We start from the raw sequence: 226,202 nt of genomic DNA, 5'->3' as shown, positions 1-226,202 counted from the left end.
GCTGCGCACCACGTCGCCGCGCTCGGCCGTGACCAGCAGCAGCGGGTGCTGGATGCGGGGCAGGTCGGCATGGATGTCGTCACGGCCGAAGTCCTCGAAGCTCTGCACGATGGCCGGCTCGTGGCAGGTGTGCAGCCACTGGGCGCGCAGCTGGCGCTGCTCTTCGGTCCAGGTGGGGCAGAAGGCGCGCATGGCCTCGGCATCCATGCCCAGCGTGGCCTGGCGGATGGAGTCCACATACCAGGGCAGGGCGGCCGGGTAGGCGCGGCGGCCGGGGCCGGAGACCGGCGGATCGACGATGACCAGGCGCGTGAGCCCCACCGGCTGGCTGCGCGCGGCGCGCACGGCGATGCGCCCGCCCATGGAGTGGCCGACCAGCGCCCAGCGCTGCAGGCCCAGGGCCTGGGCGAAGGCGGCCACGTCGGCGGCCTGGGCATCGAGGCTGTAGTCCAGGCCCGGGCCGGAGGACGACAGGCCGCGCCCGCGCACATCCAGCACATAGGTGTCGAACTGGCGGCCCAGGTGCTCGGCCACGAAGCCCCAGGTCACGGCCGGGCTGGTGATGCCGGGGATCAGGATGACGGCGTCGCGCTGCGCGCGTTCGCCCTCGGCGCCGCCGTAGCGCAGGTAGTGCTGGCGGATGCCGTTGGCATGGACGTTGCCGCCGTAGCGGAATGTGCTGGGGGTGCTGGAGGTGCTGGTCATGCGTGTGTTCCTCAGGCCTTGGCTGCGCTGTTGCCGGTGTCGTAGGGGGAGGCGCCCGACAGCAGCGCACCCGCGCCCGGCACCACGGGGTCCAGCCCCAGTTCCTTGAGGATGGCATAGGTGGTGGCGATGGAGGCGGTCAGCACGGGCTTGCCGGTCTGGGCCTCGACCTGGGCCACGGCCGGCAGCGAGGGCATCTGCACGCAGGCCGACAGCACGATCACGTCGGCGTCGGCGTAGTTCATGCCGGCCACGATGCCGGGCAGCTTGGCGGGGTCGTGGCGGCCCACGTCCAGGTTGTCGGGGATCTCCAGCGCGCGCCAGTCCACGATCTCGAAGCCTTCGGCGGCCACGTAGTCCATGACCAGCTGGGTCAGCGGAATCATGTAGGGCGCCACCAGGGCGATCTTCTTGGCGCCCATGACCTTGAGCGCTTCCACCAGCGCGCCGGCGCTGGTGATCACCGGGGCGGTGGCGCCATTGCTGGCCGTGCGCTCGGTCAGGCGCTGCTGCGAGACGCGGTGGTAGCCCTTGCCCATGGCCATGATGGCCACCAGGCAGGCATAGCCCAGCACGTCCACGCGCGCGTCGCTCAGCTCCAGCGCGCAGCGGTCGCTTTCGGCGTCCATGGCGGCCAGTTCCTCCTTCTGGACCTTCTTCATGCGCATGCGGCTGGAGTGGAAGGTGAAGCGGTCCTGCGGGCGCAGCGTGGAGTGGGCCTGCAGCATGGCCGGCACCTCGGTCTCCATGGTGGTGTTGGAGCTGGGGACGATCTGGCCGATGCGGAACGTTTTGGTCATGGACTTGCCTTTGCGAAGTTTCGAGGGTTTCTGATCAGAATCAACTGAGTGTGTACGCTTTATTCTTGCAAAAGACGTGCCGCCTTGCAAATGAGAATTTTCTCGGGGTTTGTACTGATTTGGTGCAGAAATTGCACCAAAAATGGCGAACTTCAATTTATTCTGCCGCCCTATGGTGCATGCGTCGATTTGAAAAATTCAAGTGCATACACCTGAATTAAGTGTTTTGTTGCCTGGCACGCTTCCTGCTCTACACCCTGCAAGGACGCGCCGAAGCAACGGTTGCCCCGTCTGGCTTTCAACATTCCTGCAAGGAGAAAACTGTGTCTCAATCCCCTCGAATCGCCGTTGTCGGCGCCGGTCTCGGCGGGGCTGCAGCTGCCAAGCTGCTGCTCCAGGAAGGCTTCAATGTCCGCGTCTATGAGCAGGCGCCCAGCTTCTCGCGCCTGGGAGCCGGCATCCACGTCGGGCCCAATGTGATGAAGATCCTGCGCCGCATCGGCATCGAGGACGCGCTCAACGAGCAGGGCTCGCATCCCGACTACTGGTACAGCCGCCACTGGCAGACGGGCGACGTGCTGGCCCAGATTCCGCTGGGCGACTACGCCGTCAAGGAATACGGCGCCAGCTACCTGACCGTGCACCGTGGCGACTTCCATGCGCTGCTGGTCGAGGCCCTGCCCGACAGCGTGATGGCCTACGGCAAGTTCCTGACCAAGGTGGAGGACCGCGGCAATGTGGTCGTCATGCACTTTGCCGACGGCACGACCGAGGAGGCCGACATCGTCATCGGCGCCGATGGCGTGAACTCCCGCATCCGCGAGGAACTCCTGGGCCCGGAGCTGCCCAAGTACGCGGGCTACCTGGCCCACCGCGCCGTGTTCCCCACGCCCGAAGTCAAGGCCGGCATGCTGCCCTTTGACGCCTGCGTGAAGTGGTGGAGCGATGACCGCCACATGATGACCTACTTCGTCACCGGCAAGGCCGACGAGCTGTACTACGTGACCGGCGTGCCCGTCGAGAAGTGGGACCTCAACGACCGCTGGCTGCCCAGCAGCAAGGAAGAGATGCGCGAGGCCTTCTCGGGCTGGCATCCCACCGTGCAGGCACTGATCGACGCCACCGTGGAAGTGACCAAGTGGTCGCTGCTCGAGCGCGATCCGCTGCCGCTGTGGAGCCGTGGCCGCCTGGTGCTGCTGGGCGATGCCTGCCACCCCATGAAGCCCCACATGGCCCAGGGCGCCGCCATGGCCATCGAGGACGGCGCCATGCTGGCGCGCTGCCTCAAGGAAGTCGGCGCGCACAACCATGAGCTGGCCTTCGCCCTGTACGAAGCCAACCGTGCCGAGCGCGCCAGCAAGGTGCAGCGCATCTCGCACGACAACACCTGGCTGCGCACCAACGAAGATCCGTCCTGGTGCTTCGGCTACGACGTGTTCAACGTGCCCCTGGTCGAGCCCAAGGTCAAGGCAGCGGCCTGATACTCGCTGCCTTGTCGGACGAGGGGAGGGGAGGGAATCCCCCCACTCCTGTCCGGCCGCAGAACGCCGACATCCTGAACCGCAGCCAAGTTGCAAGAGCCTCGTCCCATGGGAACCCCAGTCCATCCAAGCAGTACCCCCCACCCCATCCGCCTGCAGGTCAATGCACGCGCATGCGAGGTGCCGGCAGCGCCCGGGACGGCGCTGCTGCATGTGCTGCGCAATGACCTGGAGCTGAACGGGCCCAAGTACGGCTGCGGCCTGGGCGAATGCGGCGCCTGCACGGTGCTGATCGATGGCGTGGCCGCGCGTTCCTGCGTGATCCCCGTGCGGGCGGCCGTGGGCCGCGAGGTCACCACGCTGGAAGGCCTGGGCTCGCGCCAGTGCCCCGGCCCCACGCAGCAGGCCTTCATCGACTGCCAGGCGGCCCAGTGCGGCTACTGCCTCAACGGCATGATCATGACCGTGGAGGCCCTGCTGCGCCGCAACCCCAATCCCACCGAGCAGGAACTGCGCAACGAGCTGCACCACAACCTGTGCCGCTGCGGCACGCATGTGGAAATCATGCAGGCCGCCCTGCGCGCCGTGCAGCTGCGTGCGCAACGCGCCGCGCTGCAGGCGCCCCCCGGTTTTCCATCTTCCAGCGCGGGCGAGGTCCAGCCATGAGCCAGGCTGGTCACACCCCCGCCCTGCCTTCCGACCTGCTGCACGGCCTGGCGCTGCGCCCGCCCGTCGCGGCCTGGGACGGTCTGCGCTACCGGGGCAGCGTGCCCCTGCATGCACGGCTGCAGGAAGCCCAGGCCATGGCCGGCGTGGTGGCCGCGGTGCAGCGCGGGCATTTTCTGGGCGTGGTGGCCGTGGCGCCTGTCCATGCCCGGCAGGCCGCTGCCAGCCTGGCCCCTGCCTGGGACGACCGGCAGGAAGCCAGGGCCGCCAGCGCGCCCCGTGCTGCCGACAGAGCCGACAGAGCCGACAGAGCCGACAAGGCTGACAAGGCCGACCTGCCCGATGCCGGCCGCTATGTCTGGCGCATGGCGGCGCCCGTGTCTTGCGAGGGTGCCGCACGCGCAGCCGTGTGGTGCCTGGACGGCCATGCCAGCGTCTGGCTGCCGCCCTGTGACGCCGACGTGCGGCAGATGATCGGCCGCGAACTGGCCGCATTGCTGCAATGCCCCGAGTCCGCGCTGCGGCTGTTCAGCCTGCCGGCCACGGCGGCCGTCACCCCGCATGTGCTGGATCTCATGGACGCAGCGGCCGATGCGGCCCTGCTGTCCCAGGCCGTGGGCCGGCCCGTCAGCGTGGCCTGCGAGGCCTGGACTGCTGCGGGCAGCGCAGACAGCCGGGAGCTGGTGCTGCGCGTGGATGCGCAGCCTTCGCAAGGGCTTGAAGCCGACACGGTGGTGCAGCCTCAGCCGGGCAATGCATCGCCGCAGCCAGACCTGCTGCTGTCCGACACGCCCTGGGCCGTGCGCCCCAGCATGGCGCGCCTGTTGAGCCAGCCCGAGCTGGCGCGCGCCGCGGCCCTGGCCACCGTGCTCGATGCCGGCGAAGTGCATGAACGCAGGCTGGCCGCCAGCCTGCGGCATGCCGGCGTCGATGATCTGAATGCCGCCCAGGTCTTTGCCCGCGAAAGCCACTGGCATGAGCAGGCGCTGGACCAGGGCCGTGATCCGCTGCAATGGCGGCTGCAGCACCTGCCCGAAGGCCCGGTGCGCGATCTGGCGCAGGAGGTGGCCGAGCGTGCGCAGGCATCGCAGCAGGCACCATCCCATCAGGGCGCCGACGGCCGCCTGCTGGGCCGGGGCTTTGCCACCGCCCAGCTGCAGACCCTGGATGCGCAGGGCGCCGATCTCCATGCCTGGAGCGCCTGGGTGGCCGAGGTGGCCGTGCACCCGCAAACGGGCGAGATCGAAGTGACCCGCGTCGTGGCCGGCCATGACAGCCGCAGCCTGCAGGCGGCGCAGGCCGCCAGCACGCGGCCCGAGATCGTCCAGCAGGACCCGCAACTGCTGGCCGACGCGCGCCGGCTGCTGGGCGCGGCCCCCGCTTTTGACGACTGGGCAGGGTCCACAGCTTCCGCTGCTTCTTTCGACGTGATCGCCAAGCCCGGCTCCGACCTGGCGCAGCATGCGCCCGGCGATGTCGCGGTCATCCGCCAGGGCAATCTGGCGCTGGATGGCGTGGCCACGCTGCCCGCCGCCGCCGCCATTGCCAACGCCATTCACCATGCGACAGGCGTGCGCCTGCGCGAAGTGCCCTTCCAGCCCGAGCAGCTGCGCCTGGCCCTGGCGGGCGAGGGCGCCGGCAAGCTCGGTGCGGCGCGGCCCGGCCGTGGCTGGGGCTGGCTGGCCGCAGGCGCCGCAGGCCTTGCCGGCATGGCCGCCATGGCCTGGCCGCTGAAGCCGGCCCTGCCGCTGACCGACGGGCCCGATGTGTCCCTGTACTCGCCGCAGGCCCTGGAGCGCGGCCGCCTGGTGGCGGCTGCGGGCGACTGCGTGGTCTGCCACACGGCCCCGGGCGGCGCGGCCAATGCCGGCGGCTTCGGGCTGGAGACGCCGTTCGGCACCATCTACTCCACCAACATCACGCCCGACAACGAAACCGGCATCGGCCGCTGGTCCTACGCGGCCTTCGAGCGCGCCATGCGCCACGGCATCCACCAGGATGGGCGCCAGCTGTATCCGGCCTTCCCGTACACGGCCTTCGCCAAGCTCAGCGATGGCGACCTGCAGGCCCTCTACGGCTACCTGATGTCCCAGCCCGCCGTGAAGGCCAAGGCGCCCGAGACGCAGCTGGCCTTCCCCTACAACCTGCGCCCGGCCATGGCGGGCTGGAACCTGCTGTTCCACGACGCCACGCCCTTCAAGGCCGACCCTGCGCGCAGCGCCGAATGGAACCGGGGCGCCTACCTGGTCGAAGGCGCGGGCCACTGCGCGGCCTGCCACTCGCCGCGCAATGCGCTGGGTGCCGAAAAGACCGGCATCCACTACCTGGGCGGCGGCGAGGCCGAAGGCTGGACGGCGCCCGCGCTCAATCAACTGGCCGGCGGCAAGCTGCCCTGGAGCCGCGAAGAGCTGTACCAGTACCTGCGCACCGGCTTCTCGGCCCGCCACGGCGTGGCGGCAGGCCCCATGGCGCCCGTCATCCACGGCCTGGCCCAGTTGCCAGAAGCCGATGTGCGCGCCATGGCCACCTATCTGATGGAACTGCCGGGCCAGGCCCCTCAGGCTTCCCAGGCCGCCCCGGCTATGTCGCCACCGGCGCCGGCCGCCGTGCAGGCGGCAGCGCCTGCGGCCCCACCTGCCAGGGCCCTGGACCGCCACGCCAATGGCGAGCGCATCTACCAGAACGCCTGCGCGGTCTGCCATGAGGCGGGCAGCGGTCCCACATTGTTCGGCGTCAAGCCGCTGCTGGCCCTGAACACCAACCTACATGCGGCCAGCCCCGACAACCTGGTCCAGGTGATCCTGAACGGCATACAGGCGCCGGCCGACGATGCGCTGGGCTACATGCCCGGCTTCGGGGACAGCCTGGACGACAGGCAGATCGCGGACCTGCTCGGATATTTGCGCGAACGATTTGCACCGGAGGAAAAAGCTTGGCCAGACGACACGAAGACGATTAACCGGCTGCGCATGCAGGCACAGGCGCATGCGCACTGAGGGCGGCAATGGGCAGCAATGGGCGGCGGCATGGGCGATGCCGCGGATATGGACACCTTGCCCTGGAATCTCTCCAGGGCCTGGGTCCTGACATCTGATGCTGGGGACGGGTGATGGGCAACAACGGACGGCGCTGTCGATGTGCAGCCTGTCCGCAATGCGCCCATCGCCCGGATGCAGAGACCGACATCCGGAAATTTTTCATCGGGCCATGGAGATGGCGCCGAGGGAGCGGTTCGCTCCGGATGTGTGAAGGGTGGAAGGCACGGCAGGAGACGGCAACACAAGCTGAACGGCCTTGCCTGGGAAAAGACAGATTCAACAATTGCGATGGCTAGAAAAGGAGTCCCTGCATGTCATCTACATACATTTCGGTGGAAAAAGGCATCCAGACAGCGGGTGTCGGCAAGTTCCAATATCGGCTGTTCGTCATCTTCGGGCTGGTCTGGCTGGCCGACGCCATGCAGGTGCTGTCCATCGGCTTCAGCGCGCCGTCCATTGCCAAGACCTTCGGCAAGACCGTGCCCGAGGCGCTGCAGACCGGCACCTTCTTCTTCATCGGCATGCTGATCGGTGCCTTCGTCTTCGGCCGCCTGGCCGACCGCATCGGGCGCCGCCCGGTGCTGATGATGGCCGTGGTGATCGATGCCTTTGCGGGCGTGGCCTCGGCCTTTGCGCCCGAGTTCGCCTGGCTGCTGGTGCTGCGCTTCATCACCGGCATCGGCGTGGGCGGCACGCTGCCCGTGGACTACACCATGATGGCCGAGTTCCTGCCCAGCGACCGCCGCGGCCGCTGGCTGGTGCTGCTGGAATCGTTCTGGGCCGTGGGCACCATCTTCCTGGCCATCCTGGCGCTGGTGGCCGTGTCCTGGGGTGACGATGCCTGGCGCGTGATCTTCTTCGTGACCGGACTGCCGGCGCTGATCGGCGTGGTGCTGCGCTTCTACATCCCCGAGTCGCCCATGTTCCTCAACCGCAACGGCAAGTCCGAAGAGGCGCGCAAGGTGCTGCAGCGGGTGGCCAAGGTCAACGGCACCAACGCGGAAATCCCCGCCCTGCAGCCTGAAAAGCAGGAGCGCAAGTCCATCCTCGCGCTGTTCAACGGCGGCCTGCGCCGCCGCAGCCTCTCGCTGTTCCTGGCCTGGGCGCTGATCTCCATCGCCTACTACGGTGTCTTCGTCTACCTGCCCGTCAAGCTCAGCAGCGAGGGCTTCGCCTTCATGCGCGGCCAGGTCTTCCTGGTGGTGCTGGCCCTGGTGCAACTGCCCGGCTTTGCGCTGTCGGCCTATGGCGTGGAGCGCTGGGGGCGCAAGCCCACGCTGATCGGCTTTTTGCTGCTCAGCGCCGTCGGCTGCATGTTCTACAGCCTGGGCTCGTCGCCCTTCGTGGTCATCGGCTCCACCCTGCTGATGAGCTTCTCGCTGCTGGGCACCTGGGGCGCGCTGTACGCCTTCACCCCCGAGGTCTACCCCACCGACCTGCGTGCCAGCGGCATGGGCATGGCCGGCGCCGTGGCGCGCTTCGGCGGCCTGTTCGCCCCGGCCATCATTGCGCCCATCATGGCCACCCACTTCACCCTGGCGCTGGCCGTGCTGTCTGCCATGCTGGTGGGCGGCGCCCTGTCGATCTGGGCCGTGGATGTGGAATCGCGCAACCGGGCGCTGGATTGATGACGGCCTGAGCTGACTGAAAGGTCGGTTCAGCAAAAAGGCCAGAAGGATTTGTCCTTCTGGCCTTTGTTTTTGGGGAGGCTGCAACGGCTCAGTCGGCCTCGCCACCTTCCAGCATCTTCTTGAGCAAAAAATCCAGCGCCAGGCGCTCGGCCGGATTGAGCTTGCCGTAGGTGCTTTCGGTGATCTGCTTGGCGAAGGGCTCCATGTCGCGCACCAGGTCCTGGCCGGCCTCGGTGAGGTTGATGACGACCTTGCGGCGGTCGATGCGGTCATGGTCCACCTGCACCAGTTCGCGCTGCTTGAGCCGGTCCACCACGCCGCGGATGGTGGCCTGGTCGATCACGGTGGCCTTGACGATGTCGGCCAGCGAGCTGCCGCTGTTGTCGCGCACGGAGCACAGCACCACGAATTGCGCGGCGGTGAGCTGCGAGTCGGGAATGTATTGCTGGAAGAGTGCAGTGTGGCGCTGATAGACACGCCGCAGCAGGTGGCCGATCTGGTCTGAAAAATGATAGCCATCCTGTGGCGTCATGGCTGATGGCTGGTGGTTCATGGTGCGCGTGAGCTTATCAAAATTCACACCAAATACCGTGTGATTTGCGACAAGCCGGGCGCATTTGCCAAGTGGCGCAAACCCGCGCTGGCTGCGGCATCCGCAAGACCCGGGGCAGCAGGCGCAGCACTGCCCGGCGGCTCATTTGCCGATTGAATGGCGCAATCATCCGTTTGAATTTGACGGCTTGCCCGGCAGGCCTTGAAATGGCATGAGAGACAAAGCGCCAGCGGACCGGACCGCGCCGCTCCCCACAACGAAAGCCAGCAGGGACACCCATGCCAGCCACACAAGGGAAGATCATTCCCATTGCCGTCCTCAATGCCGCTGTTGCCGGCAGCGCACTCGGCGTCCATGAGCGCGAGGCCGTCGAGCACGCCATTGCCGTCCATGCCCGGCGCCCCGGCCCCCTGATCGAGTTGCTGCACGCCGTGCAGGACATGCTGGGCCATATCCCCGAAGCCGCCGTGCCGCGCATCGCCGATGCGCTGAACCTCTCGCGTGCCGAGGTGCATGGCGTCATCTCCTACTACCCCCATTTCCGCAGCACGCCAGCGGGCCGCCATGTGCTGCAGGTCTGCCGCGCCGAGGCCTGCCAGTCGCGCGGTGCGGACGCGCTGCTGGCCCACGCAGGCCAGGCGCTGGGCTGCGGATCGAGTGGGCACGGGCATGGGCATGGGCATGCAACCAGTGCCGATGGCGCCGTCACGCTGGAGCCGGTCTACTGCCTGGGCCTGTGCGCGTCATCGCCTGCCGTGATGCTCGATGGCCATCCCCATGCGCATGTCACGGCTAACGGCCTGGATGCACTCATCGCGCAATGCCGCCAGCCGGAGCAGGCCGGCGAGCCGGTGGCCCATCCTGCGCATGCAGGGGCAGAGGCAGGAGCAGGGGCAGGCCCCGGCGTGCGCGTCTATGTGCCCCGCGATGCCGCCGCGCTGGCCGTGGGCGCTGACGCCGTGGCCGGCGCCCTGCAGCGCGAGTGCGCGGCGCGCGGCCTTCAGGTGCAGATCGTGCGCAACGGCTCGCGCGGCCTGCTGTGGCTGGAGACCCTGGTGGAAGTCGAGACGCCCGAAGGCCGCATGGCCTACGGCCCGGTCACGGCCGATGCGGTGCCGGGCATGATCGATGCCGGAATGCTGCAGGGCGGCAGCCATGCGCTGTGCCATGGACTGACCGAGGCCATTGCCTACCTGGCGCGCCAGGAGCGCCTGACCTTTGCGCGCGTGGGCGTCATCGATCCGCTGAACCTGTCCGACTACGCATCCCATGGCGGCTGGCAGGGGCTGGAGCGCGCGGCGCGCATGGAGCCCGCGGCCATCGTGCAGGAGGTGCTGGATTCGGGCCTGCGCGGCCGTGGCGGTGCGGCGTTTCCGGCCGGCATCAAGTGGAAGACCGTGGCCGCCGCAGCGGGGCCGCAAAAGTACATTGCCTGCAATGCCGACGAAGGCGACTCGGGCACCTTTGCCGACCGGCTGCTGATGGAGGGCGATCCCTACACGCTGATCGAAGGCATGGCCATCGCTGGCCTGGCCGTGGGCGCCACGCAGGGCCTGGTCTATGTGCGCAGCGAGTATCCGCATGCCATCGCCACCCTGCGCGAAGCCATTGCGCGTGCCGAGGCCGCAGGCTGGCTGGGCCGCAACGTGGCCGGCAGCGGGCGGGCCTTCCACATGGAGGTGCGCAAGGGCGCGGGCAGCTATGTCTGCGGCGAGGAAACGGCCATGCTGGAGAGCATCGAGGGGCGGCGCGGCATTGTGCGCGCCAAGCCGCCGCTGCCGGCCATCGAGGGGCTGTGGGGCCGGCCCACGGTGATCAACAACGTGATCACGCTGGCCACGGTGCCGCTGATCCTGGCGCGCGGCGCGGCCTTCTACCAGGGCTTCGGCATGGGCCGCTCGCGCGGCACGCTGCCGTTCCAGCTGGCCGGCAACATCGCGCGCGGCGGCCTGGTGGAAAAGGCCTTCGGCCTGAGCCTGCGCGAGCTGGTGGAAGACTTCGGCGGCGGCACGGCCACCGGCCGCACCGTCAAGGCCGTGCAGGTGGGCGGCCCGCTGGGCAGCTATGTGGCGCCGGCCGACTGGGATGCGCCGCTGGACTACGAGGCCTATGCCGCCAAGGGCAATGTGGTGGGGCACGGCGGCATCGTCGTGCATGACGACACGGCCGACATGGCGCAGCTGGCGCGCTACGCCATGGAGTTCTGCGCCATCGAGTCCTGCGGCAAGTGCACGCCCTGCCGCATCGGCTCCACGCGCGGAGTGGAGGTCATCGACCGCATCGTGCGTGCCGGCGGCGACCCTGCCGCCCACGCCAGCCAGGTGGCCCTGCTGGAGAACCTGTGCGACACCATGCAGCACGGCTCCATGTGCGCCATGGGCGGGATGACGCCGTATCCCGTGCGCTCGGCGCTGACCCACTACCCCCAGGACTTCGGCATCGAGTCCACCACGGCCGCAACGGCTGCCTGACCGGAGAACACCATGCTCGACCATTTGAAGCAAGCCGACTGGGGCACACCCGCCAGCCCGTCCGAACGCCTGATCACCCTGGAGATCGACGGACGCGAGGTCTGCGTTCCCGAGGGCACCTCGCTGATGCGCGCTGCCATGGAAGGCGGCGTCAGCGTGCCCAAGCTGTGCGCCACCGACAGCCTGGAGCCCTTCGGCTCCTGCCGCCTGTGTCTGGTGCAGATCGAAGGCCGCAAGGGCTTTCCGGCCTCGTGCACCACGCCGGCCGAGCCGGGCATGAAGGTGCGCACGCAAAGCCCGCAACTGCAGGAGCTGCGCCGCGGCGTGATGGAGCTGTACATCTCCGACCATCCGCTGGACTGCCTGACCTGCAGCGCCAACGGCGACTGCGAACTGCAGGACATGGCCGGCACCGTGGGCCTGCGCGAGGTGCGCTACGGCTTCGACGGCGCCAACCATTTCAAGGGCCAGGCGCGCGCCGAGGTCGATGTCTCCAACCCGTACTTCAGCTACGACCCCAGCAAGTGCATCGTCTGCAACCGCTGCGTGCGCGCCTGCGAGGAGACGCAGGGCACCTTTGCGCTGACCATCTCGGGCCGGGGGTTCGACTCGCGCGTCACGGCGGGGCAGGGCGGCAGCTTCATGGACAGCGACTGCGTCAGCTGCGGCGCCTGCGTGCAGGCCTGCCCCACGGCCACGCTGCAGGAAAAGACCGTGACCGAGCTGGGCCAGGCCGGGCACAGCGCCATCACCACCTGCGCCTACTGCGGCGTGGGCTGCGGCTTCAAGGCCGAGATGAAGGGCGAGCAGGTCGTGCGCATGGTGCCCTGGAAGGACGGCCAGGCCAACGAGGGCCATGCCTGCGTCAAGGGCCGCTTTGCCTGGGGCTATGCCACGCACAAGGACCGCATCACCCGGCCCATGGTCCGCGCGAAGATCACCGACCCCTGGCGCGAAGTGAGCTGGGAAGAGGCCATTGCCCACACGGCCAGCGAGTTCCGCCGCATCCAGGCCAAGCATGGCAAGGATTCGATTGGCGGCATCACCTCCTCGCGCTGCACCAACGAAGAGGCCTACCTGGTGCAAAAGCTGGTGCGCACGGCCTTCGGCAACAACAACGTCGATACCTGCGCGCGCGTGTGCCACTCGCCCACGGGCTATGGCCTGGGCCAGACCTATGGCACCTCGGCCGGCACGCAGACCTTCAAGTCCATCGAGCACACGGACGTGGTCATGGTCATCGGCGCCAATCCCACGGCCGCGCACCCGGTGTTCGGCTCGCGCATGAAAAAGCGCCTGCGCGGCGACGGCTGGCGTGCGGGCGCCAAGCTCATCGTCATCGACCCGCGCGAGATCGAGCTCGTCAAGTCGCCCCACATCCGCGCCGACTACCACCTGCAACTGCGGCCCGGCACCAACGTGGCCATGATCACCTCGCTGGCCCATGTCATCGTCACCGAAGGCTGGCTGGCCGAGGACTACATCGCCGAGCGCTGCGATGCCAAGTCCTTCGCGCAGTGGAAGGAATTCGTGGCCCGGCCCGAGAACTCGCCCGAGGCCATGGCCGAGGTCACCGGGGTCGCTCCCGAACTCGTGCGCGGCGCCGCGCGCCTGTATGCGCTGGGCGCCGAGGACCACCCAGCGGGCCGCCCCGTCAACGCGGCCATCTACTACGGCCTGGGCGTGACCGAGCATGCGCAGGGCTCGACCATGGTCATGGGCATCGCCAACCTGGCCATGGCCACGGGCAACGTGGGCCGCGAGGGCGTGGGCGTGAACCCGCTGCGCGGCCAGAACAACGTGCAGGGCTCCTGCGACATGGGCTCCTTCCCGCATGAGCTGCCCGGCTACCGCCACATCTCGGACAGCACGGTGCGCGCCGAGTTCGAGGGGGCCTGGGGCGTGGCGCTCAGCCCCGAGCCCGGCCTGCGCATTCCCAACATGTTCGAGGCGGCCCTGGCCGGCAGCTTCATGGGCCTGTACTGCGAGGGCGAGGACATCGTGCAGTCCGACCCCAACACCCAGCATGTGACGGCCGCGCTCTCGGCCATGGAATGCGTGGTGGTGCAGGACATCTTCCTCAACGAAACCGCCAAGTACGCCCATGTCTTCCTGCCGGGCGCCTCTTTCCTCGAAAAGGACGGCACCTTCACCAATGCCGAGCGCCGCATCTCGCGCGTGCGCAAGGTCATGGCGCCGCTGGCCGGCTATGCCGATTGGGAGGTCACCCAGCTGCTGGCCAATGCGCTGGGCTATGCCATGCACTACACGCACCCGAGCGAGATCATGGCCGAGATCGCCGCGCTCACGCCCAGCTTCGCGGGCGTGAACTACGACAAGATCGACCGGCTGGGCAGCGTGCAATGGCCCTGCAATGACAGCACCGAAGAGGCCGGCACTTCCATCATGCACAGGGACCGCTTCGTGCGCGGCAAGGGCCGCTTCATCATCACCCAGTACGTGGCCACCGACGAGAAGGTCACCCAGCGCTTTCCGCTGTTGCTGACCACGGGCCGCATCCTGTCGCAGTACAACGTGGGTGCCCAGACCCGGCGCACGCACAACAGCCACTGGCACAGCGAGGACCGGCTGGAAATCCATCCGCATGACGCCGAGGACCGCGGCATACGCGACGGAGACTGGGTCGGCATCGCCAGCCGCGCGGGCGAGACCGTGCTGCGCGCCACCGTCACCGAGCGCATACAGCCCGGCGTGGTCTACACCACCTTCCACTTTCCCGAATCGGGCGCCAACGTCATCACCACCGACAGCTCGGACTGGGCCACCAACTGCCCCGAATACAAGGTCACGGCCGTGCAGGTGCTGCCCGTCCCTCAGCACGCCCAGCCGTCCGACTGGCAGCGCGGCTTTGCGCGCATGCATGAAGAGCAGATCGGCCTGCTGCATGCCGCGCAGGCAGGCAGCATGGCCGTGGCGGGAGGCAAGTGATGGACAGCGCCAACCTGGTCCGCATGGCCAACCGCATCGGCGAGTTCTTCGAGGCCATGCCCGAGCGCGACGAGGCCCTGCAGGGCATTGCCGAACACATCCGCAAATTCTGGGAGCCCCGCATGCGCGCCGAACTGGCCCGCGTGCTGGCCAGTCCCGACGAGGCGCAGGCGCTCAAGCCCATCGTGCGTGAGGCGCTGGTGCTGCATCCGCTGACCTTGCCGTCGGCGGCGCAGGCTTAGCCAAACCGCTTCTTCTTCGCCATCTCCCGCGCCAGCTCCACAAAGCCGGCAGCGGCCGGCGACAGCCGTTCCATGCTGCGCACGGCCAGGCCGGTGACGCGGCGCTGGCGGGGCGCGAGGCTGCGGTAGACCATGCCTTCGGGCGCCTGCTCGGGCACGGCCAGGCGTGCGGCAATGGCGATGGCGTGGCCCTGGGCCACGAAGCCCTGCATGGAGGACATCTGCTCGAAGTGGTAGATGGCCGCAGGCTGGGCGCCGGCCTCGGCCAGGAAGCGGTCGATGTGCGCGCCCGACCCGGCCGAGGTGCGCACAAAGGCCTCGCCCTGCAGGTCGGCGGCGCGGATGCTGCGCTGGGCCGCCAGCCGGTGCGCGGCGGGCAGCAGCGCCACCAGTTCGTCTTCCACCAGGGGCACGGTCTCGAAGCGCTCGTCGGGCAGCACGACGAAGCCGATCTCCACGCGCCGCTCCAGCAGCCACTTGACCACGGTGTCGTCGTTTTGCTCGTCGATCTGCACCAGCACGGCGGGCTGGCGGCGCCGGTACTCGGTGATCAGCGGGGGCAGCAGCCGCAGTGAAGAGGTGGCGCCGAACGAGGCCACGCGCAGCGTGCCGCGCGCCATGCCGCGCTCGGCATCGGCCTCCTGCCGCAAGGCCTCCTTTTGCTGGAGGATGTCGTTGGCGCGCTGCAGCAGCCGCGTGCCTGCGTCGGTCAGCGGGGAGTGGGGGCCTTCGCGCCGCACCAGCTGAACCTGCAGCTCGCCTTCCAGCGCGCGCAGGGCATGGCTGACGGCGCTCTGGGTAATGCCCAGCAGAGCGGCCGCGCGCGAGAAACTGCCGGCGCGGGCCAGCGCCGCGAACACTTCGAGCTGGGTGAAGGTCATGGGATCACGTTATCCAGGTCATGAGCATTCGCTCATTTGTCTATGAATCGATATGAGCACATAGTACGCGCCATGAATTTTCAACGCTTCTTCGGTCCCCACCTGCGGCTTGTCGGCATGGCCCTGCTGTGGGGCGCTTCCTGGCCTGCGGGCCGCGTGGTGGCACAGAACATGCCGCCGCTGGCAGCCGCCAGCCTGCGCTTCCTGCTGGCCGCAGCCGTGCTGCTGCCCTGGCTGTACTGGGCCGGTGGCATGGCGGGCCTGCGGCAATGGAGTGCCAAACGCTGGCTGGGCATGGCGGCCGCCGGCGCCACGGGCGTGTTCGGCTATGCGGCCTTCTTCCTCATGGGGCTGCAGCATGTGCCGGCCGGCAAGGCGGCCCTGGTGATCACGCTCAACCCCGTGCTCACGCTGGCGCTGGCGGTCTGGCTGTTCGGCGAGCGGCTCAACCGCACCATTGCCCTGGGCATGGCCCTGGCGGCCTGCGGCGCCGTGGTGGTGATCTCGCATGGCCAGCCGCTGGCGCTGCTGCAGGGATCGGTGGGCGCCGGAGAGCTGCTGATCCTGGGCTGCGTGGTGTGCTGGGTGACCTACACCCTGATCGGCCGCTGGCTGCTCACGGGCGTGGATGCGCTGTCGGCCACGGCCGTGACCTCGACCATGGGCGCGGCCATGCTGCTGGTGGCCAGCCTGGTTGTGGAAGGGCCGGCCGGCCTGCAGGCTGCCGTGCTTGGCAACGCAACCGCCTGGAGCGCGCTGGCCTTCCTGGCCTTCGGCGCCACGGCGCTTGCCTATGCCTGGTACTTCGACGGCGTCAAGGCGCTGGGCGCGGGTGCGGCCTCGGGCTACATCACGCTGGTGCCCGTGATCGGCGTGGCGCTGTCGGCGCTGTGGCTGGGCGAGAGCATCGATGCCAGCATCGTGCTGGGCGGCGGCATGGCCGTGGCCGGCACGGCGCTGATGAACTGGGGGCGCAGGCCTGCGGCTGCGGTGCACGTGGTTGCCAAGCGCACCGCAGTCCAGAGCTGAACGGACTCCGTCCGGCTCAATCCAGCGAGGCGCCCGAGGTGCGCACGCGCTCGCCCTGCACCTGGTAGTCGCGCGCCAGGAAGTCGCGGTATTCGGCGGGGCTGGAGGCCACGGCCACGTAGGAGAACGCGTCCACCTGGGTCTTGCGGAATTCGGGCTCCAGCAGCACGCGGCGCACATCGGCGGCGATCTTCTCCACCAGGGGCGCCGGCGTTCCAGCCGGTGCCAGCAGACCGATGTTGAAGACAGCCTGGATGTCGCGCACGCCGGCTTCCTTGAAGGTGGGCACATCCGGCAGGGCGATGCTGCGTGTCTCCGAGGAAACGGCCAGGGCCTTGAGCTTGCCCGACTTGATGTGCTGCTCGATCACCGACACGCCCAGCACCGCTGCGTCGATCTGGCCGGCGATGACTTCGGGGATCAGCGGTGCGGCGCCCTTGTAGGGCACGTGCACCATCTCCAGCCCTTCCTGCTTGGCGAACATGGCCAGCGGCAGGTGCACGATGCCGCCCGCGCCCGATGAGCCATAGGTCAGCGGTTTGGTCTTGCCTGCCTGGCGTGCCTGAGCGATGAACTCCTGCAGCGTGCCGGCCTTGGAGCTCTGGGGCACGAAGAAGACCATGGGCACGCTGATCAGGCGGGAGATGGGGGCGAAGTCCTTTTGCGGGTTGTAGGGCAGCTTCCTGTACAGGTGCGGGTTCATGGTCAGCGACGCTTCGGTTGCGGCGAACAGCGTGTAGCCGTCGGGTGCGCTCTTGGCCACGTACTCGGCCCCGATGATCTCGTTGGCGCCTGTGCGGTTGAGGATGACCACGGGTTGCGACCAGACCTTGTTCAGGCGCGTGGCCAGCGCGCGTGCCAGGTTGTCCACGGGGCCGCCGGCCGCGTAGGGCACGACGATGTTCACCGGCTTGGAAGGAAAGGCTGCCGGAGCCTGGGCGTGGCCCAGGGCGGGCACGAGGGCCACGGTGGCGGTCAGCAGGGTTGCGGCGATGCGATGCAGGCTGGACATGGTGTGGGAAGCGGATACGGTGAAGCAGGCCGCACTCCAAGGGGCGGCCTGCTGTGGAACGGACGAAGCGAAAAAAAAGGCAGGCCGGAAGGCCCCGGAAGGTGGCGGAGCCTCAGGCGCGCACACGCTCCATGCGTGTCAGCGGCAAGGACTCGCCTTCGCTGACTGCGGGCTGCAGCACGAAGTCGAAGCGCGTGCGGACGACAGGCGCGTTCACGCCCAGCGACTCATAGCCGGCCGGCGCCACGCCGCGCTCCAGCTCGACGATCAGGCCGTCGCGCGTGGCGAAGGCGAAGTCGTCGTCCAGGTAGGTATCGCCGGGCAGGTTGACCTGGGTGGTCAGCGTGCGCATGCCGGGTGCAACCACGAGGAAGTGGATGTGGGCGGGTCGATGGCCGTGGCGTCCCAGCGCGTCGAACAGTTCCGAGGTGGGGCTGTCCGGCGGTATGGAGTAGCCGGGCGGCACATAGCTGCGAAAGCGGTAGCGGCCCTGGTCGTCGGCTTCTATGCGGCGGCGCAGCTCGTAGGGCTTCATGCCCGGGAAGAAGTGCGAGTAGCCGCCCTGGACATTGGCATGCCAGACATCGATGAGCGCATGCGGCAGAGGCCGGCCGTCAAGATCCAGCACCCGTCCTTCCATCACGAAGACCTCGCCCTGGGGTTCGCCCTCGTCCAGGCGCGCCTCCGCTTGCGACAGCGGTGCACCGGCCACGAACAGCGGGCCTTCGATGGCGCGCGGCGTGCCGCCCGCACGGCCGGCACGCGCATCGGCCTCGTCGCTGCGGATGTCCAGCAGCCGGTCGAAGCCCAGGCCTGCCGTGATCAGGCCCAGCTGGCCGCTGCTCCCCAGGCGGCCCAGCCAGTCCACGGCGGCCCAGAACTCGTCGGGCGTGACATCCATCTCGTCGATGGTGTGGAACAGGTCGCTGACGATGCGCTGGGTCAGCGCCCGCACGCGGTCGCTGCCAGGGGCGATCTGCTTGCTGTTGACCAGATTCAGCAGCTGGTCCTGGGACAGTTCGGACATGTTTGTCTCCTCGTGGTTTTATGGGATGTCCTGGAAAAGAGAAGCGCTCAGTCCATGCTGATGTTGCGCTCCGTGATCACCTTGGTCCAGCGCACGGACTCGGCCTGCAGGTGCCTGGCCGCTTCCTCGGGCGTGGAGCCCACGACTTCGGCGCCGATGGCCTTGAAGCGTTCGAGCACGTCGGGCTGCTTCATCTCTGCCACGAAGACCTGGTTGAGCTTCTTGACGATGGCTGGCGGCGTGCTGGCGGGCATGAAGACGGCGAACCAGGGCGAGACTTCGTAGCCCTTGATGCCGGCCTCTTCCATGGTGGGCACGTCGGGCATGCTGGACGAGCGCTTGGCCGTGGTCACGGCCAGGGCGCGCAGCTTGCCCGACTGGATGTGCGGGCGCGCCGATGTGATGGAGTCGAACATGTAGTTGACCTGTCCGCCCAGCAGGTCGGAGACGGCCGGGCCCGATCCCTTGTAGGGGATGTGCAGGATGTCCACGCCGGCCAGCGAGTTGAACACTTCGCCCGCCAGGTGGATGGAGGTGCCGTTGCCGGCCGAGGCATAGGTCAGCTTGCCGGGCGAGGCCTTGGCGGCGGCCACCACGTCGGCCACGCTCTTGACGTTGGGCTGGGTGGAGTTGGTGACCAGGATGTTGGGCACCACGGCCAGCACGCCCACGGGGGCGAAGTCCTTGATCGGGTCGTAGCTGAGCTTGCGGTACAGCGGCTTGTTGGTGGCCATGCCGATGGAGGTGATCATCAGCGTGTAGCCGTCGCCGGGCTGCTTGGCCACGAAGTCGGCGCCGATGTTGCCGCCGGCGCCGGGACGGTTCTCGATCACGAAGGGCTGGCCCAGCGTGCGGCCGGCCTTCTCGCCCAGGGTGCGCGCGATGGCGTCCATGGCGCCGCCCGGCGGGAAGGGAACGATCCAGCGGATGGGCTTGCTGGGCCAGTTGGCCTCGGGGGCCTGCGCATGGGCGGCGGGCATCACGGCGGACAGGCACAGGCCTGCGGCTGCGGCGGTCAGAAAACGGCGTTTCACATTCACTTCAGTTGTCTCCGAAAAATTTGGTCTTGGTTTGGGCTGTGCTCAGGCGATGGCCGAGGGATGCCTTGCCAGCGGCGTGACCTGGATGTCCATGTAGGGGAACAGCGGCAGGCCCTGCAGCAGCTCGTGCAGCTCGTCGTTGGAGGCCACGTCGAACACGCTGTAGTTGGCGTACTCGCCGACCACGCGCCAGATGTGGGGCCAGCGGCCGTCGTGCTGCAGCTGCTGGGAATAGGCCTTCTCGCGGGCCTTGATCTCGGCTGCCACGTCGGCGGGCAGGTCGTGGGGGATCTTCACGTCCATGCGGACCAGATAAAGCATGTTTGTCTCCAGGAGGAATGAAAGGAATTCAGGTCGCAGCCCCGGTCCGGGCCTGCCCCATGTCGAAGTGCTGCGGCTGGCTGCCGGCCAGCGCGCGGTCGAAGCGCGCCAACTGCTGCAGGTCGATCTCCAAGCCCAGGCCGGGCCCGTCGGGCAGTTGCAGCTCGAAGTCGCGGATGGCCATGCGCTCGGTGACGATGTCGTCCACCAGCAGCTGGGGGCCGAACAGCTCGCAGTTGTAGTGCTGCCCGCCCAGCGTGGCAAAGACATGGGCCGAGGCGGCCGAGCCGATCGAGGTCTCCAGCATGGTGCCGCCGTACCAGCCGATATCGGCCGCCTGGGCAATGGCCGCCACCTTGCGCGTGCGCAGCAGGCCGCCGTGCTTGGCCACCTTGAGCGAGAACACATGGCTGGCCTGCTCGCGCGCCAGGCGCATGGCGTCGTAGGGCGTGCACACGCTCTCGTCGGCCATGACCAGGGCGCCGTGCAGCGTGGCGGTCAGCTCGCGCAGCGCGGGCACGTTCCAGCCGGCCACGGGCTGCTCGATCAGGGTCACGCCGGCATCGATCAATTGCGGCAGAAAGCGCCGCGCCGTGGCGCCGTCCCAGGCCTGGTTCACGTCCACGGTCAGCGTGGCGCGGCCCTGCAGGCCGCGCGCGATCTCGCTCACATGGGCCACGTCGGCCTCGGGCGTGCGCGCGCCGATCTTCATCTTGAAGATGCGGTGGCGCTTTTGCTCCAGGCGCAGATGGGCCTCGGCCAGGTCGCGCTCGATGTCGCCGCTGGCCAGCGTCCAGGCCAGGGGCAGGCTGTCGCGCTGCTTGCCGCCCAGCAACTGCCACACGGGCAACTGCAGGCTGCGCGCCACGGCGTCCAGCAGCGCGATTTCCACGGCGCTCTTGGCAAAGGCATTGCCCTTGCAGGCCAGGTCCATGCGCGAGAGGCAGGCCTCGAAGCGCGCGCCGTCCTGGCCGATCAGGCTGGGCGCAAGGTGGTTGGCGATGGCATGGTGGATGCTCTCGGGCGATTCCTCGTTCCACGACGGGCCGCCAATGGTGGCGGCCTCGCCAAAGCCCGTGGCCCCGTTGCGCAGCCACAGCTGCACGATCACCGGGCTTTGCCGGCTGATGGAGCCGAACGACAGCTTGTGCGGACGGATGGTGGGAATGTCGAGGATCCGCGCCTCGATGCGCTCGATCAGGAAACGGTCTTGCATGCCACAAGCGTAGTGGCATGTATTGCACTGTTCCAGTGAATTATTTTCCAGGAATTGTTCGATGAAATCGATAAATTGAGTGCGTGAGGCAATCCGTCGTGCCGACGGTGTGCCGTCACTCTAGAGGCTGCCGGGCCGGTGGGATGTGGCAGGCTGCACTGGAGCGCTTGCGCCAGGGGAGGCAGCAGACAGCGGCAAACCCGCCTGACCCTGCAGCCAATGCAGGAGCGGATGAATTGCGGTGATGCAGTGCGCAGTCTGGCGCGATGATTCGGCGATGAAGTGCTGGCGGCCGATGTGACGGATTCCGATGGCGAGAAAAAGATCTCGGTCTATCTGAAAAGGCAATCCGGCAAGCAGATGGCCAAAAAACTGGGCGTGAGCAAGATCAATGAATTCGCGAGCACGGAAGAGGCTTCCTATTTCAAGGAGACCAGCAAGAAGACCACCTTGATGGTGGGCTCGGCCGATGAATTGCACATCGGCAATTCAGGAAAGAGCATCCGCTTCAATTCGGCAGTGGCTTGCCAGATGATCAAGTGAAGCGGCATCGGTATGCCATGCACCGGATCGTGAAGAAGAGGCCGCAACGCAGGAAGCCAAGCGATGATGTGGACGGAGGGCGCGTGCAATTGGCCGAGAATGCAGGAATGCAAAATACAAAGCGCTCCACATTCGGCATGCGCAGCTTGCACACCGCGTGTGCATCCCTGTATGCAGCGGCCATTGTGCCGCTGCTTTCTTGCCTGGTGGCAGCGAGTCCAGCGCAGGCCCAGGCACTGTCCGTTCAGGTTCCCCATGGCCTGGATGGCTCGGCTGCCATGCGGGAAAACATGGCTTACGGTGTAGATCTCTGGTTGATGGCCCACGACAATGCGCGCCGTGTACTGCTGCTGGATCGCTGCACTGCACTGGATCGGAAGTTTCCCCAGCAAGCTGCGCCAGCAATGGTTGCGGCAAGCACGGAAGTCCTGCGCTGGATGACAGGCGAAGCATATTCCGATCTGCCGCCGGAGCCCTATTCGGTAGCCGTGCGCGAAATGCTCCCGGTTCTGGCAAAGCACGCGTTCAGCGAAAAGGAGCTTGCATCGTGGGATACCTTGCGCAATTCACCGCAGGGCCGTAGAGGGCGGGCCATACGAGAGGTCCAGTTGGCGCTGACAAAGGCGGCCGGTAGCCTGGTCGACGTGAGTTCAGGGCGCTATTGGAACTGGCCGTTGGCGCGAGCAGCGCGGCTTGCCGATGCCCATGGCCTGAGAGAGCAGGTCGATGCAGCATTCGAGGCGCTTGAGCCCGGAGCTGCCGCATGGCTGCGCGGTGTCAGTGTCGTTCCCGGGGAAACGCCGGCAGATGAAAAGTTCACGGGCCGCATCGCTGCTTCCGGCACGCTGTTGGCCCAGCATTTCATCGATGGCCTGGCACCCTTGGACAAGGAGGCGTATGAGCGCATCGAGCAAGTCAAGTTGCTGTATCGCTGGATAGATATCACGCAGGCGCTCAATCGTTTCGCCGCCAGGCCCAATCTGCCCTTCTTGCGCGGAGAGCCTATTCCCGAAACCGTGGCCGGCTTTTGTGACAGCGTGGGCTTGCCATCGTGCCAGCCCGGCGGTGAACTGCACACGGCCATCACCGGATACCAGGTGGCTACCGGCAATGCCGCACGCAGCGATGTGCCGATGAATACCACCCGTCGCATCGTGCATGGCCTGCCTGCCTCAGGTTGCGGCCCGATGTCCGGACCAGCGTATGGTGCCAGAGGCAGGCACTCGGCGAGCTCGGTGTCCGCGCCCTAGCCTTCTGTACCAGATGTCTGCCACCATGGAAATGCCCCGGGCGATGGCCAGCCCCAGGTGGGCAGGAGGCTCTGGTGCCGCGCGCCGCCCATGTTGCCACCTCCTTGCCGCGAGGCTTGGGCTGCATGGCGGGCTGACAGGGTGGCTCGGCGCGCGGCTGGGCACCTTCAGAAACTGCTGCGCAGCGTGACCATGATGCTGCGCGGCAGGCCGTAGTAGTTGCTGCGCGTGGCCGTGCCCACGCGCTCCCAGTAGACGCGGTCGAACAGGTTGTCGATGTTCACGGCCAGCTTGACCTGGGGGGTGAGCGGGTAGGCGGCATAGACGGACCAGACGCCGTAGCCGCCCGCGCGCCAGCGCACGGTGCCCAGGGTGTCGTAGAACTCGCTGACGGCGCGCACGCCCGCGCCCAGCTCCAGCCCCTGGGCCACGGGGCCGGCCACGCGGTAGCGCGCCCACAGGTTCACGCTGTGGCGCGGCGACATGGTGCTGAAGTCGGTGCCCGTCTGCGTGACGGTGCCCTGCAGGTATTTGGAGCGCATGTAGGCGTAACTGGCCGCCACGTCCCAGCGCGGCGACAGCGAGCCGACCACCTCGGCCTCGAAGCCTTCGGAGCGCACCTTGCCTGCGGGGATGACGAAGGCGGCATCGGCGGGGTCGGCCAGCGCGCGGTTGGTGTCCTGCATGCGGTAGACGGCGGCGGTGGCATTCAGGCGTCCGTCCAGCAGGCTGCCCTTGATGCCGGCTTCCACCTGCCGGCCCTCGCGCGGGGCGATCTGGCCGCCACCGGCCAGGCGCCCGCTTTGCGGCTGGAAGATGCGCGACTGGCTGGCGTAGAGCGTCCAGCTGTCGTTCAGATCGAAGAGCACGGCGGCGAAGGGCGTGAACTGGCCATCGACCTCGTAGCCCGAGCGCGTGTTCTGCAGCCGATCCGAGGTTTCTGTCTTCCACCAGCTCTTGCGCGCGCCCGCCACCAGGGTGAGGGCCTGCGTGGGCTTGATGCGCAACTGGCCGTAGACGCCGCGCAGGCTGGTGCGCGTAATGTCGTCGGCAAAGGGCTTGAAGCTGGGCTCGGGGATGGAGGAGGGGTCGTAGTGGAACAGGTCGGCCGGCGTGTTCATGGCGCCGCGCAGCATGCGCAGGTGCATGTTGGAGCTGCGGTAGTCCGCGCCCGCGATGAAATGGTGCGTCTGCCCGGCCCATTGCCAGGGCGTGCTGTAGTAGATGTCGGCCGTGGTGTCGGCGTAGTCGCGGTCCACGGTCTGGGCCTGGGTGAAGCGGCTGATGCCGGTGTCCGATACGGCCGAGTAGCCGTTGATGTACTTGTCGCGCTGCTGGCGCAGCACACGGCGCGCGGCCAGCTTGAACAGGCCGCCGCCGTCGAGCCGCGTCTCCGACTCGATGAAGCCGGCCAGCGATTCGGGCGCGGCGCGGCCCCAGTCGGCGGCAATGGCCACGTCGCGCGGAATGGGGGCCAGCCTGCCGTCGGCGTGGGCGGGCAGGCCGGTGTCGTAGTTGCCCCGGCCGCGCTGCCAGGTGGCGCCCACCGAGACCGTGCTCTGGGAAGTGACGTCCAGCTCCACCGTGCCGTACAGCGCCTGCTTGTGGCCGTCCATGGCCATCACGGGGCTGCCGAAGTTCTCGTGCAGCGCCACCACCCGGCCACGCAGGCGGCCATCTTCGGACAGCGCTCCGGTGACATCCACCTCGGCCCGCTTGCGCCCCCGCGAACCCAGGCCGATGGCGCCCTGGCCCTGGTAGTCCGGCAGGGCGCGCTTGCGCACCAGGTTGAGCATGACGCTGGGCTCGCCCGCGCCCGAGAACAGCCCGGCCGGCCCGCGCAGGGCCTCGACCCGGTCGAACAGGGCCAGGTCCAGCGTTTCCTGGGTGGCCGGGTTGCCGCTGACGGTGAGACCGTCCAATTGGTAGGTGGAGGACTGGTAGCCGCGCGAGAGGATGTCGCTGCGCCCGCCCGTGCTGCTTTGCCGGCGCACGACGATGCCGGGCACCACCTTGGCGGCTTCGGTGAGCTCCACGAAGTTCTGGTCATTGAGCCGTGCGCGCGAGATCACGGATACGGACTGCGGCGTCTCCCGGGCCGTCAGCTCGATCTTGGTGGCCGCGCTGGCATAGGGCGCCCGGTAGCTGCCCGTGCCTTCCGTGCGGCCGTCGCGCAGGGCCGTGGCCGTCACCCGCACTTCGTCCAGCGCGGTCTGCGGGCGCGCCGGGGCGGGGCGCAGCAGCCAGCCGCCCTGGGGCTGGGCAGAGGCTTGCAGGCCGCTTCCGGCCAGCAGGCGCTGCAGTGCCTCGGCCGGCTCCAGGCGGCCCTGGACGGCGGGCGCGGTCTTGCCTGCGAGCAGGGAGCTGTCGGCCGCGATGCTGGTGCCGGTGGCGCGCGCCAGGGCCTTGATGGCGTCGGACAGCGGCTGGGCCGGCAGGTCGATGTCGGCAGGGGCGGCCAGGGCTGGCGTGCAGGCCAGTGCCGCCGCGCAGGCGAGCAGGGACAGGCAGGCGCGTGCCGGGCGGGAGGAAAGAGGGCGGGCGGGCATGGCGGGAACGTTCTCCTGGGTATCGGTTGTGCTCGCCTGTATGACGGGGCAGCCCGCCGGATCCCTGATGTGCGTTGGCCGCTTTTTTTCAGTTTTTCCGGATTTTTTCCGGCGCCGTGCTGCGCGGGGCCAGCCAGGTGGCGCCGTCGCGCTCCTGCACGCGCACGGCGGCGATGCGCGGCAGCGCGTCCAGGAAGCTCTCCACATCGGCGCGCTGCACGGCGGCCGTGATGTGCGGCCCGCCCGTGCCGTCGGCGACGGCCGCACGCACGGGCTGGCGGCGCCAGCGCGACAGCGTGGCCGCGATCTCGCCCAGCCCGGCGCTGTCGAAGACGATGAGGCCGCGTTCGATGGACGAGAAGCTGTCGCGCGCATCGCGTTGCACGCGGCGGGGGAGGGGGCTGGCGTGGGCGCCATCGGCTCCGGGTGCGGCACCGGGGGCGGCACCGGCGCTTTCGTCCGGCAGTTCCCCCACTTCGCCAGCCTGCAGCAGCAAGGACGGTTCTCCGTCACCACCTTTCACCGCCAAACGCACCGTTCCATGCTCCACGCCCACCCGCACCAGTCCCGGCAGGCGGTTGACGGTGAAGCGCGTGCCCAGCACGGTGATGCGGGCCTGGCCGGCGGCGATGGTGAAGGGGCGGCCTGCATCCCTGGCCACGTCGAACAGGGCCTCTCCCTGCTCCAGCACCACGGCGCGCTGGCGGCGCGTGTAGCGCGTGGCGATGCGGCTGGCCGGTCCCAGGGTCAGCACGCTGGCGTCGGGCAGGTTCAGCACGATGCGTTCGCCAATCGCACTGTCGCGGGCCAGGGCGAACACGGTGGTGTCCTGCCATTCAAGCCAGCCGCGCCATGCCAGCAGGCCCGCCGTGCCCAGGCCGGCAACGCCCAGCACGCCGCGGGTGATGATCGCGCGGCGCGTGTTGCTGCGTGTGTTGCGGCGCTGGCGTGCGGCGGTGTCCACCGCCGTGGCCAGGGCCTCGGTGCGGGGCGTGGAGTCGAAGTCCTGCCACAGCGCCTCGAAGGCGGCGTATTCGGCGGCGTGGCGCGGGTCGGCGTCCATCCAGCGGCGCCAGGCAGCGGCATCGGCGGCGCCCGGCCGCGCTCCCGCATCCCGGTGCATGCGTATGAACCAGCGCGCGGCTTCCTCGCGCGGCGTGCTCATGGCGCGAGCAGCTCGCGTGCGGCGCGCAGGTCCAGCAGGGCGCGCATCAGGTGGCGCTCCACCATGTTCAGGCTGATGCCCAGCATGGCGGCAATCTGGGGCTGGGAGTGGCCTTCCACCTTGCACAGCCAGAACACCTCGCGGCAGCGCGCAGGCAATCCCTGGATGACACGCTGCACGGCGCCCAGGCGCTGCTGCAGGTCGGCCAGCATCTCGGCCGAAGGCGCCGTGAAGGCTTCCTGCAAGGCGATTTCGTCCGCGCGTGCCACCGGGTGCTGCGCGGCGCCGGCCTCGCCTGCCAGCTCGGGCAGGGGCACGAAGCGGCGCTCATGCGCCATCAGGTCGGCCAGCACGGTGCGCGCCACCACGCGCAGGTAGGCATGCGGCTGGGCGATGCCTTCGTGCCGGCCGCTGAGGGCGTAGCGCACGAAGGCGTCATGCAGCACATCCTGCGCGCGGTGGATGCAGCGCGTGCTGCGCCAGATGGCGGGCAGCAGGCTGCCATAGGCCCAGTGCAGGTCCAGGCCCAGCCAGGCGGCAGGAGTCGGATGGCGTGTCATACAAGCAAGCGGGGAGGAAAGGCAGGCGGGCAGGGCGGGACGAAGTGCTGGCATTCTAAATGAGACTTTTTCTCATTTGTTGCCACCCGTTTGCCACTTGTTCACCACCCGTTTGCCGGCCGCAGGCGCGCCGGCCGGCGGTGCCGCTACAGCAGCTCCGCCGGTCGCGTCTCCGATGCGCTGCGGCAGGGAAGGGTGATGCGAAACAGCGAGCCGCCCTCGGGCCGGTTGCTGGCCACGATGGTGCCGTCCATGGCGTCGATGATCTTGCGGCAGATGGCCAGCCCCAGGCCCGTGCCGCCCGAGCCGTTGCGGGTCTTGCTGGACTGCACGAAGGGCTGGAAGATCTTGTCCAGCTCCTGTGGCGGAATGCCCGGGCCCTGGTCGGAGAAGGCGATGCAGATGTCGCCCTGCCCGTCGATGCGGCCCTGCACATCGATGCGCCCGCCGATGGGCGAGAACTTGATGGCATTGGCCAGCACATTGCGCACCACCTGCTGGAAGCGCACGGGGTCGGCCTTGGCGATCAGCGGGGCGTCGTCGAGTTCGAGCCGCAGGTCGATGAGCTTGTGCTGCTGCTGCGGCTCCAGCTCGCGCACGACCGGCCGGATCAGGCTGCGCAGGTCCGTGCGCTCCAGGTGGATGGTTCCCACGGCGCTGTCCAGCTTGGCGACATCGAGCAGGTCATTGACCAGGGCCAGCATGCGCTGGCCCGCCGCATGGATGTCGTTGAACATGTCGGCCATGGCGGGATTGCCGCGCGAGCGCAGGCTGCCCAGCTCGGCAAAGCCCATGATGGACTGCAGCGGGGTGCGCAGCTCATGGCTCATGTTGGCGACGAATTCCGACTTCACGCGGAAGGCCTCCTCGGCCGCGTCGCGGGCCTCGCGCGTGGCATGCTCGGCCGCGCGGAATTCGCTCACATCCACAAAGATGCTGAGCACGCCGGTGGTCTGCCCCTGGGCATCCTTGACCGCCGCCTTGGAGATCTGCACGTCGCGGTAGCTGCCGTCCATGTGGGGCAGCCGGGCCTCCAGCACCATGCGCTGGCCCGAGCGCATCACGACCTGGTTGCTGCGTATCTGCAGCAGGGCATCGTCGCGCGAGTGCAGGCCCTTGATCTCGTGACCGAGCACGGCATAGCGGCCGCGGCCGAAGAAGTCCTCCCAGGCCTTGTTGACCAGTACCACGCGGTGGTCCGCGTCGGTGACCAGCATGGGCAGGGGCGTGGTCTCGAACAGCAGGTGCTGGAAGGCCAGCTGGGTCTGCAGTTCCTGCTGCGCCTTCCAGCGGGCCGTCACGTCCACGGCGCTGCCCGCGAAGCCCACGAGCCGGCCGTCGCGCAGCAGGGGGACGACGGCGATGTCGCAGAGTATTTCCCGGTGGCCCGGCAGCTGGAACATGGCCTGGCAGTTGCGCGGCGCCAGCCGGGCCAGGGGATCGAGCAGGGCCTGGATCTGCGCGCGGTACGGGCCGTCCACGATGTTCTCCAGCGGCTGCCCTACGGCCTCGGAGCTGGGCTGGCCGGTCAGCTGTTCCCAGCGTGCGTTCACGAAGGTCAGCAGACCCTCGCTGTCAGTGCGAAAGATCAGCTCCTGCACGCTGCGCATGAGCACGGCCATCTCATGCTCGCTGCGCGCCAGGCGCGCCTGGGCCTGCTCCATGGCCTGCTGTGCCGTCTTCTGCTCCCTGCGCGTCTTGAGCACCGACCAGCTCAGGCCCAGCACCAGGGCCAGCAGGGCCACGCCGGCCACGAAGAAGGCGAAGGCGTCATCCCTCCAGCGCGCCACCAGGGCTGCGTAGGGCTCCTCCACCACCAGCAGCAGCGGCCAGTTGCGCACGGTGCGAAACGACACGATCTCATGGGAGCCGAGCATGCCCGCGCCGATGTAGGAGCCGAATTCGCTGTGCGGCAGCCATTGCCGGAACAGCGGTGTCTGCAGCACGGCGGTCGCCTGCACGCCCGTGCCCGCATTGGTGCTGGCCAGCGGCCGGCCGTCGTAGGTCAGCAGCACGGCCTCGTAGCTGAGGATCTCCAGCGTGGCCTGGTAGAAGTTGGCCACGGCGTCGGGGTTGATCAGGGCCACCAGCACGGCGGGCATGCCGTTGTCCTGGTGAAAGCCCAGCAGCTGCGGCAGAAACGATACGCCGCGCGGCGACGGGTGCGCGCGGGGCGCCAGGGCCGACAGGCCACGGCCGGGCACCAGCCGGCCCAGCAGGGGCTTGCCGGGCACGACGACGGCGCTCTTGTCGTGCAGCAGCTCCTGCATGTCGATCTGCTGGCCGGCCTCGCCCGCCTGGGTGCTGGCCAGGATGAGTCCCTTGTCGTCGAGCAGGGCCATGCTGCGCAGGTAGGGCAGCTGGGCGATCAGCTGGGCCATGGCGGCCTCGCGCGTGCTGCGCGTGCTGCCGGCGGCCAGGATGGCGGGGTGGTGCGCCAGGCTGGACAGGGCCATTTCGGTGTTCTCGAAGGTCTTGGCCGTCTGGTCCTCCAGCACGCGCGCCAGCAGTGCGGCCTGGGACTTGCTCTGGTCGGCCTCGGCGTGCAGCTGGCTCCAGACGAAGAGCACCAGCCCGGCAAGCACGCACAGGGCAAAGGTCAGCACCAGTGCCTTGATGTGGGCGCTGCGTCCGGCACCCAGGAAATGATGCGCGGTAGCTCGATCAGACATGATGAAGATGCTCCATCAGAAATTCCGGGGCGCGACGATGGCGGTCAACCCGTCGTGCGGCACAGGAACGGGCCGGGCCGGCGCGAACGCCTGCATCCAGTGCCAGCCGTCCGCCAGCCTGCGGCTGGACGGGCCGTCTGCCATGGACAGGTCCACGCGGCCGGTCTCCCGTGCGCGCATCATCATCAGTCGCTCCTTTCAAGGCTGGCCAGGATCTGCAGCAGCCGGGTCGGGCTGAAGGGCTTGACCAGGTATTCGTCGGCGCCCGCATTGAAGCCCGCCTCGCGGTCCTCTGCGCTGTCCCGGGCGGTGAGCAGCACCACCAGGGTATGCCGCAGATCGTAGGAGGTCTTGATGCGACAGCACACCTCCAGGCCGTCCAGCGTGCCGGGCATCATCATGTCCAGCAGCACGATATCGGGCTTGTTGCGCTGGGCCACGGCCCAGGCTTCGTCGGCGGTGGGCACCTCCATGACCTCGTAGGCGCCGGACTCCAGCGTCATGCGCAGCAGTTTGCGGATGTCGGCCTGGTCTTCGACGATCAGTATCTTCTTCATGGCGGACCTTTCACAACGCAGTTGAAGGGGGCTGCGTGAGGTTAAATCATAAATATCAAATTCATCAAATTTATATTGAATTTTTCAATCGTATTTGATGCAAAATTGCTGCCATGTCCGAGAACAGCACCCCATCAGGCCAAATTCCGCACTACACGACTGCCGAGGTGGCAAAGCTGCTGGGCATGGCCGTGCGATCGGTCCAGCTCATGGTCGATCGCGGCGAGCTCGAGGCCTGGAAGACGCCCGGAGGCCATCGCCGCATTACGCGCGCTTCCGTGGAGCGCTGGCGCAGCAGGCAGGGCGAGCGCGCAGCGCCCGGGGTGCCCGGCGCACCAGCGGTGGCACAGGCGCCGGCCCCTGCCCAGGCGGGATCGGGCACCGGGCAGCGCGTGCTGCTGATCGAGGACTCCGTGCACTTCCAGAATCTGGTACGCATGCTGGTGCAGCGTCACTTTCCCGACGTCCAGCTGCATGTGGCGAACGACGGGATCACGGGCATGGCGCTGTACGGCCAGATCCAGCCCGATGTGCTGCTGGTGGACATCCTGCTGCCCGACATCGATGGAGCCGCCCTGATCACCACCTTGCGCACCCATGAGCAGTTCGCGCGCTGCAAGCTGCTGGTGGTCACCTCGCTGGAGGCGTCAGAGCGCGAGGCCTATGCCTTCGCATTGGGCGGCGTGCGCGTGATCCACAAGCCCCAGCTGGTGCAGGAACTGCCCGAAGCGCTGGGCGGGCTGCTGGGCGGGCCGGCGGCGTGAACGCGCCCCTTCCCGCGGTCCTGCTGGTCGAGGACGATGCCTCGATTGCGCGGTTCGTTGCGCTGGCGCTGGAGGGCCTGCCCCTCACGCTGGTGTCCTGCACGAGTGCGGAGCAGGCCCAGCAACTGCTGCAAACCCAGTCCTTTGCCCTGCTGATCACCGATCTGATGCTGCCCGGCGCCTCCGGCGTGGAGCTGATCGAGTGGCTGCGCCGCTCGCCGCAGGCGGGCTGCTGCGCCGTGGTCTTCAGTGCCGGCGTGCGGGCCGATGTTGCGCTGCAGCTGGAGCAGTTGAAGGTGTGGCGCGTGCTGCTCAAGCCGGTGTCGGTGGCGCAACTGGTGGACTGCGTGGAGTCGGTGCTCCAGCAGCATGCGCCGCCTCCCCCTCCCAGGCAGGAGGCCGGGACGGGCGAGGGCGCCGATGCGCAGCCGGATGTGCGACCGGATGTGCGACCGGATGTGCAACCGGAGGCGCCGTCGGACGCGCTCGCCATCGCCAATTTCTTTGGTGGCGACGCAGGCCTGTTCCACAGCTACCGTGACATCTGCCTTGCACACTTGCCCGACGATATCGCCCGGATGGAGGTCCTTATCGCGGAGCAGAACGCCATGGCCCTGCGCAGGCAGGCGCACAGCCTGCAGAGCGTGTTGCGCCTGCTGGGACAGGAGCGGGCCAGCGGACTGACCAGGAGCCTGGAGCAGGCCTGCCTGGCCGGCGACTGGGCCGGTGTCACCGATGTCTGGCGGCCACTGGGCGAAGCCTTGCAGCAGCTGCTGGAAAGCGCAGGCCAGCGCGACCCGCGCGACTGAGCGCCGTGCCGGCCTGCCCCGGCTTCAGCCCGGCGGCCTGCGCCGCAGCCATCCATGCCAGATCCCTGCCGCCGTGGGAACGGCCAGGCAGACGCCGGCCAGCATGTCGCCAAGGCCGCCGTCGCTGAACAGGGCCGAGACCAGGCCGATGGCCGTCAGCACGCCCAGCGCGATGGGCCAGCCCCAGAGGGCGAGAAAGCCCCGGTGTCGCGCGCCGCTCATGCCGAGACCTCCTTGCCGCGCGGCGCGGGCTGCGGGGCCGGCAGGCTCTTGCCCTTTTTGACCCACAGGTACAGGCCCGTGCCCAGCACGATGATGCTGGCGATGTCCAGCAACGCCCAGAGGATCTGCATGGCCCGCCCGCCGTAGTCGCCGAAGTGCAGCGGCTGGGACACCAGCAGCGCCGTCAGATACCAGGGCAGGGCGGGCGCGGCCGTGACCTGGGCGGTCCTGGCGTCCACCAGCACGGGCAGGAACAGGCGCGAGGTCAGGGGCTCGTTGCCGCGCAGGAAGAAGGTGTGGTGGTGCGGGCTGGAGAACGTGGTGCCGGGGAAGGCGATGAAGTACAGCCTGGTGCCCGGCACCTGCTGCTGGGCGGCCTGCAGCGATTGCTGCAGCGAGGCGCGCTCCGCCACCGGCACCGTGTCCTGGCCCTGGTAGGGCGCCAGCACGCTGCTGAGCTGGTCATGCTGCCAGTACTTGATCAGCAGGTCGGCCCAGGTATTGATCATGCCGGTGGCGCCCACCACGAACAGCCACACCAGGGTGACGATGCCCAGCAGGTTGTGCAGGTCCAGCCACTTCAGGCGCGGCTGGCGCGTGCGGCGCACGGTGCCGAAATCGAGCTTGCGCATGAAGGGCGCGTACAGCACCACGCCGCTGACGATGGCGATCAGCAGCAGCAGCCCCATGAAGCCCAGGAACAGCTTGCCTGGCAGGCCCGCGAACAGGTCCACGTGCAGCTTGAACATGACCCACATGAAGCCCTGGTCGAAGCGCGGCTGGGCCAGCAGCTCTGCCGTGCGCGCATCGATGACCACGGAGCGGAAATCGTCCGTGGGCGCCGGCGTGGGCGTCATGGTGACGAACCAGAGGTCGTCGGTGTCGTCGGACTTGGAGACGAACTGCACCACGCGGTCCGGGTGCTGGGCACGGGCCACCTCCAGCACCTTGTCCAGGCTGGCATGGGGCGTGCCCTGGGGCATGGGCGGGGCCTCCACCTCGGTGCCCAGCAGGTGGCCGATTTCGTGGTGGAAGATCAGCGGAAGGCCGGTCAGGCACAGCAGCAGCATGAAGACGGTGCAGACCAGGCTGCTCCATTTGTGCAACCAGGCCCAGGTCTTGATCGTGTGGCTTTGCATGGGGTGTTCTTTTCTCTGACAGAAGGGGGCCTGGGGCCCCCGCCATCACCGCGCCCCCGGCGCCATGCCGGGGGCGGGGCGGTTGCCGGTGGCCGGTGGCTTAGAAGTCCACTTGTGCCGACAGCATCAGCGTGCGCGGCGCGCCCGTGGTGGTGTAGCCGGCGGCAGTCACCCAGTAGCTCTTGTTGCTGACGTTCTCCAGGCTGGCGCGCAGCACCACGGGCTTGCCGGCCACATGGGTGCGCAGGCGTGCGCCCAGGTCCAGGCGTGTCCAGCCGGGCATGCGCAGGATGTTGGCCGCGTCGTAGTACATGGACGAGGTGTGGATCACGCGGCCGTTCAGGCTCAGGCCCTCCACCCAGGGCGTATCCCAGTCCAGGCCCAGGTTGAAGGTGCGCTCGGGCACGCCGTTGGCATCGTTGCCCTGGTTCACGCCGCCTGCCGTGCGCGAGAGCCTGGCGTTGTTGAAGGCCGCGCTGGCCAGCAGGCGCAGGCCCTTGTGGATCTCGCCGTAGGCGGTCAGCTCCAGGCCGCGGTTGCGCGTCTCGCCGCCGAAGCTGTAGACATTGGTCACCGGGTCGGTCATGGAGCCCGGGCGCTGGATCTGGTAGAGCGCGGCCTGCGTGGTCATGCGGCCCCAGTCCACCTTCACGCCGACCTCGTACTGCTTGGACTTCTGCGGCGCGAACACCTGGCCGGCATTGGCCGTGTTGGGCCCGGCCGTGCCGCCTGCCGACAGGCCTGCCGTGTAGTTGGCGTAGACCGCGACATGGTTCTGCGGCTTGAACACCACGCCGGCCAGCGGCGTCACGGCGCTGGCCTTGTACAGCGTGGTGCCGCTGGCGTTCTTCTGGTCGATGGTCTGGTCGCGCAGGCCCACGGTTACCAGCAGGCGGTCGCTGAACAGCGCCATGGTGTCGGCCAGCGCCAGGCTGTGCTGCGTCAGCTCGGCGTTCTTGGTGGGCGCGCCGCGCACGAAGTCGATGGCAGGCAGGGGCGACGGGTTGTAGATGTTGGAGGGGACGGCTTCGGTGGTCAGCTGGTAGAAGTAGCCGCTCTCGCGGTCCATGTAGTTGGCCGCTGCCACCACGGTGTGGCCGATGGCGCCGGTCTTGAAGCGCGTGCGCAGGCCCACGTCGGCCGAGGTGGTCTTGTTGAACTCGTCGTAGAAGCCGTTGCGCACCGTGAAGTTGCCCAGCGAGTCGATGCGCTGCACGGCCGTGGGGAAGCTCTGGTCGCTGGACACATCGCTGTAGCCCACGCCGCCGTAGACGGAGGTGTTGGCGTTGATGTCGTATTCCACGCGCGAGATCACGGTCTTGGCCTTGTCCAGCAGCTCCGTGCCCGGGTTGAAGTTGATGCGACTGTCGGGCACGGCGGGCACCTGGGTGATGCCGGCCAGGAAGGCGCTTTGCGGGCGGAACTCCGTGGTCTTGCCGCTGGTGGTCAGCGCGTCCAGCGACCAGCGCAGGCCCTGGCCTTCGTAGTCCAGGCCCACCGAGGCCAGGCCCAGGCGCTGGCGGCCGCCGTCGATATTGCCTTCGCCGTTGCGCCACACGCCATTCACGCGCACGCCCCACTGGTTGTCTTCGCCAAAGCGGCGGCCCACGTCCAGGTGGGTGCCGAACTGGGCCTTGCCCATGTAGGTGGCGGTCAGGCGGTTCAGCGGCACGTCGCCCGCGCGCTTGGTCACCACGTTGATGCTGCCGCCGATGCTGCCGCTGGGGCCCACGCCATTGGTCAGCGAGCCGGGGCCCTTGAGCACTTCCACGCGCTCGATCACCTCCAGCGGCAGGCGCGTGGAGGGCGACAGGCCGTACAGGCCGTTCACCGACACATCGCGCATGGACAGGGAAAAGCCCCGCACCTGGAAGTCATCGCCATAGCCGCCGCGCGCCTGCAGGGTGCGCACCGAGGCGTCGTTCATCACCACGTCGGCGATGGTCAGCGCCTGCTGGTTCTCGATCAGCTCCGAGGTGTAGTTGGTCGTGCTGAAGGGCACGTTCATCTGGTCGGTCTTGCCCAGGATGCCCAGGTCGCCGCCGCGCGCGATCTGGCCGCCGGCATAGGTCTTTTGCAGTCCGCCGATGGCCTCGGCCTGGTCGCTCACCGTCACCTCCTTGAGGGCTGGGCCCTCGGCCGTCTGGGCCGCCACGCCCACGGCGGCCAGGGCCAGGCCGGCGCCCAGGCATTGGCGGATCAGGCGCGTGAGGGGATGGGGAGCGAAGCGGAAGTCCGCAGGAGTGCTGTGGTGCGTCATGGCAGTCATGTGCAAAGGTTGGAAAAACCGTGAAGAAAAAGCCGGGGAAGGAGGGCAGGCCGGCCGTGGCCCTAGAAGCGCGCGCGCAGCGACACCGTCACGTTGCGCGGATCGCCGTAGTAGTTGTTGAAGTAGGTGCTGTTGGGCGAGAACTTGGCGTAGTAGCGCTTGTCCAGCAGGTTGCTCACGTTCAGCTGCAGCGAGTAGGTGTCGTCCAGGCGGTAGGCCAGCAGCGCGTCAAAAAGCGCATAGCCACCCTGGCGGGTGGTGACATCGCCCACGCTGGCGTAGGCATCGCTTTGCAGCCGCACGCCGGCGCCTGCGGTCCATCCCTGCAAGGGCCCCTTGAAGCGGTGGCTGGCAAACAGGCGCAGCGCATGGCGCGGGTCCACGGGGCGCAGCGGCTGGCCCACGTTGGCCTCGGAGGCGTCGCGCAGGTACCTGGCCTGGGTGTAGGTGTAGCCGGCCAGCACCTGCCAGCCCGGCGCGGGCTCGCCGGACAGCTCCAGCTCCCAGCCCTGGCTGCGGCTCTTGCCGCCGGCCATGAAGCAGTGGCTGGTCGGGTAGTACGGCAGGCAGGGCATGGCCGATGCCGTGTCCTGCATGGCGCTGCCCACGCGCTGGATGCGGAACACCGACACGCTGGCCTGCAGCCGGCCGTCCATGAAACTGCCCTTGAGCCCGGCCTCCAGGTCCTCGCCCCGGGCGGGCGCCAGGATGCTGCCGTCGGCGGCCTTCTTGTCCTGGGGGCTGAAGATCTCGCTGTAGCTGGCATAGGCGTCGAGCGTGTCCGACAGCGCATGCACCAGGCCCGCATAGGGCGTCAGCTCGCGGCGCACGCTGTAGCCGCTTTGGGCATTGCCGGGTTCGAGATAGCTCCACCAGCTCAGGCGCGCGCCGGCAATGGCGGTGAGCGAGTCGGTCAGCGACAGCCGGGCCCGCGCGAATCCGCCGTACTGGTGGATGTGGGACACGGGCGATGAATAGGCGTTGCCGTTGCCCTCGCTGTAGAAGGGCTCGGGGTAGCTGGTGTACGGATTCCAGCCGCGGATGTCCACATTGCGCAGCGGGCTCACGCCCCAGTAGCCCGTGGCGCCCGTGCTGCGGATGCGCTGCAGGTCGGCGCCCAGCGACAGCTCGTGCCTGCGGCCCAGGGCCTCGAAGGGGCCGCTGGCCAGCAGGCTCAGCGCGTTCTGCGTGCTGCCGTCGCCGCCATAGATGGAGGTGCTCACGTCGAACAGGTAGGGATTGCTGTCGCTGGCCCTGGAAAACGAGGTCTGCTTGAACCCGTCCGACCGAAAGCGCGTGTGCGCCGCCTGGGCCTTCAGTTGCCAGCCGCTGTCCAGCCGGTGCTCCAGCTCGGCAAAGGCCTGCTGGTTGTGGCGGTCCCAGGTATTCCAGGGCGTGCCCAGGTAGGTGCTGCGCGGCAGGCCGAGCTGGCTGCCGTCGGCGGCGGCGGGCAGGCCGCCCCAGGAGCCCGTGGCCTGCAGGTCCGTGTGCTGCAGGCCGGCCGTGAGCGTGGTGCGCGGCCCCAGGTCCGCCTCCAGCACGCCGTACAGGCCCAGGCGCTTTTCCTTGCGCGCGGTCTGGAACGATGCCTTGTCGTCCGCCAGCGCCACCAGCCGGCCGCGCAGCGTGCCGGCTGCGTTCAGCGGGCCGGACAGGTCGGCCTCCATGCGCTGGCGGTCCCAGGAGCCCAGCGTCAGCGCGGCCGAGCCTTGCCATTGCGCCGTGGGCCGCTTGCGCACCATGTTCACCATGGCCGAGGGCGAGCCCGCGCCACGCAGCAGGCCCGTGGCGCCGCGCAGCACCTCCACGCGGTCCAGCATGGCCATGTCGGGCTGGATGAAGGTGGAGGCCGAGGCCACCTGGTTCACATTGAGCCCGTCCACCTGCAGCGAATCGATCTGGTAGCCGCGCGAGTAATAGGCGATGCGCTCGCTGTCGATGTACTCCACCGTCACGCCCGGCGTGTGCTGCAGCACGGCATGCAGGTCGGGCAGGGCCTGCTCGTCCAGCCACTGGCGCGTGAGCACGGTCACGGGCTGCGGGATGTCGCGCACCGACTGAAGCCCCTTGTAGCCCGTGACCAGGCTGGCGGCATAGCTGTCCGAGGTTTCGGTCGTTGCACTGGCCGGCGCCGTGGCCCGGACCGTGACCGTGCCCAGCGTCTGCCCGCTCGTGCCCAAGGCCGCCGCTGGCAGGGGCCGCAGCGTATAGACGCCGCGGGACTCGTGCACGGCCTGCAGCGCCGTGCCCTGCAGCAGCCTCGCAAAACCATCGTCCACGGCATAGCGGCCCTGCAGGCCCGGAGACTGCCGCCGACCCAGTTGGGCCGCATCGAACGAGAGCGCCACACCGGCCTGGTTGGCGTACTGGGCGATCACATGCGCGAGAGGTCCGGCCGCAACGGAAAAGCTGCGCTGCGCCGCCTGGGCTGACGACGCCGCCCGGGAGGGTGCCGGCGCCGCAGCGGCCAGCAGCAGCGCGATTGCCAGCAGCACGGCGCTGCCCCTGGACGCACGCCACCCCGGGGCGGCGGGGCAGCCGTGCTGGGGCTGTCGGGAGTGCGGGCGTGGCATGTTGGCTGGGAAAAGTGGCGTGACTCCCCGTATGCCGAACAAGCCCTGCCCATCCTGCAAGTTCGGCTGGACTTTTTTTGCGCTGCCGCTGAGATTTTCTCCCTTATTTCCCGTTGATCACCAGGTGGGGTAATGCTGGATTGCTATGGTTTTATTTTTACAGCCAACGCATCAGGACGCCACCACCGGCCTGGGCTGGCGCGTCCCCGCCAGCGCCAGGCCCGCGAACAGCATCAGCATCAGGCCGTAGGCATAGGTGACCGGCAACAGGCCGAAGCGCGCGGCGGCCATGCCCGCCGCGATGGCCGGCATGCTGAACGCCAGGTAGCTGGCGATGTAGATGGCCGAGATCAGGGCGCCGCGCTCGTGCGGCTCGGCCAGCGGGATCACGCTGCGCAGCGCGCCCTGGAAGCCCACGCCGAAGCCCGCGCCCGCCACCACTGATGCCCCCAGCACCAGGGGCAGGCTTTGCAGATGGGCGCCGACCAGCAGCAGGGCCACCCCGGCCAGCAGGCCGCTGCCGCCGAACTGCAGCATGGCGCGCGGCGCGCGGCTGCGCAGCGTCCAGATGGCGGCGGCGGCGCTCAGCGTGTTGATGCACACGGCAAAGCTGGCGGCGACCTCCGAGCCCGTGACCGAGCGGATCATCGACGGGCCCAGCGACAGGTAAAAGCCCCCCAGCGCCCACACCGTGATGCTCATGGGCAGCACGCGCATGAAGTCGGCCCGGGCCTGGCCCGGAATGCGCACGCGGGGGCGCATGGCGGCCAGTGCGCCGGGGCGGCGCGCGCCCGTCTCGGGCAGCACGGCCATGGCGGCGGCCACGGCCACGAAGATCAGCGCCATGAGCCAGAACACCAGGCCCAGCTGCTGGCGCCACAGCTGCGCGAACTCGCCCGCCACGACAATGCCCGCCGCCATGCCGACCATGGGCGCCATGGTGCTCACCAGCGTGCCGCGCTCGCGGTGCAGGTCCAGCAGCGCCGCGCCCATGGCCGCACTGGCCATGCCGGTGGCAAAGCCCTGCAGCACGCGCGCCAGCACCAGGGCCTGAACGTCGCCCGCGCGGGCGAACACCGCCAGCGAGACGATCTCCAGCACCAGCGCCGCCAGGATCACGGGCTTGCGGCCCAGGTGGTCCGACAGCGCGCCCGTGGTGAGCAGGGCCAGCAGCAGGCTCAGCGCATAGACCGCGAAGACCAGGGTCAGCATGCCGGAGGAAAAGCCCCAGTCCTGCTGGTAGAGCCGGTACAGCGGCGTGGGCGCGCTGGAGGCCGCGAAGAAGCTGCCCAGGCCGAATGCCAGGACGGCCAGGCTGCGGCCGGGCCGGGCAGCGGGAGTGGAGTTGGATGGTTGCAGTACCGACATGGTTAAGAGCCCTGCTGCACAATTAATGCAAAGTTTTTGCGTTAGCGAATTCTGCGCTTGTGCGCTGCTAACGCAAATTTTTAGCTTTAATAACCATGAGCACGCAAGTCCCATCCCTTTCCAAAACAGGCGGTCCCGCCCGTCCCGGCGGACGCAGCGCGCGCATCCAGGCCACGGTCTACCAGACCGTCAAGGGCCTGCTGGAAACCATGCCGCGCGAGGAACTGAGCTTTCCGCTCATCGCCGCCCAGGCGGGCGTGACGCCGTCCACCCTCTACCGGCGCTGGGGCGACATACAGCAGCTGCTGGCCGATGTGGCCGTGGAAATCATCCGGCCCACGGCGCCGCCGCTGGACACGGGCACGCTGGAGGGCGATCTGCTGGCCTGGGCCGAGCAGTTCCTGGAGGAATCGGCCTCGCCGCTGGGCCGCACCATGCTGCGCGACATGGCCGCCGCAGCGGGCAACGAGCACACGCCCTGCGCCTGCGTGGAAATCCTGCGCGGGCAACTGGCGCAGATCGGCGAGCGCGCAGCGCGGCGTGGCGAGGCGATGCCCGCTGCGGACACCCTGATCGACGCGCTGGCCGCGCCCATCGTCTACCGCGTGCTGTTCGACCTGCCGCCGTCCCTGGAACACGTGCAGGCACGGGTGCGCGGCCTGCTGCAGGCTGAAACGGCCTAGCCCTTCAGCGCCCGCGCCAGCACCTCGAAGATCCGCGCATCCGAGCACTGCGCCACATTGAAGCGCAGGAAGTCGCCCGCGCTCTGCGACTGGCTGAAGGCATTGCCGGGCGCCAGCACCACGCCATCCTCCAGGCAGGTGCGCGCAAGCGCCGTGGCATCCATGCCCCCGGGCAACTGGCACCACAGGAACATGCCGGCCTGCGGCACCAGCCAGGGCTTCATGCCCAGGGCCTGCAGCCGCGCGGCCGTGCGTTCCATCTCCTGCGCCAGCCGCAGCCGCACGGACTCCATGTGCCTGCGGTAGCCGCTGTCGGTCAGCGTGCGCAGCACGATGTCGGCGGCCATGCGACCGCCGCCGAAGTTGGTGGCGATCTTCAGGTCCGCCAGGTCCTGCGTCCAGTCGGGCCGCGCCGCGATGAAGCCGCAGCGCAGCGAGGCCGACACCGTCTTGGAGAAGCTGCCGATCTGGATCACGCGCGACAGGCCGTCGAAGGCCGCCAGCCGGGGCGCCGCATGGGTCTCCAGGTCGCAGAAGATGTCGTCCTCCACGATCACCAGGTCCGAACTGTCGGCCAGCTTCAGGATGCGGTGCGCCACCAGTGGCGACAGCGTGGCGCCCGTCGGGTTGTGGATGGCCGAATTGGTGATGTACAGGCGTGGCGAGTGGGCCTGCAGCGCGTCGGCGAACCGTGCCACGTCGGGCCCCTGCGGCGTGTAGGGCACGCTCACGGCCTGCACGCGGTGCGCCTTGAGCAGCGCATGGAAATTGAAATAGCAGGGGTCGTCGATCAGCACCGTATCGCCGGGCTCCAGCAGGAAACGGCAGACCAGGTCGATGGAGTGCGTGCCCGACTCCGTCAGCAGGATCTGCTCTGGCGAGGTCTCCAGCCCCATGGCGGCCATGCGCCGCGCCAGCAGGCGGCGCAGTGCCGGGTGGCCCAGCGGCGTTGCGTACTCCGTCAGCTCCAGCGTGCCCGAGCGCGCCAGGGAGCGCAGCGCGCGGCGCACGCCTTCCTCGTACAGCCATGAAGGCGGCAGCCAGCCGCAGCCCGGCTTGAGCGCGTGGGCATCTGCCTGCAGCGACTGGCGGGCCAGCCACAGGGGGTCGACCTCCCTGTCCACGCGCGGCCCGATACCGCCCAGCGCCAGCGGCGCCACCGGCCCCGCCACATAAAAGCCCGAGCCCGGGCGCGAGGCGATCACCCCCTCGGCCGCCAGCCGCTCATAGGCCTCCACCACCGTGGACACCGACACCTGCATGGCCTGCGCCTGCGCGCGCACCGAGGGCAGGCGCGTGCCGGGCAGGCAGGTGCGCGCGGCGATGCGCGACTGGATCTCTTCCATCACCGCCTGGATGCGTGTGCCGCTGCGCATGGCTGCTCTCTCTTCTGTAGTGGATTTGTGTGCATAACAGTTCTTTTGAATTGTATTGGACTGTCTATGGAAGATCCGGCCGTGCAATGGCCCACTGCCTGCTGCAAACCAAGGAGCTTTTTGATGGACAAGACAAGCAGCGGGTGGATCAACGGATTCATCGGCGTGGCGATCTTTGCGGGATCGCTGCCGGCCACCCGCGTGGCGGTCGCCGACCTGGACCCCACCTTCCTGACCTGTGCGCGCGCCAGCATCGCGGCATTGCTGGCCCTGGCCATGCTGCTGGCGCTGCGCCAGCCCCGGCCCGCGCGCGCCGACATGCCTTCGCTGGCGCTGAGCGCGCTGGGCGGCGTGGTGGGCTTTCCGCTGCTGACCGCGCTGGCGCTGCAGTACGTCACCTCGGCGCATTCCATCGTCTTCGTGGGCCTGCTGCCCCTGTCCACGGCCGTGTTCGCCGTGCTGCGCGGCGGCGAGCGCCCGCGCCCGGCCTTCTGGCTGTTCTCGCTGGCGGGCGCGGCCTTCGTGGCCGGCTATGCGGCCGTGGGCGGGGCCGGGGGCTCGCTGCGCGGCGACCTGCTGATGCTGGCCGCCATCATCGTCTGCGGCCTGGGCTATGCCGAGGGCGCGCGCCTGTCGCGCACGCTGGGCGGCTGGCAGGTCATCAGCTGGTCGCTGGTGCTGGCCCTGCCCGTCATGCTGCCCGCCGCCCTGCTCAGCATGCCGGCATCGCTGGCCGATGTGGGCCGGCCCGCATGGCTGGGCCTGGCCTATGTCTCGCTGTTCAGCATGCTGATCGGATTCGTGTTCTGGTACCGGGGCCTGGCCCAGGGCGGCATTGCGGCCGTGGGCCAGATCCAGCTGCTGCAGCCCTTCATGGGCCTGGGCCTGGCGGCCCTGCTGCTGCATGAACAGGTGAGCTGGGGCATGGTGCTGGTCACCATGGCCGCCGTGGTCTGCGTGGCCGGGGCCAAGAAGTACGCGCGCTGAGCCCGTCCGGCATGGTGCAGGGCGTGGTGCAGGGCGTGGTGCAGGGCGTGGTGCAGGGCGTGGTGCGGGGGGAGCGATGCAGGGCGGTCAGCGCCCGGCCTCGCGCATCACCTGCTGCGCGAACTCTGCGGCCGAACCCTCGAACGGCTGGTTGCTGGCCGCCTCCAGCCGGCTGCGGATGGCCGGGGCGCGCAGCGCCTGGGCCACCGCAGCATTGATGCGCTGGGCCAGCGCTGGCGCCATCTGCGGCGGCGCGAACAGGCCGAACAGCGAATCCAGATTGGCCTGCGCATGGCCCAGCTGCGCCAGCGTGGGCACATCGGGCAGGGCCGCCAGCCGCTGCGGCGCGCCCACGGCCAGGGCCTTGAGGCGGCCCGCGCGCAGCGCCTGCAGCTGCAGCGGCGCCACATTGGTGGACAGCAGCTCGAAATGCCCGGCCAGCGCATCGTTGAGCTGCTGGCCCCCGCCCTTGTAGGGCACATGCACGATGGGAATGCGCGTGGCCTGCTCTATGCGCTGCAGCACGGCGTGGCCCGTCGTGCCCTCGCCCGTGGTGGCCCAGCGTATGCCGCCGGGCATGCCGCGTGCCTCGGCCAGCATGCCTTCGAAATCTGCGGCCTTCAGCGCCGGCGTGCCCACCAGCAGCATGGGCGTGCGCATCACGCCGGCCACGGGCGTCACGGAGGCTGCGGCCAGGCCCACGGCGGTGGCGGCGGCAAAGACCAGGGTGCGGCCGTCGGGCGCGCTGCGCGCCAGCAGCTCCAGCGCCACGGTGCCGCTGGCGCCGGGGCGGTTGTCCACGATCACGGCCGTGCCCCATTGCTGCGCCAGTTGCTCGGCCAGGGCGCGGGCCACCATGTCGCTGACACCGCCTGCGGGGTAGGCCACCACGATCCGCACGCTGGCGCCCGGCCAGGCAGGCCGGGCCGGCCATGCCTGGGCGGGCCAGGCCAGCGCGCAGGCGCCCGCCGCCAGCAGGGCGCGCCGGCCGGTATCGGTGCCTTGCGGTGCCCGCATGCCTCAGCCGCCCGGCGCCTGGTGGCGCTGCGCCAGCTCGCGCGCCAGGGCGATGAAGGTGGCCGCGGGTCCTGCGCCGCCGGTTTGCGTGCCGGCCTCGCGGTGCACCAGGGTGAGCGGGGCGCTCAGCCGCACGGCGGGCTCGAAGGCGCGGTAGACCACGGCCTCGGGATGGGCGCCGCGCACCGAGGCCGGCACGATGGACAGGCCCACGCCCGCCGCCACCAGGTTCACATTGGTCATCATGCGTTCCACCTCGGCGGCCACCTCCACCTGTACCTTGTGCCGGGCGCACAGCGCCAGCAGATTGGCATACAGCCCCGGCGCGCCCGTGCGCCGCACAAGGATCAGGCGCTCGCCATCGAGCTGCCTGAGCGCCACGGGCCGCGATGCATCGCGCGCCAGCCTATGGTCCACGGGAATGGCCAGCAGCGCGGGCTCCTGCAGCAGCGTCTCGAACACCAGGCCTTCGGGCCGGGCCACCGGCACGCGCAGAAAGCCGCAGTGCATGCGCCCGGCCTGCACGGCCTCGGTGATCTCGGCGGCATTGTTCTCGCTCACATCCAGCGCAATGTCGGGATGGCGGCCACGGCACAGGCGCAGCACCTCGGGCGTGAAGGCATGGGCCGCCGCCGAGCTGGTGAAGCCCACATGGATGCGCCCGCGCTCGCCGCGCGCAAAGGCCTGCATGCGGTCGCGCATGGCGGTGAAGTCGGCCAGCAGCCGTGTGGCCTCGCCCTGCAGCTCCAGGCCCGCGTCGGTCAGGTCCACGCCCTTGGGGTGGCGCCGGAACAGGGCAATGCCCAGCTCCTCCTCCAGCGCGCGGATCTGCTGCGACAGCGGCGGCTGCTGCATGCCCAGCAGCTCGGCCGCGCGCGTGATGTGGCCGGTATCGGCCACGGCCAGGAAGTAACGGAGATGGCGCAGTTCCATATATGTGAAAAGTATCCAGCCGATATCCTAAAAATCTTTGAAATATTGGACAAGCCTCTACAAAATCCCATCCAGTCACCGATGAGACCGCTTGCCGCGGCGCGGCAGGTGACTTCCAACAAGAAGCCAAGACAGGAGACAAGGCATGCAAGCATCCGCGTATTTCCCCCTGCGTCCCGCCAGCGCCTCGCTGCTGGCCGCGCTCGCCCTGGCCGGTTGCGGCGGCGGCTCGGCCGTGCTGCACGGGCCGGTCACCTCCATCGAGACCGCGCCCAAGAGCACGGCCTGCCCTGCCGAGATTCCTGCGGGCGTCAGCTGCTGGGCCGGGCAGGACTCCAAGGGCGCCTACTACCTGATCGCCAAGCCCGCGCAGTGGAACGGCACCCTGGTGCTGCACGCCCACGGCGGCCCCGACCTGGCCGCGCCCACCGCCGCCCGTGCGGCCGAAGACCTGGTGCGCTGGTCCATCATGGTGCGCGCAGGCTACGCCTGGGCCGGCTCTACCTACCGCCAGGGCGGCGTGGAAGTGCGCGCCGCCGCAGAGGACACCGAGCGCCTGCGCGGCATCTTCCGCCAGCATGTGGCCAAGCCGCAGCGCACCATCCTGCACGGCCAGTCCTGGGGTGCGGGCGTGGCCGCCAAGGGCGCGGAAATGTTCAACGAGCAGACCGTGGGCGAGCGCCCCTACGACGGCGTGCTGCTGACCAGCGGCGTGCTGGGCGGCGGCACCCATGCCTATGACTTCCGCACCGATCTGCGCGTGGTCTACCAGTACCTGTGCGGCAACCACCCGCGCCCCAATGAGCCGCAGTACGCGCTCAACCTGGGCCTGCCCGCTGACGCCAAGATGCGCCAGGCCGACGTGGCCCTGCGCGTGAACGAATGCCTGGCGCTGGACAAGCCCGCCGCCCAGCGCACGGCCGCGCAGCAGGCGAAGATCGACACCATCACCAAGGTCATCAAGATCCCCGAAAGCGCCATCCAGTCGCACATGAACTGGGGCACCATGCACTTCCAGGACATCTCGGCCAAGCGCACGGGCGGCGCCAGCCCCTTCGGCAACGAGGGTGCGGTCTATGCGGGCTCGGCCGACGATGCCGCGCTCAATGCCGGCGTGCTGCGCTACCGCGCCGACCCTGCGGCCTACCGCAAGTTCGCCGATGACACCGACCCCGTGGGCAAGATTGGCGTGCCGGTCCTCTCGGCCAAGTGGATCAGCGACCCCACGGCCTTCGTGGAGCTGGATGCGCGGTTTCGTGCGGTGATGCAGCAGGGCGGCAGCGGGGACCGGCTGGTGCAGACCTTCACGCGGCAGGGGACGCACAGCTATATCAGCGATGCGACCTATCCCACCTTGATGACTGCGTTGATGCAGTGGGTGGAGGCGGGGGTGAAGCCGACTGCTGCCGGGATTGCTGCTGCTTGTGTGGGGAATGAGGCCAAGTTTGGGGTGGGGTGCAGTTTTGATGCGGCTTATGTGCCGGCTTCTTTGAGTACTCGGGTGCCTGAGAGGCAGCGGCCTTCTTTGCAGTGAGCGGGTTTTTTCCCTGCAACGGGTTAGTTTTTGACCCTGCCGGGTGGTTGTTTTTCGGGGCCGGGTCTCGGCCCGGCGGCCGACCTACCTTTCTTTGATTCGTCACCGGTACGCCGGCCGAAGAAAGGTAGGCCAAAGAAAGACGACCCGGATGTCCGCGACCCCTTCGCTGCGCTGCGGGGCAACCTGCGTCGTGGCGGTTGCGGGGTTCTCCGTGAAACTCACTTCGCGCTGCGCGCTACGTTCAAACATCACGGCGAGTCAGATCACGAAGCAAGCCTGTCCTTCGGCAGGCTTGCAACCCCGCAACCGCCACGACGCAGGCGCTGACATACGGGGAGTTTGCTCGGGCCTTTGCTTCGCTCGGCCTTGTGTTTTTTTAGCGGGGCATGTTGGTTCTGGTGGCGGGGGCCAGTTGCGCCGCGAACTCGCGCGCGGCCGCGCTGTAGCTGGCGCCTCGGCGCCACAGCAGGCCGGCGGTGCGGATGAGCTGGGGGGCGACCAGGTGGATGGCCACCATGTCCGTGGCCTGCTGGGCAGCGCGCTCGGGGACGATGGTGGCCATGTCGCCCCAGCGGCACAGCGCGATCAGCGATTCCACCGAGCCCATTTCCGCGCGCAGCAAGGGCGTGACGCCTGCGGTGCGCAGGCCGTCCTCAATCAGGCTGCGCGTGTAGAACGTGCGCGGCAGCAGGGCCAGGGGCACGCCGGCCAGCGACTTGACGGACAGCGTGCGGCGCCCGGCCAGTGGATGCGAGGGGTTGACCAGCAGCATCATGCGTTCGTCGAACAGCGGCAGCGCGTCCAGCTCGGCGCGCTGGGGCGGGTGAAAGCTCACGCCCAGGTCCAGGCTGCCGTCCAGCAATCCCTGCTCCACGGGCGGGGCCAGCAGCTCGATCACCACCACGTTGACCTTGGGATAGGCACGCATGAAAGCCGCCACGGCCGGGGCGACCAGGGTGTTGAGGAAGGTGGGAATCACGCCGATGGTCAGCGTGCCGGTCTGCAGCTCGCTGAGGTCGGCCAGCGCCATGCGCCCGGCCTCCACCTCATGCAGCGCACGCTCCGCATAGTTGCGGAACACCACGCCGGCCTGCGACAGCTTCAGCCCCCGGCCAATGCGCTCGAACAGCGCCATGCCCAGCTCCTCTTCCAGCTGGCGCAGCCCATGCGAGAGCGTGGACTGCGTGACATAGAGGTTCCTGGCCGATGTCGTCAGGTGCTCGGTCTTGGCGATATCGACAAAGTAGCGCAGCTGGCGCAGTTCCATGGGTGAAGGCAAGGGGGTGTTCGGCGGGCCAGTTTCTCACAGAGATACGGGCGCGCCGCACAGTTCACTCGCCGTCGTCCTGGTCCACGAACTCCACCAGTTCCGGCAGCATCTCCAGCTGCTGGATGGCGTCCTTGAGCCGCAGGCCGAAGCGTGATTCCGGCCGCCCGAAAGCGCCCTGCGCCAGCCGCAGCGCCGCCGTTGCCTTGATCCACTCCACCTCGAAGGCATAGCGGTCCGCGTGCTGCTGGACACCCATGCGCTTGATGTGCTCCAGCGCCAGCTCCACGGCGCAGTCCACATCGACTTCGCTGTCGTCCCTGTCGGGATCGTCGACCATCAGTTCGATCAACTGCTGCAGCGTGCTCTGCACCAGGCCCAGCGAGGCATGCATGGCCTGCCGCCAGGTGGGCAGAAGGGGGAGTTGGGGAGAGGTCGCCTGCGCGGCGGTGAGAGGGTGCATGTCTTGGTTCCTGTATGAATCAAGAGAACCACACGCCACCGTACGACGGGCAACGGGTGGACGGGATGTTCGTAACACGTATACAGACGTGCGGCCATCCTTGCGGGTAAGCCCATCCCGTCCAAAACCGTTGGAGACGGACGCGCGACGACGCATCTGCCCCAGGAATCTGGACATGACAAAGCCCCCTTCAAGGTGGGGGCCGCACCTCTGTATTGGTGTTACGACACACCGAGCCTTTCGGCCTGCCGCAAGTTTAACGGCTGCGTATCAAGAAACCAGGCCGAGCGCAGCGAAGGCCCGAGCAAGCTCCCCGTATGTCAGCGTCTGCGTCGTGGCGGTTGTGGGGTTGCAAGCCTGCCGAAGGACAGGCTTGCTTCGTGATCTGACTCGCCGTGATGTTTGAACGTAGCGCGCAGCGCGAAGTGAGTTTCACGGCGAACCCCGCAACCGCCACGACGCAGGTTGCCCCGCAGCGAAGCGAAGGGGTCGCGGACATCCGGGTCGCCTTTGCTTTGCCTACTTTCCTTCGGCCGGCGTACCGGTGGCGAAACAAAGGAAAGTAGGTCGGCCGCCGGGCCGAAACCCGGCCTCGAAAAACAACCCCCCGGCAGGGACAAAAAACAGCACCTGACCAAGACCAGACCAGAACAGACCAGCTGTCACACCCCTGTAAACCCCCACCACCACACTCCCCCCCTTCACCACCCCCACAAAAACCACATGCCGCTGAGCAAACTCCCCACATTGCAATCCCTGCTCCTGTCCCGCCGCCTGGCGCTGAGCGTCCTGGCCAGCGCCGCGCTGGTGGCCGCCTGCGGTGGCAGCGACAGCAACGACAGCACGACGCCCCCGGTGGCCAGCCAGCCCGCGACGGCCACGCTGGCGGTGCTGGAGACCACGGATCTGCACTTCAACGTGCGCAGCTATGACTATTTCAAGCTGGCCGAGGATGCCTCCTACGGCTTCGAGCGCACGGCCACGCTGGTGCGCGCGGCGCGCAAGGAGTTTGCCAATACGCTGCTGGTGGACAACGGCGACACCATCCAGGGCACGGCCCTGGCCGACTACGAGGCCGAGGTGGCCAAGATCCCCTGCACGCAGCAGCTGTCCATGTACAAGGCCATGGGCGCGCTGGGCTTCGATGCGGGCACGCTGGGCAACCATGAGTTCAACTACGGCCTGCCCTTCCTGAACCAGGTGCTGGGCGGCGGCCTGGACGTGGACGGCGTGGACAAGTCGGTCAAGTGCGCGGGCAATGGCTTTCCGGTGGCGCTGTCGAATGTCTACAGCAGCAAGACCAAGCAGCCGCTGGTGCAGCCCTACGTGATTCTGGAGCGCAAGATCGCGGCCAAGGACAAGGATGGCAAGGCGGTGGAGCTGCCCATCAAGATCGGCGTGATCGGCTTCACCACGCCGGGCATCATGAACTGGGACAAGCGCTATCTGGAGGGCAAGCTCTACACCGAAGGCGCCGTGGAGTCCGCCCAGAAGTACCTGCCCGAGATGCGCGCCAAGGGCGCCGACGTGGTGGTGGCCATGCTGCACGGCGGCCTGGACGGCGCGGCCTACTCGCCGACGATGGAGAACCCCGGCCTGCACCTGAGCAAGGTGGCCGGCATCGACGCCATGGTCATGGGCCACCAGCACGGCGTGTTCCCCGATACGGCGGCCACGCCGGCGTTCACGCAGGCGGGCGTGGACAACAAGGCGGGCACCATCAACGGCGTGCAGTCGGTGATGGCCAGTTCCTGGGGCAAGGCGCTGGGCGTGATCCAGCTGGCGCTCAAGTGGGACGGCAAGCAGTGGAGCGTGGACAAGAGCGCGGGCAAGAGCGAGCTGCGCAATATCCAGACCGGCAAGGACGCCGCAGGCAAGGCCACCTACGTGGCCGTGGACCCGACGGTGGCGCCGCTGATCGAGAGCCAGCACCAGGCCGCCATCCAGTACGTGAAGACGCCCATCGGCAGCACGGACTTCCGCATGAGCACGCTGTTCGCCGATGTGGGCGACCCGGGCGCCATCCAGATCGTCAACCAGGCGCAGCGCGACTATGTGGCCGACTATGTGAAGGCCAGCCTGCCGCAGTACGCGCAGCTGCCCGTGCTGTCGGTGAGCGCGCCGTTCAAGTCGGGCTTCCAGGGCGGCGCCGACTACACCGACGTGGCCGTGGGCCCGCTGGCCATCTACAACGCGGCCGACCTGTACCTGTACCCCAACACCGTGTATGCGGTGAAGGTGAATGGCGCCGACATCAAGGACTGGCTGGAGGCCGCTGCCAAGCGCTTCAACCAGATCGATCCGGCCAAGACGGGTGAGCAGCAGCTGATCAGCACCTTCCCGGGCTACAACTTCGACATGTTCACCACGGCCGATGTGCAGTACGAGATCGACGTGACCCAGCCCGTGGGCAGCCGCATCAAGAACCTGCAGTACCTGGGCAAGGCCATCGACCCCGCGCAGGAGTTCGTGATCGCCACGAACAACTACCGCGCCACCAGCGGCAAGAGCTTCATCGCCAAGCTCGACGGCTCCAGCGCCATCTGGGCCTCGCCGGACGCCAACCGCGACGTGGTGATCGGCTACGTGCGCAAGAACGGCAGCATCACGCGCGCTGCCAATGGCGCGGCCAAGAGCTGGCGCTTCACCAAGGTGGCCACCTCGGCCAACGTGGTGTTCAGCTCCGGCGCCAACGCGCTGCCGGTGGCGCAGGCGGCGGGCCTGGCCAACATCTCGCTGGTGGCGGCCGATGACGGCTCGGGCAAGGGCACGTCCAAGTACCGCCTGGATCTGTCGAAGTAAGTTCCGGCAGGCAAGCAACAAAAAAGCCCCGTGCATCTGGCACGGGGCTTTTTTGCTTGTGCCGAACGGGCTTCAGCGCGCAGGAGGCATCTCGAACACCAGGCAGGTGGTCGTGGCATGGGCGTAGAGCGTGCCATCGGGGCCGACCAGGCGCGCCTCGGCCGTGGCCAGCTGGCGGCCGCAGTGCAGCACGCGGCCTTCGGCGCGCACGCGCGGCACGCGCGGGGTCAGGGCCTTGACCAGGTTCACCCCCAGCTCGGCCGTGGTGTAGCCCCGGCCCGGCGGCATGCAGGTGTGGACGGCGCAGCCCAGCGCCGAGTCCAGCAGGGTGGCGAACCAGCCGCCGTGCACCGTGCCCATGGGGTTGAGATGGTTGGCGCCGGGGCGGCCCTGGAAGACGGCGCTGCCTTCGCCCACGGAAATCAGCATGAAGTCCAGCGTGCGTGCAATGGGCGGGTAGGGCAGTTCGCCGCGCAGCATGGCCTGCATCAGCTCCAGCCCGCTGCGGCCTGCGACCTGGTCGGGGCGCGACACGCCTGCGCCGGGGCCGGCGTCCAGCCGGAGGGTGACCGCCTGTTCCTCGTCCAGCCAGGCTTGCAGGGCAGGGGAGATGGCGCCGGAGGTGACGCTGGAGGTTGTGTTGCGGGCGGCCTGCTCCGGGGAGTGGGTGCGGGTGTCCATGGAATGTCTCTCTTTCATTGGGAAAAGTGCGGGCGCCAGGCTGTCTGGGATGGCGGCGTGGATATTATTGTATCTACAACAGTTGTATATGCAATAATCTGCGCCATGCCAGTGAATCCAGACATCCTCGCCGTGCCCCAGGGCTGCACCAACCACCGCGTGCGCCAGCTCATGCGCAGCGTGGGCCAGGTGTACGACGCCCATCTGAACGAGACGGGGCTGCGCATCACCCAGTACTCGCTGCTCAGCCATGTGCTGGCCGCCAGTCCGGTGCGGCCCTCGGACCTGGCGCGGCGCATGCGCATGGACGCCTCGACGCTGACGCGCAACCTCAAGCCGCTGATCGACGCCGGCTGGGTGTCCATGGGCCAGGGCGAGGACCAGCGCAGCCGCCTGGTGCACATCACCGACGCGGGCCAGGCCAAGCGCGAAGAGGCCAAGCAAAGCTGGAAGACCGCACAGAACGAGCTCAACGCCCGCCTGGGCCTGGAGCGCGTGGCGGCCCTGCATGCGCTGATCGACGAATGCCTGGTGCTGCTCGATGGCGATGGCCACGCTGCAGACGGCCCACAGGCGTAGGCCCTACCGAATTCCCAACCCCCCGAAGAGACTCCCATGCTCTCCAACTCCACGGCGCGCTGGCTGCAGCGGCGCGGCATCCACTACGGCTGGCTGGTCGCGGCCATCACTTTCCTCACCATGCTGACCATGTCGGCCGCGCTGGGCCTGCCGGGCGCCATGCTGCAGCCGCTGTCGCGCGAGTTCGGCTGGAGTACGGAGCAGATATCGAGCAGCCTGGCGCTGCGCTTTGCGCTGTTCGGCCTGCTGGGGCCGTTTGCGGCCGTGATGATGGAGCGCTTCGGCCTGCGTGCCGTGATGTGCATGGGCCTGGCCCTGGTGGGCGGCGCCATGGCGATGGTGACGCAGGCCACGCAGCTGTGGCATCTGTTTTTACTGTGGAGCCTGCTGCTGGGCATGGGCACGGGCCTGACGGCGCTGGTGCTGGGCGCCGTGGTGGCCAACCGCTGGTTTGCGGCGCGGCGGGGCCTGGTCATCGGCGTGCTCACGGCCAGTGCGGCCACGGGGCAGCTGGCCTTCCTGCCGCTGGCCGCCTGGATGATCGAGCACTGGGGCTGGCGCTCGGCCACGGTGCCGGTGTTCGTGGCCAGTGCCTTGATTGCCGTGCTGGCCCTGCTGTTCGTGAGGGACCGGCCTTCGGACCTGGGCCTGGTGCCCTTTGGCGGCGATGCCTCGGCCCCGCCGCCGCCGGCCATGGCCATGAACTTCGGCACGCCCTTCAAGGTGCTGGCCGAGGCCGCGCGCAACCGCACCTTCTGGCTGCTGGCGGGCACCTTCTTCATCTGCGGCCTGTCCACCAACGGCCTGGTGCAGACGCACTTCATCTCGCTGTGCGGCGACAACGGCATGGGCGCGGTGCCCGCCGCATCGGTGCTGGCCATGATGGGGGCCTTCGACTTCGTGGGCACCGTGCTGTCGGGCTGGCTGTCGGACCGCTACGACAACCGCAAGCTGCTGTTCTGGTACTACGGGCTGCGCGGCCTGTCGCTGTTCTGGCTGCCGCATTCGGAGTTCACCTTCTACGGCCTGGGCCTGTTCGCCATGTTCTACGGGCTGGACTGGATCGCCACGGTGCCGCCCACGGTCAAGCTCACGGCCCAGCATTTCGGGCCGCAGAAGGTGGGGCTGGTGTTCGGCTGGATCTTCGCGGCCCACCAGCTGGGCGCGGCCGCCGCTGCCTGGGGCGCGGGCCTGACGCGCACGTTGCTGCTGACCTATACGCCCGCGCTGTATGCGGCCGGCCTGGCCTGCCTGGTGGCGGCGGTGATGGCGCTGGTGATAGGGCGGGCGCGCAAGGCGGCGGCGGTGGCCGCGGCCTGAGCCCCATCACCGCTCACGCCATCCACGCCCTCAGTACAGCTGGCGCTTGCCCGGCTGCAGCAGGACGACCAGGGCGCCCGCGCCACCTTCGGCCGGGCGGGCCTGCACAAAGGCCAGCACTTCCTTTTTCTGCACCAGCCAGCGCAGCACGCGGCCCTTGAGCACGGGGGTCTTGCCCGGCGAGCCCAGGCCCTTGCCGTGCACCACGCGCACGCAGCGTATGCCGGTGCGGTGGGACAGGCGGATGAACTGGCCCAGCGCCTCGCGCGCCTCGTCCACGCGCAGGCCGTGCAGGTCCAGCTGGCGCTGGATGCTCCACTGGCCGGCGCGCAGCTTGTGCGTCACGTCCAGGCCGATGCCGGGGCGCCGGAAGCTGAGCTGGTCGTCGGTGTCCAGCAGGGTGCTGACGTCGAACTCGTCGCTCATGGCCTCCTGCAGCACGCGCTGCTCGTCCAGCTCCAGCTGCAGGGGCAGCGGCTCGGGGGGCTCGGGGGCGTGGAGGTGGCGGGCGTGCGCGGACTTGAGCGCATGCACCGGGCCCACGGTGTTTTCGAACAGCTTTTGCTCGGCCAGGAGGCGGCGCGCCGCCTCGGCGCGCTGCTGCTGGAGCAGGGCCTCTTGGGCGGCGGCTTCGGCCAGTGCGCGGCGCACTGGCGCGAGGTCCTGCAGGCTGGTGGCTTTCAAAGTCATGGTGACGCCGGTTGTACCGCAATTTCGGCACCCCGGCGGCCATGGCGGGCCCAGCCGGGGTCCTACAGCATCCCCTGGCCCGCCATGGACAGCGCGGCGCCCGGCGCGACGATCACATGGTCCAGCACCTGGATGTCCATCAGGCCCAGGGCAGCCTGCAGGCTCTGCGTGACGGCCCTGTCCGCAGCGCTGGCCTGGACATGGCCGCTGGGGTGGTTGTGGGCCAGGATGACGGCGCCCGCGTGGTGGTGCAGGGCGCGCAGCACCACTTCCCGGGGGTAGACGCTGGTGCGCGTGAGCGTGCCGCGGAACATCTCCTCCAGCGCGATCAGCCGGTGCTGGCTGTCCAGGAACAGCACGGCGAACACCTCGTGCTGGCGTGCTGCCAGGTGCAGCTGCAGGTAGCGCGCCACGGCCTCGGGCGAGGCCAGGGCAGGGCGCTCGCGCAGTTGCTCGGCCGTGGCGCGGCGCGCCAGTTCGAGCACGGCCAGGAGTTGTGCGCACTTGGAAGGCCCCAGCCCCTTGATGGCCTTCAGGTCGGCGTGCCCGGCCTGCAGCAGCCCGGACAGGCCGGGCCGGCCGGGCAGCTGCAGCAGTTCCTGGGCCAGCTGCAGCACGCCCTTGCCGGCCATGCCGGTGCGCAGCACGATGGCCAGCAGTTCGATATCGGAAAGCGCCGAGGGGCCGTGTGCCGCGAGCCTTTCGCGCGGCTGGGCCTGGGCGGGCAGGTCTTTGAGAGCCATGGTTCAGCCAGGTGAGGGGCGCCGCAGGGGCACCGTTGCACGGGGCGTGGGGACATGGATGTTTTTCTACAATACGGGCCAGTTTATCGGGACTTCCATGACCTCTAGCGCTTCTTCCCCGGCCCACCCCACGGTCCAGGCCGGCTCGTTCCTCACGCTGCACTACCGCCTGTCCGGGCCTGCAGGCGATGTGATCAACACCTTCAACGACAAGCCCGCCACGCTGTCCCTGGGCGCGGGCGAGCTGTCGCCTGCCGTCGAGCAGCGCCTGCTGGGCCTGGCCGAAGGCACGCGCACCACGTTCGAGATGCCGGCCGGCGAAGCCTTCGGCGAGCGCAACGGCGACATGATGCAGTGGGTGGCGCGCAAGCTGATGAACGAGCTGGGCGACCCGCACGAGCAGTACGCGCCCGGCGACGTGGTGCAGTTCCCCACGCCCGACGGCCTGGGCAGCTACGCGGGTGCCGTGGTGCAGGTGCGCGAGGACGGCGCCGTGCTGTTCGACTTCAACCACCCGCTGGCCGGCCAGCCGGTGACCTTCGAAGTGCAGATCATCGGGGTGCTCTGAGGTGCCGGATTCGACCTCGCCCCAGGAAATCCTGCTGGCCGAGCCCCGGGGCTTCTGTGCCGGCGTGGACCGCGCCATCGAGATCGTGGAGCGTGCGCTGGCCAAGTTCGGCGCGCCCATCTACGTGCGCCACGAGATCGTGCACAACACCTTCGTGGTCAACGATCTCAAGGCCAAGGGAGCGATCTTCATCGAGGAGCTGGATGACGTGCCGCCCGGCGCCACCCTGGTGTTCAGCGCCCACGGCGTGAGCCGGGCAGTGCAGGAAGAGGCGCGGCGGCGCGGTTTCTCCATCTTCGACGCCACCTGCCCGCTGGTGACCAAGGTGCATGTGGAAGTGGCCAAGCTGGCCAAGGAAGGCTACGAGTTCCTGATGATCGGCCACAAGGGGCATCCCGAGGTCGAGGGCACCATGGGCCAGCTGTCCGAGGGCATCCACCTGGTCGAGGACGAGGCCGATGTGGCACGTGTCACTCCCCGCCAGACCGAGAAGCTGGCCGTGGTCACGCAGACCACGCTGTCGGTGGACGATGCCGCCGGCATCACGGCGGCCATCCGCGCGCGCTTTCCGCAGGTGCGCGAGCCCAAGCAGCAGGACATCTGCTACGCCACGCAAAACCGCCAGGACGCCGTCAAGGTGCTGGCGCCTCAGGTGGATGTGCTCATCGTCGTGGGCAGCCCCACCAGTTCCAACAGCAACCGCCTGCGCGAGCTGGCCGCGCGCCTGGGAACGCCCGCCTACATGGTGGACAACGCGGGCGAGCTGTGCGAGGAATGGTTTGCCAATGCCGGGCGCGTGGGCCTGACGGCCGGCGCCTCCGCCCCCGAGGTGCTGGTGGACGAGGTCATCCAGCGCCTGCGCCAGCTGGGCGCGCTGTCGGTGCGCAAGATGGATGGCATCGAGGAGACCGTGAAGTTCCCGCTGCCCAAGGGCCTGAAGATCGACGCGGCCACGGGCCTGGAGATCTCCGTGGGCAAGCAGCCCGAGACGGGCGGCTGAACCGCAGGCGCAGCGGACATTGGCCAAAAAGCAAACGGGCGCCTGGCGCCCGTTTTGCATGGTGGGGCCGAAAGCCTCAGCTCCACAGATCCAGCGGCGGATCGGAGGCCACGGCGCGCAGGATGTCGGTGCGGCTGATGAAGCCGGCCAGCAGGCCCTGCTCATCGGTCACGGGCAGGCCCGGCAGGCCGGTCTCCAGCAGCACGCCGGCCACGCGGCGCAGGTCGGTGGTGGTGGCCACCGTGGGTATGGGGGAGATCATGACCTCGTTCACGGGCCGGCGCGCCAGGGCAATGGCGTCCTTGATCGCACCGGGCTCGGGCAGCAGGTCCAGCGGCGCCATGTCGGCACGCAGCAGCAGCCCGACCACGCGGCCACCGGCATCCAGCACGGGCGCCTGGGCCACGCCGTGCTCGGCCAGCACGCGCCAGGCGTCGTTGACACCGGCCTCGGGCGACACCGTCACGGCCTCGTGGCTCATCACGTCGGCCACGGTCTGCAGGGGCTGGCGTGGCTGGCTGGGGCCTTTTTCCGTGGAAAGGTAGGCATCGACCGCGCCACGGCTGCGCGGAGCGGGCTCCGGCGCGCCGGCAGGCTGGCCCGCGAGGTCGGCCAGGATGGCGGGGAACGAGGCGGCTGCATCGTCGGCCATCACATCGGCCGAGCGCGTGCGCAGGGCCTGCGGGCGTTGTACGCGGCGCACGGGCGCCACCTGGCCCAGCCGCTCGGCGGGACCGCGAAACATCTGTCCGTTGGGACCGAAGACAAAAAACATGGGTGCTCCCGGGTGCGCAAACCGCTGTGGGCGGCATATTGGAAGTATCGGCGCCGGCGCGGGATTTCTGTAGCGGCAAGACCCCCAACGCCCAGGGGCGGGCGCTGCCATGGCGATACCGCCTAAAATTGCCGGCTATGCTCGATATCCTTCTTCTTCGCAAAGACCTTGACTCGGCCGTCGCACGGCTGGAGACCCGCAAAAAGCCCCAGGCCTTCCTGAACGTGGAGGCCTTCCAGTCCCTGGAAGCAGAGCGCAAGTCCCTGCAGACACGGACCGAGGAGCTGCAGTCCAAGCGCAACCAGCTGTCCAAGCAGATCGGCATGCTGATGGGCAAGGGCGAGAAGGACGCTGCCGAGGCCGCCAAGGCCGAAGTCGGCAGCCTCAAGACCGAGCTGGACCAGTCGGCCACGCGCCTGGAGCAGATCCAGGGCGAGCTGCACGCCATGCTGCTGGCCGTGCCCAACCTTCCGCACGAAAGCGTGCCCGTCGGTGCGGACGAAAGCGGCAATGTGGAGGCGCGCCGCTGGGGCACGCCCAAGACCTTTGATTTCGAGGTCAAGGACCATGTGGACGTGGGCCAGCCGCTGGGCCTGGATTTCGACATGGGCGTCAAGCTGTCGGGCTCGCGCTTCACCGTGATGAAGGGCCCCATCGCCCGCCTGCACCGCGCCCTGGCGCAGTTCATGATCGACCTGCAGACCGACTCGCATGGCTACACCGAGTGCTATGTGCCCTACGCCGTCAATGCCGACTCGCTGCGCGGCACGGGCCAGTTGCCCAAGTTCGAGGGCGACCTGTTCGCCGCCAAGAAGGGCGGCCAGGACGGCGAGCCCGTGCCCGACAACGCGGCGCTCTACCTGATTCCCACGGCCGAGGTGCCGCTGACCAACTTCGTGCGCGACGTGGTCGTGGCCGAGGACCAGCTGCCCATCAAGCTCACGGCCCACAGCCCCTGCTTCCGTTCCGAGGCCGGCAGCTACGGCCGCGACACGCGCGGCATGATCCGCCAGCACCAGTTCGACAAGGTCGAGATGGTGCAGATCGTGCATCCGGAAAAGAGCTACGAGGCGCTGGAAGAAATGACCGGCCACGCCGAGGCCGTGCTGCAGAAGCTGGGCCTGCCCTACCGCGTGATGAGCCTGTGCACGGGCGACATGGGCTTTGGCTCGGCCAAGACCTATGACCTGGAAGTCTGGCTGCCTGCGCAGAACACTTACCGCGAGATCAGCTCGGTCTCCAACTGCGAGGCCTTCCAGGCCCGCCGCCTGCAGGCACGCTTCAAGAATGCCCAGGGCAAGAACGAGCTGGTGCACACGCTCAACGGTTCCGGCCTGGCCGTGGGCCGCACGCTGGTGGCGGTGCTGGAGAACTACCAGAACGCCGACGGCTCGGTGACCATTCCCGAAGCGCTGCGCCCGTACATGGGTGGACAGACTTTGCTGAAGGCCTGAATTTTTAGGCTATAATTTCAGCTTCGACGCTGCGGAGAGGTGGCAGAGTGGTCGATTGTACCTGACTCGAAATCAGGCGTACGTGCGAACGTACCGAGGGTTCGAATCCCTCCCTCTCCGCCAGAAACATGAAACCCAGTGCTATGTGAATAGCACTGGGTTTTTCTGTTTCCGGCATTGCCTGGCGAGAGTCCGGGCGATTGGGGCCGCCATAAAAAATGCCCGCGTTGGCGGGCCATGCTCAGATCTCGAGGGCCTTGCGGTCCTTGCCTTCGATCCAGCGCGGCGGCTTGCCCCGTCCCGTCCAGGTGGCTCCGGTGGCGGGGTCCCGGTATTTCGGCACGCCAATGTTGGCGGACTTGGATTTGCGGGCGCTGAAGATGTCGTCGTGGGTCAATCCGAACTCATGGACGAGTTCTCGGACCTTGGCGATGACTCCGCCTTTCTCCGCCTTCAGCGTTTCGGCAATCCGTGCCTCAAGCTCGCTCTTTTGCTTGAGCAGGGTTTTGTAATCTGCTGTCATATGTTCCTCATGGATAGTGTGCTACACAATGACGCATTTTATGGAGACAGGGTCGATGTCGCATGTGGGACATCGTCGGTGTTTGCACCTAGGTTTTTCAATATTCCGCCATTGTTCGGGATTGAGCGCGAGGCCTTTGTCTACGCCTCGACAAACTCCCGGTGGCTGCTGAAGTGCAGGATTTCGGAATCCTGCGCTCCGCCCTGTCTTTGAATGACGATGGTGCCATTGGCATGCAGATAGATTCGGATGCCCGGCGTGGTCTCCGAATCCCAGTAGCAGGGGCTTTTGTCGAGGTTTTTCCAGCCGTGCTCTGCGCACAGCGTGCGCTGGCGCATGCTGTTGAGCAATTGCCTGCGCGCGCCTGCGCCTTCGCAGATGCGCATCCACAGCAGCAGGAGCATGTCGTGCGCTTCCTGGCGGGATGAGCAGGGAGGCATGTGCTTCAACTGGCCCAGGAGGGTAAGGAACCGCTGTTCTATGCTGATGTTCAGTGCCATGCCCATCTCCTTTGTGCGTGGATATGCATCAAAGTGTAGGCAGCGCCGAAGGCTGCCGATATAGGGCGGATGACGACAGCGCCGGTGGCTTTTTTTCCTGCCGGTTTGCAGGATGGGCGCCTGGCCGGCTGTCGTGACAAAGGCCAGCGGCGTCAGTGCGACTGCATGCCCATGAGATTGCACGACATGGCGCATTGCTGGCAGGCTGCCGCGCAGGTCTGGCAATGGTCGTGGGAATGCTTGCCGCATTCGTCGGCGCAGGCCTGGCAGATCCGGGCGCACAGGCGGCAGATGTCTGAGACATGCGGACTTTGGCGCGCCATTGAGGCCACGGCCAGTTCGCAGACCTGCGCGCATTCAAGATCCTGGGCAATGCAGGCGGCCATCATCTGGACGTCTGTTTCCTTCAGGCAGGCGGCGGCACAGGTATTGCAGGCAATGATGCAGGCCTGGCAGGCATCCATGCAGGCCTTGTAGTCGATGGCCGGTGGGGTGGTATTCATGGGAGTTCTCCTGGAATGAGGGAGTGAAGTCGCGCAAGGCGTTCTTCCTTGGCCAGCTATCCGCACCAAAGAAAACGCCCCGCGAACGGGGCTGTGTCAAAGACCGCAAGGGTCGGGATTTACAGGTAGGGCACGCCGTAGTAATCGTTCACGCGGCGTCCATATTCATCGGTGTAGGCCGGTGCCGTGTCGCGCTCATAGCGGGGCGCGTTGTCCAGCTGCTCGCGCGTGAGCGACACCACGTAGCCGTTCATGTCGGGCTCGTACTTGAGGGATTCCCAGGGCAGCGGATAGCGGTCCGTGCCGATGCCCAGGAAGCCGCCGAATTCCATCACGGCGTAGCGCACCTTGCCGGACAGCTTGTCGATCATCAGCGTGTCTATGCTGCCCAGCTTGTCGCCTGCGGGGTTGTAGACATTGGTGCCGCTGACGGTTTCGGAAGAAATGACGCTCGATACGGTGTTGGGTGTGACCATGAGGCTCTCCATTGAGTGGGTTGGTGCTGGCACGCCGACGCTGTGCATCTGGCGGCTGGGCGATGCGGCATGGGAAAAGGCGCGGGAGGCGGCCCCTTCAAAGCCCGTGCATCGCCTGGCGAAGTCGAAGCCTGTGTGCTTCTGGGTTCCAGCTTAGGACCGCAATGAAGTGCTCCGGGTAGTCGGTGCGCCGCGACCGGCGTAGGAGGGTCCTTGGGCGCCGGAGGCCAGGTCCTACGAGCCCTTGTAGTCAAGGTCTGCGCAGCTGCGGCCCTTTGCTGACGCGGCAGCGCAGTCTGGGCCGGCGTCGGCCTGGCGGGCACAGGCGTACAACGAAAACTGCAAGAGGGACGCTGCGGATGCAGTCCCGCGTCCACGGTCCATCCCCGAAGGAGATTCCCATGAATGCAAGCAACAAGCCATCCATCCCGCCGGTGTCTGCAGATGCGGTGGAGGACGAAGACCTGGCCGAACAGGCACGACCGGGCCACGGCGTACCTTCCCAGGACCCCGATGCAGCTGCCCAGTACCAGCTGTCGCCGCAGGATGCGCAGCGCGAGTCACGCTCGGTGTTCATCGGCGGCGGCGTACTGGCCGGAGCCGCTGCCGGCGCTGCCGCCGGTGCGGTCATTGCAGGCCCGGTGGGCGTGGTGGTGGGCGGCACGGTAGGCAGCGTGGCCGGTGCGCTGGGCGGTGCGGCCGCAGGTGCCGTGGCGCCGGCAGAGAGTGCGCAAAAGCCAGTGGAAAAGCCCGTGCCACCCGGCAGCAAGTCTTCCGGGTGACACGGGCAGGCCGTTGCAGGCCATGTGTGGCGCGGCGGGCATGGACGGCGGCGGATGCATCCCGTATACAGGGGCCTGTCCACTTTCCTATCCACCCAGATGGCCAACGTTCTCATAGGCATCGTCGCCGCAATCCATGTCTACATCCTCGTGCTGGAGATGTTTCTCTGGGACCGGCCGGCTGGCAGGAAGGCCTTTGGGCTGACGCCGGAATTTGCGCAGCAGACCAGGACGCTGGCCGCCAACCAGGGGCTTTACAACGGCTTTCTCGCCGCAGGGCTGATCTGGGGGCTGGCGCAGGGCGCCGACGGCCTGGCGTTCAAGTACTTTTTTCTCCTGTGCGTGCTGGTGGCAGGCCTGTATGGCGCCGCCACCGCCAGCCGCAAGATCCTCTGGGTGCAGGCCGTGCCGGCCGCCGTTTCGCTGCTGGCCCTGTACCTGGGGCTGTGAGAACGCCCGGGCACCGGTGGGCGAAACCGCTGCAGCTGCTGCTGGACCGTGACCCCGGCGTGCGAGGCGCGGGCCGGCATAGCCGACATGGCCGGCGTCAGTCCACCAGCGCCTGTATGGCCTGCAATTGCGCCGCCAGCCCGGGCCGCGCGGCCGGAAAAGTCTCCTCGAAGGCGGCAGTGCCTATCGTGAAGCCCGCTGCGCCGCCGGCCAGCACGGCCGCGATGCGTTCCCTGCGATCAATGGAGCCGGCCACGACCACAGGTTTGTCCACCGCATCGCAGACGGCCTTGATCAGGGCCGGCACGTCGCCGTGGAAGCGGTAGGCCAGCAGGTCCAGGCCATGCACGCCGTCCAGCCCCGCCATGCGGCGGGCGCTGGCCACGATGTCCTGTACCGGGCCTGAAAGCACGCTCGGATGCCCGCTCACCTTGCCGGGAAACGGGTAGTACGCAATGCCGCTGCCGCGCAGCACGGGCAGCACCGCCTCGGGCCGTGTGCCACCCATGAGCACGTCCACCCCGATGTCGACCGCCGCGCGGGCGGAGGCCACTTCGCTGGCCTCGTCGAGGCTGACAACCTCCAGATAGACCCTGGCGCCGCCCGCACGGATGTCCCGGGCCAGGGCATGCAGCTCGGGCAGGGGCAGGCCGATGTCCTTGAAGCCCACATGGCGAACGCCCTGGGCCAGCACCTCGCGCAGCCGCTCGCGCGCATCGGCAATGGTCCTGTCCTGCTGCGTGAGCATGAAGATGAAGTCCGGGCGTTGCGTTCGTGCACTGGTACCGGTACGGGTGGCCTGCACCATGGCTGCCGCCTGGCGCAGCGCGCAGGCCAGGCTGGCGTGGTCGGCGCGGCCCGTGCCCGCGATGTCGAAGGCCGTGCCATGGTCCACCGAGGTGCGCACAAAGGGCAGGCCCACGGTGATGTTCACGCCTTGCTCCACACCCAGGTATTTCACGGGAATCAGCCCCTGGTCATGGAACTGGGCGACCACCACGTCGAACTCGCCCCGGCGCGCCCGCATGAAGACCGTGTCGCCGGGCCAGGGGCCGCTGGCGTCGATGCCTTCGGCGCGCGCGGCGGCAATGGCGGGGATGATCACCGAGCGGTCCTCGTCCCCGAACAGACCGTTTTCACCGGCATGCGGATTGAGCCCTGCCACGGCCACCCGGGGCCGGGGGATGCCGAACGCGCGGCAGGCCTGGTGCGCGAGGCGAATGGCGCGCAGCTCGTTGTCCATGGTCACGGAGGCGATGGCCTGCTGCAGCGGCACATGGATGGAGACCAGCAGCACCCGCAGCTCATCATTGGCGAGCATCATGGCGAAGTCGCGTGTGCCGGAACGCTCGGCCAGCATCTCGGTATGGCCCGGATGCGGGCAGCCTGCCGCGCGCAGCGCTTCCTTGTGGATGGGGGCGGTCACCAGGCCCGAGACGTCGCCAGCCAGGGCCAGGTCGATGCCGCGCTGGATATAGGCATGGCAGGCCGCGCCGGCGCGTGCATCGACGCAGCCCCAGGGCAGGTCCGGCGGCAGGTCCTCGCCGGTCTGCAGCACGAAGAGCGTGGCGGGCGGTACCAGGGCAGGGACCTGGGCCGGTGTCTCGATGGCCCGGATCTGCGGATGGACGCCCAGCCCATCGGCCGCCCGCTGCAGCCGGGCGATGTCGCCGATGACGAGAAACGGCGTGCAGGGCCGCGCAGGGTCCATTGCCAGCTTGACGATGATCTCGGGCCCGATGCCCAATGGATCGCCCATGGTGATGGCCAGGGGCGCGCTGGCCGGGGTGCTGGCCGAGGGGTTGGCGGAGTTGGGGCTGGAGTGCTTCATGGTTCTTGCTGAAACCTCAATCGATGGGCTTACTTTGCATGAAGATGCTCCAGTAATAAATCGATATAGACTCATCATTCAATTGAGCAATGTTCAACTGAAAGTCCGCTGTTCCACCTGTCTAGAGCCGCCATTGCCATGCCCGCACCCGTCCACATGCCACCGCTGTCTGCCCTGCGCGCCTTCGAGGCCACGGTGCGCCATGGCAGTGTCTCCAAGGCCGCGCGCGAGCTGCACCTGACCGATGGCGCCGTGAGCCGTGCCGTGCGCGACATGGAGGAGGCGCTGGGCTTTGCGCTGTTCCAGCGCAGCAACCGCAGCATCATTGCCACGCCCACGGCCCGCGTGCTGGCCGAGGAGGTGGCCCTGGCGCTGGAGCGCCTGCGCGGCGCGCTGGGCCGCGCGCGGCAGGCGGCAGGGCCGGACCGGCCGCTGGTGCTGTCGTGCGAGCCCACGTTTTTGATGCGCTGGCTGATTCCGCGTCTGGGTGGTTTGCAGGAAGCGATCGGCACGCAGCGCGAGCTGCGCCTGGTATCGGCCGGCGGCTCCGTGCCCTTTGCGCGCGAGGGCATTGATCTGGCCATACGCCGCGCGGATTTCGACATGGGCGCCGATGTGGTGGCCGAGCCCTTTCTGCAAGAGCGCGTGGGGCCCGTCTGCAGGCCCGCGCTTGCCAAGGCGCTGGCACGCTCAGGGCCGCTGGGCGGGGTGCTGCTGCATACGCAGTCGCGGCCGGACGCATGGCGGCATTGGAGCGAACTGACCGGCGTGCCGCTGCGGGCCGGTCGCGAGGTGCGCTTCGAGCATTTCTACCTGAGCCTGCAGGCCGCCGTGGCCGGGGCCGGCGTCGCCATCGGCCCGCTGGCACTGGTGGCCGATGACCTGGCCAGCGGCACGCTGTGCGCGCCGCGCGGCTTCGTGGCCGATGGCTCGCACTACGTGCTCATGTCGCCCCGGCCGGTGCAGGACGAGGCCAGCTTCGCCCTGGTGCTGGACTGGCTGCGCGCGCAGACCTTGCCGCTGGGCCTGGCGCATGCACAGGCACAGGCACATGCACAGGCCCCGGCGGCCGGCTGAGCATCGATCAACCGGGCTCCTGGTCGTGCTCCGACAGTTCGCGCCAGTGCGTGCGCGTGAAGGCGTAGGCCGTGTCCAGCGCCGGTGACAGGGTGCGCGCGGCCATGCGCGCCATGCCGTAGCGGCCGCATCGGCGGGGATCGGCGGGCAGGGGCACTTCGGCCATGGCGCCGCTGGCGCGCTCCTTGCGGGTGATGGACAGCACGCCGAACAGCAAGGTGTCCGTGGCCAGGGTCACGCCGCGCAGCAGGTCCAGGTCGTTGCAGTGCAGGGTGAACAGCTTGTCGGGCTCGATGCCCTGGCCCCACAGCTCGGCCATTTGCCGTGTCATGGCCGTGCTCAGCGTGGTGGTGGCCAGCGGGTAGCGGCGGATCTCGTCCATGCCGGGGTTTTGCAGCACGGGGTGGCCCGCGCGGCAGACCAGGCCGGCCGGCAGCTCGCCCAGCAGTTCCATGTCCACGTCATCGGCGGCGCGCAGCACGTAGGCGTCGCCGACGATGGCATCGATGGATTCGTTGCGCAGCAGCTGCAGCAATGCGCTGGTGGCACCCATTTCGGCGCGCACCTTCACGCGCGGATGCGCCTGCGCCATGTGGATCAGAAAGGGCTTGAGCAGCAGCGCCGCGGGCGCGGGCGCCACGCCAATGGCGAGCGCGCCTTCCTGGCCGCCGCGCAGCAGCTCCAGGTCACGCCGCAACTGGGTTTCCTCCAGCCGCATGCGGCGTGCACGCTCGGCCACGAGTTCGCCAAACACCGTCAGCCGGGCGCGCCGCGCGCCCCGGTCGAACAGCTGCGCCCTGAGTTCATCTTCCAGCGCGCGGATGCTGCGGCTCAGCGCCGGCTGGGTGAGATGCACGGCGCGCGCTGCGTCGGAAAAGGTGCCGTGCTCGACGATGGCCAGCAGGTGCCGCAGCTTCTGTGTATCCATGCGGAGTCCTCATGGTTTGTTGGCAAATTTTTCATTTGAATTATAGGTAGGCGCTTCCTAAGATTGCATCCAGGGACATTGAAATGTTCTATAGAGCGGCCACAACCGCCAACTCTTTCATCGGAGCAAAAGGAGACAAACCATGCTCAAGCTGTTCATCGGCATAGGCATCCCGTACATCGCGGTGATCGGCCTGCTTCCCTGGGTCGCGTCCGTCGATCGCTTCGTGTTCGGCGTGCCCTTCATCTACCTGTGGATCTTCATGTGGTTCGTGCTGACGTCGCTGTGCATGCTCGTGTGCTGGCTGATGTTCGACCGCCACGAAGCCGACGACGCGCAGTCCGCCTGAAGGGAGCACCGCCATGACCACCGCAGTCTTTCTGGGCTTCATCGCGCTGTCCCTGTACCTGGCCATCCGCTCGCGCACGGGCAAGGGTGCGCAAAGCGTGCATGACTTCTTCGTCGCCTCCCGCCAGTTCGGCGCCTACCTGGTGTTCTTCCTGGCCGCTGGCGAGATCTACAGCATCGGCACCATGGTCGGCTTTCCGGGCGGCATCTACGCCAAGGGGCCGACCTATGGCGTCTGGTTCCTGGGCTACATCCTGCTGGCCTATCCGCTGGGCTACTTCCTCGGCCCCATGATCTGGAAGGCGGGGCTGCGGCACAACGCCATCACGCTGCCGGACCTGTTCAAGGGCCACTTCGGCAGCCGTGCGCTGGAGCTGATCGTGGCCGGCTCGGCCATCCTGTTCCTGCTGCCCTGGGGCCAGCTGCAGTTCACGGGGCTGGTGGCCGCGCTCAAGGGCCTGGGATGGAATTTCCAGCCGCTGCACCTGCTGCTGATCTCTGCGGGCCTGGCCTTCACCTACATCGCCATCTCGGGGGTGCGCGCCTCGGCCTATATCGCCATCCTCAAGGACATCCTGATGGTGGTGGCCATCATCGCCACGGGCGTGGCCGTGGGCTGGCATGCGGGTGTGGGCGATGTGTTCACCGCCGCCAGTGCCAAGGTCAGCAACCACATGACCGATACGCAGCTGCGCTTTTCCATGAGCACCATGCTGTTCCAGGCGCTGGGCTTCTACATGATGCCGTTCGCCGTGCAGAACTTCTTCACGGCCAAGAGTTCGCACACCATCCGCCGCACCCAGATCGCCATGCCGCTGTACATGCTGATGTACCCGTTCCTGGTGCTGGCCTCGTACTACGCCATCAGCCAGAACCTGCAGCTGGCATCGCCCAACGAGGCCTTCTTCGCGGCTGCCGTGCGACTGCTGCCCGACTGGCTGCTGGGCCTGGTGGCCGCAGGCGCCGCGCTGTCGGGCTTGCTGGTGCTGGCGGGCATCTGCCTGGCCATCGGCCCCATCGTGGCCCGCAACCTGTTGCCCGGCCTGCCCGAGGCCAAGCAAAAGCAGGGCGCCAAGGTGGTGATCGTCATTTACCTGGTGCTGTCCATCGTGATGACGCTGCTCACGCCCAACCTGATGCTGACGCTGATCAACACCACCTACTACGGCGTGACGCAGTTCTTCCCCGGAATGATGGCCATCCTCTTCGGCTGGCGCATCCGGCCCATGGCCGTTGCCCTGGGCATTACCTGCGGCCAGGCGCTGGCCATTGCGCTGTACATCCAGCAGCCGGATTTCGGCGGCATCAACCTGGGCTTCGTCAGCCTGGCGCTGAACCTGCTGGTCACGGCCATCGTCCACTATCTGCCCGGTGCCGCGCGCGTCAAGGCCGCCTGAAAAAGACCACCACCATGAACCACGACGAGAACGCGCGCACGCAGGTCTTTGCGGCGCGCACCATCCTCACCATGAACCCGGCCCAGCCGCAGGCCACCCATGTGGCCGTGCAGGGCGGCCGCATCTTGGCCGTTGGCCAGGAGGCCGACATGGCTGCCTGGCCCGAGGCCGAACGCATCGATCACCTGCACGGCAAGGTCCTCATGCCCGGCCTGATCGAGGCGCACAGCCACCTGATGGAAGGCGCCATGTGGGAGGCCGTGTACCTGGGCTACTTCGATCGGCGCGATCCCGAGGGCCGCCTGTGGCCCGGCCTGCGCACGCTGGATGCCGTGCTGGCGCGCCTGGCCGAGGCCGAGCGTGCCCTGCCCGATGCGCAGGCCACGCTGCTGGCCTGGGGCTTCGATCCCATCCTCTTCGGCAGCAGCCGGCTGTCGGTGCGCGAGCTGGACCGTGTCTCCGCCACGCGGCCCATCGTCATCCTGCACGCCAGCGTGCACCTGATGAATGTGAACTCGGCCATGCTGGCGCTGGCCGGCATTGACGAGGACACCGACATCGACGGCATCCACAAGGATGCCGAGGGCCAGCCCACGGGCGAGCTGCAGGAGTTCGCCGCCATGTACCCCGTGCAGAAGGTGATCGGCAGCGCGCTGTCGCTGGCCGCCGCCGAGCAGCGCGAGGCGATCTGGAAGTTCGGCCGCGTGGCCCAGCTCGCGGGCGTGACCACGGCCACCGACCTGGTCAGCGATCTCTCGCCCCAGGGCCTGTGCGCGCTGCGCGAAGTCACGGGCGACGCGGCCTATCCGCTGCGCATCGTCCCGGCCTTCGCGCCGCAGCGCAACCCGGAAGGCGGCGCCGCACGCGTGCACGCCGCTGCCGCATCGTCGGCCAGTGACAAGCTGCAGTTCGGCCCCGTCAAGTTCATCGTGGACGGCTCCATCCAGGGCTTCACCGCGCGCCTGCGCGCTCCCGGCTACGCGGGCGGGCAGCCCAACGGCCTGTGGCTGATTCCCCCGTCGCAGCTGCCCGCGCTGTTCGAGCCCTTCCACCTGGCCGGTCTGCAACTGCACATCCACACCAACGGAGACGAGGCCACCGAGGTGGTGCTGGATGTGATCGAGGACCTGCTGGCCAGGCACCCGCGCGCCGACCATCGCCACACCCTGCAGCACTGCCAGCTGGCCAGCAGCGCCCAGCTGCAGCGCGCCGCGCGCCTGGGAATGTGCGTCAACTTCTTCTCCAACCATCTCTACTACTGGGGCGATGCCCACGCCGAGCAGACCGTGGGCATGCAGTGGGCCTCGCGCATGAATGCAGCGGGCACGGCGCGGCGCCTGGGCATGGATTTCGCCATGCATTCCGATGCGCCCATCACCCCCATCCACCCCCTGTTCACCGCATGGTGCGCCGTGCAGCGCGAAACCGCTTCAGGCCGCGTGCTGGGCGAGGCCGAGCGCCTGTCGGTGGACGACGCCCTGCATGCCATCACTATGGGCGCGGCCCGTACCCTGAAACTGGAGCGGCGCGTGGGCAGCATCGAGCCCGGCAAGCTGGCGGACTTCGCCGTGCTGGAGGACGATCCCCGCGCGGTGGCGCCAGCGGCGCTCAAGGACGTGAAGGTCTGGGGCACCGTGCTGGGCGGCCGCATCTTCCCCGCGCCCGGGTCCCAGCCATGAGCACGCCGGTCGCCGCGGCGCAGCGGGCGCCCGTTCCCATGGTCGTCGTGGGCGGTTATCTGGGCGCGGGCAAGACCACTTTGCTCAACCGGCTGCTGGAGCGTGCCGATGGCCTGCGCGTGGCCGTGCTGGTCAACGACTTCGGCGAGATCAACATCGACGCCGCCCTGATCCGCACGCGCAGCAGCGACGTGCTGCAGCTGGAAAACGGCTGCATCTGCTGCTCCATCGGAGGCCGGCTGGCTGAAGCCCTGGCCGCCGTGGGCGCGCGGCCTGACCGACCGGACCTGCTGGTCATCGAGGCCAGCGGCGTCTCCGACCCCGTGCGCATTGCCCAGGTCGGCATGCTCGATCCCGCACTGCAGCTCAACGCCATCCTGGTGGCGGTGGATGTCCAGGACGTCGATGAGCAACTGTGCGACCCGCTGGTCGGCGACATGGTCCGCCGCCAGATCTCGGGCGCGACGGCGCTGGTGCTGACCAAGGCCGATCTGGCCGGCGCATGTGCCACCGAAAAGGTGGCCGCGCGCGTGGCCGGCATGGCGCCCGGTGCCGTGGTGCTGGCTGCCCGACATGGCGAGATACCGCTGGCCGTGTTCATTGATGCGGCTGCCTCGCCACGCCGCCCGCAAGGCCTGCTGCAAGCGGGCGGCTCCTGGAAAAGCCAGGCCGGGAACATGGCCGGCATGGCCGAAGTGGGCAGCTTTTCCTACGCAACGCGCCGCTGCTTTGACCGGCAGCGGTTGCGGCAGGCGCTGCGTACGCTGCCTGTCCCCCTGTTGCGGGCCAAGGGCATCGTGCGGTTGGGCGGGCAGGACAGCGTCCAGGAAGTCCACGTGGTGGGTGGGCGCTTGCGCATTGCCAGCCTGCATGGGGCCAGGGTCTCGGAGTCCGTGTTTGTCTTCATTGGCTGTTTCACGGCGATGGGGCGGGAGGCGATACTCCGCTGTCTTGAGGGAGCCCTGGCCGCGCCATGAAGACAACTTTGGCGGTGTCGAAATTTTTGGAATTTTGGATTTCGGGCCAAAAAAACGTATTAGAATTTAGGTCTTCTAGGGGAGTCGCCAAGTTGGTAAAGGCACCGGATTTTGATTCCGGCATGCGAGGGTTCGAGTCCTTCCTCCCCTGCCAGATAGACAAAGGCCCTGACAGTTTTGCTGTCAGGGCTTTTTTGTTTGCGGGCTGCAGGCCAGGCTCAGGCCGCAGCCAAGTGTGAGTCGGCACTTGCCATGGCGGCGTTGAGCGTTGCGCATATGCCCTGCGCATAGGGCGTCTTGGCGATGGGGCCCAGCAGGGCGTGCAGGGCGGAGTCCTCCATGAGCAGCGGATCGGTCAGCAGGTAGTGCATCTCGGCCAGCTCGCGCATGAAGGGGTTGAACAGGCCGGCCAGGCGCAGCGCGGTCTTTCCTGCAACGCGCAGCTTCAACGGCCTGCCGGTCAGGCGTTCGATCTCCGAGACGACGTCGCGCTGCGTGATCGCCCCCGCGCCGGCGAGGTGCCAGACCTTGCCGAAAGCCTGCGGCGCGCCGATCAGGCGCGCCACGACGGGGCCCACATCGGGCACATAGACAAACTCATGCGGCCGGTCCAGCGGGCCGACCATGTCGGCCCGGCCGCCACGGGCCGCCGCCTCGAAGGCTCCGTGCAGCAGGCTGTTGTGCACGCCCGGGCCGTAGAAGTCGGGCAGGCGCAGTACGGCGGCCTCGATGCGGCCCTGTGCGTGGGCCTGCAGCAGCAGGTCTTCCTGCGCCTTGCGCATGCGGCCCTTGAAGGTATGCGGGTTGCGTGGATGGTCTTCCTTCACGGCATGGGCCTGCGCCTTTCCATAGGGATAGACGGTGCCGATCAGTACGATGCGGCGCACGCCGGCGGCAATGGCGCCGTCCAGCGTCCTGCGCATGAGCTCGGGATGCAATGCGAACTGCCAGTAGTTCACGCCCACCAGGTAGACCAGCGTGTCCACGCCGTGGGCGGCAGCCTCGACGGAGCCGGTGCTGTCCGGGTTCCAGGGGACGATCTCGGCCAGCGGGTCGGCGCCGAAGGTCTGGCGCAGGCTGGCTTCGCTGCGGCCGACCACGCGGTAGGCGCGGCCCTGTTGTCTGAGCGCGGTGGCCAGGCTCTGGCCGATGGCGCCTGCGGCGCCGAAGAGTGCAATGGATGGCATGGGCTGGGTCCTGTGGTGACAGCCTCAGTGTCAGCAACCCGCTGCAAAAAGAAAATTGCCTAGAATTCTCTGGTGTCCATGCATAAATGAATGGATGAGTGATGTCGGAACCCCACTGGGAGTGGTATCGCAGCTTTTTGCAGGTGCTGGAGTCCGGGTCGCTGTCAGCGGCGGGCCGGGCCATGGGTGTGGCGCAGCCGACCGTGGGCCGCCACATCGACGGGCTGGAGTCGGCGCTGGGCCTGCAACTGTTCACCCGCTCATCCGATGGCTTCGCGCCCACGGAGGCGGCCTACGAGCTTCAGCCCTATGCAGCCAGCATGGCCGCGACGGCGGCCGCGCTGCGCCGCGTGGCGGCCAGCCATGGCTCGGGCGTGCGCGGCACGGTACGGCTGACGGCCAGCGAGGTGGTGGGCGTGGAGGTGCTGCCGCCTGTGCTTGCGCAATTGCGCGCGGCACACCCTGAACTGGGCATCGAGCTGGTGCTGTCCAACGCGGTGGACGACCTGTTGCGCCGCGAGGCCGACGTGGCCGTGCGCATGTTCCGGCCGCAGCAGGAGGCGCTGGTGGCACGCCATATCGGCGCCATCGAGCTGGGGCTGCATGCCCATGAAAGCTATCTGTCCGCACGCGGCGTGCCGGAATCGCTGGAGGACCTGGCCGGGCATTCGCTCATCGGCTTCGACCATGAAAGCGCCCTGATCCGAAAGATGCAGCAGCAGTTTCCCATGCTCACGCGCGAAGGCATGGCGCTGCGCTCGGACAGCGACCTGGCCCAGCTGGGCGCCATCCGCGCGGGCTTTGGCATTGGCGTGTGCCAGTCGGCATTGGCGGCCCGGGAGCCGGGCCTGGTGCGGGTGCTGCCCCAGGCGTTTTCATGGAAGCTCGATACCTGGGTGGCCATGCACGAGGACCTGCGCAAGAGCGAGCGCTGCGCCGTGGTCTTCAAGGCCGTGGCCCAGGCGCTGACGGCCTATGCCAGAGGCGGTGCCTGACGCCCGGCACCCAGGGGCACTTGTGCTTCAGCCGGCGTGCAGCAGGCAGGAGCGCGCGAGATGGCGCAGCGTGGACTTTCTGCGCTGGGTGGCGACAAAGGACTGGCAGTTGTGGGCGATGTAGGCGGCCATGACCACGGTCAGGCTGGCGATGGCCCACAGCGGAATGGGCAGCAGGGAATCGAGCAGCACCGCGCACACGGCCAGCATCGACAGGCAGGGCAGCAGCCGCAGCAGGGCGGCTTGCCGGGGTTGCTGATTGCGCAGCAGGGTGAGGACTTGGGTGGCGGTCAGCCTGCGGAATCTGCCGGCTTGCTTGCGAAAAACGTTCACGGCGCGGTAGGGCGTTGATGTGGATCAAAAATTTGTGTGCAAATGTATCATCTTGGTGCATACCCATCAAGCGATGTGTGGCGCCATGACAAAGGCCCGCGCAGGGCGGGCCTCTTGCGGCAATGCCTGTGCAGGCGTCAGCGCATCTCGATCTCGATGGCGATCAGCACGAAGGCCGCCATCCACAGCGTCTCCACCACCAGCAGCGCAAAGGGTCGCCAGCCTGCCTGGGCCAGTTGCTGGAACGAGGTCTTCAGGCCCAGTGCCGCAATGGCCAGCACCAGGCAGTTGCGCGACAGGTCGCTCAACTGGTGCTGCAGGCCCGGCGGCACCCAGCCCAGCGAGTTGATGGCCACCAGCGCCACGAACACCCACAGGAACCAGGGCACGAGGCCCGGCTTCTTGCCGTGGTGCTGCTCGGCCGCCGCCTCGCGCTGGCGCTTGAACAGGGCCGAGACCATGACCACCACCACGGCCAGCATGGACACGCGGAACAGCTTGACGATGGTGGCGTAGTCGCCCGTGGCCTGGTCGATGGTGTAGCCCGCGCCCACCACCTGGGCCACATCGTGGATGGTGCCGCCGATGAACAGGCCCGCCAGCTCGGGCGGCAGATGCAAGGCGCGCGCCACCAGCGGATACAGCACCATGGCGGCCGTGGACAGCACGGTGACCGTGACCACCACGGTGAGCGTGAAGCGGTCGCTGTCCTTGTCGCGCGGCAGCACCGACGAGATGGCCAGCGCCGCCGAGGCGCCGCAGATGGCCACCGCGCCGCCCGACAGCACGCCCTGCGGCCGCGTCAGGCCCAGGCGCCGGCCCAGCAGCGTGCCGCACAGCAGCGTGGTGACCACGGCCGCGATGACGATCAGCGCCGTGGTCCAGCCCAGGCCCGCGATCTGCGTGGCCGTGATGCGCGCGCCCAGCAGGCCCACGCCCAGGCGCAGCACGCCGCGCGCGCAGAACTCGATGCCCGGCTTGGCGCGCGCGTCCTGGCTCAGGAAGTGGAAGGCCACGCCGAAGAACAGCGCGAACAGCAGCTGCGGCCCGCCATGCAGCGTGGAGACGAAGGTCGCCGCCAGCGCGATCACGCCCGACAGGCCCGTGCCGGGCAGGAGCCTGAGCCATTGCAGCATGCGCGGCACGGGCGCCTGCGCAGCCACCTGTGCTTGGACCTGGCTCATGACTGCTCCTTGCCGCCCGCCGCATCGGCCAGCACGGCCAGCGCGCAGGAGGCGATGCGGCTGGCCACCGAGTCCGAACGGCTGGTCAGCACGATGGGCACGCGCATGCCCAGCACCAGGCCTGCGCACTCGGCGTCGGCCATGTAGACCAGCTGCTTGTAGATCATGTTGCCGGCCTCCAGGCTGGGCACCAGCAGCACGTCGGGCTGTCCCGCCACGTCGGAGACGATGCCCTTGTGGTGCGCCGACCGCAGTGAGATGGCGTTGTCGTAGGCCAGCGGCCCGTCGAGGATGGCGCCGCTGATCTGCCCCCGGTCGGCCATCTTGCACAGCGCGGCCGCGTCGATGGTGCCGGGGATGGCGGGGTTGACCGTCTCCACCGCCGAGAGCATGGCCACGCGCGGCCGGGCAATGCCGATGGCACGGGCCAGGTCGATGGCGTTCTGCGCGATGTCGCGCTTGTCCATCAGCGTGGGGAAGATGTTGACCACGCAATCGGTCATCAGCAGCGGGCGCTCGAAGCCCGGCAGGTCCATCACGAACACATGGCTGGCGCGGCGGCTGCCGCGCAGGCCGGCCTCGCGCGCCACGGCGGCGCCCAGCAACTCGTCGCTGTGCAGGCTGCCCTTCATCAGCGCGCGGGCCTGGCCGCTGCCGCACAGCGCCGCCGCCTGGGCAGCCGCCGCGCGTGGATCGTCGGCGGTGGAATGGATGGACGCGCCCGCCAGGTCCAGCCCGGCTGCCTGGGCCGCCGCCCGGATGCGTGCCTCGGGGCCGACCAGCAGCGGCGTGATCAGGCCCGCCTGCGCGGCCTGCATGGCGGCCTGCAGCGAGCCTGCATCGCAGGGATAGGCCACGGCCACAGGAATGGGGCCTTGCGCCTTGGCCTGGTCGAGCAAGTGCTGGAGATGGGGACGGGGCGTGGCGGGCGCATCATCGGCGGCCACGGCAAGTGAAAGTGGGGGGACCATGAAAGCTCCTGCGGGAAAGTACAGGGCCCGGCGCGAGCAACGCAGGGAATCTGGGAATCGGCTTTCGAGGGCCTTGCGCTTCACCCAGGCGCATGAAACCGGCGCGGCCCATCCCAGGGACACCGAGGAAGGGCCGCCCCGCACCGAGGGTGTCGTCCCCCTCCCCCGCGCAGCGGGTAGAGAGGGGGAAGGCGCGTCAGCGCCTCAGGGGGTTAGACAAAGTCCTTGTACTTTTCGAGGAAGCGCACGGGCTTGGAGAGCGCATCGCGGCGGAACGGGTCACCCAGTTCGCGCGTGCACATCACCTCGATCACGCAGGTCTTGCCGTGGTTCATCTGCAGGTCGATGGCCTTCTTCAGCGCCGGGCCCACGTCCTCGATCTGGTCGACCACGATGCTCTCGGCGCCCATGGCGCTCGCAATGGCTGCGAAGCTCTCGCTTTCCAGCTCGCCGGCCACGAAGCGGCGGTTGTAGAAGTCCACCTGGTTCTTCTTCTCGGCGCCCCACTGGCGGTTGTGGAAGACCACGGCCGTGACGGGAATGTCATGGCGCACGGCGGTCATGATCTCCACCATGCTCATGCCCCAGGCGCCGTCGCCGGCGTAGGCGATGGCCGGGCGGTCGGGCGCCGCGCACTTGGCACCGATGATGGTGGGCAGGGCATAGCCGCAGTTGCCGAAGCTCATGGGCGCGAAGAAGCTGCGCGGCTCGTCGAAGCGCAGGTAGCTGTTGGCCACGGAGTTGATGTTGCCGATGTCGGTGGAGACCATCACGCGCGGCGGCATGGCCTTTTCCAGCTCGCGCAGCACCTGGCGCGGATGCAGGTACTGGCCGCCCGTGGGCGTGCGCTCGCCCTTGGCCTCTTCGATCATGTCCAGGCTGTAGGGGTCGCGCTCATGCGTCCACTCGTCCAGCTCCTTCTCCCAGGCCGCCTTCTCGGTGGCGATGGTGTCGGCGCGCGCGGCCTTGGTGGCGTCGCAGGCCAGGGTCTGGCCCTGCAGGCGGCGGCCCAGCTCGCGTGCCACGGCCTTGGCGTCGCCGTGGATGCCCACCGAGATCTTCTTGACCAGGCCCAGGTTGGTGTGGTCGGCCTCGACCTGGATGATCTTGGCGTTCTTGGGCCAGTAGTCCATGCCGTGCTGGGGCAGGGTGCCGAAGGGGCCCATGCGCGAGCCCAGCGCGATCACCACGTCGGCCTGGGCGATGAGCTTCATCGCGGCCTTGGAGCCCTGGTAGCCCAGCGGGCCGGCCCACAGCGGGTGCTTGGCGGGGAAGGCGTCATTGCGCAGATAGCCCGTGACCACGGGTGCGCCCAGGCGCTCGGCCAGCTGCTTGCACTCCTCGACCGCATCGCCCATGACCACGCCGCCGCCGGCCAGGATCACGGGGAACTTGGCCGTGGCCAGCAGTTCCGTGGCGGCCTGCAGGCTGTTTTCGCCGCCCGAGCCGCGTTCCACGCGCATGGGCTTGGGGATTTCGCACTGCACTTCGCCATAGAAGTAGTCGCGCGGAATGTTCAGCTGGGTGGGGCCCATCTCGGAGATGGCGCGGTCAAAGCAGCGGGCCGTGAACTCGGCCATGCGCTTGGGGTTGCAGACATGGCCCTGGTACTTGGTGAACTCCTGGAACATGGGCAGCTGGTTGGCTTCCTGGAAGCCCCCCAGGCCCATGCCCATGGTGCCGGTCTCGGGCGTGATCATGACCACGGGGCTGTGGGCCCAGTAGGCGGCAGCAATGGCGGTCACGCAGTTGCTGATGCCGGGGCCGTTCTGGCCGATCACCACGCCGTGGCGGCCCGAGACGCGCGCATAGCCGTCGGCCATGTGGGCCGCGCCCTGCTCGTGCACCACGGGGATCAGGCGAATGCCGGCGGGCGCGAAGATGTCCATGGCATCCATGAAGGCCGAGCCCATGATGCCGAACATCTCCGTGACGCCGTTGGCCACGCAGGTCTCCACAAAGGCTTCGGAAGGGGTCATCTTCTGGACGCCTTCGACCACCGTACGATTGTTGGCTGCAGTCATGTTGTCTCCTTGAAAATGGAACTTTAAGTTCCGAAAAAAGAAATTACGGCGCAAGTCTAGGTGTGATTTCGCCTGGATGTCAAACAAATTTCTTTTTTCGGAACAAATTGACTCGAAAAATTGAAAAACATATGATGGCCAACACCATGAACACCCGAGACCCTGTCCCTGCCCGTATCGATGGCGATACCCCCAACCTGCGGCTGTTCGCGCTGCTGGAGGCCATTGCGCAGAAGAACGAGCCCTTCACGCTGCAGACCATGGTCGAGGAGACAGGCCTGCCCAAGCCCACCATGCACCGCATGCTCCAGCAGCTCGAAGGCGCGGGCATCCTGCAGCGCGAGGGCAACGGACGGCACTACGGCACGGGCCGGCGCCTGATGCGGCTGGCCGAGAGCGTGCTGCTCAACAACACCACGCATGGCGCGCGCCACGCGGTGCTGGCGCAACTGGTGCGCGACATCGGCGAGAGCTGCAACATCACCGCCTTCTCGGGCAGCGAAGTGCTCTACCTGGACCGGGTGGAAACGCCCGCGCCGCTGCGCTTTTATCTGCACCCGGGCTCGCGCGTGCCGGCCCATTGCTCGGCCACGGGCAAGCTGTTCCTGAGCCAGATGGCGCCCGCGCAGCGCAGGCGGCTGCTGTCGGCCGTGCCGCTGGAAGGCTTCACGGCCAATACGTTGACGGCCTTTGACGCGCTGGACGCCGAGCTGGACCAGGTGCGCGCCCAGGGCCATGCCTTCGACAACGAGGAATTCCTTCCCGGCCTGCTGTGCCTGGGCGTGCTCGTGCCCTCCATCCAGGGCGGCCCCTCGAACATGGGGCTGGCCGTGCAGGCGCCCATCATGCGTTTCACGCGCGAACGGGCGCTGTCCTTTCTTCCCCAACTGCGCGCGGCGGCCGAGGCGATTGCGCGCATCAACGACGAAGTCCCCCCGGGAGCCCCTGACGATGACTGAGCTGACCCTGATGCATCCCACGCGCACGCTTGGCGTGCGCGAGACCTTCGGCCTGGACACCGACATGCAGGTACCGGCCTTTGCCGAGCGCAGCGAGCATGTGCCGGCCGTGGACCCGGCCTACCGCTTCAACCCGCAGGCCACGCTGGCCATCCTGGCGGGCTTTGCGCACAACCGGCGCGTGGTCATCCAGGGGCTGCACGGCACGGGCAAGTCCACCCACATCGAGCAGGTGGCGGCGCGGCTGAACTGGCCCTGCGTGCGCGTCAACCTCGACGGCCACATCAGCCGGCTGGACCTGGTGGGCAAGGACGCCATCGTGCTGCAGGAGGGCCGCCAGGTCACGCAGTTCCAGGAAGGCATCCTGCCCTGGGCGCTGCAGCGGCCCGTGGCCCTGGTCTTCGATGAATACGACGCGGGCCGGCCCGACGTGATGTTCGTCATCCAGCGCGTGCTCGAACGCGAGGGCAGCTTCACCCTGCTGGACCAAAAGCGCGTGCTCCAGCCGCATGCGCAGTTCCGCCTCTTCGCCACCATGAACACCCTGGGCCAGGGCAACCTCAGCGGCCTGTACCACGGCACGCAGATGCTCAACCACGCCCAGCTCGACCGCTGGAACCTGGTCACCAGCCTGGACTACCTGGCACCGGCCGAGGAAGCCGCCATCGTGCTGGCGCGCGTGCCGCAGTTGGCCACGCCGCAGGGGCGCGAGCAGGTGGCCGCCATGGTGGCGCTGGCCGCGCTCACGCGCAAGGGCTTTGCGGTGGGCGACCTGTCGCTGCTGATGTCGCCGCGCACCGTCATCACCTGGGCCGAGAACGCGCAGATCTTCCATGACCTGCGGCTGGCCTTCGAGCTGTCCTTCCTCAACAAGTGCGAACCGGCCGAGCGGGCCATCGTGGCCGAGTACTTCCAGCGCTGCTTCGGCCAGGAACTGGCGCTGCGCGACGAGCCCGCCCATGCCTGCTGAGGCATCCCCCTCGCTGGCGCGCATGGAGGCCTGGGGCGGCGCGCTGCTGCGCGCCATGGCGGGCGATGCCTCGCTGCAATGGAGCGGGCAGACGCTGTACCGGGGCACGGCGCCCGTGGTGCTGGCAGCGGCCCACCAGGCCGATGTGCCGGCCCGATTGGCCGACCAGCGCGGCCTGCTCGACGGCGCCAGCCTGCGCCTGCGCCTGAGCGATGCCGCGCTGCACGCACGCCACCTGCCCGGCGACCCGGTGGAGCGGCTGGTGTTCGAACTGCTGGAGCAGTTGCGCGTGGAAAGCCTGGCGCCCGAGGAATGGCCCGGCGCGCGCGCCAACCTGCATGCGCGCTTTGTGCACTGGAGCCAGGCCTTTGCCGATTCGGGCCTGACCGAAAGCAGCCTGGGCATCCTGCTGTTCACCGTGGCGCTGACCGCCTGGAGCCGCCTGGGCGGACATGAGCCGCCCGATGCCCTGGCCGACCTGGCCGAGGCCACGCGCGCCGGCCTGTCGGCGCAACTGGGCGCGCAGTGGGCCCTGCTGCGCCGCCACCGGCAGGACCAGCAGGCCTTCATTGCGCCGGCCCTGGCCATCAGCCGCTGGGTGGGCCAGGCCGTGCGGTCAGCCCAGGAAGAGGCGCCGCGCGGCGCTGGCGGGCCGCGCCGGCGGGGCAGCTTCGCGCTGCCGCTGCACTTTGAATCGCAAAGCCTGGATGCGCCGCCCGTGGCGCTCAGCGGCGACAGCCGCGCCTGGGCCGGCTCGGCCCACAGCTACCGCGTGTTCACGCGCGCCTATGACCGCGAGGCGCAGGCCACCGAGCTGATCCGCGCCGCGCAACTGGCCGAGTTCCGCGAGCAGATGGACGAAGAGTTGGCACGCAGCGGCTTGCACGCAGGCCGGCTGGCCCGCCACCTGCAGCAGCGCCTGGCCGTGCCGCGCCACGACGGCTGGCAGTTCGGCCTGGAGGATGGGCACCTGGATGCAAGCCGGCTGGCGCAACTGATCAGCGATCCGCAGCAGCGCGCCATCTTCAGGAACGAGCTGCCGCGCCCCGTCAGCGATGCGGCCGTGGCCCTCCTGCTGGACTGCTCGGGCTCGATGAAGGCGCATGCGCGCCCGCTGTCCCTGCTGGTGGACCTGCTGGGCCGCGCGCTGTCCATGGCCGGCGTGCCGGTGGACGTGCTGGGCTTTTCCACCCAGGCCTGGAACGGCGGCCGCGCCCGCCGCGATTGGCAGCGCGCGGGCCAGCCCCACATCCCGGGCCGGCTCAACGAGCGGCTGCACATCGTCTTCAAGGACGCCGCCAGACCCTGGCGCCACGCCCGCCACGGCATTGCCGCATTGCGCAGGCCCGACCTCTTTCGCGAGGGCGTGGACGGCGAGGCCGTGGAATGGGCCTGCGAGCGGCTGCTGGCGCGGCCCGCGCAGCGCCGCATCCTGCTCGTCATCTCGGACGGCTGCCCCATGGACACGGCCACGCACCAGGCCAACGACGAGCACTACCTGGACCAGCACCTGCGCCAGGTCATCGCCCGGCACGAGCGCGCGGGCGATGTGCAGATCCGCGCGCTGGGCGTGGGCCTGGACCTGGGCGTGTTCTACCGGCGCAGGCTGGCCGTGGACCTGCGCGAGCAGATCGATGAGGCCTTGCTGATGGACGTGGCGGAGTTGATCTGCCGGCCGTGATACCGGCCTGCTAGCGGCTTCGCTCAGCGACCATTTCGTCCGGGCAGGACGGCAGATCTAGCGGATCTGCGCGACAAAGTCGCTCACCAACTGCGCAAACTCCGCGGGCATTTCCACGGCACTCAAATGCGCGGCGGGCAGCGACACCAGCTGCGCGCCCGGAATCTGCGCCTGCATGTCTTCGGACAGGGAAGGGGGCGTGGCCTCGTCGCGGCTGCCTGCAATGACCAGCGCGGGGCAGGCGATGCGCCGGTTGCTCTCGCGCAGATCGATGCCGCCCACGGCCGCACAGGCCGCCGCATAGGGCGCGGCCGCCGTGGCCTCCAGCCCGGCGCGCAAGGCTGCCACTCGGGCGGCCTGCCCGGCGCGGAATTCGGGCGTGAACCAGCGCTGCATGGCGCCATCGGCAATCGCGGCCACGCCCTGGGCGCGCACCGTGGCAATGCGCGCCTGCCAGCCTGCGCGCGCGGCCTCGTCGTAGTAGCTGGCCGAATTGGCGATGGTGATGCTGCGCACCAGCGCCGGATGGCGCGCGGCCAGGGCCTGGGCCGTCATGCCGCCCATGGACAGGCCCACGAAGTGCACCGGCCCCTGGCCCAGCGCCTCGATCACGCCAGCGGCGTCGTCGGCCAGGTCGTTCATGTCGAAGGCCTCGCCGATGGCGGGCGAGCGGCCATGGCCCCGGTGGTCGTAGCGCACCACGGTGAAGCGGTCTTGCAGGGCCTGGGCCACGCCGTCCCACATCTGGAGGTCACAACCGAGCGCGTGGCTCAGAACGAGGGCCGGGCCTTGGCCCTGCTGCACAACATGGAGTTTCGACATGGCGGTCACTGCTTGGGGAAAAGGCGATTATGGGATGGCCGGTGCAGGCTGGCGGATACGGATACCACGCATATCCGGCATCCGGCCAAGGCGCGGCGATGGCGGCGCTCAGGCCACCCTGTCCCAGAACTGCAGCTGTGCCGACCCCGGCGCGATCAGTTCCAGATAGTCCTGGCAGGCCGGATCGAACGGTCCCTGGCCCCACTTGCTGCACAGCTGGTGGGCGCGGCCGGCGCTATCGGCCAGCACCACGTCGGCATACAGGCCGGGGTCGTGGGCGCTGCGCATCACGCCATGGGCCGTGAAGCCGGGCTCATTCCGGTACAGGCCATCGGCCATGCGGTGCGCGGCGGTGGCCAAGGCATGGGAATCGGCGCCGGGGCGCAGCCGGAACAACGAGAACTCCATGCCCTGCGGCAGCCCATGTTCCCCGCCGTGGCTGAACACGCTGGCGCCCAGCAAGGGAGGATGCTCCACGCGCATCAGCCCGAAGTAGGCCGCGCAGGCAGCCGACCGGCCGGCCTGCGCCAGGGCGGCACGGGCAGCCTCCTGTGATTGCCAGGTGACGACATCCGCATAGCGCCCCTGGCCCAGCTGGACCAGATGGCGTGACAGGCATCCGCCCTGCACATCCAGGAACTGGTGCTGCATGGCGCTGGCGGCTTGCAGCAGGGTGTTTTCCGTCACACCGGGCAGCAGGCTGAACGCTGCCCATTCGATGACTTGCATGGCATTTCTCCGTGGATTGAACATGCCGCCCATGGTCCCTGCATCGCTGCCATTCAATGGCTGTCAATTGCGCCATGATGCCGGCCATGAAACCGCGCACGCTGCCCGCCCGTCTGTCCCGGCTTGAAGCCCTTTCCCAGCGCCTGTCCGATGGCGCCGTGCACGGCGTGGCGGCGCTGTCCGAGGAACTGGGCGTCAGCCAGCGCACGCTGGCGCGCGACCTGTCGTTGCTCAGGCAGCAGGGCTGGGAGCTGGACAGCTCCTCGGGCAGGGGCGGCGGTGTCCGCGTGGTCCATCGCTGGCCCTCCGGCCGCGTGACCCTGCGGGGTGACGACGCACTGGAGCTGCTGATGTCCCTGGCGCTGTCGGAAGCCCTGGGCCTGTCGCTGGCGGGGCGTCATGGCGAACTGCGCCGCCAGTTCGCGCGCTGCTTTGCGCCGGCCGATCGCGCAGATATCGCGCAACTGCGCCAGCGCATCCGCGTGGCCTCGCCGGTGTCCGTCGAAGTCCAGGCTTCGCGGCGCGAGCGTGCGCAGGGCGTGGAGGCGCGCGCCAGCGTCTACCAGGCATTTGCACAGCAATGGATGCTGGCCTTGACCTACCTGGACGGACGCCAGCGCCGCAGCGAGCGCGTGGTGGAGCCGCAATGTCTGCTGCTGGCCTGGCCGTTCTGGTACCTGCTGGCCTGGGACTGCGAGCGCGAGGGCGTGCGCACCTTCCGGCTGGACCGCATCGTGCAGGCGCGTCGCGGCGGACAGCGTTTTCAGGTGCGCGACCCGGCCCGGTTTTGGGCCGCCTGCGACGAGGTCGGCGTGGCCCTGTGACGGCCTGCCCCCATAATCCCCAGCCATGCAAGCCCTGCGCAACTCCGTCCCACTGGCCCGCCTGGTCATGGCGTGGTTCGCGCTGACGCTGGGCCTGGCCATTGCATCGCCCCTGGTGCACCCCCAGGCCATGGAGCTGGTCTGCACGGCTGGCGGCAGCGTCAGGCTGGTCGTGGTCAACGGTGAAGAAGGACAGGCGGTGTCTGCCCAGCATTCGCTGGACTGCCCGCTGTGCCTGGCGGTGACGCCGCCGCCGGCGCATGTCCCTCCCTCCTGGGCGCAACTGCAGCCGATGGGCCGCGCGCTGCAGCCCATCGTCTCTGCCCGCATTGCCTCCCTGGTCGGCGCGCCGCTGCCGCCGCGCGGGCCTCCCTTGTTGCTGTTGATCGCCTGAGCCCTTGGCTGCTTGCAGCGCTGTCCTGCGCTGTCTGGCCGCTGGCCTGTCTCAGAACATTGCCGCACCGGCCGGGCGCAGCCTTGGCGGTGCGGCTTCGCCAAGATTCCACGCAGGGATGCCATGTTCCGTTTCGATTGCCATGCGGCGCCGCAGCGCGCCGCCGATTTTTCTTCGACCCTCCCATCCGTTGCTTCCGTCGCCCTGTCTCGCCGTGCCTGCCTTGGCGGCGGCCTGGCCGCACTGGCGCTGCTGGCCGGCTGCAAGCCCGCCGCCGTACCGTTCAAGGGCATAGACCTGACCGGCGCCCAGTACGGCCGGGACTTCCGCCTGCGCGATGCCGATGGCCGCGAGCGCACGCTGGCCGACTTCAAGGGCCAGGCCCTGATGGTCTTTTTCGGCTTCACCCAATGCCCCGATGTCTGCCCCACGGCGCTGACGCGCGCCCTGGAAATACGCCAGCTGCTGGGACCCGATGGCCAGCGCCTGGCCGTGGCCTTCATCACTATCGACCCCGAGCGCGATACGCCCGAGGTGCTCAAGGCCTATGTGGGCGCCTTCGATCCCGGCTTTGTCGCGCTGCGCGGTGACGAGGCGCAGACGGCCGAGGTCGCCAGGGAATTCAAGGTCTTCTACAAGAAGGTGCCCACGGGTGCGTCCTACACCATGGACCACTCGGCCATCACCTATGTCTTCGATCCCGAGGGCCGGCTGCGCGTGGCGTTCCGCCATGAGCAGGACGCACAGGACTGCGCAGCCGACCTGCGGCAGATCCTGCAGGCTGCATGACGGCTCTGCACTTTCTCAGGTGGCCGGCGCAACAGGCCTTTGCGCAGCGGCCCCCGCCCTGGCCCAGGCAGCGACCATTCTTGCGGAGGTGAAGGTACGCCAGTGGCGCGAGCGCCGTTGCCATCGGTCAAAACCTTGTCTGGATCGTCCCGTCCTTGTGCTAAAAATGTGCGGCTCCATCCACCCGGACGCTCATCCAGCCAGACGGAAAGGGACACCCGGCGCCATGAAGACGCTTCTTTCTGACAAGGTGCTGCGGCGCCTGGTGCTTGGCAACCTGCTGGTCGCCGGCCTGCTGGGCCTGGCCACCTGGCTGAGCCTGCGCGCCAACCACCAGGCCGACCTGGACCTGGGCGTGGCTGTCACCCAGAACCAGGCCCGCAGCCTGAGCCTGGAGCTGACGGCCGAGATGCGGCTGGTGGACAACGCACTGGCCACCGTGGCAGGCCGCTACCGCAGCCGGGGCCTGGACGGCGACGATGTGGCGGCCCTCGCCCTCTATGAAATCCTGCAGGAGCAGCGTGCCCTGCTGCCATTTGTCACCGCGCTGCGCGTGACCGACGCCAAGGGCCAGGTGCTGCTGACGGCCAACGAGGAAGAGCCCCCGTTTTCCGTGGCCGACCGCAGCTACTTCGAGCGCGCGCGCCACTCCGACCGCATGGTGATCTCCGATCCGCTGGTCAGCCATTCCTTCAACAAATGGGCCATCGTGATGGCACGCCGGCTGCAGTCCGGGGACGGGGATTTCAAGGGCATCGTCTATGCCGTGGTCTCGGCCACGCATTTCCAGTCGCTGTTTCGTCGCCAGGCCTTCGGGCCCGACAGCGCCATTGCGCTGCGCTCGGACAAGGACCTGCTGGTGGCCCGCTACTCGGCGGCCGATCCGTGGTCGGTGGCCGGCATTGGCGGCTCTGCGGTCTCCAGCGAGTACCACCATGCCCTGGCCGGCAACCGGGACAGCGGCTGGTACATCACGCCCACGGTGATGGACGACGTGGAGCGCATCACGGCCTACCAGCGGCTGGCCGGCTATCCCCTGACCGTCTTCACGGGCCTGGGCACACAAAGCTACCTGGCCGCATGGCGTGCATCGGCCTGGCGCGCCTGGGCACTCACGGGTCTCAGCATGGCACTGATCGCGCTGGGCTCGGTCAGCCTCTACCTGCTGCAGCAGCGCGAGCGCGTGGCGCGCATCCGGCTTGCCGAGCTGCTGCGCCAGCAGGAACTGTTCATGGACAACGACCTCATCGGCATCGCCCGCCTGCGCGAGCGCCGGCTGCTGTGGACCAACCAGGCCCTGCAGCGCATGCTCAAGCGCCCGGCCGGCGAGCTGCAGGGCACCTCGGCGCGCATCCTCTACCCGGATGAGGAAACCTATGAACGCTCCGGCGAGCTGGCCTATGGCGCACTGCGCTCCAGCGGCAAATGCCATGCCCAGATGCAGCTGAAGACCAGCGATGGCAGCCTGCTCTGGGTCGATGTCAGCGGCGCAGGCCTGGCCGACGGCGAATCGATCTGGGTCTTCGTGGACATAGACGCGCTCAAGCGTGACGAGCAAGCCGCGCAGCACCAGGCGCTGCACGACGTGCTGACCGGCCTGGCCAACCGCCGCGCACTGCAGGCCCGGCTGCAGCGCCAACTGGCCCAGGCCTGCGGACCGGGGCAACTGGCCGTCTGCTTCATGGACCTGGACGGCTTCAAGCAGATCAACGATACCGAAGGCCACGATGCCGGCGACGAAGTGCTGCGCATCGTCGCCCGCCGCCTCACCACCCAGGCCCGCGAAACCGACTGCGTGGCCCGCATGGGTGGAGACGAATTCGTGCTGCTGCTGGGCGAACTGGCCTCGGCCAACGACGCCCTTCAGGCCATGCAGCGCTGCCTGGCCTCCATCTGCCAGCCCATCCGCCTGGAAAACGGTGCCACCGTCCAGGTCGGCGCCAGCATCGGCATCGCCCTCAATGCCGCCCGGGAAAACACCACCCAGCTGCTGCAGCGCGCCGACGAGGCCATGTATGCGGCCAAGCGCGCGGGCAAGGGCAGGGTGGTGGTGGCGGAGGAGTAGAGGCGCCAGGCCAGTCTTGCAATCAGCCAGTGCGATGTTTGCGCGGCGCCATGCCCAGCGTGGCCAGCAGCCCCCTGCAGCCGTCCTCCACCAGGTCCAGCACGTCCTCGAAACCCCGGTCGCCGCCGTAGTAGGGGTCGGGCACTTCGCGCGCGGTGTGCTCGGTGCAGAAGTCCGTCAGCCGCTGTACGCGGTGCCATTCGGACTCGGGGCAGATCCTGCGCGCGGCGGATTCGTTGGCGCCATCCATCACCAGCACCTGGTCGAATGCCGTGAAGTCCTCGGCCCGCAGCTGCCGCGCGCGCTGCTGCGAAAGGTCATAGCCGCGCCGCGCGGCATGGGCCTGGGAGCGGCGGTCGGGTGCCTCGCCCACGTGGTAGCCGTGCGTGCCTGCGGAGTCCACTTCGATGCGGCCCGCCAGGCCCGCGTCGGCCACCATTTTCTCGAGCACGCCGTGGGCCGTGGGGCTGCGGCAGATGTTGCCGGTGCAGACCATGAGGATTCTTTTCCTCTTTGTGGCTGGCCTGCGGTCAGCTGACTGTTCCCGAATCTGTTCCATAAATCTCCCTGTGGGTAACGGGCTTCACGACATCTGGATGGCCTGCGATGCCCAGGCGCTCGCCGGCATTTTCCACGCCCCGCACCTGATCTTCCGGGCCGCCTATGCTGCGCCCATGGTGGAACTGCTTTGTTTCTGGATGGCCCGGGTGGGTGCGGCCCTGCTGGAGTTGCGGTTGCTGCGCAGCAGCGACGGCGGCTTCAGGGTGATGCTCATCACGGCGGCCATCGTGGTCATCGTGTGCCTGGCGTTGCTGTCCTTTCACGCCTGAGCCCGCAGTCCCGGGTACCGTCGTGCCGGTTGTCAGGGGTCCGCGCCATGGGCAGCTGACGAACCCAATGCAGCGCCATCTCGCATTCCAGTGCGGATGCTTCGATCACGGCGCAGGCGAGGCATCAAACATGGGCGGCCGCTTTCCCGGCTCGGCACGCCCGAACGTCTCGGGCACGCAAAAGTGGACGACACGCTCCAGACATAAACGCTCGCCAGTCATTAATTGGCTGTGAATTTCTATTGATTAAATCAATTGAGATCCCTGAAATTTCCCGGATATATTTTTGACGTTTCTTCCCGAGACAATGGATTGGAATAGTTGCTTCATTGATTCTGTTTTTATCTTCATTCAGCCACTGAAGGAAAGATTGATGAGAATAAGACCTTTAGTTGCCAGCGTATGCCTTTCCTTCTCGGGCCTTGGCCTCGCATTGGCAGATACCCAGTACACCTATGCCGGCGTCAACTACAACGATGCCCATGCCCCTTACACCACAGCCATGAGCCTCAGCGGCTCGATGGTCCTGCCTGCGTCCCTGCCGGCCAGCCAGACGGACATCGTCATCGGCCCGGGAACGTCCTATCCGATCAGCAGCTGGTCGTTCAGCGACGGCGTGAATACCTATACGCAGGCCAATGCACAGATCCTGGCTGGTATTTCGATCAGTGATCCGCCGCGCTTCAAGGTTTCTACCGATGGCAGCGGCAATATCACTGCCTGGGACCTGGCGATGGTTTCACCCGCTGCGCCCCATGTCCCAGGCCAGCCGGTGGACGCTTTCAATATCGCCTCAGGCTCGGGGGACATCGCTGGTGACCATTCGGACACCACATGCGTCTTGTTGAATGGCAATGTGTGCAGCCAGGTGCTTGATGGTGGTACAGGATTCACTTTTTCGCCTGCCCAAGGCAGCTGGAGCATGCAACCCTACATTCCCCCGCAGCCCGGCCCGGTGGCGGTGCCGCTGCTGGAGTGGCCTGCGCTGCTGGCGCTGATGGGCGGCGTGGCCGGTCTTGCAGCGTGGCAACGGCGCAGGGATGGTGTGGGAAGCTAGGCACGCAGGACCTTCCTGCGCGGCTGTGCTCCGCACGAATCTCAATGCAGCGCCACCATCAACTGCCCGTTCTCGCTGCGCACCGCATGGGCGCGCACGGAATGCTCGGGCGCTTCCAGGCATTCGCCGGTGGACAGGTCGAAGTGGTGCTTGTAGATGGGCGAGGCGACGACGACGCGCTCGCCCAGGCTGCCGACCAGGCCGCGCGCGAGCACGCTGGCGCCGCAGCGCGGGTCCACGTTGTCTATGGCGTAGAAGCGGTCGTCGCCGATGCGAAAGACCGCCACATGGCGGCCCTGGATGAGGGCGCAGACGCCCGTGTCGGGGACGATGTCCTGGGTGGCGCAAACGGGCAGCCAGTGTTCTTGGGAGGCATGTGCCATGGCGGGTCCTTGTCGCGGGTCTCTAGGGGGTGTCAGGCGGTGGCCTCGCTGCGCTCCTCGGCGCGCGCCGGGCGGATCTGGCCGCGCTCCTGCACGAAGACGATGTGCTCGTCGGGCTGGTCGCTGTTGATGAAGCTGCGAAAGCGCTGGCGCACTTCGGGCGTGGTGACGGCGGTTTTCCACTCGCACTGGTAGGTGTCCACCACATGCTGCATCTGGGCCTCGAGTTCGGCGCCCAGGCCCAGGCTGTCGTTGACCACCACGTCCTTGAGGTAGTCCAGGCCGCCTTCCAGGTTTTCGCGCCAGGTGCTGGTGCGCTGCAGGCGGTCGGCCGTGCGCACGTAGAACATCAGGAAGCGGTCGATGAGCTGCAGCAGCCTGTCCTTGGACAGGTCGGAGGCGATCAGCTCGGCATGGCGCGGCTTCATGCCGCCGTTGCCGCAGACGTAGAGGTTCCAGCCCTTGTCGGTGGCGATCACGCCCACGTCCTTGCCCTGGGCCTCGGCGCATTCGCGCGTGCAGCCCGAGACGCCGAACTTGATCTTGTGCGGTGCGCGCAGGCCCTTGTAGCGGTTTTCCAGCTGCACGGCCAGGCCCACGCTGTCGTCCACGCCGTAGCGGCACCAGGTGGAGCCCACGCAGCTTTTGACGGTGCGCAGCGACTTGCCGTAGGCATGGCCGGACTCGAAGCCGGCCGCGATCAGCTCCTCCCAGATCAGCGGCAACTGCTCCACGCGCGCGCCGAACAGGTCCACGCGGGCGCCGCCCGTGAGCTTGGTGTACAGGCCGTATTTCTTGGCCACCTGGCCGACGGCGATCAGGCCGTCCGGCGTGACCTCGCCGCCGGGCATGCGCGGCACCACGGAGTAGCTGCCGTCCTTCTGGATATTGCCCAGGTAGTAGTCGTTGCTGTCCTGCAGGCTGGCCAGCTGGGGCTGCAGCACGAACTCGTTCCAGCACGAGGCCAGGATGCTGGCGGCCAGCGGCTTGCAGACATCGCAGCCCAGGCCCTTGCCGTGTCGGTGCAGCAGCTCGTCGAAGGTCTTGATGCCGCCCACGCGCACCAGGTGGTACAGCTCCTGGCGCGAGTGCGGGAAATGCTCGCAGACATGGTTGTTGACGGCCATGCCGCGCCGGGCCATCTCGGCCTTCATGACCTGGGTGGCCAGCGGCACGCAGCCGCCGCAGGTGGCGCCGGCCTGGGTGCAGGACTTGAGCTCGGCCATGGTGCAGGCGCCTTCGCCCACGGCCGCGCAGATCTGCGCCTTGGTGACGTTGTTGCACGAGCAGATCTGCGCCGTGTCGGGCAGGGCGTCCACGCCCAGGCCGGGCTTGGCCTTGCCGTCGCTGGAGGGCAGGATGAGGAACTCGGGCTCCTCGGGCAGGGCGATGCTGTTGAGCGTCATCTGCAGCAGCGTGCCGTACTCATCGGCATTGCCCACCAGCACGGCGCCCAGCAGCTGGCGGCCGTCCTCGCTGACCACGATCTTCTTGTAGACCTGCTTGCGCTCGTCGATGAACTGGTAGTTGCGGCTGCGCGGCGTCTTGCCCTGTGCGTCGCCGATGCTGGCCACATCCACGCCCATGAGCTTGAGCTTGGTGCTGAGATCGGCCCCGCCGAAGGCGGCCTCGGCCTCGCCCGCAATGTGGCGGGCCGCCACGCGCGCCATGTCGTAGCCGGGTGCCACCAGGCCGAAGGTCTGCTCGCGCCAGGAGGCGCATTCGCCAATGGCGTAGACGCTGCGGTCGCTGGTGCGGCAATGGTCGTCCACGGCCACGCCGCCGCGCGGGCCTATGGCCAGGGCGCATTGGCGCGCGATCTCGTCGCGCGGGCGGATGCCGGCGGAGAAGACGATCATGTCGGTCTCCAGGTGCGTGCCGTCGGCAAATACCATGCGGTGGCGTGCCGTGGCGCCGTCGGTGATCTCCAGCGTATTGCGGCCCGTGTGCACCTGCACACCCAGGTCCTCGATCTTGCTGCGCAGCACGCGGCCGCCGCCGTCGTCCACCTGCACGGCCATCAGGCGCGGGGCGAACTCCACCACATGGGTCTCCAGGCCCAGGTCGCGCAGGGCCTTGGCGCATTCCAGGCCCAGCAGGCCGCCGCCCACCACCACGCCGACGCGTGATTTCGCGGCCGAGGCCTGCATGGCCTCCAGGTCCTCGATGGTGCGGTAGACAAAGCAGTGCGGCCGGTCGCGCCCCGGCACGGGCGGCACGAAGGGCGCCGAGCCCGTGGCCAGCACCAGCCTGTCGTAGGAGATGACTTCGCCATCGGCCGTGGTCACGGTGCGCTCGCGCCGCTCCACGGCTGCCGCCCTGGCCGCCAGGCGCAGCGTGAAGCCGCTGGCCTCGAAGAAGCCGGGCGCCACCAGGCTCAGGTCCTCGGCGCTCTTGCCGGAGAAGAATTCCGACAGGTGAACACGGTCGTAGGCGGCGCGCGGCTCCTCGCACAGCACGGTGACGTTCGCATCTGCCACCCCCAGGGCATGCAGCTGCTCGAGAAATTTGTGGCCCACCATGCCGTGGCCGATCACAACGATGTTCATCTGGCGTCCTGCGTTGCGCATCCAGTGTTTTGCGGGCCGCAGGCCAGGGCCGGCGGGTCAGGGCTGCCAATGCAAGTGCCGTGCCAGCACCGCTGCGCGGTGCCTGCCCGTGGTGCACGCTGTCTGGTGCGCAGACAGCGTGCACCGCAATGCGCCCGCCGCACCGCGCAGGGGCGGGGTGCGCCGTGGTGGTGCGTCAAGTGCGATCAAGTGCGCCAGGTCCGCCAGGTCCGCCAGGTGCGCCAGGAACGCTGGGTACGTCAGGCGCGAGGCAGTCCCTGCGCGCGGCTGCGCCAGGCCTCGGGCGCGCAACCGAATTGCGCAGCGAACCAGCGCGTGAAGGCGCTGTGGCTGGCATAGCCGAGCATGGCGGCGACCTGGCCCACGCTGTAGTGGGGGTGGTCCAGGTAGCGCAGGGCCAGTTCGTGGCGCACTTCGGTCAGCAGCTCGCTGAAGCTCAGGCCCTCTCGGTCCAGTTCGCGCTGCAGCGTGCGCAGGCTGCGCCCCATGCCCTGCGCCACGCCCGCGCAGGTGGCGTTGCCCGAGGGCAGCAGCAGGTAGATGACCCGGCGCGCCTGATGGCCCACGGAGGCGGCACGGTGGGCCGGCATGGCCTCCACCAGCCGCAGCGCATAGCGCGCCAGCGCGGGGTCGGCCAGCGGGTTGGGCTCGTCCAGGTCGGCGGCGCGGCAGGCGATGCCGTTGAACTCGGCGCCGAACGTGATGCGGCAGCGGAACATGCGGCGGTGCTCGGACAGGTCGGCCGGTGGCGCGTGGCTGAAGCTGACGCCCTGCGGCCGCCAGCGCTCGCGCAGCAATGCCTCGCACATGCGCCACAGCACGCCCATGGCCAGTTCCACGGACTGGCGCATGGCGCCGTGCAGGACGAAGTCCTCGCGCAGGATGACGATGTCCCCTGCATCCTCCAGGTGGATCAGCAGCGATTCGTTGACCAGGTGCATGTGCGCGACCAGCGTGTCCAGCGCATGGCGCAGCGTGGGCTGGTGCAGCAGCAGCAGGCTCACGGCGCCGAAGCTCGACAGCTGGCGGTGCCGGGCCATGCGCAGGCCCAGGGACTCGCAGCCCGTGGACTGGGCCGCGTCTTCCAGCAGGCGCGCGACGATGGCCACGTCGATCAGCTGGTCCTGCTCGCGCAGCAGCGCGGGCCGCAGGCCGGCCTGGCGCAGTGCCTTGTCGGGGTCGCCGCCCAGTTCGCGCATGACGTCCGAAAAATGGGTCAAGGCCGCCGCGCGCACCATGGTGACCATGCTTGCCCTCCTGTCAGTCCGTGGCCTGGTGGCACGAAATGCAAAGAGGATGGCATGGCTTGCATAGTCCGCGGAACCGGGTTTTCCTACATTGCAGAGACCGGCCCCACGCCGGGCGGACCGTGCCGCCACGGGCCTTCACAACAATGACAGGAGACAGGCATGCGCATAGAGCCCATGACATGCGCCATCGGCGCCGAATTGCTCGGCGTGCGGCTGGCCGACGCGGTGCGCGACGACGCGCTTTTCTCGGAGATCCGGGCGGCGCTGCTGCGCCACAAGGTGCTGTTCCTGCGCGACCAGGGCCTGGCGCGCGCCGAGCACGTGGCCTTTGCGCGGCGCTTCGGCGAGCTGGAGGACCATCCGGTGGCCGGCAGCGACCCCGAGCATCCGGGCCTGGTGCGCATCTACAGGACGCCCGAGCAGCCCAACGACCGCTACGAGAATTCCTGGCACTGCGACGCCACCTGGCGCGAGGCGCCGCCCATGGGCTGCGTGCTGCACTGCGTGGAATGCCCGCCCGTGGGCGGCGACACCCTGTGGGCCAACATGGCGCTGGCCTACGAACGCCTGCCGGACGCCGTCAAGGCGCTGATCGCGCCGCTGCGCGCGCGCCACAGCATCGAATGCACGTTCGGTGCGGCCATGCCCATCGAAAGGCGGCTGGCGCTCAAGGCCCAGTACCCCGATGCCGAGCATCCCGTGGTGCGCACCCATCCCGAGACCGGCGAGAAGGTGCTGTTCGTGAACGGCTTCACCACGCATTTCACCAATTTCCATACGCCCGTCAATGTGCGCGTGGGCCAGGACTTCACGCAGGGCGCCTCCGGCCTGCTGCAGTACCTGATCGGCCAGGCTGCCATCCCCGAGTACCAGGTGCGCTGGCGCTGGCGGCCGGGCAGCGTGGCGATCTGGGACAACCGCGCCACCCAGCACTACGCGGCCATGGACTACCCGCCCAGCCACCGGAAGATGGAGCGCGCGGGCATCGTCGGCACGCCGACCTTCTGAACCACGATCACGACACAAGGAGACACGCCATGAACTTTCTCGACGGCCACCTGTTCCCCGAAAACCAGCAGCCCCTGATCATCACGGCCGCGCCCTATGCGCCCTCGTGGCTGCCCTCGGACTTTCCCGGCGAGATCGCCGTGACCATGGACGAGCAGATCCAGAAGGCCGTGGACTGCTACAACGCCGGCGCCACCGTGCTGCACCTGCATGTGCGCGAGCTGGACGGCAAAGGCAGCAAGCGTTTGTCGAAGTTCAACGAGCTGATCGCCGGCGTGCGTGCGCGTGTGCCCGAGATGATCATCCAGGTGGGCGGATCGATCAGCTTTGCTCCCGAGACGGACGGCGCGGCCGCCAAGTGGCTGTCCGACGACACGCGCCACATGCTGGCCGAGCTGGAGCCCGTGCCCGACCAGGTCACGGTGACCATCAATACCTCGCAGATGAATTTCCTGGAGCAGTTCGATGCGCGCGACATACGCGGCACCTCCATGGAGGACCCGGCCGTCTTCAATGCCTACAGGGAGATGACCGTGCCCGCCCAGCCCGGCTGGGCCGAGGAGCACATCCGGCGCCTGTCCGCCGCCGGCATCCAGAGCGCCTTCCAGTGCTACAACATCAACAGCTTCGAGTCGGTGGAGCGGCTCATGCGCCGCGGCATCTACAAGGGCCCGCTGGTGATGAACTGGGTGGCGATCGGCGGCGGCATGGACGCGCCCAGCATCTACAGCCTGGCCCACTTCGTGCGCGCCGTGCCCGATGGCGCCGTGCTCACCGTGGAAAGCTCGGTGCTCAACGTGCTGCCCGTGAACATGATGGGCATCGCCATGGGGCTGCACGTGCGCTGCGGCACCGAGGACAACCTCTGGAATCAGCGCCGCACGGCCAAGATGGGCACGGTGGCGCAGATCGAGCAGCTGGTGCGCATCGCAGGCGAGTTCGGCCGCCCCATCGCCACGGCGCAGCAGGCGCGGGAGATCTGCCGGATCGGCCAGTTCTACGGCACCGTGGACGAGACGCTGGCGGCCAACGGCTTCGCGCCCAACCGCAACGGCGCCCAGCAGGGATTTCTGCGCAAGGCCGCCTGAACCGGGAGCCCATGATGCAACGCATGCCCCCCTGGACGGCCATCGTCCTGGCCGCCTCGCTGCTGGCCGGTGGCGCCCACGCCTTCGGCGACAAGCCGGTCCGGCTCATCGTGCCGGCGCCGCCCGGCGGCACCATCGATGTGTTCGCGCGCATCATCAGCGACCAGCTGGCGCAGGAGATACGCCAGCCCGTCATCGTCGAGAACCGGCCCGGCGCCGGTGGCGCCATCGCCGTCAAGCACATGCTGTCCCAGCCGGCCGACGGCAGCACGCTGCTGGTGACGGTGACCAACATCCTCACCGAGGTGCCCCATGTGCTCAAGGTCGGCTTCGACCCCATGAAGGACGTGCGGCCCGTGGCGCAGATGGCGCGCTCGGTGATGCTGTTCATCGCCTCGCCGCAGTTTCCCGCGCGCGACGGGGCCGAGGCCATCGCCTACGTGAAGGCCCACCCGGGCACGCTGTCGTTCGCCTCGTACAGCCAGGGCACGGCCTCGCAGTACGCGGGCGCCATCCTCAACAGAAGGGCCCACCTGGACATGGAGCATGTGGCCTTCCCGGGCTCGGCACCCGCGCTGGCCCAGGTCATGGGCAACCAGATCCCGCTGATGTTCGACGGATCGGTCACCTCCAAGCCGCTGATCGCGGGCGGCAAGGTCAGGCTGCTGGCCGTGGCCTACAAGAGCCGGCTGCCCGACTACCCGCAGGTGCCCACGCTGGCCGAGCTGGGCTATCCCGAGGTGGATTTCAGCAACTGGAGCGGCGTGTTCGCCTCGGCGCAGACGCCGCGCCCGCTGCTGGAGAAGATCCACGGCGCGCTGGCCCGGGTCAACGCCCGCAAGGCCGTGCGCGAACGCTATGCGGGCACGGGCTTCGAGCCCGTCGAAGGCGATCGCTCGCTGGAGCAGATGTCCACCGACCTGCGCGCCGAGTTCGAGCGCAATGCCGAGATCGTCCGGAACTTCGACATCCGGCTCAACTGATGCAGGGCGCCCCACCCAGGCGCTACACAAGGAGACTCCATGGCAAAGGCCATACGCTTTCATACCACCGGCGGCCCCGAGGTGCTCAGGCTGGAGCATGCCGAGGCCGGCGCGCCGGGACCCGGCCAGGCGCGCGTGCGCCACAGCTTCATCGCCGTCAACTTCATCGACATCTATTTCCGCACGGGCCGCTATCCGCTGGCCCTGCCCAACGGCCTGGGCTCGGACGCCGTGGGCGTGGTCGAGGCCGTGGGGGAGGGCGTGACCGAAGTGCGGCCCGGCGACCGCGTGGGCTACCTGATGGGCCCGCAGGGCGCCTACAGCGATGTGCGCGTGATGCCGGCCGAGGTGCTGATCCCGCTGCCCGACGGCATCAGCGACCGCACGGCGGCCACGCTGATGATGAAGGGCATGACGGCGCAGTACCTGTTCCGCCAGGTCCATCCGCTGCAGGGTGGCGAAACCATCCTCTACCACGCGGCGGCCGGCGGCGTGGGGCTGATCGCCTGCCAGTGGGCGCGTGCCCTGGGCGTGACCATGATCGGCACGGTGAGCACCGACGAAAAGGCCGCCGCCGCGCGCGCCAACGGTTGCGCCCACGTCATCGTGACCTCGCGCGAGAACACCGTCGCTCGCGTGATGGAGATCACGGGCGGCAAGGGCGTGCCCGTGGTCTATGACTCGGTGGGCAAGGACACGCTCATGGATTCGCTGGACTGCCTGCAGCCGCGCGGCCGGCTGATCAGCAACGGCACCTCGTCGGGCTCGGTGGTGGTGGACTCCCAGCTGCTGGCCTCCAAGGGATCGATCTGGATGACGCGGCCCGCGATGGTGCACTACATCCAGCCGCGCGCCCACATGCTGGAGATGGCGCGCGAGCTGTTCGACCATGTGCTGGCCGGGCGCATCGCCAGCGAGCCCCAGCAAAGCTTTGCGCTGGCCGATGCGGCCCAGGCGCACCAGGCGCTGGAGTCGCGCCGCACCACGGGCGCGACGGTGCTGATTCCCTGAAATGGACCTGCCATGCAGACCCCTGCGCTCCATGCCTTCGGCACCGTGGCCGCAGGCCGCAGGCCCGTCACCTGCGGCCTTATCCGCAGTGCCAGCCTGCATGGCTATGCCGACCTGGTGAAAAGCCTGGGCCATGATCCCGCCGTCCTTGTGCGCGCGGCGGGACTGTCGGCGCGCCTGCTCGACGACCCGGAGACGCTGATTCCCATCCATGCCGTGCGCGAGCTGCTGGAGGTGGCCGCGCGCACCACGGGAACGCAGGATTTCGCGCTGCGCCTGGCGGCGCGGCGCAGCCTGTCCCACCTGGGCCCCATCAGCCTTGTGCTGCAGCAAGAGCCCACGCCGCGCCAGGCGCTGGACACGCTGTGCCGCTACCTCAAGCTGCTGAGTGCGGGCATGTTCGTACGCATCGAGGACGCGGGCTCCGGGGTACTGGTGCGCCAGGACCTGGTGCCCATCGCGGGCATGGCCATGCGCCAGTCCATGGAGCTGGCGGTGGGCGTGATGTTTCGCGTGCTGCGCGAGCTGATCGGCGCCCAGTGGCGCCCGCAGCAGGTCAGCTTCGTACACCGTGCACCGGCCGATGCGTCGGCCCACCGTGCCTTCTTCGGCGTGACCCCTTTGTTTGACCAGCCTTTCAACGGCATGGTCTGCCGCCTGGCGGATCTGCAACTGCTGCGCGAATGCGGCCAGGCGCAGGGCTCGGGCGTTGCGCGCTTTGCGCGAAGCCATCTGGAGCAGGCGCTGCGCAGCCGGGGCGAAGGCATGCAGGCGGCCTGCAGGGAGCTGATCATTGCATTGCTGCCGGGCGGCCGCTGTACGGCCCAGCAGGTGGCGCGCCACCTGGGAATGGACCGCCGCACGCTGCACCGCCGCCTGCTTGCGGAGGGGCAGACTTTCTCGTCGCTGCTCGACACCATCCGCAGGGAACTGGTGCTGCGCCATCTGCAAGACGGTGGCCAGCCCCTGGGCGAGGTGGCGGGCCTGCTGGGGTTTGCCGCGCCCAGCGGCTTTTGCCACTGGTTCCGGGCCGCTTTCGGCGCCAGCGTCTCGGACTGGCGCAGGCGGGGGCAGGGACGGATTGGCGAGGCCTAGTGCGTCAGGCGGTCTTGCGCAGAAATCCCTGGTTGCCGCCGTTGCGGTTGGGCGCGAAGCCGTTGGCCGCCAATGTCTCTTCGGGGGTGTCGTAGAACACGCCAATCTTGCTGATGGCGCGCGCCTGTTGCGCCGTGGCGATGGGGCGGCCGAACTCGCGCGCGATGCGCACCAGCTGTTCGATCTGGGAGACCGTGCTGGCCTTGGCGCTGCGCGACTGGTTCCACAGGCAGTCCTCGGTGCCGCAGCGCACGTGCAGGCCCATGGCGATGCCCATCATGTTCACGGGCAGCACGTTGCGCACATTGCTTTCCACGGTGAGCACGGCTCCGTCGGGCACGGCGCGCACGAAGTGGGCCAGGCTGTAGATGCTGGGCGCGTCCATGCCGCCGCCGATCGCCACCCAGTTCATCACCAGCGGGCCCTTGTAGATGCCGCGGCGCATGAGCCGCTCCACCGACTCGAAGCTGTTGATGTTGTAGCACTGGAAGGCGCTCTGGATGCCGGCGGCGGACAGGCGCCGGATGTGCTCCTCGGCCCAGCCGGGCTGGGCGGGCACGGTCATCTCCTTGTAGGCGTCGAAGATGGCGGGATTCTCGCGCGAGGTGCCCCTGAAGTCCGCGTCCTCGGCCTGCTCCGTCACGTTCATCTGCGAGGTATTGACGGTCACCGTGACCTGGTCGGGCACGGGCTGCAGCTCGGCCAGCATGTGGCGCGTGTCGTCGGACAGCCACTTGGCGGCCGCGCCGTCCGTCTCGGGAGCAAAGCTGATCGATCCGCCCACCTGGATGATCATCTCGGGCACACGCGCACGCACGCCGGCGATCAGCTCGTTGAACTTCGACAAACGCTTGCTGCCTTTGCCGTCCAGCTCGCGCACATGCAGGTGCAGCACGGTGGCGCCGGCGTTGTAGCAGTCCACGGCCTTCTGGATCTGCTCGTCCATGGTCACGGGAATGTCTTCGGGGAAATCGCCGGGCAGCCAGCCCGGCGCATAGGGGGCCGCCGTGATGATCAGGGGCTGCTGGTTTTCGGGGAACAGGTGGCCGTCGAGAAAATTCATGGGACGCTCCGGTGGGTGGGGGTGAGGGGGGGTGTGGAAAGAGTCTGTGCAGGGCCTCAGCGCGGGATGTCGCCGACGATGCCCGCGCGCTCCATGCGGCGGGGCGCCGGGTAGTAGTCGTTGAGCGCGTAGTGCTGGGTGCTGCGGTTGTCCCAGACGGCCACGTCGCCGGGCTTCCAGGACCAGCGCACCTGGTATTCGGGAATCGTGGCGCGGCTGATCAGGTAGTTCATCAGCAGCGCGGCGCCGGGCGCCTTGTCTATGCCGTGGCGCACGTTCTCGGGCGTGCTGTAGTTGACGAAGTGGGTGCTGAAGCCCGCGCCCACGAACAGCAGCTTCTCGCCGGTCTCGGGGTGGGTGCGCACCACGGGATGCTCCACGGGCGGGTGCTCGCTGGCCAGCCGCGCGCGCGCCTCGGGCGCCATCACGGCACCGAAGGTGTGCTCTATGCCGGCCTTGGCGCGCAGGCCGTCGATGCTGCGCTTGATGCTCTCGGGCAGCTCCTCGTAGGCCTTGACCATGTTGACCCAGATGGTGTCGCCGCCGATCGGCGGGCACTCTATGCAGCGCAGCACCGCGCCCATGGCCGGGTTGGGGCGCCACAGGCCATCGCAGTGCCAGGTGTTTTCGTAGCTGTGCGGATCGTCGCTGCGGTAGATGCGCACCAAGCCAGGGTGCTCGGGATCGCTGCCTGCCACGGGATGGTCCTCCAGTGGGCCGAAGCGGCTGGCAAAGGCCACATGTTCGGCGCGCGTGATGTCCTGGTCCCGGAAGAACAGCACGCGATGGGTCAGCAGCGCGGCGCGGATATCCGCGAACAGTGCGGCGTCGCGTACGGCATCGCCGAGATGGATGCCGGAGATTTCGGCGCCGATGGCGGGGGTGATCTGTCGGATCTGCATGGTCGGTATTTCCCTGGAAGTCAGTTCGCGGTGATCTGGTATTTCTTCACGATGCCGGCGTTGCGCTCGGACATCTGGCGTGTCTCGCGCTGCAGCGCGGCGGTGTCGGTGAGCAGCTCGGGCTCCAGCCCCACGTCGGAGAGCTTTTGCTGCACGGCCGGCGCGCTGGCCGCTTTCCCGATGGTGGCGCGCAGGCGTTCCATGGTTTCGGGCGGCAGGCGGGCCGGCACGATCAGGCCCACCCAGCCGCGAAACTGCAGCTCGGGGTAGCCGAGTTCGGCGGTGGTCGGCACCTGGGGCAGGTGGCGCGAACGCCGGGGGCCGGAAAACGCGTAGGCACGCAGCTTGCCGGCCCTGATCAGGGGCACCGAGGTCAGCATGCCGTCGAACATGACGTCCACCTGGCCGCCCAGCAGGGCCTGCACGGCCGGCGGCGAGCCCGCGTAGCCCACGTGCTGCAGGTCCAGGCCCGCCTTGTCGCTGAGGATCAGGCCGGCGTAGTGCGACACGGTGCCGGGGCTGTAGCTGGCAAAGCTGGTCTGGCCTTTGCGTGCCTTGAGCTGCGCGAGCAGCTCCTGCATGTCCTGGGCGGGCTGGCTGGCCCCGGCCACCAGCACCACGCCCGAGCGGGCCAGCGAGGCCAGGGGCACCAGGTCCTTGAGCGGATCGAACGGCATCTTGATCACATGGGGGATCTCTGCCAGCAGATTGCTTGCGCCCACCAGCAGCGTCTGCCCGTCGGCGGGCGCCTGCAGCAGGGTCTGCATGCCCAGCAGGCCGCCCGCGCCCGGGCGGTTGTCTATCACCACGGCCTGGCCTGTTTCAGACGCGAGCTGCTGGCCCACGACGCGCGCCACGATGTCCATGGTGCCGCCCGGCGGTGCGGGAACGATGAGCCTGAGCGGCTGGCGGCTCCAGGCCGTGCCGGCGATGGCGATGGCGATGGCGCAGCCCGCGAGCAGCGTGGCGATGGCGTGGGGCAGTCTCATATCCGTGTCTCCTTGTTCCGTGTTCTGGCATCCAGTATCGAAAGCCCGCTTTCCCGGGACTTGCCATTGGGGGACAGGCATTTGCCTTGTTGGGACAAATCCATGGCAACCCTGACCAGGGCAACCCGCGCATGTCGTGAATTGCAAAGCCGTTGGCATGAACTGCCAAGAAGCGGCGCGATGGCGTTCCTAGAGTCGATTCGTGGCGCAGGACCGCGCCAGCCCCACGACGAACAGGAGACCCCCATGCCCCGACTTCACCCCCATCCCTGCGGCCTGCACGCGCTGGGCCTGCTGTGTCTGACAGGCGCGGCCGCCGCCCAGTCGCCCACCTCGGTCACGCTGTTCGGCGTGATGGACGCCGGCATCAGCCGCTACAGCGTGCGCAGCGAATCCTGGGACACGGGCCCCGCGCGCTCGGCGCGGCAAAGCACCTGGGCGCTGTCGCCTTCGGGCAACCTGGCCAGCCGCATCGGCATACGCGCCAGCGAGGACCTGGGCGGCGGCCTCATGGCCGGCCTGTGGCTGGAGGCGCCGGTGGCCAATGACACGGGCGGCGGCGCGCTCAACTTCGGGCGGCGCGCCACCATCAGCCTGTCCGGCCGCCTGGGCGAGCTGCGCATGGGGCGCGATCACACGCCTTCGTTTCTGAACGACTGGGCCTTCGACCCCTTCACCGTCAGCGGCGTGGGCACCAACCTGATCGCCGTGGTCAACAGCAACCTGGCCATCGCCCGCGCGCTGGCCACGGGCGGCCTGCTGGGCGGCGGGCTGTCGGCGGGCACGGACACCTATCTGCGCGCAGGCAACTCCATCGGCTACTTCCTGCCGCCGGGCCTGGGCGGCGTCTACGGGCAGGCCATGTACGCCTTCCCCGAGAACAGCTCGAAGCGGGGGCGCTACGCGGGTGCCCGCATCGGCTGGGCCATGGGGGCGGCCGATGTGGCGCTGGGCTATGGCGAGAACACCCTGGGCACCTCGGGCGCCGGCGCGGAAAAGATCCGGTCGCTGAACCTGGGCGGCTCCTATGACTTCGGCCCGGTCAAGCTGTTTGGCGAATGGTCCGGCGTGCGCAACGAGCGGCGCGACGCCGGCACGCTGGCCGCCATCAACGACCGCTACCTGGGCGTGCTGGCCGGTGTGAACATCCCCGTGGGCCAGGGGGCGCTGCGCGCCTCCTATGCACGTGTGCAGTTCAGGAATGGCCAGGGCCTGGCCGACGGCGATTCCTCGGTGAACAAGCTCGCCCTGGGCTATGTGCACCCGCTGTCCAAACGCACGGCGCTGTACGCCACGGTGTCGCGCATCAGCGTGGGCAACGGGCGCAACAACCCGGGCGTGATGGGCGTGACGCCGCTGGTGGTCAGCAACCCGGCCATCCTGCCCCAGCCCGGCTACCTGACCACGGGCGGCATGCAGCCGGCCGGCGCGCTCGGGCTGGACCTGGGCCTGCGGCTGATGTTCTGAACGGCTGGGCCAATCGTTCTGAACGGCCGTGCCAATAGCCGTGGCGCCCGGGTGCCCATCTTCGCCTGCGCTAATCTGCGCGGCATGAATGGATCTTCTGCATGGACCTTGGGTTGGCGCACCCTGTGGCGCGACCTGCGCGCGGGCGAGTTGCGCCTGTTGATCGTCGCCGTGATGCTGGCCGTGGCCGCGCTCAGTTCGGTGGGCTTTTTTGCCGACCGGCTGCAGGCGGGGCTGCAGCGCGATGCGCGCCAGCTGCTGGGCGGCGACGTGGTCGTGGTCGGCGACAACCCCACGGCGCCGGCCTTTGCCGAGCGCGCACGCGCCGAAGGGCTGCAGGCCCTGGAGACATCCAGCTTCCCGACCATGGCGCGCGCCAGCGACGCGCAAGGCGGCATGAGCCGCCTGGTGGCGCTCAAGAGCGTGCCCGAAGGCTATCCGCTGCGCGGCAGCCTGCGCGTGGCCGATGCCCCCGGCGCGGCCGACCGGGCCACGCGCGAGATACCGGCGCGGGGCGAGGCCTGGGTCGATGCGCCGCTGCTGGAGTCGCTGGGCATAGGCGTGGGGGACATGCTGCTGCTGGGCGACGCCCAACTGCGCGTGGCGCGCATCATCTCCATCGAGCCCGACCGGGGCGCAGGCTTCATGAACTTTGCGCCGCGCGTGATGATTACCTCCGCCGACCTTGCCGCCACGGGCCTGGTGCAGCCGGCCAGCCGCATCACCTACCGCCTGGCCGTGGCCGGCGCGGGTGATGGCTCCGAGCCGGCCGTGCAGCGCTACCGCGTCTGGGCCGAGCAGCAGGCCAAGGCGCCCGGCGTGCATGGCGTGCGCGTGGAGTCGCTGGACAGCGGCCGCCCCGAGATGCGCCAGACGCTGGACCGCGCCGAGAAGTTCCTGAGCCTGGTCGCCCTGCTGGCGGCGCTGCTGTCGGCCGTGGCCGTGGCCCTGGCTGCGCGCGGCTTTGCCAACAGCCACCTCGACGCCTCGGCCATGCTTCGCGTGCTCGGCCAGAGCCAGCGGCGCATTGCAGGGGCCTATACGGTGGAGTTCGTGCTGGTCGGCCTGGCCTCCAGCGCCGCTGGCGTGCTGCTGGGCTGGGCCATCCACCATGTCTTCGTGCTGCTGCTGGCCGGGCTGGTGGAAACCGCCTTGCCCGCACCGGGCCTGTGGCCTGCCGCCTTCGGCGTGGGCATGGGGCTGACCCTGCTGCTGGCCTTTGGCCTGCCGCCCGTGCTGCAGCTGGCGCGCGTGCCGCCGCTGCGTGTCATGCGCCGCGACCTGGGCGCGCTCAAGCCTGCCTCGGTGGTGGTGCTGGCCGTGGGCGTGGCCGGCTTTGCGGCCTTGCTGCTGGCGGCCAGCCGCGACATCAAGCTGGGCCTGATCGCCGTGGGCGGCTTTGCCGTGGCCGTGCTGCTGTTCGCGGCCCTGGGCTGGCTGGCCGTGCAGGTGCTGCGCCGCCTGGTGCACGAGAGCACGGCGCCGCGCTGGCTGGTGCTGGCCACGCGCCAGATCGCCGCGCGCCCCGCCTATGCCGTGGTGCAGATCAGCAGCCTGGCCGTGGGGCTGCTGGCGCTCATGCTGCTGGTGCTGCTGCGCACCGACCTCATAGGCAGCTGGCGCCAGGCCACGCCGGCCAATGCGCCCAACCGCTTCGTCATCAACGTGCAGCCCGAGCAGGCCGAAGGTTTCCGCGCGGCGCTGGACAAGGCTGGCGTCACCTCCTATGACTGGTTCCCCATGATCCGGGGGCGTCTGGTCACCGTCAACGGCAAGCCGGTCAGCCCCGACGACTTCAGCGAAGACCGCGCCAAGCGCCTGGTGGACCGGGAGTTCAACCTCTCCACCACGGCGCAGGCGCCCGCGCACAACCTGATCACGGCGGGCACCTGGACGCCTGGCGCCAAGGGCGAGATCAGCGTGGAGGACGGCATTGCCGAGACCCTGGGCCTCAAGCTCGGCGACACGCTGGGCTTCGACGTGGGCGGCGTGCCCAGCGAGGCGCGCATCACCAGCCTGCGCAAGGTGGACTGGGGATCGATGCGGGCCAACTTCTTCGTGATCTATCCCGTGGACCACCTGGACGACGTGGCCGTCAGCTACCTGGCCGCCTACCGCGCGCCCGACGTGGCGGGCTTCGACAACGCCCTGGTGCGCGAGTTTCCCAACATTACCAACGTGGACCTGAGCACCACGCTGGCCCAGGTGCAGCGCGTGCTGGACCAGGTGATACGCGCGGTGGAGTTCCTCTTCGGCTTTACCCTGGCCGCCGGCCTGGTCGTGCTCTTCGCCGCCGTCACCGCCACGCGCGAGGAGCGCGCCCGCGAGTACGCCATCATGCGCGCCGTCGGTGCCCAGGCCCGGCTGCTGGCGCAGGTGCAGCGCGCCGAGCTGGCTGGCGTGGGCCTGCTGGCGGGTTTCCTGGCCAGCTGCGCGGCGGGGGCCGTGGGCTGGGCCCTGGCGCGCTGGGTGTTCGAGTTCAACTGGACCGTGCCCTGGTGGGCTCCGTTGGCGGGGGCTGTTGCCGGGGCCTTGCTGGCCTGGATGGCGGGGTGGTGGGCGTTGCGGGAGGTGTTGAGGAGGCCTGTGATGGATACGTTGAGGCAGGTGGCTGAGTAGGTCTTTGGGTTCTGTTTTTTGTCCCTGCCGGGTGGTTGTTTTTCGAGGCCGGGGTTCGGCCCGGCGGCCGACCTACTTTCTTATCGCGCGACCGGAGTGCCGGCCATAAGAAAGTAGGCAAAGAAGCGCGCCCCGCACTGCCCACGACCCCTTCGCTTCGCTACGGGGCGACCTGCGTTGGGCGGGATGCGGGGTGTGCCGCAGAACTCGCTTTGCGCTTCGCGCGCCGCTCAAACAACTGCGGCAAGTCAGATGACGAAGCAGCCCTGTCCTTCGGCAGGGCTGCCACCCCGCATCCCGCCCAACGCAGGCGTGGGCAGAAGGGGGGAGGCTGAGGGATAGCCAACAGCCAACAGCCAACAGCCGGCGCCATCACTGCGTTCGGCTTCAAACCAGGGGCCGAGCGAAGCGAAGGCCCGCACCAACTTCCCGTATGTCAGCGCCTGCGGCGTGGTGGTTGCGGGGTTGCAGTCCTGCCGAAGGACAGGACTGCTTCGTGATCTGACTCGCCGTGATGTTTGAACGTAGCGCGCAGCGCGAAGAGAGTTTCACGGCGAACCCCGCAACTGCCACGACGCAGGTTGCCCGCAGCGAAGCGGAGGGTCGCGGACATTCGGGTTGTACGTGTCAAGGACATGGGTAACAACTCAGCTCACAGACATGGGTAACACTTCAAGCTCACATAGTCGTTCTGGGGTCCTCGCACATCCTCTTCGTTGAAGCAGCCCAGTCGCACCGGCCCCAGATACACATCCCACTGCCCAGCGGCCACCTCCTGCATCCCGATCCACTGCCCCGCCAGCAGGTAGCCTATGTAGATCCGCAGCGCTCGCCAGTAAATCAAGCCGTTGTGGCTGACCCGAACCCTTTCCCAATGCTTCGGATACTCCAGCTCCGGTAGCTTTGAGGGGTATGGCCTGGTCGAGTCGCTGTAATGCTGGGCCGGCATGCTTTGCTGCAAGGCCTCATGCGGGCGCTGCTGGTTGTAGTGCTCCACAAAGGCATCGAGCTGCATCTGCAATGCCGCTTTGTCCGCCGCAGGCTCTTTGCCCAGGGCATGCTTGAGCGTGCGGTGCATCCGCTCGTGGCGACCGTTTTGCTGTGGCTTGCCCCTCTCGATGCGCTCCGGGCTGATGCCCAGCCTTATCCACCATATCGCCAGGCGTGACAGGCCCGCCACGCCAGTAGTCGCGAACGGCGGACCGTTGTCACTGCGTATGCGCTCGGGCAGTCCGTATTGCCGAAACACCTGTTCAAAGCTGCGTTTGGCATCCTCGTAGTTGGGGCTGTCGTAGACATGCACGGCCAGCAAATAACGGCTGGCGTGGTCCATGATGGTCAATGGATAGCACCAGTGACCATCGGCTGTCTTGAACTGGCCTTTGTAGTCTGCACTCCACACCCCATTGGGCTGCTTGCTCGTTCGCAAGGGCTGGGCCGTAGGCACCGAGCGTCTGCGTACACGCCTGCTGCAAACAAGCCCCTCAGCCTTCAGCACGTTGTAGATGGTGGTTTTGCTGGGTGTCTCCTGTGGGCCCCAGCGCTGCAGGAGCAAAGCGTGCAGCTTCTTGGGCCCCATCTGTGACCTTTGCTGCGTGCGCAGCTCAATGATGGCCCGGCGCTGTGCATAGCTGATCGCCTGATTGTTCCCGTGGGGCCTGCGACTGCGCTCTTGCAATCCATCCATGCCCAGTTGGCGGTATCGCTCAACCCACTTGTAGGCCGTCTTGCGGCTGATGCCGTAGCGCCTGCACAGCTCGCTCAGCGGCACGCCACTGCGCAGATGGTCGGCTATGAAGAGCAGTTTCTCGTCCATGGGTGCGCACTCCTTCCAGGGCATGGTGATCGCTCCTTGGCTGCTGTTGGCTCCAGCTGCCAAGCTTGGATCTGTTACCCATGTCCTTGTACTGATGTGTCACCTATGAGTGTGAGTCGTACCGGTCGCCTTCTTTGATCTGACCTTTCTTGGCGAATCAAGAAAGGGCAGTCGGCCGCCGGGCCGAGACCCGGCCTCGAAAAACAACCACCCGGCAGGGGCAAAAAAAGGCGACTCCGGCGGGCAGAGAAACAACTCAGCCCTCCTTGAACAACCTCTCCCCCACAAAATCCACAAACGCCCTCACCTTGGGCGACAACTGCCGACTCGACGCCCACAGCGCCGAAAACTGCCCCGTGTGCGTCAGGTCCTCCGCCAGCACCCGCTGCAGTTCGCCACGCCCCAGTGCATCGCGCGCCAGGAAGTCCGGCATATAGGCCAGCCCCATGCCCGCCACGGCCGCGCCCAGCATGGCTTCCATGTTGTTGCAGACCAGGGCGGCGGGCAGGTGGGGCGGCATGCCGGGCAGCACCCATTCCTCCAGCTTGCCGCTGCTCAGGAAGCGGTAGCGCAGGCAGCTGTGCTGTGCCAGTTCGGCGGGGGATTGCGGTATGCCCCGTGCCGCCAAGTAGGCGGGCGAGCCGGCCAGGATGAAGCGGAACGGCCCCAGCCGGCGCGCGACCAGGCGCGAGTCGGCCAGTTCGCCGCTGCGGATGACCACGTCCAGGCCGGCCTCGACCACGTCCACCAGGTGGTCGTTGAAGTCCAGGTCCAGGTCAACCTCCGGGTACAGGGCCTGGAACTCGGGCAGCACGGGCAGCAGGAAGCGGTAGCCGATGGTGGGCAGGCTCACGCGCAGCCGTCCGCGCGGCGCCTCGGCGGCGGCCTGCATGGTGGCGCGCGCATCGTGCAGTTCATCCAGGATGCGGCGGCAGCGCTCATGGAACAGCGCGCCTTCCTGTGTGAGCCGCACCTGGCGCGTGGTGCGCTGGAACAGGCGCAGGCCCAGTTGCTGTTCCAGCCGCGCCACGTTCTTGCCGACGGCCGAGGCCGAGATGCCCAGGGCGCGCCCGGCCTCGGCAAAGCTCAGCAGGTCGGCTGCACGCACAAAGGATTCGAGTCCGCTGAAGCTGTCCATGTCGATTGCCAACCTGAGGTTGGGAGTGTGGGGAGTCTGGCGCCTATTTTCACGGCATTGCAGCGCTTTTATCGTTCATGCATGCCTGGCCATGTGCGGCCGGGAAATTGCGAAAGCCTTGCCAACCATGTCCTCCTGCCTGACTTCTTCCCGCGCACCGGGTGCGCTCCACGGCACAGCGCGACCGCATGCATCCCCGGTCTGGGTGCTGTTGTCGGTCTGCCTTGCAGCGCTGGCGATGCCGCTGAGCTTTACCGGGCCGGCCGTGGCCCTGTCTGCGCTGCGCGAGGCGCTGGGCGGCGGGCCGCTGGCGCTCAACTGGGTGACGAATGCCTTCATGCTGAGCTTTGGCGCCACGCTGATGGCGGCCGGCGCGCTGGCCGATCTGCACGGGCGGCGGCGCGTTTTCCTGACCGGGCTGGGCGTGGTGCTGGCCAGTGCGCTGGCCCAGGCATGCCTGGGCGGGCAGGGGGCCATTGTCGTGTTCAACCTGCTGCGTGCGCTGCAGGGCCTGGGCGCGGCGGCCGCGCTGGCGGGCGGCACGGCGGCGCTGGCCCAGGTGTTCGATGGAGCGGGGCGCATGCGTGCCTTCAGTGGCGTGGGCACGTCGTTTGGCGTGGGCCTAGCCTTCGGGCCGTTGCTGTCGGGCTGGTTGCTGGGCGTGGCGGGCTGGCGCGGCGTGGTGCTTTGCGTGGCCGCCGTGGCGCTGGCCGCGCTGGTGCTGGGGCTGCGCTGCATGCCTCAGTCGCGCAACCCGAAGGCGCAGCGGCTGGACCGCGCCGGTGCGCTGCTGTTCACCGCAGCCCTGGCGCTGCTGACCTGGGGCGTGCTGCAGGGGCCGGAGGCGGGCTGGTCCAGCGGGGCGGCGCTGCTGCCGCTGGCCGGTGCCGCGCTGGCGCTGGCGGCCTTTGTGGCCGTGGAGCGGCGCGTGCAGCAGCGCACGGGGCAGCCCATGCTGGACCTGTCGCTGTTTCGCTATCCGCGTTTCGTGGGCGTGCAGTTGCTGGCGGGTGCGCCGGCCTATGCCTTCGTGGTGCTGCTGGTGCTGCTGCCGGTGCGCTTCATCGGCGTGGAGGGCATGGCGCCGCTGCAGGCGGGGCAGCTGATGTTTGTGCTGTCCCTGCCCATGCTGTTCGTGCCGTTGCTGGCGGGCTGGCTCACGCGCTGGGTTTCGGCCGCGCTGCTGTGCCTGGCGGGGTTGCTGGTGTGCGCGGCGGGCCTGCTGTGGCTGGGCGGGTGCGCGCCGGGCACGGCTTTTGCGCAGATGGCGCCTCCGCTGCTGCTGATCGGCCTGGGCATCGGGCTGCCCTGGGGTTTGATGGATGGCCTGGCCGTGAGCGTGGTGCCCAGCGAGCGCGCCGGCATGGCCACAGGCATTTTCAGCACGGTGCGCGTGGCGGGCGAGGGCATGGCGCTGGCGCTGGTGGGCGCGGGCCTGGCGGCACTGCTGTCATGGCGGCTGTCGGCACTGGCTGCCCCACTGGCGCCGCAGGCGCTGGCGGCCACCGGCCCGGCCGCGCAGTTGCTGGTGACGGGTGATCTCGCCGGCGCGCTGTCGCTGCTGCCCGGCCTGCCTGCATCGGCCGTGCTGGCCGCGTATGGCCAGGCCTTTTCCACCTTGCTCGATGTGCTGGCTGGCATCACCGTGCTGACGGCGCTGGGCGTGTATGCCTTCTTGCGGGCCGGCACGCACGCAAGCACGGACATGGCACATGCCTGACAATCGCGGGTTTCACTCAGCCGCCAGCCGCTTTCAGTCATGTCAGAGGAATCCCAGAACAACGCGCCCCAGACCCCCTATGAATGGATCGGCGGCGAGCCCAGGGTGCAGGCCCTGGTGGACCGTTTCTACGATCTGATGGACCTGGAGCCCGGCTATGCCGAACTGCGTGCCGCCCACGGCAGCACGCTGGCCGACGCGCGCCAGAAGCTGTTCTGGTTCCTGTGCGGCTGGCTGGGCGGCCCTGACCATTACCAGGAACGCTTCGGCCACCCGCGCCTGCGCATGCGCCACATGCCGTTTTCCATCGGCATCCTGGAACGCGACCAGTGGGTGGCCTGCATGGACCAGGCCATGGGCGAGACCGGCGTGCCCGAGGATTTGCGCGTGCGCCTCAAGGCCAGCTTCATGAACACGGCCGACTGGATGCGGAACCGGTAGCAGGTGGCTGCCCCCGGCGCTGCTGAAAAAAAGGGCCGGCCCCCTGCAGGAGGCCGGCCCAAGCAGCAATCGGTTGGGGTTCAGAGCTTTTCGTCGCGCATGTAGTACCAGTGGTACAGGAACCGCTGCCCCAACCGGCGAAACGGCGCAAACGCGGGCGAGCGCACCATGTTGAAGACGTTCGGATACTCCAGCTCCGAGTTGTAGATGGGCAGCTCGAAGGTCTTGCTCTGGCGCCCCGCGATGCGCTCGGCCATGCGCCGGCCCGCGTGGGCCGAGAAGGAGACGCCGTTGCCGCCATAGCCCACGGCGTAGAAGATGCTCTGGGCCGGATCGGGCTGGAAGACGCGCGGCATCATGTCGTGGCTCACATCGACCCAGCCCCACCAGGAGTAGTCGATGGTGATGCCCTTGAGCGCCGGGAACTTGCGGTGCAGGCCGTCCACCAGCTTGGCCATGTGGATGGGGTTGGGCGCATCGGCACCCGTGACGGCGCTGCGGCTGCCGATCTGCACGCGGTTGTCGGGCAGGCGGCGGTAGTAAAAGCGCAGCGTGCGCGTGTCGGTGATGACCTGGGTGGTCTTGAAGCCCGTGGCCTCCAGCTCCTGCTCGGTCAGCGGCCGCGTGACCAGCGAGTTCGAGAGGATGGGCATGATCTTGGAGCGCAGGCTGCCATGCAGGGCGTTGCTGGTGTAGCCGCCCGTGGCAAAGCCCACGGCGCGCGCCCGCACGGTGCCGCCGGGCGTGCGCAGGTGGTGCACGCCGTTGCGTGTCTCGACGCCCAGCACCGGACTGGCCGGGTGCACCTTGACGCCCAGCTCTCGCGCCTTGCGCAGGTAGCCGAAGGCCAGCTTGAGCGGGTGCACGCCGATGCCGTCGGGCTCGTGCATGGCTCCATGGCTGTCGGCATCGTTCACATAGTCGCGGCGCAGCTCCTCGGGGCTGAGCATGCGGGCGTCGTAGCCGAAGACCTCGCGCATGATCTGGGTCTCGTTGCGCAGGAAGTCGAGTTTCTTTTCGCGGTGGGCGATGTAGAGGTGGCCGCCGGGCTGGGGCTCGCACTCGGGGAATTCGGCCACCAGGTCCTTGAAGGTCTGGAAGCCCTCGCGGATCTCGGCGTCGAGCTTGAGCGCCACGTCCTTGCCCCAGCGTGCGATCCATTGCGAGCGGTACAGGCGCCCGCTGGCGTTCTGCCCCTGGCCGCCGTTGCGGCTGGTGCAGCCCCAGGCGGTCTGGTTGGCGTCCAGCACCACGGCGCGGATGCCGTGTTCGCGCGCCAGAAACAGGGCCGTGGCCAGGCCCGTGAAGCCCGAGCCGACGATGGCCACGTCCACGTCCATGTCGCCGGTGACCGGGCCGTCATCGTCTGGCGGGCGTCCCGCCGTGCCGACCCAGTAAGTGGGCGCATAGCCCGTGCCGTGGCCCGGGTTGGCGGCCACCAGCGGGTCGTACTGAGGGTCGTAGGGACGCAGGTGGCTGGGGCGGATGTCCTCGGCTTTCATGGCGGATGTCTCCTGGTGCGGCGGCTTGGGATCTGCCGCTTTTTGCTATGGATTCGGTGGAATGGGGCCAATGCCGGCGAGCCCTGCAAGGCGGTGCACCGACGATGGAATCAGCATAGCCAGCAGGCCATGGAGCCAGTTAGCGCCACAGCCCAGCTTTCGATAGAGCCAGCGGCAGCCGGTGCGCGCGCCTGGACCTAACGATTGATGGCATCTGGTTCTAACGGGTCCGTGTGCCTGCTACCTACCATGGCCCATCGACATTTCGATGACGCGGCGCGGCGGCCCTGCCCGGGCCCGGCGCCGTGGGACCCACCACAGACAAGGAGACAGCATGAGCGCAGACACCAACCCTCCCGACGCACAGTTCCTGGCCCGCTTCGCCGAGGCCTGGAACCGCCACGACATCGAGGCCCTGATGGGCTTCATGGCCGATGAATGCGAGTTCCACGCCGTGGCCGGGCCCGATCTCATGGGCCGCAGCTTCGTCGGCCGCCAGGCCGTGCGCGAGGGCTTCCAGATGGCCTGGCAGGCCTTTCCCGATGCGGCCTGGCTCGATGGAGACCACTTCGTGCAGGGCGACCGTGGCGTGTCCGAGAGCACCTTCAAGGGCACCAAGGCCGACGGCCTGCGCGTGGAAGCGCGCATGGTGGATGTCTTCACCTTCAAGGACGGAAAGATCGCCGTGAAGAACGCCTTCCGCAAGGACCGCCCGCCGGTGGCGGCCGCCTGACGGCGCGGGGCCTTGCGGCCCCGTGCCACCGGGAACACCGGATACGCCACGGCAAGGCGCGCACCTGCGCAGCCACCACAACAGAGCATCAGCCGTGGCGCCTGAATAAAACAGGAGACAAGACATGATCGGAAATCAGCACGCCTCTTCACCGGGGCTTTCGCACGGGCTCAAGGAACGCCACATGACCATGATCGCCCTCGGTGGCGTCATCGGCGCCGGGCTGTTCGTGGGCAGCGGCGTCGTCATCAAGTCGGCCGGGCCGGCCGCGATTCTTTCCTTCCTCATCACGGGCCTGCTCGTGGTCCTGGTCATGCGCATGCTGGGCGAGCTGGCCTGCTCCATGCCCGGGGGAGGCTCGTTCTACGAGTTTGCGCGAGAGGCCTGGCGCGACCGCCCCGGCGTGGGCCGGCTGGCAGGTTTTCTGACGGGCTGGATGTACTGGTACTTCTGGGTCATCGTCGTGGCGCTGGAGGCCGTGGCCGGAGCCGACCTGGTGCGCTACTGGCTGCCCGATGTGCCCAACTGGAGCATCAGCCTCGTGCTGCTGGTGATGCTGACGCTGACCAACCTGGTGTCGGTCAAGTCCTTTGGCGAGTTCGAGTTCTGGTTCGCCTCCATCAAGGTGGCGGCCATCGTGGTCTTCCTGTTCGTGGCCGGCGTCTACGTGCTGGGCCTGACGCCCGCCTCGCAGGGCATGCACTTCGGCAACCTCACCGGCAACGGCGGCTTCATGCCCAACGGCATCGTGCCGGTGCTGACCGGGGCGGTGGCGGCCACGGGCTTTTACTTCGGCGCCGAGATCGTGACCATTGCCGCCGCCGAGACGGCCGAGCCGCAGAAGGCCGTGGCCAAGGCGACCAACTCGGTGATCACGCGCGTGCTGGTGTTCTATGTGGGCTCCATCTTCCTGGTGGCCTGCCTGGTGCCCTGGAATGCGGGCGGCATTGCCACGCCGTATGTCAGCGCGCTCAACACCATGGGCGTGCCGGCCGCCGCGCAGATCATGAATGCCATCGTGCTGACGGCCGTGCTGTCGGCGCTGAACTCGGGGCTGTATGCGTCATCTCGCATGCTGTTCGCGCTGACGCGGCGCGGCGACGCGCCCCAGGCGCTGGCCAAGGTCAGCCGCAATGGCGTGCCCACGCGGGCCATCCTGGTGGCCACGCTGTTCGGCTACGGCGCCGTGGTGATGTCCTATGTGTCGCCCGACAAGGTGTTTGCCTTCCTGGTCAACTCCTACGGCACGGTGGCGATCTTCGTCTACATCCTGATCGCCATCTCGCAGCTGCGCCTGCGCGCCCGGCTGGAGCGCGAGGCGCCCCACCAGCTCAAGGTGCGCATGTGGTGCTATCCGTACCTGACCTGGTTCGCCATCTTCGGCATGCTGTCCATCGTCATCGCCATGGCCTTCATCCCCGAGCAGCGCACGCCGCTGGCGCTGGGCGTGGCCAGCCTGTGCATTTTGCTGCTGGCCTACGCCGTGCGGCAGTTCCTGCAGCGCGGCGTGGCGCCCGTGGTGACATCGCTGTCCGAGGCTGCGCGGCCCGAGCCGCAGAAGTATTGACCCAGGGGCGACGGGACCGGCAGGGCCGGTCCCGGCCATTCCTGGCGTTACTTCTCGGGCTGCTCCTCACGGATCGCATCGGCCAGGGCCTTCACGCCCTGGCCGATGTCGTTGGCGGGTATGGATTGGTAGCCCATGCGCATGTAGCTGCCGGGCGTGCCCGGGCGGGCGAAGAACACATCGCCGGGCTCGATGAGCACGCCGTGCGCGGCGGCACGCTGCGCCAGGGCATCGACAGGAATGTGGTCGGGCAGTTGCACCCAGCACGAGCCGCCGCCGCGCACGGGCGTGATGCGGCAGCCGGGCGCATGCTCGGCCATGGCGGCCGTGAGGGCTGCGTGCCGCTCCTTCTGCGCCTGGGCCAGACGCCGCTGCTGGGCCTCGTAGTGGCCCAGGGAGATGAACATGGCCAGCGTGCGCTGCACGAAGGTGGCGGGGTGGCGGATCATGAGCCGGCGCAGTGCACGCAGCTCGCGGATCAGCTCTGGTGCGGCCACTATGTATCCCACGCGCAGGCCCGGCGCCAGGCTCTTGGACAGGCTGCCCACGTAGATCACGCGGTTGCTGCGGTCCAGGCTCTTGAGCGCCGGAATGGGCTGGCCGTCGAAGCTGCTCTCGCTCTCGTAGTCGTCCTCGATGAGGATGATGTCGTGCGCCTCGGCCATCTCCAGCAGCGCCTCGCGCCGGGCCAGCGGCATGGTCACGCCCGTGGGGCACTGGTGGCTGGGCGTCACGTAGAGGTAGTCCAGCTGGCGCAGCAGCGGCGTGACCGGCAGGCCCTGGCCGTCCACCGGCAGCGGGATGACCTGGGAGGTGCGGCTGCTGAAGATGTTGCGCGCGTCGGGGTAGCCGGGCTCCTCGATGCCCACGGCCGTGCCCTCGCGCATCAGCAGGTCGGCCACCATGTAGAGGGCGTGCTGCGCACCCACGGTGATGATCAGCTCGTCGGCCGAGGCCCAGACGCCGCGGCGCGGCAGGATCTTGGTCTGCACCTGCTGGATCAGCATCTCGTCGTCGCGCGCGATCTGGTCGGGCGCCCACTGGCGTATGTCCAGCACGCCCAGGGCCTTGAGGCAGCATTCGCGCCAGGCGGCCGTGGGAAACAGCTCCTTGTCGAACTGGCCGTACAGGAAGGGATAGGGGTAGCGCTGCCAGTCCTCTTCCTTGACGATGCTGCGCTGCTGGCTGGGCAGCAGCCACAGGCGCCGCGACCAGTCGGTGCGGCGGCCTTCGCCAGGGGGGCTGCTGGCCGCAGCGCCGCCCGGCGTGCGCCCCTTGAGTACGTCGGGATGGATGAAGTGGCCCTTGCGCTGGCGGCTCAGCAAAAAGGCTTCCTCGGCCAGCTGCTGGTAGGCCAGCACCACGGTGATGCGTGCCACGCCCAGGTGGCGCGCCAGCTCGCGGCTGGAGGGAATGGATTCGCCGGGTGCGAGGATGCCCGAGAGGATGGCATCGACCAGCATCTCGCGGATCTGGCCCTGCAGGCTCAGGGCAGGGCGGGCGCTGCGGCGAAACAGCTGCCCCCACATGGCGCCCTCGGGCGGTTGCGGCTGCGTGGCCGCGCGCTTGTCTGTCATGTCTTGTCGTTCCCGCCGCTGCGGCGGGCCGCTCGCTGTGTTTGTCTCCCGCGCAGGTGCAGGGCAGGGCCTGCATCCGCGACCGGCCAATATAGGCCAGCGCGGTGCGCCACGGGCCCGGAGTTTGCGATGGTTGCAATTTTTGCGGAGAGGCCGGAAATTGATATACAATCGTTGTCTTGGCGGCTGTAGCTCAGCTGGATAGAGTACTTGGCTACGAACCAAGGGGTCGTGGGTTCGATTCCTGCCAGCCGCACCAAAACGACAAGCCTCAGAACTGCAAAGTTCTGAGGCTTTTTCGTTTCAGGCGCCCGCACGGAGGCCGTGGCCATGGTTCAGGCACTGGTCAACGGTTATTTTTCGATATTTTCATGGTTTTCCGTAGGCGTTCAAAAAGCACGCTATAATTCGAAGCTTGGCGGCTGTAGCTCAGCTGGATAGAGTACTTGGCTACGAACCAAGGGGTCGTGGGTTCGATTCCTGCCAGCCGCACCAAAACGACAAGCCTCAGAACTGCAAAGTTCTGAGGCTTTTTCGTTTGTGCTCAGTTGGTGTCGAGGTTTGTGCGGCGTCTTCGCCTGCTGCGGTGATCTGTGTGAAGATCGGCTCCCTATGAGCAAGGCTTTCACCAAGGAATCCGACGGCGACGACGATGATGAAGTCGGCCTGCCGCCCTTGCCGCCGGGCGGCAAGAACTACATCACGCCCCAGGGCTTCGCGCGGCTCAAGGGCGAGCTGCTGGACCTGATCGACAACGAGCGCCCGCGCATCGTGGAGATCGTGCACTGGGCGGCCAGCAATGGAGACCGCTCCGAGAACGGCGACTATCTGTACGGCAAGAAGCGCCTGCGCGAGATCGACCGGCGCATCCGCTTCCTGACCAAGCGGCTGGAGATCGCCGAGGTGGTCGATCCCTCCGTGCATGCCGGCAGCGAGCAGATCTACTTCGGCGCCACCGTCACCTACGTCGATGACGAAGGCGAGGAGCGCACCATCACCATCATGGGCATCGACGAGGCCGACAGCGCACGCCAGCAGGTCAGCTGGATCGCACCCGTCTCGCGCGCCCTGCTCAAGGCCCGTGTGGGCGACGAGGTGGCCCTGCCCACCCCCGCAGGTGTGCGCACGCTGGAAGTGCTGGACGTCACCTACCCGGAGCCGGGCAGCGCCGCCGGGTGAGCGTTCAGGGCTGCAGTTTCTGCAGCAGCTCCAGCGTGGGATAGCCGTCGGCCACCAGGCCCTGGCTTTGCTGGAACTGGCGCAGGCCCGCGCGCGTGGCCGGGCCCATCACGCCATCGGCCGTGCCGGCTGAAAATCCCCGTTCGTTGAGCGCGGCCTGCAAGGCGCGCAACTGCTCGCGCGACAGCGGTGCCAGATCGCGTGGCCAGGCCGCCTGCACGCCCGGGCCGCCGGCCAGCTGCTGCGACAGCAGGCCCACGCCCAGCGCGTAATTCACGGAGTTGTTGTAGCGCAGGATGGTGCGGAAGTTGGCGCCCACCATGAAGGCCGGGCCACGCGCGCCGGCCGGTGCGATCACGCTGGCATTGGCCATGGCGGGCAGGGCGGAGCCGTCCACGGCCTGCACGCCCTCGGCCGCCCATTGCGCGCTGTCCTGGCGCACGCTGGTCTCGGCGCGTGCATGGTCAAAGCCTGCCGGCAGGCGCACTTCGACGGCCCAGGGCTCGCCCGTCTTCCAGCCCGAATGGGCCAGGTAGTTCGCCGTGGAGGCCGTCACATCGGGCAGGCTGCCCCAGATGTCGCGGCGGCCATCGCCATCGGCATCCACCGCATAGGCCAGGAAGACCGAGGGCAGGAACTGCGTATGGCCCATGGCGCCGGCCCAGGAGCCGATCATGTGGGCCGCGTCGATGTCGCCGTTGTCGATGATGCGCAGGGCGGCCAGCAACTCCTTCTGAGCCCAGGCCGCGCGCCGGCCGTCGAAGGCCAGGGTGGCCAGCGCATCGACGGTGGGGAAGTTGCCGAAGTTGCTGCCGTAATTGCTTTCCATGCCCCAGATGGCGGCGATCACCTCGGCCGGCACGCCATGGCGCTGGCTGGCCGCCTGCAGCGGTGCAGCCGCTTCGCGCAGCTTGGCACGGCCCTGGGCAATGCGCTGGGCCGAGACGGCGCTGTCCAGGTACTGCCAGGGCGTGCGCGTGAACTCGGGCTGCGAGCGGTCCAGCTGCACCGCGCGCCGCTGCAGCCGGGCCGGCTCCAGCGCGCTGCTCACGGTCTTGGCGGAGATGCCGGCCTCCAGCGCCTTGCGCGCAAAGTCCCGCTTCCAGGCCTCGAAGCTGGCGGCCTCGGCCTGCTGGGACGCCTCTTGCGCACCGCTTGCCTCGACAGCAGGCGCTGCGGCCGGGCCGGCCTGTGCCGCTGCGGCAGGGGCGGCAGGGGCGGCCGCAGCCGTGGAGTTTGCCGCAGCGGAAGCTGGCGCTGGCACCGGCGTGGGCGCAGGTCGGGAGGCGCAGCCGGCCAGCAGAGCGGCAGTCAGGGCGGTGGCCAGTCCGGCGCGGGTCAGCCTGTGGGGGCCGTTGGCGTTGCTGGGGACGGGGGCGGTGGCATGTGCGTGGGGCATGCAGCCATTGTCTCCGCTGCGCCCTGGCGCTGAATGCAACACGGTGTTTCCGCACCAAGCCATCCATGGATCGCTATGCTGTGCTCCCATGACTGCTGCACCATCGCCCTCCCTTTCCCCGCCTGTGCAGGATGCCGCGCAGGCGCTGCGTGCCCTGCTGCGCCCTGGTCAGCGCTGGCTGGTGCTGACGGGCGCAGGTTGCAGCACAGGCTCGGGCATTCCGGACTACCGCGATGCGGCGGGGCAGTGGAAGCGGCCCCAGCCCGTGACGCTGCAGGCCTTCATGGGCAGCCATGCCACGCGCCAGCGCTATTGGGCGCGCAGCCTGCTGGGCTGGCCCGTGATGGCACAGGCCCGGCCCGGCCCGGCCCATGAGGCGCTGGCGCTGCTGCAGCAGCGCGGATGGATGGCCGGCCTGGTCACCCAGAACGTGGATGGCCTGCATACGGCGGCAGGCAGCGAGGGTGTCATCGACCTGCACGGCCGCATTGCCGCCGTGCGCTGCATGGGTTGTGGCGCCGGCATGGAGCGCGCCTCGCTGCAGGCCATGCTGCTGCAGCGCAACCCCGGCTGGGCCGGCCTGAGCGCCCAGGCCGCGCCCGACGGCGATGCCGACCTGGAGGGGCGCGACTTCAGCCGCTTCGACGTGCCGGCCTGCCCGCACTGCGGTGGCGTGCTCAAGCCCGATGTGGTGTTCTACGGCGAGGGCGTGCCGCGCGAGCGAGTGGCGGCGGTGCGGGCCGCGCTCGGGCATGCGCAGGGCCTGCTGGTCGTGGGCTCGTCGCTGATGGTGTATTCGGGCCTGCGCTTCGTGCACGAGGCCGTGGCCCAGGGCAAGCCGGTGGTGGCGGTCAACCAGGGCCGCATGCGGGCCGAAGATCTGCTGGCCTGCAAGTTCGAACACGACTGCGGCCAGCTGCTTCAGCAACTGGTGCAGGGCCTGTAGAGACGAGATCGGCCCGCAGGGCCGGGGTCAGGGAATGACGCGCGATGCGCGCACCACCGAATGCACGCGGCGCAGGTTGCGCAGCGCGGACTCCACCTGCTGGTTGTCGTGCACCGAGATCACGAAGCACAGGTCCGTGGTGCTCATGGCGGCCTCGTCGGCCATGTCCACGCGCAGGATGTCCACTTCGGCGCCGGCCAGCTCGGCTGCCACGCGGGCGAGCACGCCCTTGCCGTTGTTGACGGTGACGACGATGCGGGCCTCGAAAAGGCGCGCGGCATCGATGTCATCTGCCCATTCCACGACGATGAAGCGGTCGCTGTCCTTTTCCTGCAGGCGCTGTGCGATCTTGCATTGCGCGTGGTGCACGATCAGGCCTTCGCCGCTGCCCAGATAGCCCACGATGGCGTCGCCCGGCACGGGCCGGCAGCACTGCGCGTAGTGGATGGAGCCCTGGTTGGAGCCGTCCAGCAGCACGGCGCCCTGGAAGGGCCGGTTGCTGGCATTGAAGCGTTCGCGCGTGAGCAGCAGGGCGTCGGGCCGGTGGCCGTGGCGCGCCATCAGCGCCGTCAGGCGCGAGGCCACCAGCGATGCAATGCGCCGGCCCATGCCGATGTCCACCATCAGGTCGGCGCGGCTGCGGCTGCCTGCCATGCGCAGCACTTCGTCCCACAGCGCCTGGTTGGCTTCATCGGCCGGCGGCACGGCGTCCATGCCTTCGGCGCGCATGGCCTGGGCCAGCAGGTTCTCGCCCAGGCGTGCCGATTCGCTTTGCGCGGCCGACTTCAGGTAATGGCGGATCTTGGAGCGCGCGCGGCCGGTCTTGACGAAGCCCAGCCAGGCCGGGTTGGGCGTGGCGTCTTCGGAGGTGACGATCTGCACCACGTCGCCACTCTTGAGTTCGGTGCGCAGCGGCACTTCCTCGTTGTTGATGCGCGCGGCGGTCATGTGGTTGCCGACCTTGCTGTGGATCGCATAGGCGAAGTCCACCACGGTGGCGCCGCGCGGCATGGCCATGATCTCGCTCTTGGGCGTGAACACGTAGACGGCGTCGGGGAACAGGTCCACCTTGACGTGGTCCCAGAACTCGGCGGCATCGCGCGTCTCGTTCTGGATGTCCAGCAGCGATTGGAGCCACTGCGTGCCCAGCTGCTCGGAATCGTGGCCGGGCTGGGCCTTGTAGAGCCAATGGGCGGCCACGCCGGCCTCGGCGACGATGTGCATTTCCTCGGTGCGGATCTGGAACTCGATGTTCACGCCCGAGGGACCCACCAGCGTGGTGTGCAGCGACTGGTAGCCATTGTTCTTGGCAATGGCGATGTAGTCCTTGAAGCGGCCCGGCATGGGCTTGTACATCTGGTGCAGCACGCCCAGCGCCGTGTAGCAATCGATCACACGCGGCAAGATGATGCGAAAGCCGTAGATGTCCGTCACCTTGGCAAAGCTCAGCTGGTTCTTCTCCATGCGCAGATAGAGCGAATACAGCGTGCTTTCGCGGCCGGCAAGGCGGGCCTGCAGCCCCGCGCCGGCGAACTCGGCATTGACCTCGTCCTGCACGCGCTGGACCAGGTCGCGGCGTCGCTTGCGCGAGCGGGCGATGGCTTTTTCCAGCGTGGCGTAGCGCCAGGGATGCAGGTGGCGGAAGGCTAGGTCCTGCAGCTCGCGGTAGGTCTGGTTCAGCCCCAGGCGGTGGGCGATGGGTGCGTAGATCTCCAGCGTTTCCGAGGAGATGCGGCCCCACTTGCTGCGCGGCATGTCGCCCATGGTGCGCATGTTGTGGGTGCGGTCGGCCAGCTTGATCAGGATCACGCGCACATCGCGCGCCATGGCCAGCAGCATCTTGCGGAAGGATTCCGCCTGGTTCTCTTCGCGCGTGTTGAACTGCAGCTTGTCCAGCTTCGTGAGGCCGTCGACCAGCTCGGCCACGTCCTGGCCGAAGCGCTGGGCGAGATCGGCCTTGGTGACGCCGCAGTCTTCCATCGCATCGTGCAGCAGCGCGGCCATCAGGGCCGGGGCGTCGAGCTTCCAGCTCGCGCACAGCGCCGTGACCGCGATGGGATGGGTGATATAGGGTTCGCCGCTGCTGCGCCACTGGTCGCTGTGGGCCTGGTCGGCGAAGGCATAGGCTTCGCGCACCTGCTCGATGCTGGTGGCATCCAGGTATCCCAGGTGCTCCATCAGTCCGGCAAAGGCATTGGCCGACACGGCGGTTGCCTGCTCTGCAGACATGCGCTCGGGCCGGGGTAGCGGTACGGGATCAGAGGGGGCTGTGAACGAAGTCAAGGCCGCTTTCATGACTTAAATGTAGCGTGCATGCTGGTTTGTGCAGGCTTCATGTAAAAAAAGCACCGCTGTGCGGTGCTCTTTGTGGGGCCATTGTGTTGCTTTGCAGCAAATCAGCCCGGAACCTTCTTCAGCATCTCGATGCCGACCTTGCCTTCGGCGATCTCGCGCAGCGCGGTGACGCCGGGCTTGTTCTTGGTTTCGATCTTGGGGGTGTGACCCTGGCTCAGCATGCGTGCGCGGTAAGTGGCGGCCAACACGAGCTGGAAGCGGTTAGGGATCTGCTCCAGGCAGTCTTCAACAGTGATGCGTGCCATCAGGATCTCCGGGAAACGTCAGTTGGGTTCAGAAATATTGAGAGACTCGAAGGTCTCTGCGCGGCGGCTGCGCTGAGCCGCATACTTGAGGCGCTGGGCGTGGATGATCGTCTTGAGATCAAACAGTGCGCTCTCGAACAATTCGTTGATTATAACGAAGTCGAATTTCGCCACCTGGGCCATCTCCTCGGCCGCGTTCTTCAGGCGCAGCTCGATCACCTCGGGCGCGTCCTCGCCCCGGTTTTCCAGGCGGGCACGCAGCTCGTCCCAGCTGGGGGGCAGGATGAAGATCAGCACGGCGTTCGGAAACGCTTGCTTGACCTGCAGTGCGCCCTGGTAGTCGATCTCCAGCAGCACGTCGGTGCCGACCTGGATGCGCTCTTCCAGCGCCTTCTTGGCCGTGCCGTAGCGGCGGCTGTGCACGTTCGCCCATTCGACGAAGGCGTTGTTCGACACCATGGCGTCGAACTCCTGGTCGGAGACGAAGTAGTACTCGCGGCCGTGCTTTTCCTGGCCACGCGGCGCGCGCGTGGTGTGGGAGACGGAAGGGGAGACGCGCGCATCGAACTCGCGCAGCGCGCGCACCAGGCTGGACTTGCCGGCCCCGCTGGGGGCCGAGACGACAAAGAGGTTTCCGGGGTAATCCATGGATTTGTGCGCAGTTTGGTTACGCATGGGGATCTGTGATGGGCTTATTCGATGTTCTGCACCTGCTCGCGCATCTGCTCGATCAGCACCTTCATGTCCACGCTGATGCGGGTCAGCTCCAGCGTGGCGGACTTGGAGCCCAGCGTATTGGCTTCGCGGTGCAGTTCCTGGATCAGGAAATCCAGGCGCTTGCCGATCTCGCCGCCCTTCTTGAGCAGGCTCTGGATCTCGTCCAGGTGCGAGTCCAGGCGGGTGACTTCCTCGGCCACGTCGATGCGGATGGCAAAGGCCGTGGCCTCGGTCAGGGCGCGGTCCTGGGCGGCTTCGGGCGCCACGGCGCCTTCGGCCAGGGCCATCGCTTCCTTCCAGCGCTCCATGAAGCGCAGGCGCTGCTGCTCCACGAGCTGGGGCACCAGGGGCGTGGCATCTGCCGCGAGCTTGCGCAGCTGCGCGATGCGGTCCAGCAGCATGGTGGCCAGGCGCTTGCCTTCGCGGGCGCGGGCCTCCAGCAGTTCGGTCAGGGCCTGCTCTGCCAGCGTGGGCAGCACGCTGCTCCAGTCAACGGCCGAGTTGCCGCTGCCGCTGGCCAGGCGCAGGGCGTCGGAGACGGACAGGCTGCGGGCGTCGGGCAGCCAGGACTGGACAGTGTCCTGGAGCATGGCCAGGCGCTGCAGCATGGCGGTGGAGGGGTCGGGCAGGGAGTTGCCGTCGTCGTTGTCGATGGCGGCGCGCACCTCGACCTTGCCGCGCTTGAGGCGGGCGGTCAAAAGGGCCCGCAAGGCTGGCTCATGCGCGCGCAGTTCGTCGGGCAGGCGGAACGAAAGATCCAGGAAGCGGCTGTTGACCGAGCGGATCTCCAGACCGAGCCGGCTGTTGCGGCCCGACGCTCCACCATCTTCTTCGGACGCGCCGTGCTGGGCACTGGCGTATCCGGTCATGCTGTAAACTGGCATTGGACTTTTGATGGATGCTTGCAATTGCCCGATTATCCGGGTTTCGCCCCATCCCTGAGACTCACCGGAGAAAAATGTCTTCCAAGATCAAGCCGGCGCCATTGCCGCCAGGCAGCACGATCGGCGGCTATCGGGTGGTGCGCAGGCTTGCTTCCGGCGGTTTCGGCGTCGTTTACCTGGCCTTGGATGCAGAGGGCAAGCAGGTCGCGATCAAGGAATACCTGCCCGCCTCGCTGGCCACCCGTGCCCCCGGAGAGCTGCAGCCCGCCGTGGCGCCCGAAAAACTTTCGCTGTACCGCCTGGGCCTCAAGAGCTTCTTCGAGGAAGGGCGTTCACTGGCGCAGATCTCGCACGCTTCCGTGGTCAGCGTGCTCAATTTCTTTCGCGAGAACGAAACCGTCTACATGGTGATGAACTACCTGGAGGGTGCCACCCTGCAGGACTTCGTCGTCACCGCGCGCGAGCTCAAGGCCGAGAAGGTGTTCCGCGAATCGACCATTCGCTCGCTGTTCGACGAGGTGCTGCGCGGCCTGCGCATCGTGCACCAGCACAAGATGCTGCACCTGGACATCAAGCCGGCCAACATCTTCATCACCAATGACGACCGTGCCGTGATGATCGACTTCGGCGCGGCGCGCGAGGTGCTGTCCAAGGAAGGCAACTTCATCCGCCCCATGTACACGCCGGGCTTTGCCGCGCCCGAGATGTACCGCCGCGACGCATCGCTGGGGCCCTGGACCGACATCTACGCCATCGGCGCCTGCATCTATGCCTGCATGCAGGGATTTCCGCCCAACGAGGCGCCGCAGCGCCAGGACAAGGACCGGCTCACGCTGGCGCTGACCAAGCTGCGCGGCGTGTATTCGGACAACCTCATCGAGGTGGTCGAGTGGTGCATGGCCGTGGACCCGGGATCGCGTCCGCAGTCGGTGTTTGCGCTGCAAAAGGAATTGAGCCGCGAAGGCGAGCGCCGCTACACCAAGCTCAGCGTCTCCGAGCGCATGCGCCTGCAGCTGGACACGCTGGTGACCGACGCCAAGAAGAACATGCAAAAGATCAGCGGCGCAGCGGGCCTGCCAGCCGTGGGCCAGGAGCGCAAGCCATGAGGTTTTCGGTATTCCAGCTGAGCCGCCGCGGCGGCCGTGCGCTCAATGAAGACCGCATGGGTTACTGCTACACGCGGGAAGCCGTGCTCTTCGTGCTGGCCGACGGCATGGGCGGCCATCCCGAAGGCGAGGTCGCCGCGCAGCTGGCGCTGCAGGTGATGTCCGTGCATTTCCAGCGCCAGGCCAAGCCGCTGCTCGAAGATCCGCAGGGCTTTCTGGTCGATGCGCTGCTGCACGCGCACCGGCAGATCCTGCGCTATGCCAGCGCCAAGGGAATGATCGACACGCCGCGCACCACGCTGGTCGCCGCCGTCATCCAGAAGGGCAAGATCACCTGGATCCATTGCGGCGACTCGCGCCTGTACCTGGTGCGCGGCGGCGAGCTGCTGGTGCGCACGCGCGATCACTCCTATCTGGAGATGGGCGAGATCGCGGCCCAGCTCAAGACATCGAGCCGCAACGTGCTGTTCACCTGCCTGGGCTCTCCGTCCAAGCCCATCTACGACGTGACCGAGCCGCGCCGGCTGGAGCAGGGCGACAAGCTGCTGCTGTGCTCCGACGGTCTGTGGGGCAGCGTGGACGAAGGGCACCTGCTGCGCACCCTGCACGGCCGCACCGTGTCCCAGGCCATTCCCCAGCTGGTCGATACGGCGCTGCGCAATGCGGGCGATGCCAGCGACAACGTCACGGCCATTGCCATGGAGTGGGAGACGCCAGACGCCTTCGAGTCCACCATGGGCATCTCCACCCAGGACATCGAGAACGACGCGTTTGAATCCACGATCCAGGGCGGGGCAATCGAAGACCTGGAAGATGAGCTCGACGACGCGGCCATCGAGCGCTCCATCGCCGAGATCAACGAAGCGATACGCCGCTCGGCCGAGCGCCAGTTCAAGCGCTGACCGCCGCTGCCGGCCCGCGGCAGCGGTGCCGTTGGCGCGCATGGACTACCGAACCTATTGACGACAAAGGGCGCACGGGCGCCCGACTGGATTTCTACGATGAAGATTGTGTTGGCCTCCAACAACCGCGGCAAGCTCGCCGAGCTGCAAGCCATGTTCGCCCCGCTGGGGGTGGAGCTGATCCGCCAGGGCGACCTGTTCGAGGGCGAGGCGCCCGAGCCGCATTGCACCTTTGTGGAGAACGCGCTGGCCAAGGCCCGCTTCGCGGCCGAGCGCACGGGCCTGCCCGCCATTGCCGACGACGCCGGCATGTGCGTCTCGCACTTCGGCGGGCTGCCGGGCGTGGATACGGCCTACTACTGCACGCAGTTCGGCTACGAGAAAAGCGACGACAACAACGTGCGCGCGCTGCTGGAGCAGATGCAGGGCGTGGCCGACCGCCGCGCCGCCATGGTCAGCACCCTGGTGGGCGTGCGCAGCGCAAAGGATCCCGAACCGCTGATCGCCATGGGCCGTGTGCAGGGCGAGATCACCACCGAGCGCCGTGGCACGCAGGGCTTCGGCTTCGACCCCGTGATGTACATCCCCGAGCTGGGCCAGACCTTCGCCGAGATGGACCCGGCCGTGAAGCACGCGCACAGCCACCGCGGCCGCGCCACGCTGCAGATGATCGAACTCGTGCGCGAGCGCTGGGTGCGATGATTCCCATCCAGCCCCAGGATGCGGCCTCCGGCGCCCAGGCCGCCGTGCAGCGCGACATCCAGCACTACATGCGCCCCGGCACGCTGCAGCTGGGCAGCCTGCCGCCGCTGTCGCTGTATGTGCACCTGCCCTGGTGCATTCGCAAGTGCCCGTACTGCGACTTCAACTCGCACGAGCACGGCCGCGACGGCCCCGAGCTGCCGGAAGACCGCTACGTCGACGCCCTGGTCGCCGACCTGGAGAGCGCGCTGCCGCTGATCTGGGGCCGCACCGTGCACAGCATCTTCATCGGCGGCGGCACGCCCAGCCTGTTCGCGCCCGAGTCCATCGACCGGCTGCTGGCCGCCATCCGCGCGCGCCTGCGCATGGAGGCCGACTGCGAGATCACCATGGAGGCCAACCCCGGCACCTTCGAGACCGACCGCTTCCGCGCCTTCCGCGCGGCCGGTGTCACGCGGCTGTCCATTGGCGTGCAGAGCTTTGACGACCGCCTGCTACAGGCCGTGGGCCGCGTGCACGACGGCGCCCAGGCGCGTGCGGCCGTGCGCGAGGCGGCCGACAGCTTCGAGACCTTCAACATCGACCTGATGTACGCGCTGCCCGGCCAGACCGAACTGGACCTGGCGCGGGACCTGGACGTGGCCATGTCCTTCGCGCCGCCGCACCTGTCGGTCTATCACCTGACCATCGAGCCCAATACGTATTTCGCCAAGTTTCCGCCAGCCATCCCCGAGGACGACCTGGCCTACGACATGCTGGACCGCATCACCGCGCGCACCGCTGCCGCAGGCATGCAGCGCTACGAGATATCGGCCTATGCGCGCGAGGGCCACCAGTGCTGGCACAACCGCAACTACTGGCAGTTCGGCGACTACCTGGGCATAGGCGCGGGGGCGCACAGCAAGCTCAGCTTTGCGCACCGCATCGTGCGCCAGGTGCGCTTTCGCGATCCCGCGCGCTACATGGACCAGGCCCTGGCCGGCGCGCCACTGGCGCAGGACGGCGAGGTGCGCCGCGCCGACCTGCCCTTCGAGTACATGCTCAACGCGCTGCGCCTGCGCGAAGGCTTTGCGCTGCAGGACTTCATGGAGCGCACGGGCCTGCCGCTGTCGTCCATCGCCAAGGGGCTGGATGCAGCACAGGCCAAGGGCCTGATCACGCGCGACCTGGGCCGGGTGGTGCCTACGGAGCGGGGCTTTGACTTCCTCAGCGACCTGCAGGAGCTGTTCCTGGCGGAGTGAGCGGGCCAACGACCATTGAAAAAGGACGCCTCGGCGTCCTTTTTTCGTCCAGCGCCACCGCGCAATCGGTCGGCGATCAGCCGCAGCGCACGGCCACGATGCGGCCTGTGCCGTCGACCACCAGGTTCAGGCGTTCCTGATTGAACTCCATCGTCGTTGGCTGGCCTTCGCGCAGCACGCGGGCCATGTAAGCGCCCGACTGCTTGCGGGCGGCCTCCAGCGTGGCCGAGGTATTGCTCTTGCCCACGAAGGACTGCGCCGATGCCGCATTGCAGACCTGCACGGGGCGCGGGGCCGGTTGCGCCGCGCCGCCGCTGCTGCCGCCAAAAGGATTGCCCATGCCGGCGCAACCCGCAACCAGAGTGGTGGCGCCCAGCAGGGCCAGGGCGGCAAGGCGGCGGTGCAGGGCTGGGGTGGTGATCGTCGGCATGGTCTGTCTCCTCAATTCAGGGGGTGTGTGCTGCGCAGTATCAGGGCGGGCGCTGGCGCATCGCCTCGGACAACGCCGCATACCTTAGCCGGGCTCGGGCGGTGCCATTGGCATGCGGAAGTAACAGGCGGCAGCAAAGGCATCACGAAGGCATTGCCAAGGTGCTGCCAGGGCATCACCGCCGCGCGCTGCGGCCTTCCGCGGGGGCGTGGTGGAAGACCGTGGCCTCCAGGCCCATGGCGCGTATCCTGGCCGCCGCCTGATCGGCGCTGCGCTGCTTGGCAAAGGGGCCCGAGCGCACGCGCACGATATTGCCCTTGTTGCTGTGCAGGGTCTGGCTGAGCGTGGGCAGCTTGGCTTTCTCCAGCCGCTCCACCACGCGCCCGGCATTGGCGGCTTCAGAGAACACGCCGATGTTGATGTAGTAGTTGCCCGGCTCCAGAGCCGCCGAGGCAGGCTTGGCAGGTGCCGGGGCCTTTGCGACGGGTTCGGCAGGCTTGGCAGGCTTGGCTGGTTTGGTTTCAGCCGCCACCTTGGAGGGCTTGGCGGGCGCTGGAGTGGCTGTGTGTACGGACGCTGGTGCAGGCGCAGGCGCTTTGGCTGGCACCAACGCGGCCTTGACGGGAATGGCTGCCGCTGCAGTGGCCGCGACGGCACCCGCAGCGCCGGCAGCTGCTACTACGGGCATGGGTTCGACCGTGCCGGAGACGGTGCTGCCGGCAACGGGCAAGGGCGCTTGCGGATCAGGGCGCGCCTCGGCCTGGGCGACTGGCTCTTGCGGCTGGGGTATGGGGGCGGGAGTGGGGGCGGGTGTGGGCGCCGGTTCCGTCCTTGGCGTTTCAACGGCAGCTACGGCTGCGGCGGGCGTTGGCGCCACGGCTGGTGCAGCTGGCGAAACTGGTGCAGCGGCCGGCATGGCTTCGGACGGAATCACCTCGGTCTGTGCCGCCATGAAATGTGGCATGCCCGACAGCGCCCAGATGCCTGCACCGGCAGCGGCGGCAAGCACCGCACCGGCCGCCACGGCCAGGCGCTTGCGTAGGGGCGTGGCCGCGCGGCGGGCCAGGCGTTCGTGCGCTGCGGCCATGTTGGGAGCCTCGCCAATGGCTTGCAGTGTGAGGCGGCGCACATGGTGCCAGTACAGGGCATTGGCGCCCAGGCCGGGAATGGCAATCGCCATCAGCACCAGCGTGGCATCGATGCCGTGGGCAATGGCCGGGGGCAGGCCCAGCGCGGGGCGCAGCAGCAGGCCCCAGACCAGGCCCGTGCCGCCGGCGGCCAGCGCGTAGAGGCCGCCCTCTTGCCACAGCCCGCGCAGCCCGCACCAGGGCAGGGTGAACAGGCCTGCGGCCAGGTTCCAGGTGGGCAGGGGCTTGCCCAGCGCGTCGAAGCGCTCGAACAGCCGCAGGTAGTAGTCGCGCGAGGGCTCGCCAATCAGGCTGGCGTACAGGCCGGGCATCAGGCCTGCACCCTGGCCACCGGTGAAGCTGGTCGTGCCGGAATTCGTGCCGGAACTTGCGCCGGGGGCCGCCCGTTCGTCGGCGGCCGGGCCGTCATCGCCGTGCTGCAGCGCATAGGCTGCGGCGGCGAAGGCGCTGGCGATCGAGGGCGGCAGCTTGCTGGGGCTCTTGGCGGTGCCGGGCTCGGCAAAGGCGGGCTCCTGCCGTGCAGGGGCCGCCTGCCTTCCGAAGTCGATGGTGGCGGGAGGTGCTGAGAGGGCTTCTTCCGATGGGGCGGGCATGTCAGCAATTGTGTCATGCACTCGTGGCTGTCGGAATCACGACATTCGTGGCTATCGATCGGGCGAATCCATCGCGCCCGATCGATTGGAGGCTGCTGTCAGCCCTGGCGCGCTGGCAGCACCGTGGCGCGGCACTCGCCGAAGCCGATGCGCGCGGCGCCCGGCTTCTCGCACCAGCCGCGCAGGATCACGGCATCGCCATCCTGCAGGAAGGTGCGGCTCTCGCCATTGGCCAGCGCCACGGGCTTCTTGCCGCCTTCGGTCAGCTCCAGCAGAGCGCCGGCCTCGCTGGAGGTGGGGCCGGACAGCGTGCCCGTGCCCAGCAGGTCACCGGGCTGCAGGTCGCAGCCGTTGACGCTGTGGTGGGCCACCAGCTGGGCCATGGTCCAGTAGGCGTGGCGGTAGCTGGTGTGGGTGATCTGCTGGGCGGCCTGGCCTTCGGCGCGCATGCGGCCGGTCTCCAGCGCCACGCTCAGCTGCACGTCGAACGCGCCGCGCTCGGAATTGGCGGGCGAGCTGAGGTAGGGCAGGGGCTGGGGATCTGCGGCGGGCCGCGTGAACGCCGTGCGATAGGGCTCCAGCGCCTCCAGCGTCACGATCCAGGGCGAGACCGTGGTGGCGAAGTTCTTCGACAGGAAGGGGCCCAGCGGCTGGTATTCCCAGGCCTGGATGTCGCGCGCCGACCAGTCGTTGAGCAGGCACAGGCCGAAGATGTGGTGTTCGGCCTCGTCCATGGAAATCGCCTCGCCCCAGGCGTTGCCGGCGCCGGTGTAGATGCCCATCTCCAGCTCATAGTCCAGGCGTGCGCAGGGCTTGAGTGCGGGCGCGGCGGCGTCGGGCGCCTTCAGCTGGCCCATGGGGCGGCGGAAGTCCACGCCCGACACGCGCAGGCTGGAGGCGCGGCCGTGGTAGCCAATCGGCACCCACTTGTAGTTCTCCATCAGCGGGTTGTCCGGGCGGAACAGCTTGCCGACGTTGGTGGCGTGGTGCACCGAGGTGTAGAAGTCCGTGTAGTCGCCGACCTGGGCCGGCACCGTGTATTCCACGTCGGACTGGGCCACCAGGCAATCCTGCAGTGCCGCCTGTGCGGCAGCGCCTTCGCGCAGCGCGCGCGACAGCGCCAGACGCAGGGCCGACCAGGCGGCCGGTCCCATGGCCATGAAGCCGTTCAGGTGCTGTTGCGAAGCGGCCTCCAGCTGCGGCTGCACGGCATCGCCCAGGGCCTTGAGGGCGCTGGCGCGCGCCAAGTCCAGCACCTGGTCGCCGATGGCCACGCCGCCGCGCCAGGCCTCCTGGCTGCCTGCGCGGCGGAACACCGCAAACGGCAGGTTCTGGATGGGGAAGTCGCTGGCGCCGGTGTTGGCCGAGGCCACCCAGCTGCGCAGGCCTGCGTCATGGGTTTCGTTCAAGGACATCTGTCTCTCCTGGTTGGGTTTGTCTGTCGTTGGTATGAAAAGGGGTTTGGCGGGGCAGGGCGAGGCGTGGCGAGGTCAGGCGGCGGCAAAGCCGCCGTCCATGTTCCAGTGTGCGCCGCGCACCTGGGCGGCCTGCTCGCTGGCCAGGAAACCGGCCAGCGCCGCCACCTGCTCCACGGTCACGAAGGCCTGGGAGGGCTGCTTGGCGCCCAGCAGCTGGCGGGCCGCCGCGTCGGCATCCAGCCCCTCGCGCGCGGCCAGCGCATCGATCTGCCGTTGCACCAGCGGCGTCAGCACCCAGCCCGGGCAGATGGCGTTGCAGGTCACGGGCGTGGTGGCGAACTCCAGCGCCACCGACTTGGTCAGGCCGATCAGCCCGTGCTTGCTGGCCACATAGGCCGGCTTGCGCGCCACGCCCACCAGCCCGCTGACCGAGGCGATATTGATGATGCGGCCCCAGCCGCGCTCCAGCATCTGCGGCGCGCAGGCCTGGATGGCGTGGAAGGGCGCCGACAGGTTGACGGCCAGCAGCTCGTCCCACTTGCCGGCCGGGAATTCGAGCAGCGGGCTCACATGCTGCATGCCTGCGTTGTTGACCAGGATGTCGATGGCGCCCATCTCGGCCGCAATGCGCTGCGCCAGCGGGGCGATGGCGCTGCCGTCGCGCAGGTCCAGCCCGTAGTGGCGCACCGGCACGCCATGCGTTTGGGCGATTTCGCGCACCAGCGCATCGGTCTCGGCAGAAGCGGCGGCCTGGCCATGCAGCGCGATGGCCGCGCCCTCGCTGGCCAGATGGCGCGCCACGGCCAGGCCGATGCCGCTGGTCGAGCCGGTGATCCAGGCCACGCGGCCCGCATGCGGGCGGCTGGCCGGGGTGGAGGGGGTGGGGTTCATTTCAGGAGATCCATTTCCATATGCACGTACTCGCTGAGAAAGCGCACCCGCGCCCAGTAGATCAGCAGCCCGTCGGCATTGCAGGCCCAGCGCAGCGCCTGCATCAGCGGCGTGCCCAGGGCCACGCCCAGGTGCTCGGCGGCCAGTTCGTCGGCCGGCGCCACGCTCAGGTGCTGGCGCGCCACGGCAATGCGCGAGGGGTCGCTGCTCAGGGCCACGGCCAGGGAGCTGCGCTGCAGCTGGGCCTCGATCTCGGGGAACAGTTCCTGCTCCAGGTACAGCTGCGACAGGCAAAACCGCGCCGCGTCATGGTCGTACACGCGCAGCAGGTGCACGTAGGCGGGGGCCATGCGGCCCACGTCGGGGAAGCCTTCGGGAATCGGCGGCAGGCAGTCCCGCCCGGTGTGCAGGGTGATCTGGCCGATGTGGGCGCCAAAGGCCACCAGCTCCTTCCAGCTGGTGGGCAGCAGAAAGGACGGCGGCTTGTAGGGCGCCGCAATCACCCGCGTGCCGCCGCGCTTGCGCGTGAGCAGCAGGCCCTCTGCCACCAGGGCGCCCAGCGCCATGCGCACCGTGGTGCGCGACACGCCATGCAGCGCCTGCAGCTCCTGCACCGTGGGAATGGCGCTGCCTACGGGCCAGGCGCCCGTGGACACCTTGCTGCGGAACAGCCGCGCCAGCTGCAGGTGCAGCTTGTCCCGGCCTTGTTGAGGGGCCGACGCGGTGGAGTTGGAGGGCATGAAGGCAATAAAGTATCTATTCAGTGCTTTTATTTTTGCACAAAGCAATAGCCCTGACAGCCTGCACTGACGCCCGTCGTTGACAAATGTCTTCAATTGACCAGGCCGAATGACTTTTAAACTGCGGCCCTTTTTCCGTTTTTCGAACGTTGGCCAGAGCGGCCGTTGGGTATTTCATGCAGCAGCAACATGCTTGGGAGTTTTTTCGCGCCGGTGGAGTGGACCAGGTGGTCATCCGCACCGGGCAGGACATTGCGCACATCGGCGAGCTGGACCAGAAGCTGTGGGTGGCCCTGGCCTGCCCCACGCGCGGCATCGAGTTCGACAGCGACACGCTGGACCTGATCGACGAAGACAAGGACGGCCGCATCCGCCCGCCCGAACTGATCGCCGCCTGCCAATGGGCCGTGGCGCGCGTGCGTGACCCCCAGGTGCTGGCCGATGGCGGCGACGTCCTGCAACTGTCCAGCCTGGAGCGCGACAGCGAGCAGGGCGCCTTGCTGCATGCCGAGGCCGAGCGCATGCTGGCCCTGTCCGGTCAGGCCGGCGGCGCCGCGCTGAGTCTGGGCCAGGTGCGCGAGCGCCTGGCCTCCCTGGCGGCCATGCGCTTCAATGGCGATGGCATCGTCAGCCCCGCCACGGCCGAGGGCGACAAGGCACTGGCCGAGCTGATCGAACGCATTGGCAAGGCCTACGGCACCACTGCCGGCGCCGACGGCGTGGCCGGCATCGCGCGCCAGCAGGCAGAGGCTTTCTATGCGGACCTGCGCGCACTGCGCGACTGGCATGCGGGCGCCGAGGCCCTGGGCTGCGGCATTGCCGAGCGCGACAAGGCCCTGGCCGCCGCCCGCGCCGTGGACGCGGTGCAGGCCAAGGTGGACGACTTCTTCGCACGCACACGCCTGGCCGCCTTCGACACGCGCGCGCAGGACCCGCTCAACCCCTCCGTGGAGGGCTATGCCGCCCTGGGCCGCGAAGTGCTGGACAGCGGCGCCCAGGCCATTGCCGCGCTGCCGCTGGCCGCCGTGGCGGCCGATCGCGCGCTGCCGCTGGCCCAGGGCGTCAACCCCGCATGGGCCGGCGCGCTGCAGGCGCTGCGCGAGCAGGCCGTGCAGCCCGTGCTGGGCGAAGACCTGCAGGAGATCACCGCCGCGCAGTGGGAACAGGTCAAGGCCGCCCTGCAGCCCTGCCGCCAATGGCTGGCGGCCCGGCCCGCCACGCCGCTCGATGCCCTGTCTCAACAGGAGGTGCAGGCGCTGCTGGACGGCGGGCAGGAAGCCGCGCTGCTGGACCTCATCGCCCAGGACGAGTCCGAGAAGGAACACAGCCTGCAGGCCGTGGCGCTGGAAAAGCTCATCCGCCTGCAGCGCGACCTGCTGGCGCTGCTCAACAACTTCGTCTCGTTCAGCCTCTTTTACCGGCGCGAGGGCGCGGCCTTCCAGGCCGGCACGCTCTACCTGGATGCGCGCAGCTGCGACCTGACCGTGGAAGTGAGCGACACGGCTGCCCATGCCGCGCTGGCCGGCCGTGCCAAGACCTGCCTGGCCTACTGCGAGCTCCGGCGCGAGGGCAAGAAGAAAGCCATCGTCGCGGCCTTCACGGCGGGCGATGTGGACTTTCTCTTCGTGGGCCGCAACGGCGTGTTCTATGACCGCGCAGGCAACGACTGGGACGCCACCATCGTCAAGCTCATCGAGAACCCCACCAGCATCGGCCAGGCCTTCTTCCTGCCCTACAAGAAATTCCTGCGCATGGTGGAGGAACAGGTGGCCAAGCGCGCCTCGGCCAAGGAAGAGGGCGTGACTGCCAGCCTGGGCACGCAGGCCGGCCAGCTGGTCACGGCGCCCGGCACCGCTGCGGCCAACGCCACAGCCGCCACGGCTGCGGCCGCCCCGCGCAAGACCGATGTGGGCACCGTGGCCGCCCTGGGCGTGGCCCTGGGCTCCATCAGCGCCGTGCTGGTGGGCATCTTCGGCAAGTTCATCGACCTGGGGCCCTGGATTCCCGTGGCCCTGGTCGGCCTCATTGCCGCCATCTCCGGGCCCAGCATGATGATTGCCTGGCTCAAGCTGCGCCAGCGCAGCCTGGGTCCCATCCTGGACGCCAGCGGCTGGGCCATCAACGGCCGCATGCGCATCAACCTGCCGCTGGGCCGCAGCCTGTCGCAGACCGCCAAGGTGCCGGTGGGCGCACGGCGCACGGCGGGCGATCCCTATGCGGAAGGCAATGGCCTGCGCAACACCCTGGTGGCGCTGGCCGTGGTGGCCTTGCTGGCGCTGATGGCCTGGCGCCTGCACTGGATCGATGGCCTGCTGCCCGCCGGCTGGCAGTACGGCGCGGCACCGGCCGCTGTGCCGGCTGCGCCAGAGTCCGCACCTGCGCCTGCGCCAGCAGCGGCACCGGCACCGGCAGCGGCACCGGCACCTGCAGCGACGGCTCAATAAGTCGATGCCAAGGGGCGGGCAAGCCACTTGCCCCGCCCCGGTCGGGAAACCTCAAGGCGCGACAATAGCGCCATGACCACCCCCACCCACGTACAACGCAGTGCCGTGCCCCTGAGCACGCACGACACCACCCGCATCGACGACTTGCGCATCAAGGCCGTGCGCCCCCTGATCACCCCGGCCCTGCTGCAGGAATGGCTGCCCGCGCCCGAAGCCGCGCAGCAACTGGTGGAAACCAGCCGCGCCGCCATCTCGGACGTACTGCAGGGCCGGGACGACCGGCTCATCGTCGTCGTCGGACCCTGCTCCATCCACGACCACGACCAGGCCATGGACTATGCGCGCCAGCTCAAGGCCCAGGCCGACGCCCTGGCCGGCGAGCTGCTCGTGGTCATGCGCGTCTACTTCGAGAAGCCCCGCACCACCGTAGGCTGGAAGGGCTACATCAACGACCCGCACCTGGACGGCAGCTTCGCCATCAACGAAGGCCTGGAAATGGCCCGCGCCCTGCTGCTGGACGTGCTGGCCCTGGGCCTGCCCGTGGGCACGGAATTCCTGGACCTGCTGTCGCCGCAATTCATCAGCGACCTGGTCAGCTGGGGCGCCATCGGCGCGCGCACCACGGAAAGCCAGAGCCACCGCCAGCTGGCCAGCGGCCTGTCCTGCCCTGTGGGCTTCAAGAACGGCACGGACGGCGGCGTCAAGGTGGCCAGCGACGCCATCCAGGCGGCCAGCGCGCCCCACGCCTTCATGGGCATGACCAAGATGGGCCAGTCCGCCATCTTCGAGACCCGCGGCAATGGCGACTGCCACGTCATCCTGCGCGGCGGCAAGCAGCCCAACTACGGCGCCGAGCATGTGCAGGCCGCCTGCGCCCTGCTGGAAGGCGCAGGCCTGCGCCCGCAGGTCATGATCGATGTCTCCCACGCCAACAGCAGCAAGCAGCACCGCCGCCAGATCGACGTGGCGGCCGACGTGGCCCAGCAGATCGCCGGTGGCGATGCCCGCATCACGGGGTTGATGATCGAAAGCCACCTGCAGGAAGGGCGGCAGGACATCGTGGACGGCCAGCCGCTGGCGCATGGCGTGTCCGTGACCGATGCCTGCATCAGCCTGGAGCAGACCGTGCCTGTGCTGCAGCAGCTGGCTGCGGCGGTGAAGGCGCGGCGGGCGAAGCTGCGGGGGTGAGTTGACTGGCCGGGTCTGTTTGGGACCCGCGTCAGACAAGGGAGCAGTCCTGTCCTTCGGCAGGACTGCAATGCTGCAACCGCTACAGCGCAGTGGCGTGCATACAGGTCGCCGATGTAAAGACAGGGTCGGCAGACTGCGAGATCTCATTCAGATGCTTGGGCAGCGTATGCCCGCATCACGCTTTTCAGACCAGTCCGATTGCGTCATGCATTTTCGCATTGAATGATTGATTTTTATATCGGCTCAAGAGATTTTCTATTGTTGCATCCAGTGTATCTCAAGGATTGCGCCGATATGTTTGTCCATATTCCGCAGTGACAGGGATGGCGGGCAATGAATAATGAATGGCAGCTTCAACGTAACCCAGGATCTTCATTTCAAAGAATTCGGGTCATATATCATGGGTTTTGATTCTGCGGAGGAGGGATAGGTATGAGGCCTGCTGATGCAAAGCGGGTATTTGACCTCGCAGTTGGGCGCTCCGCACCACCGCTTGCCTCCATGGTCACCATTTTTGCCATTAGTTTCCATAGCCCTGCTCTTGTTGCCCAATTCAGCATCGCCCTCTCCTTTGCTTCACTTTTCTTTGTGTTGCCGGCGAGTATTGGCGCCATCTTCTTTTCGGAAATAGCTGCCAGCAAAGATAAGGGGCAATCCGATTCACTCATCAGTTTGCTATTCTGGTTGGTCCTCTTGTACACCGGGGTTTGTTTTATTCTGGTGTATTGGCTTCCTGTTATCTCGAAAACCCTGATATCCGGTTTGCCAGAGGAACTGTTGGATGGGGTCGTATCGCAGGCAAGATTGATAATTCTGTGTATTCCATTCTTCGGAATCATCAATGTATGTAGCTGCGTTCTTGAGTCAAGATCACATACTGCCATCGTTGCGAAATTCAGAATGTGGCAGGTTTTTTTCCATGCAGCCTGTGTGATTGTTGTGCTGGTGCTGCTTGGGAGGAATGAGTGGATGAGTGATGACTCGGTCGCTCTTGCCTATCTGTTCAGTGACATCATTTTTTCCATTGCCGCATATGCTTTGATGCGGAAATACTGTCAATTCAGTTTTTCATTCAATTTTCGTGGATTGCCTGGCAGAAGAATATTTTCCGTTTTGATTCCTGGTTATGCCAATTCTTTCTTTGGAAAATATCTGATTTATATATTGTCAATGTCTGTTGCAGGGCTGGGTGCAATGTATTCTGCAATTCAATCCCAAGCTTCTGCCATATTGCTGTTGGCAGAGCTGCCTGCCATGGGAGTCTGTGCTCTTCTGGCGATGGAGATATCAAAAAATCGTGGAAGATGGGCAGTGCAATTTCAGTTCATAAAAGATTCTTCTTCATTGATGATTTATTGTGCCATTATTCCGGTTGTTGCATTGCTTGTATTCATGCTGTTCTATGAAATATCGATGGCCAATGGTTATCAAATTGTCGGTGAGGGGTTCCTTTCCTTGGTGTGCAAAGGAGTTACGGATGTGGGGTTTTTCTATGCGGCAGCAATTTCTGGCGGGCTAGGTCTTTATTGGTCGTCAAGAATCATTTTTTGGGTTGTTTACGCATTGGTGTTTTTTGCCCCGATGTCATTGGGATTTCATGGCTCCAGTTATTCCATGATCAATTATGTTTTCTCATTTTCTTCTCTCCTGTCCTGTGCGCTGTTGGTCCTGCTTATCCGCAACAGGCGAGATTCCCTATCCGAAGAGAAGATTGGCTTGAAGCAGAGCCTGTAGCAGTGGTGGCCCTTGGCGAGGTGATCTGTCCTTCGGCAACCCCGCAACCGCCACGATGCAGGCGCTGACATACGGGGTGGGGAGGCGGGGGAACGTTCTCAGGCCCGCACGGGCCTGGGCTCCAGATTGCGCGCCGTGCCCAGCCAGGTCGCGCAATGCGTTTCATGACCATCCTCGGCCACCGCGAACAGGTCGGCTGCGCAGATGCTGAGCACGCGGCCGGCATCCACCACGCGGCCGCGCGCCCGCAGGTGGGTGCCGCGTGCGGGGGCGAAGAGCTTCACGCTGCCGTCCACCGTGGCATTGGCCCAGCCGGCAGGCAGCAGTGAACCTGCGGCCGACACCGCCGCAAAGTCGCCCAGTGCAAAGACCGCCGTGGCCTGCAACTGGCCCGGCTGAAAGCACAGGGCATCGGCAATGGGCATCTCCAGCTCGGTGGCTCCGGGCTCGGCACGCACGAAGCGCAGGCCCAGGGTGCGCGCCATGGGCATGGCCAGCACGGCGTTCTGCAGCGCCTGGGTGGATGGGGTGGGGTGGGTGGTCGGCTCAGTCATGGCTTGTCTCCTTCGTGGTGGGTGAAGCGGCACGGCGCACGCGCGGCCAGGGCGCGGCGGGTTTGTCGGGTGCGTTGGATGGGGTCGGTTCCGTCTGCGCCAGATCCCGCTCGGCCTGGCGGGCGCGCAGCCACTGCACATGGTCCAGGGCCTGGGCGCGCTGGGCCTGCAGCGCAGCGATCTGTTCGTCTATCTCCTGTACGCGCTGCTGCACGGCATCGGCCAGGTCACCGGGGCCTATGCGCCCCGCACGCCAGGCTCGCAGGTTCTCGGCAATGCGCGGCAGCCCGAACCCCAGCGCGCGGGACATGGCGATGAACACCACCTCGCGCCGGGCCGAGCGCGGATAGTCGCGGTAGCCATTGGGCAGGCGCCGGGGCTTGAGCAGGCCCGCGCGCTCGTAGTGCCGCAGCGCGTGGATGGAGACGCCCGTGAGCCGGGCGAGTTCGGAGATCAGCATGTGCCAAGGCTAGCAAGGCTCGTGCTGGGCTAGGGTTGGGAAGGGGACAGGTTTTTTTCTATCGCTGTCTCTTGCCAGTCGTCTTCAAGCCGGCTGCGCGGCAGGCCTCATCACGCGCGCCGTGAACCGGGCCATGAACTCGCGCGTGACAATGCGCCCGCCCAGGGCCGTCAGGTAGTTGGCGCAGCCGTGCACCACCGAGGCGCGGTTGTCGTCGAAGGCTTTCAGCCCCCGGCGAACCACGTCTTCGCTGGATGCTTTTTTCCCGAAGGATGCGGCCTCGCCGGCGCGGGCGAAGAACGCCGTGTCGGTAGCGCCCGGGCACAACGCCAGCACGCGCACGCCGCGCGGCCGGTACTCGGCCCAGAGCGCTTCGCTGAACGAAAGGACAAAGGCCTTGGTCGCGGCGTAGACCGCCATGTACGGGACCGGCTGAAACGCTGCCGTGGAGGCGATGTTGATGACGCCGCCCTGGCGCTGCTCCAGTGCGGGGAGACACAGGTGCGTCAATTCCACCAGGGCGCCCACATTCAGATCGATGGCCTCCCGCTGTATGTCCAGCGCCAGTTCATCAAACCTGCCGTGGGTGCCGAAGCCGGCGTTGTTCACCAGCAGGTCCGGCAGCAGGCCCCTGGCGCTGACGGCCTCGAAGACCCGCCGGGCCGCCCCGGGTGCGGCCAGGTCCTCCACCAGGAATTCGGCGCCGGGCAATTCGCGGGCGAGCTTCTCGAGCCTGTCGCGGCTGCGCGCGATCAGCACGACTTTGGCGCCACGGCGGGCAAGCTCCCTGGCGAATACTTCACCGATGCCCATGGAGGCGCCGGTCACCAGGACGGTTTTCTGGGAGAAATCAAAAGGGGTTTTCATGCACTCGAGTATTGCGACGGGGGGCCCGCCTGGGAATGGGCAGCGCTGGTAAGCTGATTTGCATTCATGAAAAACCAACCGCCCACCACCTGGGATGACCTGCGCGTGCTCCTGGCGCTTCACCGCCACCAAAGCCTGCTGGCCGCAGGCGCTGCCCTGGGCCTGTCCACCTCCACCGTCGCGCGGCGCATCGAGGCGCTGGAGCAATCCCTGGGCCGCGCCCTGGTACACCGCAGCAGCGCAGGGACGACGGTCGAGCCCGATGCGATGGAACTGGTGGAGCTGGCCGAGCAATTCGAGCTGGGACTGGGCGGCATCAAGCGCGACGACCGGCCCGCTGAGAAGGCCCATGCGCTGACCGGCACCATCCGCGTCAGCATGGGCGAAGGCTTCGTGAAGCCGGTGACCGCCGTGCTCTCGCAGTTGAGAAGCGCGCACCCCGGGCTGCATATCGAAGTGGCCGTGGAGTCGCGCTTCACGGATGTCGGGCGGCGCGAAGTGGACGTCGCGCTCCGGGTCGGGCGCTCCAGCTCGGCCGTGGTGGTGGAGAAATGGGCGGGGCAACTGACGTTTGGCCTGTACGCCTCGCACGGCTATGTCGAGCAGCGCCTGCCGGGTCGCCGCCTGCGCGTGCAGGACTTCGCCAGCCACGACTTCGTGGGACAGGACCTGGCCACCGGCCGGCAGGACGCCTCCAACCTGTGGCTGGCCAGCCGGGGCGCCACCCGGTTCGTCTTTCGATCCGCCTCCGACCTGGCCCGCCAGGAGGCCACGGAGCAAGGCCAGGGCATCTGCCTGCTGCCCGACGCCATGGCCCATGCCGTGCCCGGCCTGGCACGGCTGGAGGTGGACGCGCCACTGCCGTCCTGCCCGGTGTACCTGGCCTATCACCGCGACCGCCGCAACGTGCCGGGCGTGCGGGCAGTGATCGACGCGCTGGGCGCGGCGCTGGCCGAAGGGCTGCAGCCGCCCGCAGAAAAAGCCGAAGCGGCCAACCCTGCCGCGCAGTCATGACAGGCCCGGTCTTTCCAGACCTTTCAAGGCGAGGGCGCGGCCGACGGACCCGGTGAGCAGCCAGGACCATCGTTGGGCGTTGATCCCAACGAAACAAGAATGGGCAGTGGCTGGCGCGAAACGACCCGTTGTGGTCGTTCGTGCCTCGGCGCCTGCAACCGCTCAATCCTTGAGCAAGCGCGCCTTCACCGTTCGCCCCTTGATCTTTCCGCTATTGAGCCGGGCAACGACGTCATGCGCAATCTTGCGGTCCACGGCCACATAGGTTGCGAACTCGTTGATGTCGATCTTGCCCACTTGCTCGCGGGTGTAGCCCAGGTCTGCGGTGAGCGCGCCCAGCACATCGCCCGGGCGGATCTTGTCCTTGCGGCTGGCATTGATGTGGATGGTGGCCTTGGATGGCAGGAGCCGGCCGCCGGGAGTCGGCGTCAGCTCGTCCAGCGGGTACCAGACGGATGGGCTGCCCTGCATCTGCTCGATGTTTCCGACCGCGCCCATTTCGTCCATCGTCGCAAGACTCAGGGCCAGGCCTTTCTGGCCGGCGCGGCCTGTGCGGCCGATGCGGTGCACGTGCACTTCAGGGTCGGGCGTGATGTCCACGTTGATGACGGCGCCCAGGTTGGTCACATCCAGCCCGCGAGCCGCCACATCGGTGGCGACCAGCACGGAGCAACTGCCGTTCACGAAGCGCACCAGCACCTGGTCACGGTCACGCTGCTCCAGATCGCCGTGCAGCTCCAGCGCGCTGTAGCCCTGGGCCTGCAGCAGCTCGGCAAGGGCCCGGCAGCGCGCCTTGGTATTGCAGAAGGCCAGTGTGCTCTCGGGCCGGAAATGCTCCAGCAGGCGAGCCACCGCAGGCAGCCGCTCTTCCTTGTCCACCTCGTACCAGCGCTGCTCGATCTGCTCGCCGCTGTGCTGCGCGGCGACCTTGACCGTGACCGGGTCACGCATGAATCGCGCGGCCAGCTTGGCGATGCCTTCAGGGTAGGTTGCGGAGAACAGCAAGGTCTGGCGCTGCGGGGGGCACTGCTTGGCGACCTTGGCGATGTCATCGACGAAACCCATGTCGAGCATGCGATCCGCTTCGTCGAGCACCAAGGTGTTCAGCGAATCAAGGTTCAGATTGCCCCGGTCCAGGTGATCGATCACACGGCCGGGCGTGCCCACGATCACGTGCGCGCCGTTCTCAAGGCTCGCGTTCTGGCCGCGCAGCGGAACGCCGCCGGACAGGGTCACCACCTTGACGTTGTCTTCCGCACGCGCCAGGCGGCGAATCTCGGTCGTCACCTGATCGGCCAGCTCGCGGGTGGGGCAGAGCACCAGGCCTTGCACCGAGAAATTGCGCGTATCCAGCTTGGCCAGCAGCGCCAGGGCAAAGGCTGCGGTCTTGCCGCTGCCGGTCTTCGCCTGGGCGATCACATCCTTGCCTTCAAGCGCAGGGGGCAGGCTGGCGAGCTGAATCGCCGTCATTTCAAGGTAGCCGAGCCGCTCAAGATTGGCGAGCGTCGCAGGCGAAAGCGCAAGTTTGTCGAAGGAATGGGGGGAAGCCGAGGGTACAGTCATGGCGGCATTTTAGTTTTGGCGCTCTCAGGACCTGGGCGCGGCACGCTGGTCACTGAGAAAGAACAGGGGCTTGCTGGGCCATTGCCGGCATGTGCGAGAAGAAGGGAAGCTGGGTGTTGACGGCATGGATGGCAAGACGTCTGCCGTGGGGCTAACAGATAGCAACCAGCCTGAAGCTGCCGGCCAGCAGTCGGCTGGCGACCCATTGCGGTCTTCGAAGCAAATTCAAAAGCGGTCGTCCAGAGCACCCCAGTTTCGAAGACCTGCGGCCGCATCGGCGTAACTCAATGCAAGCCTGAAGGCTCTTGCAAACGTTGGCTGGCGAGCGGTCGGCTGGCCTACTACCGGCCGCGCTTCTCCAAAATCGCGATGAGTTCTGCGTCGACCTCGTCCGGCACTTGGTTCTGTCGATGGCGAAGTCGTTCAACCACCGTGCCGGTCGGGGGATGGCTGTCCCACGCCTCGCGGCTCCAGTCGCCCCGCAGCAAGATGTCCCAGTAGATCTCGCCTTTTGTGCTATCCACCAGATCGCCTGCGTCATCGGGGGCTGCGCCGTAGCTCAGCAGCAGCGCCGCCAGCGGTAGGCAGATCGGGCGCATCTCGCTGCCGCGACCGCACAGCAGCAGCGCGACGGCACCGAGCAGCGAGCCGCGCCAGTACAGACGCTTGTAGCGGAAGTCAGCGTCAATGCCGCTGCCCGTCAATTTGTGCAAGCACAGGCGCACAGGCATGTTGGCGTCTAACCCCTGGGCAAGCAGCCCGGCCAAGAAATCCAAGATCAACTGACCATCGCGCGCCGGGACGAAGTGTCGGTCGCCGTTCAGTGGGACGTCGGCCATGAGCGCCCGCTCCTTGGCGTCGAAAATGCCAACTAACACCTCGCGCTGAAACGCATCGGGCTCCATCCAGAACGCGGCGCTGGCACCGTTGGTGAGCAACTCATTGGCCAGGGTCAGCGGCTGGCAACCCATCGTCGGGTGGCGCATGACGTTACGCAGCAGGGAGGTGGGGCGGTCATCCCACAGCGGGGTGTCCAGATTCACCCCCGCGGCGACCAGCTCGGCAACGGTTCCTGCGTCGCGCTCCTGCCAGTACAGGCGCTCCAGGCGGCGCTGATCGCTCATGGCCGGCGGCGCAACGGAGCGCGCGCCCAGTGTCTCCAGCACGGCCAGCACGTCCAGCCGGTCCTTAAAGAAACTCACACTGTTGAAGAGAAGGCTGCCCCTCACCTGCTCCGGGTGCAGGGCCCAGCGGATCTGCGCGTTGACGTCCACGCCCTCGCGAGAGGCCAGCAAGGCCAGCAGTTCGGGATGTTCGCAGAGCGCGCGCAGCACACACTCCGAGCGCCACAGCGCCACGGGGTCGGCCTGTGGCGCCTGCACGAGCGTGCGCAGCAGTGCCGGAGTGTTCTTGCCGCCGTAGCTCTGCACAACCTCTGCGACCTCGTCGACCCAGGCCAGGCAGGCGATTAGGTCGACGTTCGCGTCCAGCAGCGCCGACACCGCCTTGCCTAGCCGGGCCTTGGCCGCATGCACCAGAAGCGGCGTGCCATCGACCACGGCATTCTTCGGTGCGCCGGCCTTGATGGCCTTGGCGAAGGCAGCCTCCTTGCCGTCCAGCAGCAGCTCCAGCAGCTCCTCCTCCTCAGTCAGCATCGGCGCCGGGAAGGCCTTGGCAGCAACCTTTTTGCCGCCTTGGTAATGCAGCGTTCGCGTTTCGCCGACCTGCCCGTACCAGATGCGCACTCGGATGTGCGTCGCGCCGGCGTCGTGCAGTGCCTGGATATGCGCCTTCTCCAATTCGTCACCGGATGAGGTGTCAATCACGAAGCGCAGCGTCTCGCCCCGCAGCGACGTACTGGTCACGAAGGGCTTCTCCCAGTCGTCGAAGCAAGCTTGCAGCGGCGCGGGCCACTGGTCGGCGAACTGGCCGACTGCGGTCTGGAGGTGACCGTGCAGCGCGGAGAGCATAAGGGCATCAGCGCCGATGCAGGTAAAGGTCAGGATGTTGGAAGACATGAGGGGGGTGTAGACAGGCGAGAAGGCGTCTGAGGCGCCATTGTGTCCAAGCTCGGTGCCCGTTAGCTTGACACTTTGTCCACACACCCATATCCAGCCTTTGCGACTTTCAATCGACGTTGCAAATTCGGCTTTAGATTTGACTATCGGATAGAAGCAATGTCCGCTCTTGGCCGGTTGACGATGTTCACTGCACAGCCCTGGATCTTGGTTGCATCAGTGATGGACGCTTGTTGACTGGCCACCTCAAATCCGCCGCCCGGTCGCTTGGCGCTCCAAGATGGCGTGGAGCAAATCGTCGACGGCAATGCGGCCCGTCGCCTCAACTTTCTTCGAGACCGCGGCCAAGTAGCATTCCCAATGCTCAGAAGGCTCTTCCCAGGGCATCTCGCGAATAGTCCACCAGCGGTCAAACACCTGAGTGGTGATGTCGTCGGAACCGAGGACGCGGCGGGCGTCGGGAGAAGAGGACAGGAACTCGTACTCACGAACGCGCGCAAGGTAGAGCAGTTTCACCGTCATGGCAACCGTCTCTTGGCACCAGGCCGACCTGTCGGCCCAGCTCCTGCTTGTCAGCACGGGCTGCAGAAGAATGTCCGCCTCAGTCGCCACGAGTACTGATGGGAAGGTGGCCAGCGCAACTGCTGATGGCTCAATCTGGAAATAGGTGGTGTGCTTCACGAGGTCCAATACCCGCGTCAAATGTCAGTTTGAAGGGGAGATTTTGCCTGTGCGGCAGGCGACCGGTTGTGGCCGTTTTGAAGCTCTAGACCTGAATCAGCCACTTGCATACTGCGATGCCTCAGGAAAGCTTCCCGTTCGCAGGTGCTCGCTTGTCACCGTGTGCGCTGCCCGCTGGAAGCGCTTACCTCCCTCATCGCCGACCATCGGCCTCAACAAGCTGGCTCGCGAGGAGACCTTGTCAATGCGAAAAAGTCCGCGTTGTTGGCCGGTGAGCATGAGGCGCCCTTTTCTACGGGGGTCATCGCCCCAGACGTCGGCGAAAAATACGTAGTCGACGTACTCACTGGTCTCTTTTTCTCGAAGAATTCCAAGCGACATCGCGTCGAGTCGCACCGCATCGCTGCTATCGGGGTCCGAGCTCATCATCGTATTTGTGGAGGCTAAGGGGAAAATGGGAGGCAGTCGCGAAGGTGCGCTTCTCGCTGACCTGCGACTGTCGCTTGCCGACCCACGGCAGCTGTCCGAGGTTCTTGGAAGCCGCTATTCAACCGAGGGGTTTGCGTTGCTTTTCGGCGTCGCCGAGCTATCGCTCAAACGCCAACCCGGCTCGCTACAAGCCGAACTGCACTGTCCAATTCGGATTGTCCTGCGCTTTTTGATTCGGCACCGATGGAGATAGCGCGACCCGCTTCAAAGATAGTAATCCCACGAAGCTCCATGCCGTTACTCAGACCGCGCGAGCTTTTCAGTTGCCAACGGCTGGCTTCCTTGCCGACGTTCGCAGTCTGATGTGAAACTGACAGTCCGCTTTCCCGTGCAGTCCTTGCGAAAGCTTGTGTTTCGGCGTCCGAAAGGCGCTTGGCAAGTTGCTCGATATCACCATCCGACGACGCGCCATGGCTGTGAACGACAACGGTAATCTCAATCTTGCCATCTGGTCCTCTGAGTCGAATTGAGCGAGGACTGGCGGAAGGCATCGCGGTCCAGCTGGTGGGTACGTCAATCTTCACGTTCTGAAGCTCGACAACTTCAGCACTGACGCTGGTTACCACCGTAAAAAGGCACAGAAAGGCTAGCGTGTACAAGCTACGTCGCATATTTCCCCGGTTTTCTTTATTTGATAGCAATTTTCTAGCTGGAGGCTAAGAGCAGGCGTCCGCTGCAGGCCCGATTTTACCCTGCCAGGGTAAATGGCTGGTTGTGGTAGAACTCGACCGACCAGAGGCATGAACAGGGACACACCGATTCTGCGGTCGCTTCGGCACAATGCAGGAAGCGCACTCAAAGGCCTCCTGACCATGCCAACAAAACACCGGTCGCTATAAGGAGGATGGTGACAAGCGCTATGCCTGCCCACCAGATGCGCGAATCACGCTTTGCACAACTTTGGCATACACGTGCTGAAGTGGCTGAACCGGGGCCTCCAGCTACACGAATAAACACGGATTGCATAGAATCCAAGTTCGCGCCGCACCGAAAGCAATTCCAGGAGGAGCTAATTCTCCTTGCTTTCCGGTGATTGCTACGGTCCCAGACGAAGACCCCGAAGAGCACTACAGCAACGAATGCAACAAAGAGGAGATCTGTACTCATGGTGCCCGGAGATGGTGTTGTACTTTGCAAGCGTGCCTATTGTTACTTGACGACAAGGTGGTCGAGCAGACTGTCAATTTCTTCGCCTGTATGACCCTTGCCGTCTCCCGCCATATCCCAGTGCCAAATGGCTTGGACTTCGGGTGTTGCAATGTCCTGAAATATGTCTACCGCAACCCATGCAACATCAGTGCGTTCAAGCTGAAAGCGCCGTGCGATAGCTCGTAAGGCGACTGAGGGCCGACCTGCTGTTAGCTCTGAGCGGGCGGTGGCTAGAATCTCTGGCGTCACTTCGAACATATGGGTCTTAGGATACTCGGGCTGAGGGCTGAGGGCTGAGGGCTGAGGGCTGAGGGCTGAGGGCTGAGGGCTGAGGGCTGAGGGCTGAGGGCTGACCGGCTGCTTCTGGCCGTTTGCCGTCATCCGAGAAGAACAGCCTCCCATGGCGATATCGATACGCAGTCAGTGATCTCTTGCCGCTTAATCCTGCCAACATGCCGTCATCGGGGCTGCAGTTGGTTCGCCCCTGCCGCCCAGCCACCAACCCCAACACAGCTTTTTCGCCTGCGCCCGACCGCCGCGAGCAAGCTTGCTCCACGCCAGGATCACTTCGGCAAGATCATCGTCCTCGCAGTAAAAGTAGGCAGTCGGCACTCCGAGGATTTGCGCAATCCGGTGAGACTTTTCCACGGGTGGCCGCCATCGTCGTATCCAAGCCGAAGACAACCATCCTGGCTCGGCTTCCGTTCTACGAATTCCGTAGAGACGCCCCTCGCCGATTCAACGAGCATCGCAGGATGCCTCATCATCCCGATCCCTCAACGGCTGCTTCTGCCGCGCCTCGGCTCGACGACCTCGCCATCGACGCCGTTCTGCACATGGGCGCCGCGCTGGATGTGCTGGACCTGCACGCTCGCCACAAGGTCACGGCCATCAATTGCGTGTGCCGCGATCTGCTGCGCATCTACTACGTGAAGGCCGATCAGGCGCAGTCGCTGGAGCCTGAGGACAAGGAACTGCTGGGCCTGCTGCACGACACGGCGGTGGACCTGGGCTATGCCATCGAGGTGGTGGACCATCTGAATGGCGACGAGGCCGACGACCCCATCCTCTATGCCGTGAGCTATCTGCTCAAGGCGGCCAAGCGGTTTGCGGATGAGGGCGTGGCGGCGGGATTGGCGTGCGGGGCTTGCGTTTGAAATAAGTGGTTGCTAAAGTGTCGCCATGCCCGAGAACGACATCTTCAAGGCCCTGGCCGACCCTACGCGCCGCTCCATCTTCGAGAAGCTGGCCGCTGGCAGCATGCATGCCAGCGCGCTGCGCGAGGGGATGGACATCAGCCAGTCGGCCATGTCCCAGCATCTGGCCGTGCTGCGCAACGCGGGGCTGGTGAGCGAGCAGCGCCAGGGGCGCTTCATGCATTACGAGGTCGATCCCGAAGGGCTGGCGCAGATTGCGGGCTGGCTGGCGAAGTACCGCGCCTACTGGCCGCAGCGCGTGGATGCACTCAAGGGCCTGCTCAAGGACATGGACCAATGAACAAGATGAGCGATATGGACACCGACGATGCGGCCCGCGAGCTGGTGCAGGAGTACGCGCTGGACGCTCCGCCCGAGAAGGTCTGGCGCGCCCTGAGCATTCCCGAGCTGCGCGCGCAGTGGCTGCCGGGCACCGAGCATGCCGAGCCTTTGCGGCAGGTGCCGCAGCAGGAACTGCGCCTGCGGCTGCGCGAGGCGGAGCCTCCCTTTCTTGAAAGCACGGTGGACCTGCAGATCAGCCCCGGCGCCGATGGCGGCACGCTGCTGCGCATCGTCCATGTGCTGACCGATGCGCGGGTGCAGCCGGCCAGGGAGGCGGCCAACGACGGCGGCTTCCTGATGTACGCGACCTGAAACCCTGCCCGGGCAACGGGGCACGCGGCGCAGGGCCGCAGCCCTTTCTTTTTTCACCACCACACACAGGAGTTCGCCCATGCGCGAATCGATGATGCTCGTCCCCATGGTTGTCGAACAGTCGGCGCGCGGAGAGCGGTCCTTCGACATCTACTCGCGCCTGCTGCGCGACCGCGTGATCTTTCTCAACGGCGAGGTCAACGACGCGGTCTCTGCCCTGGTCTGCGCGCAACTGTTGTTCCTGGAGGCGGAGAACCCGGACAAGCCCATTCACCTCTACATCAACTCGCCGGGCGGGGTGATCACCAGCGGGCTGGCCATGTACGACACCATGCAATTCATCAAGTCACCCGTGCACACGCTGTGCATGGGCACGGCGCGCTCCATGGGCTCCTTCCTGCTCATGGCCGGCGAGCCCGGCCACCGCATGGCCCTGCCCAACGCCAGCCTGCACGTGCACCAGCCGCTGGGCGGCGTGCAGGGCCAGGCCTCGGACATCCGCATCCATGCCGAGGAAATGCTGCGCACCAAGGATCGCGTGACACGCCTGTACGCCCAGCACTGCGGCCGCAGCTACGAAGAGGTGGAACGCGACCTGGACCGCGACCGCTTCATGACCGCAGAAGAAGCCCGCGAATGGGGCCTGATAGACAAGGTTCTGGACCGGCGCACAGTAACCCTCTGAGCCGCAGCGCCAGCAGCGCGCAGCGCGCCACTTCTCCACCCCCCGCAACCGCCACGACGCAGGTTGCCCGCAGCGAAGCGGAGGGTCGCGGACATTCGGGTCGCCTTTGCTTTGCCTACTTTCCTTCGGCCGGCGTACCGGTGGCGAAACAAAGGAAAGTAGGTCGGCCGCCGGGCCGAGACCCGGCCTCGAAAAACAACCCCCCGGCAGGGTCAAAAACAGGACCCCCACCCCACGCCAGCAACCAGCGCGAAACGCTAACCCCGCCCCCTCATCACCCCCGCCAACAACGGCATCCCCGTCCTCCGAGTGAACTCCTCATAACTGATGGGCGCACTCATCCGCGTATCCGGGCTATTGGCCTGCCAGTGCGCCCAGGCACGCCCCGTGCTCGCGTCGTAGACCAGCTTGAAGATATGGCTGGGCACATGGACCTTGCCCGGCCCGATGGTCAGCGGCTGGCCGTCGAACACCGGCCCGGTGAAGACGTAGACATCGCCCTTGGCGCGCTGGGCGTAGCGGCGCGTGTCCTGCTCGACCTTGCTCCAGACGCCGCCGTTGTGGGTCTGGTCCTGGGGAACCATGTTGGCCAGGCTGAAGCTCTGGGCCATGGCCTCGGGCGAGTACATGTCGCCGGCCGGCGCCATGTGGCCGCGCGAGTAGCCGGAGCGGCGGTAGTCGTCCAGTTCGGCACGCTCGGCGCGGGGCAGGCGGGCATCGGCATAGAACTTGTCGCTGCGCTTGAGGCCCTGGCCCTGCTCCAGCAACTGGCGGTTCAGGCGCTCCACCACGAAGACGGGCGTCTTGGTCTGTCCGCTGTGCAGCACGGCGAAGGCGCTGAAGCACAGCTCGCGCTGAAGGGGCTGGACCTGCAGGGCAGGGGGCTCGCCACCGGGGAAGAAATCGCGGCAGTGCGAAAAGCCCGTGGCCAGGCTGCCGGCAGGCGGGCTGCCACCACCGGAGGCCGTGCCCGAACCTGTCTCCGGCTGCTTGCGCAGGTGCTCCAGCCCGGGGATGGGCAGGGTGGACAGCAGGGGCGGCTCGAGCAGCTTGGGATGCCAGTTCGGGTCCAGGCTGCAGCTGGCGATCTGGAAGGTGCCCGCTGCCGCCACCACGGCGGCGATCACGGAGCGCCACAGTCCGCTGCGGCCGGAGGCTTTCTTCTTGGAGGCGGGGGAGGAACTGCGCTTGCGCGCGGAAGGCTTCTTGTTCTTGACTGTCATTCGGGGGCGGCAGGCGCTGGCCGCAGGGAGGCAAGTCCGCAATGGCGCGGGTTCTGGTTCGGATCCTAGGAATTCTCCTATGTTTCCAGGCCTCCAAATGTGTCCAGGTGCTCCGAAAGCGAGCCGTGCGCTGCCGGTCCTCAGGCCTTGGGCTGGAGACGGGCCGTCCGGTGTTCGGACGGCGCGCCGAACCAGCACAGCGCCAGCGCCAGCACCGCGATGCCGCCCAGCGAAAGAAAGGCCGCATCAAAGCCGAAGCGCTGCGCGATCCAGCCCGCCAGTGCCGGGCTGGCGGCCGCGCCCAGGCCCTGCAGCGTCATCACGGCGCCCAGGCCTGCGTTGACGTGGCCGGTGCCGCGCAGCGTCTGCGCGACCAGGCCCGGCAGGGCAACGCCCAGCAGCCCGGCGCCCACGCCGTCCAGCACCTGCACGGGGATCAGCGCCCAGTCGGAGTCCCAGGTGGCGGCGACCAGGCCGCGCAGCGGCAGCGACAGCAGGGCCGCCTTGACCAGCAGCCAGTAGCCGCCGCGCTGGGCGTGGCGCCCGGCGAGCAGGGCCATGGGGATCATGACCAGTTGCGCCACGATGATGGTCAGCGCCGTGAAGCCGCTGGGGTTGGCATGGCCGCGCGCCACGGCGGCCTGGCCCAGCAGCGGCAGCATGGCGGCATTGCCCAGGTGGAACAGCAGCATGGCCACGGCCAGCACCCGCAGCGCCGGCGTGCCCGTGAGCACGTGCATCAGGCCGGGTGCGCAAGGCCCGGCCTGCTCTGGGGGCGGCGTGCCTTGCGGGGTTTCATCAAGCCGCATCAGCGCCAGGCAGGCCAGCGATGCGCCGCCCATCAGGGCCATGAGCACGAAGACGGAAGGCAGTCCCCAGCGCAGGCCCATGGCCCCCGCCAGTGCGGCCGTGGCCACGTTGCCGGCGTGGTTCCAGGCTTCGTTGATGCCCAGTTGCCGGGGCAGGTCCGCATGGCCGGTGATCTGCAGCGTGATGCCCAGCAGGCAGGGGGCGATCAGGGCCGCGACCACGCCGGTGATGACCTGCGATGCCGCCGTCACGGCCAGCGATGGTGCGATCCAGATGGCCAGGTTGCCCGCCAGCAGCAGGGCGATGGCCGCTGCCAGCAGCCTGCGCTTGCGGCGCGAGGCATCGACCAGCGCGCCCAGCGGCGTGGTGGCCAGCATGCCCGTGATGCCGCTCAGGGCCATGACGTAGCCGATGTCGTCCAGCCGCCAGCCCTGGGCGAGCAGGAAGACGCCCAGGAAGGGGCCCAGGCCGTCGCGCACATCGGCCAGGAAGAAGTGGAGCCCCGGCAGCCAGCGCCGCGCATGGTGGTGTGTGCGGTGCATGGCGGCTTCCTTCAGCGCAAGGGGCCCTTGAACACGAAGAAGGCGCCCAGGCAGATGAAGCCGAAGCCCACCAGGTGGTTGAGGGTGAGCTTCTCGCCCAGGTAGAGCACGGAGAAGACGGCGAACACCACCAGCGTGATCACCTCCTGGATGGTCTTGAGCTCGGCCGCGCTGTAGACCTCATGGCCGAGCCGGTTGGCAGGCACGGCGAAGCAGTACTCGGCCAGCGCGATCAGCCAGCTCACCAGGATGACGAGGTACAGCGGCCGGTTCTCGAACTTCAGGTGCCCGTACCAGGCGAAGGTCATGAAGACGTTGGAGATCAGCAGCAGCAGGACGGGGGCGATCTTGGGGGACATGGCGGGCTCGGTGAAAGCGGGAGAGCAGGGCAGCAGGGAAGCAGGAAACCAGGAAGGGGCAGGAACCCGCCCGGCCCCGGTGGCCGGGCGATGGCGTCAGCGCGCGCGGTCGTACAGCGGCTGCAGGTCCGACAGGCTCGCACCCATGCTGATGGCCTCCAGCGAGGTGCCGTGCGCGTTGCGCGTGCCCAGGCCCGAGGCGGCAAGAAGCTGGCCCTGCTGCAACGGCTGCTGCAGCGCATGGGGGGCAAAGCGCACGATGGCGCCGTCGGACAGGATGACGCCGTTGGCATCGCCGCGCGGGCCGGTGAGAACGGCCTCGATGCGGCCCTGGGCCTGCTGCGTCTGCAGTCCGGCCATGCGCAGGTGCGGGGGCATGGGGCGGGCGCGGCCGGGCTCCGGTGGCTGGTCATACACGGTCTGGCCGGTGGCGGTGTTCACGATGGCGTCGGCCTTGACCGCACCACCGGCTTCGCTGCGGCCGATGATGCGCACCGTGTCGCCCACCTTCACGGCGGTCGTCAGCGCATCGGCCATGTGGGGCGGGAACCGGACCACCGTGCCGTCGGTCAGGCGCAACCCGTCCACTTCCCCGTAAGGGTTGGTGAGCAGCCGGGCGACTGGGCTCTCGAGCACGGCCTGCGCGTGCGGCATGGCCGCGTGGGGCGCGCCAGGGCCGTGGGCAGGCAGGGGCGGGGCGGCATGCGCGTTCAGTGCGCTGGCACCCAGCCACAGGGCGGCGGAAGAAAGGGTGAGACGGGTCATGATGGCTCCTGGGTTGGCGATGGACATGCACAGTCCAATGCAAGCGCCATGCCATCCGGAAACCTCATGAAATCAAGGGCTTGCGGTCGCTGATGCGGGCCATGTGTCCGAGATGGCGACAGGGGGTGTCACCCATCCGGACACCGCAGGCGGCGCCTGTGCCCGCTGCTGCCTCAACCCAGGCCGAACTCCGCCAGCTTGCGGTACAGCTGCTGGCGCGACAGGCCCAGGCGGCGTGCGGCCTCGGCACGGTTGCCCATGGTTGCGGCCAGGGCGCGCGTGACCATTTCACGTTCCAGCTGGGCGACGGCGGGGGCCAGCGGCCCGTTCCAGTCGATGGCGGGGCCGTTCGCCGCCGCAGGCTGCAGGCCGATGTGCTCCGGCCCGATGACCGGCCCGGGGCACAGCAGGGCCGCGCGCTCCATGGCGTTGCGCAGCTCGCGCACGTTGCCGGGCCAGTCGTGCGCCAGCAGCAGGCGCGCGGCGTCGGCCCCCAGGCGCTTGGGCGAGGCGCCGCCGCCTTGGCGCAGAAAATGCTCGGCCAGCAGCAGCACGTCGCCCAGGCGCTCGCGCAGCGGCGGCAGGTGCACGGGCACGACCTGGAGCCGATACCAGAGATCCTCGCGAAAGCGACCCTGCCTGACGGCGTCCGGCAGGTCGCGGTGCGTGGCCGCGATGATGCGCACGTTCACGGGCAGCGCCCGGCTGGCGCCCACGGGCGTGATCTCGCGCTCCTGCAGCGCCCGGAGGATCTTGGCCTGCGTGGGCAGCGGCATGTCGCCCACTTCATCGAGGAACAGCGTGCCGCCCTGCGCCTCGCGAAAGCGCCCGGCGCGGTCGCTGACGGCGCCCGTGAAGGCGCCCTTCACATGGCCGAAGAGTTCGCTTTCCATCAGGTCTGCCGGAATGGCGGCGCAGTTGACGGCCACGAAGGGGCGTTCCGCCCGGGCGCTGTTGCGGTGCAGGGCGCGTGCCACCAGTTCCTTGCCCGTGCCGGTCTCGCCCAGCACCAGCACGGTGGCGTCGCTGTCCGCCGCCAGGCCGATGCGCTTGAAGACCTGCCGCATGGCCTCGCTGCCGCTGACCAGTTCACCATCGTCATGCATCTGCGGCTGGCCGGCTTGGCCGTCCCCGCAGTCCTGGGCCGGCCCTGCGCCTTGCAGCGCGCGGTCCAGGGCCTCAACCAGGGCGGTGCGGGCGATGGGTTTGGTCAGGTGGTCGAAGGCGCCCAGGCGCATGGCCTCGATGGTGTTGCCGCCGCTGGCGTAGGCCGTGAGCATGATGCAGGGCGCCCGCGAGAGGCCGCGGGCCTTGCGCAGGAAGGCCAGGCCGTCCTCGCCCGGCATGCGCAGGTCCACGATGGCCGCATCCACGGACCCGGCCTGCAGGATCTGCAGCCCCGCCGCCACGGTCGGGGCCTGGCTGACCCCATGGCCCAGGTCTCCGAGCATCTCGGCCAGGCTTTCACGGAAGGCCGTGTCGTCGTCCACGATCAGGATGCGGGCCATGGAAATTCCATTTCTATGCGGGTGCCTTGTGCAGTCTTGGCCAGGGCGATCCGGCCGCCGTGGGCCTGGACGATTTCGCGCACCAGCGCCAATCCCAGCCCGGTGCCGCCGGGGCGTGCGGTGGTGAAGGGCTCGAACAGCGTGTCGCGCAGTTCGGCCGCGATGCCGGTGCCGTCATCGGCAATCCACAGCCGCAGGCAGCCTTTGGCGTCCCGGTCCGCGCCCAGTTCCACCCGGCCGCCGTCCGCCGTGTGCGCCAGGGCGTTGAGCAGCAGATTGTCCAGCGCGCGGGCCATCTGTGCGGGGTCCAGCAGCGGGCGGCGCCCTTCCCGCAGGTCCCCGGCAAGGCCGGCGGACACCGCCGTTGCCAGCTGCACGCCGCTGGCCTGGGCCATTTCTGCATGGGCCTGGAGCCTTTCGTCCAGCAGCTGCTGCAGGTCCACGGGCTCCGGGTGCACGCGGAAGGGCTGGGTCAAGGCCAGCAGGCTCGATACCAGGTCTTCCAGGCGCGCGGTCTGTGCCAGCACGGCCTCCAGGGCGCCCTGGCTGCGGGCCTGCCGCAGTGGCTCGGGCGCGGCCAGGGCGTTCTCGGCCTTCATGCGCATGGTGCCCAGCGGGTTGCGGATCTCGTGCGCCAGGCCTGCCGACAGCCGGCCCAGGGTGGCCAGCCGTTCGGCGCCGAGCAGTTGCTGCTCCATCTGTGCCGACTGCCGCTGCCAGCGCCGCAGCATTCTGCCCAGCCACAGGCCCGAGACCAGGACCATGCCCAGCAGCAGGCTGACGGCAAGGATGAGGGGGTTGACCACGTCGGCGCTGATCAGGGGGACGCGCATCAGCGTCCAGGCCACCAGGGCGGGCGCATCGGCCTGGGCCGGGCAGGCGGCAAAGACCACCGCCTCGCGCAGGCCGGGGCGCAGGTCGGTCACCAGCCCGGCGCTGTCCCGTGCGCGCTGGGCGGTGGAGGCGATGCGCTCCATCTCCGCACTGGGCGCATCGCGCTTGATGCCGGAGCCGTCATAGGTGGGAAACGCATAGGCCACCACGCCGGGGCCCTCGCGCCAGAAGCCGCCCTCCATGCCGGGGCGCTCGCGCAGCGCCAGGTCCAGCACGGCCTGCGCGGCGGACCGGGCCTGGGCAGATGGCGTATCTGCCGTCAGCCCCGCCAGCCCCATGCGCGCGGCCCCGGCCTGCAGCGCGCTGCAGCTGACGCCTGCGGCGTCGCGGGCGCGGGCAATCTGCGGTTCGGTGCCCTGCCGGGTCAACAGCAACAGCAGCCACGCCAGCACCAGGGCGACGGCCGAGATGGTGAGCCAGAGGATCACCAGATCCCGTTGGATGGACTTTTGCGGGGACAGGGCCGGCTCCTGAAGTGATGCGCTGGAACATACACCGAAAGGGGGGGGCCGCGCCTGGCAGCCAGGGCAGCGTCGTCCTGCGCGGCCGCCGTGAAAGTAACGCCGTGGCGTGCCGGCGTTACGTGACATCGCACGTAACGCCGCAGGGTGACACGGTGGTGGCTGTGCTTGGGTGCCCAAATAAATCAATAGGTTACAGATGGCTTTGCGTCGGATGAAGACGCCCAGGCCCATGGCACGCTTGTTGCAACAGGATGCAAAAAGCTTGTCGCAGTGTCTGGAAAACCGTGTGCTGCGCCGGCCGCCCCATTGATCGCTGTCTTTCGGAGGAGAAACCATGGCCGCTGTCTCGTTGTCGTTTGCAGGCATGCCCCTGCCGCGACTGCGCGCCTACCCGGAAAGGGCGCGCAGCAAGCCGTTGAACGTGCCCGCGTCGTTTGCGTCTGCCGCCGTGCCGCGCGCCGCTGCGCGCGAGGCGGGCGACGGAAGCCCCCATGCGCAGGTGGCGCAGGCGGCGCCGGTGGCGCTGCTCATGCGGGTGAGCGAGGGCGTGCGCATCGTGCGGCGCAGCGATGTGATCGTGGCGCAGGCCGGCGCCTTGCTGCAGCAGGGCGACCGGGTCATCGTGCCGCAGCAGGGCAGCGCGCAGGCGGTGTTCCAGGAGCAGGACGGGCAGGCGCTGCTGGGCAGCTTTGCCGGCGGAACGGATGCCACGCTGGCGTATTTCAGCCGCAAGGCGGATGCCTGCTCGGTGGTCTTTGACCTGATGGCCGGCCATGTGGACCTGGCGCTGTCGGCCGTGGATGCCGGCATGCTCGGCGGCGGGCCGGCCGGCCGGGGGCGCAGGGCGATCGGATTTCACTGCTATTCACAACCCATTGCAGGCCGTTGAACGAAGGCGCTCACCATGCACGACATCATCGAACCCTCGCACAGCGACATGCCCCTGGATCTGGCCATCTGGCTGCCGCCCCTGCAGGCCTGGCGCAGCGTCTATGGCAACGGTTTCTGCGACGAGGCCATGCAGGCCTGCATGGACCGGCTCAAGGGCCTGGGCATCGATGCCCAATCGCTGGAGCGCGCGGGCGATACGCTGCTGGTTCGCGGGTTCGACCCCCGCACGCTGGCCGACACGGTGCTGCCCGGCCATCATGCCCGGCATGGCTGGATGCATGCGCTGGAGTCCGCCCTGGTGAGCGAGCCCGTGGTGCACGGCTCGCGCCAGGCCTATCTGCGGGCCGAGGTGCAGGCGCTGGGCTGCGTCTCCTTCGCGGGGCTGCACGAGATACGCGGCAAGGGCCACGCCACGGCGTGCGGCCAGGACATGGCGGTGCGCAGAATGCCCGCCAGGCTCGTCAAGGGCTACCAGGCCGACATGCAGCTGGCGGGCCGCCTGCTGGACGATCTGCGGCTGGGCCATCTGGCGCTGGCATTCCAGCCCGTGACGCTGCTGGAGCCCGGGGGCATGGCAGGAGGAGGCAGTGGGACCGGCACGGGCCGCACGCTCTACCACGAGTGCCTGCTGCGCCGCAGCGTGTTCTCTGCCTACGACAACTATGCCGTGCCCCATGCCATCGAGGCGCTGGAGCGGCTGGGCCTGGCCGCGCGGCTGGACCGCAGCGTGCTGTGGTCGGTGATAGGGGCGCTGGAGATGAAGACCGGCCACAGCCTGGGCTGCAATCTGTCGGCCGCCTCGTTCTGCGACGAGGCCTGGTGGGAAGGCGTGTTCGACTATCTGGAGGAGCGGCCGGAGATCGCCCAGCGCCTGGTGCTGGAGATCACCGAGACCGGTGTCTTCCCCTGCGAGAAGGCCGCGCTGGGCCTGGTGCGGCACCTGCAGATCCTGGGCGTGCGCGTGGCGCTGGACGATATCGTTCCCCGGCGCGGCGGCCTGGACATCCTGGGCAAGCTGCGCGCCAACATCGTCAAGATCGACAAGTCCGTGCTGGACCAGAGCCTGCAGGCCCGGCCGTCGGCCCGGATGCTGCAGGGCCTGATCAGCCTGTGCGCCGACCGCGGCGCCTGCGTGATCGTGGAAGGCGTGGAGTCCGCCCAGGGCATGGAGGCCGTGGCGCTTGCGGGGGCCCATGGCGTGCAGGGGTTTTTCATAGCCCGGCCATCGCTGCATGGGCTGCTCGACCAGGTGGTGTGCGTGGCCGATGTGCTGGAGGTGCTGCAGGCGTCCGAGGCGCAGGAGGGCGACGCGCTGGACATGGCACTGAGCATGGCCCTGAGCTGGAGTGGCATGGACCGCGTGACGGCTCTTTCGGCTGCCGACGGCGGGACTGGCGGGGCCGTCGGCGCTGTCGGCGCTGTCGGGGCCCCTGCATCGGCGCTGTCCGCCGCCTAGGCGCGCAAGGGCCCGCACCTGAACGCAGGCCGGGGCCGGCCCGCGCTGCACCTTACTCCAGCATCAGCGGGCTCGCCCTGCGCCGCGCCATGGCCAGGCGGAACAGGTCCATGAAGCGCGGTGCCACGTTGGAGATGTGAAAGCGCTTGCCCGTCTCGCGCGCGGCCCGGCTGTAGCGCTGGCGCCGGGCCGGGTCGTCGCGCAGCTGGCGGATGGCGCCGATCCAGGCGTCGTCGCTGTCGGGCAGCAGCAGGCCGTTGACATCGTTTTGCACCAGCTCCGGCACAAAGCCCCAGTTCGAGCCGATCACGCAGCCGCCGCGCGCCAGGATCTCCATCAATCCCCAGTTGGCCACGCCGTAGCGCAACGGGTAGAGGAACAGGTCCACCGAGGCCAGGGTGCGCGCGAACTCGTCGTACGGCAGCTTGCCCGGGAACTCCACCACCTGTGCGGCCGGGTGGATCTGCAGCAGATGGTCGCGGAAACTGGCCACCTTGCCCTGGTAGCGGCGCTCCACCCATTGCTGTTCGTAACCATAGGTCACGGCCGTGGGGTCGCCCAGGGCGATGAAGCGCATCTGCTGGCCATCGCCCTCGCGCACCAGGCGGTCGACCAGGCGCATGAAGGTCTCGAAGCCCTTGGAGCTGGACAGGTCGCGCGATGAGAAGGCCACGGTGAAGCGCGCGTCCTGGCGCGGCACCGGCTCGGCCTGCTCGTCAGGGGCCTGGATGTCGAAACCCTCGAACTGCACGGCCACGCGCTCCTGCAGCAGCGGCGGGAACAGCGAGCGCGCATGGGCGCTGGGCGCGATGGTCAGGTCGCTGCACAGCACCTGGTGGTAGTGCAGCATTTCCATGTTGCGGTCGGCCAGGCGCTGGGACAGGTCGGGCGGGTAGTCGGGCTCGTTGCCGTGCACGCGGTAGCTGGGGAATTCGATGTAGCTGACGATGGCGGCATCGATCTCGCCGTACAGCAGGTTGGGCGCGGCCCACAGCGAGTGGGCGACCACCACGTCGATGCGCTTGCCCTTTTCCTTCTCGAAGGCCTGCAGGCCCTGCAGCAGGCCGCGGCCTATGCGCGCCGAGCGCTCCACCTTGCTGGAGTAGTAGTAGCTTTGCGGGCCGACGATGTCGCCATCGGGCCGGAACGACAGCAGGTGGTCGCACTGGCTGGCGTAGTTCTCGGCATGGCCGGGCATGGTCATGAACCAGCTGTCGGCCGCGCCGCTGGCGCGAAGGTGGCTGCACAGCAGGCTGTACTGGCTGGGGTAGACGGCGCTGACGAAGATGATGACCGGCTTGTCCTGCATGTTCGTGGAGGTCTCCATGGCGTGGGGGATGGGATGTGTCGGAGGGCGTGCTCAGCCCGGCACGGGCACTTCGGGCTCGCCGTCGCTGATCTGGTACTTGCGCATCTTTTCCCAGAGCACCTTGCGGCTGATGCCCAGGTGCTGGGCCGTGTTCTGGCGCTTCCAGTCATTGGTGTTGAGCGCCGCGATGATGCGGTTGCGCTCGTCCATGTCCCAGTTGCTGCGGTCGGCCAGCAGGGGCTCGGCGGCGCCGGCGTCCGGCGGGAAGGTGGTGGCCGACAGGGCCTGGGCGTGCTGCAGGATGCGCTGCGTGGCGCCGTCGGCGTTCCAGTCGCGCGTCTGGCGGGCGGCCACGCCGATGCGCTCGGCCAGGTTGCGCAGCTCGCGCACATTGCCGGGGAAGTACATCTGGGCCACGGCGTCGAGGATGAAGAAGGGCGGCTCGCCCAGCTCCTTCATCGTGGCCTCGCCCACCACCTTGTGCAGGATGGCGTGGAAGATGGCCAGCTTGTCGGCCTCGCCGCGCTCCTCCAGGCTGGGGATCTGCAGCTCGATCACGGCCAGGCGGAAGAACAGGTCGGCGCGAAAGCGTCCCTCGCGCACCAGCCCGCGCAGCGGCTTGTTGGTGGCCGCCACCAGCCGGAAATCCAGCCGCACGGCGGCGGCCGACCCCAGCCGCGTGATGGCGCGCTCTTCCAGCACGCGCAGCAGCTTGACCTGCTGGTACAGCGGCAGGTCCGCGATCTCGTCCAGGAACAGCGTGCCGCCGTTGGCCTGCTCCAGATAGCCCTTGTGGGCATTGACCGCGCCCGTGAACGAGCCCTTGGCGTGGCCGAAGAACAGGGACTCGAACAGCCCGTCCGGGATGGCGCCGCAGTTGACCACCACGAAGGGGCCCTGGCCGTAGCGGTTGTTGCGCTCGTGCAGCCGCTCGGCAATGCGCTCCTTGCCCACGCCGGTCTCGCCGATGATGAGCACGCTGTGCTCGCAGTCGGCAAAGGTGTCCACGTCGCGCAGCAGGCGCTGCATGCAGTCGGCCACGGCGATGATGTCCTCCGAGCGCTGCACCTGGCGCTGGTTGCTCTGCATGCGCCGCAGTATGCGCACCAGCATGGCCCGCAGCTCGGCCCCCGTGAAGTCGAAGGGCAGCACATGCGAGTACTCCATGGCATAGGTGCCGGCGTTGGCGTCGCGCTGCTTGGCGCTGACCCACAGCACGGGCATGCCGAAGGTGCCCTCCACGCCCTGGCGCGTGAAGCGCGCGCCCTCCAGCACCGAGACGCTGACCACGGCGATCGCATTGCCCAGCTCGCTGGTGTCGGCGGGCAGGGTCAGCCCGTCGGCGCGCACCACGTCCACGCCCAGGTTGAGCACGCAGCGCTCCACCCGCTCGGCGATGTCGGCCTGGCCTTCCCAGACATAGATGACGAGCTCGTCCAGATTCACGTTGCATTCCCTCGTTGTCGATTCATGGATTGGATGGCCTGTGCAGTTCAAAAAACCAGTTGCGCCGTGTCGCAGCCGATGGACAGGGCCTTGATGTCGGTGCGGCCCACCTCCAGGCCCAGCGTGTCCTTGAGCACCGTGGTCAGCAGCCCGCCCACGCCGTTGAGGATGGGCTTGAGCACGCCGGTGATCACCGGCTTGAGCAGGGTGCACAGGGCGCCGGTGCAGGTGAGGTTGTTGTCGCGGTTGAGCAGGGACTGGATCTCAGGGCTGTTGGCGTTGATCGCGTACAGGTACTGCGGGTGCGAGGTCAGCAGCTTGGTCACGTTGTGCTTGACGCAGCCGTTCCAGTTGAGCAGCGAGCTGAGCAGGCCCGCGCAGCTCTGGTAGCCGTTGTCGTAGGTGGAGATGCCCAGCACATCCAGCAGGCCGCCGGGCACGCTGGTGTAGGAGTTGAGGGCTGCCGAGAACGTGCCGCTGTTCCAGGTGGAGGACGGGCAGGCCACCAGCAGGCAGGACTTGGCGATGGCGTTGTTGAACGTGAAGTTGGAGGTGAGCAGCGGCGGCATGTAGTCCTTGTCGCTGGCCACGCCGCGCCCGTTGAGCAGCAGGTTGGTGAGGCTGGTCACGTTGTAGAGCCCGTTCACCATGGAGGCGTCCAGATAGGAGCCCAGCAGCCGCGTGGTGATGTCGGTGGGCGTGGTGCCCGGCGGCTGCAGCAGGCCGCTGAGCAGGTTGAGCAGGCCCGTGACGATGTTGTCGACCGTGTCGCCCAGCGCCAGCTGGTTCACCTGCGTGGAGCGGTTGGTCTTGGACCAGTTGGGGTCGGCCGGATCTTCGTAGCCCGGCTCCATGCCCAGGCCCGTGGTGGAGTCGGTGTACTCCAGGGCCGGCACCCACAGCTTGCCGGTCAGCACGGGCAGGTGCAGAAGGGTGATGAGCTGCTCGTCCTGCAGGCCCTTCTCGCAGCTTTGCTTGTTGGCCGGGTCCATCTTGCCCACGCAGGCGTTGAGGATGGAGGACTTGACCGACAGGTCCATGGTCTGCGGGCTGGCGCTGCACTGCAGCGCCGTCAGCGTGCCCGTGGCGTTGGTGATGTCCACGGCAATGGGCAGCTTGACCTGGGTGCCCAGGATGTCCTTGACCAGCCATTTGAGCGCGCCGCCCAGCAACTGGTCCGTGTCCACGTTCAGGTTCAGCCGGATCTGAGCGCTGTAGCCCTGCGTGCCGACGGGGCCCACGGCAATGGTGGGCGGCTGCACGATGGTCAGCTGGGCCTTGATGAGGCCGGCCACATCGAGCTGGTTGGCCTGCAGCGCATGGCCGTTGGCGCCGATGGCGATGGCGGTCTTGAGCACGTCGCCGATGCCCAACTGCACGTCCATGGCCGCGTTCAGCGGATCGGTGCGGCCGGCGCCCAGGAAGGCGAACAGGCCCTTCTGGTCATCCAGGCTGCCCAGCGGGATCTTGATGGTGCTCAGGCCCGCGTTGATGATCTGGGTCTTGAGCGCGTTGAGCTGCACGGCCAGCGCGTTGTCGGTGATGGCGCTGATGGAGGCATCGATCACGTTCAGCAGGGTGACGCTGGCGATGTTGGCCAGGCCCTCGGGCGACAGCGCGCGCAGCTGCTCTATGCCCAGGTTCACGCCCAGGGCCTTGAGCAGGCCGGCCGGGCTGATCTTGGCGTCGGCCAGGCCCTTGGAGTCCAGCAGGGTCAGCATGCCCACGTCCAGCCCCACCAGGCCCAGCAGCCCGCCCAGCGGCGTGTCCTTGTTGAAGCGCAGCAGCTGCGAGCCCACCTGGAAGGACGCCACCGAGTCGTTGCGCATGGCAATGGCCTCGGCCACCACCAGGCGGCTCCAGGTGCCGGGAAAGATGGTGGGCGAGGTGCCGCCCACCGTTACGCGCGCCGCGTTGAGCGGGCCGGAGGCGGCGTCGAAGAAGCGGCCGCCGCTGGACTGCCTGGCCGGGTCCGCCGGGTTCCAGTTGCCGCAGCTGACCAGGGTCTGGGCGCTGCTGCGGGTCAGGGGAACCGGCCAGTTGGCCGTGATGCTGTCCTCGCCCGCCGTCACGCAGGCGGCGCGGTTGCTGCGCTCGGCATTGATGGTCTGGGCGGCCTGGGTGGCTGCCAGATCGGCAATGCGCTGCAGGTCGCGCTTGGCGTAGTACATGTAGCCCAGGTCCACGATGCCGAGCAGCAGGAACAGCACCGAGCCCAGCAGGGCGAACTGCACAAGCAGGCTGCCGCCTTGCCGGCGCCCTTGCCGGCGCGTTCTGGGGCGTCGTACGGATGCGGGGAGGTGGGTGAGCATGCTCTGGTCCTCCTGTCTTAGCTGCCGGGGGCGAGCCTGATCAGGCTGCGGGCCTCCAGGCGCGTGGGTTCGCCCAGGGTCTGGCTGCCCACCTGCAGGCCCTGGCCCAGCACGGGGGGAAGCATGTACACCACGCTCAGCGTGGCTTGGGAACTGGTCCAGTCGATCTGCACCTGGGTGGGCGCCGTGCCGGGCGGAATGCCGCTGGCCGTCAGGCTCTGGTTCACCACGTCGGTGGTGGCCTGCAGGATGTTGGCGCGCTCGGCCGGCTTGGCCGGATTGAAGCCCGCCATCCCGCCGAAGGCCAGATGCTGGACCATGCGCGCGCCGTCGCCCGTGGCGCGCGCCACCGACTGCTGGGCCTGCAGCACGCGCCAGTACACGAACATGCCCATCAGCAGCATCACCATCACCCCGGCGATCAACGCGAACTCCACCGCCGCCACGCCGCGCTGCCGCCTGTGCAGCCCTGCCGCGAAGGTATCGCCGGTGTCCTGCATGAACTCGGCCGATGCAGCAGGGCGTGCCCCACGCACGGCATGCCCCAACCCAGGGACACCGAGGAAGGGCCTAAGCCGGCCGCGCCGCCCCGCCCCGAGGGTGTCGCCGGTTGCCCGGATGCCCCCCTCCCGCGAAGCGAGAGAGGGGGAAGGCGCGAAGCGACTCAGGGGGAGCTTCATAGCCCCCCCCTGTCCACCATGATGCTGGCGCTGGCGGTCAGCGTCGTCGGCATGACCAGGCCGAAGCCCGGCAGGGCGGGTGCTATCGGGCTGGTTCCATAAGGGATGGTGAAGCCCACGCGCACCATGCAGCGTTCGGCCACCAGCACGCCGCAGGTCAGCGTGGCCGAGCACAGCTCGCTGTTTTGCAGCCTGCAGATGCGCACGTCGATGCTGCCTGCCGTGGGCCTCAGGTCGGCCGGCAGCCAGTCCAGCCGCTGCTGCACCAGGCTGCGGGCTGCGTCCAGGCGGGCGCTGCGGCTGGTCTGGTAGCGCAGCGTGGCCCGCGCGGCGTCCTCGGCGGCGGCCTGCATGGATTCGCGCACCAGGAACGCCAGCCCGTAGCTGATGCAGGCGTACAGCAGGGCGAAGAACACCGGGAAGATGATGGCCCACTCCAGCGCGTACACCCCCCGCTGCCGCAGGCTGGCAGGCCGGTGGGGGTGGTGAGCGCGGAGTGGGCGCCGGATCATGGTCGTTCCTCAAGCTGCTGGCCGGGGCGGGCTCAGTTCTTGCCGCCGGCTTCGACGCTGGTCTTGTACAGGGCGGGGATTTCCGTCTCGAAGCTCTTGAGGTAGCGCGCATAGCTGCGCCGCGCCTGCTCGCCGTCGATGGGGCGGGCACGCTGGCCCGGCTGGCTGTGCTGCATTCCCAGCAGCCGCAGGGTGCCGCCGCCGATGTCGATCTCGCGCCGGGGCACGTACATCACGGTTCCATCGGGGTTGGTGTAGAGCGTGTAGCCGGCCAGGATGGAGTCGGTGGAGGGCTCGGCGAACACATGGGGCCGTGCATCCACCTGCTCGGGCGGGCTCTGCACTTCGCCAAAGGCCTGGGCGTGTGCCGGGGCCGTATGGGTCAGGGCCAGTGTCAGGGCCAGGCCGGCAGCCGGCAGCCAGGGCGCCAGCGCTGCGGCGGCTGCGCGGCGGGGCAAATGCATGCGGTGTGTGTCTGGCATGTCGTGGTCCTCAAAGTGGCGAGGCCGGTGCTGCGCCAGCGGCGCCGGACGGCTCGGACAGAAGAATGCGCCGGGTGATGCCGGCCGGCAGGGCGCTCGCGTCGGTGGCGGGCCTGGGCACGGGCTCCACGCCCCGCGCCTGCCGGGTCCCGGGCGCGGGCGCTGCGGACAGTTGGCCGCCGCGCAGGCGCACCGCCTCGTTCACGCTGGCCAGCTGGGACTGCAGGGTCTGCAGCGAGGTCTGGTCGATCATGGGCAGGGCGCCCTTGGCCTGGGGCTGCGCCAGCTGGCGCAGCAGCTGGGAGGCCTGGGTCTCGTTGCCGCTGGCCAGCCAGAACAGCGCCATGTTCAGCTGCACCCGCGCGTTGGCCGGAGCCAGCTGCGAGGCCTGCATGATGGGCATCTGCGCGGGGGCCAACTGGCCGTCGAGCATGTGGGCGTAGGCCAGGTCGCTGAGCACGTTGGCGTCTATGGGATTGAGCTGGCGCGCCTTCTCCAGCTGTTCCACGGCCTGGCCATACTCGCCCTGGCTTGCGTGCAGCAGGCCCAGGCCGCGCCGCGCGCGTGCCGTGGTGGCGCCCTGCAGCAGCGCCTGGTAGGCCTGCCGGGCCTGCTCGGCCTGGCCGGTGTTGCGCAGCGCGTCGGCCCGCATCAGGCGCGATTCCGGTTGCGTGCCGTATTGCTGCTCGAAGGCCTCGGTATGCGCCAGCGATGCATACCACTGGCCGGCCTGCTGCATCTGCGTGATCAGGTCCAGATAGGTCTGGGCGTTGTCGACCTGGGTGGCCTGCTGGGCGTCTTGCAGCTGCTGCTGTGCCTGGGCTGCGGTCTCCTGCTGCGAAGAGGTGGCGCCGTAGCCTTGCGGCCCTTTGCCGGCGCAGCCGGCCAGGGCCATGGCCATGGCCAGGGGGGCCAGGGCTGTCCGCGCTGTCAGTGCTGTCAGCGCTGGCGTCCGTCCGGCGGGGGTGCCTTTGTGGTGTCGCATGCCTAGCGTCCTCCCATGGTGGTCAATGCCCTGATCACGGCCAGGAAACCGGGGCCCGCCGTGATGACCAGCAGGGCGGGCAAAAGCGTGAGGACCATGACACCCGTCATCTTGACGGTGATGGAACCTATCTTTTCCTTGAAGCTGGCCTGGCGCTTTTCGCGCAGCCGGATGCTGAATTCCTTGAGCGGCTCCTGCACGGCGCCGCCATGCTTGTCCACCTGCACCAGCAGGTTGACGATGGCGCTCATGTCGTCGTCCGCGCTCATGTTGACCATGCGCTGGAAGGACTGCTCGCGCGTGCGGCCGGTGTTGTAGAGCTGGTTGGCCAGGGCCAGCTCGCCGCTGATGACGCGCAGCACGCCCTTGAACTCCGAGGCCAGGATCTGCAGGCTCTGGTCCACGCTCAGGCCCACGCCCTGCAGCAGTCTCAGCAGGTCCACGAACAGCGGCAGTTCCTCGACCACCTGCTCGCGCCGGCCCTTGGCCCGCGAGCGCAGAAACCACTTGGGAAGCATGAGCCCCAGGCTCACTGCCACAAAGCCGTAGACCAGCGCAGCGTTCTCGCCGGGGCGCAGCACACCCAGCGCCAGCAGGGGCAGGACCACGCACAGCACCATGCGGCTGGCCACATAGGCCATGCTGCCGTTGCGCGTGCCCACGCCGGCCTGGTCCAGCAGCTTGCGGTCCTCATCGGCCAGCAGGGCCTTGGCCACGCCCCATTGCAGCCAGGCCGGTGGCGGCAGGTTGGCCGCCACCGCCTGCGGGGAATCGGACGAACGCACGTTGATGGACAGCGGGTTGAGCAGTTGCGCGTCGTTGGCCTGCATGGCGCTCTTCGTGGCCGCCTTCGTGGTCGATGCCGAGTCGCGCGCCTGCAGGATCCTGGCGACCTGGCTGGAGGCGCGTGCCGAGCGCCACAGCCTCCACACCAGGGTGGACGCCCACAGCACCAGTCCCAGAGCGCCCAGGCCGATGCTGGCGATCCACAGTTGCTGCGTGTTCATGCGTGGCTCCTTGCGCAGACGGGTGGGCGGGCGTGTGCTTGTGCCTGTGCTGTCATGGGTTCACCTCAGCTTGGCCAGCCGGTACAGGAGAAAGGCGCCCAGGGCTTCCAGGGCGGCGGCGACCAGGACCATGGTCTGGCCGCTGTCGTCGTTCCACATGCGCATGAAATAGCCCCGGTTGATCACCATGATCAGCGTCCCCACCACCAGGGGCAGCAGGGCCAGCACCCAGGCCGACATGCGGATCTCGGAGGACAGCGCATGCAGTTCGCGCTCGGCGGACTGGCGGTCGCGGATGTAGGCCGACACGCGCTCGAGCACCAGGTCGGCGCGGCCGCCATAGCGCACGCTCATGCGGAACACGGCGGCCAGCAGGCCGAATTCGGGCAGGCGCCAGTTGCGCTCGAGCTGGCCCATGGCCTGCCCCAGATCGGGCGAGGCACTGAGCATGGCCGCCGCCTGCTGCAGGGCATCGCCCAGCGGATCGGGGACGTTGTTCAGCGCCATCTGGAAGGCCGCATGGGGCGAGTTGCCGATGGAGATCAGGCGGACCATGTTGTCCAGGAAGCCGGGCAGCTGCTGCAGCAGCCTTTCGCGGCGCTTGGCCTGCCGCCGCCAGATGCCCAGGCCCAGAAGCACGGCATAGAGCACGGCCACCACCAGCCCTGCCGCCGCTCCTGCCTGGCTGGCAGCCAGCAGGGCCAGGACCAGGCCGGTGATGGCGAACAGGGCCAGGGTGTTGGATGAGATGCCCCAGGACTGGATGCCCAGGCGCTGGTTCAGCCATTGCACCGCGGCGGGCGCCGGCGCAGGCTGCGGCGCGGCGGGCTTGTAGACAGGCTCGGCCATGGCAAGCGCGGGCGCAATCGCCTCCCTGTGGCCTTCGACGCTGCGCTGCAGGTGCAGCTTGATCGACTGCTCATGCTCCTTGCGGCGCCCGCGCATGATCACCCACAGCGCCAGTGCCAGCAGCAGGCAGGCCAGCGCGCCGAGGATGAGGATGACGGGTGCCAGGCCTGTCATCGCACGCCTCCGCTGCCGGCCTGCTGCTGCGAGCGCCACCAGCTCAGCAGCTTGGGCGAGTGGGGCGAGATGCCCAGCGAGACCCAGTGGTCGATTTCCTGCCCGTCGCCGCCCACCTGGGGCTCGTAGCGGTACAGCTCCTGCATGGAGATCATGTTGTCGGTCATGCCCGTGACCTCGGTCAGCGACAGCAGGCGCCGGCGGCCGTTGGACAGGCGGCCGATCTGCACGATGAAGTCCACGGCATTGGCGATCTGGCGGCGCAGGCTGACTTCGCTGCCCTGGAAGCCCGCAAAGCCTGCCAGCATCTCGGCCCGGTACAGGCACTCGCGCGGCGAGCTGGCGTGGATGGTGCCCATGGAGCCGTCATGGCCGGTGTTCATGGCCTGCAGCAGCTCCAGCACTTCGCCGCCGCGCACTTCGCCGACGATGATGCGGTCGGGCCGCATGCGCAGGCTGTTGCGCAGCAGGTCGCGGATGCTGACGTGGCCCGAGCCGTCGAAGCCGCCGGGGCGGCTTTCCAGCCGCACCACATGGTTGTGGTTGAGGGCCAGCTCGGCCGTGTCCTCGATGGAGACGATGCGCTCGCTGGAGGGGATGAAGCTGGCCAGCGCGTTGAGCAGCGAGGTCTTGCCCGAGCTGGTGCCGCCGCTGACCAGGATGTTGCAGCGCGCCTGCACGGCCATCTCCAGGATGCGGCAGATGTCGTGGTTGAAGGTGCCCAGCTGCACCAGCTCGGAAGGCGTCAGCGGGTCCTTGCGGAACTTGCGGATGGAGACCGAGGGGCCGTCGATGGACAGCGGCTCGATGATGACGTTGATGCGCCCGCCATCGGGCAGGCGGGCATCGACCATGGGGCTGGATTCATCGAGACGCCGGCCCAGCGGCGCCAGGATGCGGCGCACGATGCGCAGCACATGCTCGTCGTCCTTGAAGTGCAGGGTCTCGCGCTGCAGCACGCCGCCGCGCGAGACGTAGATGTTGCCATGGCCGTTGATGAGGATGTCCTCGACCCGGGGGTCCTCCAGCAGCGGCTGCAGCGGTCCCAGTCCCGTGAGTTCGCGCGTGAGGGCGCGCGCCACCTGCAGCGCTTCCTGCTCGTTGACGGGCACGGAGTGCAGGCGGATGAAGCTGTCCAGCTCCATCAGCACGAACTGCGCGATGGCAGCCTGCGACCAGCGGCCGAACTCGGCGCCCAGCTCCTCGATGCGGCTGAGCAAATGCTCGTGCGTGCGGTTCTTCAGGTCGAGGAACAGCGCGCTTTGCTCGAACTCGCTGGCCTGTGCGTCCGCCAGATGGGAATAAGCCGTGGTCGTCATGGTGCGTTCAGCTTCTTGTTCGGTGGAAGAAACGGTTCAGTCCGCGGGCGGGCGCGGCCTGATCGCCCGCATGGGCCTGGTGGTGGGTGGTGATCAGCAAGGTGGCGAGCTTGTCCACGGCCTGCACATAGGGCTCCCGCTGCAGGCGGCTGGGCAGCAGCTGGCCCTGGTTGACGGCCTGGGCCAGCTCCCGGCGGCGCTCGGGGATGGTGGCCAGCAGCGGCAGCTGCAGCTGCCTGGCGATCTGCTGGGCCTCCAGTTCGAGCTGGCTGTCGTGCCGGCTGACGATGAGGTGCATGCGTTCGCGCTCGATCTTTTGCTCGTCCAGCTGGCGCAGCAGTTCGGTGGTGGAGACCACGCTGGCCACGCTCTGGTCGCAGACCACCCAGACCTGGCTGGCGCGCAGCGCCACGCGCATGGCCAGGTGGGTGGGGACGACGGCGCCCAGGTCGGCAATCACGTGGCGGAAGTACTGGCGCAGGCGCAGCAGCAGGGCATCGACGTCGGCATACGAGACATCGCGCAGGCGGCTGGACTGGCGCGGCAGCGTGAGCATGCGCAGGCCGCTTTCGTGGCGTGACAGGCCGGTGGAGGCCAGGCGCCGGTCGAAGCGGCGCAGGTTGTTGACGGCCTCGATGAAGTCGAAGTCGCTTTGCGTTCCCATGTACAGGGAGCAGTCGCCGCTGGGATTGCCCAGGTCGATGAGCAGGCCGTCCAGCGTTTCGTTGCTGATTTCGCTGGCGCTGATTTCCTTGCCCTCGATCCGGCCGTGCAGGCGCTTTTGCAGATACCAGGCCAGGTGCGAGACCAGCAGGCTGCTGCCCAGGCCCGCGCGTGCGGACAGGATGGCCGTCAGCGGCGCGCTGGGCGCGCTGGACTGCGGTGCCGGCATGCGCTTGATCAGCTCGCGCACGGTCTGCAGCGCGGTCTGCACGGGCGCGTCCACGTCCAGGAAATCCTGCACGCCGGCACGCAGGGCGGCCAGCATGCACTGCGGGTACTTGGTGCGGCCCACAGCCACGCAGGGCAGGTGGGGGTGGGAGATGTGCAGCTGGGAGGCCAGATGGGCGGCCTCATCGGTGGACAGCGGGTCGAAATGCACAAAGATGGCATGCGGCATGAAGCGCTGTACCTGCTCCGTGATGTTGTCCTGGAAGCGCGCCACGTGCAGCCGTGTGCCGTCCAGCATGCGCTGCATCCAGGACTGGGCCAGCGCGCTTTCGGGCGTGCCGGCATGGATGAACAGCAGCTCCATCTCCAGCACATCGTCGAGCGGCTGTGGCGGCTGGCGCAGCGCGGCAGTCGATGCAGCGGCGGACGCCGCTGCGGCATGGGGCGGCGCCATCCTGTCCGGTGGCGCCTTGTCCAGCAGCGCCTTGTCCAGCAGCGCTTTTTCCTGGGCCATCGCGTCGGTGGCGGGCTGCAGCTTGCCGGCCAGCGAGGTCGAGGAACGCAGACCCAGCAATGTCTCCAGCGAGGTGGGTGAGCCGATGGCCGGCGAGCCTGTGGCGTCCACAGGCGAATCGGTTGCGGTGGGCTTGCTTGTCATGTCGTCAGTACGAGAAACCGGGTACGGCGGTGTCTTGGTTCATTCCGCCGGCGAGGTAGGGCAGCCAGACCTTGCCGGCGTTGCGCTGCTCGGAGCGCGCGCCCGGCAGCAGGGCTTCGAGGTTGGTGCTGGCGGGCAGCGGGTGGACCAGGCGCGGGGTGACGATGATCACCAGCTCGGTCTCTTCCTGCGTGTAGTTGAGGTTCTTGAAGAAGGTGCCCAGGATGGGCAGGTCGCCCAGCACGGGCACCTTGCTGACGTTGGAGGTGGTGGCGCGGCTGACCAGCCCGCCGATGACGAAGCTCTCGCCATCGGCCAGCTCCACCGAGGTGTCCGCGCGGCGCGTGCGGATGGCGGGCACGGTGACGCCGCTGATGGTCACGCCGCTGTTGAAGTCCAGGTCGCTGGCCTCGGGCGAGACCTTCAGGGCGATGCGCTCGTCCGACAGGATGGTGGGCGTCAGCTGCAGCTTGATGCCGAATTCCTTGTACTGGATGGCAATGTTGCCGTCGCGCGCAGGCACGGGAATCGGCAGCTCGCCGCCGGCCAGGAAGCTGGCGTTCTGGCCGGTCTGTGCCAGCAGGGTCGGCCGGGCCAGCACGCGGGCCATGCCGTTGCCCTCGAGGATGCTCAGCTGCGTGACGATGCCGGCGCCACTGAAGGCCTTGCCGAAGGTCATCACCAGGCTCATGGCGCTGGCAATGGCCGAGGAGGTGTTGTTGGACACGCTGCCCGATCCCGTGTTGCCCGAGCCCGTGCCGCCCGACCCGGTATTGCCCGTTCCCGTGCCCGTGCCGTTGGTATTGGTGCTGATGCTGCCGACCACGCCGGGGCTGAAGCTGCCGAAGCTGAAGCCCTGGTTGTTGCGCCCGCCGCTGTAGATATTGACGCCTACGCGCTTCATGGCGGATTTCTTGAACTCCACCACCTGCACGTCCACCTGCACGGTGTTGCTCCTGACATCGATCTGCGCGTTGTCCACCAGCGGCGTCTGGGCGGGCGCGCCCAGGCGCAGTTCGGCCACGGCCTGGGCATGCTCGGGGACCGAGGCCAGCCGCTTTTCCAGCAGCAGGTGCTGGCCTCTGACCTGGACCTCCCAGCGCTGGGGAACGCCGCCCTTGCGGGGCCACACCACCAAGCTGGTGCTGCCCTGGGCCTTGGGCGTGAGCAGCAGCTCGGTTCCGCCGGAGCCGGAACCGGCACTGGAGCTGGCGCCCGGCGTGGCGCGCAGCAGTTTCACATCCAGCACATTGGGGTCGCCCACGGCGATGCGGACCGGGGCGTCGGCCAGCGCCATCAGGTGCTGGCGCCCGGCCACCAGCTGCAGGGATTCGCCAGAAAGCATGTCGCCGGCACCAGGGTTGGCCATGCCCTGGCCGGCAGCGGTGTCCGCTGGGGCAGACACCGCTGGCGTCAAGGCCAGCAAGGCCATGCTGCCGCACAGCGTCCAGACCGCCCTCTGCAGCGGCGTTGCCCCGGCCGTCGAGATGTTCTTGCACTTCATGGCATCTCCCTCTTGTTGTGTGTTGTCAGTAGTTCACCATCTGCACGGCCGCTCCGTTGTGCAGCTCCACCGTGCGTTCGCGCGGGGCCCGCTGCGGCTGCGGCCGCACGGCGGGCGCGAGGGCCGTCATGGGCTGCGCGGCCGGCTTGCGGATGTTCCTGGCGTCGGCGCCGGTGGCCAGGTCCTGCATGCGCAGGCCGGCGAAGGCGCGGTCTGCACCCTCCAGCGTCTGGTCCTTCCTGAGGCGGCCGGCCACCGGCTGCAGCGCGCCGGGCAGGGCGGCGAAGAGCTTGGGATCGGGCACGGACAGGTCGTCGGGGTTGCGCAGGGCCAGGGTGAGCTGGCCGAATTTCTCGGCCAGCGTGAGGCGCTCCACATCGTCCAGCGGCACGGCCAGCACGGCCGATTGCACGTTCTCCGGGCGCTGGCCTGCCTGATCGCCGGCGCTGGCGCGGCGCAGCGGCGAGCCTGACGACTCCTTGTCCTGCTGTGCCTGGCGCTGGGCCGCCGACAGGGGCGGGCGCTCGACGCTGCCGGCGCCATAGGCCAGCACGCGGCTGCGCGCCAGCAGCAGCCGGGTCTGCGCGTCCACGGGCGCCTGGTCGGACTTGCCGTCCAGCGTGAAGTAGACATCCACAAAATCACCGGGGCGCACATGGTGGCCTGCGGCCATCTGCTCCCGGATGGCAATCGCAACGGCCCGCTGGCCCGGCTCCAGTTGCAGCGCCAGGCCGCTGAGCAGTTGCTGCTCGAACAGCGGGGTGCCCGGTGTGAGCGGCATCAGCGTGGTGCGGCCCAGCACGTCGTCGGTTGCGGCAAAGCTGCCCGGCACGGGGGCAGGCAGCTGGGCCAGCTTCACATCGTCGCTGCCGATGCGCTGGCCTGCGGCAATGGCCTGGGCCACGACCACGACGGCGTGCAGCTGGGCCGGTTCGGGGGCCGGCTGCGACGAGGCCGCGGGGGAGGGGGCAGCCACGGGGCGTGCGGGCTGGCTGCCCAGCATCCAGGCAAGGCCCGCAAGCACGATGGCAAGCCCCACCAGCAGTCCGGCAAGAATCTTGGTGAGGTTCATGGCTGGGACTCCTGGTGCAAGTGCGTTGCGACGGTGTTCATGGCCGGGGGCTGCCCTGGCGCTTTCCTGCCATGGCGGAGAAGCTCCTCCAGGGCAGGAAAGCGTCCAGGCAGCGCACGGCCATGGCGTGTGGCGGAGCCGGTCCATGGACGGCGTGGAGGCAGGCAGGTGACAGGCATGGGCATCTCCGGTTCAGACAAGTGGCTGGCTGTGGCGCCAGGCCAGGGCGATGGCCGCAATGGCCATGTAGCCGGCATAGGGGATGGAGCGCTGGGGCTGGCGCGGTCCATCGGTGGCGCCTGCGGGCCGGGGCGTCGCGCCAAGGGGCGCCAGGCGGGCAGTCCAGGACAGGGCCGCGCTGGACAGGGGCAGCCGTGCCTGCAGCCACAGCCCGGTGGGGCTGTCCCGAAGGTGGCGCAGCGACAGAACCAGTACACCGTGCAGGCCGGCCAGCAGGCTGCCGCCGGTCCAGATCAGCAGCAGGTCGAAGCCCCACCCGAACCACAGTCCCGCGACCGCGCCGAACTTGACGTCGCCCGCACCCATCCAGCGCAGTGCATAGAAAGGAAGCAGTACGGCAAACCCCGCCAGCATGCCGGCCAGCGCGTTCCAGGCCGAGACCTGGAACGGCTGGGCCCCACTGGCCAGTGCGCCAGCGCCTGTGGCCAGGCCGAGCAGCACCATCCAGTTGCGCACGCGGCGGATGCGCAGATCCATGGCCGCAATCGTTGCGAGCCATGTGATGCAGACGCATAGCCATAGCGAGGTCGGCTCCATCTTCAGGGCGCAAGACCTGTGAGCTTGGTGGCCAACCGGTTGAACAGTCCGTTCAGATCGGTGCCCAGCGCGGTGGCGCCCACGACGATCCCCACGGCAATCAGCCCGGCAATCAGTCCGTACTCGATGGCGGTGGCGCCTTCCTCGTCTTTCCAGAAGTTCTTGATCGTTTCGGTCATGTCATGGTCCTTTCGGTTTGCAAGTTGCCTCGGGGCCGGTGGCCGGCATGGCGATCGCGCATCGGGCCGACCCCTTGCGGGCCCACTCGGATCGCGCCGGAGCCGGCGCTCAGGGCGTGAAGCCGGTGAGCTTGGTGGCGATCCGTGTGAACAGGCCGTTCAGATTGGTGCCCAGCGCAGTGGCGCCCACCACGATCCCCACGGCGATGAGGCCGGCGATCAAGCCGTACTCGATGGCGGTGGCGCCTTCCTCGTCTTTCCAGAAGTTCTTGATGATGTCGGTCATGGCATCGTCCTTTCGGTTGCAAAAGCCCATCGTTGTCGATGGCAGCGGCTGGCGATGGGCCCAAGCCGGCCGCTGCACGGGAACCCCTGCTTCCCACTTCACCACTGCTGTCGCGCGGCGGTGGTTTGAAAAGCGTCTGAAATGGGGCGCAACTGCTGCTCAAGGCGCAGCTGGATTCGTTGGGGCATGGCGCTGGCGGACAGGGTGGCCACGGCAGCGTCCATGGGGTCGGGGCGGGTGCGCGAGGGGGCCTGGCCGGGAGCCATGCCGGGCACCGTGCCGGGCGAGGGGTCCGGCGTGCCGCCACCTGCTGGAATGGGTTTTTGCGTGCTGAACAGCGCGTTCAGCCATTGGTCGGGCGGGTCCTGCGGCAGCAGGCGGCCGGTGGTGCGCGCCAGGCGCAGTTCGTTGATGCGCTGGTCGTAGATGGCGTCGGCCTCGTCCAGCAGCAGGCGCTGCATGTCCAGCTGGGCGTCCAGCACCTGGGCCAGGCTGCCGCGGCCGACTTCGAGCAGGCGCCGGCGGCCCTCGAAGGCGGCGCGCGCCTCGCGCACGGCGTCGGCCAGCTGGCTTTCGCGCTGGCGGCCGGACTGGGTGCGGCCCCAGGCGGCGGAGGCGGTCTCGCGCACCTGGCGGCGCACGGTTTCCTGTTGCGCTTCCTGGGCCTGCAGTTCGTTGATGGCCTTGAGGATGCGGTCGCGCAGCTCGAAGCCGTTGCCGAAGTTCCAGCTCAGCTCCACGCCGTAGCGCGTGCCCTCGGCATAGAGCACGCCGCTGGGGTCGCGCGTGTGGGCCACCACGGCGGCCAGGGTGGGAAAGCGCTGGGATTTGCTGCGGTCGACTTCGGCGCGGGCCTTCTCGATCTGCTGCTGCATTTCCTGCAGCTCGGGGCTGACGGCTTCGGACGCCTGCAGGGCCGAGTCTTCGCTGGCCGGCATCCATTGCTCGGGCACATTGAGCTGGGGCAGCCAGCCGGCCTGGGGCGTGAAGCCGAAGTAGCGCGTGAAGCGGGCCAGCGCATCCATGCGCTGCGACTCCAGCGCATGCTGCTGGGCCAGGGCGCCGGCCTGGCGCGAGGCGGCCTGGCGCAGGTCGTTGCGGCCCACGGCGCCCAGTTCGGCGCGGCGCTCCTCGATGCGCGCGAGCTGGCCGATGATGCGTGCCGACTCGGCCGCCACGCGCGCCTTGTCCTCGAAGCGGTGCAGCTCCAGCAGGGCGGTCAGTGCCTCCAGCAGCACGTTCTGGCGCGTGCCGTAGAGCACGCTGCCCTGGGCCGCTTCCTGCGATTCGGCCGAGCGGATGCCCGCGCCGATGGCTCCGCCATCGAGCAGGGCCATGCGCACTTCGGCATTGACGGCGGTGTACGACTCGCGGCCCCGGCGGAGCTTGGCATCGCCCGTGTTGGTGCCCACCTTGAAGGTGGGCCAGCGCGCGCCGCGCGCGGTGTTCACGTCATGCCCGGCCGATTCCAGCGCGGCGCGCGCCTTGCGCACGTCGGGGTATTCGTCGAGCAGGGCGTAGAGGGCATCGAGCAGGCGGCGCTGCCCGCTGTCGCTGGCCAGGGTGCCGGGCGTGAGCTGCTGGGCCAGGCGCAGGACCACGGCGTCGGGTACCGGGACGGATGCGGGTTCGGGTGAAGGTGCGTGAGCGGAGTCCGCCGTGCCCGCCGCAGCCGTGGTGGCCAGGTCCGGTTCCTCGGCCGCCATGGGCGCGGCCTCAGCCTGCAGCGCCTGCAGGGCCGATACGCAGCAGGCAGCGGCCAGCAGCTGGCGCAGCCGGGCGTGCCAGCCTGTGGTGGGAGTGGACGGGCGGCCTTGCATCAGGGCTCCCGGAAGGCTTCGCTCTGGATGCGCAGCACGGGCCGCAGCAAGTACCAGATAAAGGGTTCGTGGCCCAGCAACAGGTCGAGCTCGGCCTGCATGCCGGTGGTGATGCGGTTGTCGGTGCGGCCCACCCAGGGCTGCTCCAGGCTGGCCTGGATGCGGAAGTACGAGGGCGAGTCGGCCAGGTTGGGGTCGCGGTCGGCATCGGCGGCCACCAGGGTGACCTGGCCGGGCACCGAGCCGTAGCGCAGGAAATCGTAGGCCGAGATCTTCACCCGGGTGGGCTGGCCGGTGCGCACGTAGCCACGGTCGGCGGGGCTCAGGCGTGCTTCGACGATGACCTCGTCCTTGTCGGGCACGACTTCGAGGATGGGCTCGCCGGGCTTGACCACCCAGCCTGCACCCGAGCTGCGCAGTCCCTTGACGAAGCCGCTGGTGGGCGCCAGCACGGCGGTGCGCGTGCGCTGGGTCCGGGCGCGCACCAGGTCTTCGTTGAGGCTGGCCAGCTCGCGTTCGGTCTGGGCCAGTTCGTCGGAGGCGCGGCGGCGGAAGGCGCCCTGGGTCTCCTGCAGCTTGGCCTGGGCCTGCTCGATCTTGGCGCGGTTGCTGAACAGCGTCTGGCGCGATGCCGCCAGCTCGGCGCGGACCTGCTCCAGCGCCCGCTGCTTGTCCAGCACTTCCAGCTGGCCGATCAGCTGCTCGGCGGCGAGCTGCCCGGCAATGGAGGCTTCCTGCTGGTGCAGGCGCAGATTGGTCTCCAGCCCCTCGATGCGGGCCTGGACCTGGGCCACGTCGCCGCGCGCCTGCTGCAGCTGGGCCTGGGCCGCGGCAATGCTGCCCTGGTGTTCCAGCGCGCGGGCCGAGAAGGCGCCCAGCTCGGCCTGGACCACCTGCGGGTCCAGGTCGGCCGGGAAACTGGTGCGCTGCAGCGGCCTGCCCTGGCTTTCCGCGCCCAGCCGTACCTTGACCGCCTGGGCCGTGGCCATGCGCGCCGTGAGCTGTTCGAGGTTGAGGCTGTTGCCGCCCAGGTCGATCTCCAGCAGGGGCTGGCCCTGGGTCACGGCCTGGCCTTCGCGCACATGGACGGCGGTGACGATGCCGCCTTCCAGATGCTGCACGGTCTGCACGCGGTCGGAGGGGATGACCTGGCCGCTGGCCACCACCACGTTCTCCACGGGATAGAACAGGCCGGTGATCACCAGCGCGGTGACCGGGATGGCGAGCAGCCACTTGCCGCGCGCCAGGCCTGCCCAGCGCGATACGGGGGGCGTTGCGGGTGGCGTTGCGCCGGATGCATCCGCGCCGGCCCCGGCCGGCCCGGCCTCGAGCGGGCGGGATGGCTGGTGCGACTGGCGCAGCACCAGGGGCAGATCGTCGTAGCGGCCGGCTCTCATGAGGCAAGCTCCGGCGCGACGGCGGGCTGGTCGGGATGCGGGGCCTTGTCTGCGGGTGCGGGGGCCGCTGCGGGCACGGCGGCCTCGCGTGCCGTGCCGAACAGCTGGGGCAGCAGTTGCTGGGGCGAGCCATGCTCGATGCCGCCATCGCCGCGCACATGGTAGAGGTGCTGGGCCATGGAGGCCACGCGCAGCGAGTGCGTGACGACGATGACCGTGTGCTTGAGCGCAATCTGCCGCAGTGTCTGCAGCAGCGCGGTTTCGCTCTCGAAATCCAGGTCGTTGCTGGGCTCGTCCAGGATCAGCACGGAGGGGTTGCGCAGGAACAGCTGGGCCAGGGCCAGCTTGCGCAGCTCGCCCGCCGACAGGCCCGCGCCGCCTTCGCCCAGCACCGTCTGGTAGCCCTGGGGCAGGCGGCTGATGAAGCCATGCGCGCCCGAGATCTGGCAGGCGGTGACGATCTTGTGGTCGTCGGCATCGGGGTTGACCATGCGCAGCCCGTCCACGATGGGGCCGCTGAACCAGTACACCTGCTGGGCCAGGCAGCCTATCCAGCGGCCCAGCTCGGCGCGCGGGAACTGGGCCATGTCGTATTCATCGATGAAGATGCGGCCCTGCGTGGGCTGGTAGAGCCCTGCCAGCAGCTTGGCCAGGGTGGACTTGCCGGCGCCGTTGCGCCCCACGATGGCGTGCAGCCCGCCGGGGCCGATCTCCAGCGAGGCCTGCTCCAGCGCCACATGGCCGCCCGGGTAATGGAAGCTGGCCTGGTCCAGGCGCAGCCGGCCCTGGGGACGCGGCAGGTCCACGGTCTCGGCCGTGATTTCGACGGGCTCCTCCAGCACGGACTGCAGGCGGCGTGCGGCCTCGTTGGCCTGGGCCAGCGAGCGCCAGTTGCTGGCCAGCTGCGAGATGGGGCCCAGCGCCTTGCCCGACAGCAGGTTCACGGCCATCAGGCTGCCGATGCTCATCCACTGCGCATTGATGGCAATGGCACCCACGGTGATCACCGCGATGGAGAACAGCGTCAGCAGCACGGTGCTGGCTTCGCGCGCGTTTTCCATCTCGCCGTTCTTGCCGAAGCTCTCGGCCAGCCAGCGGTCATAGCCGTTTTGCCAGTTCTGGCGCGCGGCGGCGTCGTAGCCCAGCACCTTCAGCGTGGCGCGGGCGTTGCAGACTTCGGCCGTGCCCCGGTCCAGCATGCGGGCCTGGGCGATTTCCTCCACGCGGCCGCTGCGCACCTCGTCGGCCCACCACCAGGCCAGCACGCCCATGATGAGCATGGCCACCAGGATCACCGGCAGCACGGGCCAGGCAATGATGCCGATGACCACCAGGGCCAGCAGGGCCATGGGCAGGTCCAGCAGCGAGGTCGCCAGGCCCCCGGACATGCCCGAGCGCATGGCGCTCACGTCGCGGAACAGCTGCAGCCACTGGCTGGAAGAGCGCTGCTCCAGCGCGGCCAGCGGGTGGCGCAGCATGGAATGCATCAGCGCCTGGGAGACATCGCGGTCGATCATGGCGCCGGCTTCGCGCAGGGCGCGGGCGCGCCGGCGGCGCAGCCACCATTCCAGGCCCAGGAAGCACAGCACGCCGGCCACCATGGCCGTGAGCGTGGCCGTGCCGCCGCGTGCAATGACGCGGTTGTAGACCTGCAGCAGGAAGATGGATGGCAACAGGCCCAGCACACTGATGGGCAGGGACAGCCACGCGGCACGGCGCAGCTGGTGAGCGGCCCGGTCGAAGGACTCGGCGATGGCAGTTGCAAAAGCCCCCACCGTCTCCGTTCCCGACGGCATCGCCGTGGCCTTGGCCAACTGGCGGGGAAGAAGGTATCGGATCATGTTCTGATGGGCTTAGTAAACGTCTTTACAAAATGTAAAGGCGCTCGTTTCCCAAATACTGTAGCGAGTTATATACAGTCCTCTATAAGTTTTATTCAATCAATAATGCATGTTCATTTGATTTTGATGTGGATCAAAGCGGATGGCGGGGCTGGATGCTATTAGGTGGGCCCCGTGTCCACTGAAACTGTCTCGTATGGCATCTGCGGCCAGGGCCAGATTGGTAGTGGCGCGGCCTGCCAACAAAACCGTGTCGCCTTTATGGGTTGTGCGAAGAAGTGAACAGATCAATTGATTGAGATCGTCATACCAATTGACGTGCAGAAGATCTGCCAGCGCCGCCGCCAGCTGCCGCAGCGGCTCGCCGTACAGCAGCACGCGCCGGGCCTGGGCCGCGCGCACCAGCGGCTCCAGCGCCAGCTGTGCAGTGTCCATGCTGACCTGGCCCGGCTGTATGCCGGCCAGCACGATCAGCCTGCGGCTGACATGGGGGGCGTGCTCCTGCAGCTGGGAAAAAGCAGCATGCATGGACAGTAAGTGGTTGCTCAGGCTATGGTCCAGCAGGCAGATCCCACTGGGCAGCAGCTGCGGCTGGCCGGCGCCGATCAGCGGCCGCCAGTGCGCGAGCGAGGCCTGGACCTGTGCAGGCGCATAGCCCAGCGCATGCATGGCGGCCAGCGCGGCCTGAGCATTGCGGGCCATGTGGTGGCCATCCGATTGCAGGGAAATCCCGAGGCGCCGGTTGTCTATGCTTATTTGCAGATTTCCATTGTGAAACCCCATTTCACGGACCTGCGCATTGGAATGCGGACCGAAGGTGATGAGACGCATTCCCATGCGTTGGGCATTCTCAATAATGCACGGGTTTTCACCTATGTCTTGTTCGATCACCAATGCACTGCCTTTGTGCATGTGCTGCATGGCTTCCACGACTTCCTGCAGCGCCTCGTATTTGCGGCAGGCGGACAGACCGGCCGGTCCGCACTGCTCGGAATCACCAGTACTGGGGATGTCATTAATTGAAAGATTAGTAATAACCAGAATGTCTGGATCAATCAGCGGCAGATCTCCACGCAGTGCCTGCAATGGCAGCTCCAGCAGGGCGCAGGGCGCTGCCTCGCTCCAGTTGATCATCTGCAGCGCCGTGCCCTGGGACAGCAGGGCGTCGCCCCGTGCATCGCCGCCGTCCTGCAGGCATTGGCGCAGCATGCCCAGGGTGGATGTCTTGCCCACGCAGCCGCTGACCGCGATCACGGGCGCCTGGATGCGGCGCCGGGCGGCCTGCGCCAGGCTGCGCAATCCTTCCTGTATGTCGGGCACATGCAGCACGGGCACGCCATGGTGCAGCAGGCCCTGCGGGCTGCTGCTGATCAGGGCCGAGGCCCGCAGCGTGGGAAGCGCGGCGGCCTGCACGCCCAGGGCCATGCCGGCACGCCGCACCAGCACGGCGGCGCCGGGCTGATGGTGCAGGCGGCTGGCGTCCAGCCCCGCGCAGCAGGTGCCGGTACCTCTGCCTTGCGCTGACGGGGCATCCAGCCAGCGTCCGTTCATCAGCTCGGCCAGTGCAGGGCCTTCCCAGGACATGGACGGGTACAGGGTCCCGGCCGCGGGCGAGAAAGCCGGCCGGCCCGCGGCCTCGCCGTCGCGCGCCCCCGGCAAGCAGGCCCTGGCAGGGCTGCCGTCCGCATCCGGGCCATTGCCGGCCTGCGCAGGCACGGCCTCGCCTTCGCCTTCGCCTTCGGTTTCGTGCTCCGGTTCGGTTTCGGCCACTGCGTGGCTGGCAGCCGAGCGCAGTGCCTGGGCCAGCGCGTCCAGCAGCTCCAGGCCGGCCAGGCTGGATGCCAGCAGCCAGGCGATTTCGCGCGGGGACTGCAGCACCTGGCGCAGGCTGGCGTCGGCAAAGGCGGCATGGCGGCGCCGGGCGGGCGGCAGGTACAGCGCCTGTTCCGGCCAGATGGCGCGCTGGGCCAGGGCCTGCAGATGGCGCTGCAGGCCGATCTGCCACTGGCGCAGCAGGTCCGTGGGCTGTGGCTCCAGGCCAGCGTCGAGCTGCAGGCTTTCGACCAGTGCAATGCCTATCCAGCGAGCGCAGGGGTCGTCGGCCTGCCCGCCAGGGCGGTCATCGGGGCTGTCGGGCATGCGCAGCAGCGGCGGCAGCGCGGCCTGCAGGAAGGCGGCGGGCAGGACGGCCGTCTCGGGCAGGGCGCTGCGCGCCGCACGCAGCGTGGGGCTGTCGCTGGTGGGCGGGCGGGAGCTGGCATAGGCATGCATGGCCAGTTCGGCCCAGCTCAGCAGGGGCTGGCCGCTGCGGGATGCATCGGCGTGGGCCGCAGCCTCGGCCTTGGTGGCGCTGGCCGACGCGGCCGCGGTGGACAGCAGGCTTTCCGCCAGCGGGTCCATCAGCGCCGGAATGCGGGCGCGGGCCTGGCTGTCGGCCCCCGGCCCCAGCACAAAACTGTTGCGCAGGTGGCGGGCCAGCACCAGCATGGCCAGCGCGCCGGGCAGGCAGTCGCCGGGCAGCGGCTGCAGCCGCTGCTCCACGTGGCCCATGGCCAGCGCAATGGCCTGCGCCAGTGCGGCGCTGCCCGCATGGCGCTGGGCCTGCAGCAGGGCGTAGGTCACGCCCAGGTGGTCGCACACGTCTTCGCAACCGGGCCAGCTCCCTTCCTTGCCCTGTTGCGCCAGCAGCTGCTGGACCGCGGCGTGCACCGGCACGAGGTGTGGCCACAGGCGCTGCTGCGGCGGGTCGGTTCGCGGCACGGCCAAGGCGGGATGCTCACCGCTGATGTACATGCCGCGCAGGTGCAGCAGCAGGCAGGGGGGATGCAGGGGGCGTGGGAGGGGGGGCTCATCGTCGGGTGCGCCGGCAGCCCCACCCTGGGGCGGATCGGGCAGCAAGGGGTGCAGCAACTGCGCGCGCTCCAGGCTGGCATCGGCCAGGGCAAGGGAGCGCAGGGGCATCTCGGTCCAGGCACGGCAATCGGGCAGGGGACTGTCCGCCTCCAGGGGTGTGATGTCCTGGACCCAGTCGATGCGCAGATCGACCTCATCGCGCTTGCGGGCCCAGGCCCACTGGCGCACGCGGGTCGCTCCCTCGCGCCAGGCGGCCTCCAGCGTGGTGGCGCGTACATGGAAGACGGAGGCGGCCTTGTTCTCGGCCGCCACCGTGAAGAAAAGAATGCAGCCGGGGTAGGGCTCGGGCAGCAACACCATGTGCCGTGCCAGGTACTCCAGGCCATTTGCCAATTGCTGCGACAACATGCTCTCGGCCTCGGTCAAGGTCAGTGGGAGGCTGCGCTTCCCGTGGGAACGGGACGCCGGGCTGCGGTGCGCTGACCGCGTACGGATCTGTTCTTTCATGGCGGCCCGGCGGCAGGCGAGTGCGGAGCGCGGCGGCTCATCGGTAGTCGAATTCCACGCGCCGGTTGCGCTGGTGGGCGTCTTCGCTCGTGCCTTCGTCGGCCAGCCGCTCCTTGCCGTAGCTGACGGACTCCACGCGGGCCGGATTCACGCCCAGCAGCTGCAGGCTGTTGCGCACCGCGTCGGCACGTTTTTGGCCGAGCGCCAGGTTGTATTCGATGCCGCCGCGCCTGTCCGTATGGCCGCGCAGCATCACCGAGCGGCCGGGATTGCTGCGCAGCCACTGCGCATGGCTTTCCACGATGGCCCGGTCGCTGCTGCGGATGGTGTAGGCGTCAAAGTCGAAGTAGACGATGTGGGCGACATTGGCGGGACCGCGCTGGTCGGCCTGGCTCGTGGCCACCACGGGTGCGACGCCGGAGCTGGCCGGCGCAGGCGCCGGGGCCTTGCCGAAGGCGTAGTGGTGTTCGGAACGCTGCGTGCTGGTGGTGGCGGTGGAACCGCAGGCGGCCAGGCCTGCGGCCAGCAGCACGATGGTGCACAGCCTGAGAGTGTGTGACATGGAAAATCTCCTGGGACGTGCGCCGCCACCGCGAGGCGGCGGCGCAGGGAAGGAATGCGGCGCCCGCAGGCGCCGCTGCAGCTCACAGCAGGGCGTTGTGGTGCAACTGCTGCGTCAACACGCTGGCTGCTGCATCGGCCGTGCTGCTGGCATGGCTGCTGATGGAGGTGGCAATCGGATCCAGCTCGGCCGCAGAGGCCGTTGCCGCTTGCGAAGTGCCGCCCAGAAGGCCTCCGAGCAGTCCGCCACCGGACGATCCCCCCAGCAGCCCGCCCAGCAGGCCGCCGCCACTGCTGCCGCCACCCAGCAGTCCGCTGACGATGCCGTTGTCGCCGACGACCGTGTTGACCACACCGCTGACGATGCCGTTGTCGCCAGCCACGGTGTCGAGCACGCCGCTGACGATGCCGTTGTCGCCGGCCACCGTGTCCAGCACGCCGCTGACGACGCCGTTGTCACCGACCACGGTCTCCAGCAGGCCGCCGACCAGTCCGGTGTCGCCCGTGAGGCCGCCCAGCAGGCCACCGTCGCCGCCGAGCAGCCCGCCGACGATGCCGTTGTCGCCGGCCACGGTCTCCAGCAGGCCGCCGACCAGGCCGGTGCCGCCCGTGAGGCCGCCCAGCAGGCCACCGTCGCCGCCGAGCAGGCCGCCAACGATGCCGTTGTCGCCGGCCACGGTGTCGAGCAGGCCGCCAACGATGCCGTTGTCGCCGGCCACGGTGTCGAGCAGGCCGCCGACCAGGCCGGTGTCGCCCGTGAGGCCGCCCAGCAGGCCACCGTCGCCGCCGAGCAGGCCGCCAACGATGCCGTTGTCGCCGGCCACGGTGTCGAGCAGGCCGCCGACCAGGCCGGTGTCGCCCGCGAGGCCGCCCAGCAGGCCACCGTCGCCGCCGAGCAGGCCGCCAACGATGCCGTTGTCGCCAGCCACGGTGTCGAGCAGGCCGCCGACCAGGCCGGTGTCGCCCGTGAGGCCACCCAGCAGGCCACCGTCGCCGCCGACCACGCCGCCAACCACGCCGCCCAGTAGGCCGTCGCCTCCCGTCAGACCGGCCAGCACGCCGTTGACGGTGCCGATCACCGGCTGCAGTGCCTGGCCCTGGACCTGCGTCAGGCCGTTGGCCAGGTCCGTCACCACGCCCAGCGGGCCGCCGTTCACCTGGGTCACGCCTTCGACCAGGCCCGTGACCACGGACAGGGCGCCGGTGCCGGGGTTGATCACCGCATCCAGCACCTGGCCCACAGGCGCTCCGGCCGTGCCGCCGAGCAGGTCATCGACGGTGTTCTGCACCGTGGTGACCAGGCCTTCGCCGCTGCCTGTGCCGCCGCCCGGGACCAGGCCGCCCAGCAGCCCGCCGACCAGGCCGTCCTCGCCGAGCACGCCACCCAGCAGGCCGCCGTCACCGCCCAGCAGGCCGCCGACCAGGCCGTCGTCGCCGAGCACGCCACCCAGCAAGCCGCCGTCACCGCCGAGCAAGCCACCGACCAGGCCGTCATCGCCAAGGACGCCACCCAGCAAGCCGCCGTCACCGCCGAGCAAGCCACCGACCAAGCCGTCGTCGCCAAGGACGCCGCCCAGCAGGCCGCCGTCACCGCCGAGCAAGCCGCCGACCAGGCCGTCCTCGCCGAGCACGCCACCCAGCAAGCCGCCGTCACCGCCGAGCAAGCCACCGACCAAGCCGTCGTCGCCAAGGACGCCGCCCAGCAGGCCGCCGTCACCGCCGAGCAGGCCGCCGACCAGGCCGTCATCGCCAAGGACGCCACCCAGCAAGCCGCCGTCACCGCCGAGCAAGCCACCGACCAGGCCGTCGTCGCCAAGCACGCCGCCCAGCAGGCCGCCGTCACCGCCGAGCAAGCCGCCGACCAGGCCGTCGTCGCCAAGGACACCACCCAGCAGGCCGCCGTCACCGCCGACCACACCACCCAGCAGGCCATCGCCGCCGGTCAGGCCGGCCAGCACGCCATTGACGGTGCCGATCACCGGCTGCAGTGCCTGGCCCGGGACCTGCGTGAGGCCGTTGGCCAGGTCCGTCACCACACCCAGCGGACCGCCGTTGACCTGGGTCACGCCTTCCACCAGACCCGTGACCACGGACAGTGCGCCGGTGCCGGGGTCGATCAGCGCATCCAGTACCTGGCCCACAGGCGCTCCGGCCGTGCCACCGAGCAGGTCGCCAACGGTGTTCTGTACCGTGGTGACCAGGCCTTCGCCGCTGCCTGTGCCGCCACCCGGAACCAGGCCGCCCAGCAGGCCGCCGACCAGGCCGTCTTCGCCAAGCACGCCACCCAGCAGGCCGCCGTCACCGCCGAGCAGGCCGCCGACCAGGCCGTCGTCGCCAAGGACGCCACCCAGCAGGCCACCGTCACCGCCCAGCAAGCCGCCGACCAGGCCATCGTCGCCAAGGACGCCGCCCAGCAGGCCACTGTCACCGCCCAGCAGGCCGCTGACCAGCTCGCCGATGCCGCCTTCACCCAGGCCGCTGCCCAGGCCGGCAATCAGCCCGTTGAGGGTTCCGATCACGGGCTGCAGTGCCTGGCCATCGACCTGGGTCAGTCCATTGACCAGTTCGGTCAGCACGCCCAGGGGGCCGCCGTCCACGCTGGTCAGGCCTTCCAGCAGGCCGGTGACGACCGAGGCCGTTCCATCGGTGGGATTGGCCAGCGCGTCCAGCAGTTGGCCCACAGGGGCTGCGACGGTGCCGCCGAGCAGGCCGTCCACCACGTCCTGGACCGTGGTGACCAGGCCGTCACCGCTGCCGCCTCCCGTGCCGCCCGGGATCAGGCCGCCCAGCAGGCCGTCGACCAGTTCACCGATGCCGCCTTCACCCAGGCCGCTGCCCAGGCCGGCAATCAGGCCGTTGAGGGTTCCGATCACGGGCTGCAGTGCCTGGCCATCGACCTGGGTCAGTCCATTGACCAGTTCGGTCAGCACGCCCAGGGGGCCGCCGTCCACGCTGGTCAGGCCTTCCAGCAGGCCGGTGACGACCGAGGCCGTTCCATCGGTGGGATTGGCCAGCGCGTCCAGCAGTTGGCCCACAGGGGCTGCGACGGTGCCGCCGAGCAGGCCGTCCACCACGTCCTGGACCGTGGTGACCAGGCCTTCTCCCGTGCCGCCACCCGTGCCGCCGCCGGGCACCAATCCACCCAGCAGGCTGCCGACCAGTCCGCCGAGCCCATCTTCTCCCAGGCCGTTGCCCAGGCCGGCAATCAGCTCGTTGAGCGTGCCGATCACCGGGGCCAGGCCTTCGCCGTCCACCTGGGTGAGGCCGTTGACCAGTTCGGTCAGCACACCCAGGGGGCCGCCCTCGACATTGGTCAGGTTCTCCAGCGCGCCGGTCACGGTGGACAGCAGTCCGTCCGTGGGGTTGGCCAGGGCATCCAGCAACTGGCCCACAGGCGCTGCCACCGTGCCGCCCAGCAGGCCGTCCACGACGTCCTGCACGGACGTGACCACCCCGCTGTCAGGCGTGCCGGGCGGGTTGCCCGTTCCGCCGCCCACCAGGCCGCCCAGCAGGCCACCCACGCCGGCGAGCAGGCCGCCCAGCGCGCCGTCTTCGTCGAGCAGGCCGCCGAGCACGTTGTCCACTACCGTGCCTATGGAGCCGCCGGAGCCCGCTTCGTCCAGGCCCTTGAGCAGCTCATTGAGCGTGCTGATCAGGGGCTCCAGGCCCTGGTTCTGGATGTTGACCAGGCCGTCCACCAGCTCGGTGAGCACGCCCAGCGGCCCGCCATTGGTGCTGGTCAGGCTCTCCAGCAGGCCTGTCACCCCGGACAGCGTGCCGCTGCCGGGATTGACCAGCGTATCGATCAGGTTGCCCACCGGGCCGGCGACCGTGCCACCGGACAGCGCACCCACCACGTCCTGCACGGAGGTGATCAGGCCGTGGCCGTCCGTGGGATCCGTCGGATTGGTGGGGTCCGTGGGATTGGTCGGATTGGTCGGGTTCGTCGGGTCCGTGGGATTGGTGGGGTTGGTCGGGTTGGTGGGATCCGTGGGGTTGGTCGGATTGGTGGGGTTCGTAGGATTGGTCGGGTTCGTGGGATCCGTGGGGTTGGTCGGATTGGTGGGGTTCGTAGGGTTGGTCGGGTTGGTGGGATCCGTGGGGTTGGTCGGATTGGTGGGGTTCGTAGGGTTGGTCGGGTTCGTGGGATCCGTGGGGTTGGTCGGATTGGTGGGGTTCGTAGGATTGGTCGGGTTCGTGGGATCCGTGGGGTTGGTCGGATTGGTGGGGTTCGTGGGGTTGGTCGGGTTCGTGGGATCCGTGGGGTTGGTCGGATTGGTCGGGTTCGTAGGATTGGTCGGGTTCGTGGGATCCGTGGGATTGGTCGGATTGGTGGGGTTCGTAGGGTTGGTCGGGTTCGTCGGATCCGTGGGATTGGTCGGATTCGTAGGATTCGTCGGGTTGGTGGGATCCGTCGGATTGGTCGGGTTGGTCGGGTTGGTCGGGTTCGTGGGATTGGTCGGATTCGTGGGATCCGTGGGGTTGGTCGGATTCGTGGGATCGGTCGGCACCGGGGGGGCTGGGTCGTCGTCGTCGTTGCTGGCTGCGGCGATCAGGCCCACGCCGCCCGCGCCGATCAGGCCGGCCAGCAGGAAGTCGCTGAGCACGGAGCCGCCGGCTGCGGCTGCGGCGCTTTCCTTGGTCACGATCAGGCCCACGGCGTCACCGTCACTGGCGGGCGCCACCTGGACGTTGCCAGAGGCCAGGTCCAGCACCATGGCGCCTGCGCCATCACCCTCGCGCTGGGCCAGCGTGGCCTGGGTGCCGCCCTCGAAGGTGCCGACCAGGGTCTGGCCGTCCTTGCCCTGGAACAGCGCCTTGGCGCTGCCATCGGCGGGCACGATGATCTTGTCGCCGACCTGCAGGGCACTGCCCGGCTGGGCCATCAGGGTTTCCCCATTGCGCACGATCTGCACGCCCGGGCTGACCTGGGACAGCGTGGCGGGAGGCGTGCCCCGGGGCATGACCGCTGCGGCTGCGCCGGGCTGCATGTTCGACGTATTGAGCTGCGCAAGCACAACGCTGGAGGGCTGCGGGTCACCGAACTGCACGGGGCTGACGGTGGTGTTGCCGGTGGGCTGCATCGATTGGGCGGTCATTTACTCTCTCCAGACAAGGGTTGAGACGACAAGGTCAGACGGTGGCTTGGAAGCCGTGAAAAATCTGTCGAGCCCTTTTGTGCAACATGCATGCCACGTGCACGCTGCAGGTCCGGATGGCCTAGGAATCATCCTAAGATATTGATTTGTATGGATTTATCTATTGATCACAATGTCTCATCAAGGGTCTGTTACGGCACACGTTACGTAACGCTGCCGGGTATGCTCCGTTACTCGGGCGCCGGTGCCGCGCCATGTTTCATGGCCCTTGACTCGCGGGCCCATGCAGCGGGGCAAGATGGCTTTCGCCTATAAAATCGCTGGCTTTTGGCTGCAGGCGTGTATCGGCGCATGCAGTAAGCCCAAAAGCGAACAGGCCCGTCTTCCAACTTTCATTGCGTAGAGAGCGCCCATATGCTGATTTCGTCCAGAGTTCCGTCGCGAGTGCCGGGTCGTACCTATTTGCGGATAGCCCGGCCCGTGGCCATTGCCGCCTTCAGTCTGGGGGCGGCTTTGTGCGGGGCGTTTGCCCATGCATCGCAGGAGGCGGTGGACGAGGTCTCACGGCTGCTGGAGCAGGGCAAGGCGCCCCAGGCCGCCAAGCAGGCCGAGGCCTACCTCAAGCAAAACCCGGCCGATGTGCAGATGCGCTTTCTGCAGGGCGTGATCGCCGCGGAGCAGCGCCAGAACGCCCAGGCCATCAAGATCTTCACGGCGTTGACCCGTGACTACCCCAGCCTGCCCGAGCCCTACAACAACCTGGCCGTGCTGTACGCCGCCGAAGGCCAGGAACGCAAGGCCTCGGAAGTGCTGGAGCAGGCCATTCGCACCAACCCCAGCTACGCCACGGCGCATGAGAACCTGGGCGACCTGTATGCGCGCATGGCCAGCGATGCCTATGCCAAGGCCTTGCAGCTGGACGGATCGCGCCAGGCCATCCAGCCCAAGCTGGCCCTGATCACGCAGATCTTCCCCAAGCAAGGTGGTGCCCAGGGAAAGACGGTCCAGGCTGCAGCTGCCTCGACCAAGGTCGCCGATGCCAAGGCGGCCGATGCCAAGGCCCGCGAATCCGACGCCAAGCTGGCCGAGGCCCGCGCCGCCGAGACCAAGGCGGCAGAGGCCAAGGCCGCCGAATTCAAGGCCGCTGAAGTGAAGGCGGCCGATGCCAAGGCAGCGCAGGCCAAGGCAGCAGAGGCCAAGGCAGCAGAGGCCAAGGCAGCGGAGGCCAAGCTGGCCCAGGCCAAGGCAGCGGAAGCCAAGGCCGCCGAGACCAGGCTGGCCCAGGAGAAGGCTGCCCAGGCCGCACAGGACAAGGCGCGCGCTGCCGAGGAAGCCAGGCAGGCTGCGGCCAAGGCCGCCGCCGTGACCACCGCTGCGGCCCCTGCCGCCGCCGCTGTGGCCGCCGCCGAGCCCGCCAAGGCAGCGCCTGCCGTCGACGAGAAGAAGGCGGCCCAGTCGGCCGCAGCGCAGGAAGTGGAGGCCGCCGTCAAGGCCTGGTCCACCGCCTGGGCCGGACAGGACATGGACCGCTACCTGGACGCCTACAGCGACCACTTCTCCCCGGCCGATGGCAGCAGCCTGGCCAAGTGGAAGGAACAGCGCCGCCAGCGCATTGTCGGACGCACCACCATCGTCGTCACCGTGCGCGACCTCAAGGTGACGGTGGACGGCGACAAGGCCACGGCCCAGTTCCGCCAGTACTACGCATCGGGCGCGCTCAAGACCACGACCCGCAAGACCCTGCGCATGCAGCGCGAAAAGGGACAATGGCGCATCACCCACGAAGGAACCGGTTCCTGATGCCTGAAAGAGCGCGCCCCCTGGCACGGTCATCCGCCGGCTTGCTGCGCCTGCATGCGCGGGCCGCCGGCGTGGCCGTGCTGCTGGCCGCTCTGTCCACGATGTCGTTCGGCACGGCGGCCTACGCCAAGCCGGCCAAGGCCTCCAAGACGGCATCCGCCAAGCCTGCAACGGGCAAGACCAGCAAGACCGGCAAGGCCGGCGCAGCCAGGCTGCGCTCGGCGTCGGGCAAGACGGCCGTGGCCGCTGCTGCGGTGGCGGCCACGGCAGGCGGCGTCGCTGCCACGGCAGGCCATGCCAAGGCGGCGGCCGGCTCGCAAAGCCAGGCGGAGGCCCGCCTGCTGGCCATCATCCGCCAGGTGGAGCAGCGGGATCTGGATGGCGCCCTGAAGGCGGCCGCCGATCTCACCGCCGAAGTCCCCAATTTCCGCGCAGCCCAGCTGGTGTATGCAGACCTGCTGCGCTTCAAGACCGGCCGTGCCGGCGAGGTGCTGGCGGGCACGCCCGTGGCTGCGTCCGCCGCTCCCAGCCATCCGGGCCAGGGCGTGCTGGTGCGGCACAACCTGTCCGTGGGCAGCGTCACACGGCTGGAGGGTCCGGCCAGTCCCGCGCAGGCCCAGCTGCAGGATCTGCAAAACGAACTCAAGCGCCGCCTGCAGGCGGACAGCGGCGCGCCGCCTGCGGGTTCCATTCCCGGCGAGTTTTTGATGCTGGGCGCATCCGTGCGGCATGCCATTGCCATCGACGCCAGCAAGTCGCGGCTGTACCTGTTCGCCCATGAGGCAGGCGGTCTGCGGCTGCTGGGGGACTTCTATGTCTCCGTGGGCAAGCTGGGCACCGACAAATGGCAGGAAGGCGACCAGCGCACGCCGCTGGGCATCTACTTCGTGGGCCGCCACATTCCCGGGCCCCGTCTGCCGGAGTTCTATGGCAAGGGTGCGCTCACGGTGAACTTTCCCAATGACTGGGACAAGGCCGTGGGCCGCTCGGGCAGCGGCATCTGGCTGCATGGCTCGCCGCCCGACCAGTTCTCGCGGGCGCCCGAGGCCAGCGATGGCTGCCTGGTGCTGGCCAACCCCGATCTCACCTTGCTCATGCAGACCGTGGACCGGCAGACGCCGGTGCTGATCCGCGAAAAGCTGCAATGGGTGGCCCCCAAGGCCCAGGCCCAGCAGAAGGCGGCAGACGCCTTCGTGCGCGTCATCGACGACTGGAAGAGCGCCTGGAACGGTGCGGACCCGCGCAAGCTGGCCGCCCTCTACGCGCCCGACCTGCTGCAGTCGCCGGCCTCGCGCACATCACAGGAGCGGCTGGCCGCCTACCTCAACCGCCCCGGCGTGACGCTGCAGGACCTGTCCATCTATTCCTGGAAGGACGCCAAGGGCGAGATCCGCGTGGTCAACCTGCGCGCCAGCAGCAAGTCCTTTGCCGAAGGCCTGCCGCTGCGCCAGTACTGGCGCAAGACGGGCGGGCGCTGGCAGCTTTTCTCCGAGGACGTGATGGGCTGAGCCCGGCGCAGCTCAGGTGTTCTCGTTGTGGCGGTTGCTGTCGAAGCGGCGCTCCGCATCGAACAGATGCTGTATCAGCACATGCGAGGTCATGTTCACGCCGATGCCGCCAATCATGGCCGGCAGCAGGTACAGCGCCGTGGACAGCTCGGAGACGAAGAGGGTGTTGTCGGACAGCGAAGGCGTCGCCTTGGCCGCCGAGGCCAGGCTTTGCAGCAGGTAGACATCCACCCCCGCCATGGCCACCAGGGCCAGCCCGAACAGCAGCACCGTGGTGCGCGAGATGCTGCGCTTGGCCAGCAGGGCGGCGTAGATGGCGCAGGGAAGAACGACCGAGAAAACCACCAGGCTCCAGAATCTGGCTTCGGTGAAGACGGTGGTGCTGATGCGCAGGGCATTCATCGGTGCGGTCTTTCGGTGCGGTCCTTCGGTACCTGTGGGGTCCTGCGGTTCCCTGTCGGCCGCCCAATATGCCGCGCTTGCGTAAACGCCCGGTGAACCCGGCGCAAACCGGTGGTTGCACATGCAACCAGGCGCACCGGTCGCAGTCTTGTCCGCTTCGGCCCTGCCTGGCCCGATGCCGTCCCTCAGGGGGTCACGACTGCCGCACCAGATAGGCCGGCAGCTGCGCCTCGGGCAGCACGGACAGGACCTTGAGCTGCAGCTGGGCGCGCTTGCGTGCCTGGGCCAGGTAGTCCTGCAGCGCCTGCGCGGCCCGCTCGTACTCACCATCCCACAGGGCGTCGATGACCTGGCGGCAGTTCTCGAGCAGGGGCGGGTTGGGCGACTGCGGGAACATGCGGTCAAAGGTGCTGTGGATCAGCCACGGCATCTGGCACTGCTGCAGCATGCCCACCAGCTTGTGGTTGGGATGCCGTGCCAGCAAGGCGCCGTGCAGGTGCTGCTCCAGCCGCAAAAGCTCCTGCGCTTGCGGTGCGGCGGGGGCGTGCAGGCGGCGGCGCAGGTCTGCGAGCATGTCCCTGTCCAGGCGCGGGCCGCTTTCGCGCAGCGCCGCGGGCGCCAGCAGCGCCAGCAGCTCGAAGTCCTGGTTCACCGCGCGTGCCGTCAACGCCGCCACGCGCCAGGAGGCATAGGTGCTCTTGTCCACCAGTCCCCGGTCCACGAGCCGGCTCAGCACCTCGCGCAGGGCCACGCGGTTCACGTTGAAGTGCTCCATGGCCGCGCTTTCGTCGATCTGGAAGCGCCCGAAGATCATGGCGATGGAGATGGTCTGCTCCAGCTCGTCGTGGATGCGCTCGCTTTCCGAGGGGATGTGGATGGTGGCGTTGCCCTCCTCCAGGCCCAGGGCCCGCGCGTCCAGCGGCAGGCGCTGGGGCTGCACGGCCTGCCCGGGCCGGGCCACCAGGTAGCCGCGTCCGTCGAAGGTGCACAGCAGCCCTTCGGCATGCAGCAGCTCGAAGGCCTTGCGCACGGGTATGCGGCTGGTGCCGAAGACCTTGGCCACCGGCCCCTCCAGCAGCACCAGGCCGGGCTCGATCCGCTGCTCGACGATGGCCCCGCGCAGGCGCTGGCGTATCAGTTCATAGCGCAGCCGGCGTTCGCCGGGATCGCCGGATTCACCGGATTCGCCGGGGCCTGCTTCCTCGTCGCGGGCAAGCTGCGTGGGTGCTGGGGTGGCTCTTGTCATTCCTGCTTCATCTGCATGTACCTGTGCACTGGCCGCCGCAAAGGGGGCCGGTATCCGGCAGGACTATAAGGGGCGGGCGCGGCGCAGCAGCGTGGCCCATTGGCGCACCAGGTAGTTGTGCTCGTCCATGACGGTGTTCCAGACGGCGATGTGGCCCAGGCGCTGCTCGTAGGAGCCGCCGTCGCGCACGCTGCCGCGCGGGATCACGACCTGGCCGTCGGTGCCCCGCAGGTCCTCGGCGGCAGGCAGGCCGGCGTACCAGTAGTCCCATTCGCTGGCGCGCAGGTGCTCGCGGCTGCGCAGCGGGTTGGAGATGTAGTAGCCCTGCCGTGCCATCGCCGCACCGGGCCAGCCGGACTGCCACCAGTTCAGGTAGCGGTAGGCGGCATCCAGCGTGTCGCCCCTGGCCTGGCTGGAGATGCCCAGGCCGCCGTACCAGGCCCGGTAGCCTTCGCGCGGGCAGGCCAGCCGGTAGTCCAGTCCCGCCGCGCGGTAGTGGGCGATGGCCGGCGACCAGTGGCTTTGTATGGCGACGCCGGCATCGATCATCAGCCGCGCCGCATCGGCGTAGTTGCCCCAGAAGCCCCGGAACTGCTCCGACTCCTGCCACTGCAGCAGCAGGGCCATCATCTGGTCGATCTCCTCCAGTCCCAGGTTGCTGATGTCGCCAAAACGCATGTCGCCGCCGGCCTGCAGGGCCAGGGCCGCATCCAGCGCGCCGATGGCCGCATCCGCCTGCAGGGCCGCACGGCCACGGCAGGCGGGAGACAGCAGCCAGGACCAGCTCTCCTCGGTCTGCGCGAACAGCTCTGGCACGGCGGCGGGCAGGTAGACGAAGCTGTCGGCGTTGTGCGTCAGCGGCAGCATGCTAATGCGCGATGCGGGCGTGCCGCCCAGGGTGCCATCGGCCTGCACGTACAGGCGCATGGCCGGGTTGCAGCCCGCGCCCAGGGCCGCCTGCGGCGTGATGCGCCCGGTCTTGGGCAGGGCGTTGACCTCGTCCCAATGCGCCAGCCTGCCGATGTCTATGGGTTGCAGCGCCCCTGTCGGCCACAGGCAGTCCAGGCTGTGGAACCATTGGTCGTAGAGATCGAAGCTGTCCTGGCGCATGACGGCCTGGCGCTGCGCGTCGAAGCCGTCGAGCACCTCGAAGCGGATGCGCAGGCCCAGGTCCTGCTCGGCGCGGCGGCGCATGGCCTCGGTCAGCGTCACCGAGGTGCCCAGTACCCGCAGTTCAGGCATGTTCTTGCGCATGGGGTGTTCCTTGTCAATGGAAGGCGGCCGGGCCGGGGGCGGCGCCGGGTTGCGCCCCATTGTCCTGCGCGAAGAAACGCTGGAACGACTGCCAGGAGTCGTCCACCTGCTGCCCGTTGAGCCCCGAGGCGATGAAGACCAGGCGCGAGCGGCCGTCGCCACCGGGCCATTCGGCCAGATGCTCGGGCGCATGCATCAGATGGCCCATGCCGTGCAGCACCGTCGGCTGCCCCTGCGGCCATCCTTCGGCGGCCACGGCCACGAGCCCCTTGAGCCGCAGCACCCGCTCGCCATGGCGGTGCAGCAGCCAGGTCAGCCACAGCGTCAGCGCACACCAGTCCACGGGGCCGTCGAGTTCCAGGCAGAAGGCCTGGATGCTGCCGTGCGGCTCCTGGCCCTTGCGGCTGCGAGGCGTGCCTGCAATGGCGCGTGCCAGCCAATTGCTCTCCTGCACGGGCTGCTCCTGCCAGGCCGGCAGCGCCTGGCGGCTGTTGCCGAGCACGGCCAGCGGATTGAGCCTGGCAAGCTGCGCGCGCAGCGCCTCGGCGTCCTGCGGCCGGGCCAGGTCGGTCTTGCTCAGGTACAGCCGGTCGGCGGCGGCGACCTGGGCCTGCCATTCGGGCCGCTGCGCATGCGTGGCCGCGTGCAGGGCATCGACCACGGTGGCGACATGGGCGGGCCTGAAGACCTGGCGCAATTGCGCATCCCCAATGAGGGTGGCGATCACCGGGCCGGGCGCGGCAAGGCCCGTGGTTTCGATCAGCACGCGCTGGAACGCAGGCAGCTCGCCGCGCTCGCGGCGCTGGTGCAGCCGCCACAGCGCCTCCTTGAGTTCGCCGCGGATGGCGCAGCAGATGCAGCCGTTGTCCAGCAGCACCGTGTCGGCGTCGATGCGGCCCACCAGCAGATGGTCCAGCCCCACGGCGCCGAATTCGTTGATCAGCACGGCGGTCTCGGCAGCGGGAGAGTCCTGCAGCCATTGCCTGAGCAGCGTGGTCTTGCCGCTGCCCAGAGAGCCCGTGAGCACACCCACGGGCAGGCGTGCATCGCCGGTCATGGCGCCTGCTCCGGTTGCGGCCAGGGCATGGCCAGCGGATCCAGCTCGCGGGCCAGCAGCCGCTCGGCCGCAGGCCACAACGCACCGAAGTCGGGCACCAGAACGCTGGCGCCCGTAGGCCCCTGCAGCAGGTAGGACTGGCCGTGGAAGTCGCTGAGCCGCAGCCGCCACAGCGCCAGCAGCCGGTTGGCGCGCGCAATCTGAATCAGCCGCTGGCGGCGCCCGGCCGATCCGGCCGGCGCCTGGCTCCAGTGGCCGGAGCCCTGCAGCAAACCGCACATTCCACACATGACAGAAACCCTTTCGGTTGCGAATGGAGCCGCCTGCGAAACTGGCGCAGCCAAAGAGCAGAGACACCCAGGAAGGGCCTATGCCGGCCGCGCCGCCCCGCACCGAGGGTGTCGCCGGCCGCCCGTACGCCCCCCTCCGAAGAGAGGGAGAAGGCGCGAAGCGACTCAGGGGGTGCTTCTTTTCACGGCATGACATCGCCGGAATTGGGCCCCAGCGTCTGCCCCACATACAGATTGCCGCCGGGGTCGGAGGCCAGCAGCACGGCCGTGGGAGCCACCTCGTCGGCGCGGCCGAAGCGGCCCAGCGGCAGGCTGGCCTCCTTGGCGCGCTTCCAGTCCGCGCTGATGCCGTCGACCAGCGGCGTGGCGATGGGGCCGGGGGCAATGGCGTTGACCAGGACGTTGTCGGGTGCCACTTCCAGCGCCAGCGACTTGGTGAAGCCGATCACGCCGGCCTTGGCCGCCGCATAGTGGCTCAGCTCCACGCCGCCCTTGATGCCCAGCTGCGAGGCGATGCTGATGATGCGACCCCAGCGCTGGGCCTGCATGTGCGGCACTGCGCGCCGCGCGCACAGGAAGACGCTGCGCAGGTCCACGCGCAGCATCTCGTCCCACATCGCGGTGGACATGTCGGCACAGCGCGACTGGGTGAGCATGCCGGCGTTGTTGACCAGGATGTCGATGCCGCCGAAGGCCTGCACGCAGCGGTCGATGATGCGGTGGGCCGTGGACTCGTCGCCCACGTCGCCGATGACGGTCTCGGCCTGCGTGCCCAGCGCGCGGCAGCGCCGGGCCACGTCCTCGGCCCGCGCGGCATCGATGTCGGCCAGCAGCAGCCGCGCGCCGGCCTGCGCATAGGCCAGGGCGATGGCCTCGCCGATGCCGCTGCCGGCGCCTGTCACGACGGCGCGGCGGCCGTCCAGTGGCTTGGATGTGCTCATGTCGGATGTCCTCAACTGGGCCAGCGCACGGTCAGGCCGCCGTCGGCAATGATGGATTGGCCGGTGATGTAGGAGGCCTCGTCGCTGGTCAGGAAACGGATCAGGGCAGCGATTTCTCGGGCCTGCCCGACACGCCCCAACGGAATGCTTTTTGCCGCCTGCGCCAGGCCCGCCGGGCCCAGCGAGTTGACCGGGTCCAGCGACTGCGGCGTCTCGATCAGGCCGGGAATCACGGCGTTGCAGCGTATGCCGCGCGGTGCCAGCTCCATGGCCACGGCGCGGCACAGCCCGGGCACGCCCGCCTTGGCGGCCGCATAGTGGGCATGCTGCTCCCAGCCGTACACGCCGCCTGCAATGGAGGAGACGGCCACCATGGCCCCGCCTGCAGCCATGTGGCGCGCACTGGCCCGGAAGGTGCGCATGACGCCGCCCAGGTCGATGTTGATGACCTCCTGCCACTGCGCATCGCTCATCTCGGCCAGGGCCGCCTGGCGCAGCAAACCTGCATTGGCGACGGCGAAGTCCAGCCGGCCGAAGCGGTCCACGGCGACGCGGGCCAGGTGCTCGACCTGCTCGGCATCGCCCACATCGACCGCCTCCATCACGCACCGCCCGCCCGCGCGCTCGACAAGGTCCCGGGTCTGGCCGGGATCGTGCGGGTCCTGCGGGTAGTAGCTGCCGGCCACGGCAACGCCGGCCTGCGCGTAGGCCACGGCCAGCGCCTGGCCGATGCCGCTGGCAGCGCCGGTGATGAGGGCGACCTTGTTCCTGTCGATCTGCGGGTGCATGGCGGCCTCACTTCACGGTCTGGGGATCGACATGGGGTGCCAGGAACATCAGCAGTCCCGAGGCTGCGCAGGGAATGGCTCCCCAGTACAGCGCCGCCTGTGCCCAGTCCGCCCCCTGCGACAGCGTCCAGGTCACGCCGAAGCCTGCCGCGATGGCGCCCACCTGGCCCATGGCGTTGACAAAGGAGCTGGCCGTGGCGCGGATGTGGCTGGGAAAGCTCTCGCCGATCAGGAAGAGGGCCGCTGCATAGGGGCCGATCAGGAAGAACAGCCCCAGCGAGTACAGCGGCACGATGCGCCAGAAGTCGCCCGAGGGCGCGTTCAGCATGAGCGCGAAGGCCAGGCCACCCAGCATCCAGCCTATGGCCACGGCGTTGCGCCGGCCTATGCGGTCACCGAGCCAGCCATGGAAGACATAGCCCAGGAAGCCCGCGAGATTGGAGATGATGAGCACCTGCAGCGCGCTGGAGAAATCCACGCCCTTGCCCGGCGTGCCACCGGCGCCGCCCAGCACCGAGGTGCCCAGCACCGCGAAGATCACGATGGCGAACCAGTTCAGGAAAAAGCCCAGGGCCAGCGACAGCGTGGGCCGCAGCGAGGCGCCCCGGAACATGGCCGACAGGCCGGTGTGCTGCGCTTGCTGCGGGTGGGCGCCATGGGCCTGGGCCAGGCGTGCGGCCTCTGCCTCGCGTCCGGCACGGCGCAGATCGGCAACGCGCCGCGCGGTCAGGAACTGGGGCGTTTCCACCAGCCGTCGGCCCAGCACGGCAATCACCAGGGCGGGGAACATGGCGAACACGAAGGACAGCACCCAGCCGCCGCCCTGGCCGAACCAGCGCTCGCCCAGCGGATACAGCAGGGCCACCAGCACGGCCGTGAGCACCGCGCCCACGGGCCAGCCGCCTTGCACCAGCGAGTAGATGAAGCCGCGCCGGCGCAGGGAGGCCGGGTCCGTGTAGACCAGGGAGAACAGCTCGCTCAGGTAGGTGGCGTTGATACTTTGCTCGGCGTAGCCCAGGCCCGCCAGCGAGCGCACCACGATCAGCAGCACGAAGCCCAGCCCCGCCGACAGCCCGATCACCCAGCCGGCCAGCGCCGTCAGGCCCGAGCACAGCGCGGCGCCCGCCACGGCGATGATGATGCCCTTGCGCCGGCCCAGCCGGTCGGCGATGGGGCCGATGCCGAAGGCCACGATCACCGTGCCCAGCGTCACCCAGGTGTTCAGCCGCGCCTGCTGCTCGGCGCTCCACTGGAAGTGCTCGCCCAGTTGCGGCAGCAGGGTGCCGAAGAGGATGAAGTCGTAGACGGCAAAGACCCAGGCGAAAAAGCAGACCCAGGTGGCGTAGCTGACCTGCCTGCGCGTCACGGTGGGCGCGGTCCAGGGGGCATCGATCCCGGCCGGGGCCGGATGGCCTGCGCCTGGGGCGTCGGAGGCAATGGCTGAGGTATTCATGGTGTCCTCGCTGAGGTGGGATGCGGCATCAACGCGGCTGGCGGCGCAGGAAGTCGTCGGCGATCTGGTCGCACGTCATGAAGCGCACGCCGTCGTGCGACTGGAAATGCTCGATCAGGCGCTCCAGCATCAGCAGCACCTGGGGGCGGCCGGAGACGTCGGGGTGGATGGTGATGGGGAAGACCGCGTAGTCGTGCTCGCGGTAGACCCAGTCGAACTGGTCGCGCCACATCTGCTCTATGTCGCGCGGATTGACGAAGCCGTGGCTGTTGGGCGACTTCTTGATGAACATCATGGGCGGCAGGTCGTCCAGGTACCAGTTGGCGGGGATCTCGACCAGCCGTGTCTCCTTGCCGCGCACAAGGGGTTTCATCCAGGCGTCCGGATGCTTGCTGTAGTCGATGCGCGTCCACTGGTCGCCCACGCGCACGTAGTACGGGTGGAAGTCGTTGTGCATCAGGCTGTGGTCGTACTTGATGCCTTTCTTGAGCAGCAGCTCGTTGGTGACGGGGCTGAACTCCCACCAGGGCGCCACATAGCCCGTGGGTGCGCGGCCGGCCAGCCGCGTGATGACCTCGATGCTGCGGTCGAGCACCGCTTCCTCCTGCTCGGGCGTCATGGCAATCGGGTTCTCGTGGCTGTAGCCGTGGATGCCGATCTCATGGCCCGCGTCCACCACGGCCTTCATCTGCTCGGGAAAGGTCTCGGCGGAGTGGCCAGGGATGAACCAGGTGGTCTTGAGGCCGTATTTGTCGAACAGCCTGAGCAGCCGCAGCGAGCCGACCTCGCCCGCGAACATGCCGCGCGAGATGTCGTCGGGCGAGTCCTCCCCGCCATACGAGCCGAGCCAGCCGCCGACGGCATCGACGTCCACGCCAAACGTGATCTGTATGTCCTTGCTCATTGCATGCACTCCTTTTTCACTGGGAACGGTTGAGGGAAGAAAGCGCCTGTTCGACGGCCAGGGCAATGCGCAGCAGCCGGTCGTCATCGCCCTGCGGGCGCATCAGCTGCAGGCCGATGGGAAGCCGTTCGGTGCTCGCGCCAGGGCCTTGCAGGCACAGGGCGCCGCAGGGCAGGGCCACGGCCGGCGCATCCAGGAAGCTGCCGGGCATGGTCAGGCGCAGCGTGGCGAGATTGGTCTGGGCAAACAGCGCGTCGTCTTCCAGCAGGGGCTGCAGCAGCGGCGCCGGATGGCCCACCGTGGGCAGCACCAGGGTGGCGCCGCCCAGCTCCTGCGCAAACAGCGCCATCAATGGCTGGCGCCGTGCCAGCAGTTGCAGGTAGCCGCCATGGTCCAGATGCCTTGCGGCCGCCAGCCGGCTGCGCACGCGCGGGTCCATGCGCGCGGCCTGCTCCGGGGCATCCAGGCGCTCGCGGTGCGTGGCCAATGCCTCATGCGCGCCCAGCCAGCCATGGCGCTGCGTCAGCGTCTGCACCGTGTCCAGGCTTTGCAGCCGGCGCCGCTGCACGCGGGCGCCCTGCCGCTGCAGCAGGGCCAGGCCGGCTGCAATCGCGTCGCGCACCTGCGCCTGCACGCGGTCGTCGTCCAGCAGGCCGGGGTCGATGACGAACACCTGCCCCTGCAGGCCTATGGCAGTGCCTGGGACGGCAGGGCCTGCAGCGGCAGCGGCATCGCCGGCAGGCACGGTGCTGCGCAGCACCTGGTCCAGGGCCATGCAGTCGGCCACGCCCAGGGCCAGCGGCCCCAGCGTGTCCAGGGAAGGTGACAGCGCAAAGACCCCTTGCATGGGATAGCGCCCCCGGCTGGCACGAAATCCCACCAGCCCGTTGAAGGCTGCGGGAATGCGCACCGATCCTGCCGTGTCCGTTCCCATGGCCAGCGGCCCGCAGCCCTGCACCACGGCCAGGGCCGCGCCGCTGGAGGAGCCGCCAGGCGCCCGTGCGCGCCCACCCAGGCGGGGATTGGCGGGGGTGCCGAAGCCGGGGTTCAGGCCCAGTCCCGAATAGGCGAACTCGCTGAGGTTGGTCTTGCCCAGGCAGACCATGCCGGCCGCCGCGGCCCGCGCCACCACGGGGGCATCGGCAGGGGCTGGCGGGGCAGAGCGAAGCAGGGCCGATGCCGCCGTGGTGGGCGTGCCACGCACATCGAACAGGTCCTTCCAGCTGATGGGCACGCCGTCCAGCGGCCCGAGCGGGCGGCCCGTACGCCAGCGCTGCGTGGATTGCCTGGCCTCTTCCAGCGCGCGCTCCGCAGTGATGCGCGTGAACACGGACGGGCTTTCACAGGCCGCTTGCAGGCAATGCTCGGTGGCTTGCGTGGGCGTCAGCGTGCCGGCCGCATAGGCTGCATGCAGTTCGCAAGCCGAGGCAGGCGCTGTCCGGAGGCCGCTGTTTTTCATTGAATTTGAATGTTGTTGTCAAAGTTCATTTTTGAATTCTAGTGAGCGCCTCCATCCCGTGTCCGGGTGATTACCCGGGGGATGAGGCGCTCTGTGTTGATCTGTGAAGGAGGCCGTTTTGTGCCGCTTGCGCCGCTCTAGCGGTCCTTGTGGTCCGCTTCGCCGCACTTCCAGTAGCCCTTGGCGCTCAGCTGGCCGGGTGCGATGCCACGGTCCAGGAAATGCCGCTTCAGCGCACGCATGGCGCCGGACTCGCCCGCCATCCACAGATAGCCGTTGCCCGGCGGCAGCGGCCGGTACATCAGCCGCTGGCACAGCCTCTGCCCAGGCTGGCCCGGCGCGGCGGTGATCCACTCGGTGCGCCAGCGGGCAGCGCTGTCCATGGGCTGGCATTCGCCGTCATCGGTGATTTCCACGTAGGCCTTCACCCGGGCGGAGGACGGCAGGCTTGCCGCGATCGATTGCATGGCCGGCAGTGCCGAGCCATCGCCCGCCAGCATGAGCCAATCGGTGCCGGCCGGCGGGGCGAAGCCGCCGCTGCGCGGGCCGGCAATGGCCACCTGCTCGCCCACGCGGGCCTGGGCGGCCCAGCGGGAGGCGGGGCCGCCGCCGCCAGCTGAGGTGCTGTTCTCATGCTTGGCATTGAACGCATCGCCATGCAGTACCAGGTCAATGTCCAGCGTGCCGGCCTGGCGGTCCACGCTGCGCAGCGTGTACGCCCGGCCCTCGCCCGTGGGCAGGAACAGCTTGACCCAGGCGGCGGGCGTATCCACGGCAGGCGCCCGCGAGAAGGCGGCGATCTGCTCGCCACCCAGCGTGATGCGGCGCATGCGCGGCGTGACGGATTGCACCTTCAACACGGTGCCCAGCGCGCGCTGCGTGCCGGCAAGCATGTGAATCGGCTCAGCCATGGGTGGCTCCCCGGGCTGCGTTCAAGCGCAGCAGCAAGGCCACGGCGATGGACAGCGCCACGCTCACGGCGGCGGCGAAATACACGTCTCCGACGCCCGTGACACTGGCCAGCAGCCCGGCGGCAGGGGCCGTCAGCCCCATGGACAGGTCGAAGAAGGCCACATAGGCGCCCATGGCCGCACCGCGCGCCTGGGCAGGCGCCCGGCGGACTGCCTCCACGCCGAAGGCCGGGAAGGCCAGCGAGTAGCCGAAGCCGGTGAGCGCGGCGCCGGCATAGGCCCATGGCGCATCGCCCCCGCCCCAGATCAGCAGCAGGCCGGCGGCTTCCAGCGGAATGCTGGCCAGTGCCACCCGCACGCCGCCCAGCTTGTCCGGCAGATGGCCGAAGAGCAGGCGCGCGCCGATGAAGGCCAGGCCGAAGGCCGTGAAGGCCAGCGAGGCCGCTCCCCAGCCCCGCGATGCGAACAGCAGCGCTGCAAAGGTCGTGATCACGCCAAAGCCCACGCTGGACAGGGCCAGCCCCAGGCCGGGAAGCCATACCGTGCCCAGCACCTTGTAGAACGGCGTGCGGCGCTGGGCCGCAGCCGGCGTGGCGCGCAGGCCCCAGACCATGGCCAGGGCGGCCAGCGGCAGCACGATGGTGGCCACGGCAATGCCGGAGAAGCCCCAGGCCGCCTGCACCGCCACGCCGGCCGGCGCGCCCGCCGCATAGGCGCCGTACATGGCAATGCCCACCCAGGCCATGACCTTGCCGGCGTTTTGCGGACCGATCATGCCCACGCCCCAGCTCAAGGCCCCGGTGATGATCAGGCTCTCGGCGCAGCCCAGCAGCACGCGGCCGGCGGCCAGCACCCAGACTGCGGCCGGCCCTCCCTCGAAGGCGCGTGACATCAGGTAGGCCAGGCCCGAAACGGCCGCCAGCGCCATGCCCAGCACCACGGCACGCCTGGCGCCGCGCGTGTCGGCCAGAGAGCCGGCCCAGGCCCGCGACAGCAGGGCGGCCGCGAACTGGCAGCCCATCACCGTGCCCACCCCCAGCGTGCCCAGTCCCAGGGTCTGGCTCAGGTGCAGGGGCAGCACGGGCATGGGCATGCCCAGGCAGAGAAAGCTGACGAAGACCGCCAGCGTCAGCGGCAGCAGCCGCGCGAATGCGTTCACCGGCGGCGACGCGGCCGCAGATGGCGAAATTCCGGAAGACATGTGCATTCCCTTTCAAATACGAGTAAAAACTCAGGTCACATGTCCAGGAGAATATGAGCCATGGCTCGCATTGAAAACTCGCATTCGCAGGCGGCGCAGCGGCAGCCGCCCCAGCCCCGCAAGCAGCCACGGCAGGCGCGTTCCCTTGCCACGGTCGAGGCCATTCTGGAAGCTGCGGCTCGCGTTCTGGCCGAGCGCGGCTATGCCGCCACCAACACCAATCTGGTGGCCGAGCGCGCAGGCGTGAGCGTGGGTTCGCTCTACCAGTACTTTCCCAACAAGGACTCGCTGATCACGGCCTTGCACGAGCGCCACGCCGCGCAGATGTACGCGGCCATTGCCGCCGTGCTTGCTGCAGAGCGGCCGCAGGGCCTGCAAGGCCATGTGCAGGCCATGGTCCGGGCGCTGCTGGCGGCGCACCGGGTCGAGCCCGATCTGCACCGGGTGCTGGAAAAGGAATTCCCCTTCTTCGACGCGCCGCGCGAGCAAAGCGCGGCCGACGGCGGCATCTTCCGCCAGGTGCGCCAGCTCCTGGAGCTGCACCGCAGTCAGCTCGCCCACCGCGATCTGGACCTGGCCACCTGGATGCTGCTGCAGACCATGGAGTCCCTGGTGCATGCCGCCGTCATCGATCCGCCTGCCATGTTCACCCCCCAGGCCCTGGAGGATGGCATCGTGCAGGTGCTGATGGGGTATCTGCGAGCGCCTGCCCTGGGTTGAGGATGCAAGGAGCGGTTTGGCCGCCAGGTCCTCAGGGCGCGAAGACCTCCGGATCGAATGGGCCAAGCAGTCGGGCCACTTCGCCGGCGTCATAGGGCTGGCCCAGCATGTCGATGAGTTCTTCGCAAGGGGATTTCATGGGCACGGTGGAGATTCTCAGCACTGGAATCGTGCAATGCCGACAGGCGCGGCCGGCAAGCAGCGTATTCGTTCAGCTTTCGACGCAGTTGCCCGCATCCTCCTGCGGCGGGGTGACACGCCAGTAAAGGGAGGGAAAGCCTTCGCCCACCGGCTGGTGTCCGGGCGGCTGCGATGCCGCCAGCTGCAGATGCAGCACCCCGCAGGCATCCACCATGTGCTGGGAAATCCAGGGGCTGATGTCCATGCGGCCATCGATCAGCACCAGCGGCTTTTCGCGCAGCTTCAGGGCCAGGGCCTTGGCCTCGGCCGTGGGGCCTGCGATCACGCGGATATCGCCGCCCAGCGCCTCGCGCGCGGGTTCGGCAAGCGCCTGGCTCAAGGCCTTTGAATCGAAGTTTCTCCAGTGCCGGCTGTTAAGCCGCAATTCACTGCGCGCCGAGGTCATCTGGGCCACGAGCAGCAAGGCCAGTTGAAGCGCCACGAAGCACTTGATGGCGGTGGTGATCGATATGCGCGACGGCTGCAGCCTGGCACCGGCCAGCTCCATGGCGACGGGAACGGCCAGCAGCAGAAAGGGCGTGCCCCAGTGCAGCTGCAGCGACGAGCCCGCAAAGATGCCGATGGCGCAGGTCAGCACGATGGGCGTGAGGCCAAAGCACAGGATCAGCGCCCGCGATGCATCGGCTGTCCCGGGACGCTGCGGTGTGTCCTGCGGCGCAAGGCGGCTGCGGCGGTGCAATGCCATCACCAGTCCCAGCAGCACCCAGGCCAGCAATGCGCGGTTGAACAGCTGGTCGGCCAGCCAGTGCAAGGTATTGAGCAGTCTTGCGCCGCCGCCCAGGCTGGCGCCCAGCGAGGATTCGGTGGCATAGCGGATGGGGCCGAAGTCGTTCAGGAACAGCCAGTACAGGTGCGGCGAGATGATGGCCAGCGAAATGGCAGCTGCCAGTGCCAGGCCGATGACATGGACCCGCTCGCGCCAGGCTCCGCAAGCGATCCAGAACAGGAACACGGCCACGGCGGCCAGGATCATCTGGTACTTGGCCAGTGCGCCCAGGCCCAGGCAGCAGCCCAGGGTCGCCCACCAGTGCAGTTGCCTGCTGCCCACCGCACGCCACACCAGCAGGGCACTGGCCACGAAGAAGGGCATCAGCACCACTTCATGGTTGAAGAAGTGCAGCCGCTCGTTGTAGTAGGTGATGCACAGGGCCGCCAGCAGGGCCAGCGTGGCATGGCGGCTGCCGCGCAAGGTCTGCATCAGCTTCCAGAAGACAAACAGGCCGGCCAGCGTGAAAAGCGCGCCCGTCACATAGCTGGTGCGGGCAGACAGTCCGAACACATTGACCGGCACCGAGAACAACCAGGTCGGCAGCGGTGGATGCTTGTAGTAGCCCCATTCCAGGCTGTGCACCCAGGTCAGCTGCTCGAGGTTGTCCTTGGGTGCCGTGAGGCTGGAGCTGTCGATCTGCAGCAGCCAGACCACCGTAAAGAGAAGGAGGCCGATGAGGACCTTGATGTCCAGGGAAAGCGACGGTGCGGGCATGGCCAGCGGAGCGCTTCGCGTGATCGTGCTCGCTGCTTGTGAGGGGACGGGATGGGTCATAGGAAATGCCAGCGGCGATGACAAGTGCGCTGGCACAGGGGAAATTCCCAGGAAGGCGGTCGAACGGGAGCTTCAGCGTTGGCTACGGACTCTTGGCTTACGCGAGGCGCTATGAGTCCGGCAGAATATGTCTGCCTGGTCAATGCAATGTAAAGATTGTGTGAAGATATTGTGGAGACGCCGGCCGCGGCTCAGGCGCCGGCCGGCTCGCCGAAGTCGTGGACTGCCGCGCGCAGCAGCAGCATCGACAGGCGTTCCGCGGCGGGCGTCAGGGGCAGCGCAGCACGCGTGACCTGCACGATGTCGGGTGCCATCAGGCTCTCGCGCACGGCAATGGGCTCCAGTACACCGTTGAAGAGGGGCGTATCGGCCCACTGGCGCGGCAAGAAGGCGAGGGCGTCGCTGCTGGCCAGCAGCGCCAGCAGGGCCATCAACGATTCGGCGACCGTCACCACGCGCGGGCTGCGCAGGCCGAGCGCGGAGAACTGCTCCTCGAACTCTTCCTCGCGGCGCTCGCGCAGGCCGGTGACGATCCAGTCCGCCTCCAGCAACGCCTGCAGGCTGCCCGCGGTGCGCAGCGGATGGCCGCGGCGGGCCAGCACGACACGCTCGTTGCGGTGAACCAGGGCCACCTGGTAGCTGGCGCTCAATTGCCTCTCGGGCCGGGGGCCCAGATAGAAGTCCAGCCGACCGTCGCGCAGCGCCGGCTCGACGGCCGGGAACAGGCCTTCGACGAAACGCAGGTGCACATCCGGCCAGTCGCGCCGGAACTGGGCATAGGCGCGGGCCAGCAGCGACAGCACGGGGGCGCTGGACAGAGCGACGGCGACATGGCCCTGCATTTCGCCGCGCGCCTGGGCGGCCTCCTCGCTGCCGCGACGCAGTTCCTCGAGCGCGGCCTGCGCGCGCAGCAGGAATCGCTCGCCCGCCACGGTCAGCGATACCCCGCGCGCATGGCGCTGGAACAGCGCCACGCCGAGCTCGGCTTCCAGCTCGCGCACGCTGCGCGTCAGTGCCGGCTGGGTCAGGCCCAGGCTGCGGGCGGCGCTGCGCAGGCTGCGTGCCCGGGCAACGGCGACGAAATTGCGAAGGTGATGAAGTTTGGGCATCGGTCGGAGCGTGTTTATGCCCGTTTCCGAGCGCGCCAAGGCCAGGGGATTTCCCGCAGGGGCCGTGCATGCGGGCTCCGCCGCGCCTGAGCCGCTGCGGAACGCTCCAGTGATAACGACCATGCATCGCTGAGGCGTTTCTGCCCTCTGCCGCAGCCGGCCTGCCAGACCTAGCATGCCCTCCATAACGTCGGCACAGCCCGGCGACTCCATAGGAGACAAGCAGCATGAGCATTAGGAAATGGGCCGGCGCCTGTGCGCTGGCAACCCTGGCGGCGGGCTCCGTCGCCGCGCAGACGGCCGCCGGCGGCACGGTGCGCATCACCAGCGCCTTTCCCGCGGGCAGCGGCCCTGACGTGGTGGCCCGGCTGGTCGCCGACAAGCTCTCGGCGCAATGGAGGCAGCCGGTCGTCGTCGACCCCCGGCCGGGTGGGGCCGGCGTGGTGGCCATCAATTCGATGAAGAACGCGCCGCCCACGGGCAACGACCTGGTGGTGGTGGACGTAGGCCACTTGTCCATCAATCCGCTGGTCTTGCGCAAGCTGGCCTATGACCCGCAAAGCGAGCTGACGCCGGTGGCGCTGCTCTACAAGACCGCCTTCTTCGTGGTGGTCGGCGCGCAAAGCCCCTTCCACAGCCTGGCCGAACTGATGGCGGCGGCGCGGCGCAAGCCCGGCATGACCTATGGCTCCAATGCGGTGGGCGGGCCGCTGCATCTGGGCGCGGCCCGGGCCGCGACCGCCATGGGTGTCGAAATGATGCATGTCCCCTACAAGGAGACTTCGCAGCTGTACGCCTCCGTGTCGACGGGCGAGGTGGACTGGGCTTACGGCAGCATTGCGACGTCCGGCCCCCTGCAGCAGGCTGGCAAGCTGCGCTTTCTTGCCGTGGCGGACAGCCAGCGTTCCCCGGCGCTGCCCGATGTGCCGACCGTGCAGGAGGCCGGTGGCCCGGCCGGCATCGATGCGCTGACCTGGGTCGCGCTCATGGCGCCCAAGGGCACGCCGCCGGCCGTCGCCGAGCGCATCAACGAGGCGGTGAACCGGGCCCTGTCCGCGCCTGACGTCAGGGATCGCCTGGCCGGTTTCGGCTTCTTCACCAGCATCGGCCCTGCAAGGCAGGTTGCCGACCTCATGCAGGCCGACCGCGAGCGCTATGCCGAAGTGCTGCGCCGCGTCAAGGTGACCGTCGATTGAGCCCCGGGGAGACGCCATGAAGACCGAAGTTGCGATCATCGGAGGAGGGCCCGCAGGGCTGATGCTGGCCATCGAGCTGGGCTGCAGGGACATACCGTGCGTGCTGATCGAGGAGCGCAGCGGGCCGCCGACGCTGCCCAAGGCCAATGCCACCTCGTCCCGGACCATGGAGCATTACCGCCGCCGGGGCTTTGCCGACCAGGTGCGCAGGCTGGGCCTGCCGCCCTCGCACCCCCAGGACGTCGTCTATTGCACGCGGCTCACGGGGCCCGAGCTGGCGCGCTTTCGCATTCCCTCGGCCGAGGAGGCCGCCTCGGGCACGGCCTATGGCGACTACGGGGAACAGGCCTGGCCGACGCCCGAGCTGCCGCATCGGGCGCAGCAGATGTTCATCGAGCCCGTGCTCAGGGCGCAGGCCGAACGCCATGCCAGCGCCGTGCTGCGTTTTGGCCTGAGGGCCGAGGCGGTGCGGGACACCGGTTGCGCAGTCCAGATCGAATGCCGCGAGCCGGACACGGGCCGTACCGAGTTGCTGCAGGCCGCCTATGTGGTCGGCTGCGACGGGCCGCGCAGCCTGGTCCGCCAGGCCATGGGCGTCGTCTACGCAGGCCATGGCAGCGAGCGGCGCGATTTCCTGGGCGGCCAGATGATGTCCATCTACTTCCGCGCTCCCGGTCTGTACGGGCTGATCGGCAAGCCCAGGGCCTGGCAGTACTGGGCCGTCGGTCCCGGGCAGCGCGGCCTGCTGTGCGCCATCGACGGCGTGGACCGGTTCGTGCTGATCGTGCAGCTGCCCCAAGGCACCCAGCCTGCCGATTTCCATCCGCAGCAGGCGCTGCAGGCCGTCGTCGGCCGGCCTTTTGCGCACGAGCTGATCGCGCTGACCCCCTGGAACGCGGGCTATGCCCTGGTGGCCGAGCGCCTGCGGCACGGCAGGATGTTCATCGCCGGCGATGCGGCGCACCTGTTCACGCCCACGGGCGGCATGGGCTACAACACCAGCGTGGACGACGTCGTGAACCTGGGCTGGAAGCTGGCGGCGGCCATCCAGGGGGCGGCCGGCCCGGCGCTGCTGGACAGCTATGAGGCCGAGCGGCGGCCGATCGCCCAGCGCAACACCAGTTTTGCACGCAGCATGGCCGACAGCATCGGATGCCTGCCGGTCACGGCCGCAGTGGAGCAGGAGGGTCCTGCGGGCGACGGCGCCCGCCATGCGCTCGGGCAGGCACTTTCGGAGCATGTGGCACGCGAGTTCAACATCCCGGGGCTGCAACTGGGCCTGCGCTATGCCGACAGCCCCGTCGTCGCCCGGGAGTTGGCCGAGCCCCCGCCGGACGAGCCCAACCGCTACCTGCCTGGCGGCTATCCCGGCACGCGCGCTCCGCATGTGGCAACGGGGCCGGACCGGTCCCTGCTCGATGACTTCGGACGCGATTTCACACTGCTCGCATTCGGCCCGGACGGCCCGGACGGGCTGGAACGCTGGAGGCAGGCTGCTGCGCAATACGGCATCCGGCTGGATGTGGTGATGAGCGAAGACGGGCAGACGCGTGCGCTGTATGGCGCCGACCGCGTCCTGATCCGCCCGGACCACCACATCGCCTGGCGCGGCGACGGTGCGGCGCAGCCGACCGAGGTCATGGCGCTGGCGCTGGGCCATCGCACCCCGCCGGTGGGGCCCGGCTAGCCCCGGCCCATCCGGCCGCCTGCTCCCCGGGCCGTCCGGCCTTGCGCTTTCGTGACCCTGGCCAGTCCGGCCGGGGGACGCCGGCCTGCGCCTGAGTCTGCGCTTTCGCCGTCCTTGCCGACATCCATCACTTTCAGGAGACAACATGCCACACCCCTCCTTTCCTGTTCGCGCCGCGCTATGCTTGGCCGGTGCTGCTGCCGTGCCCTCGGCACCCGCCCTGGCCCAGGCCGTCACGCTCTATGGCCTGCTCGATGCATCCGTCGAGCACCTGACCGATGTGGGCCAGGGAGGCGCTTCGCTGAACCGCATGCCGGGCCTCACCGGCAGCGTGCCGTCGCGCATCGGCCTGCGCGGCTCGGAGGACCTGGGCGGCGGCCTGCGTGCCCTGTTCACGATGGAGCAGGGCCTGGCGCTCGACGCGGGCGTGCTGAACCAGGGCGGGCGCGCCTGGGGGCGCCAGGCCTTCGTCGGCCTGTCCGGCGACTGGGGCAGCCTCACACTGGGGCGCCAGTACACCATGCTGTACTGGTCCCAGCTCGATGCGGACATCCTCGGCCCGAATGCCTACGGTGCGGCCTCGCTGGACAGCTACTTGCCCAATGCGCGCGCGGACAACGCGCTTGCGTGGCGTGCCGGCCTTGGCGGCTTCACCGTCGGCGCGACCTACAGCCTGGGCCGTGATGCCGTCAATGCGGGCCCCGGTCCCGCGGGAACCAACTGCCCCGGCGAGCAGCCGGGCGACTTCAGCGCCTGCCGGCAATGGTCGGCAATGCTCAAGTACGAGGCCAAGGCCTGGGGCATCGCGCTGGCCGTCGATGAAATCCGTGGAGGCCCCGGCGCCTTCGCAGGCCTGACCAGCAGCGCGCGCAAGGACCGTCGCTCCACCGCCGCGGGATGGGTGCGCTGGGGGGCATGGAAGCTCGGCGCCGGGGTCATTGCCCGCCACAACGACGGCCGTCCCGACGCGCCACGCAGCGATCTCTGGTACCTGGGCGCCAGTGTCGCCGCCACACCGGCCCTGACCCTCGACGCGCAGGCCTTGGATCTGCGTTTCAGGCGAAGCGACGACGGGGCCCGGCTCTTTGCCCTGCGGGCCCAGTATTCGCTGTCCAAGCGCACCACGCTGTATGCGACCGCAGGGCATCTGTCCAACGAGGGAGCACTTGCGCTGTCGGTCAGCAATGCGGCGCCAGGCGCCGCGCCCGCCCCCGGGCGTTCGCAGAACGGCTTCGCTGCCGGCGTGCGGCATAGCTTCTGAGGCTCAACCCGCATGCAGGGCCCGCGTCCCGATCCATTTCCTTCCCACTTCCCACCTCCCGTTCCAGGAGACAGACCATGAAACTGATACGCCACGGCGCCAGCGGCTGCGAGAAGCCCGGCGCCATCGATTCCCAGGGCCAGGCGCGCGACCTGTCGGACCTGGTGCCCGATTTCACGCCCGAGTGGATGGCGCCCGGCAGGCTGGCCGCGCTGGCCGCCGTCGATCTGCAGCGGTTGCCGCTGGTGGCGCATGGCAGCCGCCTGGGCGCCCCTGTCGCCGGCACGCGCCAGTTCGTTGCCATCGGGCTCAACTACCGGCGGCATGCCGAGGAGTCGGGTCTCGACATTCCGAAGGAGCCCGTGGTCTTTCACAAGGCGCTTTCATCGCTGGCCGGGCCGGACGACGAGGTGCGCCTGCCCGAAGCGTCGGTTGCCACCGACTGGGAGATCGAACTGGGCTTTGTGATCGGCACGCGCGCAAGCCGCATCCCCGTGGAAGGTGCGCTCGCGCATGTGGCCGGCTACCTGCTGGCCAACGACATCTCCGAGCGTGACTGGCAGATCAAGCGCAACGGCCAATGGGGCAAGGGCAAGAGCTTCGATGGCTTCGGCCCGGTCGGGCCGTGGCTGGTCACGGCCGACGAGCTGCCCGACCCCCAGGCCATCGAACTGACGCTGTCCGTCAACGGCGAGGTCATGCAGCGCAGCAGCACGGCAGACATGATTTTTCCGGTGGCCTGTCTCGTGTCCTATCTGAGCCAGTTCATGACGCTGCTGCCCGGCGACCTTGTCATCACCGGCACGCCTGCAGGTGTCGGCCTGGGCATGAAGCCGCCCCGCTTCCTGAAGTCCGGCGATGTCATGACGCTGGACGGCGGGGTTCTTGGGCGGCAGCTCCAGCGGGTGCGGTGATGGCCTCGCCCGCCCACCGGCCGCGTGGCGCTGCCCGCCGGTCTTCGCACAGTGAACATGCAAAGGAGGGGACACCATGAGCGGCCTTCCCACGCCATCTGGAACGGCATCCGGCACGGCCGGGCAGCCGGCCGTGCATTCGATCGATGAGTTCGTCTTCAGCGTGCCCGATCTCGAAGCGGCGCGGCATTTCTACGCCAGTTTCGGGCTCGAGGTGCGCGACATCGACGGCGCGCTGGCGCTGCACACCTACGGGCACCCCCACCGCTGGGCGCGGGTGCTGGAGGCCGCAACGCACAAGCGGCTGCAGTGGCTGAGCCTGGGCATCCATGCGGCCGATCTCGATGCCTTCTCGCGCCGGATCGACGGCGCGGGGATCGCACGCATTCCTGCGCCGGCCGGTGCGCAGACCGACGGTATCTGGATCGCCAGCCCCGACGGGGTGCCCATCCAGCTGCGTGCAGCCGCCAAGAGCTCTCCGTCGGCGCCCGCACCGCACGAGCTGCCGCCGGCCTGCTGCAATGCCGGCCGCGCGCCGGCTCGCAGCCTCATGCCGCAGATCCGGCCGCTGCACCTGTCGCATGTGCTTTTGTTCTGCGCCGACGTGGATGCCGCGCTGGCGTTCTACACCGATGTGCTGGGACTCAGGCTCTCGGACCGCTCGGGCTCGGTCATCGCCTTCCTGCACAGCCCGCACGGCAGCGACCATCACCTGCTGGCACTGGCCGCATCGCATGGACCCGGCCTGCACCACAGCAGCTGGTGCGTGCCTTCTGTCGATGCCGTGGGCATCGGCGCCCGGCAGATGGCTGAGGCGGGCTATACGCAGGGCTGGGGCGTGGGCAGGCATGTGCTGGGCTCCAACTTCTTTCGCTATGTGCGCGATCCGTGGGGCAGCTTCGCCGAGTACTCCTGCGACATCGACTTTGTCGAGGCGGGCGCGGTGTGGCCTGCGGCCGACCATCCTCCCGAGGATTCGCTCTACGTCTGGGGGCCGGACGTGCCCGCCGACTTCGTCACCAACCACGAGCCGCCACGCTGAGGTGCCCGCCAATGCCCCAGACGCAGGAACGCCCCGCTGCCTTGCGGCATCGGGGCGCTGTGCAACATGGCCGGCTCTTTGGCCGCCTGTCGGTTGATACAAGGATCTGGCGGAGGCTGTGAGATTCGAACTCACGGACGGTTGCCCGTCGGCAGTTTTCAAGACTGCTGGTTTAAACCACTCACCCAAACCTCCGAAGCTGCGTATTCTAGCCGGGCTTATGCCGCTCCTGCCGGGGCAGGGGGCGTAAAAAAGGCGCCCCTGTGAAGGGGCGCCTTTTTTGGGTGCGGCGCTGATCAGCCGCGGGCAGCGATGGCCTGGGCTGCGGCCAGGGCCGTCATGTTGACCACGCGGCGCACGGTGGCGGAGGGGGTCAGCACATGGGCTGCGGCAGCGCCGCCCAGCAGGATGGGGCCGATGGTCGTGCCGTGGCCGCCCGTGGTCTTGAGCACGTTGAACAGGATGTTCGCGGCGTCCAGGTTGGGGCAGATCAGCACGTTGGCCTCGCCGTGCAGCGAGGACTCGAGCAGGGCGCGGTCGCGGATGGCTTCGGACAGGGCGGAGTCGCCGTGCATCTCGCCATCGCATTCCACGTCGGGGTTGGCGGCGGCGAACAGGTCGCGCGCGGCGCGCATCTTCAGCGCCGAGGGGCGGCTGGACGAGCCGTAGTTGCTGTGCGACAGGAAGGCCACCTTGGGCGGCAGGCCGAAGCGGGCCACTTCCTCGGCCGCCAGGCGGGCGATGTCGGCCAGCTCGGTGGCGTTGGGCGCCTCGTTGATGTAGGTGTCGGCGATGAACAGCGTGCCGCTGTCCAGCATCACGGCGTTGACGGTGGCGAACTCGCCGGCGCCTTGCTTGAGGCCGAGCACGTCGCGCACATGGGCCAAGTGGCTGTCGAACTTGCCGACCAGGCCGCAGAGCATGGCGTCGGCATCGCCCAGGTGGACCATGAGCGCGGCGATCAGCGTGTTGGAGCGGCGCACGGCGGCCTTGGCCGTCTCGGGCGTGACGCCGTTGCGGCCCATCAGGCGGTGGTAGGTTTCCCAGTACTGGCGGAAGCGCGGATCGTCCTCGGGGTTGCAGATCTCCACGTCCTTGCCCAGCACCAGGCGCAGGCCGGCCTTGGCGATGCGGGCCTCGATCACGGCGGGGCGGCCGATCAGGATGGGCTTGGCCAGGCCGTCATCGACGGCGACCTGGGCGGCGCGCAGCACGCGCTCGTCCTCGCCTTCGGCATAGGCCACGCGCTGCTGGTTGGCCTTGGCAGCGGCGAACACCGGACGCATGAACATGCTGGTCTGGTAGACGAAGCGGGTCAGGCTCTCGCGGTAGGCGTCGTAGTCGGCGATGGGGCGGGTGGCGACGCCGGACTCTTCGGCAGCCTTGGCCACGGCCGGCGCGATGCGCAGGATCAGGCGGGTGTCGAAGGGCGTGGGGATCAGGTAGTCGGGGCCGAACTTCAGCTCCTTGCCCTGGTAGGCAGCGGCGACTTCATCGCTGACGTCCTGCTTGGCCAGTGCGGCGATTTCGCGCACGCAGGCCAGCTTCATGGCTTCGGTGATCTTGGTGGCGCCGCAGTCCAGCGCGCCACGGAAGATGTAGGGGAAGCACAGGACGTTGTTGACCTGGTTGGGGTAGTCCGAACGGCCCGTGGCCATGATGCAGTCCGGGCGCACGGCCTTGGCCAGCTCGGGGCGGATCTCGGGTTCGGGGTTGGCCAGGGCCAGGATGATGGGCTTGTCGGCCATGGTCTTGACCATGTCGGCAGTGAGCACGCCGGGAGCCGAGCAGCCCAGGAAGACGTCTGCATCCTTGACGGCATCGGCCAGGGTGCGGGCGTCCGTCTTTTGCGCGTACTGGGCCTTGGAGGCGTCCAGGCCACCGGGGCGGCCTTCGTAGATCACGCCCTTGGAGTCGCACATGAAGACGTTTTCGCGCTTGACGCCCAGGCCCACCATCACGTTCACGCAGGCGATGGCGGCGGCGCCGGCACCGGAGACGGCGATCTTGACGTTGCCGATCTGCTTGTCCACCAGCTCCAGCCCGTTGAGCAGGGCGGCGCTGGAGATGATGGCCGTGCCGTGCTGGTCGTCATGGAACACGGGGATGTTCATGCGCTTGGACAGCTCCTGCTCGATGTAGAAGCACTCGGGCGCCTTGATGTCCTCGAGGTTGATGCCGCCCAGCGTGGGTTCGAGCGAGGCGATGATCTCGATCAGCTTGTCCGGATCGCGCTCGGCCAGTTCGATGTCGAACACGTCGACGCCGGCGAACTTCTTGAACAGGCAGCCCTTGCCTTCCATCACCGGCTTGCCGGCCAGCGGGCCGATGTCACCCAGGCCCAGCACGGCCGTGCCGTTGGTGATGACGCCGACCAGGTTGCCGCGCGCCGTGTATTCGGCGGCCAGCGAGGGGTCGGCCTGGATGTCCAGGCAGGGGTAGGCCACGCCGGGCGAATAGGCCAGCGACAGGTCGCGCTGGTTGGACAAGGGCTTGGTGGGCGTGACGGAGATCTTGCCCTTGTTGGGGCTGCGATGGTATTCGCGGGCTGCGTCGCGCAGGGCTTGTTCGGCGTTGGACAGGTTTTGGGTCATACAGGAATTCTCTGCAAATGCTCTCGGAGCTTACCGGATAGCTACAGCCTATGAGGGTCAGGACAGTTTTGCCTCAGGGATTTCGACAACAAGCCCCCTGGCGCCTATGGACGGCAGGGGGCGCACAGCCCGGCGGGTAGGCCGGGCGATTGTTGGGCGTGCCCGCCAGGGCGGGCACTGTTTCATCAGTGGGCGTCTGCCTGGCGTGCGGCCTGGACGGCAGCAGAGGTATCGCTGCTGGCTCCGTTGAAGAAAATGTTCAATGCCACCGCGGTAATCGAGGCCAGCAGGATACCGGATTCGATCAACGGATGAATGGCGTGGGGCATCCATTGGCGGAAATTCGGCGCCACCAGCGGAATCATGCCCACGCCGATGGACACGGCAACGATCATGGCGTTGTTGCGATTGGTCTGGAAATCCACGTTGCTCAGGATGCGGATGCCGGTGGAGGCCACCATGCCGAACATCACCAGGCCCGCGCCGCCCAGCACCACGGTGGGCAGGGACTCGACCAGGGCGCCCATCTTGGGCAGCACGCCCAGCACGATCAGGATCACGCCGCCGGCCACGCAGACCCAGCGGCTCTTGACGCCGGTGACGGCGACCAGGCCCACGTTCTGCGAGAAGCTGGTGTAGGGGAAGGTGTTGAAGATGCCGCCGATCAGCGTGCCCAGGCCGTCTGTGCGCAGGCCGCGCGTCAGCTCGTCCTGGCTGATCTTGCGATCGGTCATGTCGCCCAGGGCCAGGAACATGCCGGTGGACTCGATCATCACCACCACCATCACCAGGCTCATGGTGAGGATGAGGATGGGGTCGAACACCGGCGTGGCGATCTCGAAGGGCAGCACCATCGTGAACCATTCGGCCTTGGCGACCTTGCTGAAGTCCATCAGGCCCATGGCCACGGACAGCACGCCGCCGATCAGGATGCCCATGAGCACCGAGACGTTGGCCAGGAAGCCCTTGGCAAAGCGCGCGATCAGCAGGATGGACAACAGCACGATGGCCGAGATGCCCACGCCGGTCAGGTCGCCGTACTTGGGGTTGGGAATGGTGGGCACGACCGCGAAGCCCTTGGGCACGGGCGGCAGCGAGGAGCCTGGCGCGCCGGCCGTGGCCTGGGCGTCGGCCAGCCATTTCAGGTGCTCGGGGTTGGGCACGCTGGGCGCGGTGGGGCCGACGGGGTTGCCGAAGATCCAGTTCACGCCCACGCGCATCAGGCTGATGCCGATGACGGCAATGATGGTGCCGGTCACCACGGGCGGGAAAAAGCGCAGCATGCGGCTGATCAGCGGGGCGATGAGGATGGATACGATCCCCGCCCCGATCACCGAGCCGAAGATCAGCCCCGCCCCCGCCGAACCGCCCGTGGTCTGCGCCATGGACACCATGGGCGCCACGCTGGCGAAGGTCACGCCCATCATCACGGGCAGCTTGATGCCGAACCACTGGGTCGCGCCCATGGCCTGGATCAGCGTGATCAGGCCGCAGCAAAACAGGTCGGCCGAGATCAGGTGGGCCACCTGCTCGGGCGGCAGGTTGAGTGCGCGGCCGACGATCAGGGGCACGGCCACGGCGCCCGCATACATCACGAGAACGTGCTGCAGGCCCAGCGCCGTGAGCTTGCCTGCGGGCAGCATCTCATCGACGGGATGAACGGAAGATTGCATGGGGATTTGTCTCCTCGGGATTTATGGGAACGGACGCCGGCGTGACAGGGTTTGGCACCAACATCCATACAAAAAGTGTATACAGATCATGGGAAATTTCTGCTCCCGGTAAACCCTGTTGCGGCAGTCGCGCCAACCCGTTTTGGTGCGCATCGCCTGCCAGGGCGGGAGTGCCATGGTGCATTGCAAGATGGATGCCAGCCGCCAGGCAAGCGCCAAGCAAGCAACAGGCACCGTGCTGGTGCCTGGCGGCCGCTGTGGCGCGGCTCGGGCGTGGTTCGGGCGCGGCTCGGGTGCACGGCATGGGCTGCGGAGGTGCACGCGCCCCGATGCGGTGCCCGGACGCAAAAAAGCCCGGCGGCGCCGGGCTTGGGGGTCAGGCCTTGATGCGGGCCGTCAGGCGGTCAGGCCGTCAGGTCGCACAGCATGCGCGCGATGACCTTGGTGGCGCGGCGCAGGTCCTCCAGCACCAGGCGCTCGTCGGCGCGCTTGGCATGGGACTCCAGCACGGTGCGCGGGCCGGCACCGTAGATCACGCCGGGAATGCCACGCTCCACGTACAGGCGCACGTCGGTGTACAGCGGCGTGCCCACAGCCGGGGGCTTTTCGCCGAAGACGGCTTCGCCATGGGCCTGGATGGCGTCCACCAGGGGCTTGTTGCCGGCCAGCGGCGTCATGGCATTGGCCAGCAGCAGGCGCTTGATGTCCACGCGCACGGCATCCTCGCCCGTGTAGCCGCCCTTGGCGTTGAAGTCGGCAATGGCCTGGGCAATGACGGCGCGGATGCTGGCCTCGACCTCGGCCGGGTTTTCCTCGGGGATCATGCGGCGGTCGATCTTGAGCACGACCTTGCCGGGCACCACGTTGGTGTTGGTGCCGCCTTCGATGCGGCCGATGTTCAGGTAGGGGTGCTTGATGCCCGGCACCTTGGAGGTCACCTGCTGGTACTTGGTGTTCTCGGCGTACAGCGCGTTCATCAGCACCACGGCGGCCTGCAGCGCGTCCACGCCCGTGTGGGGCACGGCGGCGTGCGCCATCTTGCCCTGCACGGTCACTTCCATCTGCAGGCAGCCGTTGTGGGCGGTGACGACTTCGTAGCTGAAGCCGGCCGCGACCATCAGGTCGGGTTGGGTGAGGTTGTTGGCCAGCAGCCAGCCGGGGCCCAGGATGCCGCCGAATTCCTCGTCGTAGGTGAAGTGCAGTTCCACCGCGCCCTTGGAGGGCTTGGCCACGGCTTCGAGCGCACGCACGGCGTAGGTGAAGGTGGCGAAGTCGCTCTTGCTCACGGCGGCGGCGCGGCCATAGAGCTTGCCGTCCTCGATGGCGGCGCCATAGGGGTCCTGGGTCCAGCCCTCGCCGGGCGGCACCACGTCGCCGTGGGCGTTCAGCGCAATGGTCAGGCCGCCGCCGGCGTCACCTGCGCTGCCGTAGGGGCGGCGCACGATCAGGTTGGTGATGGATTCCATGCCGTAGGCCTTGACCTCGGCCTCGGGCACGGTGTGCTTCTCGGCCTCGTAGCCGAAGGTCTTGAGCAGCTCGGCCGTGCGCTCGGCGTGGGGGGCGTTGTTGCCGGGCGGGGTGTCGGTCGGAACCTGGACCAGGGCCTGCAGGAATTGCACCTCTTCATCGAAATGCTGGTCGATCCAGGCGTCCAGGGCGGCGTAGGTGGCTTGCTTGTCTTGGTTCATGTTGGTCATTGCTGCTCTTGGGCCAGTTGGTTCAGTACGTGGGAGAAGGCATCGACGGACAGTTGCATGTCGTCGGCGGTGGAGCTTTCCAGCGGGTTGTGGCTGATGCCGGCGTTCAGGCCGCGTACGAACAGCATGGCCTGGGGCATGATTTCATGCAGCTTCATGGCGTCGTGGCCGGCGCCGCTGGGCATGCGGTACAGGGGCACGCCCAGGGCGTCCACGGCGGCTTCCCAGCGCTGCTGCCATTCGGGGGCGCTGGGGGCGGCGGCGGCCTTCATGGCCAGCTCGGTGCTGTAGCGCAGGCCACGGCGCTGGGCGATGGCCTCGATCTCGGCCAGGATGTCGGCCACCATGGCGTCGCGCTGCTCGTTGGTGGGCGCGCGCAGGTCCAGGCTGAACTGGCAGCGGCCGGGAACCACGTTGACCGAGCCGCTGGGCACATTGAGCTGGCCCATGGTGGCCACCGAGGTGCCGTCGCGCGCGGCGCGCTTTTCGATGTACAGCGCCAGCTCGGCCACGCCGCAGGCGGCATCGCGGCGGCGGTCCATGGGCGTGGTGCCGGCGTGGCTGGCCATGCCGATCATCTCGCAGATGTAGCGCGCGCTGCCGTTGATGGAGGTGACGATGCCCAGCGGGATGTCCAGCTCGTTGAGCACCGGGCCCTGTTCGATGTGCACCTCGATGAAGCCCAGGTAGCGGGCCGGATCGCGCTGCAGCTTCGGGATGTCGTCAATGCACAGGCCGGCATGCTGCATGGCCTCGCGCAGGGTGATGCCGTCGGCGTCCTTTTGCTCCAGCCATTCCTGCTTGAAGTCGCCGATCAGCGCGCCCGAGCCCAGGAAGGTGGCCTTGTAGCGCTGGCCCTCCTCTTCCGCAAAGCCCACGACCTCGATGTGGAACGGCAGGCGCCTGCCCTGGCGGTGCAGCTCGCGCACGCAGGCCATGGGCACGAAGATGCCCAGGCGGCCGTCGTACTTGCCGCCGTTGCGCACGGTGTCGTAGTGGCTGCCGGTCAGCAGGGTCTTGGCATCGTCGGTGGCCGCCTTGTAGCGGCCCACGACGTTGCCCACGGCGTCGATCTCGACCTCGTCGAAGCCGCAGTCGCGCATCCAGTGGCTGATGCGCTGGGCGCAGGCGCGGTGGGCGTCGGTGAGGTAGGTGACGGTGAGCTGGCCCTTTTCGGCATAGCCGGGGTCGCTGTGCTGGGCCAGCTTTTCCTGCCAGTCCCAGACATCGTTGCCCAGCTCGGGCGTGTATCCGAACTTGTCGTTCAGGCGGATCTCGGCAATGCGGTGGATGTTGCGCAGCGCCTCGCCCAGCTCGAAGTCGGGGTGGTTGTGCAGGCGGCGCTCGAAGGTCTCGATGATCTCTGCCTTGGCCAGGCCCGCGCCGCGCGGACCGCGCACGGCCAGGATGAAGGGAAAGCCGAAGCGCTTGCCGTACTCGGCGTTGAGCTTGCGGATGTGCTCCAGCTCCTCGGGCGTGCAGCGGGTCAGGCCGGCCTTGTTCTGCTCGTTGGTGGATTCGGCCGTGAGCGTGTTGGTCTCCATGGCCTTGCCGGCCAGCTCCGGGTGGGCGCGGATCAGGTCGAGCTTGGCCTGCACCGGCGCCTTGTCCAGCACCTGGGCCATGGCGTACTTGATCTGTGCCAGCGAGCGGAAGGGGCGCCGGGCCAGCGCGGCCTCGGCAATCCAGGGCGAGTGTTCGTACAGGCCGTCGAGCAGACCGGTGGCGGTGGCCAGGTCGGCGGCATTGAGTTGTTCCAGCGTCAGAGCCATGCTGCGTTATTCCTTGTCGGGATGGTGGTGCGCCCAGTGGCGCGCGAGGTCGATGCGGCGGCAGACCCAGACCTTGTCGTGCCGCTGGATGTGGTCCAGAAAGCGCTGCAGTGCCGTGATGCGGCCGGGGCGGCCCAGCAGGCGGCAGTGCATGCCAATGCTCATCATCTTGGGGGAGTCATCGCCGGCCGGATCGCCCTCGGCGTAGAGGGCGTCGAACGTGTCCTTCAGGTATTGGAAGAACGGGTCGGCGTGCGAGTAGCCCTGGGGCAGGGCGAAGCGCATGTCGTTGCAGTCCAGCGTGTAGGGCACGATGAGCTGGCTGCGGGTGCTGCCGTCGCTCCTGCCGACCTTCATCCAGAAGGGCAGGTCGTCGCCGTAGTAGTCGCTGTCGTAGGCGAAGCGGCCGTCGTCGGCCACCAGGCGGTGGGTGTTGGGGCTGTCGCGGCCCGTGTACCAGCCCAGGCCGTGGTCGCCATCGTGGCCATACAGCTCGCCGAAGATCTCCATGCACTGGCGCATGTGCTCGCGCTCGACCTCGGCGGGAATGTTCTGGTAGTGGATCCACTTGAGGCCGTGGCAGGCCACTTCATGGCCCAGCTCGTCGAAGGCCTGGGCCAGCTCGCGGTGCTTTTGCAGGGCCGTGGCCACGCCGAACACGGTCAGCGGCAGGCCGCGCTTCTCGAACTCGCGCAGGATGCGCCAGACACCGGCGCGCGAGCCGTACTCGTAGATGCCTTCCATGCTCATGTGGCGCTCGGGGTAGGCGGCCGGATTGAACATTTCGGACAGGAACTGCTCGCTGGCGGCATCGCCATGCAGCACGCAGTTCTCGCCGCCCTCTTCGTAGTTGAGGACGAACTGCACGGCCACGCGGGCCTGGCCGGGCCAGCGGGCGTGGGGGGGCGTGCGACCGTAGCCGATCAGGTCGCGGGGATAGGGGGCAGTGGCGTCGTAGGTCATGCGGATACGGAGGAAAGGGCCATCGAAAGATCGCTGGTCGGCATGTCGCGGTCGAAGGTCAGGCCGGCTTCCACGTGGTCCAGGTGCTGCTGCATGAGCTGCACGGCATGGTCGGCGTCGCCGCCGGCCAGGGCCGTGACGATTTCGGCATGCTCGTCATGGGAATGCTCGGCGGCCGTGCTGGACTGGTACATCAGCGTGATCAGCGCGCAGCGCGAGATCAGCTCGCCCAGCAGCTGGGCCAGCACCTCGTTGCCCATGAGTTCGGCCATGCGCACGTGGAAGTCGCCCAGCAGCTCGGTGCGCTGGCCGACGTCGTTGCCGTCCATGGCCTTTTTCTCGGCCGCCACGTGCTGCCGCAGCGCGCGGATCTTGGCCGGCGTGCTCTGGGCGATGAAGGCGCGCACCATCTCGGCCTCGAGCATGCGGCGCACGGCGAAGACCTGGCGCGCCTCGTCCACCGAGGGCGTGGCCACGAAGGCCCCGCGCGCGGGTTCGAGCCGGATCAGGCGGTTTTGCGACAGCTGGAACAGCGCCTGGCGCACCAGGGTGCGCGAGACGCCGAAATGGTCTGCCAATTTCTGCTCGGCCAGCTTGGTGCCGGGCAGAAGACGGTGTTCGACGATGGCCCGGGTCAGGCTCTCGACAATGAAACTGGTGGTGGAAGTCTCCATCCGGCCATCATAGCGGCTGGCCACAAGAGTTGTATACAGTTTCTGTCTACTGCTTATTGGCGTTTCCCCGCATACGGCATGCCTTTTCAGAAACCGGGCGCGGCCGTATCGAAGTGCCGTGCCAGGTGCTCCACAAAGCGCTGCACGCGCTGGGTTGCCGCATGCCGCTGCGGATAGACCACATGGATGTCGGCCGGTGCCGTGGCATGGTCGGCCAGCACCTGCACCAGGCGGCCGCTGCGCAGGTAGCGGGCGATATCCCATTCGGCCCGCATGACGATGCCCAGGCCGGCCAGGGCCCAGCCCACGGCGATCTCGCCATCGTTGGTGCTCAGGCTGTCGCGCAGGCGGATGGCTTCGGTCTTGCGGCCGGGGCCGTTGTGGGTGAAGCGCCAGACGCCGTGGGCGTCGTCGCCCTGGCGGATGTCGATGCAGTCATGCTGCATCAACTCGCGCGGGGTGGCCGGCGTGCCGCGCCGCGCCAGGTAGGCGGCAGACGCGCACAGCAGCCGCCGGTTGGGCGCCAGGCGCCGCGCGATGACGCGCGCGTCCGGCGGCTCGCCAAAGCGTATGCACAGGTCGAAGCTGTCATCGACCAGGGGCGGCGGCGAGGCCGACAGCTGCAGCTGCACCTGGATCTGCGGGTGCCTGCGCACGAAGCTGGCGATCAGCGGCGCGATATGGCTGCGCCCGAATCCCAGCGTGGCATTGATGCGCAGCAGGCCCTGCGGCTGCCCGGGCATGCCGGCCACGGCCTGCTCCATGGCGGCAATGTCGTCCAGGATGCGCCGCGCATGGGCCAGGTAGGTCTGGCCCTCATCGGTCAGGCCCAGGCGCCGCGTCGTGCGGCTGACCAGCTGCACGCCCAGCCGCGCCTCCATCTGGGACAGGCGCTTGCTGGCCGCCGGCGTGGTGATGCCCAGCTCGCGGGCCGTGGCCGACAGGCTGGCGCTGCGGGCCAGCAGGCAGAAGAAGGCCATCTCCGATGGCGCCGAGACGGGTGTGCTCATTGTTGAATCAAAGTGAACGATGCCATCACTCTAGAGGCGCGCGCGGCGTTGTTCCATCGATAGATTCACGGACAAGGCCATGGAACCGCATGGCGCTTCATCCACCGTAATCCAAGGAGCCCTCATGACAAAGACATACCGCATCGCCTGCATTCCCGGCGATGGCATCGGCAAGGAAGTGGTGCCCGCAGGGCAGGAGGTGCTGCAGGCGCTGGCCGAAACCCAGCCCGGCCTGGGCTTTGCCTTCACCAGTTTCGGCTGGGGCGGCGACTGGTACCGCGCGCACGGCGAGATGATGCCGGCCGACGGGCTGGACGCGCTGCGCGGCCAGGACGCCATCCTGTTCGGCTCTGCCGGCGACCCGCACATTCCCGACCATGTCACGCTGTGGGGCCTGCGCCTGAAGATCTGCCAGGGGTTCGATCAGTACGCCAATGTGCGGCCCACGCGCATCCTGCCCGGCATCGATGCGCCGCTCAAGCGCTGCGCACGCGAGGACCTGGACTGGATCATCGTGCGCGAGAACTCCGAAGGCGAATACGCGGGCGTGGGCGGCCGCGCCCACCAGGGCCATCCCATCGAGGTGGCCACCGACGTGAGCATGATGACCCGCGCGGGCGTGGAGCGCATCATGCGCTTCGCCTTCCGCCTGGCGCAGTCGCGGCCGCGCAAGCTGCTGACGGTGATCACCAAGTCCAACGCCCAGCGCCATGCCATGGTGATGTGGGACGAGATCGCGGTGCAGGTGGCCGCCGAGTTTCCCGACGTGCGCTGGGACAAGGAACTGGTGGACGCGGCCACGGCGCGCATGGTCAACCGCCCCGCCTCCCTGGACACCCTGGTCGCCACCAACCTGCATGCCGACATCCTCAGCGACCTGGCGGCCGCGCTGGCCGGCAGCCTGGGCATTGCGCCCACGGGCAACATCGATCCGGAGCGCCGCTATCCCAGCATGTTCGAGCCCATCCACGGATCGGCCTTCGACATCATGGGCCAGGGCCTGGCCAATCCCGTGGGAACCTTCTGGAGCTGCGTGATGCTGCTGGAGCACCTGGGCGAGCACCGCGCCGCGCAGCGGCTGATGCAGGCCGTGGAGCAGGTGACGGCCGATGCCGCGCTGCACACGCGCGACCTGGGCGGCAAGGCCACCACGCGCCAGGTCACCGACGCGGTCTGCGCACGGCTGCGCGCGCAGACCGCCGAGGCCCAGGCCGAGCCCGTGCCTGCCTGAGCGCGCGCTGCATGGTCCGATAACCCACAAAAGAACAGACAGGAGACAAGCCATGAACCGCATCACCAGGGTTGCCGCAGCGTGCGCGCTGGCCGCCGCCGCCATTCCAGCCGCCATGTCTTCGGCCTGGGCCCAGGCCTGGCCGGCGCGCCCCGTCAACCTCATCGTGCCGTTTCCCGCAGGCGGCACCACCGATGTGCTGGCGCGCGCGCTGGGCCAGGAGCTGTCCAAAAGCCTGGGCCAGCCCGTGGTCGTGGAAAACCGCCCCGGCGCGGGCGCCACCCTGGGCGCCGACCATGTGGCCAAGGCGAAACCTGACGGCTACACCCTGCTCATGGGAGCCGTGCACCACACCATTGCCACCAGCGTCTACCGCAGGCTGGGCTATGACTTCCAGAAGGACCTGGCGCCCATCACCGTGGTGGCCGTGGTCCCCAATGTGCTGGTGGTCCATCCGCAGGTGCCCGCCAAAACCGTGCAGGAGCTGCTGGCCCAGGCCCGGGCCCAGCCCGGCAAGCTGGCCTATGGCTCCAACGGCGCGGGCACGGGCCAGCACCTGATCGGCGCGCAGTTCGAGTCCATGGGCGGCGTGCAGCTGCTGCACGTGCCCTACAAGGGCAGCGGGCCGTTGACCACGGATCTGCTGGGCGGGCAGATCGCCATGTCCTTCGATACCGTCACGCCTGTGCTGCCCCACATCAAGGCCGGCAAGCTGCGCGCGCTGGCCGTGACCACGGCCCGGCGCTCGGTGGCCCTGCCCGATGTGCCCACGCTGGACGAGGCCGGCCTCAAGGGCTTCGACATGGGCACCTGGTTCGGCGTGCTGGCACCGGCCGCCACGCCCAGGGAGGTACTGGCGCGGCTGGGCGCAGACATGAACCGCATCATCGAGTCCCCGCAGTTCCGCAGGAAGATGGAAGAGATAGGCGCCGAGCCCATCGGCGGATCACCCGAGCAGATGGCGCGCCAGATCCGCGACGACACCGACCGCTTCGCCAGGCTGGTCAAGGACGCCAAGGTGGCCCTGGATTGAGTTGAGTTGGCGCGAGGAACGAGGCCGGGCGAATCAGTTGTGACTTGACCGCATGCCACCGCCGGTGCAGGAAATTCCATAATGCCCGGCGGAGACAACACACCATGACCAGCACCACGGACCTGCACCTCACCGATCCCCAAGCCTTTCTGCTCGACCTCTACCGCGCTGCGGTCAAGGATGCGCAGCCCCTGTACAGCATGGCCCAATGCCTGCCAAAGCCTCCCAAGGGCCGCACCCTGGTGCTGGGCGCGGGCAAGGCCGGCGGCTCCATGGCCCAGGCGCTGGAGGCGCTGTGGCCGGCGGACGCGCCGCTGTCCGGCCTCGTGGTCACACGCTACGGCCACATCCCGCCGCGCCCCGAAGGGCTGGCGCAGCGCATCGAGGTGGTCGAGGCCGCCCACCCCGTGCCCGATGCGGCAGGCCTGGCCGCCGCCGAACGCATCCTCGCGCTGACCGAAGGGCTGACCGAGGACGACCTCGTGCTGTGCCTGATCTCGGGCGGCGGCTCGGCCCTGCTGACCCTGCCGGCCGAAGGCATCGACCTGGAGGAGAAGCAGCGCATCAACCGCGCCCTGCTGGAAAGCGGCGCCGCCATCGGCGAGATGAACTGCGTGCGCAAGCACCTGTCGCGCATCAAGGGCGGGCGCCTGGGCGCGGCCTGCGCGCCCGCGCGCGTGGTCACGCTGACCATCAGCGACGTGCCGGGCGACGACCCCTCCATCATCGCCAGCGGCCCCACCGTGCCCGATGCCAGCAGCTGCGCCGACGCGCTGGCCATCCTCGCGCGCTACCGCATCGAAGTGCCCGAATCCGTGCGCCGCGCGCTGGAGGCGGGCGAGCTGGAAACCCCCAAGCCCGGCGACGCGCGCTTCGACGGCCACGAGGTCCACATGATCGCCACGCCCCAGCACTCGCTGGAGGCGGCCGCACGCGTGGCCGAGGCCGCAGGCCTGCGCGCCCATGTGCTGTCCGACGAGATCGAGGGCGAATCGCGCGAAGTCGCCAAGGTCCACGCCGCCCTGGCGCGCGCCGTGTCCCGCCACGGCCAGCCGTT

196 protein-coding genes and 5 tRNA genes (2 of these 201 cut by a window edge) are annotated in these 226,202 nt (G+C 68.3%); 80 read left to right on the top strand and 121 right to left on the bottom strand.

What is annotated here, in order from left to right:
• On the bottom strand, positions 1-705 hold the 5' portion of the coding sequence (locus tag ACRSCF_RS23915; protein ID WP_016454169.1) for an alpha/beta fold hydrolase. Its footprint begins 141 nt before the window's first position; only the first 705 of its 846 coding nucleotides appear in the window; its start codon is at positions 703-705; its stop codon lies beyond the left edge, outside the window.
• An 11-nt stretch (positions 706-716) separates the two neighbouring features.
• On the bottom strand, positions 717-1,505 hold the full coding sequence (locus tag ACRSCF_RS23910) for a maleate cis-trans isomerase family protein (protein WP_279613710.1): 789 nt from the start codon (positions 1,503-1,505) through the stop codon (positions 717-719).
• 323 nt (positions 1,506-1,828) lie between these two features.
• Here ACRSCF_RS23910 and ACRSCF_RS23905 point away from each other — a divergent pair, with 323 nt between their 5' ends.
• From ACRSCF_RS23905 to ACRSCF_RS23890, 4 genes are all read left to right on the top strand, one after another.
• Positions 1,829-2,986 (top strand): FAD-dependent monooxygenase, encoded by a 1,158-nt coding sequence (locus ACRSCF_RS23905; protein WP_016449030.1) that lies wholly within the window; start codon positions 1,829-1,831, stop codon positions 2,984-2,986.
• A 108-nt stretch (positions 2,987-3,094) separates the two neighbouring features.
• Positions 3,095-3,652, top strand: coding sequence for a (2Fe-2S)-binding protein (locus ACRSCF_RS23900; protein ID WP_046985986.1), 558 nt, complete (start codon positions 3,095-3,097; stop codon positions 3,650-3,652).
• A complete protein-coding gene (locus ACRSCF_RS23895; protein WP_244387239.1) occupies positions 3,649-6,648 on the top strand; it encodes a cytochrome c in 3,000 nt (999 codons plus the stop codon). The genes ACRSCF_RS23900 and ACRSCF_RS23895 overlap by 4 nt, the downstream gene beginning before the upstream one ends.
• 353 nt (positions 6,649-7,001) lie before the next feature.
• Positions 7,002-8,318: an MFS transporter gene (locus ACRSCF_RS23890; protein ID WP_061288248.1), complete on the top strand. Its 1,317-nt coding sequence runs from the start codon at positions 7,002-7,004 to the stop codon at positions 8,316-8,318.
• Between the two features lie 91 nt (positions 8,319-8,409).
• Here the strand turns inward: ACRSCF_RS23890 and ACRSCF_RS23885 are convergent, their stop codons facing one another.
• Entirely contained in the window at positions 8,410-8,853 is a 444-nt protein-coding gene (locus ACRSCF_RS23885; protein ID WP_016449026.1) for a MarR family winged helix-turn-helix transcriptional regulator, read from the bottom strand.
• A gap of 299 nt (positions 8,854-9,152) precedes the next feature.
• Here ACRSCF_RS23885 and ACRSCF_RS23880 point away from each other — a divergent pair, with 299 nt between their 5' ends.
• Genes ACRSCF_RS23880 through ACRSCF_RS23870 form a run of 3 tightly spaced genes read left to right on the top strand, consistent with a single transcriptional unit; the run spans position 9,153 to position 14,536 of the window.
• Positions 9,153-11,345 (top strand): formate dehydrogenase subunit gamma, encoded by a 2,193-nt coding sequence (locus tag ACRSCF_RS23880; RefSeq protein ID WP_244387237.1) that lies wholly within the window; start codon positions 9,153-9,155, stop codon positions 11,343-11,345.
• 12 nt (positions 11,346-11,357) lie between these two features.
• Positions 11,358-14,294, top strand: coding sequence for a formate dehydrogenase subunit alpha (gene fdhF / locus ACRSCF_RS23875; protein ID WP_244387236.1), 2,937 nt, complete (start codon positions 11,358-11,360; stop codon positions 14,292-14,294).
• Complete coding sequence (locus ACRSCF_RS23870) at positions 14,294-14,536, top strand: formate dehydrogenase subunit delta (RefSeq protein WP_013803888.1); 243 nt, start codon at positions 14,294-14,296, stop codon at positions 14,534-14,536. The genes fdhF and ACRSCF_RS23870 overlap by 1 nt, the downstream gene beginning before the upstream one ends.
• On the opposite strand, the gene ACRSCF_RS23865 is transcribed toward ACRSCF_RS23870, so the two are convergent.
• A complete protein-coding gene (locus ACRSCF_RS23865) occupies positions 14,533-15,417 on the bottom strand; it encodes a LysR family transcriptional regulator (protein WP_244387235.1) in 885 nt (294 codons plus the stop codon). The two genes, ACRSCF_RS23870 and ACRSCF_RS23865, sit on opposite strands and share 4 nt — an antisense overlap.
• Positions 15,418-15,489: 72 nt before the next feature.
• Here ACRSCF_RS23865 and ACRSCF_RS23860 point away from each other — a divergent pair, with 72 nt between their 5' ends.
• On the top strand, positions 15,490-16,446 hold the full coding sequence (locus tag ACRSCF_RS23860) for a DMT family transporter (protein WP_034366100.1): 957 nt from the start codon (positions 15,490-15,492) through the stop codon (positions 16,444-16,446).
• Positions 16,447-16,462: 16 nt separating this feature from the next.
• On the opposite strand, the gene ACRSCF_RS23855 is transcribed toward ACRSCF_RS23860, so the two are convergent.
• From ACRSCF_RS23855 to ACRSCF_RS23835, 5 genes are all read right to left on the bottom strand, one after another.
• A complete protein-coding gene (locus ACRSCF_RS23855) occupies positions 16,463-17,458 on the bottom strand; it encodes a Bug family tripartite tricarboxylate transporter substrate binding protein (RefSeq protein WP_012203791.1) in 996 nt (331 codons plus the stop codon).
• Positions 17,459-17,570: 112 nt separating this feature from the next.
• On the bottom strand, positions 17,571-18,485 hold the full coding sequence (locus ACRSCF_RS23850) for a dioxygenase (protein ID WP_034366102.1): 915 nt from the start codon (positions 18,483-18,485) through the stop codon (positions 17,571-17,573).
• 47 nt (positions 18,486-18,532) lie between these two features.
• Positions 18,533-19,525: a Bug family tripartite tricarboxylate transporter substrate binding protein gene (locus ACRSCF_RS23845; RefSeq protein WP_046984479.1), complete on the bottom strand. Its 993-nt coding sequence runs from the start codon at positions 19,523-19,525 to the stop codon at positions 18,533-18,535.
• A gap of 42 nt (positions 19,526-19,567) precedes the next feature.
• The gene (gene catC, locus ACRSCF_RS23840) at positions 19,568-19,846 is read right to left on the bottom strand and encodes a muconolactone Delta-isomerase (RefSeq protein ID WP_012203794.1); all 279 of its coding nucleotides are present in this window, start codon (positions 19,844-19,846) and stop codon (positions 19,568-19,570) included.
• Positions 19,847-19,874: 28 nt separating this feature from the next.
• On the bottom strand, positions 19,875-21,062 hold the full coding sequence (locus tag ACRSCF_RS23835; RefSeq protein WP_043790607.1) for a muconate cycloisomerase family protein: 1,188 nt from the start codon (positions 21,060-21,062) through the stop codon (positions 19,875-19,877).
• A gap of 282 nt (positions 21,063-21,344) precedes the next feature.
• Between ACRSCF_RS23835 and ACRSCF_RS23830 the strand changes: the two genes are divergently transcribed.
• On the top strand, positions 21,345-21,605 hold the full coding sequence (locus ACRSCF_RS23830; protein ID WP_049801454.1) for a hypothetical protein: 261 nt from the start codon (positions 21,345-21,347) through the stop codon (positions 21,603-21,605).
• Between the two features lie 17 nt (positions 21,606-21,622).
• Positions 21,623-22,855, top strand: a complete 1,233-nt coding sequence (locus ACRSCF_RS23825) for a hypothetical protein (protein ID WP_244387233.1) — start codon at positions 21,623-21,625, stop codon at positions 22,853-22,855.
• A 167-nt stretch (positions 22,856-23,022) separates the two neighbouring features.
• On the opposite strand, the gene ACRSCF_RS23820 is transcribed toward ACRSCF_RS23825, so the two are convergent.
• From ACRSCF_RS23820 to ACRSCF_RS23795, 6 genes are all read right to left on the bottom strand, one after another.
• Positions 23,023-25,404 carry a TonB-dependent siderophore receptor gene (locus tag ACRSCF_RS23820; protein ID WP_244387232.1) on the bottom strand — a complete coding sequence of 794 codons (2,382 nt, stop codon included), beginning with the start codon at positions 25,402-25,404 and terminating at the stop codon, positions 23,023-23,025.
• An 88-nt stretch (positions 25,405-25,492) separates the two neighbouring features.
• Positions 25,493-26,569 (bottom strand): FecR family protein, encoded by a 1,077-nt coding sequence (locus ACRSCF_RS23815; protein ID WP_244387230.1) that lies wholly within the window; start codon positions 26,567-26,569, stop codon positions 25,493-25,495.
• Positions 26,566-27,129, bottom strand: a complete 564-nt coding sequence (locus tag ACRSCF_RS23810; RefSeq protein ID WP_034366104.1) for an RNA polymerase sigma factor — start codon at positions 27,127-27,129, stop codon at positions 26,566-26,568. Before ACRSCF_RS23810 ends, ACRSCF_RS23815 begins: the two co-directional genes overlap by 4 nt.
• A gap of 146 nt (positions 27,130-27,275) precedes the next feature.
• The gene (locus ACRSCF_RS23805) at positions 27,276-29,801 is read right to left on the bottom strand and encodes a sensor histidine kinase (RefSeq protein WP_244387228.1); all 2,526 of its coding nucleotides are present in this window, start codon (positions 29,799-29,801) and stop codon (positions 27,276-27,278) included.
• 15 nt (positions 29,802-29,816) lie between these two features.
• Positions 29,817-29,987, bottom strand: a complete 171-nt coding sequence (locus tag ACRSCF_RS23800; protein ID WP_017407051.1) for a hypothetical protein — start codon at positions 29,985-29,987, stop codon at positions 29,817-29,819.
• Positions 29,987-30,358 (bottom strand): response regulator transcription factor, encoded by a 372-nt coding sequence (locus ACRSCF_RS23795; RefSeq protein ID WP_017407052.1) that lies wholly within the window; start codon positions 30,356-30,358, stop codon positions 29,987-29,989. The genes ACRSCF_RS23800 and ACRSCF_RS23795 overlap by 1 nt, the downstream gene beginning before the upstream one ends.
• 113 nt (positions 30,359-30,471) lie before the next feature.
• Here ACRSCF_RS23795 and ACRSCF_RS23790 point away from each other — a divergent pair, with 113 nt between their 5' ends.
• Entirely contained in the window at positions 30,472-31,122 is a 651-nt protein-coding gene (locus ACRSCF_RS23790) for a response regulator (protein WP_016450119.1), read from the top strand.
• Positions 31,119-31,931 (top strand): Hpt domain-containing response regulator, encoded by an 813-nt coding sequence (locus ACRSCF_RS23785; protein WP_046240185.1) that lies wholly within the window; start codon positions 31,119-31,121, stop codon positions 31,929-31,931. The genes ACRSCF_RS23790 and ACRSCF_RS23785 overlap by 4 nt, the downstream gene beginning before the upstream one ends.
• A 24-nt stretch (positions 31,932-31,955) precedes the next feature.
• Here the strand turns inward: ACRSCF_RS23785 and ACRSCF_RS23780 are convergent, their stop codons facing one another.
• The 5 genes from ACRSCF_RS23780 to ACRSCF_RS23760 form a co-directional block, all read right to left on the bottom strand.
• Entirely contained in the window at positions 31,956-32,153 is a 198-nt protein-coding gene (locus ACRSCF_RS23780) for a hypothetical protein (protein WP_016450117.1), read from the bottom strand.
• Positions 32,150-33,292 carry a PepSY-associated TM helix domain-containing protein gene (locus tag ACRSCF_RS23775; protein WP_034368758.1) on the bottom strand — a complete coding sequence of 381 codons (1,143 nt, stop codon included), beginning with the start codon at positions 33,290-33,292 and terminating at the stop codon, positions 32,150-32,152. The genes ACRSCF_RS23780 and ACRSCF_RS23775 overlap by 4 nt, the downstream gene beginning before the upstream one ends.
• A 100-nt stretch (positions 33,293-33,392) precedes the next feature.
• On the bottom strand, positions 33,393-35,561 hold the full coding sequence (locus tag ACRSCF_RS23770) for a TonB-dependent receptor (RefSeq protein WP_324622696.1): 2,169 nt from the start codon (positions 35,559-35,561) through the stop codon (positions 33,393-33,395).
• 62 nt (positions 35,562-35,623) lie between these two features.
• Positions 35,624-38,134: a TonB-dependent siderophore receptor gene (locus ACRSCF_RS23765; protein ID WP_411165073.1), complete on the bottom strand. Its 2,511-nt coding sequence runs from the start codon at positions 38,132-38,134 to the stop codon at positions 35,624-35,626.
• Between the two features lie 171 nt (positions 38,135-38,305).
• Entirely contained in the window at positions 38,306-39,502 is a 1,197-nt protein-coding gene (locus tag ACRSCF_RS23760; RefSeq protein WP_244387222.1) for an MFS transporter, read from the bottom strand.
• 95 nt (positions 39,503-39,597) lie between these two features.
• On the opposite strand from ACRSCF_RS23760, the gene ACRSCF_RS23755 reads away from it, so the two are divergent.
• Positions 39,598-40,185, top strand: a complete 588-nt coding sequence (locus ACRSCF_RS23755; RefSeq protein ID WP_012203814.1) for a TetR/AcrR family transcriptional regulator — start codon at positions 39,598-39,600, stop codon at positions 40,183-40,185.
• Here ACRSCF_RS23755 and ACRSCF_RS23750 read toward each other — a convergent pair.
• Complete coding sequence (locus tag ACRSCF_RS23750) at positions 40,182-41,561, bottom strand: PLP-dependent aminotransferase family protein (RefSeq protein WP_034368759.1); 1,380 nt, start codon at positions 41,559-41,561, stop codon at positions 40,182-40,184. The two genes, ACRSCF_RS23755 and ACRSCF_RS23750, sit on opposite strands and share 4 nt — an antisense overlap.
• A gap of 123 nt (positions 41,562-41,684) precedes the next feature.
• On the opposite strand from ACRSCF_RS23750, the gene ACRSCF_RS23745 reads away from it, so the two are divergent.
• Positions 41,685-42,548, top strand: coding sequence for a DMT family transporter (locus ACRSCF_RS23745; RefSeq protein ID WP_012203816.1), 864 nt, complete (start codon positions 41,685-41,687; stop codon positions 42,546-42,548).
• A gap of 87 nt (positions 42,549-42,635) precedes the next feature.
• Here ACRSCF_RS23745 and ACRSCF_RS23740 read toward each other — a convergent pair whose 3' ends face one another.
• Entirely contained in the window at positions 42,636-43,565 is a 930-nt protein-coding gene (locus tag ACRSCF_RS23740; RefSeq protein WP_070080619.1) for a tripartite tricarboxylate transporter substrate binding protein, read from the bottom strand.
• 3 nt (positions 43,566-43,568) lie between these two features.
• Positions 43,569-44,498, bottom strand: a complete 930-nt coding sequence (locus ACRSCF_RS23735; RefSeq protein ID WP_070080618.1) for a LysR family transcriptional regulator — start codon at positions 44,496-44,498, stop codon at positions 43,569-43,571.
• A gap of 145 nt (positions 44,499-44,643) precedes the next feature.
• On the opposite strand from ACRSCF_RS23735, the gene ACRSCF_RS23730 reads away from it, so the two are divergent.
• Positions 44,644-46,032 carry a hypothetical protein gene (locus ACRSCF_RS23730; protein ID WP_244387220.1) on the top strand — a complete coding sequence of 463 codons (1,389 nt, stop codon included), beginning with the start codon at positions 44,644-44,646 and terminating at the stop codon, positions 46,030-46,032.
• Positions 46,033-46,411: 379 nt separating this feature from the next.
• Here ACRSCF_RS23730 and ACRSCF_RS23725 read toward each other — a convergent pair whose 3' ends face one another.
• Positions 46,412-47,302, bottom strand: coding sequence for a LysR substrate-binding domain-containing protein (locus ACRSCF_RS23725; RefSeq protein WP_016450106.1), 891 nt, complete (start codon positions 47,300-47,302; stop codon positions 46,412-46,414).
• Positions 47,303-47,366: 64 nt separating this feature from the next.
• Positions 47,367-47,765, bottom strand: a complete 399-nt coding sequence (locus ACRSCF_RS23720; protein ID WP_034369506.1) for a hypothetical protein — start codon at positions 47,763-47,765, stop codon at positions 47,367-47,369.
• A gap of 723 nt (positions 47,766-48,488) precedes the next feature.
• Between ACRSCF_RS23720 and ACRSCF_RS23715 the strand changes: the two genes are divergently transcribed.
• Entirely contained in the window at positions 48,489-50,567 is a 2,079-nt protein-coding gene (locus ACRSCF_RS23715; protein WP_034367775.1) for a bifunctional 2',3'-cyclic-nucleotide 2'-phosphodiesterase/3'-nucleotidase, read from the top strand.
• 72 nt (positions 50,568-50,639) lie between these two features.
• Here ACRSCF_RS23715 and ACRSCF_RS23710 read toward each other — a convergent pair whose 3' ends face one another.
• The gene (locus ACRSCF_RS23710) at positions 50,640-51,248 is read right to left on the bottom strand and encodes a PaaI family thioesterase (RefSeq protein ID WP_046987361.1); all 609 of its coding nucleotides are present in this window, start codon (positions 51,246-51,248) and stop codon (positions 50,640-50,642) included.
• A 105-nt stretch (positions 51,249-51,353) separates the two neighbouring features.
• Here ACRSCF_RS23710 and ACRSCF_RS23705 point away from each other — a divergent pair, with 105 nt between their 5' ends.
• Complete coding sequence (locus ACRSCF_RS23705; RefSeq protein ID WP_126313096.1) at positions 51,354-51,827, top strand: MarR family winged helix-turn-helix transcriptional regulator; 474 nt, start codon at positions 51,354-51,356, stop codon at positions 51,825-51,827.
• A 36-nt stretch (positions 51,828-51,863) separates the two neighbouring features.
• Positions 51,864-53,147 (top strand): MFS transporter, encoded by a 1,284-nt coding sequence (locus ACRSCF_RS23700; RefSeq protein WP_034367777.1) that lies wholly within the window; start codon positions 51,864-51,866, stop codon positions 53,145-53,147.
• A gap of 30 nt (positions 53,148-53,177) precedes the next feature.
• Here ACRSCF_RS23700 and ACRSCF_RS23695 read toward each other — a convergent pair whose 3' ends face one another.
• Together ACRSCF_RS23695 and radC are read right to left on the bottom strand one after the other, a co-directional pair.
• The gene (locus tag ACRSCF_RS23695; RefSeq protein WP_013803859.1) at positions 53,178-53,837 is read right to left on the bottom strand and encodes a Smr/MutS family protein; all 660 of its coding nucleotides are present in this window, start codon (positions 53,835-53,837) and stop codon (positions 53,178-53,180) included.
• 62 nt (positions 53,838-53,899) lie between these two features.
• The gene (gene radC / locus ACRSCF_RS23690; RefSeq protein ID WP_016454292.1) at positions 53,900-54,580 is read right to left on the bottom strand and encodes a RadC family protein; all 681 of its coding nucleotides are present in this window, start codon (positions 54,578-54,580) and stop codon (positions 53,900-53,902) included.
• A 97-nt stretch (positions 54,581-54,677) separates the two neighbouring features.
• Here radC and ACRSCF_RS23685 point away from each other — a divergent pair, with 97 nt between their 5' ends.
• The gene (locus tag ACRSCF_RS23685; protein ID WP_016450099.1) at positions 54,678-55,148 is read left to right on the top strand and encodes an FKBP-type peptidyl-prolyl cis-trans isomerase; all 471 of its coding nucleotides are present in this window, start codon (positions 54,678-54,680) and stop codon (positions 55,146-55,148) included.
• Between the two features lies 1 nt (position 55,149).
• A complete protein-coding gene (gene ispH / locus ACRSCF_RS23680; RefSeq protein WP_034367780.1) occupies positions 55,150-56,148 on the top strand; it encodes a 4-hydroxy-3-methylbut-2-enyl diphosphate reductase in 999 nt (332 codons plus the stop codon).
• A gap of 76 nt (positions 56,149-56,224) precedes the next feature.
• On the opposite strand, the gene ACRSCF_RS23675 is transcribed toward ispH, so the two are convergent.
• Positions 56,225-56,923 carry a CBS domain-containing protein gene (locus tag ACRSCF_RS23675; protein ID WP_017406743.1) on the bottom strand — a complete coding sequence of 233 codons (699 nt, stop codon included), beginning with the start codon at positions 56,921-56,923 and terminating at the stop codon, positions 56,225-56,227.
• A gap of 137 nt (positions 56,924-57,060) precedes the next feature.
• Between ACRSCF_RS23675 and serS the strand changes: the two genes are divergently transcribed.
• Both serS and ACRSCF_RS23665 read left to right on the top strand, forming a co-directional pair.
• Positions 57,061-58,377, top strand: a complete 1,317-nt coding sequence (gene serS, locus ACRSCF_RS23670; RefSeq protein WP_034367782.1) for a serine--tRNA ligase — start codon at positions 57,061-57,063, stop codon at positions 58,375-58,377.
• A gap of 33 nt (positions 58,378-58,410) precedes the next feature.
• Positions 58,411-58,500: transfer RNA gene (locus ACRSCF_RS23665), tRNA-Ser, on the top strand.
• 118 nt (positions 58,501-58,618) lie between these two features.
• Here ACRSCF_RS23665 and ACRSCF_RS23660 read toward each other — a convergent pair.
• From ACRSCF_RS23660 to ACRSCF_RS23645, 4 genes are all read right to left on the bottom strand, one after another.
• Positions 58,619-58,900: an H-NS family nucleoid-associated regulatory protein gene (locus tag ACRSCF_RS23660; protein WP_016450095.1), complete on the bottom strand. Its 282-nt coding sequence runs from the start codon at positions 58,898-58,900 to the stop codon at positions 58,619-58,621.
• A 140-nt stretch (positions 58,901-59,040) separates the two neighbouring features.
• A complete protein-coding gene (locus tag ACRSCF_RS23655; protein ID WP_236884693.1) occupies positions 59,041-59,595 on the bottom strand; it encodes a hypothetical protein in 555 nt (184 codons plus the stop codon).
• Entirely contained in the window at positions 59,553-59,903 is a 351-nt protein-coding gene (locus ACRSCF_RS23650; protein ID WP_016450093.1) for a four-helix bundle copper-binding protein, read from the bottom strand. The genes ACRSCF_RS23655 and ACRSCF_RS23650 overlap by 43 nt, the downstream gene beginning before the upstream one ends.
• A 119-nt stretch (positions 59,904-60,022) precedes the next feature.
• Complete coding sequence (locus ACRSCF_RS23645) at positions 60,023-60,379, bottom strand: PRC-barrel domain-containing protein (RefSeq protein ID WP_016450092.1); 357 nt, start codon at positions 60,377-60,379, stop codon at positions 60,023-60,025.
• Between the two features lie 401 nt (positions 60,380-60,780).
• On the opposite strand from ACRSCF_RS23645, the gene ACRSCF_RS23640 reads away from it, so the two are divergent.
• Together ACRSCF_RS23640 and ACRSCF_RS23635 are read left to right on the top strand one after the other, a co-directional pair.
• On the top strand, positions 60,781-61,161 hold the full coding sequence (locus ACRSCF_RS23640; protein ID WP_034367784.1) for a hypothetical protein: 381 nt from the start codon (positions 60,781-60,783) through the stop codon (positions 61,159-61,161).
• 99 nt (positions 61,162-61,260) lie between these two features.
• Complete coding sequence (locus ACRSCF_RS23635; protein WP_017407778.1) at positions 61,261-61,611, top strand: DUF1304 domain-containing protein; 351 nt, start codon at positions 61,261-61,263, stop codon at positions 61,609-61,611.
• Between the two features lie 97 nt (positions 61,612-61,708).
• On the opposite strand, the gene pdxA is transcribed toward ACRSCF_RS23635, so the two are convergent.
• A complete protein-coding gene (gene pdxA / locus ACRSCF_RS23630; RefSeq protein ID WP_244387218.1) occupies positions 61,709-63,442 on the bottom strand; it encodes a 4-hydroxythreonine-4-phosphate dehydrogenase PdxA in 1,734 nt (577 codons plus the stop codon).
• Between the two features lie 138 nt (positions 63,443-63,580).
• Between pdxA and ACRSCF_RS23625 the strand changes: the two genes are divergently transcribed.
• Positions 63,581-64,519 carry a LysR family transcriptional regulator gene (locus ACRSCF_RS23625; RefSeq protein WP_034367786.1) on the top strand — a complete coding sequence of 313 codons (939 nt, stop codon included), beginning with the start codon at positions 63,581-63,583 and terminating at the stop codon, positions 64,517-64,519.
• 7 nt (positions 64,520-64,526) lie between these two features.
• Here ACRSCF_RS23625 and ACRSCF_RS23620 read toward each other — a convergent pair whose 3' ends face one another.
• On the bottom strand, positions 64,527-65,447 hold the full coding sequence (locus tag ACRSCF_RS23620) for a LysR family transcriptional regulator (protein WP_034367789.1): 921 nt from the start codon (positions 65,445-65,447) through the stop codon (positions 64,527-64,529).
• Positions 65,448-65,589: 142 nt separating this feature from the next.
• Here ACRSCF_RS23620 and ACRSCF_RS23615 point away from each other — a divergent pair, with 142 nt between their 5' ends.
• The 5 genes from ACRSCF_RS23615 (at position 65,590) to ACRSCF_RS23595 (ending at position 70,002) form a co-directional block, all read left to right on the top strand.
• Positions 65,590-65,796, top strand: a complete 207-nt coding sequence (locus ACRSCF_RS23615; protein ID WP_016450086.1) for a DUF3311 domain-containing protein — start codon at positions 65,590-65,592, stop codon at positions 65,794-65,796.
• A 13-nt stretch (positions 65,797-65,809) separates the two neighbouring features.
• Positions 65,810-67,192, top strand: a complete 1,383-nt coding sequence (locus ACRSCF_RS23610; RefSeq protein WP_034367792.1) for a sodium:solute symporter family protein — start codon at positions 65,810-65,812, stop codon at positions 67,190-67,192.
• 14 nt (positions 67,193-67,206) lie between these two features.
• Positions 67,207-68,871, top strand: a complete 1,665-nt coding sequence (locus ACRSCF_RS23605; RefSeq protein WP_432675092.1) for an amidohydrolase — start codon at positions 67,207-67,209, stop codon at positions 68,869-68,871.
• Complete coding sequence (locus ACRSCF_RS23600) at positions 68,868-69,848, top strand: CobW family GTP-binding protein (protein ID WP_016454300.1); 981 nt, start codon at positions 68,868-68,870, stop codon at positions 69,846-69,848. The genes ACRSCF_RS23605 and ACRSCF_RS23600 overlap by 4 nt, the downstream gene beginning before the upstream one ends.
• Positions 69,849-69,925: 77 nt before the next feature.
• A tRNA-Gln gene (locus ACRSCF_RS23595) sits at positions 69,926-70,002 on the top strand.
• A gap of 64 nt (positions 70,003-70,066) precedes the next feature.
• Here ACRSCF_RS23595 and ACRSCF_RS23590 read toward each other — a convergent pair.
• The gene (locus ACRSCF_RS23590; RefSeq protein ID WP_034367796.1) at positions 70,067-71,035 is read right to left on the bottom strand and encodes an NAD-dependent epimerase/dehydratase family protein; all 969 of its coding nucleotides are present in this window, start codon (positions 71,033-71,035) and stop codon (positions 70,067-70,069) included.
• Positions 71,036-71,136: 101 nt separating this feature from the next.
• Here ACRSCF_RS23590 and ACRSCF_RS23585 point away from each other — a divergent pair, with 101 nt between their 5' ends.
• Positions 71,137-72,030, top strand: a complete 894-nt coding sequence (locus ACRSCF_RS23585; RefSeq protein ID WP_016450081.1) for a LysR family transcriptional regulator — start codon at positions 71,137-71,139, stop codon at positions 72,028-72,030.
• 27 nt (positions 72,031-72,057) lie between these two features.
• Here the strand turns inward: ACRSCF_RS23585 and ACRSCF_RS23580 are convergent, their stop codons facing one another.
• From ACRSCF_RS23580 to xsc, 4 genes are all read right to left on the bottom strand, one after another.
• Positions 72,058-72,363 (bottom strand): hypothetical protein, encoded by a 306-nt coding sequence (locus tag ACRSCF_RS23580; RefSeq protein WP_016450080.1) that lies wholly within the window; start codon positions 72,361-72,363, stop codon positions 72,058-72,060.
• A gap of 137 nt (positions 72,364-72,500) precedes the next feature.
• Positions 72,501-73,547 carry a YeiH family protein gene (locus tag ACRSCF_RS23575; protein WP_016450079.1) on the bottom strand — a complete coding sequence of 349 codons (1,047 nt, stop codon included), beginning with the start codon at positions 73,545-73,547 and terminating at the stop codon, positions 72,501-72,503.
• Positions 73,544-74,518, bottom strand: a complete 975-nt coding sequence (locus ACRSCF_RS23570) for a bifunctional enoyl-CoA hydratase/phosphate acetyltransferase (RefSeq protein WP_034367801.1) — start codon at positions 74,516-74,518, stop codon at positions 73,544-73,546. The genes ACRSCF_RS23575 and ACRSCF_RS23570 overlap by 4 nt, the downstream gene beginning before the upstream one ends.
• Positions 74,519-74,730: 212 nt before the next feature.
• Complete coding sequence (gene xsc / locus ACRSCF_RS23565) at positions 74,731-76,542, bottom strand: sulfoacetaldehyde acetyltransferase (RefSeq protein WP_126312785.1); 1,812 nt, start codon at positions 76,540-76,542, stop codon at positions 74,731-74,733.
• 131 nt (positions 76,543-76,673) lie between these two features.
• Here xsc and ACRSCF_RS23560 point away from each other — a divergent pair, with 131 nt between their 5' ends.
• The 3 genes from ACRSCF_RS23560 to ACRSCF_RS23550 are packed head-to-tail and all read left to right on the top strand — an operon-like array spanning position 76,674 to position 80,152.
• The gene (locus tag ACRSCF_RS23560) at positions 76,674-77,501 is read left to right on the top strand and encodes an IclR family transcriptional regulator (RefSeq protein ID WP_016454304.1); all 828 of its coding nucleotides are present in this window, start codon (positions 76,674-76,676) and stop codon (positions 77,499-77,501) included.
• Complete coding sequence (locus ACRSCF_RS23555; protein WP_013803829.1) at positions 77,494-78,471, top strand: AAA family ATPase; 978 nt, start codon at positions 77,494-77,496, stop codon at positions 78,469-78,471. Before ACRSCF_RS23560 ends, ACRSCF_RS23555 begins: the two co-directional genes overlap by 8 nt.
• Complete coding sequence (locus tag ACRSCF_RS23550) at positions 78,461-80,152, top strand: cobaltochelatase CobT-related protein (RefSeq protein ID WP_034367804.1); 1,692 nt, start codon at positions 78,461-78,463, stop codon at positions 80,150-80,152. Before ACRSCF_RS23555 ends, ACRSCF_RS23550 begins: the two co-directional genes overlap by 11 nt.
• Before the next feature lie 57 nt (positions 80,153-80,209).
• Here the strand turns inward: ACRSCF_RS23550 and pcaD are convergent, their stop codons facing one another.
• Positions 80,210-80,974, bottom strand: coding sequence for a 3-oxoadipate enol-lactonase (gene pcaD / locus ACRSCF_RS23545; protein WP_016450074.1), 765 nt, complete (start codon positions 80,972-80,974; stop codon positions 80,210-80,212).
• A 108-nt stretch (positions 80,975-81,082) separates the two neighbouring features.
• Positions 81,083-81,703: a hypothetical protein gene (locus ACRSCF_RS23540; RefSeq protein ID WP_034367819.1), complete on the bottom strand. Its 621-nt coding sequence runs from the start codon at positions 81,701-81,703 to the stop codon at positions 81,083-81,085.
• An 86-nt stretch (positions 81,704-81,789) separates the two neighbouring features.
• On the opposite strand from ACRSCF_RS23540, the gene ACRSCF_RS23535 reads away from it, so the two are divergent.
• The 4 genes from ACRSCF_RS23535 (at position 81,790) to ACRSCF_RS23520 (ending at position 85,775) form a co-directional block, all read left to right on the top strand.
• Entirely contained in the window at positions 81,790-82,527 is a 738-nt protein-coding gene (locus ACRSCF_RS23535) for a helix-turn-helix transcriptional regulator (protein WP_239009489.1), read from the top strand.
• Between the two features lie 25 nt (positions 82,528-82,552).
• Complete coding sequence (locus tag ACRSCF_RS23530) at positions 82,553-82,921, top strand: DUF2946 family protein (RefSeq protein ID WP_016450071.1); 369 nt, start codon at positions 82,553-82,555, stop codon at positions 82,919-82,921.
• A gap of 123 nt (positions 82,922-83,044) precedes the next feature.
• Positions 83,045-83,710, top strand: coding sequence for an SCO family protein (locus ACRSCF_RS23525; RefSeq protein WP_034367807.1), 666 nt, complete (start codon positions 83,045-83,047; stop codon positions 83,708-83,710).
• Positions 83,711-83,936: 226 nt separating this feature from the next.
• Positions 83,937-85,775, top strand: a complete 1,839-nt coding sequence (locus ACRSCF_RS23520; RefSeq protein WP_016450069.1) for a sensor domain-containing diguanylate cyclase — start codon at positions 83,937-83,939, stop codon at positions 85,773-85,775.
• Positions 85,776-85,797: 22 nt separating this feature from the next.
• On the opposite strand, the gene ACRSCF_RS23515 is transcribed toward ACRSCF_RS23520, so the two are convergent.
• Entirely contained in the window at positions 85,798-86,271 is a 474-nt protein-coding gene (locus ACRSCF_RS23515; protein WP_034367810.1) for a low molecular weight protein-tyrosine-phosphatase, read from the bottom strand.
• A gap of 73 nt (positions 86,272-86,344) precedes the next feature.
• On the opposite strand from ACRSCF_RS23515, the gene ACRSCF_RS23510 reads away from it, so the two are divergent.
• Together ACRSCF_RS23510 and ACRSCF_RS23505 are read left to right on the top strand one after the other, a co-directional pair.
• Entirely contained in the window at positions 86,345-86,605 is a 261-nt protein-coding gene (locus tag ACRSCF_RS23510; RefSeq protein WP_016450067.1) for a hypothetical protein, read from the top strand.
• 286 nt (positions 86,606-86,891) lie between these two features.
• Positions 86,892-87,662, top strand: a complete 771-nt coding sequence (locus ACRSCF_RS23505; RefSeq protein WP_244387214.1) for a hypothetical protein — start codon at positions 86,892-86,894, stop codon at positions 87,660-87,662.
• Between the two features lie 41 nt (positions 87,663-87,703).
• Here ACRSCF_RS23505 and nirD read toward each other — a convergent pair whose 3' ends face one another.
• The 3 genes from nirD to ACRSCF_RS23490 all read right to left on the bottom strand — a co-directional run bounded on the left by nirD (position 87,704) and on the right by ACRSCF_RS23490 (position 91,862).
• A complete protein-coding gene (gene nirD, locus ACRSCF_RS23500) occupies positions 87,704-88,045 on the bottom strand; it encodes a nitrite reductase small subunit NirD (protein ID WP_126312795.1) in 342 nt (113 codons plus the stop codon).
• Between the two features lie 32 nt (positions 88,046-88,077).
• Positions 88,078-90,594, bottom strand: coding sequence for a nitrite reductase large subunit NirB (nirB, locus tag ACRSCF_RS23495; RefSeq protein ID WP_244387213.1), 2,517 nt, complete (start codon positions 90,592-90,594; stop codon positions 88,078-88,080).
• Positions 90,595-90,854: 260 nt separating this feature from the next.
• Positions 90,855-91,862: an AraC family transcriptional regulator gene (locus ACRSCF_RS23490; protein WP_244387211.1), complete on the bottom strand. Its 1,008-nt coding sequence runs from the start codon at positions 91,860-91,862 to the stop codon at positions 90,855-90,857.
• Between the two features lie 162 nt (positions 91,863-92,024).
• On the opposite strand from ACRSCF_RS23490, the gene ACRSCF_RS23485 reads away from it, so the two are divergent.
• Genes ACRSCF_RS23485 through ACRSCF_RS23465 form a run of 5 tightly spaced genes read left to right on the top strand, consistent with a single transcriptional unit; the run spans position 92,025 to position 97,050 of the window.
• Positions 92,025-92,873 (top strand): TauD/TfdA dioxygenase family protein, encoded by an 849-nt coding sequence (locus ACRSCF_RS23485; RefSeq protein ID WP_244387210.1) that lies wholly within the window; start codon positions 92,025-92,027, stop codon positions 92,871-92,873.
• 29 nt (positions 92,874-92,902) lie between these two features.
• Positions 92,903-93,961, top strand: coding sequence for a 3-keto-5-aminohexanoate cleavage protein (locus tag ACRSCF_RS23480; RefSeq protein ID WP_198129404.1), 1,059 nt, complete (start codon positions 92,903-92,905; stop codon positions 93,959-93,961).
• Positions 93,962-93,975: 14 nt separating this feature from the next.
• The gene (locus ACRSCF_RS23475) at positions 93,976-94,944 is read left to right on the top strand and encodes a Bug family tripartite tricarboxylate transporter substrate binding protein (protein ID WP_034368771.1); all 969 of its coding nucleotides are present in this window, start codon (positions 93,976-93,978) and stop codon (positions 94,942-94,944) included.
• Between the two features lie 39 nt (positions 94,945-94,983).
• Entirely contained in the window at positions 94,984-95,955 is a 972-nt protein-coding gene (locus tag ACRSCF_RS23470) for a quinone oxidoreductase family protein (protein ID WP_034368767.1), read from the top strand.
• A 12-nt stretch (positions 95,956-95,967) separates the two neighbouring features.
• Entirely contained in the window at positions 95,968-97,050 is a 1,083-nt protein-coding gene (locus ACRSCF_RS23465; protein WP_244387209.1) for an AraC family transcriptional regulator, read from the top strand.
• Between the two features lie 4 nt (positions 97,051-97,054).
• Here ACRSCF_RS23465 and ACRSCF_RS23460 read toward each other — a convergent pair whose 3' ends face one another.
• The 3 genes from ACRSCF_RS23460 to ACRSCF_RS23450 are packed head-to-tail and all read right to left on the bottom strand — an operon-like array spanning position 97,055 to position 100,004.
• A complete protein-coding gene (locus ACRSCF_RS23460; protein ID WP_046240895.1) occupies positions 97,055-98,113 on the bottom strand; it encodes a 3-keto-5-aminohexanoate cleavage protein in 1,059 nt (352 codons plus the stop codon).
• Positions 98,114-98,169: 56 nt separating this feature from the next.
• Positions 98,170-99,015 (bottom strand): TauD/TfdA dioxygenase family protein, encoded by an 846-nt coding sequence (locus tag ACRSCF_RS23455; RefSeq protein WP_034368769.1) that lies wholly within the window; start codon positions 99,013-99,015, stop codon positions 98,170-98,172.
• A 20-nt stretch (positions 99,016-99,035) separates the two neighbouring features.
• Positions 99,036-100,004 (bottom strand): tripartite tricarboxylate transporter substrate binding protein, encoded by a 969-nt coding sequence (locus tag ACRSCF_RS23450; protein ID WP_244387207.1) that lies wholly within the window; start codon positions 100,002-100,004, stop codon positions 99,036-99,038.
• A gap of 246 nt (positions 100,005-100,250) precedes the next feature.
• On the opposite strand from ACRSCF_RS23450, the gene ACRSCF_RS23445 reads away from it, so the two are divergent.
• The gene (locus ACRSCF_RS23445; RefSeq protein WP_244387205.1) at positions 100,251-101,471 is read left to right on the top strand and encodes a porin; all 1,221 of its coding nucleotides are present in this window, start codon (positions 100,251-100,253) and stop codon (positions 101,469-101,471) included.
• An 84-nt stretch (positions 101,472-101,555) separates the two neighbouring features.
• Entirely contained in the window at positions 101,556-104,090 is a 2,535-nt protein-coding gene (locus tag ACRSCF_RS23440; protein ID WP_244387203.1) for an ABC transporter permease, read from the top strand.
• A gap of 652 nt (positions 104,091-104,742) precedes the next feature.
• Here ACRSCF_RS23440 and ACRSCF_RS23435 read toward each other — a convergent pair.
• Together ACRSCF_RS23435 and ACRSCF_RS23430 are read right to left on the bottom strand one after the other, a co-directional pair.
• The gene (locus ACRSCF_RS23435) at positions 104,743-105,930 is read right to left on the bottom strand and encodes an IS481 family transposase (protein WP_411165070.1); all 1,188 of its coding nucleotides are present in this window, start codon (positions 105,928-105,930) and stop codon (positions 104,743-104,745) included.
• Positions 105,931-106,162: 232 nt separating this feature from the next.
• Positions 106,163-107,044 carry a LysR family transcriptional regulator gene (locus ACRSCF_RS23430; RefSeq protein WP_034367726.1) on the bottom strand — a complete coding sequence of 294 codons (882 nt, stop codon included), beginning with the start codon at positions 107,042-107,044 and terminating at the stop codon, positions 106,163-106,165.
• A gap of 205 nt (positions 107,045-107,249) precedes the next feature.
• On the opposite strand from ACRSCF_RS23430, the gene ACRSCF_RS23425 reads away from it, so the two are divergent.
• Together ACRSCF_RS23425 and ACRSCF_RS23420 are read left to right on the top strand one after the other, a co-directional pair.
• Complete coding sequence (locus tag ACRSCF_RS23425) at positions 107,250-108,764, top strand: MFS transporter (protein ID WP_082254196.1); 1,515 nt, start codon at positions 107,250-107,252, stop codon at positions 108,762-108,764.
• Positions 108,765-108,803: 39 nt separating this feature from the next.
• Positions 108,804-109,205 carry a group II truncated hemoglobin gene (locus ACRSCF_RS23420; protein ID WP_034367729.1) on the top strand — a complete coding sequence of 134 codons (402 nt, stop codon included), beginning with the start codon at positions 108,804-108,806 and terminating at the stop codon, positions 109,203-109,205.
• An 80-nt stretch (positions 109,206-109,285) separates the two neighbouring features.
• Here the strand turns inward: ACRSCF_RS23420 and ACRSCF_RS23415 are convergent, their stop codons facing one another.
• Positions 109,286-110,707 carry an NAD(P)/FAD-dependent oxidoreductase gene (locus ACRSCF_RS23415; RefSeq protein ID WP_012203944.1) on the bottom strand — a complete coding sequence of 474 codons (1,422 nt, stop codon included), beginning with the start codon at positions 110,705-110,707 and terminating at the stop codon, positions 109,286-109,288.
• Between the two features lie 334 nt (positions 110,708-111,041).
• On the opposite strand from ACRSCF_RS23415, the gene ACRSCF_RS23410 reads away from it, so the two are divergent.
• Both ACRSCF_RS23410 and ACRSCF_RS23405 read left to right on the top strand, forming a co-directional pair.
• On the top strand, positions 111,042-111,440 hold the full coding sequence (locus tag ACRSCF_RS23410; protein ID WP_013803799.1) for a nuclear transport factor 2 family protein: 399 nt from the start codon (positions 111,042-111,044) through the stop codon (positions 111,438-111,440).
• A gap of 124 nt (positions 111,441-111,564) precedes the next feature.
• Entirely contained in the window at positions 111,565-113,007 is a 1,443-nt protein-coding gene (locus ACRSCF_RS23405) for an amino acid permease (protein WP_016450754.1), read from the top strand.
• Positions 113,008-113,054: 47 nt separating this feature from the next.
• Here ACRSCF_RS23405 and ACRSCF_RS23400 read toward each other — a convergent pair whose 3' ends face one another.
• Positions 113,055-114,584, bottom strand: a complete 1,530-nt coding sequence (locus tag ACRSCF_RS23400) for a PLP-dependent aminotransferase family protein (RefSeq protein ID WP_034367732.1) — start codon at positions 114,582-114,584, stop codon at positions 113,055-113,057.
• Positions 114,585-114,766: 182 nt separating this feature from the next.
• Between ACRSCF_RS23400 and ACRSCF_RS23395 the strand changes: the two genes are divergently transcribed.
• The 3 genes from ACRSCF_RS23395 (at position 114,767) to greB (ending at position 115,763) form a co-directional block, all read left to right on the top strand.
• Positions 114,767-114,843 (top strand) — tRNA-Arg (locus ACRSCF_RS23395).
• Between the two features lie 159 nt (positions 114,844-115,002).
• Positions 115,003-115,079 (top strand) — tRNA-Arg (locus ACRSCF_RS23390).
• Between the two features lie 117 nt (positions 115,080-115,196).
• The gene (greB, locus tag ACRSCF_RS23385; RefSeq protein WP_016450306.1) at positions 115,197-115,763 is read left to right on the top strand and encodes a transcription elongation factor GreB; all 567 of its coding nucleotides are present in this window, start codon (positions 115,197-115,199) and stop codon (positions 115,761-115,763) included.
• Between the two features lie 4 nt (positions 115,764-115,767).
• On the opposite strand, the gene ACRSCF_RS23380 is transcribed toward greB, so the two are convergent.
• On the bottom strand, positions 115,768-117,162 hold the full coding sequence (locus ACRSCF_RS23380; protein ID WP_244387194.1) for a lytic murein transglycosylase: 1,395 nt from the start codon (positions 117,160-117,162) through the stop codon (positions 115,768-115,770).
• A gap of 88 nt (positions 117,163-117,250) precedes the next feature.
• Here ACRSCF_RS23380 and ACRSCF_RS23375 point away from each other — a divergent pair, with 88 nt between their 5' ends.
• Positions 117,251-118,108, top strand: coding sequence for an NAD-dependent protein deacetylase (locus ACRSCF_RS23375; RefSeq protein WP_052151735.1), 858 nt, complete (start codon positions 117,251-117,253; stop codon positions 118,106-118,108).
• 27 nt (positions 118,109-118,135) lie between these two features.
• Here ACRSCF_RS23375 and ACRSCF_RS23370 read toward each other — a convergent pair whose 3' ends face one another.
• The 4 genes from ACRSCF_RS23370 to ACRSCF_RS23355 all read right to left on the bottom strand — a co-directional run bounded on the left by ACRSCF_RS23370 (position 118,136) and on the right by ACRSCF_RS23355 (position 122,294).
• Complete coding sequence (locus tag ACRSCF_RS23370) at positions 118,136-120,403, bottom strand: RelA/SpoT family protein (protein ID WP_034367738.1); 2,268 nt, start codon at positions 120,401-120,403, stop codon at positions 118,136-118,138.
• A gap of 101 nt (positions 120,404-120,504) precedes the next feature.
• Positions 120,505-120,708 carry a DNA-directed RNA polymerase subunit omega gene (rpoZ, locus tag ACRSCF_RS23365; RefSeq protein ID WP_016450310.1) on the bottom strand — a complete coding sequence of 68 codons (204 nt, stop codon included), beginning with the start codon at positions 120,706-120,708 and terminating at the stop codon, positions 120,505-120,507.
• 18 nt (positions 120,709-120,726) lie between these two features.
• Positions 120,727-121,356, bottom strand: a complete 630-nt coding sequence (gene gmk, locus ACRSCF_RS23360; RefSeq protein ID WP_016450311.1) for a guanylate kinase — start codon at positions 121,354-121,356, stop codon at positions 120,727-120,729.
• Between the two features lie 44 nt (positions 121,357-121,400).
• The gene (locus tag ACRSCF_RS23355; protein WP_017407182.1) at positions 121,401-122,294 is read right to left on the bottom strand and encodes a YicC/YloC family endoribonuclease; all 894 of its coding nucleotides are present in this window, start codon (positions 122,292-122,294) and stop codon (positions 121,401-121,403) included.
• A gap of 89 nt (positions 122,295-122,383) precedes the next feature.
• On the opposite strand from ACRSCF_RS23355, the gene ACRSCF_RS23350 reads away from it, so the two are divergent.
• The 4 genes from ACRSCF_RS23350 to hemW all read left to right on the top strand — a co-directional run bounded on the left by ACRSCF_RS23350 (position 122,384) and on the right by hemW (position 126,260).
• Positions 122,384-123,415: a serine/threonine protein kinase gene (locus ACRSCF_RS23350; RefSeq protein ID WP_016450313.1), complete on the top strand. Its 1,032-nt coding sequence runs from the start codon at positions 122,384-122,386 to the stop codon at positions 123,413-123,415.
• A complete protein-coding gene (locus tag ACRSCF_RS23345) occupies positions 123,412-124,317 on the top strand; it encodes a PP2C family protein-serine/threonine phosphatase (RefSeq protein ID WP_016450314.1) in 906 nt (301 codons plus the stop codon). The genes ACRSCF_RS23350 and ACRSCF_RS23345 overlap by 4 nt, the downstream gene beginning before the upstream one ends.
• Positions 124,318-124,416: 99 nt before the next feature.
• Positions 124,417-125,019 carry an RdgB/HAM1 family non-canonical purine NTP pyrophosphatase gene (gene rdgB, locus ACRSCF_RS23340; protein WP_034367744.1) on the top strand — a complete coding sequence of 201 codons (603 nt, stop codon included), beginning with the start codon at positions 124,417-124,419 and terminating at the stop codon, positions 125,017-125,019.
• Positions 125,016-126,260 (top strand): radical SAM family heme chaperone HemW, encoded by a 1,245-nt coding sequence (gene hemW / locus ACRSCF_RS23335; RefSeq protein WP_034367749.1) that lies wholly within the window; start codon positions 125,016-125,018, stop codon positions 126,258-126,260. Before rdgB ends, hemW begins: the two co-directional genes overlap by 4 nt.
• Positions 126,261-126,336: 76 nt before the next feature.
• Here hemW and ACRSCF_RS23330 read toward each other — a convergent pair whose 3' ends face one another.
• The 5 genes from ACRSCF_RS23330 to ACRSCF_RS23310 all read right to left on the bottom strand — a co-directional run bounded on the left by ACRSCF_RS23330 (position 126,337) and on the right by ACRSCF_RS23310 (position 131,480).
• On the bottom strand, positions 126,337-126,690 hold the full coding sequence (locus ACRSCF_RS23330) for an I78 family peptidase inhibitor (protein ID WP_016454730.1): 354 nt from the start codon (positions 126,688-126,690) through the stop codon (positions 126,337-126,339).
• Between the two features lie 175 nt (positions 126,691-126,865).
• Positions 126,866-128,431 (bottom strand): SPOR domain-containing protein, encoded by a 1,566-nt coding sequence (locus tag ACRSCF_RS23325; protein WP_244386706.1) that lies wholly within the window; start codon positions 128,429-128,431, stop codon positions 126,866-126,868.
• A 98-nt stretch (positions 128,432-128,529) separates the two neighbouring features.
• The gene (gene fahA, locus ACRSCF_RS23320) at positions 128,530-129,846 is read right to left on the bottom strand and encodes a fumarylacetoacetase (RefSeq protein WP_017407178.1); all 1,317 of its coding nucleotides are present in this window, start codon (positions 129,844-129,846) and stop codon (positions 128,530-128,532) included.
• 75 nt (positions 129,847-129,921) lie between these two features.
• The gene (locus ACRSCF_RS23315; protein ID WP_017407177.1) at positions 129,922-130,740 is read right to left on the bottom strand and encodes a 3-hydroxybutyrate dehydrogenase; all 819 of its coding nucleotides are present in this window, start codon (positions 130,738-130,740) and stop codon (positions 129,922-129,924) included.
• Positions 130,737-131,480 (bottom strand): GntR family transcriptional regulator, encoded by a 744-nt coding sequence (locus tag ACRSCF_RS23310; RefSeq protein ID WP_016450321.1) that lies wholly within the window; start codon positions 131,478-131,480, stop codon positions 130,737-130,739. Before ACRSCF_RS23310 ends, ACRSCF_RS23315 begins: the two co-directional genes overlap by 4 nt.
• A 176-nt stretch (positions 131,481-131,656) precedes the next feature.
• Between ACRSCF_RS23310 and ACRSCF_RS23305 the strand changes: the two genes are divergently transcribed.
• The 3 genes from ACRSCF_RS23305 (at position 131,657) to ACRSCF_RS23295 (ending at position 136,849) form a co-directional block, all read left to right on the top strand.
• The gene (locus tag ACRSCF_RS23305; protein ID WP_034367752.1) at positions 131,657-133,924 is read left to right on the top strand and encodes a hypothetical protein; all 2,268 of its coding nucleotides are present in this window, start codon (positions 131,657-131,659) and stop codon (positions 133,922-133,924) included.
• Positions 133,925-133,996: 72 nt separating this feature from the next.
• Positions 133,997-135,112, top strand: coding sequence for a 3-deoxy-7-phosphoheptulonate synthase (locus ACRSCF_RS23300; protein ID WP_016450323.1), 1,116 nt, complete (start codon positions 133,997-133,999; stop codon positions 135,110-135,112).
• A gap of 435 nt (positions 135,113-135,547) precedes the next feature.
• Positions 135,548-136,849 (top strand): multidrug transporter MatE, encoded by a 1,302-nt coding sequence (locus ACRSCF_RS23295; protein WP_034367754.1) that lies wholly within the window; start codon positions 135,548-135,550, stop codon positions 136,847-136,849.
• 98 nt (positions 136,850-136,947) lie between these two features.
• Here the strand turns inward: ACRSCF_RS23295 and ACRSCF_RS23290 are convergent, their stop codons facing one another.
• From ACRSCF_RS23290 to ACRSCF_RS23280, 3 genes are all read right to left on the bottom strand, one after another.
• The gene (locus ACRSCF_RS23290; RefSeq protein WP_016450324.1) at positions 136,948-137,403 is read right to left on the bottom strand and encodes a PaaI family thioesterase; all 456 of its coding nucleotides are present in this window, start codon (positions 137,401-137,403) and stop codon (positions 136,948-136,950) included.
• Positions 137,396-137,863 carry a MerR family DNA-binding transcriptional regulator gene (locus ACRSCF_RS23285; RefSeq protein WP_034367756.1) on the bottom strand — a complete coding sequence of 156 codons (468 nt, stop codon included), beginning with the start codon at positions 137,861-137,863 and terminating at the stop codon, positions 137,396-137,398. Before ACRSCF_RS23285 ends, ACRSCF_RS23290 begins: the two co-directional genes overlap by 8 nt.
• An 84-nt stretch (positions 137,864-137,947) precedes the next feature.
• A complete protein-coding gene (locus ACRSCF_RS23280) occupies positions 137,948-138,730 on the bottom strand; it encodes an SDR family NAD(P)-dependent oxidoreductase (protein WP_244386702.1) in 783 nt (260 codons plus the stop codon).
• 66 nt (positions 138,731-138,796) lie between these two features.
• Between ACRSCF_RS23280 and ACRSCF_RS23275 the strand changes: the two genes are divergently transcribed.
• Complete coding sequence (locus ACRSCF_RS23275) at positions 138,797-139,744, top strand: LysR family transcriptional regulator (protein ID WP_034367759.1); 948 nt, start codon at positions 138,797-138,799, stop codon at positions 139,742-139,744.
• Between the two features lie 162 nt (positions 139,745-139,906).
• Here the strand turns inward: ACRSCF_RS23275 and dbpA are convergent, their stop codons facing one another.
• From dbpA to ACRSCF_RS23250, 5 genes are all read right to left on the bottom strand, one after another.
• On the bottom strand, positions 139,907-141,307 hold the full coding sequence (gene dbpA, locus ACRSCF_RS23270) for an ATP-dependent RNA helicase DbpA (RefSeq protein WP_244386693.1): 1,401 nt from the start codon (positions 141,305-141,307) through the stop codon (positions 139,907-139,909).
• Between the two features lie 341 nt (positions 141,308-141,648).
• Positions 141,649-143,325: a hypothetical protein gene (locus ACRSCF_RS23265; protein ID WP_016450329.1), complete on the bottom strand. Its 1,677-nt coding sequence runs from the start codon at positions 143,323-143,325 to the stop codon at positions 141,649-141,651.
• A 246-nt stretch (positions 143,326-143,571) separates the two neighbouring features.
• Positions 143,572-144,006: a hypothetical protein gene (locus ACRSCF_RS23260; protein ID WP_156179906.1), complete on the bottom strand. Its 435-nt coding sequence runs from the start codon at positions 144,004-144,006 to the stop codon at positions 143,572-143,574.
• A gap of 96 nt (positions 144,007-144,102) precedes the next feature.
• Positions 144,103-144,432 (bottom strand): hypothetical protein, encoded by a 330-nt coding sequence (locus ACRSCF_RS23255; RefSeq protein ID WP_158528305.1) that lies wholly within the window; start codon positions 144,430-144,432, stop codon positions 144,103-144,105.
• Positions 144,433-144,599: 167 nt separating this feature from the next.
• On the bottom strand, positions 144,600-145,094 hold the full coding sequence (locus tag ACRSCF_RS23250) for a hypothetical protein (RefSeq protein WP_158528306.1): 495 nt from the start codon (positions 145,092-145,094) through the stop codon (positions 144,600-144,602).
• A gap of 1,305 nt (positions 145,095-146,399) precedes the next feature.
• On the opposite strand from ACRSCF_RS23250, the gene ACRSCF_RS23245 reads away from it, so the two are divergent.
• From ACRSCF_RS23245 to ACRSCF_RS23230, 4 genes are all read left to right on the top strand, one after another.
• Positions 146,400-146,801: a hypothetical protein gene (locus ACRSCF_RS23245; protein ID WP_052151792.1), complete on the top strand. Its 402-nt coding sequence runs from the start codon at positions 146,400-146,402 to the stop codon at positions 146,799-146,801.
• A gap of 25 nt (positions 146,802-146,826) precedes the next feature.
• Positions 146,827-147,141, top strand: a complete 315-nt coding sequence (locus ACRSCF_RS23240; protein WP_016454521.1) for an ArsR/SmtB family transcription factor — start codon at positions 146,827-146,829, stop codon at positions 147,139-147,141.
• On the top strand, positions 147,138-147,494 hold the full coding sequence (locus ACRSCF_RS23235; RefSeq protein ID WP_160853285.1) for an SRPBCC family protein: 357 nt from the start codon (positions 147,138-147,140) through the stop codon (positions 147,492-147,494). The genes ACRSCF_RS23240 and ACRSCF_RS23235 overlap by 4 nt, the downstream gene beginning before the upstream one ends.
• Before the next feature lie 79 nt (positions 147,495-147,573).
• Complete coding sequence (locus ACRSCF_RS23230) at positions 147,574-148,179, top strand: ATP-dependent Clp protease proteolytic subunit (protein ID WP_034369490.1); 606 nt, start codon at positions 147,574-147,576, stop codon at positions 148,177-148,179.
• 257 nt (positions 148,180-148,436) lie between these two features.
• On the opposite strand, the gene ACRSCF_RS23225 is transcribed toward ACRSCF_RS23230, so the two are convergent.
• From ACRSCF_RS23225 to ACRSCF_RS23200, 6 genes are all read right to left on the bottom strand, one after another.
• Positions 148,437-149,402, bottom strand: coding sequence for a DNA/RNA non-specific endonuclease (locus ACRSCF_RS23225; protein WP_244386691.1), 966 nt, complete (start codon positions 149,400-149,402; stop codon positions 148,437-148,439).
• A 140-nt stretch (positions 149,403-149,542) separates the two neighbouring features.
• Positions 149,543-150,754, bottom strand: coding sequence for an MFS transporter (locus tag ACRSCF_RS23220; protein WP_034368009.1), 1,212 nt, complete (start codon positions 150,752-150,754; stop codon positions 149,543-149,545).
• An 11-nt stretch (positions 150,755-150,765) separates the two neighbouring features.
• Positions 150,766-151,113: a DMT family protein gene (locus ACRSCF_RS23215; protein WP_012203978.1), complete on the bottom strand. Its 348-nt coding sequence runs from the start codon at positions 151,111-151,113 to the stop codon at positions 150,766-150,768.
• A gap of 96 nt (positions 151,114-151,209) precedes the next feature.
• Positions 151,210-151,878, bottom strand: coding sequence for a hypothetical protein (locus ACRSCF_RS23210; RefSeq protein WP_016450337.1), 669 nt, complete (start codon positions 151,876-151,878; stop codon positions 151,210-151,212).
• Positions 151,879-152,051: 173 nt separating this feature from the next.
• Positions 152,052-153,386, bottom strand: coding sequence for a sigma-54-dependent transcriptional regulator (locus ACRSCF_RS23205; RefSeq protein ID WP_034368012.1), 1,335 nt, complete (start codon positions 153,384-153,386; stop codon positions 152,052-152,054).
• Entirely contained in the window at positions 153,371-154,708 is a 1,338-nt protein-coding gene (locus ACRSCF_RS23200) for a sensor histidine kinase (protein ID WP_244386689.1), read from the bottom strand. The genes ACRSCF_RS23205 and ACRSCF_RS23200 overlap by 16 nt, the downstream gene beginning before the upstream one ends.
• Positions 154,709-155,078: 370 nt before the next feature.
• On the opposite strand from ACRSCF_RS23200, the gene ACRSCF_RS23195 reads away from it, so the two are divergent.
• A complete protein-coding gene (locus ACRSCF_RS23195; RefSeq protein WP_244386688.1) occupies positions 155,079-155,633 on the top strand; it encodes a hypothetical protein in 555 nt (184 codons plus the stop codon).
• Positions 155,634-155,648: 15 nt separating this feature from the next.
• A complete protein-coding gene (locus ACRSCF_RS23190) occupies positions 155,649-157,091 on the top strand; it encodes an EAL domain-containing protein (RefSeq protein WP_244386686.1) in 1,443 nt (480 codons plus the stop codon).
• Positions 157,092-157,143: 52 nt separating this feature from the next.
• On the opposite strand, the gene ACRSCF_RS23185 is transcribed toward ACRSCF_RS23190, so the two are convergent.
• The 22 genes from ACRSCF_RS23185 to ACRSCF_RS23080 all read right to left on the bottom strand — a co-directional run bounded on the left by ACRSCF_RS23185 (position 157,144) and on the right by ACRSCF_RS23080 (position 187,611).
• Complete coding sequence (locus ACRSCF_RS23185; protein ID WP_016450342.1) at positions 157,144-158,418, bottom strand: glycosyltransferase; 1,275 nt, start codon at positions 158,416-158,418, stop codon at positions 157,144-157,146.
• A 33-nt stretch (positions 158,419-158,451) separates the two neighbouring features.
• Positions 158,452-159,846: a sigma 54-interacting transcriptional regulator gene (locus ACRSCF_RS23180; RefSeq protein WP_016450343.1), complete on the bottom strand. Its 1,395-nt coding sequence runs from the start codon at positions 159,844-159,846 to the stop codon at positions 158,452-158,454.
• 47 nt (positions 159,847-159,893) lie between these two features.
• Complete coding sequence (locus tag ACRSCF_RS23175; protein ID WP_244386685.1) at positions 159,894-162,158, bottom strand: TadG family pilus assembly protein; 2,265 nt, start codon at positions 162,156-162,158, stop codon at positions 159,894-159,896.
• A gap of 17 nt (positions 162,159-162,175) precedes the next feature.
• A complete protein-coding gene (locus tag ACRSCF_RS23170) occupies positions 162,176-162,694 on the bottom strand; it encodes a TadE/TadG family type IV pilus assembly protein (protein ID WP_227472670.1) in 519 nt (172 codons plus the stop codon).
• A gap of 140 nt (positions 162,695-162,834) precedes the next feature.
• Positions 162,835-163,350, bottom strand: coding sequence for a TadE/TadG family type IV pilus assembly protein (locus tag ACRSCF_RS23165; protein WP_026062699.1), 516 nt, complete (start codon positions 163,348-163,350; stop codon positions 162,835-162,837).
• 32 nt (positions 163,351-163,382) lie between these two features.
• The gene (locus ACRSCF_RS23160; RefSeq protein ID WP_034368015.1) at positions 163,383-163,832 is read right to left on the bottom strand and encodes a DUF3613 domain-containing protein; all 450 of its coding nucleotides are present in this window, start codon (positions 163,830-163,832) and stop codon (positions 163,383-163,385) included.
• Positions 163,833-163,842: 10 nt separating this feature from the next.
• A complete protein-coding gene (locus ACRSCF_RS23155) occupies positions 163,843-164,817 on the bottom strand; it encodes a hypothetical protein (protein WP_432675091.1) in 975 nt (324 codons plus the stop codon).
• Positions 164,818-164,819: 2 nt separating this feature from the next.
• Positions 164,820-165,824 (bottom strand): type II secretion system F family protein, encoded by a 1,005-nt coding sequence (locus ACRSCF_RS23150; protein ID WP_034368021.1) that lies wholly within the window; start codon positions 165,822-165,824, stop codon positions 164,820-164,822.
• 60 nt (positions 165,825-165,884) lie between these two features.
• The gene (locus ACRSCF_RS23145; RefSeq protein ID WP_016450673.1) at positions 165,885-166,847 is read right to left on the bottom strand and encodes a type II secretion system F family protein; all 963 of its coding nucleotides are present in this window, start codon (positions 166,845-166,847) and stop codon (positions 165,885-165,887) included.
• A complete protein-coding gene (locus ACRSCF_RS23140) occupies positions 166,844-168,166 on the bottom strand; it encodes a CpaF family protein (protein ID WP_016450674.1) in 1,323 nt (440 codons plus the stop codon). Before ACRSCF_RS23140 ends, ACRSCF_RS23145 begins: the two co-directional genes overlap by 4 nt.
• Positions 168,167-168,173: 7 nt before the next feature.
• Complete coding sequence (locus ACRSCF_RS23135) at positions 168,174-169,715, bottom strand: pilus assembly protein CpaE (RefSeq protein WP_016450675.1); 1,542 nt, start codon at positions 169,713-169,715, stop codon at positions 168,174-168,176.
• 4 nt (positions 169,716-169,719) lie between these two features.
• Complete coding sequence (locus ACRSCF_RS23130) at positions 169,720-171,219, bottom strand: type II and III secretion system protein family protein (RefSeq protein ID WP_244386683.1); 1,500 nt, start codon at positions 171,217-171,219, stop codon at positions 169,720-169,722.
• Between the two features lie 25 nt (positions 171,220-171,244).
• Positions 171,245-172,291 (bottom strand): Flp pilus assembly protein CpaB, encoded by a 1,047-nt coding sequence (cpaB, locus tag ACRSCF_RS23125; RefSeq protein WP_016450677.1) that lies wholly within the window; start codon positions 172,289-172,291, stop codon positions 171,245-171,247.
• A 192-nt stretch (positions 172,292-172,483) separates the two neighbouring features.
• Positions 172,484-173,068, bottom strand: a complete 585-nt coding sequence (locus ACRSCF_RS23120; protein WP_080649882.1) for an A24 family peptidase — start codon at positions 173,066-173,068, stop codon at positions 172,484-172,486.
• A gap of 2 nt (positions 173,069-173,070) precedes the next feature.
• Positions 173,071-173,247: a Flp family type IVb pilin gene (locus ACRSCF_RS23115; protein ID WP_016454539.1), complete on the bottom strand. Its 177-nt coding sequence runs from the start codon at positions 173,245-173,247 to the stop codon at positions 173,071-173,073.
• A gap of 109 nt (positions 173,248-173,356) precedes the next feature.
• Positions 173,357-173,533, bottom strand: a complete 177-nt coding sequence (locus ACRSCF_RS23110; RefSeq protein WP_016450680.1) for a Flp family type IVb pilin — start codon at positions 173,531-173,533, stop codon at positions 173,357-173,359.
• A gap of 98 nt (positions 173,534-173,631) precedes the next feature.
• Positions 173,632-175,353: a TolC family protein gene (locus ACRSCF_RS23105; protein ID WP_244386682.1), complete on the bottom strand. Its 1,722-nt coding sequence runs from the start codon at positions 175,351-175,353 to the stop codon at positions 173,632-173,634.
• Positions 175,353-176,750, bottom strand: a complete 1,398-nt coding sequence (locus ACRSCF_RS23100) for an HlyD family type I secretion periplasmic adaptor subunit (protein WP_016450682.1) — start codon at positions 176,748-176,750, stop codon at positions 175,353-175,355. Before ACRSCF_RS23100 ends, ACRSCF_RS23105 begins: the two co-directional genes overlap by 1 nt.
• Positions 176,747-178,591 (bottom strand): peptidase domain-containing ABC transporter, encoded by a 1,845-nt coding sequence (locus ACRSCF_RS23095; RefSeq protein WP_016450683.1) that lies wholly within the window; start codon positions 178,589-178,591, stop codon positions 176,747-176,749. Before ACRSCF_RS23095 ends, ACRSCF_RS23100 begins: the two co-directional genes overlap by 4 nt.
• A 99-nt stretch (positions 178,592-178,690) precedes the next feature.
• Entirely contained in the window at positions 178,691-181,852 is a 3,162-nt protein-coding gene (locus ACRSCF_RS23090) for a Mur ligase (protein WP_244386681.1), read from the bottom strand.
• 136 nt (positions 181,853-181,988) lie between these two features.
• A complete protein-coding gene (locus ACRSCF_RS23085) occupies positions 181,989-182,513 on the bottom strand; it encodes an OmpA family protein (protein WP_016450685.1) in 525 nt (174 codons plus the stop codon).
• 82 nt (positions 182,514-182,595) lie between these two features.
• On the bottom strand, positions 182,596-187,611 hold the full coding sequence (locus ACRSCF_RS23080; RefSeq protein WP_324622694.1) for a hypothetical protein: 5,016 nt from the start codon (positions 187,609-187,611) through the stop codon (positions 182,596-182,598).
• Between the two features lie 480 nt (positions 187,612-188,091).
• Between ACRSCF_RS23080 and ACRSCF_RS23075 the strand changes: the two genes are divergently transcribed.
• Complete coding sequence (locus ACRSCF_RS23075) at positions 188,092-189,411, top strand: L,D-transpeptidase Cds6 family protein (protein WP_244386678.1); 1,320 nt, start codon at positions 188,092-188,094, stop codon at positions 189,409-189,411.
• Positions 189,411-190,919, top strand: a complete 1,509-nt coding sequence (locus tag ACRSCF_RS23070; RefSeq protein WP_133073701.1) for a L,D-transpeptidase family protein — start codon at positions 189,411-189,413, stop codon at positions 190,917-190,919. The genes ACRSCF_RS23075 and ACRSCF_RS23070 overlap by 1 nt, the downstream gene beginning before the upstream one ends.
• Before the next feature lie 12 nt (positions 190,920-190,931).
• On the opposite strand, the gene ACRSCF_RS23065 is transcribed toward ACRSCF_RS23070, so the two are convergent.
• The 12 genes from ACRSCF_RS23065 to ACRSCF_RS23010 all read right to left on the bottom strand — a co-directional run bounded on the left by ACRSCF_RS23065 (position 190,932) and on the right by ACRSCF_RS23010 (position 202,825).
• A complete protein-coding gene (locus ACRSCF_RS23065) occupies positions 190,932-191,321 on the bottom strand; it encodes a hypothetical protein (RefSeq protein ID WP_016449810.1) in 390 nt (129 codons plus the stop codon).
• 193 nt (positions 191,322-191,514) lie between these two features.
• Positions 191,515-192,567: a GntR family transcriptional regulator gene (locus tag ACRSCF_RS23060; protein ID WP_016449809.1), complete on the bottom strand. Its 1,053-nt coding sequence runs from the start codon at positions 192,565-192,567 to the stop codon at positions 191,515-191,517.
• Between the two features lie 63 nt (positions 192,568-192,630).
• Positions 192,631-193,821, bottom strand: a complete 1,191-nt coding sequence (locus tag ACRSCF_RS23055; RefSeq protein WP_034366650.1) for an ABC transporter substrate-binding protein — start codon at positions 193,819-193,821, stop codon at positions 192,631-192,633.
• A gap of 13 nt (positions 193,822-193,834) precedes the next feature.
• Complete coding sequence (locus ACRSCF_RS23050; protein WP_016449807.1) at positions 193,835-194,878, bottom strand: CobW family GTP-binding protein; 1,044 nt, start codon at positions 194,876-194,878, stop codon at positions 193,835-193,837.
• A complete protein-coding gene (locus ACRSCF_RS23045) occupies positions 194,875-195,168 on the bottom strand; it encodes a hypothetical protein (protein ID WP_016449806.1) in 294 nt (97 codons plus the stop codon). The genes ACRSCF_RS23050 and ACRSCF_RS23045 overlap by 4 nt, the downstream gene beginning before the upstream one ends.
• A 182-nt stretch (positions 195,169-195,350) precedes the next feature.
• The gene (locus ACRSCF_RS23040; protein ID WP_017405599.1) at positions 195,351-196,109 is read right to left on the bottom strand and encodes an SDR family NAD(P)-dependent oxidoreductase; all 759 of its coding nucleotides are present in this window, start codon (positions 196,107-196,109) and stop codon (positions 195,351-195,353) included.
• A gap of 11 nt (positions 196,110-196,120) precedes the next feature.
• Positions 196,121-196,897, bottom strand: a complete 777-nt coding sequence (locus ACRSCF_RS23035) for an SDR family NAD(P)-dependent oxidoreductase (RefSeq protein ID WP_034366646.1) — start codon at positions 196,895-196,897, stop codon at positions 196,121-196,123.
• A 7-nt stretch (positions 196,898-196,904) separates the two neighbouring features.
• A complete protein-coding gene (locus ACRSCF_RS23030) occupies positions 196,905-198,350 on the bottom strand; it encodes an MFS transporter (protein WP_047474049.1) in 1,446 nt (481 codons plus the stop codon).
• 28 nt (positions 198,351-198,378) lie between these two features.
• On the bottom strand, positions 198,379-199,254 hold the full coding sequence (locus ACRSCF_RS23025) for a polysaccharide deacetylase family protein (RefSeq protein ID WP_034366645.1): 876 nt from the start codon (positions 199,252-199,254) through the stop codon (positions 198,379-198,381).
• A gap of 16 nt (positions 199,255-199,270) precedes the next feature.
• Positions 199,271-200,713 (bottom strand): amidase, encoded by a 1,443-nt coding sequence (locus ACRSCF_RS23020; RefSeq protein ID WP_244386675.1) that lies wholly within the window; start codon positions 200,711-200,713, stop codon positions 199,271-199,273.
• Positions 200,714-200,850: 137 nt separating this feature from the next.
• On the bottom strand, positions 200,851-201,624 hold the full coding sequence (locus ACRSCF_RS23015; protein WP_034366644.1) for a siderophore-interacting protein: 774 nt from the start codon (positions 201,622-201,624) through the stop codon (positions 200,851-200,853).
• Positions 201,617-202,825 carry an arabinose transporter gene (locus tag ACRSCF_RS23010; protein WP_244386673.1) on the bottom strand — a complete coding sequence of 403 codons (1,209 nt, stop codon included), beginning with the start codon at positions 202,823-202,825 and terminating at the stop codon, positions 201,617-201,619. The genes ACRSCF_RS23015 and ACRSCF_RS23010 overlap by 8 nt, the downstream gene beginning before the upstream one ends.
• Positions 202,826-202,885: 60 nt before the next feature.
• Here ACRSCF_RS23010 and ACRSCF_RS23005 point away from each other — a divergent pair, with 60 nt between their 5' ends.
• A complete protein-coding gene (locus ACRSCF_RS23005) occupies positions 202,886-203,545 on the top strand; it encodes a TetR/AcrR family transcriptional regulator (protein WP_013803729.1) in 660 nt (219 codons plus the stop codon).
• Between the two features lie 211 nt (positions 203,546-203,756).
• On the opposite strand, the gene ACRSCF_RS23000 is transcribed toward ACRSCF_RS23005, so the two are convergent.
• Together ACRSCF_RS23000 and ACRSCF_RS22995 are read right to left on the bottom strand one after the other, a co-directional pair.
• Positions 203,757-205,289, bottom strand: a complete 1,533-nt coding sequence (locus ACRSCF_RS23000; RefSeq protein ID WP_244386671.1) for an ArnT family glycosyltransferase — start codon at positions 205,287-205,289, stop codon at positions 203,757-203,759.
• A 191-nt stretch (positions 205,290-205,480) separates the two neighbouring features.
• Positions 205,481-206,398, bottom strand: a complete 918-nt coding sequence (locus ACRSCF_RS22995) for a LysR substrate-binding domain-containing protein (RefSeq protein ID WP_016449796.1) — start codon at positions 206,396-206,398, stop codon at positions 205,481-205,483.
• Positions 206,399-206,625: 227 nt separating this feature from the next.
• On the opposite strand from ACRSCF_RS22995, the gene ACRSCF_RS22990 reads away from it, so the two are divergent.
• From ACRSCF_RS22990 to ACRSCF_RS22970, 5 genes are all read left to right on the top strand, one after another.
• The gene (locus tag ACRSCF_RS22990; RefSeq protein ID WP_244386669.1) at positions 206,626-207,594 is read left to right on the top strand and encodes a Bug family tripartite tricarboxylate transporter substrate binding protein; all 969 of its coding nucleotides are present in this window, start codon (positions 206,626-206,628) and stop codon (positions 207,592-207,594) included.
• Positions 207,595-207,610: 16 nt separating this feature from the next.
• Complete coding sequence (locus ACRSCF_RS22985) at positions 207,611-209,281, top strand: FAD-dependent monooxygenase (RefSeq protein ID WP_244386667.1); 1,671 nt, start codon at positions 207,611-207,613, stop codon at positions 209,279-209,281.
• A gap of 145 nt (positions 209,282-209,426) precedes the next feature.
• Positions 209,427-210,542: a porin gene (locus ACRSCF_RS22980; protein ID WP_244386665.1), complete on the top strand. Its 1,116-nt coding sequence runs from the start codon at positions 209,427-209,429 to the stop codon at positions 210,540-210,542.
• 77 nt (positions 210,543-210,619) lie between these two features.
• Complete coding sequence (locus tag ACRSCF_RS22975) at positions 210,620-211,456, top strand: fumarylacetoacetate hydrolase family protein (RefSeq protein ID WP_017405613.1); 837 nt, start codon at positions 210,620-210,622, stop codon at positions 211,454-211,456.
• A 76-nt stretch (positions 211,457-211,532) separates the two neighbouring features.
• On the top strand, positions 211,533-212,498 hold the full coding sequence (locus tag ACRSCF_RS22970; protein WP_034366642.1) for a VOC family protein: 966 nt from the start codon (positions 211,533-211,535) through the stop codon (positions 212,496-212,498).
• A 107-nt stretch (positions 212,499-212,605) separates the two neighbouring features.
• On the opposite strand, the gene ACRSCF_RS22965 is transcribed toward ACRSCF_RS22970, so the two are convergent.
• The 8 genes from ACRSCF_RS22965 to ACRSCF_RS22930 all read right to left on the bottom strand — a co-directional run bounded on the left by ACRSCF_RS22965 (position 212,606) and on the right by ACRSCF_RS22930 (position 222,881).
• A tRNA-Ser gene (locus ACRSCF_RS22965) sits at positions 212,606-212,693 on the bottom strand.
• 101 nt (positions 212,694-212,794) lie between these two features.
• On the bottom strand, positions 212,795-215,092 hold the full coding sequence (locus ACRSCF_RS22960; protein ID WP_012204029.1) for an NADP-dependent malic enzyme: 2,298 nt from the start codon (positions 215,090-215,092) through the stop codon (positions 212,795-212,797).
• Between the two features lie 185 nt (positions 215,093-215,277).
• Positions 215,278-216,765 (bottom strand): nucleobase:cation symporter-2 family protein, encoded by a 1,488-nt coding sequence (locus ACRSCF_RS22955; protein WP_034366640.1) that lies wholly within the window; start codon positions 216,763-216,765, stop codon positions 215,278-215,280.
• A gap of 404 nt (positions 216,766-217,169) precedes the next feature.
• The gene (locus ACRSCF_RS22950; protein WP_016449789.1) at positions 217,170-218,462 is read right to left on the bottom strand and encodes a M20 family metallopeptidase; all 1,293 of its coding nucleotides are present in this window, start codon (positions 218,460-218,462) and stop codon (positions 217,170-217,172) included.
• Positions 218,459-220,234 carry a 2-oxo-4-hydroxy-4-carboxy-5-ureidoimidazoline decarboxylase gene (uraD, locus tag ACRSCF_RS22945; RefSeq protein ID WP_034366638.1) on the bottom strand — a complete coding sequence of 592 codons (1,776 nt, stop codon included), beginning with the start codon at positions 220,232-220,234 and terminating at the stop codon, positions 218,459-218,461. The genes ACRSCF_RS22950 and uraD overlap by 4 nt, the downstream gene beginning before the upstream one ends.
• 6 nt (positions 220,235-220,240) lie before the next feature.
• The gene (gene puuE / locus ACRSCF_RS22940; protein ID WP_013803714.1) at positions 220,241-221,197 is read right to left on the bottom strand and encodes an allantoinase PuuE; all 957 of its coding nucleotides are present in this window, start codon (positions 221,195-221,197) and stop codon (positions 220,241-220,243) included.
• Entirely contained in the window at positions 221,194-221,871 is a 678-nt protein-coding gene (locus ACRSCF_RS22935) for a GntR family transcriptional regulator (RefSeq protein ID WP_012204034.1), read from the bottom strand. The genes puuE and ACRSCF_RS22935 overlap by 4 nt, the downstream gene beginning before the upstream one ends.
• A gap of 86 nt (positions 221,872-221,957) precedes the next feature.
• Entirely contained in the window at positions 221,958-222,881 is a 924-nt protein-coding gene (locus tag ACRSCF_RS22930) for a LysR family transcriptional regulator (protein WP_016449787.1), read from the bottom strand.
• Between the two features lie 124 nt (positions 222,882-223,005).
• Here ACRSCF_RS22930 and ACRSCF_RS22925 point away from each other — a divergent pair, with 124 nt between their 5' ends.
• The 3 genes from ACRSCF_RS22925 to ACRSCF_RS22915 form a co-directional block, all read left to right on the top strand.
• Positions 223,006-224,112 (top strand): tartrate dehydrogenase, encoded by a 1,107-nt coding sequence (locus ACRSCF_RS22925; RefSeq protein WP_034366636.1) that lies wholly within the window; start codon positions 223,006-223,008, stop codon positions 224,110-224,112.
• Positions 224,113-224,164: 52 nt separating this feature from the next.
• A complete protein-coding gene (locus ACRSCF_RS22920; protein WP_016452626.1) occupies positions 224,165-225,145 on the top strand; it encodes a tripartite tricarboxylate transporter substrate binding protein in 981 nt (326 codons plus the stop codon).
• A 104-nt stretch (positions 225,146-225,249) separates the two neighbouring features.
• Positions 225,250-226,202 carry the 5' portion of a glycerate kinase type-2 family protein gene (locus ACRSCF_RS22915; protein ID WP_244386663.1) on the top strand. The gene runs 370 nt beyond the window's last position, so 953 of the gene's 1,323 nt are visible here — the first part of the coding sequence; the start codon lies at positions 225,250-225,252; its stop codon lies beyond the right edge, outside the window.

This window comes from Delftia sp. 11MD (assembly GCF_050907895.1).
GTDB lineage: Bacteria > Pseudomonadota > Gammaproteobacteria > Burkholderiales > Burkholderiaceae_C > Comamonas > Comamonas tsuruhatensis.
This window is presented reverse-complemented; position numbering and strand designations above follow the sequence as displayed.

Coding starts and splice junctions, on each gene's coding strand:
- ACRSCF_RS23910 (WP_279613710.1), bottom strand. CDS start 1,505: ATGACCAAAACGTTCCGCATCGGCCAGATCGTCCCCAGCTCCAACACC.
- ACRSCF_RS23900 (WP_046985986.1), top strand. CDS start 3,095: ATGGGAACCCCAGTCCATCCAAGCAGTACCCCCCACCCCATCCGCCTG.
- ACRSCF_RS23895 (WP_244387239.1), top strand. CDS start 3,649: ATGAGCCAGGCTGGTCACACCCCCGCCCTGCCTTCCGACCTGCTGCAC.
- ACRSCF_RS23890 (WP_061288248.1), top strand. CDS start 7,002: ATGTCATCTACATACATTTCGGTGGAAAAAGGCATCCAGACAGCGGGT.
- ACRSCF_RS23885 (WP_016449026.1), bottom strand. CDS start 8,853: ATGACGCCACAGGATGGCTATCATTTTTCAGACCAGATCGGCCACCTG.
- ACRSCF_RS23880 (WP_244387237.1), top strand. CDS start 9,153: ATGCCAGCCACACAAGGGAAGATCATTCCCATTGCCGTCCTCAATGCC.
- fdhF (WP_244387236.1), top strand. CDS start 11,358: ATGCTCGACCATTTGAAGCAAGCCGACTGGGGCACACCCGCCAGCCCG.
- ACRSCF_RS23870 (WP_013803888.1), top strand. CDS start 14,294: ATGGACAGCGCCAACCTGGTCCGCATGGCCAACCGCATCGGCGAGTTC.
- ACRSCF_RS23865 (WP_244387235.1), bottom strand. CDS start 15,417: ATGACCTTCACCCAGCTCGAAGTGTTCGCGGCGCTGGCCCGCGCCGGC.
- ACRSCF_RS23860 (WP_034366100.1), top strand. CDS start 15,490: ATGAATTTTCAACGCTTCTTCGGTCCCCACCTGCGGCTTGTCGGCATG.
- ACRSCF_RS23855 (WP_012203791.1), bottom strand. CDS start 17,458: ATGTCCAGCCTGCATCGCATCGCCGCAACCCTGCTGACCGCCACCGTG.
- ACRSCF_RS23850 (WP_034366102.1), bottom strand. CDS start 18,485: ATGTCCGAACTGTCCCAGGACCAGCTGCTGAATCTGGTCAACAGCAAG.
- catC (WP_012203794.1), bottom strand. CDS start 19,846: ATGCTTTATCTGGTCCGCATGGACGTGAAGATCCCCCACGACCTGCCC.
- ACRSCF_RS23835 (WP_043790607.1), bottom strand. CDS start 21,062: ATGCAAGACCGTTTCCTGATCGAGCGCATCGAGGCGCGGATCCTCGAC.
- ACRSCF_RS23825 (WP_244387233.1), top strand. CDS start 21,623: ATGCACCGGATCGTGAAGAAGAGGCCGCAACGCAGGAAGCCAAGCGAT.
- ACRSCF_RS23820 (WP_244387232.1), bottom strand. CDS start 25,404: ATGCCCGCCCGCCCTCTTTCCTCCCGCCCGGCACGCGCCTGCCTGTCC.
- ACRSCF_RS23815 (WP_244387230.1), bottom strand. CDS start 26,569: ATGAGCACGCCGCGCGAGGAAGCCGCGCGCTGGTTCATACGCATGCAC.
- ACRSCF_RS23810 (WP_034366104.1), bottom strand. CDS start 27,129: ATGACACGCCATCCGACTCCTGCCGCCTGGCTGGGCCTGGACCTGCAC.
- ACRSCF_RS23805 (WP_244387228.1), bottom strand. CDS start 29,801: ATGTCTGATCGAGCTACCGCGCATCATTTCCTGGGTGCCGGACGCAGC.
- ACRSCF_RS23800 (WP_017407051.1), bottom strand. CDS start 29,987: ATGATGATGCGCGCACGGGAGACCGGCCGCGTGGACCTGTCCATGGCA.
- ACRSCF_RS23795 (WP_017407052.1), bottom strand. CDS start 30,358: ATGAAGAAGATACTGATCGTCGAAGACCAGGCCGACATCCGCAAACTG.
- ACRSCF_RS23790 (WP_016450119.1), top strand. CDS start 30,472: ATGTCCGAGAACAGCACCCCATCAGGCCAAATTCCGCACTACACGACT.
- ACRSCF_RS23780 (WP_016450117.1), bottom strand. CDS start 32,153: ATGAGCGGCGCGCGACACCGGGGCTTTCTCGCCCTCTGGGGCTGGCCC.
- ACRSCF_RS23775 (WP_034368758.1), bottom strand. CDS start 33,292: ATGCAAAGCCACACGATCAAGACCTGGGCCTGGTTGCACAAATGGAGC.
- ACRSCF_RS23770 (WP_324622696.1), bottom strand. CDS start 35,561: ATGACTGCCATGACGCACCACAGCACTCCTGCGGACTTCCGCTTCGCT.
- ACRSCF_RS23765 (WP_411165073.1), bottom strand. CDS start 38,134: ATGCCACGCCCGCACTCCCGACAGCCCCAGCACGGCTGCCCCGCCGCC.
- ACRSCF_RS23760 (WP_244387222.1), bottom strand. CDS start 39,502: ATGTCGGTACTGCAACCATCCAACTCCACTCCCGCTGCCCGGCCCGGC.
- ACRSCF_RS23755 (WP_012203814.1), top strand. CDS start 39,598: ATGAGCACGCAAGTCCCATCCCTTTCCAAAACAGGCGGTCCCGCCCGT.
- ACRSCF_RS23750 (WP_034368759.1), bottom strand. CDS start 41,561: ATGCGCAGCGGCACACGCATCCAGGCGGTGATGGAAGAGATCCAGTCG.
- ACRSCF_RS23745 (WP_012203816.1), top strand. CDS start 41,685: ATGGACAAGACAAGCAGCGGGTGGATCAACGGATTCATCGGCGTGGCG.
- ACRSCF_RS23740 (WP_070080619.1), bottom strand. CDS start 43,565: ATGCGGGCACCGCAAGGCACCGATACCGGCCGGCGCGCCCTGCTGGCG.
- ACRSCF_RS23735 (WP_070080618.1), bottom strand. CDS start 44,498: ATGGAACTGCGCCATCTCCGTTACTTCCTGGCCGTGGCCGATACCGGC.
- ACRSCF_RS23730 (WP_244387220.1), top strand. CDS start 44,644: ATGCAAGCATCCGCGTATTTCCCCCTGCGTCCCGCCAGCGCCTCGCTG.
- ACRSCF_RS23725 (WP_016450106.1), bottom strand. CDS start 47,302: ATGGAACTGCGCCAGCTGCGCTACTTTGTCGATATCGCCAAGACCGAG.
- ACRSCF_RS23720 (WP_034369506.1), bottom strand. CDS start 47,765: ATGCACCCTCTCACCGCCGCGCAGGCGACCTCTCCCCAACTCCCCCTT.
- ACRSCF_RS23715 (WP_034367775.1), top strand. CDS start 48,489: ATGCCGCTGAGCAAACTCCCCACATTGCAATCCCTGCTCCTGTCCCGC.
- ACRSCF_RS23710 (WP_046987361.1), bottom strand. CDS start 51,248: ATGGACACCCGCACCCACTCCCCGGAGCAGGCCGCCCGCAACACAACC.
- ACRSCF_RS23705 (WP_126313096.1), top strand. CDS start 51,354: ATGCCAGTGAATCCAGACATCCTCGCCGTGCCCCAGGGCTGCACCAAC.
- ACRSCF_RS23700 (WP_034367777.1), top strand. CDS start 51,864: ATGCTCTCCAACTCCACGGCGCGCTGGCTGCAGCGGCGCGGCATCCAC.
- ACRSCF_RS23695 (WP_013803859.1), bottom strand. CDS start 53,837: ATGACTTTGAAAGCCACCAGCCTGCAGGACCTCGCGCCAGTGCGCCGC.
- radC (WP_016454292.1), bottom strand. CDS start 54,580: ATGGCTCTCAAAGACCTGCCCGCCCAGGCCCAGCCGCGCGAAAGGCTC.
- ACRSCF_RS23685 (WP_016450099.1), top strand. CDS start 54,678: ATGACCTCTAGCGCTTCTTCCCCGGCCCACCCCACGGTCCAGGCCGGC.
- ACRSCF_RS23675 (WP_017406743.1), bottom strand. CDS start 56,923: ATGTTTTTTGTCTTCGGTCCCAACGGACAGATGTTTCGCGGTCCCGCC.
- serS (WP_034367782.1), top strand. CDS start 57,061: ATGCTCGATATCCTTCTTCTTCGCAAAGACCTTGACTCGGCCGTCGCA.
- ACRSCF_RS23660 (WP_016450095.1), bottom strand. CDS start 58,900: ATGACAGCAGATTACAAAACCCTGCTCAAGCAAAAGAGCGAGCTTGAG.
- ACRSCF_RS23655 (WP_236884693.1), bottom strand. CDS start 59,595: ATGCGCCATGTCGTGCAATCTCATGGGCATGCAGTCGCACTGACGCCG.
- ACRSCF_RS23650 (WP_016450093.1), bottom strand. CDS start 59,903: ATGAATACCACCCCACCGGCCATCGACTACAAGGCCTGCATGGATGCC.
- ACRSCF_RS23645 (WP_016450092.1), bottom strand. CDS start 60,379: ATGGTCACACCCAACACCGTATCGAGCGTCATTTCTTCCGAAACCGTC.
- ACRSCF_RS23640 (WP_034367784.1), top strand. CDS start 60,781: ATGAATGCAAGCAACAAGCCATCCATCCCGCCGGTGTCTGCAGATGCG.
- ACRSCF_RS23635 (WP_017407778.1), top strand. CDS start 61,261: ATGGCCAACGTTCTCATAGGCATCGTCGCCGCAATCCATGTCTACATC.
- pdxA (WP_244387218.1), bottom strand. CDS start 63,442: ATGAAGCACTCCAGCCCCAACTCCGCCAACCCCTCGGCCAGCACCCCG.
- ACRSCF_RS23625 (WP_034367786.1), top strand. CDS start 63,581: ATGCCCGCACCCGTCCACATGCCACCGCTGTCTGCCCTGCGCGCCTTC.
- ACRSCF_RS23620 (WP_034367789.1), bottom strand. CDS start 65,447: ATGGATACACAGAAGCTGCGGCACCTGCTGGCCATCGTCGAGCACGGC.
- ACRSCF_RS23615 (WP_016450086.1), top strand. CDS start 65,590: ATGCTCAAGCTGTTCATCGGCATAGGCATCCCGTACATCGCGGTGATC.
- ACRSCF_RS23610 (WP_034367792.1), top strand. CDS start 65,810: ATGACCACCGCAGTCTTTCTGGGCTTCATCGCGCTGTCCCTGTACCTG.
- ACRSCF_RS23605 (WP_432675092.1), top strand. CDS start 67,207: ATGAACCACGACGAGAACGCGCGCACGCAGGTCTTTGCGGCGCGCACC.
- ACRSCF_RS23600 (WP_016454300.1), top strand. CDS start 68,868: ATGAGCACGCCGGTCGCCGCGGCGCAGCGGGCGCCCGTTCCCATGGTC.
- ACRSCF_RS23590 (WP_034367796.1), bottom strand. CDS start 71,035: ATGCCATCCATTGCACTCTTCGGCGCCGCAGGCGCCATCGGCCAGAGC.
- ACRSCF_RS23585 (WP_016450081.1), top strand. CDS start 71,137: ATGTCGGAACCCCACTGGGAGTGGTATCGCAGCTTTTTGCAGGTGCTG.
- ACRSCF_RS23575 (WP_016450079.1), bottom strand. CDS start 73,547: ATGAGCCAGGTCCAAGCACAGGTGGCTGCGCAGGCGCCCGTGCCGCGC.
- ACRSCF_RS23570 (WP_034367801.1), bottom strand. CDS start 74,518: ATGGTCCCCCCACTTTCACTTGCCGTGGCCGCCGATGATGCGCCCGCC.
- xsc (WP_126312785.1), bottom strand. CDS start 76,542: ATGACTGCAGCCAACAATCGTACGGTGGTCGAAGGCGTCCAGAAGATG.
- ACRSCF_RS23560 (WP_016454304.1), top strand. CDS start 76,674: ATGATGGCCAACACCATGAACACCCGAGACCCTGTCCCTGCCCGTATC.
- ACRSCF_RS23555 (WP_013803829.1), top strand. CDS start 77,494: ATGACTGAGCTGACCCTGATGCATCCCACGCGCACGCTTGGCGTGCGC.
- ACRSCF_RS23550 (WP_034367804.1), top strand. CDS start 78,461: ATGCCTGCTGAGGCATCCCCCTCGCTGGCGCGCATGGAGGCCTGGGGC.
- pcaD (WP_016450074.1), bottom strand. CDS start 80,974: ATGTCGAAACTCCATGTTGTGCAGCAGGGCCAAGGCCCGGCCCTCGTT.
- ACRSCF_RS23540 (WP_034367819.1), bottom strand. CDS start 81,703: ATGCAAGTCATCGAATGGGCAGCGTTCAGCCTGCTGCCCGGTGTGACG.
- ACRSCF_RS23535 (WP_239009489.1), top strand. CDS start 81,790: ATGAAACCGCGCACGCTGCCCGCCCGTCTGTCCCGGCTTGAAGCCCTT.
- ACRSCF_RS23530 (WP_016450071.1), top strand. CDS start 82,553: ATGCAAGCCCTGCGCAACTCCGTCCCACTGGCCCGCCTGGTCATGGCG.
- ACRSCF_RS23525 (WP_034367807.1), top strand. CDS start 83,045: ATGTTCCGTTTCGATTGCCATGCGGCGCCGCAGCGCGCCGCCGATTTT.
- ACRSCF_RS23520 (WP_016450069.1), top strand. CDS start 83,937: ATGAAGACGCTTCTTTCTGACAAGGTGCTGCGGCGCCTGGTGCTTGGC.
- ACRSCF_RS23515 (WP_034367810.1), bottom strand. CDS start 86,271: ATGGTCTGCACCGGCAACATCTGCCGCAGCCCCACGGCCCACGGCGTG.
- nirD (WP_126312795.1), bottom strand. CDS start 88,045: ATGGCACATGCCTCCCAAGAACACTGGCTGCCCGTTTGCGCCACCCAG.
- nirB (WP_244387213.1), bottom strand. CDS start 90,594: ATGAACATCGTTGTGATCGGCCACGGCATGGTGGGCCACAAATTTCTC.
- ACRSCF_RS23490 (WP_244387211.1), bottom strand. CDS start 91,862: ATGGTCACCATGGTGCGCGCGGCGGCCTTGACCCATTTTTCGGACGTC.
- ACRSCF_RS23485 (WP_244387210.1), top strand. CDS start 92,025: ATGCGCATAGAGCCCATGACATGCGCCATCGGCGCCGAATTGCTCGGC.
- ACRSCF_RS23480 (WP_198129404.1), top strand. CDS start 92,903: ATGAACTTTCTCGACGGCCACCTGTTCCCCGAAAACCAGCAGCCCCTG.
- ACRSCF_RS23475 (WP_034368771.1), top strand. CDS start 93,976: ATGCAACGCATGCCCCCCTGGACGGCCATCGTCCTGGCCGCCTCGCTG.
- ACRSCF_RS23470 (WP_034368767.1), top strand. CDS start 94,984: ATGGCAAAGGCCATACGCTTTCATACCACCGGCGGCCCCGAGGTGCTC.
- ACRSCF_RS23465 (WP_244387209.1), top strand. CDS start 95,968: ATGCAGACCCCTGCGCTCCATGCCTTCGGCACCGTGGCCGCAGGCCGC.
- ACRSCF_RS23460 (WP_046240895.1), bottom strand. CDS start 98,113: ATGAATTTTCTCGACGGCCACCTGTTCCCCGAAAACCAGCAGCCCCTG.
- ACRSCF_RS23455 (WP_034368769.1), bottom strand. CDS start 99,015: ATGCAGATCCGACAGATCACCCCCGCCATCGGCGCCGAAATCTCCGGC.
- ACRSCF_RS23450 (WP_244387207.1), bottom strand. CDS start 100,004: ATGAGACTGCCCCACGCCATCGCCACGCTGCTCGCGGGCTGCGCCATC.
- ACRSCF_RS23445 (WP_244387205.1), top strand. CDS start 100,251: ATGCCCCGACTTCACCCCCATCCCTGCGGCCTGCACGCGCTGGGCCTG.
- ACRSCF_RS23440 (WP_244387203.1), top strand. CDS start 101,556: ATGAATGGATCTTCTGCATGGACCTTGGGTTGGCGCACCCTGTGGCGC.
- ACRSCF_RS23435 (WP_411165070.1), bottom strand. CDS start 105,930: ATGCCCTGGAAGGAGTGCGCACCCATGGACGAGAAACTGCTCTTCATA.
- ACRSCF_RS23430 (WP_034367726.1), bottom strand. CDS start 107,044: ATGGACAGCTTCAGCGGACTCGAATCCTTTGTGCGTGCAGCCGACCTG.
- ACRSCF_RS23420 (WP_034367729.1), top strand. CDS start 108,804: ATGTCAGAGGAATCCCAGAACAACGCGCCCCAGACCCCCTATGAATGG.
- ACRSCF_RS23415 (WP_012203944.1), bottom strand. CDS start 110,707: ATGAAAGCCGAGGACATCCGCCCCAGCCACCTGCGTCCCTACGACCCT.
- ACRSCF_RS23410 (WP_013803799.1), top strand. CDS start 111,042: ATGAGCGCAGACACCAACCCTCCCGACGCACAGTTCCTGGCCCGCTTC.
- ACRSCF_RS23405 (WP_016450754.1), top strand. CDS start 111,565: ATGATCGGAAATCAGCACGCCTCTTCACCGGGGCTTTCGCACGGGCTC.
- ACRSCF_RS23400 (WP_034367732.1), bottom strand. CDS start 114,584: ATGACAGACAAGCGCGCGGCCACGCAGCCGCAACCGCCCGAGGGCGCC.
- greB (WP_016450306.1), top strand. CDS start 115,197: ATGAGCAAGGCTTTCACCAAGGAATCCGACGGCGACGACGATGATGAA.
- ACRSCF_RS23380 (WP_244387194.1), bottom strand. CDS start 117,162: ATGCCCCACGCACATGCCACCGCCCCCGTCCCCAGCAACGCCAACGGC.
- ACRSCF_RS23375 (WP_052151735.1), top strand. CDS start 117,251: ATGACTGCTGCACCATCGCCCTCCCTTTCCCCGCCTGTGCAGGATGCC.
- ACRSCF_RS23370 (WP_034367738.1), bottom strand. CDS start 120,403: ATGAAAGCGGCCTTGACTTCGTTCACAGCCCCCTCTGATCCCGTACCG.
- rpoZ (WP_016450310.1), bottom strand. CDS start 120,708: ATGGCACGCATCACTGTTGAAGACTGCCTGGAGCAGATCCCTAACCGC.
- gmk (WP_016450311.1), bottom strand. CDS start 121,356: ATGGATTACCCCGGAAACCTCTTTGTCGTCTCGGCCCCCAGCGGGGCC.
- ACRSCF_RS23355 (WP_017407182.1), bottom strand. CDS start 122,294: ATGACCGGATACGCCAGTGCCCAGCACGGCGCGTCCGAAGAAGATGGT.
- ACRSCF_RS23350 (WP_016450313.1), top strand. CDS start 122,384: ATGTCTTCCAAGATCAAGCCGGCGCCATTGCCGCCAGGCAGCACGATC.
- ACRSCF_RS23345 (WP_016450314.1), top strand. CDS start 123,412: ATGAGGTTTTCGGTATTCCAGCTGAGCCGCCGCGGCGGCCGTGCGCTC.
- rdgB (WP_034367744.1), top strand. CDS start 124,417: ATGAAGATTGTGTTGGCCTCCAACAACCGCGGCAAGCTCGCCGAGCTG.
- hemW (WP_034367749.1), top strand. CDS start 125,016: ATGATTCCCATCCAGCCCCAGGATGCGGCCTCCGGCGCCCAGGCCGCC.
- ACRSCF_RS23330 (WP_016454730.1), bottom strand. CDS start 126,690: ATGCCGACGATCACCACCCCAGCCCTGCACCGCCGCCTTGCCGCCCTG.
- ACRSCF_RS23325 (WP_244386706.1), bottom strand. CDS start 128,431: ATGCCCGCCCCATCGGAAGAAGCCCTCTCAGCACCTCCCGCCACCATC.
- fahA (WP_017407178.1), bottom strand. CDS start 129,846: ATGTCCTTGAACGAAACCCATGACGCAGGCCTGCGCAGCTGGGTGGCC.
- ACRSCF_RS23315 (WP_017407177.1), bottom strand. CDS start 130,740: ATGAACCCCACCCCCTCCACCCCGGCCAGCCGCCCGCATGCGGGCCGC.
- ACRSCF_RS23310 (WP_016450321.1), bottom strand. CDS start 131,480: ATGCCCTCCAACTCCACCGCGTCGGCCCCTCAACAAGGCCGGGACAAG.
- ACRSCF_RS23305 (WP_034367752.1), top strand. CDS start 131,657: ATGCAGCAGCAACATGCTTGGGAGTTTTTTCGCGCCGGTGGAGTGGAC.
- ACRSCF_RS23300 (WP_016450323.1), top strand. CDS start 133,997: ATGACCACCCCCACCCACGTACAACGCAGTGCCGTGCCCCTGAGCACG.
- ACRSCF_RS23295 (WP_034367754.1), top strand. CDS start 135,548: ATGAGGCCTGCTGATGCAAAGCGGGTATTTGACCTCGCAGTTGGGCGC.
- ACRSCF_RS23290 (WP_016450324.1), bottom strand. CDS start 137,403: ATGACTGAGCCGACCACCCACCCCACCCCATCCACCCAGGCGCTGCAG.
- ACRSCF_RS23285 (WP_034367756.1), bottom strand. CDS start 137,863: ATGCTGATCTCCGAACTCGCCCGGCTCACGGGCGTCTCCATCCACGCG.
- ACRSCF_RS23280 (WP_244386702.1), bottom strand. CDS start 138,730: ATGAAAACCCCTTTTGATTTCTCCCAGAAAACCGTCCTGGTGACCGGC.
- ACRSCF_RS23275 (WP_034367759.1), top strand. CDS start 138,797: ATGAAAAACCAACCGCCCACCACCTGGGATGACCTGCGCGTGCTCCTG.
- dbpA (WP_244386693.1), bottom strand. CDS start 141,307: ATGACTGTACCCTCGGCTTCCCCCCATTCCTTCGACAAACTTGCGCTT.
- ACRSCF_RS23265 (WP_016450329.1), bottom strand. CDS start 143,325: ATGTCTTCCAACATCCTGACCTTTACCTGCATCGGCGCTGATGCCCTT.
- ACRSCF_RS23255 (WP_158528305.1), bottom strand. CDS start 144,432: ATGAGCTCGGACCCCGATAGCAGCGATGCGGTGCGACTCGACGCGATG.
- ACRSCF_RS23245 (WP_052151792.1), top strand. CDS start 146,400: ATGCCTCATCATCCCGATCCCTCAACGGCTGCTTCTGCCGCGCCTCGG.
- ACRSCF_RS23240 (WP_016454521.1), top strand. CDS start 146,827: ATGCCCGAGAACGACATCTTCAAGGCCCTGGCCGACCCTACGCGCCGC.
- ACRSCF_RS23235 (WP_160853285.1), top strand. CDS start 147,138: ATGAACAAGATGAGCGATATGGACACCGACGATGCGGCCCGCGAGCTG.
- ACRSCF_RS23230 (WP_034369490.1), top strand. CDS start 147,574: ATGCGCGAATCGATGATGCTCGTCCCCATGGTTGTCGAACAGTCGGCG.
- ACRSCF_RS23225 (WP_244386691.1), bottom strand. CDS start 149,402: ATGACAGTCAAGAACAAGAAGCCTTCCGCGCGCAAGCGCAGTTCCTCC.
- ACRSCF_RS23220 (WP_034368009.1), bottom strand. CDS start 150,754: ATGCACCGCACACACCACCATGCGCGGCGCTGGCTGCCGGGGCTCCAC.
- ACRSCF_RS23215 (WP_012203978.1), bottom strand. CDS start 151,113: ATGTCCCCCAAGATCGCCCCCGTCCTGCTGCTGCTGATCTCCAACGTC.
- ACRSCF_RS23210 (WP_016450337.1), bottom strand. CDS start 151,878: ATGACCCGTCTCACCCTTTCTTCCGCCGCCCTGTGGCTGGGTGCCAGC.
- ACRSCF_RS23205 (WP_034368012.1), bottom strand. CDS start 153,386: ATGGCCCGCATCCTGATCGTGGACGACGACACGGCCTTCCGTGAAAGC.
- ACRSCF_RS23195 (WP_244386688.1), top strand. CDS start 155,079: ATGGCCGCTGTCTCGTTGTCGTTTGCAGGCATGCCCCTGCCGCGACTG.
- ACRSCF_RS23190 (WP_244386686.1), top strand. CDS start 155,649: ATGCACGACATCATCGAACCCTCGCACAGCGACATGCCCCTGGATCTG.
- ACRSCF_RS23185 (WP_016450342.1), bottom strand. CDS start 158,418: ATGGAGACCTCCACGAACATGCAGGACAAGCCGGTCATCATCTTCGTC.
- ACRSCF_RS23175 (WP_244386685.1), bottom strand. CDS start 162,158: ATGCTCACCCACCTCCCCGCATCCGTACGACGCCCCAGAACGCGCCGG.
- ACRSCF_RS23165 (WP_026062699.1), bottom strand. CDS start 163,350: ATGATCCGGCGCCCACTCCGCGCTCACCACCCCCACCGGCCTGCCAGC.
- ACRSCF_RS23160 (WP_034368015.1), bottom strand. CDS start 163,832: ATGCCAGACACACACCGCATGCATTTGCCCCGCCGCGCAGCCGCCGCA.
- ACRSCF_RS23155 (WP_432675091.1), bottom strand. CDS start 164,817: ATGCGACACCACAAAGGCACCCCCGCCGGACGGACGCCAGCGCTGACA.
- ACRSCF_RS23150 (WP_034368021.1), bottom strand. CDS start 165,824: ATGAACACGCAGCAACTGTGGATCGCCAGCATCGGCCTGGGCGCTCTG.
- ACRSCF_RS23145 (WP_016450673.1), bottom strand. CDS start 166,847: ATGACAGGCCTGGCACCCGTCATCCTCATCCTCGGCGCGCTGGCCTGC.
- ACRSCF_RS23140 (WP_016450674.1), bottom strand. CDS start 168,166: ATGACGACCACGGCTTATTCCCATCTGGCGGACGCACAGGCCAGCGAG.
- ACRSCF_RS23135 (WP_016450675.1), bottom strand. CDS start 169,715: ATGACAAGCAAGCCCACCGCAACCGATTCGCCTGTGGACGCCACAGGC.
- ACRSCF_RS23130 (WP_244386683.1), bottom strand. CDS start 171,219: ATGAAGTGCAAGAACATCTCGACGGCCGGGGCAACGCCGCTGCAGAGG.
- cpaB (WP_016450677.1), bottom strand. CDS start 172,291: ATGAACCTCACCAAGATTCTTGCCGGACTGCTGGTGGGGCTTGCCATC.
- ACRSCF_RS23120 (WP_080649882.1), bottom strand. CDS start 173,068: ATGGAGCCGACCTCGCTATGGCTATGCGTCTGCATCACATGGCTCGCA.
- ACRSCF_RS23115 (WP_016454539.1), bottom strand. CDS start 173,247: ATGACCGAAACGATCAAGAACTTCTGGAAAGACGAGGAAGGCGCCACC.
- ACRSCF_RS23110 (WP_016450680.1), bottom strand. CDS start 173,533: ATGACCGACATCATCAAGAACTTCTGGAAAGACGAGGAAGGCGCCACC.
- ACRSCF_RS23105 (WP_244386682.1), bottom strand. CDS start 175,353: ATGCAAGGCCGCCCGTCCACTCCCACCACAGGCTGGCACGCCCGGCTG.
- ACRSCF_RS23100 (WP_016450682.1), bottom strand. CDS start 176,750: ATGAGAGCCGGCCGCTACGACGATCTGCCCCTGGTGCTGCGCCAGTCG.
- ACRSCF_RS23095 (WP_016450683.1), bottom strand. CDS start 178,591: ATGATCCGATACCTTCTTCCCCGCCAGTTGGCCAAGGCCACGGCGATG.
- ACRSCF_RS23090 (WP_244386681.1), bottom strand. CDS start 181,852: ATGTTGTCGCAGCAATTGGCAAATGGCCTGGAGTACCTGGCACGGCAC.
- ACRSCF_RS23085 (WP_016450685.1), bottom strand. CDS start 182,513: ATGTCACACACTCTCAGGCTGTGCACCATCGTGCTGCTGGCCGCAGGC.
- ACRSCF_RS23080 (WP_324622694.1), bottom strand. CDS start 187,611: ATGACCGCCCAATCGATGCAGCCCACCGGCAACACCACCGTCAGCCCC.
- ACRSCF_RS23070 (WP_133073701.1), top strand. CDS start 189,411: ATGCCTGAAAGAGCGCGCCCCCTGGCACGGTCATCCGCCGGCTTGCTG.
- ACRSCF_RS23065 (WP_016449810.1), bottom strand. CDS start 191,321: ATGAATGCCCTGCGCATCAGCACCACCGTCTTCACCGAAGCCAGATTC.
- ACRSCF_RS23060 (WP_016449809.1), bottom strand. CDS start 192,567: ATGACAAGAGCCACCCCAGCACCCACGCAGCTTGCCCGCGACGAGGAA.
- ACRSCF_RS23055 (WP_034366650.1), bottom strand. CDS start 193,821: ATGCGCAAGAACATGCCTGAACTGCGGGTACTGGGCACCTCGGTGACG.
- ACRSCF_RS23050 (WP_016449807.1), bottom strand. CDS start 194,878: ATGACCGGCGATGCACGCCTGCCCGTGGGTGTGCTCACGGGCTCTCTG.
- ACRSCF_RS23045 (WP_016449806.1), bottom strand. CDS start 195,168: ATGTGTGGAATGTGCGGTTTGCTGCAGGGCTCCGGCCACTGGAGCCAG.
- ACRSCF_RS23040 (WP_017405599.1), bottom strand. CDS start 196,109: ATGAGCACATCCAAGCCACTGGACGGCCGCCGCGCCGTCGTGACAGGC.
- ACRSCF_RS23035 (WP_034366646.1), bottom strand. CDS start 196,897: ATGCACCCGCAGATCGACAGGAACAAGGTCGCCCTCATCACCGGCGCT.
- ACRSCF_RS23030 (WP_047474049.1), bottom strand. CDS start 198,350: ATGAATACCTCAGCCATTGCCTCCGACGCCCCAGGCGCAGGCCATCCG.
- ACRSCF_RS23025 (WP_034366645.1), bottom strand. CDS start 199,254: ATGAGCAAGGACATACAGATCACGTTTGGCGTGGACGTCGATGCCGTC.
- ACRSCF_RS23020 (WP_244386675.1), bottom strand. CDS start 200,713: ATGAAAAACAGCGGCCTCCGGACAGCGCCTGCCTCGGCTTGCGAACTG.
- ACRSCF_RS23015 (WP_034366644.1), bottom strand. CDS start 201,624: ATGGCTGAGCCGATTCACATGCTTGCCGGCACGCAGCGCGCGCTGGGC.
- ACRSCF_RS23010 (WP_244386673.1), bottom strand. CDS start 202,825: ATGTCTTCCGGAATTTCGCCATCTGCGGCCGCGTCGCCGCCGGTGAAC.
- ACRSCF_RS23005 (WP_013803729.1), top strand. CDS start 202,886: ATGGCTCGCATTGAAAACTCGCATTCGCAGGCGGCGCAGCGGCAGCCG.
- ACRSCF_RS23000 (WP_244386671.1), bottom strand. CDS start 205,289: ATGACCCATCCCGTCCCCTCACAAGCAGCGAGCACGATCACGCGAAGC.
- ACRSCF_RS22995 (WP_016449796.1), bottom strand. CDS start 206,398: ATGCCCAAACTTCATCACCTTCGCAATTTCGTCGCCGTTGCCCGGGCA.
- ACRSCF_RS22990 (WP_244386669.1), top strand. CDS start 206,626: ATGAGCATTAGGAAATGGGCCGGCGCCTGTGCGCTGGCAACCCTGGCG.
- ACRSCF_RS22985 (WP_244386667.1), top strand. CDS start 207,611: ATGAAGACCGAAGTTGCGATCATCGGAGGAGGGCCCGCAGGGCTGATG.
- ACRSCF_RS22980 (WP_244386665.1), top strand. CDS start 209,427: ATGCCACACCCCTCCTTTCCTGTTCGCGCCGCGCTATGCTTGGCCGGT.
- ACRSCF_RS22975 (WP_017405613.1), top strand. CDS start 210,620: ATGAAACTGATACGCCACGGCGCCAGCGGCTGCGAGAAGCCCGGCGCC.
- ACRSCF_RS22970 (WP_034366642.1), top strand. CDS start 211,533: ATGAGCGGCCTTCCCACGCCATCTGGAACGGCATCCGGCACGGCCGGG.
- ACRSCF_RS22960 (WP_012204029.1), bottom strand. CDS start 215,092: ATGACCCAAAACCTGTCCAACGCCGAACAAGCCCTGCGCGACGCAGCC.
- ACRSCF_RS22955 (WP_034366640.1), bottom strand. CDS start 216,765: ATGCAATCTTCCGTTCATCCCGTCGATGAGATGCTGCCCGCAGGCAAG.
- ACRSCF_RS22950 (WP_016449789.1), bottom strand. CDS start 218,462: ATGACCAACATGAACCAAGACAAGCAAGCCACCTACGCCGCCCTGGAC.
- uraD (WP_034366638.1), bottom strand. CDS start 220,234: ATGGCTCTGACGCTGGAACAACTCAATGCCGCCGACCTGGCCACCGCC.
- puuE (WP_013803714.1), bottom strand. CDS start 221,197: ATGACCTACGACGCCACTGCCCCCTATCCCCGCGACCTGATCGGCTAC.
- ACRSCF_RS22935 (WP_012204034.1), bottom strand. CDS start 221,871: ATGGAGACTTCCACCACCAGTTTCATTGTCGAGAGCCTGACCCGGGCC.
- ACRSCF_RS22930 (WP_016449787.1), bottom strand. CDS start 222,881: ATGAGCACACCCGTCTCGGCGCCATCGGAGATGGCCTTCTTCTGCCTG.
- ACRSCF_RS22925 (WP_034366636.1), top strand. CDS start 223,006: ATGACAAAGACATACCGCATCGCCTGCATTCCCGGCGATGGCATCGGC.
- ACRSCF_RS22920 (WP_016452626.1), top strand. CDS start 224,165: ATGAACCGCATCACCAGGGTTGCCGCAGCGTGCGCGCTGGCCGCCGCC.